Annotated in this window: 184 protein-coding genes, 1 tRNA gene and 2 pseudogenes; 35 read left to right on the plus strand and 152 right to left on the minus strand. The window is 35.1% G+C overall.

From position 1 onward, the window contains the following. The 3 genes from AB6B24_RS08585 to AB6B24_RS08595 all read right to left on the minus strand — a co-directional run. A partial coding sequence (locus AB6B24_RS08585) for a hypothetical protein (protein WP_369164482.1) occupies nt 1-245 on the minus strand: 245 nt, incomplete at its 3' end. Then, nucleotides 242-682: a hypothetical protein gene (locus AB6B24_RS08590; protein WP_369164483.1), complete on the minus strand. Its 441-nt coding sequence runs from the start codon at nt 680-682 to the stop codon at nt 242-244. The genes AB6B24_RS08590 and AB6B24_RS08585, both read right to left, overlap by 4 nt. A 4-nt stretch (nt 683-686) precedes the next feature. Further along, entirely contained in the window at nt 687-881 is a 195-nt protein-coding gene (locus AB6B24_RS08595; RefSeq protein WP_369164485.1) for a DUF1655 domain-containing protein, read from the minus strand. 527 nt (nt 882-1,408) lie between these two features. On the opposite strand from AB6B24_RS08595, the gene AB6B24_RS08600 reads away from it, so the two are divergent. From AB6B24_RS08600 to AB6B24_RS08610, 3 genes are all read left to right on the plus strand, one after another. Then, nucleotides 1,409-1,876 carry a helix-turn-helix domain-containing protein gene (locus tag AB6B24_RS08600; RefSeq protein WP_369164486.1) on the plus strand — a complete coding sequence of 156 codons (468 nt, stop codon included), beginning with the start codon at nt 1,409-1,411 and terminating at the stop codon, nt 1,874-1,876. A 60-nt stretch (nt 1,877-1,936) separates the two neighbouring features. Further along, a complete protein-coding gene (locus AB6B24_RS08605) occupies nt 1,937-3,136 on the plus strand; it encodes a tyrosine-type recombinase/integrase (protein WP_369164487.1) in 1,200 nt (399 codons plus the stop codon). Between the two features lie 202 nt (nt 3,137-3,338). Continuing rightward, nucleotides 3,339-3,881 carry a PadR family transcriptional regulator gene (locus tag AB6B24_RS08610; RefSeq protein WP_047206851.1) on the plus strand — a complete coding sequence of 181 codons (543 nt, stop codon included), beginning with the start codon at nt 3,339-3,341 and terminating at the stop codon, nt 3,879-3,881. Nucleotides 3,882-3,991: 110 nt separating this feature from the next. On the opposite strand, the gene AB6B24_RS08615 is transcribed toward AB6B24_RS08610, so the two are convergent. The 5 genes from AB6B24_RS08615 to AB6B24_RS08635 form a co-directional block, all read right to left on the minus strand. Beyond that, complete coding sequence (locus AB6B24_RS08615) at nt 3,992-5,284, minus strand: adenylosuccinate synthase (protein ID WP_004254838.1); 1,293 nt, start codon at nt 5,282-5,284, stop codon at nt 3,992-3,994. A 271-nt stretch (nt 5,285-5,555) separates the two neighbouring features. Continuing rightward, nucleotides 5,556-6,176 carry a cadmium resistance transporter gene (locus AB6B24_RS08620; RefSeq protein WP_103055121.1) on the minus strand — a complete coding sequence of 207 codons (621 nt, stop codon included), beginning with the start codon at nt 6,174-6,176 and terminating at the stop codon, nt 5,556-5,558. 134 nt (nt 6,177-6,310) lie between these two features. Next, nucleotides 6,311-6,814 carry a pyridoxamine 5'-phosphate oxidase family protein gene (locus AB6B24_RS08625; protein ID WP_311804202.1) on the minus strand — a complete coding sequence of 168 codons (504 nt, stop codon included), beginning with the start codon at nt 6,812-6,814 and terminating at the stop codon, nt 6,311-6,313. 79 nt (nt 6,815-6,893) lie between these two features. Further along, on the minus strand, nt 6,894-7,145 hold the full coding sequence (locus AB6B24_RS08630) for a hypothetical protein (RefSeq protein WP_012898476.1): 252 nt from the start codon (nt 7,143-7,145) through the stop codon (nt 6,894-6,896). Nucleotides 7,146-7,240: 95 nt separating this feature from the next. Then, entirely contained in the window at nt 7,241-7,564 is a 324-nt protein-coding gene (locus AB6B24_RS08635; protein ID WP_311804204.1) for a DUF1801 domain-containing protein, read from the minus strand. 236 nt (nt 7,565-7,800) lie between these two features. Between AB6B24_RS08635 and hslO the strand changes: the two genes are divergently transcribed. The 4 genes from hslO (at nt 7,801) to AB6B24_RS08655 (ending at nt 10,701) form a co-directional block, all read left to right on the plus strand. Beyond that, nucleotides 7,801-8,667 (plus strand): Hsp33 family molecular chaperone HslO, encoded by an 867-nt coding sequence (gene hslO, locus AB6B24_RS08640; protein WP_311804206.1) that lies wholly within the window; start codon nt 7,801-7,803, stop codon nt 8,665-8,667. A 54-nt stretch (nt 8,668-8,721) separates the two neighbouring features. After that, nucleotides 8,722-9,243, plus strand: coding sequence for a dihydrofolate reductase family protein (locus AB6B24_RS08645; RefSeq protein ID WP_311804208.1), 522 nt, complete (start codon nt 8,722-8,724; stop codon nt 9,241-9,243). A 127-nt stretch (nt 9,244-9,370) separates the two neighbouring features. Beyond that, nucleotides 9,371-10,375: a tRNA dihydrouridine synthase DusB gene (gene dusB, locus AB6B24_RS08650; RefSeq protein ID WP_012898479.1), complete on the plus strand. Its 1,005-nt coding sequence runs from the start codon at nt 9,371-9,373 to the stop codon at nt 10,373-10,375. A gap of 95 nt (nt 10,376-10,470) precedes the next feature. Then, entirely contained in the window at nt 10,471-10,701 is a 231-nt protein-coding gene (locus AB6B24_RS08655) for a hypothetical protein (protein WP_004254795.1), read from the plus strand. A 39-nt stretch (nt 10,702-10,740) separates the two neighbouring features. Here AB6B24_RS08655 and AB6B24_RS08660 read toward each other — a convergent pair whose 3' ends face one another. The 11 genes and pseudogenes from AB6B24_RS08660 to AB6B24_RS08710 all read right to left on the minus strand — a co-directional run bounded on the left by AB6B24_RS08660 (nt 10,741) and on the right by AB6B24_RS08710 (nt 22,793). Further along, nucleotides 10,741-11,625, minus strand: coding sequence for a YitT family protein (locus AB6B24_RS08660; RefSeq protein ID WP_153242106.1), 885 nt, complete (start codon nt 11,623-11,625; stop codon nt 10,741-10,743). Between the two features lie 149 nt (nt 11,626-11,774). Beyond that, nucleotides 11,775-12,650 carry a YitT family protein gene (locus AB6B24_RS08665; RefSeq protein ID WP_058218986.1) on the minus strand — a complete coding sequence of 292 codons (876 nt, stop codon included), beginning with the start codon at nt 12,648-12,650 and terminating at the stop codon, nt 11,775-11,777. A gap of 99 nt (nt 12,651-12,749) precedes the next feature. Next, on the minus strand, nt 12,750-13,679 hold the full coding sequence (locus AB6B24_RS08670; protein ID WP_029344429.1) for a YitT family protein: 930 nt from the start codon (nt 13,677-13,679) through the stop codon (nt 12,750-12,752). After that, nucleotides 13,660-15,432 carry an aspartate--tRNA ligase gene (gene aspS, locus AB6B24_RS08675; protein ID WP_015427083.1) on the minus strand — a complete coding sequence of 591 codons (1,773 nt, stop codon included), beginning with the start codon at nt 15,430-15,432 and terminating at the stop codon, nt 13,660-13,662. The genes AB6B24_RS08670 and aspS overlap by 20 nt, the downstream gene beginning before the upstream one ends. A gap of 64 nt (nt 15,433-15,496) precedes the next feature. After that, nucleotides 15,497-15,860 (minus strand): annotated as a pseudogene (locus tag AB6B24_RS08680) (HIT family protein). 24 nt (nt 15,861-15,884) lie between these two features. Beyond that, nucleotides 15,885-17,177: a histidine--tRNA ligase gene (gene hisS / locus AB6B24_RS08685; protein ID WP_012898483.1), complete on the minus strand. Its 1,293-nt coding sequence runs from the start codon at nt 17,175-17,177 to the stop codon at nt 15,885-15,887. A 312-nt stretch (nt 17,178-17,489) separates the two neighbouring features. Further along, nucleotides 17,490-18,113, minus strand: a complete 624-nt coding sequence (locus tag AB6B24_RS08690; protein ID WP_311805832.1) for a hypothetical protein — start codon at nt 18,111-18,113, stop codon at nt 17,490-17,492. Nucleotides 18,114-18,459: 346 nt separating this feature from the next. Further along, complete coding sequence (gene pgsA, locus AB6B24_RS08695) at nt 18,460-19,032, minus strand: CDP-diacylglycerol--glycerol-3-phosphate 3-phosphatidyltransferase (RefSeq protein ID WP_012898490.1); 573 nt, start codon at nt 19,030-19,032, stop codon at nt 18,460-18,462. A 40-nt stretch (nt 19,033-19,072) separates the two neighbouring features. Beyond that, entirely contained in the window at nt 19,073-19,969 is an 897-nt protein-coding gene (locus AB6B24_RS08700) for a helix-turn-helix domain-containing protein (protein WP_311805738.1), read from the minus strand. Nucleotides 19,970-20,233: 264 nt separating this feature from the next. Continuing rightward, nucleotides 20,234-21,517, minus strand: coding sequence for a M16 family metallopeptidase (locus tag AB6B24_RS08705; RefSeq protein ID WP_369164490.1), 1,284 nt, complete (start codon nt 21,515-21,517; stop codon nt 20,234-20,236). Next, complete coding sequence (locus AB6B24_RS08710; protein ID WP_311804213.1) at nt 21,507-22,793, minus strand: pitrilysin family protein; 1,287 nt, start codon at nt 22,791-22,793, stop codon at nt 21,507-21,509. The genes AB6B24_RS08705 and AB6B24_RS08710 overlap by 11 nt, the downstream gene beginning before the upstream one ends. 197 nt (nt 22,794-22,990) lie before the next feature. Between AB6B24_RS08710 and yaaA the strand changes: the two genes are divergently transcribed. Beyond that, nucleotides 22,991-23,353, plus strand: a complete 363-nt coding sequence (yaaA, locus tag AB6B24_RS08715; protein WP_021469185.1) for a S4 domain-containing protein YaaA — start codon at nt 22,991-22,993, stop codon at nt 23,351-23,353. Then, complete coding sequence (recF, locus tag AB6B24_RS08720; RefSeq protein WP_010906242.1) at nt 23,353-24,429, plus strand: DNA replication/repair protein RecF; 1,077 nt, start codon at nt 23,353-23,355, stop codon at nt 24,427-24,429. The genes yaaA and recF overlap by 1 nt, the downstream gene beginning before the upstream one ends. Nucleotides 24,430-24,516: 87 nt before the next feature. Here the strand turns inward: recF and AB6B24_RS08725 are convergent, their stop codons facing one another. After that, nucleotides 24,517-24,885 carry a carboxymuconolactone decarboxylase family protein gene (locus AB6B24_RS08725; RefSeq protein WP_195935848.1) on the minus strand — a complete coding sequence of 123 codons (369 nt, stop codon included), beginning with the start codon at nt 24,883-24,885 and terminating at the stop codon, nt 24,517-24,519. A gap of 77 nt (nt 24,886-24,962) precedes the next feature. On the opposite strand from AB6B24_RS08725, the gene AB6B24_RS08730 reads away from it, so the two are divergent. Continuing rightward, on the plus strand, nt 24,963-25,340 hold the full coding sequence (locus AB6B24_RS08730; RefSeq protein ID WP_311804214.1) for a MerR family transcriptional regulator: 378 nt from the start codon (nt 24,963-24,965) through the stop codon (nt 25,338-25,340). Nucleotides 25,341-25,351: 11 nt separating this feature from the next. Here AB6B24_RS08730 and AB6B24_RS08735 read toward each other — a convergent pair whose 3' ends face one another. From AB6B24_RS08735 to AB6B24_RS08765, 7 genes and pseudogenes are all read right to left on the minus strand, one after another. Continuing rightward, complete coding sequence (locus AB6B24_RS08735) at nt 25,352-26,299, minus strand: alpha/beta hydrolase (protein WP_311805742.1); 948 nt, start codon at nt 26,297-26,299, stop codon at nt 25,352-25,354. A gap of 118 nt (nt 26,300-26,417) precedes the next feature. Next, nucleotides 26,418-27,398: a UDP-glucose 4-epimerase GalE gene (galE, locus tag AB6B24_RS08740; RefSeq protein ID WP_017865083.1), complete on the minus strand. Its 981-nt coding sequence runs from the start codon at nt 27,396-27,398 to the stop codon at nt 26,418-26,420. Between the two features lie 117 nt (nt 27,399-27,515). After that, nucleotides 27,516-28,997, minus strand: a complete 1,482-nt coding sequence (locus AB6B24_RS08745) for a UDP-glucose--hexose-1-phosphate uridylyltransferase (RefSeq protein ID WP_311804216.1) — start codon at nt 28,995-28,997, stop codon at nt 27,516-27,518. Nucleotides 28,998-29,170: 173 nt separating this feature from the next. Then, nucleotides 29,171-30,370, minus strand: coding sequence for a galactokinase (locus AB6B24_RS08750; protein ID WP_010906249.1), 1,200 nt, complete (start codon nt 30,368-30,370; stop codon nt 29,171-29,173). 26 nt (nt 30,371-30,396) lie between these two features. After that, nucleotides 30,397-31,416: a galactose-1-epimerase gene (gene galM, locus AB6B24_RS08755; RefSeq protein WP_311804217.1), complete on the minus strand. Its 1,020-nt coding sequence runs from the start codon at nt 31,414-31,416 to the stop codon at nt 30,397-30,399. Nucleotides 31,417-31,545: 129 nt separating this feature from the next. After that, nucleotides 31,546-32,934 carry a glycoside-pentoside-hexuronide (GPH):cation symporter gene (locus AB6B24_RS08760; RefSeq protein ID WP_004254704.1) on the minus strand — a complete coding sequence of 463 codons (1,389 nt, stop codon included), beginning with the start codon at nt 32,932-32,934 and terminating at the stop codon, nt 31,546-31,548. A gap of 278 nt (nt 32,935-33,212) precedes the next feature. Continuing rightward, nucleotides 33,213-33,950: pseudogene (locus AB6B24_RS08765) on the minus strand (MurR/RpiR family transcriptional regulator); the annotation flags it as partial. Between the two features lie 125 nt (nt 33,951-34,075). On the opposite strand from AB6B24_RS08765, the gene mgrA reads away from it, so the two are divergent. Further along, complete coding sequence (gene mgrA, locus AB6B24_RS08770; RefSeq protein WP_058219001.1) at nt 34,076-35,080, plus strand: L-glyceraldehyde 3-phosphate reductase; 1,005 nt, start codon at nt 34,076-34,078, stop codon at nt 35,078-35,080. Nucleotides 35,081-35,147: 67 nt separating this feature from the next. Here mgrA and AB6B24_RS08775 read toward each other — a convergent pair whose 3' ends face one another. The 5 genes from AB6B24_RS08775 to AB6B24_RS08795 all read right to left on the minus strand — a co-directional run bounded on the left by AB6B24_RS08775 (nt 35,148) and on the right by AB6B24_RS08795 (nt 40,224). Continuing rightward, the gene (locus tag AB6B24_RS08775) at nt 35,148-36,287 is read right to left on the minus strand and encodes a nicotinamide-nucleotide adenylyltransferase (RefSeq protein WP_058205015.1); all 1,140 of its coding nucleotides are present in this window, start codon (nt 36,285-36,287) and stop codon (nt 35,148-35,150) included. After that, nucleotides 36,274-37,251, minus strand: coding sequence for a D-2-hydroxyacid dehydrogenase (locus tag AB6B24_RS08780; protein WP_311804218.1), 978 nt, complete (start codon nt 37,249-37,251; stop codon nt 36,274-36,276). The genes AB6B24_RS08775 and AB6B24_RS08780 overlap by 14 nt, the downstream gene beginning before the upstream one ends. 196 nt (nt 37,252-37,447) lie before the next feature. Further along, a complete protein-coding gene (locus tag AB6B24_RS08785) occupies nt 37,448-38,740 on the minus strand; it encodes a U32 family peptidase (protein WP_021465949.1) in 1,293 nt (430 codons plus the stop codon). Between the two features lie 256 nt (nt 38,741-38,996). Further along, entirely contained in the window at nt 38,997-39,164 is a 168-nt protein-coding gene (locus tag AB6B24_RS08790) for a hypothetical protein (protein WP_021465948.1), read from the minus strand. Between the two features lie 136 nt (nt 39,165-39,300). After that, the gene (locus AB6B24_RS08795) at nt 39,301-40,224 is read right to left on the minus strand and encodes a peptidase U32 family protein (RefSeq protein ID WP_004254664.1); all 924 of its coding nucleotides are present in this window, start codon (nt 40,222-40,224) and stop codon (nt 39,301-39,303) included. Between the two features lie 220 nt (nt 40,225-40,444). On the opposite strand from AB6B24_RS08795, the gene AB6B24_RS08800 reads away from it, so the two are divergent. Further along, entirely contained in the window at nt 40,445-40,726 is a 282-nt protein-coding gene (locus AB6B24_RS08800) for a DUF3270 domain-containing protein (RefSeq protein ID WP_004254660.1), read from the plus strand. 23 nt (nt 40,727-40,749) lie between these two features. Here the strand turns inward: AB6B24_RS08800 and AB6B24_RS08805 are convergent, their stop codons facing one another. Next, nucleotides 40,750-41,571, minus strand: a complete 822-nt coding sequence (locus tag AB6B24_RS08805; RefSeq protein WP_047206869.1) for a putative RNA methyltransferase — start codon at nt 41,569-41,571, stop codon at nt 40,750-40,752. A gap of 117 nt (nt 41,572-41,688) precedes the next feature. On the opposite strand from AB6B24_RS08805, the gene AB6B24_RS08810 reads away from it, so the two are divergent. Further along, complete coding sequence (locus AB6B24_RS08810; protein ID WP_017865091.1) at nt 41,689-42,315, plus strand: copper homeostasis protein CutC; 627 nt, start codon at nt 41,689-41,691, stop codon at nt 42,313-42,315. Nucleotides 42,316-42,353: 38 nt separating this feature from the next. Here the strand turns inward: AB6B24_RS08810 and AB6B24_RS08815 are convergent, their stop codons facing one another. From AB6B24_RS08815 to AB6B24_RS08825, 3 genes are read right to left on the minus strand one after another with little or no spacing between them, the layout of a single operon-like run. Continuing rightward, the gene (locus AB6B24_RS08815; RefSeq protein WP_029344476.1) at nt 42,354-43,373 is read right to left on the minus strand and encodes an ABC transporter permease; all 1,020 of its coding nucleotides are present in this window, start codon (nt 43,371-43,373) and stop codon (nt 42,354-42,356) included. Further along, nucleotides 43,366-44,136 carry an ABC transporter ATP-binding protein gene (locus tag AB6B24_RS08820; RefSeq protein WP_004254655.1) on the minus strand — a complete coding sequence of 257 codons (771 nt, stop codon included), beginning with the start codon at nt 44,134-44,136 and terminating at the stop codon, nt 43,366-43,368. Before AB6B24_RS08820 ends, AB6B24_RS08815 begins: the two co-directional genes overlap by 8 nt. Before the next feature lie 18 nt (nt 44,137-44,154). Beyond that, complete coding sequence (locus AB6B24_RS08825) at nt 44,155-45,960, minus strand: glycerophosphoryl diester phosphodiesterase membrane domain-containing protein (RefSeq protein ID WP_311804220.1); 1,806 nt, start codon at nt 45,958-45,960, stop codon at nt 44,155-44,157. A gap of 278 nt (nt 45,961-46,238) precedes the next feature. Here AB6B24_RS08825 and AB6B24_RS08830 point away from each other — a divergent pair, with 278 nt between their 5' ends. Next, nucleotides 46,239-46,640: an HIT family protein gene (locus AB6B24_RS08830; protein WP_004254651.1), complete on the plus strand. Its 402-nt coding sequence runs from the start codon at nt 46,239-46,241 to the stop codon at nt 46,638-46,640. 12 nt (nt 46,641-46,652) lie between these two features. Further along, on the plus strand, nt 46,653-46,874 hold the full coding sequence (locus tag AB6B24_RS08835; protein ID WP_010906257.1) for a hypothetical protein: 222 nt from the start codon (nt 46,653-46,655) through the stop codon (nt 46,872-46,874). An 11-nt stretch (nt 46,875-46,885) separates the two neighbouring features. Here the strand turns inward: AB6B24_RS08835 and AB6B24_RS08840 are convergent, their stop codons facing one another. From AB6B24_RS08840 to AB6B24_RS08955, 24 genes are all read right to left on the minus strand, one after another. Then, complete coding sequence (locus tag AB6B24_RS08840) at nt 46,886-47,230, minus strand: hypothetical protein (protein ID WP_195935858.1); 345 nt, start codon at nt 47,228-47,230, stop codon at nt 46,886-46,888. 78 nt (nt 47,231-47,308) lie between these two features. Next, complete coding sequence (gene rplA / locus AB6B24_RS08845) at nt 47,309-47,998, minus strand: 50S ribosomal protein L1 (protein WP_004254644.1); 690 nt, start codon at nt 47,996-47,998, stop codon at nt 47,309-47,311. 297 nt (nt 47,999-48,295) lie between these two features. Continuing rightward, nucleotides 48,296-48,721 carry a 50S ribosomal protein L11 gene (gene rplK, locus AB6B24_RS08850; RefSeq protein WP_004254643.1) on the minus strand — a complete coding sequence of 142 codons (426 nt, stop codon included), beginning with the start codon at nt 48,719-48,721 and terminating at the stop codon, nt 48,296-48,298. A 135-nt stretch (nt 48,722-48,856) separates the two neighbouring features. After that, nucleotides 48,857-49,621 carry an ABC transporter permease gene (locus tag AB6B24_RS08855; protein WP_195935859.1) on the minus strand — a complete coding sequence of 255 codons (765 nt, stop codon included), beginning with the start codon at nt 49,619-49,621 and terminating at the stop codon, nt 48,857-48,859. Then, a complete protein-coding gene (locus tag AB6B24_RS08860; RefSeq protein WP_195935860.1) occupies nt 49,621-50,499 on the minus strand; it encodes an ATP-binding cassette domain-containing protein in 879 nt (292 codons plus the stop codon). The genes AB6B24_RS08855 and AB6B24_RS08860 overlap by 1 nt, the downstream gene beginning before the upstream one ends. Before the next feature lie 66 nt (nt 50,500-50,565). Further along, the gene (locus AB6B24_RS08865) at nt 50,566-50,775 is read right to left on the minus strand and encodes a YozE family protein (RefSeq protein ID WP_010906259.1); all 210 of its coding nucleotides are present in this window, start codon (nt 50,773-50,775) and stop codon (nt 50,566-50,568) included. 35 nt (nt 50,776-50,810) lie between these two features. After that, entirely contained in the window at nt 50,811-51,329 is a 519-nt protein-coding gene (gene msrA / locus AB6B24_RS08870; protein WP_012898514.1) for a peptide-methionine (S)-S-oxide reductase MsrA, read from the minus strand. A gap of 174 nt (nt 51,330-51,503) precedes the next feature. Further along, nucleotides 51,504-52,361, minus strand: a complete 858-nt coding sequence (locus AB6B24_RS08875) for a S1 RNA-binding domain-containing protein (RefSeq protein WP_021723456.1) — start codon at nt 52,359-52,361, stop codon at nt 51,504-51,506. A gap of 45 nt (nt 52,362-52,406) precedes the next feature. After that, nucleotides 52,407-52,865, minus strand: coding sequence for a GNAT family N-acetyltransferase (locus AB6B24_RS08880; protein ID WP_047206880.1), 459 nt, complete (start codon nt 52,863-52,865; stop codon nt 52,407-52,409). A 92-nt stretch (nt 52,866-52,957) separates the two neighbouring features. After that, nucleotides 52,958-53,515 (minus strand): ribosome recycling factor, encoded by a 558-nt coding sequence (frr, locus tag AB6B24_RS08885; protein WP_004254618.1) that lies wholly within the window; start codon nt 53,513-53,515, stop codon nt 52,958-52,960. Nucleotides 53,516-53,727: 212 nt separating this feature from the next. Beyond that, nucleotides 53,728-54,444, minus strand: coding sequence for a UMP kinase (pyrH, locus tag AB6B24_RS08890; protein ID WP_021464089.1), 717 nt, complete (start codon nt 54,442-54,444; stop codon nt 53,728-53,730). Nucleotides 54,445-54,528: 84 nt separating this feature from the next. Then, a complete protein-coding gene (locus AB6B24_RS08895) occupies nt 54,529-54,981 on the minus strand; it encodes a hypothetical protein (RefSeq protein WP_038602950.1) in 453 nt (150 codons plus the stop codon). A 133-nt stretch (nt 54,982-55,114) separates the two neighbouring features. After that, nucleotides 55,115-56,302 (minus strand): acetate kinase, encoded by a 1,188-nt coding sequence (locus tag AB6B24_RS08900; RefSeq protein ID WP_015427114.1) that lies wholly within the window; start codon nt 56,300-56,302, stop codon nt 55,115-55,117. A 156-nt stretch (nt 56,303-56,458) separates the two neighbouring features. Continuing rightward, nucleotides 56,459-57,646 (minus strand): acetate kinase, encoded by a 1,188-nt coding sequence (locus AB6B24_RS08905; RefSeq protein ID WP_029344484.1) that lies wholly within the window; start codon nt 57,644-57,646, stop codon nt 56,459-56,461. Between the two features lie 195 nt (nt 57,647-57,841). Further along, nucleotides 57,842-58,780: a class I SAM-dependent methyltransferase gene (locus tag AB6B24_RS08910; RefSeq protein ID WP_311804223.1), complete on the minus strand. Its 939-nt coding sequence runs from the start codon at nt 58,778-58,780 to the stop codon at nt 57,842-57,844. Between the two features lie 87 nt (nt 58,781-58,867). Then, nucleotides 58,868-59,119: a DUF3165 family protein gene (locus AB6B24_RS08915; protein WP_004254583.1), complete on the minus strand. Its 252-nt coding sequence runs from the start codon at nt 59,117-59,119 to the stop codon at nt 58,868-58,870. Between the two features lie 100 nt (nt 59,120-59,219). Further along, nucleotides 59,220-61,052 carry a translational GTPase TypA gene (typA, locus tag AB6B24_RS08920; protein ID WP_047206887.1) on the minus strand — a complete coding sequence of 611 codons (1,833 nt, stop codon included), beginning with the start codon at nt 61,050-61,052 and terminating at the stop codon, nt 59,220-59,222. Nucleotides 61,053-61,239: 187 nt separating this feature from the next. Next, a complete protein-coding gene (locus tag AB6B24_RS08925) occupies nt 61,240-61,698 on the minus strand; it encodes a hypothetical protein (RefSeq protein ID WP_311802904.1) in 459 nt (152 codons plus the stop codon). A 1-nt stretch (nt 61,699) separates the two neighbouring features. Continuing rightward, a complete protein-coding gene (locus tag AB6B24_RS08930) occupies nt 61,700-62,104 on the minus strand; it encodes a hypothetical protein (protein WP_033900784.1) in 405 nt (134 codons plus the stop codon). Nucleotides 62,105-62,122: 18 nt separating this feature from the next. Further along, on the minus strand, nt 62,123-62,914 hold the full coding sequence (locus AB6B24_RS08935; RefSeq protein WP_230317979.1) for a hypothetical protein: 792 nt from the start codon (nt 62,912-62,914) through the stop codon (nt 62,123-62,125). A 337-nt stretch (nt 62,915-63,251) separates the two neighbouring features. Then, the gene (locus AB6B24_RS08940; RefSeq protein WP_058203734.1) at nt 63,252-63,878 is read right to left on the minus strand and encodes an ABC transporter ATP-binding protein; all 627 of its coding nucleotides are present in this window, start codon (nt 63,876-63,878) and stop codon (nt 63,252-63,254) included. Continuing rightward, on the minus strand, nt 63,879-65,858 hold the full coding sequence (locus AB6B24_RS08945; RefSeq protein WP_311804224.1) for a bacteriocin-associated integral membrane family protein: 1,980 nt from the start codon (nt 65,856-65,858) through the stop codon (nt 63,879-63,881). Further along, nucleotides 65,855-66,193, minus strand: coding sequence for a lactococcin 972 family bacteriocin (locus AB6B24_RS08950; RefSeq protein ID WP_311805753.1), 339 nt, complete (start codon nt 66,191-66,193; stop codon nt 65,855-65,857). The genes AB6B24_RS08945 and AB6B24_RS08950 overlap by 4 nt, the downstream gene beginning before the upstream one ends. Nucleotides 66,194-66,492: 299 nt before the next feature. Then, the gene (locus tag AB6B24_RS08955) at nt 66,493-67,221 is read right to left on the minus strand and encodes a LytTR family DNA-binding domain-containing protein (RefSeq protein ID WP_311804227.1); all 729 of its coding nucleotides are present in this window, start codon (nt 67,219-67,221) and stop codon (nt 66,493-66,495) included. Between the two features lie 192 nt (nt 67,222-67,413). On the opposite strand from AB6B24_RS08955, the gene AB6B24_RS08960 reads away from it, so the two are divergent. The 3 genes from AB6B24_RS08960 to AB6B24_RS08970 are packed head-to-tail and all read left to right on the plus strand — an operon-like array spanning nt 67,414 to nt 69,030. Then, nucleotides 67,414-67,635, plus strand: coding sequence for a YqgQ family protein (locus AB6B24_RS08960; RefSeq protein ID WP_010906270.1), 222 nt, complete (start codon nt 67,414-67,416; stop codon nt 67,633-67,635). 34 nt (nt 67,636-67,669) lie between these two features. Next, a complete protein-coding gene (locus AB6B24_RS08965; RefSeq protein WP_237579737.1) occupies nt 67,670-68,641 on the plus strand; it encodes an ROK family glucokinase in 972 nt (323 codons plus the stop codon). A gap of 2 nt (nt 68,642-68,643) precedes the next feature. After that, a complete protein-coding gene (locus tag AB6B24_RS08970) occupies nt 68,644-69,030 on the plus strand; it encodes a rhodanese-like domain-containing protein (RefSeq protein WP_021464951.1) in 387 nt (128 codons plus the stop codon). A gap of 81 nt (nt 69,031-69,111) precedes the next feature. Here the strand turns inward: AB6B24_RS08970 and AB6B24_RS08975 are convergent, their stop codons facing one another. Next, nucleotides 69,112-69,558, minus strand: a complete 447-nt coding sequence (locus AB6B24_RS08975; protein WP_311802891.1) for a Dps family protein — start codon at nt 69,556-69,558, stop codon at nt 69,112-69,114. A gap of 166 nt (nt 69,559-69,724) precedes the next feature. Here AB6B24_RS08975 and AB6B24_RS08980 point away from each other — a divergent pair, with 166 nt between their 5' ends. Continuing rightward, nucleotides 69,725-70,390, plus strand: coding sequence for an A24 family peptidase (locus AB6B24_RS08980; protein WP_012898528.1), 666 nt, complete (start codon nt 69,725-69,727; stop codon nt 70,388-70,390). On the opposite strand, the gene dinB is transcribed toward AB6B24_RS08980, so the two are convergent. From dinB to argS, 10 genes are all read right to left on the minus strand, one after another. Next, nucleotides 70,341-71,435 (minus strand): DNA polymerase IV, encoded by a 1,095-nt coding sequence (gene dinB, locus AB6B24_RS08985; protein ID WP_012898529.1) that lies wholly within the window; start codon nt 71,433-71,435, stop codon nt 70,341-70,343. The two genes, AB6B24_RS08980 and dinB, sit on opposite strands and share 50 nt — an antisense overlap. Before the next feature lie 78 nt (nt 71,436-71,513). Next, on the minus strand, nt 71,514-72,005 hold the full coding sequence (locus AB6B24_RS08990; RefSeq protein WP_311804228.1) for a prolyl-tRNA synthetase associated domain-containing protein: 492 nt from the start codon (nt 72,003-72,005) through the stop codon (nt 71,514-71,516). Nucleotides 72,006-72,083: 78 nt separating this feature from the next. Next, complete coding sequence (locus AB6B24_RS08995; protein ID WP_311804229.1) at nt 72,084-73,577, minus strand: basic amino acid/polyamine antiporter; 1,494 nt, start codon at nt 73,575-73,577, stop codon at nt 72,084-72,086. 191 nt (nt 73,578-73,768) lie between these two features. Beyond that, nucleotides 73,769-74,899 carry an aminotransferase gene (locus tag AB6B24_RS09000; protein ID WP_047206902.1) on the minus strand — a complete coding sequence of 377 codons (1,131 nt, stop codon included), beginning with the start codon at nt 74,897-74,899 and terminating at the stop codon, nt 73,769-73,771. A 263-nt stretch (nt 74,900-75,162) separates the two neighbouring features. After that, nucleotides 75,163-76,107 carry a carbamate kinase gene (gene arcC / locus AB6B24_RS09005; protein WP_153242133.1) on the minus strand — a complete coding sequence of 315 codons (945 nt, stop codon included), beginning with the start codon at nt 76,105-76,107 and terminating at the stop codon, nt 75,163-75,165. A 31-nt stretch (nt 76,108-76,138) separates the two neighbouring features. After that, nucleotides 76,139-77,083 carry a carbamate kinase gene (gene arcC, locus AB6B24_RS09010; RefSeq protein WP_038602274.1) on the minus strand — a complete coding sequence of 315 codons (945 nt, stop codon included), beginning with the start codon at nt 77,081-77,083 and terminating at the stop codon, nt 76,139-76,141. Nucleotides 77,084-77,099: 16 nt separating this feature from the next. Beyond that, nucleotides 77,100-78,680, minus strand: coding sequence for a basic amino acid/polyamine antiporter (locus tag AB6B24_RS09015; protein WP_014570783.1), 1,581 nt, complete (start codon nt 78,678-78,680; stop codon nt 77,100-77,102). Between the two features lie 130 nt (nt 78,681-78,810). Continuing rightward, nucleotides 78,811-79,875: an ornithine carbamoyltransferase gene (gene argF, locus AB6B24_RS09020; protein ID WP_311805757.1), complete on the minus strand. Its 1,065-nt coding sequence runs from the start codon at nt 79,873-79,875 to the stop codon at nt 78,811-78,813. 183 nt (nt 79,876-80,058) lie between these two features. Next, entirely contained in the window at nt 80,059-81,291 is a 1,233-nt protein-coding gene (arcA, locus tag AB6B24_RS09025; RefSeq protein WP_153242134.1) for an arginine deiminase, read from the minus strand. A 301-nt stretch (nt 81,292-81,592) separates the two neighbouring features. Beyond that, nucleotides 81,593-83,287, minus strand: coding sequence for an arginine--tRNA ligase (gene argS, locus AB6B24_RS09030; protein ID WP_010906279.1), 1,695 nt, complete (start codon nt 83,285-83,287; stop codon nt 81,593-81,595). Between the two features lie 67 nt (nt 83,288-83,354). Here argS and argR point away from each other — a divergent pair, with 67 nt between their 5' ends. Then, entirely contained in the window at nt 83,355-83,813 is a 459-nt protein-coding gene (gene argR / locus AB6B24_RS09035; protein ID WP_004254487.1) for an arginine repressor, read from the plus strand. 175 nt (nt 83,814-83,988) lie between these two features. Here argR and murC read toward each other — a convergent pair whose 3' ends face one another. From murC to AB6B24_RS09070, 7 genes are all read right to left on the minus strand, one after another. Then, entirely contained in the window at nt 83,989-85,320 is a 1,332-nt protein-coding gene (murC, locus tag AB6B24_RS09040) for a UDP-N-acetylmuramate--L-alanine ligase (protein ID WP_153242153.1), read from the minus strand. A 204-nt stretch (nt 85,321-85,524) separates the two neighbouring features. Beyond that, nucleotides 85,525-86,118, minus strand: a complete 594-nt coding sequence (locus AB6B24_RS09045) for a hypothetical protein (protein ID WP_029344499.1) — start codon at nt 86,116-86,118, stop codon at nt 85,525-85,527. A gap of 215 nt (nt 86,119-86,333) precedes the next feature. Further along, nucleotides 86,334-89,438, minus strand: coding sequence for an SNF2 helicase associated domain-containing protein (locus tag AB6B24_RS09050; protein ID WP_369164506.1), 3,105 nt, complete (start codon nt 89,436-89,438; stop codon nt 86,334-86,336). A gap of 253 nt (nt 89,439-89,691) precedes the next feature. Further along, nucleotides 89,692-94,044, minus strand: a complete 4,353-nt coding sequence (locus AB6B24_RS09055; protein WP_311805760.1) for a SpaA isopeptide-forming pilin-related protein — start codon at nt 94,042-94,044, stop codon at nt 89,692-89,694. Nucleotides 94,045-94,464: 420 nt separating this feature from the next. Then, entirely contained in the window at nt 94,465-96,168 is a 1,704-nt protein-coding gene (spxB, locus tag AB6B24_RS09060) for a pyruvate oxidase (protein WP_029344500.1), read from the minus strand. A gap of 226 nt (nt 96,169-96,394) precedes the next feature. Next, a complete protein-coding gene (locus AB6B24_RS09065; protein ID WP_311805764.1) occupies nt 96,395-97,351 on the minus strand; it encodes a serine hydrolase domain-containing protein in 957 nt (318 codons plus the stop codon). Between the two features lie 72 nt (nt 97,352-97,423). Further along, entirely contained in the window at nt 97,424-98,203 is a 780-nt protein-coding gene (locus AB6B24_RS09070; RefSeq protein WP_311805766.1) for a CppA N-terminal domain-containing protein, read from the minus strand. Between the two features lie 351 nt (nt 98,204-98,554). On the opposite strand from AB6B24_RS09070, the gene AB6B24_RS09075 reads away from it, so the two are divergent. Continuing rightward, complete coding sequence (locus AB6B24_RS09075; RefSeq protein WP_021464001.1) at nt 98,555-99,340, plus strand: CPBP family intramembrane glutamic endopeptidase; 786 nt, start codon at nt 98,555-98,557, stop codon at nt 99,338-99,340. 45 nt (nt 99,341-99,385) lie between these two features. Here the strand turns inward: AB6B24_RS09075 and gla are convergent, their stop codons facing one another. Next, nucleotides 99,386-100,258, minus strand: coding sequence for an aquaglyceroporin Gla (gene gla / locus AB6B24_RS09080; protein ID WP_015427138.1), 873 nt, complete (start codon nt 100,256-100,258; stop codon nt 99,386-99,388). Nucleotides 100,259-100,429: 171 nt separating this feature from the next. Between gla and AB6B24_RS09085 the strand changes: the two genes are divergently transcribed. The 3 genes from AB6B24_RS09085 to AB6B24_RS09095 all read left to right on the plus strand — a co-directional run bounded on the left by AB6B24_RS09085 (nt 100,430) and on the right by AB6B24_RS09095 (nt 104,425). Beyond that, nucleotides 100,430-102,721, plus strand: a complete 2,292-nt coding sequence (locus tag AB6B24_RS09085) for a Xaa-Pro dipeptidyl-peptidase (protein WP_311805768.1) — start codon at nt 100,430-100,432, stop codon at nt 102,719-102,721. A gap of 1 nt (nt 102,722) precedes the next feature. After that, nucleotides 102,723-103,433, plus strand: coding sequence for a gamma-glutamyl-gamma-aminobutyrate hydrolase family protein (locus AB6B24_RS09090; protein WP_058219029.1), 711 nt, complete (start codon nt 102,723-102,725; stop codon nt 103,431-103,433). 149 nt (nt 103,434-103,582) lie between these two features. Then, entirely contained in the window at nt 103,583-104,425 is an 843-nt protein-coding gene (locus AB6B24_RS09095; protein WP_153242140.1) for an amino acid ABC transporter substrate-binding protein, read from the plus strand. A 119-nt stretch (nt 104,426-104,544) separates the two neighbouring features. Here the strand turns inward: AB6B24_RS09095 and gltX are convergent, their stop codons facing one another. From gltX to AB6B24_RS09110, 3 genes are all read right to left on the minus strand, one after another. After that, nucleotides 104,545-105,996 carry a glutamate--tRNA ligase gene (gene gltX, locus AB6B24_RS09100; RefSeq protein WP_369164510.1) on the minus strand — a complete coding sequence of 484 codons (1,452 nt, stop codon included), beginning with the start codon at nt 105,994-105,996 and terminating at the stop codon, nt 104,545-104,547. 163 nt (nt 105,997-106,159) lie between these two features. After that, the gene (locus tag AB6B24_RS09105; protein WP_311805771.1) at nt 106,160-106,690 is read right to left on the minus strand and encodes a cysteine hydrolase family protein; all 531 of its coding nucleotides are present in this window, start codon (nt 106,688-106,690) and stop codon (nt 106,160-106,162) included. 98 nt (nt 106,691-106,788) lie between these two features. Then, on the minus strand, nt 106,789-107,712 hold the full coding sequence (locus AB6B24_RS09110; RefSeq protein WP_311805774.1) for a phosphatase PAP2 family protein: 924 nt from the start codon (nt 107,710-107,712) through the stop codon (nt 106,789-106,791). Between the two features lie 196 nt (nt 107,713-107,908). Here AB6B24_RS09110 and AB6B24_RS09115 point away from each other — a divergent pair, with 196 nt between their 5' ends. Further along, on the plus strand, nt 107,909-108,403 hold the full coding sequence (locus tag AB6B24_RS09115) for a GNAT family N-acetyltransferase (protein ID WP_012898594.1): 495 nt from the start codon (nt 107,909-107,911) through the stop codon (nt 108,401-108,403). A 90-nt stretch (nt 108,404-108,493) separates the two neighbouring features. Here AB6B24_RS09115 and AB6B24_RS09120 read toward each other — a convergent pair whose 3' ends face one another. The 5 genes from AB6B24_RS09120 to AB6B24_RS09140 form a co-directional block, all read right to left on the minus strand. After that, the gene (locus tag AB6B24_RS09120; protein ID WP_311805778.1) at nt 108,494-108,817 is read right to left on the minus strand and encodes a DUF1048 domain-containing protein; all 324 of its coding nucleotides are present in this window, start codon (nt 108,815-108,817) and stop codon (nt 108,494-108,496) included. Further along, nucleotides 108,804-109,151 carry a DUF1048 domain-containing protein gene (locus AB6B24_RS09125; RefSeq protein WP_311805780.1) on the minus strand — a complete coding sequence of 116 codons (348 nt, stop codon included), beginning with the start codon at nt 109,149-109,151 and terminating at the stop codon, nt 108,804-108,806. The genes AB6B24_RS09120 and AB6B24_RS09125 overlap by 14 nt, the downstream gene beginning before the upstream one ends. Continuing rightward, nucleotides 109,138-109,500 (minus strand): PadR family transcriptional regulator, encoded by a 363-nt coding sequence (locus AB6B24_RS09130; RefSeq protein ID WP_311805782.1) that lies wholly within the window; start codon nt 109,498-109,500, stop codon nt 109,138-109,140. Before AB6B24_RS09130 ends, AB6B24_RS09125 begins: the two co-directional genes overlap by 14 nt. 120 nt (nt 109,501-109,620) lie before the next feature. Beyond that, nucleotides 109,621-110,250 carry a pyridoxamine 5'-phosphate oxidase family protein gene (locus AB6B24_RS09135; protein WP_311805785.1) on the minus strand — a complete coding sequence of 210 codons (630 nt, stop codon included), beginning with the start codon at nt 110,248-110,250 and terminating at the stop codon, nt 109,621-109,623. Between the two features lie 64 nt (nt 110,251-110,314). Further along, nucleotides 110,315-111,400: a PIN/TRAM domain-containing protein gene (locus AB6B24_RS09140; protein ID WP_021723074.1), complete on the minus strand. Its 1,086-nt coding sequence runs from the start codon at nt 111,398-111,400 to the stop codon at nt 110,315-110,317. 230 nt (nt 111,401-111,630) lie between these two features. On the opposite strand from AB6B24_RS09140, the gene AB6B24_RS09145 reads away from it, so the two are divergent. Then, entirely contained in the window at nt 111,631-112,317 is a 687-nt protein-coding gene (locus tag AB6B24_RS09145) for a YoaK family protein (RefSeq protein ID WP_012898598.1), read from the plus strand. A 44-nt stretch (nt 112,318-112,361) separates the two neighbouring features. Here the strand turns inward: AB6B24_RS09145 and radA are convergent, their stop codons facing one another. From radA to rpsJ, 32 genes are all read right to left on the minus strand, one after another. Continuing rightward, entirely contained in the window at nt 112,362-113,723 is a 1,362-nt protein-coding gene (radA, locus tag AB6B24_RS09150) for a DNA repair protein RadA (RefSeq protein WP_311802868.1), read from the minus strand. A 376-nt stretch (nt 113,724-114,099) separates the two neighbouring features. Next, nucleotides 114,100-114,172, minus strand: a tRNA-Thr gene (locus AB6B24_RS09155). A 185-nt stretch (nt 114,173-114,357) separates the two neighbouring features. Further along, a complete protein-coding gene (rplQ, locus tag AB6B24_RS09160; protein ID WP_003130558.1) occupies nt 114,358-114,738 on the minus strand; it encodes a 50S ribosomal protein L17 in 381 nt (126 codons plus the stop codon). Between the two features lie 18 nt (nt 114,739-114,756). After that, nucleotides 114,757-115,695 (minus strand): DNA-directed RNA polymerase subunit alpha, encoded by a 939-nt coding sequence (locus AB6B24_RS09165; RefSeq protein ID WP_003130557.1) that lies wholly within the window; start codon nt 115,693-115,695, stop codon nt 114,757-114,759. A 47-nt stretch (nt 115,696-115,742) separates the two neighbouring features. Then, nucleotides 115,743-116,126, minus strand: coding sequence for a 30S ribosomal protein S11 (gene rpsK, locus AB6B24_RS09170; protein WP_010906297.1), 384 nt, complete (start codon nt 116,124-116,126; stop codon nt 115,743-115,745). Nucleotides 116,127-116,146: 20 nt separating this feature from the next. After that, a complete protein-coding gene (gene rpsM / locus AB6B24_RS09175) occupies nt 116,147-116,512 on the minus strand; it encodes a 30S ribosomal protein S13 (RefSeq protein WP_003130555.1) in 366 nt (121 codons plus the stop codon). Nucleotides 116,513-116,529: 17 nt separating this feature from the next. Continuing rightward, nucleotides 116,530-116,646 carry a 50S ribosomal protein L36 gene (gene rpmJ / locus AB6B24_RS09180; protein ID WP_001808836.1) on the minus strand — a complete coding sequence of 39 codons (117 nt, stop codon included), beginning with the start codon at nt 116,644-116,646 and terminating at the stop codon, nt 116,530-116,532. A gap of 53 nt (nt 116,647-116,699) precedes the next feature. Next, complete coding sequence (gene infA / locus AB6B24_RS09185) at nt 116,700-116,918, minus strand: translation initiation factor IF-1 (protein WP_003130554.1); 219 nt, start codon at nt 116,916-116,918, stop codon at nt 116,700-116,702. 296 nt (nt 116,919-117,214) lie between these two features. Continuing rightward, nucleotides 117,215-117,862 (minus strand): adenylate kinase, encoded by a 648-nt coding sequence (locus tag AB6B24_RS09190; protein WP_311805787.1) that lies wholly within the window; start codon nt 117,860-117,862, stop codon nt 117,215-117,217. A 139-nt stretch (nt 117,863-118,001) separates the two neighbouring features. Continuing rightward, nucleotides 118,002-119,321, minus strand: a complete 1,320-nt coding sequence (gene secY, locus AB6B24_RS09195; protein ID WP_003129919.1) for a preprotein translocase subunit SecY — start codon at nt 119,319-119,321, stop codon at nt 118,002-118,004. Nucleotides 119,322-119,398: 77 nt separating this feature from the next. After that, nucleotides 119,399-119,842 (minus strand): 50S ribosomal protein L15, encoded by a 444-nt coding sequence (gene rplO, locus AB6B24_RS09200; protein WP_003129920.1) that lies wholly within the window; start codon nt 119,840-119,842, stop codon nt 119,399-119,401. Nucleotides 119,843-120,116: 274 nt separating this feature from the next. Continuing rightward, nucleotides 120,117-120,296, minus strand: coding sequence for a 50S ribosomal protein L30 (gene rpmD, locus AB6B24_RS09205; RefSeq protein ID WP_003129921.1), 180 nt, complete (start codon nt 120,294-120,296; stop codon nt 120,117-120,119). A gap of 10 nt (nt 120,297-120,306) precedes the next feature. After that, nucleotides 120,307-120,813 (minus strand): 30S ribosomal protein S5, encoded by a 507-nt coding sequence (rpsE, locus tag AB6B24_RS09210; RefSeq protein WP_003129922.1) that lies wholly within the window; start codon nt 120,811-120,813, stop codon nt 120,307-120,309. Between the two features lie 18 nt (nt 120,814-120,831). Then, on the minus strand, nt 120,832-121,179 hold the full coding sequence (gene rplR / locus AB6B24_RS09215) for a 50S ribosomal protein L18 (protein WP_003129924.1): 348 nt from the start codon (nt 121,177-121,179) through the stop codon (nt 120,832-120,834). Between the two features lie 215 nt (nt 121,180-121,394). Beyond that, nucleotides 121,395-121,931: a 50S ribosomal protein L6 gene (gene rplF / locus AB6B24_RS09220; protein ID WP_003129925.1), complete on the minus strand. Its 537-nt coding sequence runs from the start codon at nt 121,929-121,931 to the stop codon at nt 121,395-121,397. Nucleotides 121,932-122,147: 216 nt separating this feature from the next. Next, complete coding sequence (gene rpsH, locus AB6B24_RS09225; protein WP_003129932.1) at nt 122,148-122,546, minus strand: 30S ribosomal protein S8; 399 nt, start codon at nt 122,544-122,546, stop codon at nt 122,148-122,150. Between the two features lie 208 nt (nt 122,547-122,754). After that, the gene (locus AB6B24_RS09230) at nt 122,755-123,384 is read right to left on the minus strand and encodes a DUF6287 domain-containing protein (RefSeq protein ID WP_311805789.1); all 630 of its coding nucleotides are present in this window, start codon (nt 123,382-123,384) and stop codon (nt 122,755-122,757) included. Nucleotides 123,385-123,536: 152 nt separating this feature from the next. Beyond that, the gene (locus AB6B24_RS09235; protein ID WP_003129946.1) at nt 123,537-123,722 is read right to left on the minus strand and encodes a type Z 30S ribosomal protein S14; all 186 of its coding nucleotides are present in this window, start codon (nt 123,720-123,722) and stop codon (nt 123,537-123,539) included. Between the two features lie 18 nt (nt 123,723-123,740). After that, nucleotides 123,741-124,283 (minus strand): 50S ribosomal protein L5, encoded by a 543-nt coding sequence (gene rplE, locus AB6B24_RS09240; RefSeq protein ID WP_003129948.1) that lies wholly within the window; start codon nt 124,281-124,283, stop codon nt 123,741-123,743. Nucleotides 124,284-124,302: 19 nt separating this feature from the next. Next, nucleotides 124,303-124,608: a 50S ribosomal protein L24 gene (gene rplX, locus AB6B24_RS09245; protein ID WP_003129951.1), complete on the minus strand. Its 306-nt coding sequence runs from the start codon at nt 124,606-124,608 to the stop codon at nt 124,303-124,305. A gap of 133 nt (nt 124,609-124,741) precedes the next feature. Then, a complete protein-coding gene (rplN, locus tag AB6B24_RS09250; protein WP_003129953.1) occupies nt 124,742-125,110 on the minus strand; it encodes a 50S ribosomal protein L14 in 369 nt (122 codons plus the stop codon). A gap of 22 nt (nt 125,111-125,132) precedes the next feature. Continuing rightward, entirely contained in the window at nt 125,133-125,393 is a 261-nt protein-coding gene (gene rpsQ, locus AB6B24_RS09255) for a 30S ribosomal protein S17 (RefSeq protein ID WP_003129955.1), read from the minus strand. A gap of 20 nt (nt 125,394-125,413) precedes the next feature. Continuing rightward, nucleotides 125,414-125,623: a 50S ribosomal protein L29 gene (gene rpmC, locus AB6B24_RS09260; protein ID WP_003129957.1), complete on the minus strand. Its 210-nt coding sequence runs from the start codon at nt 125,621-125,623 to the stop codon at nt 125,414-125,416. Next, on the minus strand, nt 125,623-126,036 hold the full coding sequence (gene rplP, locus AB6B24_RS09265; protein WP_003129958.1) for a 50S ribosomal protein L16: 414 nt from the start codon (nt 126,034-126,036) through the stop codon (nt 125,623-125,625). Before rplP ends, rpmC begins: the two co-directional genes overlap by 1 nt. A gap of 3 nt (nt 126,037-126,039) precedes the next feature. Continuing rightward, nucleotides 126,040-126,693 (minus strand): 30S ribosomal protein S3, encoded by a 654-nt coding sequence (gene rpsC, locus AB6B24_RS09270; protein WP_003129960.1) that lies wholly within the window; start codon nt 126,691-126,693, stop codon nt 126,040-126,042. Between the two features lie 12 nt (nt 126,694-126,705). Continuing rightward, nucleotides 126,706-127,053 (minus strand): 50S ribosomal protein L22, encoded by a 348-nt coding sequence (gene rplV / locus AB6B24_RS09275; protein WP_010906302.1) that lies wholly within the window; start codon nt 127,051-127,053, stop codon nt 126,706-126,708. Nucleotides 127,054-127,068: 15 nt separating this feature from the next. Then, nucleotides 127,069-127,347 carry a 30S ribosomal protein S19 gene (gene rpsS / locus AB6B24_RS09280; protein WP_003129963.1) on the minus strand — a complete coding sequence of 93 codons (279 nt, stop codon included), beginning with the start codon at nt 127,345-127,347 and terminating at the stop codon, nt 127,069-127,071. A 159-nt stretch (nt 127,348-127,506) separates the two neighbouring features. Beyond that, nucleotides 127,507-128,337 (minus strand): 50S ribosomal protein L2, encoded by an 831-nt coding sequence (gene rplB / locus AB6B24_RS09285; protein ID WP_003129965.1) that lies wholly within the window; start codon nt 128,335-128,337, stop codon nt 127,507-127,509. Between the two features lie 15 nt (nt 128,338-128,352). Beyond that, nucleotides 128,353-128,646 carry a 50S ribosomal protein L23 gene (locus AB6B24_RS09290; RefSeq protein WP_003129966.1) on the minus strand — a complete coding sequence of 98 codons (294 nt, stop codon included), beginning with the start codon at nt 128,644-128,646 and terminating at the stop codon, nt 128,353-128,355. Further along, a complete protein-coding gene (gene rplD, locus AB6B24_RS09295) occupies nt 128,646-129,272 on the minus strand; it encodes a 50S ribosomal protein L4 (protein ID WP_003129968.1) in 627 nt (208 codons plus the stop codon). The genes AB6B24_RS09290 and rplD overlap by 1 nt, the downstream gene beginning before the upstream one ends. A gap of 25 nt (nt 129,273-129,297) precedes the next feature. Continuing rightward, on the minus strand, nt 129,298-129,921 hold the full coding sequence (gene rplC, locus AB6B24_RS09300; RefSeq protein ID WP_003129970.1) for a 50S ribosomal protein L3: 624 nt from the start codon (nt 129,919-129,921) through the stop codon (nt 129,298-129,300). Nucleotides 129,922-129,939: 18 nt separating this feature from the next. Further along, nucleotides 129,940-130,248 (minus strand): 30S ribosomal protein S10, encoded by a 309-nt coding sequence (rpsJ, locus tag AB6B24_RS09305; protein ID WP_003129973.1) that lies wholly within the window; start codon nt 130,246-130,248, stop codon nt 129,940-129,942. Between the two features lie 313 nt (nt 130,249-130,561). Between rpsJ and mscL the strand changes: the two genes are divergently transcribed. Then, nucleotides 130,562-130,930, plus strand: coding sequence for a large-conductance mechanosensitive channel protein MscL (gene mscL, locus AB6B24_RS09310; protein WP_010906303.1), 369 nt, complete (start codon nt 130,562-130,564; stop codon nt 130,928-130,930). Nucleotides 130,931-130,969: 39 nt separating this feature from the next. Here mscL and AB6B24_RS09315 read toward each other — a convergent pair whose 3' ends face one another. The 10 genes from AB6B24_RS09315 to AB6B24_RS09360 form a co-directional block, all read right to left on the minus strand. Beyond that, nucleotides 130,970-132,259 carry an MATE family efflux transporter gene (locus AB6B24_RS09315; protein WP_311805791.1) on the minus strand — a complete coding sequence of 430 codons (1,290 nt, stop codon included), beginning with the start codon at nt 132,257-132,259 and terminating at the stop codon, nt 130,970-130,972. Then, the gene (gene thrC / locus AB6B24_RS09320) at nt 132,256-133,746 is read right to left on the minus strand and encodes a threonine synthase (RefSeq protein ID WP_311805793.1); all 1,491 of its coding nucleotides are present in this window, start codon (nt 133,744-133,746) and stop codon (nt 132,256-132,258) included. Before thrC ends, AB6B24_RS09315 begins: the two co-directional genes overlap by 4 nt. Before the next feature lie 101 nt (nt 133,747-133,847). Further along, on the minus strand, nt 133,848-134,405 hold the full coding sequence (nusG, locus tag AB6B24_RS09325) for a transcription termination/antitermination protein NusG (RefSeq protein ID WP_003129977.1): 558 nt from the start codon (nt 134,403-134,405) through the stop codon (nt 133,848-133,850). Between the two features lie 198 nt (nt 134,406-134,603). After that, nucleotides 134,604-134,798 (minus strand): preprotein translocase subunit SecE, encoded by a 195-nt coding sequence (secE, locus tag AB6B24_RS09330; protein ID WP_021468186.1) that lies wholly within the window; start codon nt 134,796-134,798, stop codon nt 134,604-134,606. A gap of 110 nt (nt 134,799-134,908) precedes the next feature. Further along, nucleotides 134,909-135,058 carry a 50S ribosomal protein L33 gene (gene rpmG / locus AB6B24_RS09335; protein ID WP_010906305.1) on the minus strand — a complete coding sequence of 50 codons (150 nt, stop codon included), beginning with the start codon at nt 135,056-135,058 and terminating at the stop codon, nt 134,909-134,911. 40 nt (nt 135,059-135,098) lie between these two features. Continuing rightward, nucleotides 135,099-136,916 (minus strand): acyltransferase family protein, encoded by a 1,818-nt coding sequence (locus AB6B24_RS09340; protein WP_369164524.1) that lies wholly within the window; start codon nt 136,914-136,916, stop codon nt 135,099-135,101. 101 nt (nt 136,917-137,017) lie between these two features. Then, on the minus strand, nt 137,018-139,249 hold the full coding sequence (locus AB6B24_RS09345; protein WP_095586601.1) for a PBP1A family penicillin-binding protein: 2,232 nt from the start codon (nt 139,247-139,249) through the stop codon (nt 137,018-137,020). A 308-nt stretch (nt 139,250-139,557) separates the two neighbouring features. Continuing rightward, nucleotides 139,558-140,193 carry a DUF421 domain-containing protein gene (locus AB6B24_RS09350; RefSeq protein ID WP_012898614.1) on the minus strand — a complete coding sequence of 212 codons (636 nt, stop codon included), beginning with the start codon at nt 140,191-140,193 and terminating at the stop codon, nt 139,558-139,560. 16 nt (nt 140,194-140,209) lie between these two features. Then, complete coding sequence (locus tag AB6B24_RS09355) at nt 140,210-140,641, minus strand: DUF3290 domain-containing protein (RefSeq protein ID WP_010906308.1); 432 nt, start codon at nt 140,639-140,641, stop codon at nt 140,210-140,212. 113 nt (nt 140,642-140,754) lie between these two features. Continuing rightward, nucleotides 140,755-141,132, minus strand: coding sequence for a pyridoxamine 5'-phosphate oxidase family protein (locus tag AB6B24_RS09360; RefSeq protein ID WP_311805797.1), 378 nt, complete (start codon nt 141,130-141,132; stop codon nt 140,755-140,757). Nucleotides 141,133-141,336: 204 nt separating this feature from the next. On the opposite strand from AB6B24_RS09360, the gene AB6B24_RS09365 reads away from it, so the two are divergent. Next, nucleotides 141,337-142,203 (plus strand): RluA family pseudouridine synthase, encoded by an 867-nt coding sequence (locus AB6B24_RS09365; RefSeq protein WP_311805799.1) that lies wholly within the window; start codon nt 141,337-141,339, stop codon nt 142,201-142,203. Nucleotides 142,204-142,240: 37 nt separating this feature from the next. On the opposite strand, the gene AB6B24_RS09370 is transcribed toward AB6B24_RS09365, so the two are convergent. From AB6B24_RS09370 to rlmH, 21 genes are all read right to left on the minus strand, one after another. Further along, nucleotides 142,241-143,050 (minus strand): metal ABC transporter permease, encoded by an 810-nt coding sequence (locus AB6B24_RS09370; protein WP_311805801.1) that lies wholly within the window; start codon nt 143,048-143,050, stop codon nt 142,241-142,243. Next, nucleotides 143,043-143,780: a metal ABC transporter ATP-binding protein gene (locus tag AB6B24_RS09375; protein ID WP_153242310.1), complete on the minus strand. Its 738-nt coding sequence runs from the start codon at nt 143,778-143,780 to the stop codon at nt 143,043-143,045. The genes AB6B24_RS09370 and AB6B24_RS09375 overlap by 8 nt, the downstream gene beginning before the upstream one ends. A 176-nt stretch (nt 143,781-143,956) precedes the next feature. Beyond that, nucleotides 143,957-144,799 (minus strand): metal ABC transporter substrate-binding protein, encoded by an 843-nt coding sequence (locus tag AB6B24_RS09380; protein WP_015427160.1) that lies wholly within the window; start codon nt 144,797-144,799, stop codon nt 143,957-143,959. Continuing rightward, complete coding sequence (locus tag AB6B24_RS09385; protein WP_010906313.1) at nt 144,796-145,233, minus strand: zinc-dependent MarR family transcriptional regulator; 438 nt, start codon at nt 145,231-145,233, stop codon at nt 144,796-144,798. Before AB6B24_RS09385 ends, AB6B24_RS09380 begins: the two co-directional genes overlap by 4 nt. Before the next feature lie 80 nt (nt 145,234-145,313). Then, the gene (locus tag AB6B24_RS09390; protein WP_228248668.1) at nt 145,314-145,589 is read right to left on the minus strand and encodes a competence protein ComGG; all 276 of its coding nucleotides are present in this window, start codon (nt 145,587-145,589) and stop codon (nt 145,314-145,316) included. Nucleotides 145,590-145,636: 47 nt separating this feature from the next. Further along, nucleotides 145,637-146,083: a competence type IV pilus minor pilin ComGF gene (gene comGF / locus AB6B24_RS09395; protein WP_029344525.1), complete on the minus strand. Its 447-nt coding sequence runs from the start codon at nt 146,081-146,083 to the stop codon at nt 145,637-145,639. Further along, nucleotides 146,046-146,342, minus strand: coding sequence for a competence type IV pilus minor pilin ComGE (gene comGE / locus AB6B24_RS09400; protein WP_311805807.1), 297 nt, complete (start codon nt 146,340-146,342; stop codon nt 146,046-146,048). The genes comGF and comGE overlap by 38 nt, the downstream gene beginning before the upstream one ends. Continuing rightward, the gene (comGD, locus tag AB6B24_RS09405; protein WP_311805809.1) at nt 146,314-146,745 is read right to left on the minus strand and encodes a competence type IV pilus minor pilin ComGD; all 432 of its coding nucleotides are present in this window, start codon (nt 146,743-146,745) and stop codon (nt 146,314-146,316) included. The genes comGE and comGD overlap by 29 nt, the downstream gene beginning before the upstream one ends. Continuing rightward, nucleotides 146,705-147,088, minus strand: coding sequence for a competence type IV pilus major pilin ComGC (gene comGC, locus AB6B24_RS09410; protein WP_311854394.1), 384 nt, complete (start codon nt 147,086-147,088; stop codon nt 146,705-146,707). Before comGC ends, comGD begins: the two co-directional genes overlap by 41 nt. Nucleotides 147,089-147,101: 13 nt before the next feature. Further along, on the minus strand, nt 147,102-148,175 hold the full coding sequence (gene comGB, locus AB6B24_RS09415; RefSeq protein WP_311805837.1) for a competence type IV pilus assembly protein ComGB: 1,074 nt from the start codon (nt 148,173-148,175) through the stop codon (nt 147,102-147,104). Then, nucleotides 148,069-149,007, minus strand: coding sequence for a competence type IV pilus ATPase ComGA (gene comGA / locus AB6B24_RS09420; RefSeq protein WP_153242313.1), 939 nt, complete (start codon nt 149,005-149,007; stop codon nt 148,069-148,071). Before comGA ends, comGB begins: the two co-directional genes overlap by 107 nt. A gap of 119 nt (nt 149,008-149,126) precedes the next feature. After that, nucleotides 149,127-154,043 carry a PolC-type DNA polymerase III gene (locus AB6B24_RS09425; protein ID WP_311805811.1) on the minus strand — a complete coding sequence of 1,639 codons (4,917 nt, stop codon included), beginning with the start codon at nt 154,041-154,043 and terminating at the stop codon, nt 149,127-149,129. 169 nt (nt 154,044-154,212) lie between these two features. Next, nucleotides 154,213-154,749 (minus strand): hypothetical protein, encoded by a 537-nt coding sequence (locus AB6B24_RS09430; RefSeq protein WP_311805813.1) that lies wholly within the window; start codon nt 154,747-154,749, stop codon nt 154,213-154,215. A 5-nt stretch (nt 154,750-154,754) separates the two neighbouring features. After that, complete coding sequence (locus tag AB6B24_RS09435; RefSeq protein ID WP_311805815.1) at nt 154,755-156,086, minus strand: FAD/NAD(P)-binding oxidoreductase; 1,332 nt, start codon at nt 156,084-156,086, stop codon at nt 154,755-154,757. A gap of 15 nt (nt 156,087-156,101) precedes the next feature. After that, on the minus strand, nt 156,102-157,952 hold the full coding sequence (locus AB6B24_RS09440; RefSeq protein ID WP_003130592.1) for a proline--tRNA ligase: 1,851 nt from the start codon (nt 157,950-157,952) through the stop codon (nt 156,102-156,104). A gap of 69 nt (nt 157,953-158,021) precedes the next feature. Then, nucleotides 158,022-159,308 carry an RIP metalloprotease RseP gene (rseP, locus tag AB6B24_RS09445; RefSeq protein ID WP_033900700.1) on the minus strand — a complete coding sequence of 429 codons (1,287 nt, stop codon included), beginning with the start codon at nt 159,306-159,308 and terminating at the stop codon, nt 158,022-158,024. A gap of 18 nt (nt 159,309-159,326) precedes the next feature. Further along, on the minus strand, nt 159,327-160,130 hold the full coding sequence (locus AB6B24_RS09450; RefSeq protein WP_003130590.1) for a phosphatidate cytidylyltransferase: 804 nt from the start codon (nt 160,128-160,130) through the stop codon (nt 159,327-159,329). After that, nucleotides 160,130-160,864, minus strand: coding sequence for an isoprenyl transferase (locus AB6B24_RS09455; RefSeq protein WP_003130589.1), 735 nt, complete (start codon nt 160,862-160,864; stop codon nt 160,130-160,132). Before AB6B24_RS09455 ends, AB6B24_RS09450 begins: the two co-directional genes overlap by 1 nt. A gap of 375 nt (nt 160,865-161,239) precedes the next feature. Then, a complete protein-coding gene (gene yajC / locus AB6B24_RS09460; RefSeq protein WP_003130588.1) occupies nt 161,240-161,572 on the minus strand; it encodes a preprotein translocase subunit YajC in 333 nt (110 codons plus the stop codon). A 94-nt stretch (nt 161,573-161,666) separates the two neighbouring features. Next, the gene (locus AB6B24_RS09465) at nt 161,667-162,365 is read right to left on the minus strand and encodes a DNA alkylation repair protein (RefSeq protein WP_311805818.1); all 699 of its coding nucleotides are present in this window, start codon (nt 162,363-162,365) and stop codon (nt 161,667-161,669) included. Between the two features lie 18 nt (nt 162,366-162,383). Further along, nucleotides 162,384-162,863, minus strand: a complete 480-nt coding sequence (gene rlmH / locus AB6B24_RS09470) for a 23S rRNA (pseudouridine(1915)-N(3))-methyltransferase RlmH (protein ID WP_003130585.1) — start codon at nt 162,861-162,863, stop codon at nt 162,384-162,386. A 375-nt stretch (nt 162,864-163,238) separates the two neighbouring features. On the opposite strand from rlmH, the gene AB6B24_RS09475 reads away from it, so the two are divergent. The 5 genes from AB6B24_RS09475 to AB6B24_RS09495 all read left to right on the plus strand — a co-directional run bounded on the left by AB6B24_RS09475 (nt 163,239) and on the right by AB6B24_RS09495 (nt 168,531). Then, nucleotides 163,239-164,465 carry a S1C family serine protease gene (locus AB6B24_RS09475; RefSeq protein WP_012898631.1) on the plus strand — a complete coding sequence of 409 codons (1,227 nt, stop codon included), beginning with the start codon at nt 163,239-163,241 and terminating at the stop codon, nt 164,463-164,465. A 125-nt stretch (nt 164,466-164,590) separates the two neighbouring features. Continuing rightward, a complete protein-coding gene (locus tag AB6B24_RS09480) occupies nt 164,591-165,589 on the plus strand; it encodes a glycosyltransferase family 4 protein (protein WP_311805820.1) in 999 nt (332 codons plus the stop codon). A gap of 125 nt (nt 165,590-165,714) precedes the next feature. Further along, a complete protein-coding gene (locus tag AB6B24_RS09485; RefSeq protein ID WP_311805822.1) occupies nt 165,715-167,055 on the plus strand; it encodes a glycosyltransferase family 4 protein in 1,341 nt (446 codons plus the stop codon). A gap of 107 nt (nt 167,056-167,162) precedes the next feature. Continuing rightward, a complete protein-coding gene (locus AB6B24_RS09490) occupies nt 167,163-167,387 on the plus strand; it encodes a YkuJ family protein (RefSeq protein ID WP_003130579.1) in 225 nt (74 codons plus the stop codon). A 139-nt stretch (nt 167,388-167,526) separates the two neighbouring features. After that, nucleotides 167,527-168,531: a hypothetical protein gene (locus tag AB6B24_RS09495; protein ID WP_311805824.1), complete on the plus strand. Its 1,005-nt coding sequence runs from the start codon at nt 167,527-167,529 to the stop codon at nt 168,529-168,531. A 40-nt stretch (nt 168,532-168,571) separates the two neighbouring features. Here AB6B24_RS09495 and AB6B24_RS09500 read toward each other — a convergent pair whose 3' ends face one another. Together AB6B24_RS09500 and polA are read right to left on the minus strand one after the other, a co-directional pair. Beyond that, a complete protein-coding gene (locus AB6B24_RS09500) occupies nt 168,572-169,324 on the minus strand; it encodes a tRNA1(Val) (adenine(37)-N6)-methyltransferase (RefSeq protein ID WP_311806857.1) in 753 nt (250 codons plus the stop codon). Nucleotides 169,325-169,684: 360 nt separating this feature from the next. After that, complete coding sequence (polA, locus tag AB6B24_RS09505; protein ID WP_311805828.1) at nt 169,685-172,318, minus strand: DNA polymerase I; 2,634 nt, start codon at nt 172,316-172,318, stop codon at nt 169,685-169,687. A gap of 238 nt (nt 172,319-172,556) precedes the next feature. On the opposite strand from polA, the gene AB6B24_RS09510 reads away from it, so the two are divergent. Together AB6B24_RS09510 and AB6B24_RS09515 are read left to right on the plus strand one after the other, a co-directional pair. Beyond that, nucleotides 172,557-173,366, plus strand: coding sequence for a Cof-type HAD-IIB family hydrolase (locus tag AB6B24_RS09510; protein WP_311802829.1), 810 nt, complete (start codon nt 172,557-172,559; stop codon nt 173,364-173,366). Beyond that, nucleotides 173,366-174,288, plus strand: a 923-nt coding sequence (locus AB6B24_RS09515) for a LacI family DNA-binding transcriptional regulator (RefSeq protein ID WP_311805830.1), incomplete at its 3' end; no start/stop codon positions are given. The genes AB6B24_RS09510 and AB6B24_RS09515, both read left to right, overlap by 1 nt.

Below are 174,288 nucleotides of genomic sequence, written 5' to 3' on the forward strand. Positions count from 1 at the left end.
TGCTCAAGTTGTTTCTTTGAGACCCAAACCGTTTTATCTCCTTCTTCAAGGATAACTTCACGAAGTCCAGCAACAACCAGCTTCTTATAATAAGCTTCATTAATTGAGAGTTCACGTTTTAAATCAGCTTTTTTCTTATATGGAAACTCACGACTTTGTTCAACTCTTGCTTCAACTAACTTATCAACATGGCTTAATACTGATTGAGTCAGCTCATGCTCTGCTTCAATTGATAAAATACTCATGCCATGCCTCCTTGTTTATCCCAAGAAGTCCAGTTTTTCTTTTCTTCTGACATTCCTGCTTCGTACATTCTTCGAGTTACGAGTGAATTAAATTCACGGCAGTGTCTTGCCGCGCTTCCGCCTGATATATCTTTTATAGCCTGATTTTTCACAGTGTTATAAAGTTGCCAATAATTTTCAAATTCTTCGGTTTCTTTTTCAAGCCATTTTGTAGGTTTGTGAGCTTTTTTACCACGATTAAATCCCACGCTATAAGCGGTCATTAACGCTTTATAGATGTCGTATTTTTCTAACTTTAAACCGTCTCGTTCTTCAAGCCGGTTAAGAGAGAAAAACAAATCTTCAAATACTGGGTTAAATTCTGTATAATCGCATTGCTTTGCGACTGCTTGTTCGATTTCTGCACGTACATTCAATTTTTCGTCTATTGTTGCCATTTTCTTACCCCTTAACCATTTCTACTTGAATATCGTTTTCTAAAGTTGTGAAAGTCACTACATTTTGACCGTCAAACAAGCGGTAGACATACTCATTAAGTTGGATAAAGAGTCTTGCTTTGGCTTTTAACAAGTCCATAAGTTCAAAAGCGATAGAATCGTCTAGGATATAAGTTTCCTTGTTTACTGGTTTTTTCATCTTGTGTAACCTCTCTTTTTAGTGTAAAATAGAGAGTAGAAAAGCTTTATTTAAGCCGCTCTACTCATATTGTTTAAAATCCCGCCGGTCTCCAAACTTTTGGGATTTTTTTGTGTTCTCAATTTTGCGTACTGGGCGGTGCGCTTTTTTTATTTTTTACATTTTAAAATTATCAGCATACTCTTGAAATGAATTCGAGAACTTTAATATAGATACTTTGCTTAACTTGACAAGGTCCTGTTTCAAGGCTGCGCAAAGTTTTTTCCCCAATTCCAATCAGTTTACATGTTTCGATCTGAGTTAGTTTCATCCCTGCTCGTCTTTCTCTGAGAGATTTAGCTTGTTCATTTGTCCATATCTTCATATTGGATAGGTATCCTTTCTATTTTTAGGATTGTTTTTCAATCCTTTGAGTATATTATATACTGTTTTTCAATCCTTGTCAATAAAAAAGAAATGAAAAGCAGTCCTTTAACTATCTTTTCTTTGTTTTTCTGATATAATTTATATAAAGAGAGGAAACAAATATGTCACTTACAGCAGATAGAATCAAAAAACAGAGAAAAAAAAATAACTTGACAATGCAGGACTTGGCTGAAAAAATGGGGGTCTCTAAAACTACTATTGTAGAATGGGAAAATGGTAAAAGAGAACCAAAGCAAGATGTCATTGATAAATTATCCGAATTTTTAGACGTAGATAAGGCGTATCTCCTAGGTTTACAAAAAGAGGAGAAAATAATTTCATTGGCAAATTTTATAATGGAGCTTGGTAATGAACGCTTTACAAAGTTTTTTAATGAACTAAGAACAAATTTTTCAGAACAAGATTATGATAATTTGACTAATATAGTCTCTGCCTATTCTTTACTTGATAACGAAGATAGAATTTTTTTTACAAAAAGCATGGCCTTAAAATCAGGATTAATTGACAGAACATTTAAAGCAGAAAATGGAAAAATTATTTTTATTGATAATGATAAACCCTCGTCTTAATTTAAATAATTTCATGTTTTGACTTTTGCGTACTGGGCGGTGCTAGAAGGACAAATCAACATGAACAAACTAAATATAAAAGAATACAAAACAAAAGGCGGAGAGGTGCGTTATATTCTCCGTGGCGCTTATATCGGTACTGATGTGCTGACAGGTAAGCAAGTTAAAACAGACATCAGAGGACGTACAAAAACAGGCGTCAAGAATGAACTTGAACGCCTGAAAAATAATTTTAAAAAGAATGGTAACACCAAAGGTAAAGAATCACTCGAAACTTTTGGAGAGGTTGCTGAGAGCTTTTTTGAACTTTATAAGCTGCAACGTAAGATAGGTTCTATTGACCAAATGAGATCAAATCTCGATAATTATACTTTGCCAGCTTTTGGTAGTAAGAGAATCACCAAGATTACCACAGCACAAATACAGCAGCAAGTTATCAATTGGGGAAAAAGTGCCGCTGCTCCTCTTAATGGGAGGCAAAAGCGTACTACTGGACAAGCTAAACGATATAAACTGCAGTTCAATATCATCAATCGCATATTTCAACATGCACTTTCACTTGGAATCATTGAGGCTAATCCGTGTCAGTCAGTGATTGTGCCACAAGTAAAGGTGGAACAAGCAAAAAAAGAGATAAAGTTTTACAAAAAATCAGAATTAGCAAAACTCTTTAATTACCTTGAATCTCTAAAGAGTGGCCAGTGGTCAAATGAATACTTTAAAGCTCTTCTACGCTTGCTTGTGGCATCGGGCTTGCGTATTGGCGAAGCTATGGCCTTATCATGGTCTGATATTAACTTTGAAAACCAGACTGTATCTGTCAGCAAAACCACAGTCAGACGATTTCAAATTCAAGATACACCAAAAAGCAATAAAAGCAATCGAATTATTACCATTGACGATAAGGCAATTTCTGTATTAAAAAGCTGGTACTTCTTTCAAAAGAAACACTTTATGAAGTTAGGAAATCCACAACAAAACCTAGTATTTCCAAAAATAGAAGGTGGAGTGATGGATTATCACAACCTTATCTACAAGCTGAATAATATAATCAAAGATGCTGAACTGCCGTTGTTGAGCTTTCATGGATTCAGGCATTCACATGCTAGCCTTTGTTTAAATGCTGGAATGAGTTATAAAGTGATTCAAGAAAGGCTAGGTCATTCAAAGTTGCAATTGACTATGGACCTATACTCACATCTTGAGCCCGAAAAGAAGAATAAAGAGCTTGAACTATTTACTAAGTATGCCAACTTTTAAAATAGAACTCTGTTAAAAACTCTGTTAATTCTATTCTTAGATAAAAAAAAAAACTCAAACCTTTTAATATCAAAGGCTTGAGACTAATCCGTGTATATAATATAATAAAATAGACAGTTTTTTAAAAATGAAGTTTAAATTCTACATCAAAAATTTACAATTTACTATTTTTTGTGTATCATGGAAATAAAGGAGAAAAAATATGAGCCATAGAGATAAATTATCTTATATTATACTTGGACTTTTAAAGACCGAACCATTAAGTGGTTATGACCTTAAGAAAAAGTTTGAAAGTGAAGTCGGTGAATTTTGGCAAGCCAACACAGGGCAAATTTATCCTTCACTTAGAGTATTATTAAACGATCAAGCCGTTACTTTTGATGTACACATTGTAGGTGAAAAGTTAGAGAAAAAAACCTATCAAATTACTCCAAAAGGAATCGAACTATTTAACGAGTGGTTAAAACACCCTGTTGACCGCTATCCAATTCAAAAAGATGAATTCATGCTCCGCCTTTATTTTCTTGATGACAAAAATGAAGAAAATCTCCAAAAACTAATTGAAGAAGAAAGTATTGTCCACCAGAAAAAACTGGAATATCTGATTAAACGTCAAAAAGACCTCTTTGGTGAGGATGAAAAAAATAAAAAAAGTGGCCACTATCTGGTTCTAGATTTTGCTATTCAAAGAGAAACTTTTAAAAAAGATTGGCTTCAATCATTACTTGAAGAACTTAAGAATTAATAAAAAACACACCTTCTTACTAAAAAGTAATAAGGTGTGTTTTTTATTACGTGGATAGATAATATTTCCGATCAACAAAAAAAGCCAGAATAAACTCTGACTTTTTTATTTTATACGCCCCAAACTGATTCTAAAACATTAGTTTGTTCACGACCAGGACCTACTGAGAAAGTCGAGATACGTACGCCAACTAGTTCACCAACACGACGAACATAGTTACGAGCAGCTTCTGGTAACTCTTCTAAAGTTCGGCATGAAGTAATATCTTCAGACCATCCTGGCAATTCTTCATAGATTGGTTTGCAATCTGCTAATTCTTTAAGTGATGCTGGATAATGAGTAATTTGTTCACCATTACTACGTTCGTAAGCAACACAAATTTTTACTGTTTCAAGTCCTGAGAGAACGTCAATTGAATTCAAGCTAAGATTTGTCAAGCCAGAAACACGTTTTGCATGACGCATTACGACTGAGTCAAACCAACCAACACGACGTGGACGTCCTGTTGTTGTTCCATATTCATGTCCTACTTCACGAATTTGATGTCCAACTTCATCAAAAAGTTCTGTTGGGAATGGACCATCACCCACACGTGAAGTATAGGCTTTACAAACACCGACAACTTTTGAAATTTTTGATGGACCCACACCAGAGCCAATCGTTACCCCACCTGCTACTGGGTTTGATGAAGTTACAAATGGATATGTTCCTTGGTCAATATCAAGCATTACCCCTTGCGCACCTTCAAAAAGGACACGTTTTCCTGCATCAAGGGCATCATTCAAGATAACTGAAGTATCTGTCACATATTTTTTAAGTTGTTGACCGTATTCATAGTATTCTTCAAAAATTTCTTCAAATTCGATTGGTTCTGAATCATACATTTTTACAAATTCACGGTTTTTGGCTTCAAGGTTTGTACGTAAACGTTCCTCAAAGATTTCTTTGTCAAGTAAGTCTGCAACACGAATTCCGACACGAGCTGCTTTATCCATATAGGCTGGGCCAATCCCTTTAATGGTTGTCCCAATCTTCTTATCGCCTTTGGCTTCTTCTTGAAGGAAGTCTAATTTTTTATGGTAAGGCAAGATAACATGTGCACGGTCTGAAATACGTAAGCTCTCTGCAGAAACTCCATTTTCAGCGAGATAAGCGATTTCTTCAATCAGTGATTTTGGGTTAACAACGACACCATTCCCAATAACGGAAATCTTTTCAGGAAAGAAAATTCCTGATGGAATGAGGTGAAGTTTGAACTTCTTGCCGTCGATGACGATGGTATGACCTGCATTGTCTCCCCCTTGATAACGGGCAATAACTTCTGCATTTGAGCTTAGGAAATCTGTAATTTTACCTTTTCCTTCATCTCCCCATTGCGTTCCGACAACTACTACTGATGGCATAATATTCTCCTTTTGGATAGTTTTGACTATCCACTTTTCTTAAAATATTTTGCACGCTCCAAGTTCGCTTGGCTGGCATTTCTAAAAAACTTCTTCAACTTTTGAACTAATTTATCAAAAGTAAAAGATAAATCATTTCTTGAAAGCTCCTATCGCACTATTTTTTATTTTATCAAAAAACATCAAGATTTACTTAAAAAATCCTGATGCTTTTGATTAAATCTAAATTATCGTTCGGAAATACGGAACTTTTTTAATCTTTAAATATGTTTTACAAAAAACTGAGAATTTTGGAGACTGTTCCACTTTCTAGTAAAACCATTATTCCAATTATTATATAAACAAAAGCAAGAATCCAACGGCTATATTTTTCTAAAACGTCATGAAGGTGAGGAATTTTTGCAATTGTTTTTCCAAGAAGCCCTAAAATTAATATGTTTAAGGCAAAAATTATTATAGATAATAGCAAATTATTTGCTGACAGTGTCATAAAAAATGGAGTAAACAAAGCAATATTATCCGCTCCACAACTCGCAAAAGAAATGATAATAACAGTTCCAAGCAAGCTTTTATTTTTCCTTTTTTGTAGCAATTCATCTAATTCTTCATCGTCATCATCATCCCCAAAGAATAAATATTTTATTCCTAGTCCTAAAGGAATCAGGCCCAGTAAGCCCAAAATCCACTCTTCTGGAACAAGTTTTAGGATGACCGCAAAAAATAAACTGACCAATACAAGTGCAAAAGAACCAATTATTTGTCCCAAAGTAATAGATAAATGACTTTTTTTATCAAAACGAACATATAATATTGCTAGTAATATAAGTAAATCTAGGGCTGTTGCCCAGTAGATAACCGTTGAATTTATTATAACTGAAAACATATTAACCATTTTCTAACCTCTCAAAGCTATTGAGGATGAGCTTTTTCATTATTTTACTAAATGGAAAGCTATAATCAAAGGATTTTGGTTTAATAAAAGGAATACTTATCTATATTAGTAGAGCTCTTGCTATCATTAATCTCTTATTTTTTTCCCTCAGGATGGATATTTTGTTTTACAGTATATGAATCCAATTCAATTTTTATTACTCCAACTCGCTCTAACATTTTTTCTGGCATGGGGTCGTATTCTTTTCCTTTTGCTGCATGCTCCATTAAAAGCTCCAATGCCGCCCTCTTTTCGTCCAAATTTTCTAGTATTTCTGCTTTTCCAAAGCCAATCAAACTTTGATAGGCATAAGAATAAGTTGAAGCATTTTTATTTCCTTCAATTAGCTTATGATGACTATCCATTTCGATAGCAACTAAAGGATTTTTTTCTAGCATTGATACTTTCTTTCCTTCTTTTGCTCCGTGAATATACAATGTTAGTTGATCATTATTATCCCAAGAATAGCCAAAATTTACTGGTACTACATAGGGGTAAATTTCTCCATTTATGGCCAGACGAACGACTTGTACTTCTTCAATCAGTTTTTTAATTAGCTCAATATCTGTGACCTGTCTTTTAGCTCTTCTCATATCCATTGTTATTATCCTTTACTTCTGTATTTGTACAATTAATTTATATTAAATTTTTACATATGATTATTTTAAAATACCATTCTCAGGGCTTACTTATCCAACGAATCCATTCGGGCAAAGCTTCTTTTTTAGGCTTGTAACCTTTCTTAAACATCGTATAAAAATATTCTTTATTAAGACGTTCAAATCTATCTAAAAATGATTCATCTCCATTTTCATTTTTACGAACTGCATTGATAAAAGCAGTTAAAATAATCGCTATGACTAGTCCTATATAAATTAATATAAAAAAAGCAATAAATATTAATATTGGCCCAAGTGGTACAGTTCGCATAATTCACATTCTTTCTTTTAATAATTGGTTTCAGGATACATAAATTTACAAATACAAATAATTTTTATAGTTTATTATCAAAACACCAGTTAAATTTAATGATCCAAGTTCCATTTTACAATTTCACTAACCAAGCGTTTGAGTTCATTGGTTTCAACATCATAAGGAACTTTTATGGTCCCTTTACTACATTCATATTGTCCTTTAAGAGACGCACTATTATTTTCAATGAAGTTTGGTTTTGGATATATTCCTAAGTGCTTTTTTTGAGAACTTGCATAAATGAGGACATTCTTATCCTTAAACCATGCAGGCATTCCGTAGGAAATCCGTTCTTGTGCTTCAGGAAAGACCAATTTTACAGTTTCTCTGACAATGTTCATTAACTCATCATTTTTAAAATAATCTTCAAATTCCATAGCAGGCCTCTCTCATCTTCATTATCATTTTTTTGTTGTTTTTAGTAATAATATGTTCAAAAAAAATTATTTACTGCTATTAGTTTATCAAAATCCTTTATTCTTAACAAACTCTTTTAAGATTTCTCAAACATCAATGGAAAATCTGATATTTTTTCTTGCTTTTATATCATTTATTGATTGACAATTTTTTTGTTCTATTGAGGTCAGTTAGGGTCTTGTGGTACAATAGACTCATGGATAAAATTATCAAATCAATCTCAAAAAATGGGCATTTCAGAGCTTTTGCTTTGGATTCAACCCTAACTGTGAAAGAAGCACAGGAACGCCATCAAACATGGCCAACCTCGACGGTTGCCTTAGGTCGTACATTGATTGCTGGACAAATTTTAGGAGCTAATGAAAAAGGTGATACTAAAATTACAGTTAAAGTTCTGGGTGATGGAGCAATGGGCCCAATCATCGCAGTCGCTGACAGCCGCGGCCATGTCAAAGGTTATGTCAAAAATCGTGAACTCGACTATAAAAAAGCTTCAACTGGTGAAGTATTAGTTGCTCCTTTTGTTGGTAATGGCTTTTTAGTTGTGGTCAAAGACATGGGACTTAAACAACCTTATAGTGGTCAAGTTGATTTAATTACTGGTGAAATTGGCGAAGACTTAGCTTGGTATTTTTTAAGTTCAGAACAAACTCCCTCTTCTGTTGGTGTGAATGTTTTACTTAACGAGGACTCAGATACAGTCAAAATTGCTGGTGGATTCATGTTGCAAGCTTTGCCAGATGCTACTGACGAAGAAATTACCGAAATTGAACATAATATCAAAAGTATGCCTTCAATTGCAACAATGCTGACCATTGAAGAACCATTAAAAACGATGTTAGACAATATTTATGGCGATATGGAATACAAAAATCTTGGTGAATTTCCTTTGGAATTCAAATGTGATTGTAGTAAGGAACGTTTCCTTGAAGGTATTAAATCTTTAGGAAGAGAACCAATTGAGGAAATGATAGCCGAGGACCATGGTGCTGAAATTGTTTGTCAATTCTGTGAAAATAAATATGAGTATTCTGAAGATGAATTAAAAGTACTCCTTAAGTAAAATAACTAATTATTTTACTGACAGAAATTCTGTCAGTAAATAGAATTGAGAAAAATGACTGTAAAACTTTTTATTGCTTCTACAATAGACGGCTATATTGCCACCAAAGAAGAAAGTCTCCAATGGCTTTTTGATGTTGAGGGTGAGGGTGATAACGGCTATGGTGCTTTTTATAGTGGTATTGATACAATCATTATGGGGAAAAAGACTTATGATTGGTTAGAAAAAGAGCAAGCCGGTCAGTGGCCTTATTCTGACAAAACTTCTTATATTTTAACTCATCAAGAAATTTCTTCTACTGACAATATCGTTTTTATTGACAAAGAAAAACTGACAGAACTGTCAGTAAATTTTGCGGATACTGACAAAAATATCTGGGTTGTTGGCGGTGGAGAAGTCATCAAACTTTTTCTTAAAAATCACTGGGTTGATGAATTACAAGTTACCATTGCCCCAGTTTTACTAGGAGAAGGAATTCCACTTTTTCCGTCAGGAAATTACAAAGAGAAACTCCAACTGATTGACACAAAAACTTACGGACAATTTGTTGAATTACATTATTTAGTAAAAAAATAGATACTGACAATTTTGTCAGTATTTTTTGTCAGTAAAAATTACTGACAGGATTCACTGACAGAACTGTCAGTAACTTTTTAAGCCTTAAAACCTTGTGAAATCTCAAAAAATTGCTATAATATTCTTTATGACTATGGACAAAATTTACAACGAATCGTGGAAAATTGGCGATATCGAAATAAAAAATAAAATTGTGTTAGCACCAATGGCCGGAATTACGAATAAAGCTTTTCTGACTACTGCTAAAGAATTTGGAGCTGGACTTGTTGTAACTGAAATGATTTCTGATAAAGGAATTGAACATCGCAACAAAAAGACTTTGGAAATGATGGATTTTGAAGGGGTCCCTCATCCACTCTCAATGCAAATTTTTGGGGGTGAAGTAGATACTCTGGTTGAAGCAGCCAAATTTGTTGAAGCAAATACTGTTGCTGATATTATTGATATCAATATGGGTTGCCCAGTACCCAAAGTAACTAAAAACGAAGCCGGTTCTCGTCTTTTGCTTGATCCTGATAAAGTTTATGATGTGGTCTCTGCTGTTTCTAAAGCTATTTCAAGACCACTAACAGTGAAAATCCGAATTGGTTGGGATGATGACCACCTTTTTGCTGTTGAAAATGCTAAAGCAATTGAAGCGGGAGGCGGAGCGGCTGTTTCTATGCATGCACGAACCAAAGCACAAGCTTATACAGGAAATGCTCAAGAAAATTGGCACTGGCTCAAAAAATTGACCGAAAATGTCAATATTCCGGTCATCGGAAATGGCGATGTCAAGACTCCTGAAGACGCGAAACGCATGATTGATGAAACAGGCGTCACTGCGGTCATGATGGGAAGAGCAGCCCTTGGAAACCCTTGGATTCTTCATCGTACCGAGCATTATCTACGAACAGGTGAACTATTGCCTGAACCAACAGTTGCGGAAAAAATGGAAATTGCAAAACTTCACTTGGCACGTCTCGTCGAATTAAAAGGTGATAATCTTGCTAGTCGAGAATTTCGTCAGCACGCAGCATATTACCTCAAAGGAGCTTCTCGTGCAGCAAAGGTAAAAGTTGCTGTCAATCAAGCAGAATCACAAGCAGAAATTATCACTATTCTCGATAATTTTGTGAATGGAATCAAATAAAACAATATGAAATCTGGAAATTTCCAGGTTTTTTAGTTATAATAAATATAGAAATAAATATTCACACAATTCCGAAAATAGAAAGGGTTTTCTATATGCGTACAACAAAAGCCACTGAAGAAATCGAAAAAGCTATTATTCACCTGAAGAAAGCAAAACGAGAAATTAGTAATTATACTTTTGAATACAATGTTCAAAACTTGATTCAGTTAGATAAGACAATTAAGCAGTTGGAAAATATCAAAACTGGAATCAATGCAGATAGCTTTTCTGTTGAAGGAGTCAAATCTACCGGTGAAATTGAAGGCGCACGTCTTTCAAGATAATTAATTTCACTGACAAAAATAAAAAATAGCTCTCTTGAGCTATTTTTTTCCTTTTTTAGCCACTTTATAACGACTGCGTGGATAAGTGAAATCACCAATGACTTCATGAACATTTATAATTGATGTGAAAGCATTCGGGTCAAGAATAGACAAAATTTGTTTTACTTCTTGAATTTCTCCAGGGTTTAAAACAACATATAAAATTTCTTTAGAATTTCCTGAGTAAGCCCCTTCTCCATGTAAATAAGTCGCGCTACGACCGATTTCTTCAATAATTGCTTTAGCAATTTCAGCATGATTATTCGTGATAATAAGCATTCCTCGAACCGTATAACCACCAGATTGAACCACATTAATTACTTGTGCTGCCACAAAACTTGCAATCAAAGTGTACATCATATGGCGTAAATCAATATAGCTTAATGAAAGTAACATCACACAAGCATCAAAGATAAAGAAAGTTCGCCCAACAGCGACCCCAGCCTTAATCTGCAAAAGCTTGGCAATAATATCGGCCCCACCAGTCGTTCCACCAAAACGGAAAACTAAACCAATTCCTGTTCCGGCAAATACACCAGCGAGCAAAGCAGCGATTAAATAATCATGTCCGACATTAATTGCGACTGGAATCCGTTGGAAAATCCACATCCAGATTGAAAGACTCACGATTCCCCAAATTGTATAAACAAAGGTTCGGCGCCCAAGAAAGCGATAGCCAAGAATTAAAAGTGGAATATTTAAGATAAGCTGGGTATAAGAAGGGTCAATATGCAATAGAGCATAACCAATCAATGAAAGCCCAGCAACCCCACCTTCAGCCAAGTGGTTCCCCATGTTAAACTCAACAAAACCAAAGGCATAAATTGCTGTACCAATTGTAACAGCAAGAAGTTGCAAAAAATGCACCTTAGATAATTTTTTCATAATATTCCTCAAAAATTTCGATGAAATATCCTTGCCGAGGGCAAGGACGTTTAAATCTATTGTAGTTTAAATTTAGAATTTAGTCAACTTTTGAAAACTTCTCCCTTTTTAACTTAAGTATCTAAAAAAAAATAGCTCAATGAGCTATTTTATTTTTTTAAATCTTTAAATCTACCCCGTTTAGGAGAGAAATCTCCCACAACTTCATGAACATTGATGACTGAAGCGAAGGCATTCGGGTCAATTACCGATAGAATTTGTTTTACTTCTTGTATTTCACTTGGGTTAAGAACAACGTAAAGCACTTCTTTTTCAGTTCCTGAATAGGCTCCTTCACCGTGTAAATATGTTGCGCTTCGACCAATTTCTTCAATAATTGTTTTAGCAACTTCTACATGATGATTTGTGATGATAAGCATTCCTCGAACTGTATAACCACCATTTTGAATCAAATTAATCATTTGCATTGAAATAAAGCTGGCAATCAAAGTATACATCATATGTTTAAGGTCAACATAACTTAAAGATAGAGCCAAGATACAAGAGTCAAAGATAAAAAGCATTCGCCCAACAGGAATTCCTTTTTTTATTTGAAATAACTTAGCAAGAATATCTGTCCCACCTGTTGTTCCACCAAAGCGAAAGACCAATCCAATCCCTGAACCTGAAAAGACTCCGGCGAGTAAAGCGGCTATTAGAGTATCATTTCCAATATTAATTGTAAAACTGACCCTTTGGAAAATCCAAATCCAAACAGCTAAACTCACAATTCCCCAAATTGTATAAATAAAGGTTCTTCTTCCTAAAAAACGATAACCTATCATCAGAAGAGGAATGTTGATTAAAAGTTGAACATAAGAAGGGTCAATATGCCATAAAGCATAAGAAATCAAAGAAAGTCCGGCGACCCCTCCTTGAGCTAAGTGATTCGCCATATTAAAGGCGACAAAGCCAAAAGCATAAATTCCAGTACCAATTGCGATGGCAAGCAAGTACAAAAAATGTACTCGTGCAAATCTTTTCATTTTATTTCCTCCTTTATTTTTTCAGATAATAAGGGGAGAAAGTCCTCCTTTTGGCTTTCTCCCTTTTATCTTTCTTTTTTCAATGTAAAACCTAAGCAGTTAATCTTCTACTTCTGCAAATTTTCCAAGCACTCGAACATTCTCCGATATTGATACAAAAGCATGTTCGTCATATTTTTGAATAATATCCTTGAATTCCTGATATTCATACATTGTAATGACAGTCATGAGGACGGTCTGACTGGTATGTGTATAGCCACCTTCCGCGTCATGTAAAATGGTTACTCCATGTTTAAAACGATTCACTAATTTCTTTGTCAGTAATTCCGGATTTTTAGTTACAATCATTACTTGAAGACGTTTTTGTCTTGTAAAGATTGCATCTTGTACTCGAGAATTAACGAAAATAGCAATTAAACTATAGAGCATGTATTCCCAGCCAAAAAGAACTCCGGCTGTAAAAATAATCACACCATTGACCAGAAATGCCAAAGTTCCAACACTTCTTCCTGTTTTCTTACGCATATAGAGGCTGACGATATCAGTCCCTCCAGAAGAAATCCCAGATTTCATTGCATTCCCAACACCAAATCCCATAATTGCCCCACCAAAGACAGCATTAATAACTGGCTCATGAGTTAAGGGCGTCACTGGAATAAAATGGATGAAAACTGAACTCATAACAACTGTAATCACTGTATAAACGGTGAACTGTTTGCCTATTCCTCGCCAAGCAAGAATGAAAAGTGGCGCATTTACTAATATCAAAGAAGCAGAAATAGGTAAGATATTATGACCACTTATTCTGGCTACTAATTCAGTAACAACCTGAGCTGCCCCCGTCGCACCAGAAGCATACACATGTCCTGGCTGATAGAAAAAGTTCAATGCGAATGATGAGAAGACAGCATAAACAACTGCTGCCGAAAATTTATTTGCCATTTTTTCGGCGCCAATAGATTTTAAAACTTGATAAAGTCCAATTCTATCTAGAAGGCCGCCGAGAATTTTATTGATCTTTGTTTGCAAGTTTAATACTCAATTCTTCCAGTTGTTTTTCAGCAACTATGGATGGAGCCTGTGTCATTGGGTCAGAGGCTTTGTTATTTTTAGGGAAAGCAATTACTTCACGGATATTGTCTTTTCCAGCAAGCAACATTACGAAACGGTCAAGACCGAGCGCCAAACCGCCATGTGGTGGGAAACCATAATCAAGTGCTTCAAGCAAGAAACCAAATTGTTCGTTTGCATCTTCTAATTTAAAGCCAAGAGCGCTCAACATTTCTTCTTGAAGTTGGCGGGTATTAATTCTTAATGACCCTCCACCAAGTTCATAACCATTTAAAACAATATCATAAGCATGGGCACGAACTTTTTTCAAATCAGAATCTTTGCTATGTCCGTCAGCAGATAGAAAGGCTTGTGTTTCTTTCGTTGGTAAAGTAAATGGATGGTGAGCAGACATATAACGCTCTTCTTCATCTGACCACTCAAACATAGGCCAATCAATGACCCAAAGGAAATTGAACTGACGGAAATCAATCAATCCTTGTTGTTTACCAATCGTTAAACGAAGCGCACCAAGAGCTGAATTTGCTACATCAAGACTGTCAGCAACGAAGAGTACCAAGTCATTGTCAGTCAATTTCAATTCATTAACAAAGCTGTCAGTAGATTCTGCTAAGAATTTAGAAACGCCACCAGCAAATTCACCTTTTTCAAATTTAACCCAAGCAAGGCCTTTGGCCCCATTTTGTTTGGCTTGTTCTGTCAATTTATCAATTGCCTTACGAGAATATTTGTCAGCAGCATCTTTGACAACAATCGCTTTAACAACTTCTGCTTCTTGGAAAACTTTGAAATCAATTGTTTTAGCAAGTGCTGACAAGTCTGTCAGTAACAATTCAAAACGAGTATCAGGTTTGTCAGAACCATAAAAGTTCATGGCATCATCATATTTCATACGTGGGAAAGGTAAAGTGACATCAATTCCTTTCACATCTTTCATGACTTTAGCAATTAACTCTTCTGTCAAATCTTGAATCTCTTCTTCTGACAAAAATGATGTTTCTAAATCGACTTGTGTGAATTCTGGCTGACGGTCACCACGTAAATCTTCATCACGGAAACATTTAACAATTTGATAATAACGATCAAGTCCAGCAGTCATTAAAAGCTGTTTCATTAATTGTGGTGATTGTGGAAGAGCATAAAATTCACCTTTATTAACCCGAGATGGAACAAGATAATCACGCGCCCCTTCTGGTGTTGATTTATTTAAAAACGGTGTTTCAACATCAATGAATCCTGCTCCATCCAAATATTCACGAATTGAACGAGTCGTCGCATGACGCATTGTGATATTTTTAAGCATTTCTGGACGACGTAAATCAAGATAACGATATTTCAAACGAGTATCATCAAGAACTTCAACATCATCTTTAATTTCAAAAGGTGTTGTTTTAGAAGTAGACAAAATTTCGATGGCAGTCGCTTCAATTTCAATACCACCAGTTTTAATTTTGTCATTCTTGCTTGCGCGCTCAACAACTTTACCTGTCACTTCAAGAACAAATTCATTGCGTGCTTTATCAGCTGCTTCAGCCACATCAGCCGCTGCTGTTTCAGGATTGACAACGATTTGAACAATCCCTTCTCGGTCACGTAAATCAATGAAAATTAATCCACCAAGATTACGGCGTTTGGCTACCCAGCCTTTAACCGTAACCGTTTGATTTAAGTATTCTTCTGTAATATTTCCCGCGTAATTTGTACGTTTCATATAAATGTAAATTTTACTCTTCTAGTACACAAAGTAAAATTTTACTCCTCTTTCTTTTTATTATCTATAGTTTTTTTTCAGGTATGACACCACGAACACCACCGGTTGGATTCTTTACATCTCCCTGATGCCGCGGTATTAGATGAACATGACAATGAAAAACAGTTTGTCCAGCTGCTTTACCAACATTAATGCCAATATTGTAGGCCTCGGCATGAAATTTATCAGTTAAATTATCTTTTGATAAGTCTAAAAGTTCTTCAATTGCTTTTCTTTCAGCTTTGGTCATCTCAAAATATGAAGACACATGTCTTGTTTGACCTAATCAACATATGACCTTCACTGACTGGATAGGCGTCATAAAATGCCTGTGCCAATTCATTTTCAAAGATTGTATCTTTCATCTGACAAAATGGACAATCCGTCATCAATTCACCCCTGCTTTAAGTCACTTAAAGTTCTTCATCCGCATAAATCTCTTCAAAAATCGGTGCAAATGATTCATGAACAGCTTTAAGTGTTGTTTCTACTTGTTTACGTGTTTGATTATGTTTCACTTTGATTTGACCTGTGCGAATCTCATCTTCTCCAAGTGTAATAATCAACTCAGCACCCAATTTTTCAGCCGTTTTAAATTGCGCTCCAAGTTTTCGATTTGAGAAATCACGTTCGACTTTAAAGGCCTGTTCACGTAGGCTTTCAGCTAATTTTGTTGCTTCAAGATTTGCTTTTTCGCCCATTACAGCAATATAAACATCCAAAGTTTCTTCAGGAATGAAATTAATTTCTTGTTTTTGAGCAATCATCAAAAGTCTTTCAATTCCTAAACCAAAACCAAAGGCAGGAGTTGCTGGTCCGTCGAAATATTCAACTAACCCATCATAACGTCCACCACCACATACGGTCAAATCTTTGCCATCAAAATCAACAATAAATTCAAAAATTGTATCATTATAATAATCTAAACCACGAACCATATTTGGGTCAATAGTGTACTCAATATGTAAGGATTCAAGCAAGGCTTTCACTTCTTCAAAATAAGCCTTTGAAGCTTCATTGAGATAGTCTAAAATAGCTGGAGCATTTTTAACAATTGCAATATCTTCTGCTTCTTTACTATCCAAAACGCGTAAGGGATTTTCATTGAGACGACGACGGCTATCTTCTGAAAGTTGATTTTCAAAAGGAGTCAAATAATCAATCAATGCTTGACGGTAAGCCATGCGACTTTCCATATCTCCAAGTGTATTTAGAGCTAGTTTAAGACCAGTAATTCCTAACTGGCGGAAAAGTGTGTCAGCCATTGCAATAATTTCTACATCAACTGCTGGATTTTTCACTCCTAAACACTCTACACCAAATTGATGAAATTGACGTAAACGTCCTGATTGTGGACGTTCATAACGAAACATTGGTGCGTCATACCATAGCTTCACTGGTTTTACTACTTCAGGGGCATAGAGTTTATTCTCAATATAAGCCCGAACAGCTGAGGCAGTTCCTTCTGGACGAAGCGCAATATGACGTCCCCCTTTATCCTCAAAATCATACATTTCTTTGGTGACAATATCACTTGTTTCACCTGTTGCACGACTAAAAAGTTCATAGCTTTCAAACATTGGTGTCCGAATTTCTTTGAAATTATAATCATTGAAAACGCCACGAGCAATTTCTTCGATGTACTGCCATTTTGCAGTTTCAGCAGGCAGTAAATCTGCTGTTCCTTTTGGTTTTTGAAGTTTCATTTTTTTCCTTTCGGTTAACTGGGAGTAAAAATCTTTATGATTATTCATTGGGTTTGAACATTTATTTCAAAGATACCGTTTACATAAGAAAGCACCCTAAAGCTTCTCGCTCTAGGGTGCATCATTGCACGGTACCACCTAAATTTGCTCCTAGAAAATCAGAGCCTCAGATTGATTATAACGTTATCACCGATAAACACTGTCACAAACCCTATGAGCTTTCACCAACACTCACTCTCTTTTCTATTATTGTAACGCAAAAAGTGAGCCAAAGCAAGCAACTTTTGTAGGATTTAGAAAATATTTTAACTTCTATGATTCTTCTAAATTAAGAACATGGCGATTATAATATTTTTGAGCAAAATCACGACTATTAGGAACTTCTAAAAAGTCAAATAAGGCAATCACTCTAAGCATTTCTTTTTGACCTTCTATTTTTCCATTCCTATAATCCAAATAAGCCCTAGCAAATCGATAAAGTCCTTGGACATGTGTATCAAGTGCTCCTGCATAGTGATGAACCATTGATAATAAGTCACTTGCTTTTTGGGTTTCCCCTCTACTTATGAGTGTCATAGCACATCGCCCGGCAGTCTGTACAATACGACGACGATAAATTAATTTTCCATTATATTCTTTCTCATGTAAATTAATATCTGATATTATTGCATAAACTAAAGAGTAAGGGAGTTGTTGCCAAGCATTTAAAGCCAAAATTCCTAAACTATATTCAAGCCAAAGCTCGATTCCAAATAAAAAATCTCCAATTTCTGTTACTTCTTCTTCATTTAATATTTGATGACAAGCTTTAGCAGTTAATTCTAAGACACGGTAATCAGTGTATTGTCTGGTCAATCTTTCTTGCGAATGCAATTCAAGCCACTCATTGTTATAGTTCAAAGTTTCAAAATTTTCTTCAAGGATCTTAACTTTTATTTCTTGATTATTCGCATATTTGTGTGCTTCATATTGTAAGAATGAACTTTAGTCCTTTTTTCATAATTTTTTCCTCACTCTTTCTAATTGGATTATCCAATAAATATTAGTTTAGGTTACACAAATAATCATTTTGGTTGTTTATTTAAAATTGAAAACTATCTGTCTCTACTATTGCAGGAGTTTACTTGTTGCTAAATTTACAATCGAGTTTTATCTTTTTTATTTTCAAAATCATTATAACAGCTGATTTTTCGACTTCTTTTATTCGTGCCATATCTGGCACTCCAAATAAAAAAATCCAAGTATTTCTACTTGGATTTTTTTATTTTCTATTTGGAAATGATTAATCAGCATTTCTAAAAACTTGCATATTTTTAGCAAAATAGTCATAGCCACTATAAATGGTAAAGAAGACACAAACATAAAAGAGGATTGTTCCTATATACAAGGGATTTCCAATGAAAAGGAAAATGACGCTCAACATTTGTGTGGCAGTTTTGATTTTACCAGGCATTGCAGCCGCCATAACAACTCCACCTTGTTCAACCAATAAGAGGCGCAATCCTGTAACCGCAAGCTCACGGCAAATGATAATGGCAACAGCCCACATTGGAACAACATGAAGTCCAACTAGAACAACAAAGGCAACCATATTGAGCATTTTATCGGCCAAAGGGTCCGCAAATTTACCAAAATTGCTGACAACGTGCCATTTACGGGCGAGATATCCATCAAGCCAGTCAGTAAATGAGGCTACGGCAAATACAATTGCTGCGATAACCCACATCACTGAACTATGGTCTTGTGAAACAAAACCGTTAAAATGTGCACCTTCTGGTAAATAAAATAAAATCACAAAGATTGGAATCATAAAAATCCTTGCCATTGTCAATTGATTGGGTAATTTCTCTTTCATAGTTCTCCTTTTGCAGCTTAAAATAAGCCTCAGCTTTTATTTATTGAGCAGCTGAATTGCTTGTCGTTCGATTAATTTGTAAAGTAATTTTATTTGGTCCAGTTGTGGTTAGTGATGATAAATCAAGAGCTTTTCCATTAACCGTAATGGTAAGCCCTTCAACACTTCCAAGTGTAATTACTGAATTTTCTGCGCCTGTTGTCACTAAAGCAGACAGACTATTGGCTCCATCAGATAATGTTTGACCAGTTGCTGGAACATTGGAATTCGTCATGCCAACCCAAATTGTTCGTCCTGCTGCAACTGAAAAATCAACTTTTATCGGGTCAGAAATATTAGAAATTGTGGCAATCATTGCCGAACTTGAGCCTGAGATAGCAATTGTTGGTTCAGGTGCACTACTACTTGCTTTTGTACTACTTTCTGATGGTTTTGTAGAGCTTGTAGAAGACTTAGAAGTACTAACTTCACTCTTTGAATAAGAATAATCATTGGTTATTAAATCTGGTGTTTCTGGTTTATTCATAATTACCGCTGCAAAAACACCTACTACAATTAATAATGCCGCTGCTGATAAAGAAATAATTGGTACATAATGACGCCATGTTTTTGGTACTTCTTCCTCAGGTTCTACTCGCTCACTCGGTTTCACAAAATGATAATTTTCTAGGATGTCCTCTTTATCCTCAACTGTGATTCCTTTGCCTTCATCATAGGCTTGAATAATTCTATCTGCATTCAACCCCAATTTTTCTGCATATTGTTTGAGGTAAGCTTTAATGTAAAAGTCACCCGGTAGGGCTTTATAGTCATCTGTCTCCAGTGCTACGATATATAATTTTTGTACTTGAGTTAATTGTTCTGCTTCAGAAAGATCAAGTCCAAGCGATGTCCGCTTTTCTTTTAAGACTTGTCCGATTGTTTTGATTGTCAACATATCCTCCCTTCATTTTTGTACTGCACATCGATTGTTAATTATCACTGTTCTTTGTTTATTTTGGAGATTTTTACTATCTCGCCTTAGAAATTGCGCTGACAAAGTTTCACTGAAACTTTGAGCGACTTTTATTTTACTGACAGAAAGATTTTAATAGGCTTGAATTTCTGTCAAAGGATAGCCGTTGGGACTTTAGCCCCTTACGGATATGCTTAAATTTCTGTCAGTAGATTTTTAGCTTTCCTGTCTTACTGACAGAGGGATTTATTTAGGTAAAATTGTAAATTCTACTTTTTTCATCTCAGAAATAAATTGGTCAGCAAATTTTTCAATTTCTGACAGACTTAATTCTTTCAAAATTTCAGGGAAATCAAAGAAAGTTAAGTCACCATAAATTTCTGATGAAAATTGATTCGCAATATATTCAAGCGAATTTAATGAACTAAAATAATCTCCCAACATTTCTCTTTTAAGCAAGTCGAGATGTTCCTCACTAAAATCTCTATCTATTTTATAACTTTTTATGGCTTCTTGCAAAGTTTGACCTAAAATTTGCGGATTTTCTGTGTCAGCAGTCAACACTGCAAAATGAAATCTCTTGTCCAAATCAAAGGAGAAACCAAAGGAATCGTCGATTAGGCCTGAATTATAAAGCTCTTCATAGCGCTGACTGGTTCTACCAAAAAGCAAATCGAGAAAAAGTTGATTGGCTAATTTATATTTAAATAGGGTCTTTGAGTCACTTGAAAATTGGTCTTCACCGCGCAGACCCAAAGCAAATTTTGGCATGGCGACTTCAAGTTCCAAACTCTCTCCCGAAATTGGTTCGCTCGCTTTAATTTCTTTTCTTTGAATTTCTGATAGATCAGCAAAGTCTTTTTTAGCTTGATTACTTCTTACAAAGTCTGACATCATCTCAATATCAAAAGGACCTGTTAGGAACAAATTCATATTTTTAGGATGATAAAAAACTTCATAATTTTTATACAAATCATCTGCCGTAATGGCATTAATTGTCGCCGGTGTCCCAGCAATATCAGCTGCTAAAGGAGAATCAGGGTACATTTTTTCCAAAAGCCCTGCAAAAAGACGCCAATCGCTGTCATCTTGATACATTTGGATTTCTTGTTGAATAATTCCTTGTTCCTTTTCAACATTTTCTTTTGTAAAATAAGGTTTTTGGACAAAATCAAGTAAAAGTTCTGTACATTCATAATAATTTTCACGAGTAGAAAAAAGGTACGAAGTCCTTGAAAAACTTGTAAAAGCATTAGTTTGAGCTCCCAAAGCTCCAAACTTATACATGACATCACCCTCTTCTTTTTCAAAAAGTTTATGCTCTAAGAAATGGGCGATTCCTTCTGGAAAAGTCTGAAATTCACTTTCTCCCAATGGGACAAAACTTGTATCAAGTGAACCAAAATTTGTGGTGAACAAGCCGTAAGTTCGATTGTAATCTGCTTTTGGAAGATAATAAACGGTCAAGCCATTAGGCAAAATATCTGTAAATAATCTCTCACCTATTTTTTCATAAAACTTACTTTTCAAGGCTGACCTCCATTTTTTCCTGATTCACAATAAATCCTTTCATAAAGTATTCTGCCTGCAGATTTAATGATTTTGCAACGCTAATCAAATCGGCTTTTGAAACAGATTCGAGGGCCTTTAAAAATTCAGACATCGGTAAAAATTTATCTGGAATAAGTGCTTTTACATACTCTAACTCAATTGTATTTGACGGCGAATCCTGCCCCACAAAATAAGCATTTCGTAACATTGTTTTGGTTTGCTCAACTTCTAATTCTGTAAAATCTCCTGATTTTATGGCTTCTAATTGTTCAAAGATTAAACTTTTGGCTTCTTCATAATTTTCAACGTCAATTCCAGCTGCAATTTTTAGAAAACCTGTGAAAGAATCAAAAGTTGAAGAAATTGAATAGGCTAAACTTGCTTTTTCCCGAACATTGGTAAAGAGTTTTGAATGAGCAAAACCTCCCAAAAGTCCATTCATCACTTGCAAAGCAAGGTAGTTTTTGTCTCCATAAGCAATTGGCATTTGATAAGCGAATTGCAAAATAGATTGAGCCACCTCTTTTTCATCTGTCACTACTGAGCTTTCTGTCAGTGATTGTTGATAAAAAATTTCTTTACTGACAGCTCTGTCAGTAAAATTGAAGTCTGAGAATCGTTCAATCATTCGTTTTTCATCTACATCACCTAAGACAAAGATATCAATGGCATTGTCTGTCAGCATTTTTTGATAATATTCAAAAACGGCTTTTGGATTTTCTTTGGCAATCAATTCGCTCGTTCCAACACTTGGTAATGCTTGATTCTCATCTTCAAAGAATAAATTGGCCAACTGACGACTGGCATAATAAGAACGGTCATCATTCATTGAGGCCAAATAATGCAATAAATTTCTTTGCTCTCTTTTGAAAATTTCGGGATTAAATTGACCATTAGCAGCATCGGGTTGAAAAATTGCAATTTTCAAGAAATCGACTGCTGCTCCCAAAGTATCAAAATCAACAAGTTTAGGATTTACGATACTCATATTAAGAGAAAGTAAATGTTGTTTCCCTTTTTTAGCCACTCCTGTCGTAAACGAAGCGCCATACAGTTCAGATAATTTGCGACTAAAATCTTTTCCGGTTTGATAAACCGCATTAGTGCTTTCGAGCATATTAGAAATAAGGACACGTTTTCCAAGGGTGTCAGCTGACATTTCTTCACGAAAACGAACCATTAGTCTTACTGTTTTAAATTTGCTTTCTTTAATGAGATGAAGCATCACTCCATCTGCCATTTTAATTTCTGTCAATTGACTATCACTTTCCTATTTTATCAAGCTTTTTCTAGTTATTAAGGCAACCTTTATTATACCAAAAACTGAAGCAATTTTGTGAGATTTCCTAACGAAAATGACGAATAATTTTTATCTTAAAGCTTCCTTATTTTATTCAATAAATTTCTAAATTTCCAATGAACTAAATTTCAGATTTATGTTAAAATAAGACTATGAAAAAATACATTTTATTTGAAGAATATATCACACTCGGACAAGTTTTGAAAGAACTTGGATTAATTTCAACAGGAGGTCAAGCAAAAATTTTCCTTGCTGAAAACGAAGGAAATATTTTCTATAATGGCGAAGCTGAAAATCGTCGTGGCAAAAAACTCCGTGACGGAGATTTATTAGAATTTCCAACTTTTGATTTAAAAGTTACTTTTGAACAAGCTGACGCCGATGCGATTAAAGAACATGAAGCAGAAAAAGCTGAAGAAGCGCGTGTTAAAGCTATTGTGAAAAAAATGAACGCGGAAAACAAGACGACAAAACCAGCTAAAAAAACTCCGCCACGTTTTCCTGGTAGAAAATAATGAAACTCAAAGCAATTGAACTCAAAAATTTTCGTAATTATGAGGAATTAAAACTTGATTTTCATCCTAATCTCAATATTTTTTTAGGACAAAATGCTCAAGGGAAAACAAATATTCTTGAGGCGATTCATTTTTTAGCACTCACTCGTAGTCACAGAACAAGTCATGATAAAGAGCTCATTTCTTGGTCGCAACAAGAAATGAAAGTCTCAGGAGTTGTTGAAAAAGCTCATGCAACTGTTCCACTTGAAGTTCAATTAAGTCCCAAAGGGAGAATTGCTAAAGCCAATCATCTCAAAGAAAATCGCTTAGCCGACTACATTGGTCAACTAAAAATCTTGATGTTTGCACCTGAAAATTTGGAATTGGTCAAAGGTTCTCCAGCTACTCGCAGAAAATTTATGGATATTGAACTCGGACAAATCCATGCGGTTTACCTTTATGATTCCATGCGATATAATCGTGCGTTAAAAGAACGGAATGCTTATTTAAAATTTGATAAAGACAAAATTGATAAAAATTTTTTAAGTGTTCTTGACGGACAATTAGCTGAACATGGTAATAAAATCATGCTTGAGCGGCAAAATTTTATTGATAAACTTGAAGTTCATGCAAAAAAAATCCATGAGCAACTTACTCATGGTAAAGAAAATTTAAAAATCATTTATAATCAAAATGTGAAAACTGACTTTTCAAAAGAATTATTGAGCAGACAAGACCATGATATTTTTAGGCATCAAACATCGGTAGGCCCTCATCGTGACGATTTACAATTTTTTATCAATGAGATCAATGTTGCTGATTTTGGTAGTCAAGGACAACAACGAACCGTTGCTCTCTCAATTAAATTAGCAGAAATTGATTTAATTTTTGAAGAGACTGGTGAGTATCCGATTTTACTTTTAGATGATGTCATGAGTGAATTAGACAATCATCGTCAACTTGATTTGATTGAAACAAGTTTGGGTAAAACACAAACTTTTATAACTACAACTACTCTTGATCATCTCAAAAATTTGCCTGAGAATCTGAGTATTTTCCATGTTAATGCTGGAACCATTGAACAAGAGCAATAAAAAAATTACTGATGAAACTACTAGCATATCTGTAAATTACTAAAGCAGTAACAGCTATCCTATGACAGAAATTCATCAGTAACTTTTTTACTTTCTGTCAGTAAAAATTTCCTTAGCAACAAAGATAGCATTTAAAACTCTTGGAAAACCGACATAAGGAACACAGTGAATAAAAGTTTCAATAATTTCTTCTTGCGTTAGTCCAACATTTAATGAAGCTTGAATATGCACGCGCAATTGATTTTCACAGCCTCCTTGAGTCAACAAACTGGTGATAGTAATCATTTCACGCTGTTTAAAATTGAGAACTCCTCGCTCATAAATCGTTCCAAAAGCGAATTCTAGCATCAGATCATTCAAGTCTGGTGCAAGATCTTTGAGTGAATCAAAAACAACTTCAGCAGCTGCTCCGTCAATTTTCACTAAATTTTTTAAACCAATTTCTTTTTTATTCATTTTATTTACCAGCTTTCTATGATAAAATCATTATAAGCCCTCAAGTTAACTTGAGGGCAAGCGAAAAAGAGAAAAAAATGACTAAAACTTATAAAATTTCAGAAATAGCTCTACTGACAGAACTTCCAATCGCTACTCTTCGTTATTATGAAGAACTTGAATTATTAAAACCTGCTCGAAACTCTAGTAATTATCGAGAGTTTACAGAAGCTGACCTTGAATGGATTTACTTTATCAAAAGAGCTAAAGCAACAGGAATGCCTCTTGCAAAAATCCAAGATTATTCTCACTTAAGAGAACAAGGCGATTCAACAATTATTCAACGTATTTCACTTTTAGTTGAACAAGAGCGAATTTTACGCCAACAAATTACTGATTTAGAAGGTCACTTAGATTTTATTTTACAAAAAAAACATCATTACTATGAAACTCTTCAAAAAAACTCGGAATCTTAATTCCGAGTTTTTTATGAATCACCATAGATAAAATTTTTAATATATTTAACGGCTATTGGATTTCTGGGATCTTGTCCATGTCTTAGAGTGGTTGGATATAGTGTTGTAGTTATTTCATTGCCATTCTTTTTAAAGAGGTGATAAATCGAAAAACTGTCAGCCCATGGAATAGCGCTGTCCGTTTGTTTATTACTATCAAAATCGCCTTCTAGTAATAACATCTGAATTTTTGCTGGTATCTTATTATAATTTTCTGCTATATACTGATACATTGCTGTTTTAACTAAAGGACCATTTTTTAAAACATCTGTTAAGGTTTCTCCAAATTGAAGAGAAGTTTCTTTATTGTACTCACCATCCAAAGAGAGATATTTATTTACTGGTGGAAAATTAGATTTATTAGCTGTATCGATCATATAATAAATCGCTCCCGTTGCTCCAGAAGAATAGCCTACTAAATTAATCCAAGGGACCTGATAGTTTTCTGTCAAATATCTAATCGCTTTTTGAAGTCCCGCAGAAAAAAGAGCTCCCGAGTCCGTACCTTTAACTGTCCCAAATTCAATCAATGGATACTGATTATCTTGCGAAATTTGTCCCCCAACTTTTAATTCATAATTTTTAGCAATATTCGATGTTATTACCAGTGATTTCTGAGCAGATACATTCTTAATAGGAAGTAGTCCCTCAAACAACCAGTCAATTGGCAACACGTCACCTGAAGAACCTGAGATATAAATTGTTGGATAAATCACTTGTTTTCCCGAATCTGAAATGGAACTATTACTAGTTGATGTCGATATTGATGACGTTTGTTTATCATTATTTTTGGTCACGGAGGTTGTCCCCTTAGGCCAAAAAAGAAAAAGAGCTCCCGCTAAAATAATCACTAAACCAAAAAAAGCTAGTGATACTCTTTTAAATTTATTTTTATTTCTTCTTAACTGTCTTTTTTTCATCCACTTCATTATATCAATTTTTTTATTAATAATTATCACAATTACCTTTACATTTTCATGACGATTTCATACAAAAAAACTCAAAAAATTGAGCTTTTTTCGAATTTTAGATAATTAATTAGTAACCTTTTGGATGACTTTGGTGCCATTTCCAAGCGTTCGTAATAATGTGCTCTAAATCATTTTGTGCTTTCCAACCCAAAATTTCACCAGCTTTTGTTGAATCAGCAACTAGTTCATCTGGGTCTCCTGCACGGCGTTCACCCATTTGGCTTGGAATTTCTTTACCTGTTACTTTTCGTGCGGTTTCAAGTACTTCAAGATTTGAATAACCTTTACTTGAACCGAGATTAAATTGGTCAGACTGACCGCCCGCTTTAAGATACTCCAGTGCTTTGATGTGTGCTTCAATCAAATCTTCCATATCAATATAATCACGAATACAAGTTCCATCAGGCGTATGATAGTCATCACCATAAATAGTAATGAATTCCCTTTGACCAAGTGCAGTTTGCAAAATAATTGGAATCAAATGTGTTTCATTTTTATGAGCTTCACCAATTGAACCATCATCCTTAGCCCCAGCAACATTGAAATAACGCAAAGCGACATAAGTCATATCAGTTGCTTGCGATTGCCATTTCATCATTTTTTCCATGATTAATTTGCTTTCACCATAAGGATTAATTGGTTTTTGAGGTGTTTTTTCTGAAATTGGACTTTTTTCTGGAATTCCAAATGTAGCTGCTGTACTTGAGAAAACAATATGTTTTACTCCGAATTCTTCCATCGTTTCTAGAATTACTTGAGCACCACCAACATTATTATTAAAATACATTAAAGGTTTTTGCATTGACTCACCCACTAAAGAGTAAGCACAAAAATGCATGATTCCTTCAATATTTTCTTTTTCAAAAACACTAGCTAAGAAAGCATGATCACGCACATCTCCCTCGTAAAAGCGTACATTTGCTGGAACAGATTCACGGTGACCTGTCACTAAATTATCCACCACTGCCACATCGTAACCACGTTTAAGAAGCATATCTACCGCGTGACTTCCCACGTATCCTGCTCCACCAAGAACTAAAACCGTCATAAAAACCTCCATTTTCTATACATTATATCAAATTATTGAGAATTTATATCACTTTTGGAAACACTAACAATTATGATCGCTAATATCACTCAATAAATTTTAAACTTAGTTCTAGGATTAAGCATTTATAAAATTAATAAATCTATGGAAACCAGCTTGTCCCTCTTCATTATCTTTGAACACTCCGGCATCTTTTAACACCTGTTCAAATACTTCTCCAACTGCTTCCTGAACTGTTTCATGAACTGTTTCTTTTGAAAAATATTCTGTTTCTTTCAATTCTTCAGCCCATGGTCTGTGAATTTCTGACATCTCATTTTCTTGATTCAAGAGATATTTTTCAACTTCCAAAAGTTCTGTCTTTAACCTGGCTGGTAAAATTGCAAGTCCCATCACTTCAATCAATCCAATATTTTCTTTTTTGATATGGTGTAGGGCTGGATGTGGATGAAAAATTCCATCTGGATAAATTTCACTTGTATTATTATCTCGTAAAACTAAATCTAATTCATATTTCCCCTCTCGAATTCGAGCAATCGGAGTAATTGTATGATGAAGCTTTCCGTCAGCACTTTTAGCTTTGATTTGAAGACTTTCATCACTATAAACTTGCCATTTTTTTAAAAGTTCATCTGCAGCTTTTGAAAGTTCTACTTGGTTTTTACTTGATAATCTTAGAACAGACATTGGCCAATTCACAATTCCACAAGAAACTTCTGGAAATTGTTGAAGTTTAATTTCTTCTCGAAGTTCAGCTTTTGCCATCGGAAATTCATAGCGGCCAGCTTGATAATGGTCATGAGTCAAAATTGATCCTCCAACAATTGGTAAATCTGCATTAGAACCAATCATATAATCAGGAAATTGATCTAGAAATCCCAATAAATTATCAAAAGCTCGTTTATTAATTTCCATTGGTTGATGTTTAGCATTTAATAAAATCGAGTGTTCATTAAAATAGGCATAAGGAGAATATTGGAAGCCCCAGTCTTCGCCGTTAATTGAAACTTGAATGATTCGATGATTAGAACGAGCAGGTTTATTTCCTATGCCATAAAATCCTTCATTTTCCAAACAAAGTTGACAAGCTGGATAAGAAGAAGCCTTTACTAATTTGGCTGCCGCAATGGCTTTGGGGTCTTTTTCTGGTTTTGAGAGATTAATCGTTATTTCAAGTTTTCCATATTTTGTCAAATGACTAAAGGCAATATTACGTGCAATATCTCGAGTTTTTACTTGGTTCACTTGCTGTGCCAGTTCATAAAAATAATGAGTTGCTGCATCTGGAGAAGTCTTATATTTTTCCCAGAAATCATGATTGATTTTACTTGGGCGTGGTGTAATAAAATTCATCAAAGCAGCTTCATAAAATTCATCTTGTCCTTTTTCAATCACATTATTTTCATTTGCAATCGCTAAAAGTTGATCCATTAAAATTAAGGAATCTTTCTCGTGAGCTTCTTTATCGACTTCTGCCCAATCATTTAGACCAAGAAAATGAAGAAGTTGATTTCTGTGATAGAGCTCATCAAGTGGCTCAATCGTTCCATTTTGTAAAGCAAGACTAATAAAATCTTGAATTGATTGATAAATTGACATAAAATACTTTCTAATTTACTTCTGTAAGTAAAGTTCTTGCTTTGTCTTGATTAGTGAGTTTTGGAAATGAATACAAAATTCAAGCACTTAGTTTTGAGTGCTTGAATTTGCTATCACTAATTTAATGTTAACTCACTTAAATCACTCATAAAAATTTTTTAATATTATTTGATTTATTCAACATCCAACTTTGTTGAACCAGAACCAATTTGAGCGACGTAAAAGCTTGCTGGATAACCGACAACTTCTTCGTAAACTTGGCCGACGGCTTTTTCAAAGGCTGAAACATTGTCATGAGCAACAAGAGCGATTGCACAACCGCCAAATCCGGCTCCAGTCATTCTGGCCCCCAAGACACCGGCTTGTTTTTGAGCAGTTTCTGCTAAGGTATCAAGTTCAAGTCCTGTGACTTCATAATCATCTTTCAAAGAAGCATGTGAAGCATTAAGAAGTTCTCCAAATTTTGTCAAATTACCTGCAACAAATGCTTTTTGAGCAATTTTAGTTCGATTATTTTCATAAACGGCATGACGTGCACGTTTAATTAATGTTTCATCCCCAATCAAATCGGTATTGGCATCAAATTCTTCATTTGATAATTCTCCAAGTGATTGAATGTCTAATCTCGTTTGCATTCTTTTTAGTGCTTCACGTGTTTCAGCAAAACGTTCGTTGTATTTTGATTCTGTCAAAGCCCGCGGTTTGTTAGTATTCATGATAACAATATCATAATCACGAAGTTCAACAGGAACCATCTCATATTTTAGAGTGTTACAGTCCAATAGGATTGCTTTTTTGACTTCACCAAAACCAATAGCGAATTGGTCTAAAATTCCAGAATTAACACCAATATAATCATTTTCTGTTTTTTGTCCTAATTGAACCAATTCAAGACGTGGAACATTTAAGTTAAATAAATCATCCAAAACAACGCCGACTAAAAGCTCAAGTGATGCTGATGATGAAAGGCCAGATGCTGTAGGAATTTCTCCTTTTATCAACAATTCAAAACCTTTGTCAATTTCATAGCCTGCTCCTTTAAGCATGACAATCATCCCTTTAACATAATTAGACCAAAGCTCACCATCTTTCTTTTCAACTTCATCTAAATCAAATTCAATGACGCCTAATTTAGGAAAATTTTCTGAGTAAAGTTTGACTTTTTTATCTTCTCTCAGACGAGCTAGTCCTGTTGTTCCAATTGTGATTGATGCCGGGAAAACATATCCCCCATTGTAATCGGTATGTTCACCAATCAAATTAATTCGTCCTGGGCTAAAAAAGTATTCAACTTCTTTTGTATCTCCAAAAACTTCTGCAAATTTTTCTGTTAATGCTGATAATACAGTACTATTTTCTACAACTATAGACATTTCTTCTCTCCTCTAAATTTATTTCTTTATTTTGTATGCAAGCTGTAAATTGTGGTTGCTTGATATTTTTCTCCCGCTTTTAGGCTGATATCTCCAAGCTCTGGAATTTGCTCAGATCCAGGTGATACTTGACATTCAAAAGTAATTCCACCATGGTGCACTTGCTTTTTCTCATGATAAAGAGTTCCTAAATCACCAAAATTTGCTGTAAATATCACAATACTTGGTTGGTCGGTAAAGACTGAAATTGAAGTATCATCAAGCGTTAAACGAGCTTGTTCTTTATCAAGTCCTAACTGGTCTAACAAGAAAGGATGGTCAATTCCTTTAACTAATTGAACTTGTTCCATATTAGAATTGAGGGCAATTGATAATTGTTTTTCCTGACGGAAATCCAAGTCTGTATTTTTTATATCAACGATATCACCACGAACAATTTCTGTTTGGTCTTTTAAAGGAACAAATCTTGAAGCAGCCAGTTGAAGTTCATGATTTTCAACAGATTCACTAGCATCACCATTCAAATTAAAGTAGACATGCCCAGTTGGATTAAACACAGTGTCTTTATCAGAAATGGCCTCATAATGAATTTTCCACTTATTATCCTCATCAAAAGAATGAGTTACTGACATTTCTATTTTACCAGGATAACCGTTTGTTCCGTCATTAGAAACGAAGGAAAATTTGACTTGAACTTCAGCTCCTAAATCGGTAACTTCATATGTCCAAAGTTTAGTATGAATACTTTCTTCCCCACCATGTAAGGTTTGAGGGCCTTCATTTTGATTTAAGATATAATCTTTCCCAGAAATTTTGACCAAACCATCCTTAATTCTTCCTGCTGTAGGTCCAACTGTTGCACCAGGATAGGCATCTTTTTCTAAATATTCTTTAGCTGAATCAAAGCCTAGAATCAGATGCTTTCCATCTTTTTGCCAGTCAACAATCCGAGCGCCCAGATTTGTAAAAGAAATTGTGACACCTGCTTTATTGGTTAGACTAATTAAGTCACTTCCTAAGCCAAAATCTCTTATTTTAATTTCCATGATATTTCCTAACTATAATGACCTTTAATCAAATTTTAAAAATTCTACTGACAGATTTACTGATGACCTTTTAAACGAATTTCATCTTTTTATCTTCTATCTTACAAAAGCTGTCAGTAAATTATTTACCTATTTTAAACGTTCTTCAAGTTCTGCAACAATTTCTTCGTGACGTTTTTCAGTCAATTTAACTTTGAATAAATAAACTGCTAAAGCGATAATCATCAAAATGGCTGGAACTACAAATGAGTAGAGTTTAAATGTTGCCACACCGTAAGTGTGACCAGCGATATATTTTGAACCTGTCATTCCTGCTGAAATTGCCACAAATCCATAGATACCATTTGAGAAAGCACCGGCAATTTTGTCAAGCAATGGACGCATGGCAAGCGTTACGGCTTCATTACGTACTCCATTTTTCCATTGACCATATTCTACCGAGTCAGTAATTGTCATTAATACTGACAAGAAAACAAGTTGATAGGGGGCAGTTAAGAAGATTAATCCAGCAACAGTCATTGCTACTGAACTTCCTAAAACGAACAAGAGATAACCAAGAAGCATTGAAATGATTGCTCCAGTCAAAACTTTGCGTCGTCCAAATTTTTTAGCTAAAATCGGAAACATTGGAACGAGAATGATTGAACCAATGAATCCGACAATTCCTGTAATTGAATAAAGACTAGCATTTCCAATAACAAAAGTAAAGTTCAAAATCAAAGTTGCTGTTGTTGCCACATAAGCAATGGCAAATAAAATATATGAAAGTGACAACCACATTAATTGGTCATTTTTTAGGAGCGCTTTAAATACATCCAATGTATTTGTTTTGGTTCCTTCTTGACGAATAACTGATTTTTGTTCTTTAGTTCCCCAAGCGGTTACCAAAGCCGAAATTCCTTGGACCAAAGCGGCAATAACACCAAAAGCAAAGAATCCTCTTGCTCCTTGAGCATGTCCACCTTTAGTAAAGAAAATTGTAATTGGAATCGCTAAAATAGTTGCCCCTTGCGCACCAATTGCTGAGCCAAAACGGGCGAAAGTTCCAAGTGTTTCACGTTCAGAATTTTTTTCTGATAGCGCTGGAATCATTGACCAGAAGGCAATGTCTTTGAATGAATAAAAGGCATCAAGAATAATAAAGGCAATGATGAAGACAATGGCAAATAATGTACGATTATCACTTTTTGCTAGTCCGAAGAAGTCTGAAAACATGAGCATAATCATCAAAGATGACATAATCCCACCAACAACCAACCAAGGTTTAAATTTTCCCCATCTTGTGTGGGTATTATCAATAATTGAACCAATGATTGGGTCAAAAATAATTTCGATTAAACGAATAATAACGACTAAACTAGTGACTAAAGCAATCATCGCATCCTCATGTGGTGTTCCAGCAAACATTTGTGCCGTTACAAAGGCGATGAAGAATGTACTAATTGAATAATAGTAAACATCATGTCCTAATGCACCAAAAGCGTACGATAAACGTTGTTTCATTTTTCCCTCTTTCATGGGAATCCTCCTTTATACTAAATCTACTTAATTCATAAGTAAATCTACAAAGCTACTGTTTTGCCTTTTGAAACGAGTAATCCTTGGTTGGGAAAACTTTTATTTTGGATAAGTTTTTAAAAGCGAAACAGTCTTCAATTTCATTTTGAAATCGCTCACATTTAGAGTATAACACTTTGATTTAAGAAAGGGTTTCCAATTTTAGCTTATCTTTTGGAAACCCTTTCTATTTTGCTCTTTTTATAAAAAAAAGCTCGATATGACTTGATATCGAAGCATTATTGTTTTAAAGTATAAATGGAGTAAGCATCAATTAGAACTCTTGATAAAATGGATAATGAGAGTCTACTATGAACATCTAAATCAAAATAATTCACCTCAAGACTACTCTTGTAACCAATCAAACTTATATCCGAAAGATTGGTCAGACTGGTATTAGCATTAACAGTTAAGGATAATATTTTGGGATTTTGTCCTTTGGCAATATTTAGAGCATTTAAAATTTCTACTGTTTCTCCTGAAAGTGATAAAACGATGATTAGGCTTTTTTCATTAACGAAACGGGCATAGTAAGCCATGTATTTTGAATCATCATGCAAACTGACGGGCTTACGGAAAAGTTGCAACTTTTTCATCAGTTCGTCAGCAACGTTTGTTGATAAGCCTCGTGAAAAAATTAAGATTTCCTCTGATTCTTGAATCAACTCCACAGCTTTTTCAATTTCTTCAGCAGAGATATTTTCTATTGTTTTCAAAAGTTCTTCTTGATTTTTAGCAATAGCCCCCAAGACTTCTTTGGAAAAACCATTGATTTCAGGAAGTTTTTTCTCACGAATTGAATATCTAAATTCACCATAACCTTCAAAACCTTTTTTTCTTACTGTTCGATTGACAGTTGAGAGAGAAACATGAGCCAATTCTGCCAATTCTGAAATTGATAATTGTGGAATTTTCTCATAGTTTTCTTGAATAATTTGCCAAGTATAGGATTCAGCATTGGTTAAATTGGACATATTTTTACTCCATTGATTCGCTTGTTGTTATCAAAAAATGTTTTCTATCCTAAAATTATAACATTTGACGCTTACATTTGCTATAATTCCCTGAAATCGTTTTTATTTCTATTTTTAAGGAGAAAGTAATGACTTATATTCCCAATCCCACTCGTTATGACCACATGATTTATCGCCCAGCTGGAAATTCTGGTTTATTATTGCCTGCCCTTTCATTAGGACTCTGGCATAATTTTGGTTCGGTAGATGATTTTGAAAATGCGAGGGACATGATTCATACGGCATTTGATTTAGGAATTACTCATTTTGATTTGGCCAATAATTATGGGCCAGAACCCGGTTCGGCAGAACGTAATTTTGGTCGTATTTTGAAAGAAGATTTCCAAAAACTACGTGATGAGTTAATTATCTCAACTAAAGCTGGTTATCCAATGTGGCCTGGACCCTATGGAAACTGGGGCAGCAAAAAAAGTTTGCTGGCTAGTCTTGATCAATCTTTGGAGCGTTTGGGACTTGACTATGTTGATATTTTTTATTCACATCGTCCTGACCCAAATACACCGATTGAAGAAACAATGGGGGCTTTAAAGAGCGCTCTGGATAGCGGAAAAGCACTTTATGTAGGTTTGTCCAATTATTCCGCCAAAGAAACCGAAGCTGCGGTCTTAGCGGCTGAAAAGTTAGGCTTTAAACTCTTGATTCATCAGCCTCGTTATTCAATGCTAGATCGATGGATTGAAGATGATTTGCAAGAAACTTTGACGGAGGCGGGGATAGGAACAATCGCCTTTAAACCTTTGTACCAAGGACTCTTAACCGGAAAATATTTACATGGTATTCCTGAAGATTCGCGAATGCGTGACCCTCATTATGCAACTTTGCATGATGACAGTCTTACGAAAGAAAGATTGGAACAAGTCCAAGCGCTTAATGATTTGGCTCAAAGTCGTGGACAATCTTTAGCTCAAATGGCCTTGGCCTGGGTTTTACGAGAAAGAGATGACAAGGTTCAAGGCATCACTTCTGCTTTAATTGGCGCAAGCCGTCCGCAACAAATCATTGAAAATGTGGCAGCTTTAGAACATTTGAAATTTACTGACGAAGAATTAATTAAGATTGAAAAGCTCTTATAAAGAACAAAAAAGTTACTGACAAATCTGTCAGTAACTTTTTATTTTCTAAATAAAGCTGTCAGTAAAATTAATAGCTCAATCGGTCAATTTTTACACCAGTATATTCGTGAACAGCATCAATTGCATGATGATAACGTGTTAAATATCCTTCCTGATCACGGTGATCTCCTTCGTCATCTAAAATAACAACTTTATCCATTAATCCAAACTCAGCTAATTGACGCATCAATTCTTCATGAAATTCATGACGTGATTCTTCCCATTCCATATGACGAAAGCCGTCATCAATATATTCTGTAATTGGTGGAATGACTAAAATTAAATCCATTCGTTCATCTGCAATTGTTTTCTTGAATAAAGGTTCAAGCTGCTCGAAATCTTCTCTAGGTAAGTATAATTTAGCGTACACTCTGGTCACAATGGCATCAGTATCTAAAAAGACAATTCCTTGGTTGGCAGGCGAATTGACTTCGCGAGAATTCGCATCATATTGACCTGTAATCATTCGAGCATAATCATCCATTTTCAACTCATCATCATCAATATTAAAAGCTTCTTCATATTCTCTAGCGTATTCTTCTGAAAACGGAGCATTAATGGAACGTGCCAAACGGCGAACCAGGGTTGATTTACCTGTTGAAGCTGAACCCATGACAGTTACAACTTTTGAAAAATGTCTTCTAAAGACGCGATTAATGTGAGTCCAGTGTTCTTGCGGATTTTCTCTAATTTGTGTAGCTGATAGTGAAATATCATGTCTGTCAGCAATTTCAACAGCATATTGATTCCCGTCAGCTGGAAATCGTTTATTCAGTTCTGCTGCGTATTCTAATTCGCCGACATAAAAAGTGACTGATAAATCTCTCTCCAATGTATTATGATGAATCAATTCAAATAAACGATTTGCCCATTCGTCCCAACCATTAGGCATTTCTGGTAAATCATTTTCATTAAGCATCGAAACTTTAATATTTTCTTCATCATTAAAAGCTTCTCGTAAATAACGGAATCGTTTCTCAAGAGGTAGGCCAATCTGGGCACCACGGTCATTATCATAACCGGAAACGACAAGCAAGACCCCGTCATTCAAACTTGCACATTTATAGATTTGTTGCTGATGCCCCGTATGCAGAGGAGCAAAAGTTCCAAAATAAATACCGATATTTTTTCCACTTAATTTTGATTTTGAAATATTATTTGTGAGCATTTCGTTTATATCCTGTTTTCATATCAACAATATTCGTCAATTCCTTACCATTTGCATAGGCATCGAGATTTTTTTCCAATATTTTCATAAAGCGACGCCATGTTTCAGGAAGAGTATAACCGCCAGAAGCATGAGGAGTGATTAATAGTCTTTCTGTATGCCAAGCCCGGTGACCTTTAGGCAATGGTTCTGGGTCGGTCACATCAATTCCTGCCCCAGCAATTTTTTTAGACTCAAGAGCATCACACAAGGCTTCTAAATCGACATTTGTTCCCCGACCAACATTTAGGAAAATAGCATTTTCTTTCATTAAATCAAATTTTTCTTGATTAAATAATTTATAAGTTTCATGGGTCCCAGGGACACTTGAAGCAATAATATCAGCTCTTGGTAAAACTTTGTCTAGGTCAGTTTCGGCATAGACTTCATCAGCAAATTCTTCATCACCATAAACAGTTCGTTTGACTGCAATGACATGACCTCCCAAAGCTTGAATCTTTTGTGCAAAGTGACTTCCAATATCACCTAAACCATGAACCAATACTGTTGAGCCATAAATAGATTGAATCTGACCAACATTTTCCCAGATTTCTTTTTCTTGTTGTTTTTGATAAAGGTCAAATTTTCTTAGAAGAACGAAAGCCAGTGTTAGTAAATGCTCAGAAATCGTAAGTCCATAAGTTCCTGTTGCATTTGTCAAAACTACCTCTTGAGGAAAATTTGCTCCTTGAGTATAACCATTGGTTCCAGCTGATAAAAGTTGGAGCCATTTTAAATTTTTATATTTTGCTAATAAATCAGGCTTTGGCAGACCAACTAATACTTCTGTTTCCAGAAAATCTGATTCTGTCAGCTCTTCTTCTTTTTTAAATTGAAACTGGTAAGCTTTATTTTTCTTGAAAGCCGCTTTTGTTTCATCTGAAAAATTTAACCAAACATTTTCTAAGGCAATTGCTTTTATCATTGGGACTCCTTTGTATAAAATGAATTTTAAAGACTACTTAAAGAGAATAAAGTCAAGCCTTGTTTTCTTTATCTTCTTTCTTTGATTATAGCACTTTGCCTTAATTTTATAAAAAATAGAAGTTTGACAATTCTGAAATTATCAGTCCTAAAATGACATAAAAGAGAATTTCAGCAAAAATTCTCTTTTATTTTTATTAAGCTCGTACTGTTTTAGCAAGACCTGTTTTTTTGTCATAAAGATTAATCAAACCTGAGCCGTTTTTACGAATCATATCCCCTGCTTTAACCGCAAAAGGAACATCAATATGTAAAAGGGTCATTGGGTTTGGTGCACGGTCAATATGTTCATCTGTTTCTGCCAAACGAAGATTTTTGACCACTGTTTCTACGTGGCGGAATCCTGGGCCATAAAATTCAATTTGGTCACCTTCTGTAATAACATTTCTTTGACGAATTGTAGCTACCATTGTTTCAGCATCAAAGTCAACAACTTCTCCGACGAATTTGTACTCAGGAATTTTACGACGAGCCCCAAAGAGTTGTTTATTTTCATCAGGCGTTCCATAATAAAAGCCAGTGTCTAATTCACGTTGAGCTACTTTCCATAATTCATCAACTAAGGCTGGTTTTATTTCTTCAAAACGTTCTGGTGATTCCAAATAGGCATCAATAGCTGCTTTATAAACGTTAGAAACTGTTGAAACGTAGTGAATTGATTTCATTCTTCCTTCGATTTTGAGCGAATTAACTCCATTTTCAATCATATCAGGAATATGTTCAATCATTGACATATCAACAGCTGACATTGAAAATTCTTCAGTGACTTCACCGGTAATCGATTTGCGTTCGCCAGCAAATGGCATATCATATAAATCATATTTCCAACGGCAAGATTGTGAACATCCCCCGCGGTTAGCATCACGCATACTCATATAATTTGACAAGACACAACGTCCTGAGTATGAAATACACATGGCTCCGTGAACAAAAGCTTCAATTTCAACATCAGTATGCTGACGAATTTCTCTTAATTCTTCTACAGAAACTTCACGCGCTAAAACAACGCGTTCAAGTCCTAAATTTTTCCAGAATTCTAAAGTTTCATAGTTAGTAGCAGACGCTTGTGTTGACAAGTGAATGGCCAAACCTGGTGCTTCAGCAGCACAGATGGCAATCAAAGCAGGGTCAGAAACGATAACCGCTGAAATTCCTAAATCACGTAATGTACGGAACCATTCGCCCGCCCCTTTTTCATTTCCTTCATGTGTCACCATATTGGCTGCTACATAAACTTTAGCGTTGTGGGCACTTGCATAAGCGACCCCTTCAGCCATTTCTTCAAAGGTAAAATTACCTGCGCGTGAACGTAAGCCATAGGCCTGTCCACCAATATATACTGCGTCTGCGCCATAATCAATAGCGACTTTTAGTTTTTCGAGTGTTCCTGCTGGTGCAAGAACCTCTGGACGTGTTTTTGTAATTGACATGTTTCAATTCTCCAATTTTCAAGATTGTAAGTATTTTGAAAAGGCTCCAAAAAGAAAAAATCTTAGTCAAATTTATTGTCAGTAAATTTGCGAGCCAAAACTTCTTTGTTTCTTTATTTTACAGGATTTCTTGCCAAATTTAAACCTTCAAATGTGACAAAGTTCTTTGACATTATGTTGCTTATCTCTCATTTTTACTGACAGAATTATTGATAAAGCTTTTTACATTTCTGTCAGTAAATCCTCTATTTCAACTTTATTTTCCTGATTTTCTCATATCATTTATAACGAAAAGAATAAGTGCCCCAACAATCAATATGAGCGTCAAAATTATTTTTTCTCTTGTTCCTGGGTTAAAGAACAAAATAATGAGCCAAACAATCAGTATCAGCAACGGAAAAAAATATTTTTGAAATCTAATCATTATTTTCTCTCCTAAAGAGTTAATTTAAATTTTTATGAATTTTCTTTAAAATTAATTATAAATGATTTACGAACCTTTGACAATAGTTTTTCATCAAAAAAAAGCTGTCAGTAAATGAACAACTTCTTTTCTTTTTTTATTTAATGGCATCTTTGTCCAAATCATAGAAACCGTGTGATAATGTACGTCCTGCTGGATGAATTTTTCGGATTTCTTCATCTAGTTGGAAAGCCTTAAGTTCTGTAAATTCGCCTGCTTCAATCAGCTTTTTAGCTTCTACAAAAAGTTTGCTTATCGCTACAAAATCTTCACCACGAGTAAAAATTCCATCCAATTTCCAATGGTCATAACCCATTGCTACTAAATCTGAAAGTTCTGTCATCATATCTAAATCATCATTAGCAAAAATATGCGTCCCGTGATTATCTTCAAAGATTGAATAATGTGTATCAACTTTCTTAGGTTCAGAGACAAAAAGATTTCTTTCTCTGTCTTTGCCTTTTTCCTCAGTCTTGATGAAATTATAATAGTTTTGCACCAATGGACGTTTGCTATGATGAATCACCGTTGCACCATAAACTAAAATTTCGCCTGGTACAGCTAATTCATCGGTCATATCAGCAAGTTCTTCTTTTGGCAATTCACGTGCAAGAACAGCTTCAATTGCCCCTTGCTTGGCCCAAAAATTAACTTGGCGGGCAGAAGCAACCATGGTTGAGGCATCATAAGTAAATGGTAATTCATATTTATCACGTTGCAAAACAAAAATCACACCCGCATCGCCTACTGCAATTCGGTCAGCTTTAATTTCAACTAAGAAATCTAAAAAATCTTTTATTTTTGCCATCATCTCTGTATGCATCAGAGCATTGACCGCGACAGTCACTGTCTTTCCTGCATCATGTGCAAGTTCTGTAATTTTTTGAATCTCTTCGTTGGTTAAGGCAGTTGGTACGCGTAAACCATAATTTTTTTCACCAATGTATAAACGGTCGACTCCAGCTTCGAGCAATGCTTTAGCTTGCTCTAGGCTTTCTGCCGTAGAAGTAATAGTAATCATAGTGATAATTATATCATATTGTTCTCTTACACGTTTTTTCTAATTCATCCTCTTACTAAAATTTACTACTCAAAATGATATTTATTCATAAAAAAGTATAGGTTAATTTTATTTTAACTCAAACGAAACCAAATAGCAATACATTTAAATTCTCGGTAACGTAAACCTTTGCTTTTTATACTATAATTGATTACATAATATAGGAAAGTGCTAGAAAATTATGGAATTAAAGAATTTAAAAGATTTTTATGAGAAGCAAGAATATGTCGATTATAACGAAAGTAAAAATTTTGAGCAAAGACAAGTCAACAAAAGAATTGAAGAATTAAGCTTCTTCACTAATATTGCTGTTTTCTCAATTTTTCTTGTTTTTACTACTTACATTTTGGTGAGTTTATTGGCAAGCTGGATTGCTATTCCAGTTTCTATTGTTCTCTCGCTTGCTCTTTATATTTCCGTGAAAAAAGGAATTGCTAAAGCGATTAAATTTATGATGAAATAAAAACTGTCTAATAGACAGTTTTTTTATTTTATTCCAATTAAAATTTGCACATGAATTCTCGCTGTTTTTGGCGGATTTTCCTTTGCAAATTTTTTTCTTTCCTCAGAAACTGACCATTCTAATGGACTCATCAATAAGAAATCTTGACGCAAATTTTCTGGAATTTCAAAAGTATAATCAATTGTTTGTTGAGTATTCTTAGGAAATTCTTCTTTAAAACGCTCAATAACTGCTTGATTATCATAATCAACTGGAAGTTGATAAACTTCTCGCAACTCACGTAAATAATTTCTGTCAGGAATAATTTTAATGACCCGGCCATTTTCTGTCAGAACTCGATGAAATTCTGCATAATTTGAAGGCGTAAAAATATTCAAAATTACTGACAGACTTTCGTCAGCAAAAGGGAGATTAGTTAAATCAGCTAAGGACAGAAAACTTTTCGTATCTAATTCGGTTGCCATTTCAATTCCATCTTTAGCAATATCAAAAGCAAACTTCGCCCCCGCACCCTCTATGAGTTCTAAAAATGAACCTTCACCTGTTCCAACATCAAGTAAATTTCCACTGACAAATGATTTTTGAATTTCTGTCAGTAAATTTTGATACATCCCTGCTTGAATTAGGCGTCTACGTGGTTCAAACATTTTACGCGTATAATGCTCTGTGTCAGCTTTTGTTTGTAAAAAATTAACATAACCTTTCTTGTTTAAATTATAAGTATGATTATTTTCACATTTTAAGGCATAGGCTGCCAATTGAAATTTACCATGACAAATTGGACATCTCAACATTTCCACATTTTCTTCTAAAAGTAAATAAGCTTTTTCAATTTTTTTTAACATAGTTCTATTCTAGCATAATCACTTTCATTCTTTTTATTCAAAATAATTCTTGTAATTTTTTTAAGTTAAATAAGATAATCATGTTATAATAATTTTAGTAGATGAAAGGAAGAAATTATGATTATCCGAGAACTTTGCCTTGAAAATTTTACCAAAATTCCTCAAGCGCTTCAAGCCGGCGTTGAGAGAATTGAACTTTGCGACAACCTCGCCGTTGGAGGAACCACTCCTTCTTATGGTGTCATTGAAGAAGCTGCCAAATATGTTGCCGAAAGTAAGACAACTCTTGCTGTCATGATTCGTCCTCGCGGTGGTAATTTTGTTTATAATTCTCATGAACTTAAAATTATTGAAACTGACACCCTTAAAGCTGTTGAAGCTGGTGCCCAAAACATTGTATTTGGTGCCCTTACTCCTGACAATGAAATAGATACTGACGCACTTGAAACAGTGAGCATTGCCGCACAAGGGCTCCCAATCACTTTCCACATGGCTTTTGATGAAGTCACTGATCAAGAAAAAGCAATTGACCAACTTGTCGAATTTGGCGTAGATAAAATTTTGACGCACGGTGGGCCACTTGACCAACCCTTAAATACTGACAAACTTAAAAGTCTCATTGACTATGCTAAGGGAAAAATTAACATTATTATTGGTGGGGGTGTCAATGCTGAAAACTTTGAAAACCTCGCTCAATTAACCGGAACAAATTATGTTCATGGCACAAAAATTATCAAATTATAAATAAAAAGTTACTGACAGACATTCTATCAGTAACTTTTTTATTTATTTTTAAGTCGGAATCTAACATAAAATTTTGTCAGTAAAAAGTTCGTAAGTAATATAATCAAACTCAAGAAAAATGGTCGAACAAAAATTAATGACAGAATCAATTCAACAATTGTCACAAACATCATCACTCTAAAAATAAGCACCCGTAAACCAGCTGTTTTAGCCGCTTTTTTCAGTGGATAAATTCTTGTTAAAAGTTGATAATCAAAAGCCGTTTGTAATGATAAAAGTTGAAAAATAAGCAAATAGTTAAATACAACCACCATAATAATGGCAACAATTCCATTATTAATAAAAATCATCGCTAAAATTGACAAAATAAGTAAACGAATCGTTAAACCAAGATAATCTCCTGAGCGTAAAAAACTTCTTGTAAATAGATACTCATAAGTTCTTTTTGTTTTCGTCAGTAGAAAATCAAGATATTTCCGACGATGACTGTGTGATTTAAGTCCCTTAACATTCGTAAACAGTGAAAATAATCTTAAAGTTCCTGTTTTTCGTCCTTCTTCTAAATCAATCAAGAAAGCCCAATCCAAAAGTCCACTTTTTTGAGAAGACCAAATTTTGTAAGCCAACCAAGCCGCTTTGATTGCGACAAGTAAGACGAACCAAAGGACTAAGAAAATAGGATTAAATCTTAATAATGGAGCAGCAATCAAAACCAAAAGTGCTGACACAACTGCTGGAATAATCAAAGAGCGGATTAAACATTTTACTAAATATGCCCGAACTTCCATTTCTTTTGTCAGTAAAAAAACTTTATCTGGACTCTCAATAAATGTTGCCAAACGTCCCACAATTTGACTAGCCAAACTGACCAAAATAACTAAAATAATTTTGCCCCATAAATTCAGCTGATGAATTTGTAGAAAGTTAATGTACTGAACCACCAAAGCTCCTAATAAAATCATCAGGAACAAAACAAAATGGTCATTAAAAACATAACGAAGATATTTTATATTTTGCTTATACCAAAGGTTACGTCGTTTTTTAAAAATTTCATTCATTTGACTTTCCTGCCTCTACAACTTCTTTAGAGTTTGGAATATTTCCTTTTGTTAAGGCAAGATAAATTTCATCTAAACTTGCCTTAGGCTGATTAAATTGAGTCCGTAATTCTTCTACTGTTCCAAAAGCAACAACTTGACCTTCATGCAAAACAATAAATTTATCACAGAATTTTTCAGCTGTGGACAAGATATGTGTACTCATTAAAATCGAACTTCCTGATTTTTTCATGTCAATCATCAAGTCAATCAAATCCTGAATCGCAAGCGGGTCAAGTCCCATAAAAGGTTCATCAACAATATAAAGCGAAGGTTCCACTAAGAATGCGCAGATAATCATCACTTTTTGTTTCATCCCTTTTGAAAAATTCACAGGGAACCAATCTAATTTATCACTCAAGCGGAAAGTTTCTAATAATTTTTCAGCACGTTCAAAAGCCAAGTCAACAGAAATCCCGTAAGCTAAAGCTGTCACTTCAATATGTTCACGCAAAGTCAATTCTTCATATAAACTTGGTGTTTCTGGAATGAAACCAATTTTTCTACGATAGCCTTCTAAATCTTGTTGTAAAGTTAAGCCGTCTAATTCAATTTGTCCAGAATAAGGAGTCAAAAGTCCAATAATTTCTTGAATTGTTGTCGATTTTCCTGCCCCATTTAAACCAATGAGTCCAACTAATTCACCTTCTTTAATTTCAAAATTAAGGTCTTTTAAGACAGGATGCCCCAAATAGCCACCTGTTAGATTTGTTACTTTTAACATACATTCCTCTTTTCAATCTTATTCTATATTTATTATTGAAGTCATTCTTAAAATACGTTGCGCATAACTCGGATTATCATCATCCTCGGCGATAACTTCTTTTAAGTCATCAAGATTATCTGTAATAATTCCATCTACTCCATTAAACATCTGTTCTCTCATATCCGTTTCGTCATTGACCGTCCAAGCAAAAACCATCTGCTTTCTTGCCTGAGCTTTATCCACAAAACTACTATTGAGTGTTGTGGCCTCCATGGTATAGGCCGACATCTTAGTTTGTGGGAAAAGTAAGTTGAAGGGAAGGATGAAACTCACTTTAATCTTAGGATTAATTTTTTGTTCAATTAAAAGAGCATTATAATCTAAAGAATGAATCATAGCCTTATCTTTTAAAAGCCGTGCACCATATTTTTTACTAAAATTTTCAACCATCTTTGGAGAATCAAATGGAGATACTTTAATCTCAACCAGTAATTTTTGATTGACTTTTTCAGCAGCCGATAAATAATCATCAAAACTTGGGATTAAAGCCTTTTTCCCATTTTCCGAAACAACTGTATTCGTCAATTCCACTAAGGTAAGTTTTTGTGGCGGAGTATCAATTCCAGCTAAATCTTTTAAAGTTGGATCATGGAAAACAACAAATTGATGGTCTTTTGTTTCCTGAATATCCATTTCAACATAATCTGGTTTTGATTTAGCCGTAGCTTCCATGGCTGGAATTGTATTTTGCACCCCATTTTCTTCATCAACTCCCCGATGTGAAATGGTTAAAGGGACAGTATCCATAAATCCTTCAACATAAGTCCAGCTCACTACAGCAAAAATTAAAACAGCTAAAGTAGAAAAAATTATTTTATATTTTCTTCTAACTTTCGGAGATTTTTTTACTACTTCTGAAATTTCAAAGGCTTCCAAGTCAGCTTCTCTCATCAAGTAACTAAAAAGCATGACCAAACTCAAGGTAGATATAATAGAGCTTCCCAACCAAATCAAATCCAGTATTGACACTGCTCCCACAAGGGCAAAAGAAGTTTTATCCAAATAATCTTGGGCAAAGTAGCCGCCCATAAAAAGAAGCCCCTGCATTATTATACTAAATAAACCGATAAGTCCAAAATAAACAGATAGTCTGAAAAAATTTCTAACTCCTTTTGTTCGTTTTAAACTTTCTTTTATTGCTACTTTCAATGATTGACCTTTTAAAATCATCAGTGGAAGAGTCAAAATTAAACGGGTACTAATCCAAAATGTTATAGCATAAAATAGGAACAAAATTAGCATATTTTGCCAACTTTTAAAGAAAAATTCAAATGTAAAAACAGGAATTTTAATTTTCGACAAAAGTGGCGTACTAAAAACATAACGTCCAAAAGGAATAATTAATAGAAAATAAAATACGAAAAAGACTAATTGTTGAATTCTGACATTTTTAAGATCCGAAATAACTTGCCTAAATAAACTTTTTAAACTAAAAGTTCTCGCCTGAATCAAACGAATTCCTTGAAACTGAACGATGAATTGCAGATAAACCAAAAATATGAGCACAAATAAGACAACTACGAGCCCCAAAACTCCTAAGAAATGCTGCTGAAGCAAGTTTCCAAGATTATTATAAGAAACATAAGGAATTCCACTAACTCGCATAATAAGCTCAGAAATGGATTCTAAAAGTGGAATAATAACAAGTGTGATGACTATAGTTGCCCCAACAAAAATCGAAAGATATTCAAACCAAAACTTAGAAAACTCTCGCAAATATTTAAAAATCAAGCCAAGTGGCCGATTAGCATTCTTTTTCTTCTTAGCTTTTTTTCTCACCATACTCCTAAACTTCCCCATACTTTCTCTAAACAGAAGAATAATTTTCATTACATTATATCAAATTTATAAAATAAAAAATGCTTAAATTTAAGTTATAATAAATAAAAGTTTTATTTATTATAACATATTTGAATTTCCCTTTTTCGGCAATTCCCTTACGATTTAGTAAGTTTCAGCATTATTACTGGGATTTTTAGCTTATTTATACTATAATCTAAGTATATTATAAGTTTTGACTTTGAGTAAAGAGTCATTATTACTACTGGAGGACCTATCAAATGGAAGATTGTATTTTTTGCAAAATTATCGCTGGTGAAATTCCTAGCACCAAAATTTATGAAGATGATGATGTTCTTGCCTTCCTTGATATCACTCAAACAACTAAAGGGCATACATTAGTGGTTCCCAAAAAACATTATCGCAACATTCTTTCAATGACAGGTGAACAATCAGCTGAACTTTTCAGCAAAGTCCCTTTTATTGCCAACAAAATTGTTAATAATCTTCATGCTAAAGGGATGAACATTTTACAAAATAATGAAGAAATCGCTGGTCAAACTGTTTTTCATACTCATATTCACCTTATTCCTCGTTTTGATGAAAATGATGGTTTCGTTGGAAAATTCACTGCTCATGATTATGATTTAGCTGAAATTGCTAAAGAAATCAATGGCCAATAAAAGGATATTACTATGATTGAATTATTTAAAGACTTAAAAAATATCATTGGCGAGTTGTCAGAAGAAGTCAACACGATGAAAGTAAATGTGGAACGTGTTCAAGAAGAAGGTATCAAAGCCGAAAAAGTTGGAAAAGATATTCAAAAAAAAGTAGATGAATTTCAAATTTCCATCCAACCTAGAGTTGAAAAAATTAATGAACTTGTTAATCAAATAAATAAAAGAGTTGAATAATTTCAACCCTTTTATTTTTTTGATTTTTCTTGATGTTTATAAAACTGTCTCCCCCAGAAAATCCCCAATAATTGGGACAAGACAAAACTAACAACTATGACCAGCATTTTTTCGACATCATGATGTTGAATGTAAGTAAAGGTATGTTGTGAAAAATATAGAATACTTATGAATATAATATTAATAATATTCATTCCAATAATTCGCCAATATCTTCCTTTGGTACTTTCCCAAAAACTGATAAAAAGAATGAGAATGGTAACGACCTCTAATCCAATCAGCGTCAGGTTTAGAACTTGAAAAAGATAGGCAATTGCAAAGATAATTGTTGTATAAGCCCATAGAAATAATAACATACCTCATTCTAGCATGTTTTTTTATATTCTACAATAAATAAAAAAAGAGAAAAATATTTTTCTCTTTTTTTATTGTTATTAGAATGATGCAGAATCAACTTTAACACCAGGACCCATTGTAGTTGTAACAGAAAGGTTTGTGATGTAAGCTCCCTTAGATGCAGCAGGTTTAGCAGCTGCAATTACAGAGTTCAAAGCTTTAAAGTTTTCAACAAGTTTTTCTGTATCGAATGAAACTTTACCGATTGGAACATGAACGTTACCAGCTTTATCAGCACGGTAGTTAACTTTACCAGCTTTTGATTCTTCAACTGCTTTAGTTACATCCATAGTAACTGTACCAGTTTTAGGGTTTGGCATCAAGTTACGTGGTCCGAGGACACGTCCAAGACGTCCAACAACAGCCATCATATCAGGTGTTGCGATAACAACGTCGAAGTCCAACCATCCACCGTTGATTTTAGCAACGAGTTCATCAGAACCAACGAAGTCTGCACCAGCTGCTGTAGCTTCTTCAGCTTTCGCACCTTTAGCGAAAACGAGAACACGAGCAGTTTTACCAGTACCGTTTGGCAATACCATTGCTCCACGGATTTGTTGGTCAGATTTTTTAACGTCGATGTTAAGGTTGTAAGCAACTTCTACAGTTGCATCAAATTTTGCAAATGAAGTTTCTTTTGCAAGTGCTACAGCTTCTTCTACACTGTATAATTTAGTTGCGTCGATTTTTTCAATCGCTGCACGCAATGCTTTACTTTTTTTAGCCATTTCTATTTTCTCCTTGTGGTAATATCGGTTGTCTGTCTTCCTTGTTGCGTTTAAAAGTCCGCTCTACTGCGCTCAAAGGCAGATATTTTCTCGCTCCGCGCCACTTCAGATGAACTAATAGTATTTTTATAACAACAAGAGTAACAGCCTTCCACTAAATGTGTGGATTGCATGTGTGACTTTTTCTGAATTTACAATATGTAAATCTCGAAAATTTACTCGAAGTACGAGGCGACAGGTTCCGAAGCCTACCTAAGTAGGTGAGGGTTCTGTCAACGAAGTAATTCGTCTAAATTTTTAGTCAGTAACAGTGAATCCCATAGATTTTGCAGTACCTTCAATCATTGACATTGCAGTTTCAACTGATGACGCATTAAGGTCAGGCATTTTGAGTTCTGCAATTTCTTTGATTTGTGCTTTTGTAACTGAAGCAACTTTTGTTTTGTTAGGTTCACCAGAACCTTTTTGAACGCCTGCTGCTTTTTTCAAAAGAACTGCTGCTGGAGGAGTTTTTGTGATGAATGTAAATGATTTGTCATCATAAACTGAGATAACAACTGGGATGATCATACCAGCTTGGTCAGCTGTACGAGCGTTGAATTCTTTTGTGAATCCCATGATGTTAACACCTGCTTGACCCAAAGCTGGTCCAACTGGTGGAGCTGGTGTTGCTTTACCGGCAGGGATTTGTAATTTAACGAGTTTTTCTACTTGTTTAGCCACGATAAATTCTCCTTATATTTTGTTTTCGTGATGTGGTATGATGCTGTATCTTACAGCTTCCACGCCGTGCATGTGAAAATTCACATACTTGAGTATTCTATCAAAAAAAGGGTGCTCTGTCAAGCACTCTTTGCTTTATAAATCTTGTTTTCTGATAAGAGAGAGTCCGAGCAATCCAAAAGCAATTATTTCAACTACTGAGAAGATAATCCCAATCAAACTGGTATTTGACATCATATTTTGACTATCAGCCGATACTATGTTTATTGAGCTAGTAAGGATGGTGAGGACAATCCCAATTCCCATTGCAATCCCTAAATAAATAAAAATCCCCCAGAATTTGCCTCGTGTCATAATCACAACGAAAAACAAGACAACAATAGAAGCTAAAGCACCAGCAAATGAATTTAGTAAGACCATCCAAACGCTGCTAAGTGAAAGAGAACGAGAGACCATACTCAAAAATTCACTTAATTGTCGGACATAGACACCTAAAATTAAGAAAAAAGGAACAATCAAAATTGTAAATAAGGCTAGTAAAGTCGAAAGAATTGTTGAAATTAATTTGATAAAATAATAAGTTACTCGATTTACTCCAGAAGCAATCATTAGCCCTAACGCTTTATTACTATAATCAACTGATAATAGATGGAATGGATAAATGATTTGAAAGGCCCAAATTCCAAGTCCTAAAGCCAAAGTAAAGAAAATAGTTAAAGCCGCTAGAACTGCTGTCCCGGCACTATTCTGACTGTATCCAGAGACTGTTTCTCCAATGAGATTGATGATTAAAATTGAATCAATTAATGCTAAAATTGCCATAACCCCAATGACAATCAACCAGCTTTTATCTCGAAAATTTCTGTAAAATTCCATTTTAAAAATGTTTTTTGCGTTCATCAGTTACTCCCTTTTTTGATAAATTCAGCAAATTTTGATTCTTTTTTTATGCTATCAAAGTTTACCCCTTCTTCAACAGCATGACGAAATGCAATTTGAAAATCTTCGGGACTGCTGTCAAATTTTACTGTATTTTCTTTAATTTCCGCCTGAACACCAGCCTTTGTCAAGAAGCTTTCTAAGACTTGAACATTTGTTACAGAAACCGTATAAGTCAAGATCTCTTGTTGATTTTTCAAATCAAAAGTAGCTGTGAAATTTCCATTAGCCAGAAGATAAACTTTATCGCAGATTGTTTCAATATCTTCTTGAACATGGCTAGAAATCAGAATCAAACGTCCTCTTCTTTTGAGTTCAAGCAAATAATCTCTAAACCAATCAACAGATTTTGCATCAATTCCTCGAAAAGGCTCGTCGAAAATTAAAATTTCCGCATCATTCATAACCGAGATGAGTAGAATTAACTTTTTCTTCATTCCAAGTGAATAAGTGGCGACTTTTTTTGATAACATTTCAGGAGTTAAATCTAATTTTTCAGCTAAATCGAGCGCTTTATCCTCATCAAACTCTCCTCGTAAACCACCAAAGTAGTGGAGATTGAATAAACCTGTGTAACTCTTGTAAAGTTCCATATCATCAAGCATGATACCAACTTTTGTGAGCAATCTTGGATTTTCTTTGATTTCTTGACCATCTATTTGAATATGACCCTCATAATTTGTAATAATATTGGTCAATGTCTTGAAAAAAGTTGTTTTACCAACACCATTATTGCCAACAACTCCATAAATCTGCCCGGACTCAAAGACCCCTTCATTAATAGACAAAATTTGTCTGGACTGATATGAGAATTTAAGTTCTTCTACTTTAATTTGCATAAATCTCTCCTTTGTGCCCATTATATCATTTTATTATTTTTTGTTAAGAAGAATTTATGGTAATCATTAAGCTTCTAAATAACTTTCCCAAATATTATCAAACAGGGTAAGATTAAAGTAAAATGGGGCTTGGGTTTCTAAATAAGTCGAAATTTCATCGAAATCTTTAGACTGTTTTGGAAAAAGCGGGTCTTGAAAAACTAAATTTGCAAGACGAGTTGCATCATCTTTTTCTACTGGTGCGCGATGGCGCATAAGGTAATTATAAAAAGTCATTTTCTCTTTCTATTATCATTAAGTCGGAAAATTTATTATTTTTCCCATTGTTTTTCCAAAAAATCATGACGAATTTTACTTGATTGGGCATAATCTTCTGGATTTTTTTTGTAAAATCCTTGATGGTAGTCTTCTGCTGGCCAGAATTTTTGAACGGCTTCAATACTTGTCACAATAGGTGAATCAAAATTTCCGCTGGCTTGCAATTGCGCTTTGCTTTCTTTGGCAATTTTTTCTTGTTCTTCGTTTTCAACAAAAATGACTGGACGATAGTTATCCCCACGGTCTTCAAATTGACCAAAAGCATCTGTTGGGTCCGTGAGTGTCCAATAAAGTTCAACAAGACTTTGATAGGTAATTTTACTATTATCAAAAATAATTTCTACTGCTTCTGTATGACCAGTCAGGTGTTTTTTTACTTGTTCATAAGTTGGATTTTCAACATTTCCACCTGTATAGCCACTTATCACAGATAAAATCCCTTCTCGTTCTTCAAAAGGTTGAACCATACACCAAAAACATCCACCTGCAAATATTGCTCTTTCTGTTGCCATTATTTCTCCTTCACTTTGTTTGTCTTGTGAAATATTATAGCATAGCTCAAAAAAAAGTAGCCAATTAAGCTACTTTTTTACTGACAGAAATTTTTATAAGTCATAAGACTGACAGAATTTACTGACGAATGCTTTTAAATTAAGCTTAGTATTTCTAAAGAAGCTGTCAGTAAATTATTCTCCGATTAATTCTGTTCCCTCTGGACTTTGTTTGATTTTTTTAGCCTTCATCAAACCACCAAGCGCTTTTTTGAATTGTCCTTTTGAGATTCCAAAAGTTGCTTTAATTTCATCTGGATTTGATTTGTCATTAAATGCCATTTTCCCGCCCATTGATTGAAGATAAGCTAAAATCATTTGGCTATCAGCATCAAGCATTTCATAAGCACGTGGTTTTGCTGACAGATTTAGACTACGGTCTTCTTTTCTAAAACCAATAACACGAACTTGAAGTTCTTGACCGACACGTGGAACTGAGAAACGTTCATTTGGATGAATAAATCCTAGCATATTGTTGTCAGGCAAATAAACAAATGTTCCTGATTCTTTATTTCGATAAACAATTGCTCGTAAATCTTGGTTTTGCATGTTGTCATAAGCAGGGCCTGCAAGATTCCAGAAATCTTCATGCCATGCTAAATGACCCCAAATTCGCTCTTTTCTGTCAATAATTAATTTCACATAAAGTTGGTCACCAACTTTTGGCCATTGGTCTTTTTCGAGTGGTAAATCATCAAGAGAGACGACCACATCTTTTCCTGGTAAACCTGTGTCAACAAAGGCACCAAGGTCCTTACGAACAGCTGTTACCGTTCCCCAACCATAATGCTCATTTGTTGCTTTTTGTTCCAAAGTCGTCAAACGACGATGATCATCTTTATCCACATAAACAAAACCAGTCACCACATCGCCAACCGTATGTTCACCTTCTGTTTTATCTAAACGTAATAAATCTTCTCCCTTTTGGAGAAAATAGAAACGTTCACTTTCTTCCACGATTATCGCGGAGATTGTTTGTCCAATAATACTCATTTGTTCCTCTTTATAAAATGTGATTGAGAGACTATTTGTCTCTGTTTAATTGATATTCCCTTCGTAAATCCGTGATTTTTCACCCCAAGGATGATAGCCGTCAGCTAGATAATGAAAATCAAAGTGCTCATAGAAATCAGCAAAATCGGTTGCAAGATAAAGTTTATCAAAATCAAAAGTTCTGCAATCTTCTTTTACTGCTTCAATCAACAGACCAGCAAGACCTTGATTTCGAAATTTTTCTTCAACATAAAGTGCACAAAGCCAAGGATATAAGTCCATTCGACTAATAAAATCATTGCTAATCAGTCCACACCCCGCAATAATTTTTCCTTCATCAACAATCAGATACCACTGAGGAATCTTTTTGTTACTCTCTAAACTATGCTTCAAACAGTCATCATATACAGGGTTACTGTCTGTATTTCCCCATTTTTCCTGAAAAAATCGAATTGCTTCTTTGAGATAAGACGGTTGCTCTCTAAGTTTGATTAGTTCTCTCAAATTTATCCATCCTGACAGATTTTTGATGTAAAAACGGCTCAATGGAGCCGTTAATGCTTTTACAGATTACTTTATTTGTTAGATTGTTCTACTTAGATATCCAACAATTCTTTTTCTTTAATTGATGCAAGACGGTCTGCTTCTTTAACCGCGTCATCAGTCACTTTTTGAATGTTGTTTTCAAGATCTTTAAGATCATCTTCAGTGATTTCTTTTGCTTTTTCTGATTTCTTAGCAGTGTCCATTGCATCACGACGGATATTACGGATTGCTACTTTTGCAGATTCAATATATTTACCCATTTCTTTGACAAGTTCGCGACGGCGTTCTTCTGTCAACATTGGGATAACTAAACGAATCACAGAACCATCATTTGCTGGTGTAATCCCAAGATCTGATTCATACAATGCTTTTTCAATATCTTTCAAGATTGATTTATCAAAAGGAGTAACCATCAATACGCGCGCTTCTGGAATTGTGATTGACGCTAATTGATTGAGTGGTGTTGGTGCGCCGTAGTAAACAACTTGAACACGGTCAAGAAGACTTGCGTTGGCACGACCAGCTCGGATATGTCCTAAATCACGTTGTAAACTTCCTAATGATTGTTTCATCCGGTCTTGAGCTGTTGTAACAATTTCGTTTGCCATTTTATTTCCTTTTTCTACTTTTAATTCTTCTATTTATTTTACTGACAGAAACTTTGTCAGAGATAAGCGTTAGTATTTTAATGATTACAGTTATGCTAGTATTTCCATCATAGGATAGTCGTTGACGCTTCAGCGTTTACGAATATGCTAGTATTTCCATCAGTAATTTTTTAATGAATAAATTTACTGACAGCTTTTTTTGTAAGTAAATCTTATTCAACCGTTGTTCCGATTTCTTCACCACGAACGACACGTGTAATATTTCCAGCTTCATTCATGTTGAAAACAACAAGTGGAATATGATTATCCATTGACATTGTTGAAGCCGTACTGTCCATTACTTGCAAGCCTTTGGTAATAACATCCATATGTGTCAAATGTTCAAATTTAATAGCATCAGCAACTAATTTAGGGTCAGCATTATAAACACCATCAACACCATTTTTAGCCATTAAAATGACATCAGCATTAATTTCCGCAGCACGTAATGCAGAGGTTGTATCCGTTGAAAAGTAAGGCGAACCAGTTCCCCCAGCAAAAATGACAACACGTCCCTTTTCTAAATGGCGTTCAGCACGACGACGAATATAAGGTTCAGCAACAGCTTTCATCTCAATGGCTGTCATCACTCGTGTGTCAACCCCAATATTTTCAAGAGCACTTTGAATGAACAATCCATTTTGAATTGTTGCAAGCATTCCCATGTAATCTGCCTGAGCACGTTCCATTCCGGCTTTCTCACCAGTAATTCCACGCCAAACATTACCACCACCGCAAACAATCGCAAGTTCTGCGCCCAAATCATGGACTTCTTTGAGTTCTTCAGCGACAGCTTTTGCTGTTTCAGGGTCAAATCCGAAACCTTTTTCGCCTGAGAGGGCCTCTCCCGAAAGTTTTAACAGTACGCGTTTATATTTAATTTCAGCCATATTGCACCTATTCTATTATATTTTCTCTATTTTACCATAAAATGCTCACGAAAAAAAGACTAATCAAAGCCTTTTTAGAAACTATCATGATGTCAATAAACCCAGATGTCCCAACAACTGAATAAGTAAATAAATCACAAAAAGAATCCCCGCAATCCAAAAGATTAAATTAAGACTTTTAAAACCTTGCCAAATTGGGTGCTTGATTTCTTCTAACTCTTTCAATTTTTCCGGGTCCAGACTGTCAACATGTTTAAGACTGTGTTTCCAAAGCATTTCAGCAGGAATCACCGATTTATTAAGTAACAAATCTCCATTAGGTTCAATCTTAATCTCATTTCCAATCCATGAAACCATTCCCCCAAGAAACAAGTTTGCGCCATACGTCTTTTTTAACTTACTCACATCAAAAGGGTTCATCAGCAAATCAATTTGCTCATGAACAGGATAATATCGAACTTGTCCATTATCAAATTCCAAACGTAAACGCACTCCTGGCAACATTTCAGCTTTTGTAACTTTTGGTAAATCCTCCATAATCTTCCCTCCATTCACCCTAATTATAGCGCTTTCTTTTATAGAAGACAAACCATTTGTCAAAACTTTACTGACAGCTTTTTCATAAGTAAAAAAATTTACTGACAAATTTCTGTCAGTAAATTTTATCTAATTATTTAGCAGCTTCAACATCACGAGCAATAACCAATTCTTCGTTTGTTGGCACAACAAGTACTTTCACTTTAGACTCTGGTTTAGAAATGATACCAAATGCTCCACGAACATTTTTACTTTCATCAATTTCCATGCCAAACCAAGAAAGTCCATTAACTACATCAGTCCGAACAGCTGTATCATTTTCACCAACACCAGCCGTGAAAATAAGAGCATCAGCCCCATTTAATACTCCAAAATATTGGGCAATAAATTTCTTGAGACGGTCAACATACATTTCATAAGCAAGAATCGCTTTAGGATTTCCTTTAGCCACAGCTTCTGAAAGATCACGCATATCACTTGAGAGTTCTGACACCCCAAGAACTCCAGATTCTTTATTGAGAATGTCAATCACATCTTGAGCATTTCTAAGGCTTGGGTCGCTCTCTAACATATAAGGAATGACTGAGGCGTCCATTTCACCTGCACGTGTTCCCATCATTACACCAGCAAGTGGTGTAAATCCCATTGAAGTATCAACAGATTTTCCAGCTTCAATTGCTGTAATTGAAGCTCCATTTCCGATATGAGCCGTAATTAGCTTCAAATCTTCCAAAGGTTTTCCTAAAACTTTTGCCGCTTCTTGGGCGACATACATGTGTGACGTTCCATGTGCTCCATATTTTCTGATTGAATAATCTTCATAATATTTTGTTGGAATAGGATAGCGATAAGCCTTTTCTGGCAAAGTACTGTGAAAAGCAGTGTCGAAAACAGCAACTGCAAGTGCATCTGGTAATAAACGTTGAAAAGCTTCAATCCCTAAAACATTAGCAGGATTATGCAAAGGAGCTAAAGTTGAAAGATTTTTAATCTCAGCCAAAACCTCAGGACTAATAACCGTAGAAGTTTTGAAAAATTCCCCACCTGCAACAACACGATGGCCAATTCCTGTGATTTCGCGGAATTCATGAATTAATTTAAAGTGAATTAATTCATCCATTAATAACAAAACAGCTTGACGATGGTCAACAATTTCTTGTTTTCTAACGTGTTCTTCATTGTTAAATTTAGTTGTTGAGATTGAGCCAGACAAACCAATACGTTCAAAAATTCCTTTAGCAATCACGGTTTCTTCCGGCATTTCGTAAAGTTGCCATTTTAATGACGAGGAGCCTGCATTGACAGCGAGCGTTTTTTCCATACTTACTCTCCTTAATGTATGCGTTTTATTCTTAAAATTATATCATATTTTATGTCTGATTTCATTTCTCCTCCCTCAAGGATTCCCAGAACTTATCATTTTATGTCATTTTAAAAATAAAAAAGATTTTGTTTTAGAACAAAATCTTTTAATTAATTATTTTTTAAGTGCTTCAACATCACGAGCAATTACAAGCTCTTCGTCAGTTGGAATCACAAAAACTTTTACGCGTGAATGAGGTGTTGAAATTTCTCCCTCGACGCCAAAGACATTTTTCTCAGGGTCAACTTCAATTCCAAACCAAGTCAATCCAGAAAGAATTGCTTCACGAACAGGAACCGAATTTTCACCAATACCAGCGGTGAAGACAAGAGCATCAGCCCCATTCAAAACGGCCAAATATTGACCAATAAATTTTTGAATTCGGTCAACATACATCTCAAATGCAAGTTTTGCATCAGCATCTGTATCTTTAGCAGCAATGATATCACGCATATCTGATGAAATACCAGATACACCATAGAGACCAGATTCTTTGTTCATCATATCAACAACACCTTGAGCATCTTTTAACTCAGAGTCATTTTCAATAAGGTATGGAAAAACAGAAGGGTCCATTTCACCTGTACGTGTTCCCATCATCACTCCAGCAAGTGGTGTGAATCCCATCGAAGTATCAATTGATTTCCCACCTTTTACTGCTGTCAGTGATGCGCCATTCCCGATATGAGCAGTGATAATTTTAGTTTCTTCAATTGGTTTTCCAAGTAATTTTGCAGCTTCTTGTGAAACATACATGTGTGAAGTTCCATGAGCCCCATATTTACGGACAGCATAATCTGTATAATATTTTTTAGGCAATGGATAACGGAATGCTTTTTCAGGCATAGTTGTATGGAAAGCTGTATCAAAAACTACTACTGAAGTTGCATCAGGCAGTAAGTTCAAAAAAGCTTCAATTCCTGCAGCATTTGCTGGATTATGCAAAGGAGCAAGAGCTGACAAATCTTTAACTTGTTGCAAAACTTCTGGTGTAACAACTGTTGATTTTTGGAAAATTTCACCTCCAGCAACCACACGATGTCCCACACCAGTAATTTCAGTAAATTCCTCTACTATTTTCAATCGTTTTAAATCTTCAAGTAAAACTTCTACTGCTTCTGTATGATTTGGAATGTCAAAAACGCGTTCTTCTTTTTGCTCACCAAATTTGACGGTCACAATCGAATCTTTCAAACCAATTCGTTCGATTAATCCCTTGGCAAGAACTTTTTCTTCTGGCATTTCATACATTTGCCATTTCATAGATGATGAACCAGCGTTAACTGCTAATGTTTTGGTCATGTTTAATAAACCTTCCTTGAATTTGAAATACGGTTAAATTATAACACAATTACAATTCCTTTTGTGTTTTTCGGTCATGATTCACGAGCTTAATCCAAGATGTAGTTTTTAAAATAAAAAACGTTTTCAAATTCAATCATTTTCATACACTTTAACCAAAAAAATTACTGCCAGAACCTGTCAGTAATTTCAATCTTATAATTTTACAATTTTTGTAAATTCTTCCATAAAGACTTCTAAACTTTCTCTGTCTGTCAGTGAAGACAAAGGGTGAGCAAAAGTTGCATGTGCAGCCGGTCCCTTTTTCAAAACATAAATCGCCTTAGCATCAGCATTAAAAAGTGATTTTGGTAAAGTGATGACAGCCATCACACTTCCATGTTTACTAATCCACTCCTTTAATAGTGGTCCTTGAGGACTTGTCAGTAAATCTTCTGGAGCTAGTAAAATGGCAAAAGAACCCTCTTTTAAATAATTAAATGATTGCTCAATCAAAAGATGATGAGCAAAAGTATGTCCGTCAGTAGTCGCAACTTCAAAATTCTTTGCAACTTCATCATCTGGATAAAAACCAATTGGTAAATCACTGACAACAACGTCAGCAGGTTCCATCAAACGCTTTTGTACTGCATCAATTTGCATGAACTCAGCCTGACTCCCCATAATTTCAGCCATTGAAGCAGACAAATCTAAAAGTAAATCATCAACTTCAAAGCCTACATAATCAACCTTTTTATTAAGATTAACCAAAAGCGTTTCAGCAAGATTACCCATACCAGACCCAAATTCAATTAAACGAAGTTCAGAATTTTTATTAAGATGTTCAATAATGAAATTAAAAATTAAACCAATTGCATCTGGAGTCATTGCATGATTGGGCTGAAGTGGTGCGACTTGTGACCCTTTCAACAAAACAAATTGAAAAAGTTTTTGCCACTCCTTATTTGATAAATTTAACTGACGAAGTTTGTCATTATTTACTGACAATTCAACAATTCCTTGGTCAGTATCATCTAAAAAAGCAGCATTTTGTTCTACAAAAGCATCATAAAAATCTGTATCCAATTTCTCAGATAGTAACATAATATTTGCAACAACTAGCTCAAAACCTTGAGCCACTTTTTCCATATCCATGTTTTTTCTCCATTTCTACAAAATCAAAATAAAACTGCCAAACTTTGACAGTTTTATTTATTGCTTAATTATTAATCAAGCAATCATTTATTTTTTTCTTTTTCGACTGTCCAACTTTTCCAATTCCATCCAAGCTCTGACCGTTACGACAAGCATCGCCACAATACCGATAATTTCTAAAAGTAATGACCGATGGCTTACCGCCTGTGCCACAGCAAAAGCAAGAACTAGAACTCCAACACCAGCAAAGAAGAAAATGTCCATACTCCGCCGAACGTCTTTGGGCATCATGAAAATATACGCAAAGGCAACTAAAATCAACAAGATAATATAGAACATTTTTCTCCTTTCCAAGTTATGACAAGAACTAACGAAAAATCAATTTATTCATCATCAAACTTTCAATAATTGAAAATCAAGTTTCTCTATTTGATTAAACTTATTTTTTCTTCTTAGTTGATTTTTCACGCATTGCTTTATCCAAAATTTGTTTACGCAAGCGGATTGATTCTGGAGTTACTTCCAAGTAATCATCATCTCCAAGGAATTCCAAAGATTCTTCAAGTGAAAGAATTTTTGGTGTGTTCAAAACAGATGTAGAGTCTTTATTTGAAGAACGAACGTTTGTTTGTTGTTTCATTTTAGTGATATTTACAGTCAAATCATTATCACGACTGTGTTCACCAACAATCATCCCACCATAAACTTCAGTACCTGCATCAACAAAAAGTTGTCCACGTTCTTGAACGTAACCCATTGCGTAAGAAGTAACTTGACCTGAATCCATAGAAATCAAAGAACCACGGTGACGTCCACCGATTTCTCCCTTAACAGCTGGAAGATATTGATCGAAAGTATGGTTCATAATTCCGTATCCACGAGTCATTGACATGAATTCTGTTGTGAATCCAATCAAACCACGTGCAGGAACAAGGAAAATCAAACGCGCTTGACCGTTACCAGTGATTTGCATATCAAGCATATCACCTTTACGTTCAGAGAGCGCTTGGATGATTGAACCTTGGTATTCTTCAGGAGTATCGATTTGAACACGTTCAAATGGTTCGCAAGCAACACCATCAATTTCTTTGATGATAACTTCAGGACGTGAAACTTGAAGTTCATATCCTTCACGGCGCATTGTTTCAATAAGAATTGACAAGTGCAATTCACCACGACCAGAAACAATCCATTTATCAGGAGATTCAGTGTTTTCAACACGGAGTGAAACGTCAGTTTGCAATTCAGAAACCAAACGTTCTTCAACTTTACGTGAAGTTACCCATTTACCTTCGCGACCAGCGAAAGGTGAATTGTTAGCAAGGAAAGTCATTTGCAAAGTAGGTTCGTCAATGTGCAAGATTGGCAATGGTTCAACGTGATCTGAAGGTGTAACAGTTTCCCCAACGAAGATATCTTCCATACCAGACAAAGCAATCAAATCACCAGCTTTTGCTTCTTGGATTTCTTGACGGTCAAGACCGAAGAAACCAAAAAGTTTAGTAACGCGGAAGTTTTTAGTTGAACCATCAAGTTTAGACAAAGTAACGCTGTCCCCAACTTTGATTGTTCCACGGAAAACACGTCCAATACCAATACGTCCAACATAGTCATTGTAGTCCAAAAGTGAAACTTGGAATTGCAAAGGTTCATCAGAGTTATCAACTGGGCCAGGGATATGGTCGATGATTGTATCAAAAATATTTGCCATTGTGTGTTCTTGATCAGCTGGATTATCAGACATTGATGAAGAACCATTGATTGCTGAAGCATAAACAACTGGGAAATCCAATTGTTCGTCATCAGCACCAAGTTCGATGAAAAGTTCAAGAACTTCATCAACAACTTCAGCTGGACGAGCAGATGGTTTGTCAATCTTATTAACAACAACGATTGGAGTCAAGTTTTGTTCCAAAGCTTTTTTCAAAACAAAACGTGTTTGAGGCATTGTTCCTTCATAAGCATCGACAACGAGGACAACCCCATCAACCATTTTCATAATACGTTCAACTTCTCCACCGAAGTCCGCGTGACCTGGTGTGTCCAAGATGTTGATACGAGTTCCGTTATATTCAACTGCTGTATTTTTGGCAAGGATAGTAATCCCACGTTCTTGCTCAAGTGCATTTGAGTCCATCGCACGTTCAGCTAATTCTTTACGAGCATCCAACGTTTGAGATTGTTTTAAGAGTTCGTCAACCAATGTAGTTTTACCATGGTCAACGTGGGCAATAATAGCGACGTTTCTAATATCTTCGCGTAATTTAGTCAATTTTATCATACCTTACTTTCGTATATATCTAACCCATTATAGCACACTTTTCTAAAAGCTGTAAATGCACACGTTTACAAGCCTAACAAAGATTTTTTTACTTCCAAAATGAAAACCCCAAAGAAAAATTTCTAAGGAGTTCTTTATTTTTTTATAATTAATAAAATCAGTAAAAATGATTATGTTGTTAACATTCTTTTATTCTTAAACTGTAGAGAAAGAGTAAAAGAAAAGCAACTAAACCAAATAGAACAGCAATAATATATCCAGCTCCATAAAAGGTTAGAAAGATAGAAAGTTCAGCCCCAAAAGTATTCCCAGATAAACTATGATTAAAAATAATCATAGACGGAAAAGCTATAACTAAGAAACTAATGTAAAAAATAAGACTAGCAAAAGAAAAATCGACACTAAAATTTATTTTCCTATAAATGAGAAAAAGTGATATAAGCAATACCAAACCCAAAATGAAACTATAAAAAGGGACTTGATGAAAAAGAAAATAAAAGAAATTTTCTCGACTTTTTTTATAGTCAAAATTCGTATTCAATTTAGCCTGATTTACCGTTGCAGGAAGAAACATGGTTCCTATCCAAATGATGAACGCAAGAAATACTTGCCAAATTTTTATTTTTCTTACCCACATTTTAATCTCCCTTTTTATAGGCATCAATACAAACCAAAACATTAAAAATTAAAAACAAAGCGAAACTGATAAAATAGCCAAAACTATAATCTCCTAGCACCATCAGTCCTCTTTGTATTCCACCAATCAAAAATTGACTAAATGCGAGACCACCATAAGCTCCAAATATAGCAATTGTGATTAAAAGCGGAATGACTTTTTTATATCTTACATACCGCTCATTTATTGTAAAATAATTAACCAATAGTACAATCAAAACAACGAAATAGAGCCGCAAACCATATTTAACAACATATTGAAAGCCCAAAAGTTGAGTATTCTCAAAGTGATTATTAGTCGCTGGAAAAAAAGGAAGAAAGAAGCTGAGCAACCCTAAAATAAATGTAAATACTATATATTTTTTCATATCTATCTCCTAACTAAATTAATAAGAAAATACTAAATTATTAAGGGTTACTGACCATTTAGAATGAGTTCCTCTTTTTAGATTAACTGTATAACCTACTTCCCCTCTTGAACCAGGAGTATTCGAAACAGCTGTATAACCTGTTGATACACTCCAAGACGCTGAGGTGCCTTTTCCCCATGTATGGTCTTGCGACGGATGATATTTTTGTTGTACTCTTATACTAGATGAGGTTACCTGAATTGACGAATCAGCAATCGTGTAGCCGCCCGTAACTTTATAAATATTCAACTTATTATCATTATGTGAACCCGTTACTGTCCAGTAAATTTCTTCTTTAATCTTTACGCCATATGTTGAATCCCATTTAGATGTTGTTGAAGTATCATAAGTTGTAGCAGATACCTTAGTGCCAAAAAAATTCCCCAATATGTTTATAGCCAAATTATTATCTGAACTTGCTTTATCATTACTAATAACTTGAGCTTGAGATAAATCAGCAGTATAAGTTGTCACTCCTTTTGTATTGTCTCCACTATCAGTAGTTACTTGACTATCCACCGTTACAGGCGCTGTCAAATTACCACCACTTGTACTCTCTAGCTTCACGGCTCCCTTCACAACATATTTAACTTGCTTTTTCGTATTCATAATAATTTTATCTGCCTTTTTAGGTATATTCAAATTAACTTTTCCATTTTTAGACACATCAACATTAGGTGCTAATGCACCATCTGCTTTTACAGCAAATCCAGTTGCAAATAATACACTGACAACAAGTATGCCAATAATAATTTTTTTCGCATTCATAACTAAATCCTCTTTTCTTAGCCTGTAAGTTACTAATCTAAGAGCTAGTCTTTAAATTATAACTTACTTGATGTTATATTTTTCATTAAAAAATTACCCACTTTCTTTTTGCACAATATATCTTTGAGTTGATATTGAACTTTATTAATTTTCCATTGGTCCTCCCTCTCTTTCAAGATTTATTTCTATCATTATTCATACTTTAATCGTAAGCCTTTTCATTTTCGTTTACAATATTTTTTTGCGCAATTTCATCATTTTTGTGACGAAATCAATTTTTTTGTGATGAAATTGATATTTTCATTGTAAAAAGTAAAAATCCCCCCAATATATTACCTCATCTGGACAATTCAACAACCTCATCTGCCATTTCCCAAATAACAGGATTATGCGTAGCGATAATAATAATCCGATTTTCATTTTTCATACTCAAAAGCAGTTTCATCACTTCTTCACTATTCTCAGAATCTAGTGCTGCTGTTGGTTCATCCGCCAAAATAACCGGTGAATCTTTCAAAATCGCTTTAGCAAGTGCTACACGCTGTGCCTCACCACCTGACAATTCATAAATTTTTTGATTGAGTTTTAAATAGGCTACATTAACTTGTGCCAGAGTTTCAAGCTTTTTTTCTTGTTTAGTTTTCTTGGATAACTTTTGATTAATCAATCCCAAATCCAAATTTTTATCAATCGTTTCATTTTCAATCAATCCAAAATTTTGAAAAAGATAAGACAAATCATTTAGAAAATAGGAATGTTTCTTGATTTTTGATAATTCTTCTCCCTCATAAAGAATACTTCCCTCGTAGGATTCAAGTTTAGCAATCATATTCAGTAAGGTTGTTTTACCAGAACCTGATTGACCGATAATGGCATAAACTTTCCCAGCTTCAAAGGTTAATTTAAAGTTATCAAAAACCTTTCTATGTAAAAATTCTTTAGTAATATTAGTTAATTCAAACATCTATTCTCCTTTCAAACTATTTATTTGTCCATTTTCAAAATTCTTCATTTGAACAAGTAGGATAATGAACGAAATAAACCACAAAGCACTTACAACAAAAAGAGAATATAAAAACTCATTGCTGATTATTGTCAATGTTGGTAATAAAATCACAAGTAATCCTAACTCTACAAAAATGAACCGACGATGAATTCTCAAGTTGGGCATTCCAGAAATAAATTTTATTATGATTGTTCTTCTGAAATGAGTAAAGTAAAGGACATGGAGTAAAATATAGAAAAAGCTAATGACAATAATCGTTATAATGGCTGATATGATTGCCATACTTAAACTCTCTTTTACAAGATTTGTCTGTGCTTCATACTGTCCATAGGCGTTAACTAAAAAATGAACCTTATCGTATAGTCCCAACTCTTTCAGCCTATTAAGCGTTTGTTCTTTACCTTTCACAAAAAAGTAATCATTATCCCCTGCCCATGATATGCCCGTTTCTTCTCCTGATGATTGCGGTATTATCACAACAATAATTGGGTCAGAAATTTCTTGTTGTGTTGTCATTTTCTCATAAGCGACATTATAAATAAAACGTTTCTCGCCATTTGGTACTTCTTCAACGTATTTTGCCTTCATCTTAGTCTCTTTTTTACCGTTTTGTGTGGTTTCCGTCAATGATTTATTATATTTAGTGATAAGTTTTTGACGGTTTTTCATTTGATTTTTTGGTATCAGGAGTCCATATTCTCCAAGTTTAAGATTAGAAAAGTCTTCTTTAACATTTATATGTTGTGCTTTCAGATAACTTGGTGTGACGATGAGTTGTTTGTCGCTACTTTCTTCTGGTCCAGCAAATAAATCATGTCTGACGAATATCGCATCATCTTTTGTTACCTCAATATTATAAAAGTTCCACCAAGCTTTTGCTTCTTGATTACTTACTTGCAGATTAATAGAGGCATAGGGAAACGTATAATAATCTTTTTGCTGTTTCCATTTATCTAAGTCGGCTTCCTGATTTTTTAATTCGATTTGATTATAGTGAATTCCTGATAGGCTTGTGACAAGGACAATACTCACAGCAAATTGCATCAAAACAACAAGAACCATCAAAGCTGTTGTCGGCAATTTTCCTTTGATAAGTGAATTGAGTTGACTCCGAGAGAGGATAATCATGATTATTGCACTTACTAAGCATGACAGTAGCACAAATATCAAAGAAGAAAAGAAGATAGAAAATAAAGCAAAAATGTGAAGCGACAAGTTGCTTAGACCAGTTATGAGCAAGTAACTAGAAGTCCCTATCATAGCAATAATCGTCAAAATTGCGATAAACTTCATATCCCGAATACTATCTGAAAACACAGTATTCAACAACGTCTTCCCAGACAAAAGTTCTATTCCTGATTTTCGTAACTCTGAGATTCTTACAAAAATAGCTAAGCCGACAAAAGCCAGAAAAATACTTATCAATAAGGTTACAGCTTGTGGATTACCGTAGATGTTGTAATATTCCTCAAGTAGAGACATGTTTGGAATATAAGATGCTGTTACATGAAATTTTTGACTTAAATATTGACTAAACTCCTCAGCTTCTTTCTTTCCAGAAAAAACGTTGTAAGTCCCAAACATACCAAGCGGGTCGTACTCCTCTCTTTTCTCTTTTGGAAGTAAAGACATATTATTTGCAAGTTTTCCTTTCCCAAAAGTCATATAAGTTGGTTTAAACTCTCCTGAACCGCTAGGTGTGACAACATCCATAATGATAAAGACATCATGTTTTCTTGCATAATCATCCACATCTTTGATAACTTCACGAGAACTAGGTATATTTTCTGGATCTTGCTTCTCATTATTTGCAATAAGAACAGCCTCTGGCAATCTTTCTGCGATAATTTGCTGACCATTTTCTTTTATATTAATAATATAAAAAACTGTGACTAGAACAATCGTCACAGCCAAAAAAATATATTTTATTTTTTTCATTGCGGCCCCCAATGTTTGCTTTTAACTAGACCATTGTTGTGGAAGAAAACCACACTTTCTCCCCAACGAGTATTCAACCAGGCATAGGCTTGCTGATTGGCATGAGCTTCTCCTGCTATTGTCCCTCCATATCTAGTCCGAAAAGCTACTTCTGCCCAATGATTTCCATAGTTATTCCAATAAGCAGCGTAGGCTCCCATACCATACTTTTTGTCATTTGTTGAGCCTTGAGAATAAGTTGAACGATTAACAGCGAATACAGGGCTTACTTGAAGGAGCGTTCCGCCGAGAGTCGCAAGGATAAGTGTTGAAACAAGTAATTTTTTAGTTTGCATTTTTCTACTTCCTTTCTAAAAATTTCTAATCTTTTGTAGAACTTTTTAAAAATTCTACTACAACAAAATTTTTTGTCCCTCCTTTCCTCACTTTGATTATGTATGAGCTTTTAGTTGATTGCATTTGTTTAATAGTTTTAAATCAATATTAAATCTTATATTTTGATTGTAAACCTTTTCATTTTTGCATACAATCTTTTTTTGCATAATTTCATTATTTTTGTGACGAAATTGAGTTTTCTGTGATGAAATTGCGTTTTTATCAGGAAAAAACAAAAATCACCCTAAAAAAAGAGTGATTATTTTATTCGTTTTGAATGTTTTTGGAGTTCCTTTAACTCTTTTTTGCAAACCATTGGTGCTTTGACTTTTTTCAAACTTTGTACAAAGCATAGCGTCAATCCATCTTCTTCTATTCGACGAATTTTATTTGTATCAACGAGTAAACCGCGTCCAAGTGCAAGTAAATTGGGAATTTTCTTTTTTACATCAGAAATCGTACCACGAACTAAACATTCATTATCTTTTGTGATGGCTCTAAGATAATTTCGATGTGTTTTGTCCGCTTCAATATATAAAAGAGAATCTATCGAAATTGGATAACCACTGATTTCGACAATATTTAGCTCATTTGTAAAACAGTAGAGCAACACTTTTTTAATCATTTCTCTAACTTCAGTATCAGCGTCACTAGCCACAGTCATTTGAGTCCATAACGGAGAGGTAGTAAAGTTCAATAATTCATCTTTTAAGTCACGATTATCAGTATAGATAAGAAAAAATGCCTTACTTTCTAACTTTTGCATTTTTTTCAGTATTTCTAACTCTTCTTTTTGTGCAATTTTTATAAAACAAGTCTTAACTTCTTCAAGATAAATTTGAAGATATTTATAGATATCTTGATGATTATAGAATACCATTGTTGCGTCAACCTTGTCTTTTATCCCGAGTTCTTCTTCATTTTCAAGAACAAATCGCTCCAAGCGATTTCCTGCATAAAAGTCCGCACCAATCAAAATTCTATTCATTTTTTTACCTTCAACAAGTAAATTTTAACTATAATCTTATTCCAAAAACATCATTACCATTAAATATCTTTTTAGTTACGTTTTCAAATTATATTGTATTATACCATTTTCTAAGCAAATTCTGCACTATTCTCTTTCTTTTACATATAGCTTGGACTTGAAAGCCTTTATCAAATACGGTAAAATGTAGTAATGAAAACTCTCTATGACGTGCAAGAAATGCTGAAAAAATATGGATATATCAATCTTTTTCCAGATCGTTTGGATGCGATTGCTTTTATGCAAATTGAATTAGGAAAAATGCTTGAATCAGGAATATTTCAAAAAAGCGACCATGACTATTTGACTGCTCGCTTGATTTTGGCACGTGAAGAGAGAATTGAAAAGAAAAAATCTACGACCAATAAAAAATGATTCTTTTTTTATTGTCAGATTGGAGAAAAAAAACATGACTGCAAGTAAAATTATCGGTATCGACCTTGGTGGAACTTCAATTAAATTTGGAATTTTGACACTCGATGGTGAGGTTCAAGATAAATGGTCTATCCCGACAAATATTTTAGAAGATGGAAAACATATCGTTCCTGATATTATTGAATCAATCAACCACCGTTTAAGCCTTTATAACTTGGACAAATCTGAATTTCTTGGAATTGGAATGGGAACACCGGGTTCAGTAAATATTTCTGAAAGTACTGTCAAAGCTGCTTTTAACTTGAACTGGGCAGATACTCAAGAAGTAGGTAAACCAATCTCTGAAGGTGTTGGTCTTCCTTTCATTTTGGATAACGATGCTAATGTTGCTGCTCTTGGTGAACGTTGGGTAGGGGCAGGTGAAAACAATCCTGATGTTGTTTTCATTACTCTTGGAACTGGTGTTGGTGGCGGAATTATCGCTTCAGGTGAGCTCGTTCATGGTGTTGCCGGAGCTGGTGGCGAAATTGGCCACATTTGTGTTGACCCTGATGGTTTTGAATGTACTTGTGGAAATCGCGGCTGCTTGGAAACAGTAACTTCTGCAACAGGTATCGTTCGTTTAGCTCGTAAATTCGCTGAAGAATACGAAGGTGATTCTACTATCAAAGCAGCAATTGATAATGGTGATGAAGTGACTTCTAAAGACATCTTCTTTGCAGCTCAAGAAGGAGATCACTTCAGCTTATCCGTTGTTGATAAATTTGCTTATTATCTCGGTTTTGCTTGTGCAAACCTTGGTTCCACTTTGAACCCTGCTTCAATCGTTATCGGTGGTGGTGTTTCTGCCGCTGGAGAATTCTTACGTGAAAAAGTTGAAAAATATTTCACTAAATATGCCTTTTCAACGGTTCGTAACTCAACTAAAATTAAACTTGCTGTCCTTGGAAATGACGCTGGAATTATCGGTGCTGCAAGTCTTGCTCTTAAATTTAAAGGAGAATAATTTTGATCATTATTATCATTGATATCATTCTTGTTTTAGTAATTATCGGAATGTTTGTCTATCCTCGTTGGAATCTTCGTCGTAATGCTAAACTTGTTGAAGAAGCTGAGTTTGCTCGTTTAATGCCTACCTCTCAATTAATTGATATTCGTGAAGCAAAAGATTTTCGTATTAAACATATTCTTGGTGCACGTAATCTTCCTGCTGGACAAATTGACCAAAGTTTAAATGCCTTAAGTAAACATAAACCTGTACTCATTTATGAAAATGGTCGTCCTGTTGGCGGAGCAAAAGTTGCTAAAAAACTAAAAAAAGCTGGCATTCCTGAAGTTTATATCCTTAAAAGTGGTTTGAATTCTTGGAATGGTAAAACTAAATCTGGTATCTAATTACTAATCGTCTTATTAGTAAATTTCAAATAAAAAACTCTCTATCATTAACTGACAGAGAGTTTTTTATTTATAAAGTAATTAACCTACTTCGGCTTCAATCATCCAAAGTGTTTTTTCAATATCTCCAAGAGCAGTCGTATATAAGTCAACTGTCACATCATCACCATCATTACCAGCAATTTTAATGCCATCTTTGAAGAGTTGAGTCAAATATTTGTAAGCAACAATTAATTCTTTCACACGTTCTGAATTAGATTTTCCCCAAACGGCGGGAGTCATTTCAATTTTAGAATTTTTATCAAATTCTGCTAAAGTTGAAACTGGAGAACCACCAATAGTGATTAGACGTTCTGCAAATTCGTCCAAATGTTCATCCAATTGATCTTTCAATTCATCCATTTTTGGGTGTAGGTAAAGAAAACCCGGACCACGCAAATACCAGTGGATTTGATGAACAAGTGCTGATGCTTTTGATAAATCAGCAACTGTTTGATTTAAAACTTCTTGTGTGTGTTCATTTGACATAACTAACCTCCATTTTTTAAATATTAAATGTCATAAAGAAACTTAATATTAACTTTTCTATAAATATATTATAAACCAATGAGATTTTTTTCTCAAATGATTTACTTATTTTCTTTTTTCGCTATATTTAAAGTTACAATTCTTCATTTATTTCGTATAGATTAGTATGGACATTTTATTTATATTTGTAATTGGAAGTATTTTTGGCTCCTTTTTTGGCTTAATAGTTGACCGTATTCCACTAAGAAAATCAATTATTTTTGGACGCTCACATTGTGATTCTTGTCAGCAACTTTTAGCCTATCGTGATCTAATTCCTATTTTTTCTCAAATAAGCTCTGGCTCACATTGCCGTTATTGTAAAAGTAAAATTCCATATTTATATGTTTTTTTGGAGTTCTCATCAGCTTTAATTTTTGTTTTAGCTTGGGTAAATTATCTTAAACCTAGTCAATTTTTACTGATTATCCTTTCACTAATTTTATCTGCTTTTGATTATCGTCAGCACAGTTTTCCTTTTGTTATCTGGTTTATTTTTGCACTCAGTTTTATTTTAATATTTCCTCTTTCTCCCCTTTTCTATTTTTGGCTTATTTTAGCCGTCTTAGCTGAAAAATTCAATTTAAGAGTTGGCAGCGGTGATTTTTTATGGTTTTTTACCGCTTCATTTTCTCTAACTTTCTTAAACGAAATGCTGCTCCTTCAAATCGCTTGTTCACTTGGTATCATTTATTATCTAATCACAAAAAAACGAGCTGAAATTGCCTTCATCCCGTTTCTAACTATTGCATATCTAATGTTGCTTTTTGGACACCAAATTCTGTCACCGTAACCCCTAAGAGCCTTACTCCTAAACTTTCATCATATTCAAGCTCTTCAAATATCTCTTGTGCTACTTCTGCAATTTCTTCTGGACTTTCTAACTTTTCTGCTAAAGATTTTCTTTTTGTCAATGTTGTAAAATCAGAATATCTCAATTTTAAAATGACAATACTTCCTTTTAATTGATGACTCTTTAATGAGTCGGAAACTTTGCCAGAAATTTTACTCAACTCTGCTTTAATATCATCCGGAAGATATAATAGTTTACCATAAGTTCGTTCTTTTCCAACTGACTTTCGCTCACGATAATTTTTGACTTTCGAGTTATGTATTCCATTGGCCTTTTGATAAAGCTCCCAACCATAAACTCCGAATCTTTCAGCTAAATCAACTGGGTCTGCTTTTTGTAAATCTCCCCCATTAAAGAAACCTAGTGCGTGCAATTTAGGAACTGTTGCTTTTCCAACACCATGAAATTTTTCCACCGGTAATTTTGCTAAAAATTCTAATGCTTCTTCTGGCATAATTAAGGTTAAGCCATGGGGCTTTTCATAATCAGATGCAATTTTCGCTAAAAATTTATTATAAGAAACTCCTGCAGAACAGGTTAAACCTAACTCAACAAATATATCATGCTGAATCAACTTAGCAATTTTAATTGCTGATTGAGCACCGATTTTATTTTCTGTTACATCTAAATAAGCCTCATCAATTGAAGCTGCTTCAATATCATCGGTATAACGTTTAAAGATTTCACGAACTTGTTTACTTACTTTTGTGTATTTTTCATAGTTTCCTGAAATAAAAATAGCTTGTGGGCAAAGATCATAAGCTTCTTTAGCACTCATTGCCGAATGTATTCCAAAAGCACGCGCTTCATAAGAACAAGTTGAAACCACGCCACGTCCACCTGTCTGTAATGGATTTCTGGCGATAACAACCGGCTTACCTTTTAAACTCGGATTATCACGCACTTCAACAGAAGCAAAAAAGGCATCCATATCAATATGAATGATTTTTCGCGAAGTGTCATTGATGAGTGGGAAAGTTAACATATTGCTATTATACAAGAATTAGTTTTCAGACTCAATAGATTGATTACAAAAAAACTCTTAACAAGTAAGAGTTTTAATTTATAAATCAATAATTTGATATTCATAACCCTGCGACTTCAAAATTGTAAAACAAGCATCCATCGCAAAGAAAATAGTTTTGGTATTATCATTAGGATGAAAAGTTTGAATTTGATAGTCATCTAGCATTTGTTGGTCAAAATAAATATGCATATTATCATAATGTTTACCAACAAGTCCAAAAAGAGAAACAATTCCGGAGTTTAATCCAAGCATATCTTCTAGTCGTTCTTCCGAGACAAAGTGAAGTCTTTTCACTCCAATAATTTCTCCCAAGCGATTCATATCAACCTGTTTAGCATCATCCATAATTATCATATAGAACTGGGTAGACTTTTTATTGGCTAAGATTAAAGTTTTGGAACGACAACCTTCATAATCTTTAATGTAGTTATCCGACTCCTCAGTTGAATGACTTGCTGGATGTTCTACTATATTATAAGGAATTTCAAGCTCAGCTAATAATTCCTTAACTTCTGAAAAAGTTCTCATCAATTCTCTCCTTTATTCACTTTTAGAAAAATACCGATAAAATTAATTTATATAAGACAACTTATTTTTATATTTTGTTTAGTAGCCTAGTAATCCCCGAAGATCTAAAGCTGTTCCTGATTTTGCGCCACAAATCAAGACCAGAATTGCTAAAACTCCTAGTAAGGCCACAATGAACATTCCTGCCCATTCCTTGACTGATATTGCTTGTCGACTTTCTTTTTTCGCTTTAATAAATAAAATGAAACCAATCGTATAAAGAATCATCGCCAACCAAACATATTGCCAACCTGAAAGATAAAGGGCCAGAGCTTGAAAAGCAAAGGTGAAAAATCCTATTGATATATTTTTAATTGAACCTTCTTTAATCCCAATTTTAAGAAGATAAGCTCCAACCAAAGCATAACAAATCATAATTACAGCTGTTGCCATATAAATAAAGACATTATAAGCATTGGCTACAAAATATGTAATGATAATAAAGATTTGAATCATCAGCTGAGTAATAAGCAAAGAATTACTTGGCGCATGATATTTATTCAGCTTACCAAACCAACTTGGCAATAGTTTTTGCTCTGCCAATTGTTGTGTCGCCTCAACTGGTAACATTGTCCACGAAAGCCAAGCTCCTAATAAGGAAATCATTAGTCCAATTGCCATCAGACTTCCGCCCCAGCCACCGACCATCTCGTTAAGAATATAAACTAAGCCTGGTGCTTTAACATTTGCCAAACTTGCCTGGTCCATATAACCATAAGGAAGTAATGATAAAAGGACATAAATGACAAGCAAAACTGCTAGACCAATAATTGTCGCTTTAGCTGTATCCGATTTTTTCTTTGCCCGATTTCCCATCATCGCTGCGCCTTCAATCCCGACAAATACCCAGACCATGACCATCAGCGAGCCTTTAATTTGATCAAGGAGTCCACCAGCAGTCATCGCATGCCAAACTAGGCTTTTGACTGACCCATCCGCAGCTAGGTTGCTTGTGAAAGTTTGCCAAAAATGTTGAGTGAATACATCAGCTTTAAATAGGATAATCCCTGTGATTGAAAATACAACTAAAGGAATGAGCTTTGCAATCATAACAACCGCATTTACAAGGGCGGCAGTTTCTACTCCTCGGTCAACTAGAAACATTAAAATCCATGAGATTATTGAAACAATAATTACTGATAAAACAGTCAACGAACCATTGGAATTAGCAAACTTGCCAGGGAAGAAATAGTCAGCAGATGTCATCATTAAAACTGCAAAACCAATTGTTCCAGTCCAAGCTGAAATCCAGTAACCCCATCCTGATAGAAAACCGATAAAGTCTCCAAACCCTTCTCGAGCATAATCAGAGACTCCCGAAAGTTTGGGTCTAATTGTAATCAGTCGATTAAAACTCAAGACAAGCATGAAAATCCCAAAACCAATAAAGAGCCATGAAATCATGACTCCACCGGGTGTTGAACCATTGGCGAGGTCATTAGCAAGATTGAAGACTCCACCTCCAATTGCTCCAGAAATAATAATTGCTAATAGTGCAAAAAGGCTAATCCCTTTTGTTTTCTTGTTTTCCATTTACTCACTTTCTACTATTTAATCATAAATTTCCTATAATTAAATTTGTATAATATCATTTATAAATATAAAAGAGTCTCTTGAATATAGAGACTATTTTATATTCTTCAATTATAATTATACTATCAGTTCTTTATTATACACTTTTTATACACTTTAGTAAAACAGAAATGTATTTTATAAAGAATATATCAAACCTGATATTCTCTCAAAAATTCAGATAAGAGTTTAAGGCCTTGACGTAAAGTTGTTTCATCTGTACAATACCCAATCCTAGCATAGCCTTGTAAATCAAAACGATTTCCAGGAATAATTAGGACACCTTTTTCACGAAGAAGTTGGATTGCAAAATCTTCAGTTTTTGTCGGATCAAGTTCTTCAAATTTAACAAAACTTACAGAGACTGCATTGGGATAAACCATTGAGACTAAAGGTTCATTTTCCACCCATTCTTTCAAAATTGATAAATTACCTTTGACAATTTTACGAGCGCGTTCAAGTACTTTATCTTTATGTTTCAATACTAAAGCCGCTACGGCGTCATCAAATACTCCGGTACAAATCAAGGTATAATCCCGGATTTTTCTAAATTCATTACAAAGGTCACGGTCTTGAGTGGCTACCCAACCCACACGAATTCCTGGTACAGAATAAGTTTTAGAAATAGAGTTAGTTGATATTCCTTTTTCGTATAAATCAGCAATAGGTGAATAAGGCGTTTCTTCATCTAGTGGAAGATAAACTTCATCACAAAGAATATAAGCATCAACACTGCGTGCAATTTCAACCACTTCTGACAAAAATTTAGGACTCATGATTGCTCCAGTAGGTTGGGCCGCATTGTTTAAACAAATAAGTTTTGTATTACTTTTAACTAAACGACGTAATTCTTCAATTTGTGGCAACCAATTATTTTCTTCTTTAATATGCCAATAATCAACTTGGGCACCTAATGTTTTAGGCCAATCATACAGTTGTTGATAAGAAGGATATTGAGCAATCACATGATCGCCTTGACCAATTAATCCTAAAATTGTAAGGAAATTTGCTCCGGTAGCTCCATTTGTAGATAAAATATTATCCTCTGGCACTCTTTTATAAAGTTTTGCCACTTCTGATTTAAAGGCTGGTGAACCCTCAATCCAACCATAACTGAATTTTTCTTTCATCATCTGTGACATAAAAGCTTCGCCATTATCTTCTTCAAAGGCCAAAACTTCTTCCAAAGATAACGAATCAATGGTTGACTGAGCAATATCAATCGTTGCAGATTTTTCCCAAACATTGAGCCAGTCTTCACAACCAAATTGTACAAGTTCCATAAGTTTTATTTGCAAATTTAAATATTTTTTTAAGAAAAATCATTTAAATTTGTCTTCCTCTCTTTATTTTTTTACTGACAGATTTAGTAATCATTTTACCTTAATATTTATCGCTGATACTTACATCTTGTCAGTAACTTTATCAATATAAATCGTTTACATGTTAATTGTACAATAATTATTGATAAAATATCGGAAAGTTTATCGATTTTTAGACTACATTTATAAAAAAATGCTACATCAAAAATGTAGCATTTTTATCTTTAAGGAATAATCTTTGTTCCTGAATCATTATTGAGGAAGTCTTCAAGATTTTCCAAAGAAGTAATTGTTGCAGGACGTCCTGTACGAGCAACAAATTCCATTGCTGCTTCGACTTTCGGAAGCATTGAACCAGCAGCAAATTGACCTTCTTCAATATAAGCTTTCATTTCTGCCATTGTTACTGTTTCTAATTTTTTCTGATTAGGTTTATTGAAATTAACAAAAACATTATCTACCGCAGTCAAAATCAAAAGATTATCTGCTTCAACAAGTTCAGCTACTTTCGCTGCTGAAAAGTCTTTATCAATAACAGCTTCAACCCCTTCATAACCATCCTTAGTTTCAATGACAGGAATTCCACCACCACCAGATACAGTCACCAAAACACTTGATGAGATTAGTGGCTTAATCGCTTCGGCTTCAACGATACGTGTTGGTTTAGGACTTGGAACTACTCTTCGATAGCCGCGACCAGAATCTTCAACAAATACCCAGTCGGGGTATTGAGCTTTCATTTCTGCCAATCCTTTTTCATCGTAGAATGGACCAATTGGTTTAGTAGGTTTTTCAAAAGCTTGGTCATCCTTATCAACAACTGTACGAGTCACTACAGAGATGACTGGAACACGTTCCATATGATTTTTTATCAAAGCTCTTGTAAAAGCTTGCCCCATCCAGAAACCAATTTGTCCTTGAGTCATTGCAACAGCTGTATCAATTGGCATAGCTGGATTTTTAGGACTATCCGCTGCTAATTGTTGCAATAAAAGATTTCCGACTTGTGGTCCGTTACCATGAGTGACAACCATTTCCACATCATTATTTCTAATAAGAGGAATTAATTGTTCTGCTGTTGTTTCAAGTGCTTTTTCTTGCGCTTTTGCTGTTGGGTCATCTGTTAAAATAGCGTTACCACCTAGGGCTACGACCATACGTCTTACCATGAAATTATTTCTCCTCTATCTTTTTTCTTATTTAAGGAACAATTCTTGTTCCACTACCAGATTTGACAAAATTTTCAACATTGTCAAGGCTAGTAATTGTAGCAGTCTTACCTGTTCGTTCAACAAAGCTGACAGCTGCTTCGACTTTTGGTCCCATTGAACCTTTTGCAAAGCGTTCTTCGTCAACATATTTGCGCATTTCAGAAACTTTGACTGTTTCCAAATGAACTTGGTTTTCTTTCCCATAGTTCAAATATACGTCACCACCGCTTGTTAAAATCAAAAGCTCGTCTGCTCCAACCATTTCAGCCAGTTTAGCTGCAGAGAAATCTTTATCAATTACGGCTTCAACACCTTTATAACCATTACCATCTTTAATGACGGGAATTCCACCACCGCCAGAAGCAATCAATAGACTACCAGATTCTAAGATTGGTCCAAAAGCTTTAGCTTCAATAATTTCAAGTGGTTTAGGACTCGGAACAACTCGGCGATATCCGCGACCAGCGTCTTCCATTAATTCCCAATCAGGAAATTGCTTCTTAATTTCTGGCAATTGTTCTTCTGTGTAAAAAGGACCAATTGGTTTACTAGCATTTTTAAAAGCTGGATCATTTTCATCAACCAATGTTTGAGTCACTGCTGAAATAACTGGATAACGCTCCAAGCCATTATTTGCCATTGCTCTTGTAAATGCTTGAACGGTCCAAAAACCAATCTCACCTTGGGTCATTGCTCCAACTGTATCCAATGGCATAGCTGGATTTTTTTCACTATCTGAACCTAGTTGTTGTAAAAGTAAGTTCCCAACCTGTGGTCCATTTCCATGAGTCACAACCATTTGCCGGTCATTATCTTTAATTAATGGCATCAATTGCTCAGCTGTAACTTCAAGTGCTTCTTTTTGAGCCTTCGCTGATGGGTCTTTCGACAGAATAGCATTCCCACCAAGGGCTACAACAATACGTTTTACCATTTCTGTACCCCTTCGCTTAATTTTTTATTTCTTTTTTGTTAATATCGCTACGAACGACGAAGTAAACAATAAATGTCACTACAATCAGTGGAACAACAGCAACAAGTAATGTATTACCATCAATTCCAAGTGCATCTTGCAAGCCAAGCCAGTTTCCATATACTCCAAAAACAGCAAGGATTCCTAAAACTGTTAAAACAAAAGTTGCAATTAATTCTGCTGTGGACATTTTAGTGCCATATTCTTTTTTGCCCAAAGCATAAAGAATGAAACCAACAGCATAGAGAATTAATGAAAGCCAAACAAATTGCCAACCTGAATAGTACAATGCTAAAATTTGGAAAGCAGCTGCGATGAAACCAATAATAATGTTACTTGTTTTCTTTTCTTGAATCCCTAATTTAAAGAGGTATAAACCAACTAAGGCGTAACAAATCATGATAACAGCAGTACAAAGGTAAACAAAGACATTGTAAGCATCAGCTACAAAATAAGTAACAATCAAGAAGATTTGAACAATTAATTGTGTCAACAAAAGTGAGTTTTTAGGTGCACCTTTGTCATTAAGTTTACCAAACCAACTAGGAAGTAACTTTTGTTCTGACAATTGTTGTGTTGCCTCAACTGGAAGCATTGTCCATGATAGCCAAGCACCTAGAAGTGAAATCACTAGACCAATAGCCATTAGTGAGCCACCCCAACCACCAACCATGGCGTTCAAAATATGAACTAAACCAGGTTGTCCTGTGTTTGCTAACTCTTGTTGACTCATAAAACCAAATGGTAATAATGAGAGCAAGATATAAATTACTAACAAGGCAATCAAACCAAGAATTGAAGCTTTACCGGCATCTGATTTACGTTTTGCACGGTCACCCATCATAGCAGCACCTTCAATACCGACAAAGACCCAAATCATAACCATAAGTGAACCTTTGACTTGACTGAATAAATCTCCGCCAGTCATATTTGACCAAGTTAAACTTTTGATGACACCGTCAGCATTTGTATTCGCAACGAAATTTTGCCAGAAGTGAGCGCTGAATACGCCAGCTTTAAATGTTACTATTCCAGCAATTACAAAAACGAACAAGGGAATCAATTTTGCAACGAGGACAATTGCATTAATTGCAGCCGCCCCTTCAACACCTCGCATAACGAGTAAGGTCAATCCCCACGAAACAATTGAAACAACAATTACTGACAGAATGGTCAAAGAACCATTCTTAGCTTGAAATACGCCGGGGAAGAAATAGTCAACGGAAGTCATCATCAAAACAGCAAAGGCAATGTTACCTGCCCAGGCAGATAACCAATAACCCCAACCTGAGATGAAACCAACCATATTACCAAAACCAGCACGTGCATAATCTGATACACCTGAAAGTTCAGGTTTATTTACCACCAAATGATTTAGTGATAAAACCAACATTAAAATACCAAAACCAATAACGATCCATGAAATGACAACACCACCAGGTGATGCATTTGTTGCTAAATCGTTAGAGAGATTGAATACCCCACCACCAATTGCTCCAGAAACAATAATCGCAACTAAAGCAGCAAGGCCAATTCCTTTTTTATTTTCTGCGTCCATATCAATCCTTTCAGTGATTTCAACCGTCAAAACAGTCTAATTTTATCTTAGACTGCTTTCAACGACTTAAATCAAAATCTATCAGTTTACTGACAGCTCTGTCAGTAAACTGACAAATTATCTATTTTAATTATTTAAAATCTTCAGGAACTGCTGGGATAAATAAATTACCCAAAGTTGCAGCCATGATTGCTTTGATAGAGTGCATACGATTTTCTGCTTCTTCAAATTGGCGAGCATATTTAGAACGGAATACTTCGTCAGTCACTTCCATTTCTGTCAAACCATATTTTTCTTTGATTTCTTTACCATATTCAGTTTCAGTATCATGGAATGCTGGTAAGCAGTGCATAAAGATCAATTGACCATTGTCAGCATTTCCAGTCATTTTAAGCATATCCATTGTGATACGGTATGGAGTCAAAAGTTTAACACGTTCTTCCCAGTTAGATTCTCCCATTGATACCCAAACGTCTGAGTAAATAATGTTTGCGTCTTTAACACCTTCTTCAATATTTGAAGTTGCAAGAGGTTTAGCACCTGATTTTTCAGCAAATTTATTTGCAATATCCATAACTTCTTTAGAAGGATGAAGTGAATCTGGAGCAACAATATGAACATTTACACCAAGCATAGATCCAGTTACGATAAGTGAGTTTGCCATGTTGTTACGACCATCACCTACGTAGACTAATGTCAAACCTTTAAGATGTCCAAAGTTTTCTTTAACAGTCATAAAGTCTGCAATCATTTGTGTTGGATGCCAATCATCTGTCAAACCATTCCAAACTGGAACACCAGAGTATTTTGCCAAATCTTCAACTTCTTTTTGAGAAAATCCACGACGTTCGATAGCATCAAACATTGAACCAAGCACGCGAGCTGTATCTTCTGTTGATTCTTTAATTCCCAATTGAATATCGTTAGCTCCAAGGTATTCTGGATGAGCCCCAAGGTCAATTGCAGCAGTTGTAAAGGCAGCACGTGTACGAGTTGAAGTTTTTGCAAAGAGCAAGGCAATATTTTTACCTTCAAGGTAGTGGTGAGGAATATTTTGTTGTTTCAATGCTTTCAAATGAAGACCAAAATCAACAAGGTAGTTAATTTCAGCTGGTGTGAAATCTTTTTCAGCAAGTAAGCTGCGACCTTGGAATACTGAGTTTACTTCTGCTTTTGTAATAAGTGGTGATGTCATTATTTTTTCTTCCTTTTTCTATTTTTATTATATTTAATGAATTTTTTAAATTACATTAATCAGCTAGTGATTCACTCTTTCCTAAATAATTTAATTATCAAGCGAATCTACGAAATTATAAGTTTAAAGTTTCTCTTCCTAAGCTATCAATGAACTTACGAAGATATTTTTAAATCTTTAAGATTACAAATCTTCACGCCAAAGTGGTTGTGACATACAACGTGCACCACCACGGCCACGACCAAGTTCGCTTGAAAGAATTTCATGAACTTTGATTCCATGTTCTTTCAATAACTCAATAGTTACATAGTTACGGTCGTAAGTAACGATTTCGCCGGGTGCGATAGCAAGTGTATTTGAACCATCATTCCATTGTTCGCGAGGAGCTGCAATTGGATCACCTGCACCACATTCAATTAAGTCAAGTTCTGAAAGATTCAAGACTTTCTTGAGTGCTGCTTTAAGGTCAGTTAAATGTTCAATTTCAACTTCGTCATCTTTACCAGGACGAAGAATGAAGACATTGATATTACCAGCACCATCCATAATTCCTGGGAAGACAGTAAATTGATCATGGTTAATCATTGTAAATACTGTATCCAAATGCATCATTGCATGGTTATGAGGAATTTCAACCGCAAGTACAGTGTCAAATGTTGAAAGTGGGTTTGCAAACAACTCTTTAGCAAGATTTTGAATTGTTTTAGATGAAGTACGTTCTGAAACTCCGATAGCTACTGTTGTCTTGTTAAGAATTAATTCATCACCACCTTCGATACGAGTGGTATGGTTACGATCACGCCAGATTGGAGTATCTTTGAAACGTGGGTGATTAGCCATAACATACTCTGTAATCAAGCTTTCAGGTTGACGAGCTGGGAAGGTCATTTTATTAATGGTCATTCCGACACCCATTGAAGCTTGTGGGTCACGTGTGAAGTAAGCATTTGGTAATGGATTGAGGTAGAAATAATTTTCTGCATCAGATCCTGCCATATCGCTAAGTGCTGTACGTTTGATATCCAATTCATTTTTACGAACGCCAGCATAGATTTTTTCGACCATATCTTTTGTTGACATTGAAGTCAAATATTCAGTCAAACCATCATATGTGCGTCCTGGACGGTAACCCGCTTCGTGTAATAAGTGACTTAAGAATTCTTCTTTTGTTTCAGATGATTTTTCAAAAACTTCTGTTGCAAGATTTTCGATATAAACAGTTTCTGCACCATTATCACGCAAAGTTTGAGCAAAGAAATCATGCTCTTTTTGAGCAATTTTGAGATATGGAATATCATCAAATAAAAGTTGTTTCATTGTGTCTGGGGTAATATTTTCAACTTCTGCACCTGGGCGGTGGAGGAGGACTGATTTTAATTTCCCAATTTCTGAGTTAACATTAATTCCGTTGTTCATTTTGGAGTATCCTTTCTGATTTCGATTCGGTATTATTGGAATCGTTTACAAGGAAATTATACATCTATGCATATTTTTTGTCAAGCACTTATGCTACACTTTACAAAGGTTTATTCATTTATACATGTTTTTCTATATTCTGACAATTTCACGTTTATTCATTTCTTTTGTTATCATGCGATTCTTAGGCTTTTATTAAAAAAGCTTATTTTACAAAAGTATTTTAAAAAGGCAACAAAAAAATCTCTTATCCTAAAGAATTAAATCTTTTTGATAAGAGATTAAGTGAAAAATTTATTTTTTACATATTTTCAGGTGCAGCAACTCCAAGAAGACGCAATGCTTCTTTCAAGACGATTGAAGTAGCGCTAATCAAAGCTAAACGGCCATCTAATTGAGCATCATCTTCTAAAATGCGAACATGAGCATAATATTTGTTAAAAGCTTGTGCAAGCGAAATTGCATATTTAGCAATAACAGATGGTTCATAATTATCTGCAGCACGTTTAACAACATTTGGGAATTCTTTTAACGCTTTAACAATTTCCCAAGCTTCAGCGTCAGAAACTGCGAGAGAAATATTATTAATATCTACCTTACGGTTTGCTTTACGTAAAATTGATTGAATACGAGCATGTGCATATTGAACATAAGGGCCTGTTTCCCCTTCAAATGAAACCATTTCGTCCAAGTCAAAGTCATAACCGTTATTTCTATCAGTTTTTAAGTCATAAAATTTAACAGCACCAACCCCAACTTGTTTGGCAACTTCTTCTTTATTTTCCAAATTAGGGTTTTTGGCTTCAATTTGTTTTTCAGCACGATCAACTGCTTCGTCAAGTGCCATTTCCAATTTCACGACATGCCCTTTACGAGTTGAGAATTTTTTCCCACCTTGAGTTACCATACCAAATGGAACGTGCACCATATCGTCAGACCAATCATAACCAGCTTCTTTCAAAACTGCTTTTAATTGTTTAAAGTGATTGGTTTGCTCGCCACCAACAACATAAAGAGATTTCACGAAATTGAAAGTTTTTTTACGGTAAGCTGCTGTGGCAAGGTCACGTGTAATATAGAGTGTTGCACCATCTGTTTTCTTAATCAAAGCTGGATTGAGGTTATATTTTTCAAGGTCAACAATCAAAGCACCTTTTGATTCGTGTAAAAGATTTTTACTTTCTAAATCTTCAACAATGGCATCCATTTTATCACTATAGAAACTTTCACCCATGAAGTGGTCAAAACTTACACCAAGTTTTCCGTAAATGCGGTTAAATTCAATCAAAGAAACATCTGAGAACCATTTCCAAATGCGAAGTGCTTCCTCGTCGCCTTGTTCCATTTTAAGGAACCATTGACGTCCTTCTTCATCGACTTCTGGATCTTCTTTAGCTTCAGCATTGATTTTGACATAAAGTTTCAAGAGTTCATCAATCGGATTAGCGGTAATTGTAGCTTCATCACCATATTTCTTGTAAGCTGTAATCAAAAGACCAAATTGTTTACCCCAGTCGCCCAAGTGATTGATTTTGATTGGCTGATAACCCAATTTTTCATAAATTTTGGCGATTGAATCCCCGATAACAGTTGAACGTAAATGCCCAATTGAAAAAGGTTTCGCAATATTTGGCGCAGACATGTCAATCGGAACATTTCCTCCTTGACCAATATTTGCATCACCGTAATGTTCACCTTCAGTCAAAACTTCTCGAATTACTTCTGAGGCAGTTGCATTTTTATCAAGGAAAAAGTTAACATATGGTCCTACTGCGATAACTTTCTCAAAGCCTTTTGTATCTATCTTCTCAGCAATTTCTCCAGCAATGATTTGTGGAGATTTTCGGAGAGTTTTGGCCAATTGAAAAGCTGGGAATGCTAAATCTCCTAAATCTGACGATTTAGGTTTTTCGATAATAGCCGCGATTTGTTCTACTCCAAGAACACCATCGATTGCAGCAGACAGTGCTTGGCTTACTAATTGTTTTTCATCCATTCATTAATTATACAGAAAAAACACTAATTTTGTCAATATATAGTCCATTATATGGTATAATTATGCTATGAAAAGAGATAAAAGATTAGAAATTATTAAAGAAATTGTGACAAATAATAAAATATCGACTCAAGAAGAGCTTCAATCTCTATTATTAGAACGCGGTGTAGAGGTAACACAAGCTACTTTATCAAGAGATATCAGAAAATTAAATATTATAAAAAAACGGGATAAAGGAGAGAGTTTTTACTCATTTTTGACTTCTGGCAATTCCAAAATTAATTCTGATTTACAGTTGTATTTTTATAATTTTGTTATTTCAGCAAAATCTGTCGGAGCTTTAGTGGTTATTCGGACAAAATTGGGTGAGGCTGATGTGTTGGCGAATGCTTTAGATGACGAACGTGATAGTCGGACAGATATTTTAGGTACAATTGCCGGAGCAGATACTCTGCTCGTTATTTGTGCGTCCGAAAAAGCGGCAAATATTCTTACTGCGGAAATAAAGTATATTTTATTAGGATAATTTTTAAACAAATTAAGGTTCGTTTAAGCGTTTACATTTATACTCATATTACTCCCTAAATAATTTCTTCATAAACCCCTTTGATTCAAGTCGCTCTCCCGTGACTTGAATTTTTTTACTGACAAAAATTGAATAAAAAAAGTACTGACCAAAAAGCTGTCAGTACTTTTTTATTTTATTGTAAGTTAGTTGAGACTTGGCTAAGTAACTTTTCAAAAGCAAGTTCATATTTTTGAATATTTCCTGCTCCCATAAAGACGTAAACCCCACGGTCATGGTCCAACAATGGCGAAACATTGTCAAGATCAATTACTTTGGCTGGTTTACGAACTTTGTCAGCTAAATCTTGTGCCGTAATTTCATGATGGTCTACTTCACGTGCTGAACCGTAAATTTGAGCAAGGTAAACGGTATCCGCATGGTCAAGCACCTCTGCAAATTCGTCAGCAAATGCAATTGTTCTAGTAAAAGTATGAGGTTGGAAAACAGCAACGATTTCACGATCAGGATATTTTTGACGAGCAGCATCCAATGTTGCTTCGATTTCAGTTGGATGATGAGCAAAATCATCAATAATGACTGTCTCACCAACTTTTTTCTCAGTGAAACGACGTTTCACTCCACGGAAAGTCAACAAGTGGTCTGCAACTTCCGTCATATCCAACCCAAGATTATGACAAACGGCCACAACTGACAAGGCATTCAATACATTGTGTTTACCATAAGCTGGAACGACAAAATGACCAATTTTTTCACCGCGGAAATAAGCATCAAAAGATGAGCCACGTGTGCTTCTGACCAAATTTTCGGCACGATAATCGTCATTAGCCTCAAAACCATAATAGTAAATAGGCGCTTTGGCAGTCAATTTACGTAAGTTTACATCTTCCCCGTAAGCAAAAATACCTTTTTTGATATTATTTGCATAATCTTGGAAAGCTGAGGTGACATCTTCAATTCCTTCAAAGTAGTCAGGGTGGTCAAAGTCAATATTTGTCATAATTGTATATTCAGGATGATAAGGCATGAAATGACGTTCATATTCATCAGATTCAAAGACAAAATATTCACTTCCCTCAATCCCACGACCAGTTCCGTCACCAATCAAGTAAGAAGTGTCCACAATATTAGACATCACGTGAGCTAACATTCCTGTTGTTGAAGTTTTACCATGTGCACCTGCAACCCCGATGCTAGTAAAATCTTCCATGAAATGTCCCAAAAATTCATGGTAACGTTTGAATGGAAATCCATTTTTATGGGCAAATGCAATTTCAACATTGTTATCATCGCGAAAAGCATTTCCAGCAATCAATTCAAATTCGGGCTTAATATTTTTTTCGTCAAAAGGCAACAGCGGTACGCTAGCTTGTTCAAGACCACGTTGTGTGAAAAAGTAATCTGTTGAGTCCGAGCCTTGAACTTTCTTTCCCATTTGATGTAACATTAGCGCAAGTGCACTCATGCCTGAACCTTTAATACCGGTAAAATGATATGTTTTTTCCATGATAAAATTTTCTGTCAGTAATTCTACTTCTTTATCAATCACTGACAGAAATTTCCCTTCTTTTCTTACAATTATTTTTTTTATTTACTTAAATTTTTATGAGCTCAAAGACACACAAAATAACTGACAAGTGATATCTCCAAAGTAAATTTTACCATAATAAAATTTAACTTCTCTGTCAGTTTTTTCATTTAAATTTGAAAATTAAACGATTCCACGGTCAAAGATATTTTTCCGCTTATTTTCAAAATAACTTCCTTTTTGTGTGTCATTAGCAGCGGATCCATGTGGAACTGCCTTCTTCATTCCACCTTTAGCGACTGCATCAGAAACGTTCATTCCTTGATTTTTCATATCCCGAATTGGGTTATCATTAGCTGAAGGTCGCTTATTCAAAATTGCGGATGTTGAACGACGAACCGTGATATCTTCCTTGTCCCGCTCCAATGGTGAAACATACTGTTTAGGAGGCTTTGGAAGTGTTGCTGCTGCACGTTTTGCCCGTTCTTTTGATTCGTCAACGCTAGTTTTCTTAGGCATTTTATCATAGGAACTTACGCCGTCATGATTAGAGTTTAGCGGACGATGCTGTGTGCTAAAGCTTGTTTTAGCTTTATAAGGTTTGAAACTCTCAGGTCTCTTGGCATCAGTTTTTGGCTTATTATTTTCAATTGAAGCTTCATCCTGAAGGCTGGGATTTCTTGTCAGCAACTGCTGGTTAGTAAAAATTACCCGAGTATCTTTTTGAAGTGCTTCGTCATCACCAATAACTGGAAATACCACTCTTCTTTCTACCATGTTTTGCCCTACTTTTTTATAGTTTGTTTAATTTATTAATTACATTTTAACTCTTTATGAAGATGATGAAAGTTTATCAAAGAATATTGAAAACTCTTGTCTTTCCTAGCTTTTATAGAATTTTTCTTCCACTAGATAAAATATCAAACCAAGATTTAGATTCTAAGATAACCGTTTCAATATCCATTATAGCTTAATTTCTAAGTTTTTTAAAGCTATACTCCAAGAATTTCACGAATTTCTGCTTCACTAAGGACTTTATCCACTGTATCGCCTTCTAAAACATTAGCAATTAAATCCTTTTTACGCTCTTGGATTTCCATAATTTTTTCTTCAATTGTGCCTTTGGTAATCAAACGAATGACTTCTACCGTATTTTTTTGTCCCATCCGATGGGCACGCGCAATAGCCTGTTCTTCAACAGCTGGGTTCCACCACAAGTCAACCAAAATGACGACATCAGCACTGGTTAAATTAAGCCCAACCCCGCCGGCTTTTAGTGAAACTAAGAAAGCATCACGACTACCAGCATTGAAGGCTTGAACCATCGAAAGTCGATCTTTAATTGGAGTAGAACCAGTCAGTTTATAAGCGGTCATTTCTTGTTCTTCCATCAATTTTTCAATATGTGGAAAAACTTTTGTAAATTGAGAGAAAATCAAAGGACGATGGCCTGAATCTTTAATTTGCGCCAATAATTCTCGTAAACGTTCAAGTTTCCCAGAACTTCCTTTATAGTCATCCATAAATAATGCTGGTGTATTACAAATTTGTCTAAGTCGTGTAATTCCTGCCAGAATTTCAATTCTTGAACGTGATAAAGCCACACTATCCATTTCTAAAACTTGTTTTTGCATCAGTTCGAGTTGTGCTAAATAGATTACTTTTTGATCATCAGCTAATTGGTTATAGACCGTAATTTCCATTTTTTCTGGAAGTTCTTCAAGCACATCTTCTTTTTTACGACGCATAATGAAAGGCTGAATCAATCTTGAGATAACAGATGGTTCCATCTTATTGAATTTTTCACGTTTTGGTAAAAAGCCTGGCATCACCACTTGGAAAATGGCCCAAATTTCTTCAATTCGATTTTCTAGTGGTGTTCCTGAAAGGGCAAAGGTATGTTCAACATTCAGAGCAGATAGTGATTTATTGGTTTTACTACTATAATTTTTGACAACTTGAGCTTCATCCAAAAGTAAGTAATTCAATTTTTTATCCTGATAGTCTTCAAAATCTTTCAAGAAGCTACCATAACTTGTGATATATATTTGATGTTTTTCTTGAATTTCTTTACTTCGCTCGGCTTTTGTCCCGTCAATAACAGCAAAATCAATCTCATCAGTAAATTTTTCAAATTCACTTGCCCAGTTATAAGTAAGACTAGCTGGTGCGGTAATTAGAACACTCTCATCTTTTTTCAGATTAGAAAGAATAAAAGTAATCGCTTGTACTGTTTTACCTAATCCCATGTCATCAGCAAGAATTCCTCCCAAATTATAATGAGAGAGCATACTCATCCAGCGAACACCCGTTTCCTGATAAGAACGCAAGGATGCCTTAATATGTTCTGGTTTCTCGTAAGGAAACTCTTCAGGATGCGTCAAGTGTTGATAGAGTGATTTAAATTTTTCAGAGAAGGAAGCTCCACCAATATTTTCAAATATTTTAGAAATTTGGAAACTTCGATTAATATTAACATGCAAACTGCTTCCTTGAATAACAAATTGGTCGTCAAGTTCATTTAATGCAGCTTTCAAGCGGTCAAATTTTTCATTAAAATGATAAAATTTCCCACTTTCACTGATATAAAATTCAGCGTTTTCTTGTAATTTTGCAATAACATTTGCAAATTCACCATCTTCAACCTGAGGAATATCAAAGGAAATATCTAAGAGTCCTCCCTGACTATCAATATGAATTTCAGGAACTTCATCCATTCTCATATTTCTTAAAGTTGGCGACAGTTCAATCTGACCAAGTTTTTGAAAAGCAGGTAAGATTTTCAAAAAGAAATTCTCTGATAAATTTTCTGGAATATTTAATGACGAATTAAAAGCCTTAGCAAACTGCAAACGTTCCATCAGTGCAAAAATCTTTTGCTCTTTACGCAAATCTCTTGAAAATTCTAGGGTTTCTAAATCGTGGAAACTATCTATTGAGAAACTTCCATAATCAAAAGTCATTGCCAAACTAATGGTCTGATCTTCCAACAAATCAAAAGTAAATTTAGCATCAAAAGGTCTGACAACAAAATGGTCTGGCGCTTCAATCTCTCCCAAAGTTGATAATTGTTGAAGAGCCTGAGCTAATTTGTCCTTATCAGCATATGAAAATTTAATTTGTGATTTTTTGGCAAATTGCTTATCTAAAACAAGGAGCAGACGCCGTTGTTCTTGATTGAGTTTATAAAATACATTATTGGCATAAAGAAGTGAATAATCATAAAAATTATGATAATCCTCACTGTAGAGTTTCAACTCGATATAATCTTGCTGACTTTCAACCTTAAATTTAAAAATCTCCGAATCATTATCAAGGGCTATAAATGTAAAATAATTGACCGTTCTACCTGTAATCTGAAGTTGATAATTCTCTAAAGCTGAAACTAAGTCCATTGCTTCTTCAAGGAATAAAAATGGAATATTAAGATAACGCCCATTTTTTATATATAAGGATTTGGTAAGTGCCTCATCGGATTTACTATCAATTTTTAAAAGAAAAGTTAAAAATTCTTGACTTGCTTCATCAAAATTATCAAAAAAGAGGTCAATATAGTGTAGAGAACCCAAAGAATACTGACTATAATTTTTTAAAGCACGTAGAAAATAAGGAATATCTTTAATAACGTATGAGCGGCCCAAATTTTTACTTCTTAATTTTAAATCAAAATACAAAAAATAATCCATTGAAAAATAATCATAAAGCTGACTATTATCCTCAATTTGAACTTCGATAGAATATTGGTCTGTATTGAAATTTAATTGTGTCTCACCATTTACAGCATCTAAAAAAGCAACATTTTCACCAAAAAGCGCTCGTTCAGCTCCTTTGATTTCTTTGTCTTTTGTTTCCTGACTTCCTTTATCTTGATTTTTTAGATACTCTTCTATCGCTGCAATATGTTTGCAATAGCGGTGGTTTTGTTGAAAGACTGCACAAGTACAACTATCTTGCGCGCCATCTAGGTCATAACTTACCTCTTCACCATCAATTTCTGCTGTTAGTTTAAAATCAGTTTCGATTGGGTCATTTAAGAAGCCTTTCGCATAGAGGGCGATTCCCTCACTTCGCACTCGTGCCGGCATCATTCTACTCATATTTTTATATTTTTCCTCGAATCAATTATTTCAAAATTTTGCGTATATTATACCATAATTACCATTTTTTTGCTAGAGTTTTCCTCTTTCTTATCAATTTTTTCAATAAGAGCTGTTTTAGTAAAGAATATCCTCCTGTTTTTATTACTTATTCGGTGTCATGGTTTTGACTGATAATCTTATTATAACAAATATTAAAAATACCGACTAGCTGTCAGTATTTTTTAATCATCATTATTTACAAATATATTTTCTACTTTCCACGATACTTTTTCAATAAGTAAGCTGAGATAATAAGTAGTAACCCAACTCCTCCTACACCGATTGCTCCAAGAGCAGGGAGTTCTATGTTCGGCTTATTTGTTTCTTGCTTATTCTGCATCTCATTATTTTCTTCTTTTTCCTTCTCTTTTTCTTCACTTCCTCCTTCCGTTATTTTGTAATTTGCAAATACTATCCCTAATTCATCTTCCAAATCCCCTTTATATTCTTTAAAGTCTTCTAAACTTCCAAACTCTAGGATTTCTGGATGAGTTTCCGAACGTTTGGCTAATCTAATATGAATGGTAGCTTTATCTGCATATCCTTGTGCCTTATCCATGTATGCCACAATAACAGTGTTGGTCTTTTGATAACCTGTAGGCACCTCCTCTTCACTTATGATATAAAGATTACCTCTAGCCATATGGTCTAAGGTTCTAGAACCCTTTTCAGTAGAAAGAGTGGCTCCTGCTTTGGCATCAATAGAAGTCTTACTACTCGTTGAAATATCATTCCCTGACAAGTCCAAAGTGTCAAGATTTAAACGCTCAAGGCTGTCAAAATCTTGAGTCGGTTCAAACTTCTCAACCCACCTTAAAGCAAATTGAGTGTCCATTGGTCTATTACTTTCTCCATCAACTTTTTTTATTGTAAAACTATGAGTAATATTAGAATGAATCTCAAAAGAAATCAAATATGCTGAGAGTTTTTCTTGGAAAGATGAGTCACTTTTTACTTTTTCGACCTGAGAATCAGTACTCTCTAATGCTTTGAATTCTGGGTTCTTTGTTTTAATAAGCGAAACGACACCGAGTGTGCTGGGTGTTTGATTAATACTTTCTAGTATTGATTCATCTGGGGTTTCAAGTAAATCTCCACCATCAATTTCAATGTTATTATCTTCTTCATGTTCTTTAAGTTCATCCATATTTGGTGTTGTGATTATCCATTGGGAGGTTTCTCCAAAATTTGGAAATAATCCAATCGAACTTTTTTTAACCAATTTATATTGAGTATCATACTCTAAACTAATTGGAGATGTACTTTCTTGAGTATTATTTTCATTGTCAATAACAGTCAACTTGCCATCAGAATTAGATTTTAAGGCTATTGTTTCTCCTGTAAAGTCATTATTAAATGTTTTTAGTATTCTATCAAAACTATTGATACTTTTTACGGTTTCCGAATCAGTAGACTTCCTGCCTAAGCGAGTCAATTCAAAACTTACTCCAGATAAAGGGGAGGCAAAGTCATCATCTATCTTGTCAACTTCTAATTGTAAGGGCGGAACGGCCTGATTATAGAAAATTAGTGTGAGATGGAAATCACCATTTTCTTCTTCATTCAATACTAATCCATTTTTTCCACTTTCATTTTCATCTAAAAACGGAATATCTATACCCTCACTACCAATAGCAACAATGCTTCCATTAAATTTGACTCGGAAAAAGTGAACTTCATCGTCTCTGTAATATCCATTTGGGCTAACACTTTCTTGCAAGGCGTAAAGACCGGGTAATAGATTATTTGTGATTTCAAGGGGGTTAAGTTGGGTCAATTCATCATCTACTGATTCTATCTGATATAAATTAAAAACTGATCCATCAAGTTTTTCTTCTGAATCAACCGCTCTTTTATCAATTGTAACAGAGTTTCTAAATTCCTCTACATTTATATCATTAGTGATATTGAGACTAATCATGAATTTATTATAGTGTTCATCTAAAGCGATTTGCTCTCCATCAACTTTTATTATAGGCTGCCCATTTTCAAGCTCAGTTTTTATTTTCCATGGTCCTTCCAGTGAGTGACCGGGCGATTTTATTTCGTGGAGTTGATATTCTTCTCCGTAATTTAAACGGGTCTTATCAAATAAAATTTCACCTTTTTCGTTCGTTACTGCCTTGTCAATTTCTTCTCCTTGACTATTTTTAAGTACAAATTCCACCTCTGACAATGGTTCATTATCATGGTTAGATATTTTGATTAGCTGTAATCTAAACTTCTCTATGTTAGCAATTGTAGTTTTGTCTTCCCCAATTGTTATCCAATCATATATTTCGCTATTAGGAACAATCTCATCTTTTATTTCATAAATGAATTCTTCGCCCAAAATAGAATACTTAGGTAAATTTTCTAACTGACTCCGCCATTCATCACCCTCCTGAAGCGTAACAGTCTTGGTCCAATCAGATGATATTTGAGCACTTCTTCGGCCTATAAGCAGCTCAACATTCTCAGGTATATTTTCTGAATTAGCTAACCATTGTTTTTCAAGGGTAAGATTTATTCCTGATGATTTTGCTGATGGTACTCCAAAATTTACTTTATTATCTGGGTTACTACCGTTTGGAGTCAACGTCGTTTCTCCATTCATTTGATACCAATAATTAGTTTTAAAATCATCGGTTTCAGTATTTAATCGAACCTGATAATGAATTTGAACTTCTTGATTTTTCCCAATATTAAGATTTGAAATTTCTAATCCTTTTTCGTTTATCTTACCTGTTGGTAAATTATCAATTGAGTCTTCTCCGACACTAGTAATTTCAAACTTTGTATCCTTATATTCAAACTGAGCACCTAGTGGGTCGAGAATCAATCCATTTGTAATTGTGTTAAATCGACTTAAAACGACATTTGCTTGACTTTTTAAATAATCAGTAATATCATTTGCACTATTTGCATCTTGGTATAATCCTGTCGTAGCTATTAGACTGGTCCGACTTTTGACTTCTTCTTGACTCAGATAGCTTCCATCATTCCCAAGTTGAATTCCAAGTGTATGAATTTCTGAAATCTTTTGTTTAGAAATTTCTGCCTCTCCTAATGTTGCGGCCCAGGTGTCCCGAATTTCGATATTACTTCCACCATTTATATCTTTAACAGAATATGGGCTTTGAATCTTAGAAGTGTTTCCTGGTTCATCTCGGCTTTCAGCAAAGCTTTGACCATAAATGACATTATCAACTTTTGAGGCAGAATTTACTTTGTAACTAAACGTCGGAACACCATCAGTCATCAAAATCATCATTTTTTGATTATCACTGGAGTCCTGTTCAAGCATCTCAGTTCCCTTGCGAAGTCCCAATTGAGTAAAAGTTCCACCTGAAAATTGTGGTGCTAATGCTTGATTAATTGATTTAACATGGCTTTCTGATGATACTTTATCTATCGGTACCGTGATATATCCACTAGCTCCCGTTACATAATTCCCGGGACTAGAATATCCAACAATTCCAACATTGACATAATCTGCATAAGCAGTGTTTTGAATCGTTGATAAAAAATCACTCACTCCTTGCCGAACAGCAGTTTCTTTTGCCCCTTGCATCGAGCCTGACATATCAATTACCAAAACAATATCAACTGGTTTTATTGGGTTTTGAACATTTCCTCGAACATTTAAATAAACATCGTATAAGCCTGGTGTTTCTGTTTCTTTTGCATATTTTCTTAAGGCAAAATCGACCGGATTATTAACTCCAGCGTATTCAATATACGAATTTTCTAAATTTGTTGCTTCTCCGTTCCAACTATTGACTCCATCCCACTGTGAAGAAAAAGAATTCCAGCCTTGATGATTGACCACTGTTGTATTTCCCGTAGGTATCCAAGAATGATTTGGAGAAATTCCTGTCTCATCTTGTCTATATTCAGGAGAAATATTTTCATAATTTTGCGCTAAATCATTAAAACTAGCCTTTATCCCAAAGTTTGAAGGGTAAGAAAATGCTAATTGTGAATCTTTTTTTAATTGACTAACAGTTTCTTCTTGACTTGACTCGTTATTTAATACTTCTTCTGTATTTTTATTATCCTTCTCTTTTGAATCTGCTTTATTATTTTCTGGAATATATAAGCTAAAAATTGTTGATTCATTCTTCGCTAAAATATCTTCACTGATGACTTCTTGCTCGTTTTCAATGAGTTTAGCATCTGCCTGAATTTCTAAGTTTAACAATGAAATAGAATTGTTAGCTCTAAGTACAATCTTTCCTTCATTTTCTTTTTCAAAATCTGAAATTATTGTGTTTTTTTCTTTAAGTGTCCAGCTTTCATTTTCCTCTATTTCAATAGGCTGATTCCCTTCAAAAGAAAACTTTAACTTTAATTCTTTATCATTTTCTGTTTTATTTATTCTATAATCAATTTCCCATTCGTATTGATTTTCTAAAGCTCGCATACTATATGAGATATTGAATGATTCATCATTAATAAGCTCAACTTTATCTTTATAAATTTTTTGATTTTCTGCAAATACTTGATGACCTTGCAGTAAGTTTGGAACAAAGTTTAGAACTAAGATTATTATACTTAAACAAACCGTCCATTTTTTTATCATCTATCATTCCTTTCTGGCGAATTTCATATTTATCGAAGTTATTTTGGTGGAATTCTACTCCTTTCTATTTTTATCCATACTTTATATTTGAGTTTTAGATTAAATCTTTTTGATTTATAATTTTATTATTTTCACAACCATAAACTCATTTTACATAATTATTATCTCATATTGTTCTTATTTTCCAAATTGAAATACATTGTTTTATTTTAGTATTTATAAAAGTACATTCGCTAATATAATGAACAGAGCCTATAAATTCATATTTAACGACTAATAATACACTGATTTGACTTTATTTTTTTATAATCCCTATCTAACAAAAACTAATTTTATTCTAATTTATTCTTTTATTTTAATCTATATAAAAAAGACATTAGAGCTCTCTTCTAATGTCTTTTTATTCTAATATTATTTATTTTATTCTTGAATCAATTTGCTAAATGGAATCAAACCTTGAGTTTGATATTCTTTTTCAAATTCAGCAGAATCAAGTTGCAATTGTTCAACAGGTAATGGACGATGGTCAAAGATGTTGACATTGATGACCGTTGGACGATTCGCTTCTTTAGCTTTTGCAAAAGCTTCTTTTAATTCTGACAAATTATTAACATCAAAACCTAAAGCTCCCAAAGCCGCTGCAGAAGCGCCAAAATTAGCACCTATCAAATCAATTCCTGAGTGTGGTTGTTTGGCATCATCTTGTTCCGCTTCTATAAATCCAAGGCTCTTATTGGTCAAAACAACATTGATAATTGGTAAGTTATATTTGACCTGAGTAAGAATATCAGGCATTACCATTGCCCAAGCTCCGTCACCAGAAATTGACCAAACTTGACGGTCTGGATATTGCGCTTTCGCACCAATTGCTGCAGGTAGAGCATAACCCATTGTCGCATACCAGCCACTTGTTGTGAATTTTTGATCCTTACTTGTATCGAGAAGTCTCATTCCATCAATTGTGACATTTCCTACATCAACTTGGAAAATGGCGTCATCAGTGGCCATGTCATTAATGGCTTTAAAGACAGGTTCTACTTCCAAAGGTGAGCTGTCAATGACTGAACGTTTTTCAAGCCACTCTACCCAATTTTCTTTGTCTGCTAGTGCTGCGCGATACCAATTTGTTTCTGGAAGTTGTTCTCCCACTTCCATTAATTTCTTAATTGTCAGCTTGGCATCTGCCAAAATAGCTAAATCTACTTGATGACGACGGCCAAATTTAGTTCCGTCAATATCAACTTGTATGTATTTAGCATCTTTAGGAATAAAGAAACTTTGGAATGGCATGTCTGAACCTAAGAACAAAACAGCATCTGTGTTAGAAGCAATTTCTACCCCAGGTTTAGAGGCCACTCGACCAGCTGACCCCATGTAAGCAGGGGCATTGTCAGGAACAATTCCTTTTCCTAAAGCAGAACTCAAAATTGGAGCATGAAGCATTTTAGAAAGTTCTAAGATTTCCTTGCGGGCTCCTCTTGTTCCTTGACCAATATAAATCAAAGGGCGTTTTGCTTCTTTTAGTATTTTCCAAGCTTCTTGGATTTTTTCAGCCGCAGGTTCTAGTGGCAAAGGTTTTTGATATAGATTAGCGCTAGAAACATAATTATCTTCAATTTCTTGCCAACCTAAATCTTTGGGAATGGTAATGACAGCAACACCACGTTTGGCATAGGCTTGACGAATCGCTTCATCAACTACTGCTGGCATTTGTTCAGCGGTCATTACTGTTCTGTTATAGACACTAACGTCAGCAAACATTGGATTTTCATTTAATTCTTGGAAATAATTAGTGTTCATTGCACTCGTTGGAACTTGACCAACCAAGGCAAGTACTGGAACATGGTCATATTGAGCATCATATAATCCATTTAACAAGTGAACAGCTCCTGGTCCTGCTGAACCAAAGGTTACTCCGATTTCTCCGGTTACTTTTGCTTCCCCAACGGCTGCTAAAGCACCCACTTCTTCGTGACGAACTTGAATGTAATTTAATGTGTCTCTTCGGTTATATAATGCGTTCATTGTCGAATCAATTGACCCACCGGGTAAACCGTAAATATTTTTGACACCCCAATCTTCAATAACTTTTAACATTGCATCTGATGCATTTATTTTTGTCATGATATTCTCCTTGATGTTAAATCTATCAACTACTAACTACTTTGAAACTACTTTATATACTAATTTCTCCTTTCGCCGTAAGTAAATAAATTACTTTTCAAGTAAATTGTAGGTCAAAAAAATCTAAATGTAAACTATTTGAGTCCAGCCATTTATTTTTTTAGTCTGTCAGCAATAACTAAAAAAGAACTGTAAACTAAACAGTACAGTTCTTTTTATTTAAGTCTTAATCTAAGGTCAAATGGCTGATTAAAAATTTTATCAAAAAGTCACGTTCTTCAATCCATTTTTCTCGATTATCTTTTAAATGGACACGATTTGATAAGAAAACAACTGCTTTTTTGATGCGAGGATTAATTAATAGAAAAGTTCCGGTATAGCCAGTATGAAGCAACCAATCATCATTTGGCCCGAGTAAGTCCCAAGCCAAACTTCTTTTTTTATCTCCATCAGCATAATTTTTTGCCAGCTTTAAATATTTTTCTTCTTGAAAATAAGCCTGACTGAATAAAATTAGATCAGACATCGTTGAAAATAAGCCGGCTGAGCCACAATGATTTTTTAAAACTTGAGCTTTAGGGTCATGAACTGTTCCTACTGGGATATTTTGACTTGTTGGGACTGCATTTTCTACTGGTCCAAAACTTGTGTCAGTCATTTTCCAGTCTTCAAATACTTGTTTGTAAAAGATTTTATCCAGACTTTCTCCATAATATTCTTCTAATAAAAAACCTAGTAAAATAAAATTAATATCTGTATATTTGAAGGTCTTATTGTCAGTAATTTTAATCTGATTAATTGCTTCTGTCAGTTCTTTTGCGTTTAGCTTATCTCTATTTTTTATGAAAGGATCAATACCAGAAGTGTGTGACAGTAATTGCCGCAAGCTGACGCTTCTGTCAGTAAATTTAGAATAATATTTTTGAAGAGGGGCATCAATTTCTAACTTTCCTGCTAGGACAAGATTAATGACGGCTGTTCCGGTGCCCACTACTTTTGTCAAAGAAGCTAAATCCCATTTTTTTCCCTGAGTGAGCTTGATTGTTTTAGGATAAATTGCTGAATTTCCTAAAAGATACTCATCAACTTTTTCTCCTTCAATAATTGCGAAATTGACACCTGGGAAAACGTCACGCTCAATATAATCTTCGATTATTTTTAAAAATTCTTGTTGATTGTTCATGTTTCAACCTTCGTTTCTGATTTACTTTGAGTAAAAAAACTTGTCAAAAATTAACAAGTTTTTTTAAAATTATTATTTTACAAACCAAAGTTCTGCATGGTCAGGAACTTCTAATGAAAAAGTTTTAGCTGAGCCATCCAAATATGTTCCGTCCACATCAGAAAATTGATGAGCAAAATCTTTCAAATCAAAATCTTTATCAATCATGAACACTAAAAACTCAAGGTCAAGTACTTCATCGGTTCCTGCAGCTAAATCTTCGCTTTCTTCAACACTAAAAGTCAAAGTTATAAAAGGAAATTCAATTTGGTTATTGATTGCTTTAAGACCAAAAACTGATTCATAAAATTCAATAATTGATTGGTCAGCAACATTCAAATCCATTGCTATAATTTCAAAATCTGACAAACCTTTAAAAGTTTTATCTTTCTCAAGCTCAATTTCTGATTTATCAATTTCTGTCAGTGATGATAAATCTGTCAGTAAATCTGATGCTACCCAAAAAAGTTCTGCTTCAGGCGAAAGCGCTGAAAAAGCAAAGCCATTTTTTCCTTTATAGACCTTAGAAATCTTGTCCAAGTTACGAACAATTAATTGCTCAATCTCAGATGAATTAGCTTTGATCACCGTTTGCCCGTGTTTTTTCAATCCTTCAACAGGACGAAAACCTGGTGATTCTTCTAATTGAAACCGATCTTTTTTCGCTTCATGCCCACCAAGCCATACCATTGCGCCTTCTTCTACCAAGACCTTAAAGCCAAGCACTTCCCGGTAGAAATCTAAATTTTCTTCACGGTTAAGCACACGATAGACTGGTTGAAAAGCGGTAATATGATTTATAATCTCGCTCATTTTAGCCTCCATTGATTACATTTACAAATAACTATCTCTTATTTTCGCAAATTTCAAGGAAATTATCAACGATTTATATCTTTTACTTTTTCTTTCTACATTTTGTGTAATTTTAAAATCTCAATAAAAAAACTCATAGTCGTTAACCATGGGCATTTTTAAGGATAGTTTTAAGTACATATCTAGGTACGAACAAAGTTAGACTGACCTTTTAGTGTGGTTGCCAGATATGCACATTTTTGAGGTAGCTCTATTTTACTACAATTTATTCAAGTTCAGATTAACAAAAGTTATCAACAAAAATGAAATATTTTCTTCTGCTGACAGCTATTACTATGCTATAATATTGACATGTTTAATATAGAAAAACTTCAATCATTAGCCAAATATCGTTGGGTAATTGTAATTATTTTGGCGCTACTTTTTTCAGCCCTATCTGTCAGTATTTTTCATTTGCCATTTTTAATGACAGCTCTCGTATTATCGATTGTTGGATTAATTTTTGCTTATCACAAATCAGTTTGGTTGGTGCTCTTTATTTTATCTAACTTACCAATGCTTGCGACAACCATTTTTGCTTATCAGCACCATTTCACAACCTTAGATACCGTCATCTTTTTCATTATCTTTTTACTTACGATTATTTCTTCTTATCTAATTGCTCGTAAAGCTGAACTCATCCCTAAAATAAGTTGGAAATATTTTCCTCCTTTAAAAATAATAATTGGTTTTGCTTTGCTTTTTCTGGTCTCTATTCTGACAGGAATTTTTGCTCAAATTATCAATCAAAGTCCAACAACCAGTAATCAAGATTCACTAAATGAGCTACAAAAAGTGATTCCAATTGCTGTCTTTGCGACCCAAACGCTTGCTGCTGGTTTTTTAGAAGAACTTGTTTATCGGGTAGGAATTTTTGAAGTCATTTTCAAAAATCAAAAATATTTTGCTTTTTTAACGGCATTGCTCCTTTTTGCTTACATGCATGGTCCTACTGACCTCTATAGCTGGTTAACTTACGGTTTAATGAGTCTTGTGCTTACCAGTCTTTATGCTAAATATCGCAATTTTTATCTTAACATGAGCGTCCATCTCCTTTGGAATCTCTTTGGACTGGTCATTGCTCTTATGATTAAATAAAAAAATTACTGACAGAAATTCTGTCAGTAATTTTTATTTTAATAATTAAAATTTGTAAATCATTTTAGCCAATGCAACTGCTGCAAGTGCTGCAAGAATTGGTGCTACAACTGGAACCCATGCATACCACCATTTAGATGAACCTTTAGCTTCACCCAAAACTGATTTTGGCAAGAGGCTGTGAACCAAACGTGGACCAAAGTCACGCGCTGGATTCAAACCAGGACCTGTTGGACCACCAAGAGCGACTACAAGTCCCATAACAAGGAATCCTAAGAACAAATGAGCAATCATTTTAGAAGCAGAAGCTCCTGATGCTTGAACCCAAATTTGGTTCATAATATCTGATGATGTAATATCTGCTCCTTGTTTTTTCAAGTAGTCTGTCATCCAAGAAATTGATTGGCTACCAAAGAAGATGTTAGTTGCCGAAACTGCACCAAAGAACAAGACGAATGAACCAAGAAACTCATTTAAGAAACCATTAACTGTAGCTCCGAAACGCGTTTTTTCATCGTTATCATCAACATTATCAATTGTTGAGAAAGTTCCAAGAATAGCATTTGGATTTTGTGTTTTAAGATAGTATGGACGGTAAACCATAACAATCAATAATTGCCCAAACATCGCACCTAAAACTTGCGCAATAATATATTGAGCAACATGTGCCCAAGGAAAAAGTCCTGAGGCTGCAAGTCCAAGTGTGAAAGCTGGATTAATTTGTGAAGTAACATTACCTAATGCAACTGCTGGTAGCATTACACCAAGTCCATAACCCCAACCAATAATCATCCAAGATTGTGCGTGAGCTTTTGTACCTTTAAGTTCGACGTTGGCAACCGCACCATTACCCATGATGATGAGTAGTGCAGTTCCGATAAATTCAGTGATATATTTCACTGTCCATGTAACATCCATTTTTTATGGAACCCTCCAAAATTTGATTTTAATATAATAACCTCAGCTATTATATCAGAAAAGCGCGCTTGCTTCAAATATTCATTGGAAATTAGACCCTTTTAGTCTGATTATTTACTGAAAATTTGCTATAATTAAAAGAATTATCATGCTTTTTATGGAGGACTTAAGATGCGCTTTAATCATTTTTCAATTGTTGATAAAAACTTTGATGAACAACTAGCAGAACTTGATCAGCTTGGGTTTCGTTGGTCTGTTTTTTGGGATGAAAAGAAAATTTTAAAAGATTTTCTCATTCAAAGTCCTACTGATATGACTGTTTTACAAGCAAATACTGAGCTAGATGTCATTGAATTCTTAAAATCCTCTATTGAATTAGATTGGGAAATTTTCTGGAATATTGCTTTGCAACTTCTTGACTTTGTTCCAAATTTTGATTTTGAAATAGGAACAGCAACTGAATTTGCTAAAAAACTTAATCTTCCACAAAGGGATGTTGAAATGACAACTGAAACTATCATCTCTGCTTTTTACTATTTACTTTGTAGCCGTCGTAAAAGCGGGATGATTCTTGTTGAACATTGGGTTTCAGAAGGTCTTCTTCCTTTGGATAATCACTATCACTTTTTCAATGACAAATCATTGGCAACTTTTGATTCTTCGCTCCTTGAACGTGAGGTCGTTTGGGTTGAAAGTCCAGTTGATACTGAGCAAAAAGGAAAAAATGACTTAATTAAAATTCAAATTATCCGTCCAAAAAGTACCGAAAAGCTTCCGGTTGTGATGACCGCAAGTCCTTATCATTTGGGAATCAATGAGAAAGCTAATGATTTAGCGCTTCATGAAATGAATGTTGATTTGGAAAAAAAGGACAGTCACAAAATTCATGTTCAAGGAAAGCTTCCACAAAAACGTCCGTCTGAAACCAAAGAACTTCCTATTGTAGATAAAGCACCTTATCGTTTTACTCATGGTTGGACTTATTCTTTAAATGACTACTTTTTGACGCGTGGTTTTGCTTCTATTTATGTGGCTGGTGTTGGAACGCGTGGCTCAAATGGCTTCCAAACTTCAGGCGATTATCAGCAAATTTATAGTATGACTGCTGTCATTGATTGGTTAAATGGCCGAACTCGTGCCTATACTTCTCGTAAAAAGACGCATGAAATTAAGGCCACTTGGGCAAACGGAAAAGTAGCCATGACAGGAAAGTCATATTTAGGAACGATGGCTTATGGTGCTGCTACTACTGGAGTCGATGGACTTGAAGTCATCTTAGCTGAAGCTGGAATTTCTTCTTGGTATAATTACTATCGTGAAAATGGTCTTGTCCGTTCTCCTGGTGGCTTTCCTGGTGAAGATTTAGATGTGCTTGCCGCACTGACTTACTCACGAAATCTTGATGGTGCTGATTATTTAAAAGGAAATGCTGAATACGAAAAACGTTTAGCAGAAATGACCACTGCTTTAGACCGTAAGTCTGGTGATTATAATCAATTTTGGCATGACCGAAATTATTTAATCAATTCTGACCAAGTTAAAGCTGACGTCCTAATTGTTCACGGCTTACAAGACTGGAATGTTACACCCGAACAAGCTTATAATTTTTGGCAGGCTCTGCCAGAAGGTCATGCCAAGCATGCCTTTTTACATCGTGGGGCTCATATTTATATGAATTCTTGGCAATCCATTGATTTTTCTGAGACAATCAATGCTTATTTCTCTGCCAAATTATTAGATAGAGATTTAAATTTAAATCTTCCACCCGTTATTTTACAGGAAAATTCTAAAGATCAAGTCTGGTCAGCTGTCAGTAAATTTGGGGGCAATGACCAGCTCAAACTCCCTCTTGGGAAAACGGCGGTTTCTTTTGCTCAATTTGATAACCACTATGATGATGAAAGCTTCAAAAAGTATTCTAAAGATTTCAATGTCTTTAAAAAAGATTTATTTGAAAATAAAGCTAATGAAGCTGTCATTGATTTAGAACTTCCTTCTGAGTTAACAATTAATGGTCCAATTGAACTAGAAATCAGACTAAAATTAAATGATAGTAAAGGACTCTTATCTGCTCAAATTCTTGATTTTGGTCCCAAAAAACGGCTGGAAGATAAAGCAAGAGTAAAAGATTTTAAAGTTCTTGACCGTGGCCGAAACTTCATGTTAGATGATTTGGTTGAACTTCCTCTTGTCGAAAGTCCTTATCAGTTGGTCACTAAAGGATTTACCAATCTCCAAAACAAAGATTTACTGACGGTCAGTGATTTAAAAGCTGACGAATGGTTTACGCTCAAATTTGAACTACAACCAACGATTTATCATTTAGAAAAAGCGGATAAACTTCGGGTCATACTCTATAGTACTGACTTTGAACATACAGTTCGTGATAATCGTAAAGTGACTTACGAGATTGATTTATCTCAATCCAAACTCATTATTCCTATTGAAAGTGTGAAAAAATAAGATGGCAATTATTGGAATTCTTGGAACTCCTTACAATACAGTTGAACAATCCCCTTTTTGGTGGAACAAAGTAAGCTATACTCGTCAATCATTTATTGATGTTTTTCAGGATTTAGGTCATACTGTGATTATTCTTCCTGTTGACAAAACCGAAAATATAAAAAATTACCTGACACTGGTAGATAAAATTGTACTGACTGGTGGGGCAGATGTCAGTCCTTATCTCTATGGTGAAGAGCCTAATGCTAAATTAGGAACAACTGATCCGATTCGTGACCGTTTTGAGCTTGCCACAATCAAAGCTGCTCTAGAAGCAAATAAACCTATTTTGGGCGTTTGTCGTGGCCTACAGTTACTCAATGTTTATTTTGGCGGAAGTCTTTATCAAGACTTGAGTCAAACTTCAAGTCAGATAAAACATCTCCAAAGTCCAACACCACAAGAAATTCCAACTCATCATATTAGTGTTGAAAAAGAAAGTGCCTTGGGCTTCTTGCCTGAAAATTATATGGTTAATTCTTTCCATCATCAAGTCATTAAAGATTTGGGCCAAGGCTTGACGGCCATTGCTCATGGAAACGATGGCTTAGTTGAAGCGATTGAAAATAAAGAAAAACATGTGCTTGCTGTCCAATGGCACCCAGAATGTACTTGGGAAACTGAGCATTTTGATAAGAAAATTTTTGAAATTTTCGCTAACGGAACCATATAAAAGTTAAAAAACCGTCATAAATTTTTTTTATGGTGGTTTTTTTAAGATTATGTTAATATTATGTCTATATTAAAAGTCAGCTCACTCGTAACCAACTTCCAAATTTAAAATAAAAACTGAGCTGACAAAATTTCTGAGGAGAAATTGATATGAAAAAAATAAAATTGTTGACTCTTGCAACAGTTGGAATTGCCTCAATTGGCTTACTTACTGCTTGCTCGTCAAAAGATAACTCATCTTCTAAATCAACAGATAAAGTAACAACCGTAACTGTTGCAACTTCTGCCGCTTCTGTCCCTTATGAATACAGCGAAAATGGCAAAATGACGGGGTTTGAATATGATATTTTAAAAGCTGCTGACAAAGACATGAAGGATTATAAATTCGACTTTAAAGTCTATGAAGATAGTGCGATTTTAGCTGCTTTAGACGGTGGTCGTGCACAAATTGCGGCAAATAATTTTGGTAAGACAAAAGCACGTTCTGAAAAATATCTCTTTAGCTATCCTGTTCGCCAAGGAATTGATGCAATTTTCTCAACATCTAAAGAAAATATCACAAAAATCTCTCAACTTGCTGGTAAAACGACAGAAATTCCTGCTGGAACCAACTATGGTGATATGTTTGAAAGCTGGAACAAAAATCATCCAGACAAAAAAATTAATGTTAAATACAGCCAACGTCCTTTAGCTGACCGACTATCTGCCATTTCTAGTGGACAAATTGATTTCTTATTTGCTTCTAAAGCACCCGCAGAAAATTTGATTAAAGAACATGCAATCACAGGTTTAGTGGATACTGTTCCAACAGACTTGGATAAACAACCAGAATTTAAAACTTATGATTACTTTATCCTTGATAACAGCCAAAGCAAATTGCAAAAAGATTTGAATGTTGAACTCAAAAAACTTTATGACAACGGCACACTTAAAAAACTGTCAGAACAATATTTCCATGACAGCCATATTCCAGCTGCTGACCAATTCAAATAATTAAAAAACTCGTCAATGACGAGTTTTTATTTTACTGACAGCAATCTTTTTATAAATAAAAATTACTGACAGAATACTCAAAAGCTAAGCTTTTTTCTGTCAGTAATTTTTTGATTAATTTATTTATTTAAAGCAGCGTCCAAATGAGCCAATACTTTTTCTTTTCCAAGAAGTGCAATTGTTTCTGGTAATTCTGGACCATGCATTGAACCTGAAGCTGCAATACGAATTGGCATCCAAAGCATTTTACCTTTTACGCCAGTTTCTTTTTGAGTCGCTTTAAAGAGTGGGAAAATATTTTCCACTGTAAAATCATTTTCAGGAAGCTCAGCCAATTTTGCACGGAAAGTACTCAAAGCTAATGGTGTTGTTTCAGCAGCCAACATTTCACGAGCTTCATCAGTCAATTCTGGGAAATCTCCATAGAAAAGGTCTGTTAATTCAACAATTTCATCTGCTGATTTCATTTGTGGTTGATAAAGTTTAACCAGTTCATCAGCACGTTCATCAAAGCGATTAGCAGCAACAAGGAATGGTTTTGTCAATTCAAATACTTTAGCAAAATCAGCATTTTTGATGTATTCATTATCCAACCAGTCCAATTTCTTTTGGTCAAAGGCTGCTGGTGATTTAGACAAACGATGTTCATCAAAAAGTTCAATTAATTCTTCACGAGAGAAAATTTCTTTTTCTCCGCCAGGATTCCAGCCCAAAAGTGCAATAAAGTTGAAAATGGCATCAGACATGTAACCTTTTTTACGGTAGTCTTCAATAAACTGAAGTGTATTTGTGTCACGTTTTGATAATTTTTTCCCAGTTTCAGAATTAATAATCAAAGTCATGTGACCAAATTGTGGTGCTTCCCACCCCAAAGCATCGTAAACAACTAATTGTTTTGGTGTATTGGCAATATGGTCATCTCCACGGATAACATGTGAGATTTGCATATCATGGTCATCAACAACAACAGCAAAATTGTAAGTTGGGTAACCATCACGTTTTTGGATTACCCAATCTCCACCGATGTTTTTACCTTCAAATTCAATGTCGCCTTTAACAATATCATTCCATTTATAAATTGCTTTTTCATCAACAGAAATACGAACAACTGGTTCAATATTTTGCGCTTTGCGCTCCGCGATATAAGCTGCTTTTTCGTCATCGCTCATGCCAGCATATTCGTTAATATAGTGTGGAGCAATTCCTGCCGCTTCTTGTTTCGCATGGTCAGCTTCAAGTTCTTCTGGCGTTTTATAAGAATAATAAGCTTTTCCTTCAGTCAACAATTGGTCAATATATTTTTGATATAAAGGCAAACGTTCTGATTGACGGTAGTTTTCATGTGTTTCAGGACTTTCATCCCAATCCATTCCCAACCAACGAAGGTTTTCAAGTTGTGAACGCTCACCATCTTCTACGTGACGTTCACGGTCTGTATCTTCAATACGGATGATAAAATCTCCCCCGTGATGACGGGCAAAAAGATAGTTAAAAAGGGCTGTACGAGCATTCCCGATATGCAAAAGTCCTGTTGGTGATGGTGCGTAACGGACGCGGATTTTTTTATTCATATTAATCCAATTCTCCTCATTAATTCGTTCACTTCTTTTCTGTAAGAAATGAATCGTTCTTGGTTTTAAATAGCCTAAACTACTCTAACAATCACCTCTATTTTACCACAAATTAAGAAAGCATGCCGACCTAAAATTCATTTGTAATCTATCATTGACAAATTTAATCTAAGAATTGAAGAAATCGTTCATCCCAAAGATGGTTTTCATAAAAATCAACGATTTCTTTTGCTGACAGCCATTTACTATCAAAAGTTGAACTTGCCCCTCTTTGCATCCAATTTTGATAGCCCAGACCATGAGCAAAAACAAGCGTTGTGTTAACACAAAATTCAGTTTGAGCACCGCAAAATTCAATCGATTTTACTGACAAGTCTGTCAGTAATTTTTGCAGTTCCGTTTGATAGAAACCATTGGCATGCGTTTTTTCAACATACTTGTCAGTAGATGCTGTCAGCAATTCTGGAATCATTTGCCAACCAAAACTTTCTTTTATCAGTTCATCATCATTATGCTGGATAAAAATAATCGGTTTTTTAGCCTTTCGATAAGTAAGAATTCGTTGATTAATTTGCTCAATTAATTCTTCTCGCCGATAAATCCCCGCACATACCTCATTTTGCATATCAATTACAATCAAAGCATCACTTGTTTTCATCTTTTTATTCCTTTCAAAAATTGATTTTCTTAGCATTAGTATAAGACAATCTCTCCAGAAAACAAAGAATTTACAACCAAAATCAAAATAACACCCCAAAGAATGTTATTTTTGTAGTAATCTTTTATAATTTTCTAGTTGAGAGACTCTTCCTCAATAAATGAATAACCAATTGCCTTTGTGGCAACAAAAGTAACTAAAGACGCGATAATTAATGACATCGTGGTATCCGATAAGAAATGTGCACCAATTCGGACCCGAGCAGCCATCATTAAAAGTGTGAAAACAAATCCGCTGTAAGCCAAAATCTTTTGGCCTTTAAGATTTTTTCTGTCAGCAAAAAATGGTAAAAAGAGTGCTGCAGCCGCTGCGATTGTATGACCTGACGGGAATGATTGATGACCTGTTTGACCGTTCAAATGCCACCAATTAGTGAACGTTCCTTTGGTAGAGGAAACAATTTCCTTAACCTCATAAGGGCGAAAACGCCCCCAGTTAACTTTCATCGTATTGACAATTGAGTTGCTGACATAACCGACGGCAATCCCAGCAATCGCCACAATAATCAATTGACTTAATTCTTCGTAAGTTTTCTTGCTCAGCCATCTATAAATCAAAAATGTCCCGATGACCAGGATAATAAATGTAAAAAGTGCTTCAAGTCCGAAAGAATAAGTCGCTGTGGCTCCAATGCTGTTATTTGCCGCACCCAGTGGTTGATGATTTTTGATGTTATGAAGTGTGGTCACACCGTAAAACATCCAGCCATCAACCCAGCCCCATGCTGACCAATAAGCAAAGCCAAGTCCAGAAATCGCTAAAATCCATTTTGTCAGTTGATTATCTTGCCTTAGACCATAAATGAAGATAATTTCCGCTGAAATAAAAGGGATAAGCGCTGACGGAAACATTCCAAATATCTGAAAAAGATTACCCAAAATTGAATTTTGATCCATAACCATTTTAGAAATTTGCAAATCCCCCAAAGACGCAATAATTAATAAAAGAGCTGAAATTCCAAATAAAATTCCTAGGAATTTTTTTCCGCTTGTGTTCATAAAACCTCCATTGGTTTGATTACTACCCTTTCATTTTATCCCATTATAAAAACTCTAATGTAAACCCTTGGTAAATTTCTAGTAAACCCTTTGTTAACCTCATCTTTTTATATAAAACCATGGATTATATAATCTTTTAATGACAAATAATGGTTTTGGATTTTCTTTCTTCTTAGTCTATGTTAGAATTAATTGTATGAATGAAATTACTTATACTCAAATTATGCCAAATGATATAGATGATGTCATCCGTATTGAAAGAGCTACTTTCTCAGAAAATGAAGCCCTCTCTGTAGAGTCAATGATCGAAAGAATTAACTTAATTCCTGATAGCTTTATCGCAGCAAGAAATAGTGAAGGAACTGTCGTAGGTTACGTTTCTGGTCCTGTTACAGAAGGTCGTTACTTAGATGATGAATCTTTTGAACGTACCGAAGCCAATCCCAAAACAGGGGGTTTCCAAAAAATCATCAGTTTAACCGTTGACCCTGATTATCAAGGCTTAGGAATTGCGACAAACTTACTCCTTTTACTTGAAAAAGAAGCCAAATCGAAAAAACGTTTGGGAATCAGTCTTACTTGCCATGATTATTTAGTTCCCTATTATGAAAAACACGGCTTTACTGACGAAGGACTTTCCGAGTCAAAATTCGGTGGAGAAACTTGGTACAATATGGTCATGGAATTTTAAAAAACAAAAGTTACTAACAAACCTGTCAGTAACTTTTTTTATTGATAAATTCTCAATTTTACTGACAGACTTATCAATAAAATCTATTTATTACTTTTGAGCAAAATAATCATTCAAATCTTGACGATATTTATTTCGCCAATCCTCTTTATTATCACTTAATAATTCATCAGCAAAAGTTGTAACATCATCGCCCAGAACCTCTGCTGGGCTTCTTCCATCAACTACTGCCAGTTCAAATAATTCAATAATATCATTAAAAATATGCCAATCTGTTGCCCCCATTTTGAACATATATTTTTGAATTGAACGATAAGCCTGATAAAAATCTTTAGGTAATTTTTTAGCTCGATTTTGCATGGCTTGCCAGTCTTTTTTTTCAGCAAGAAGGTCACTAATTTTATCTAAAACCATTTTTCAGCTCCTTATTAAGTTTATTTTTTTGCTTTTTTTCCCAACTATTATCATCCACCATCTCATCAATAAACGTCGCAACATCTGGACCAATTAAATCAGTCAATTCTTTGTCTTGGATTTTAGCTTCTTCAAGTAAATCAAGAACTTGTCCAAAAATAAATTTGAAATCTGCCCATTTCGTTATCCCAGAGTGCCATATATATTTTTTTAATTCCTTATAATCTTCATAATAATTCTCTCCAAGTTTCTGAGCACGATTTTCAAATTCGCGAAATTCTCTTTTTTCTTCAAGACCAATCATTCTATCAACAATATTTCTATGCTCCGCCATGATTTTCTCCCTTCTGCTCACTCAATAAATTTTGATGACGTAAAAACTCCAATTTTTCTGAAATAAAAGCCCATTTTTTCCAAAAATTTCCTCGCTCAATTTGCCCTGCCTCATTTAAACAATACCATTTTCGAGCGGGTCCAAGTTTTGAAGGCTTTTTTCTAATCTCAACATACCCTTTCTTTTCAAGACGCATCGTAATCGTATATACCGTTCCTTCTACAACATCTTCAAAACCAAGTTCTCGCAGTTTTTGAGTAATTTCATAACCATAAGTTTCCCCTTGACCAATGATTTCTAAAACACAACCCTCAAGAACTCCTTTCAACATTTCTGTAATTTGATTCATTTTTTCCTCCGCTATTTAGTAATACTAACTACATCTATATAGTAATACAATATAGCTAAAATGTCAATATTTCCCACTTTTATTAAAATAAAAAAACTGCTAGAAAGCAGTTTTAATAAATTATTTTTCAAAATTAATAACTTTAGTTTGACCTTTAAAATTTTCATAAAGGACCGATTCAATCCTTAAAGCAATAATTGACATATTCTCCGCATTTTCATGAAGAGATAGGATTAATTCTTCTTTTTTCACAATTTCTTGAGCTTTAGCCTCTTCTAAGATTTCTGCGTGAACCCGATTTGAAGACAAGCGCCCTCCTTTTTCCAACTTATCAAACCAAGTCGTAAAACTCACTTGTGAATTTCTTTTTAGATCACTAATCTTTGAAGCGTTTTTATCCGCAACCATGTAGAAAATATTTTCCGCTTTTTGAGCTTGAATAAAACTCATAATCGTTGTTGAACTCTTTGAATTTTCATCAGTCACACTTAAAGCAAGGTAGCCTGGAAAGTCTTTTAAAAGATAAGCAAGTTCATTTTCTACAGCATTCGTACCAACAACATTAGCCTTTTTATTAGTTTTAAAAATTGTTAAGAGAACAAGTGGTAAAGTAAGAAAAACATAAGCAATGATAAGTCCTAAAACAAATCTTAACCAATAATTTCCAAAATTCATTTCTAATATCAAGGCAAAAACAGCTAGAGAAATTAAAAAAACTACAAACAATTGAATAAAACGTTTTAAATACATATTAAACTCCTAAATACTCAAAATTCATTTAAGATAAAAACCGATAAATTATCGGTTTTCTTCTTTATTTTTTTACTAAATCAGCAAAAATCATTCGACCAGCACTTGTTTGTAGCACCTTAGCAACTTCAACAGTAACTGTTTTATCAATCAATTTTGCAGTATCTTCAATGACAATCATTGTTCCATCTGGTAAATAAGCCACACCTTGTTGACGTTCAGAACCAGCACGAATAATTTGTACGTTAATATGTTCACCCACAACAAGTTGTGTTTTCACAGCATTAGCAAGGTCATTAATGTTAAGAACTTGAACACCCTGAATTTCAGCAACTTTATTAAGATTAAAATCATTCGTCACTAATTTTGAGCCAGTAGAACTTGCATATTTAAGAAGTTTAGTATCAACTTCTCGAACATCTGGAAAATCAACTTGAGAAATTTCAACTTGATCAAATTTAGTCAATTCATTAACCAAATCCAAGCCCCGACGTCCTTTAGCCCTTTTCAGTGGGTCTGAACTATCAGAAATTAATTGTAATTCTAAAATCACAAAATTAGGAACAATAATTTTATCTGAAATGAACCCTGTTTTAATTACATCTAAAATCCGGCCATCAATGATTGAACTTGTATCCAATAAAATACTATTATCACTCTTAGATTCACTGACAACTTCCTCAGCAACTTCTGCTGGTTCAGTTGCCATTGCTTCACGGCGCTTACGAAAAAGCACTCGAGCAATTTCGTCTCCTCGTCGATCAAACAAAACATATCCCAAATAAATCATCACCAAAACAAGTATGAATGAAATGATATTACTTAAAATAGGAACATTTAAAAATCTTAATGGAATACTTCCAATAACCCCAACGAGAAGACCAAGAACAATCCCAATAATATTGAAGACCATTTTTGACATATTCATTTTGGAAATTCTAGAATCTATTTTTTTCAACCCATTAAGCATTGAACCGGCAAATATAAATGAAAGAATAATAAAAATAATTGCACCAATCACACCGTCAACAGCTTCGTTCTGCAAAATCCCTGTGTCCCAACCAAATACCTTTAAAATTGATGGTACAACAGCAACACCTAGCGATGCTCCGATGACAGTCATAACAAGATGAATAATCCAACGACGCATATCTTTTCCTCCTTTTAGAAAATGGATAGGCTTACAAGAAAGCCCTGTGTCAATTATACCACACGCTCCTTTAATATTGCTTATCCAAACACAAGAAATCTATTTAATTTCTCATGCTATATTTATTATTTTATAACTTATATCCCTCATTAGCGATCATTTAATTTTTTATTTTAAATAGAGTACATTAGATGATCATTGTGCTATAATGACCTTATCTTTTACAGATTATGAAGGAAAAAATTATGCTTAAATCCGCAGTCCATTCTAAAGAAAGTTTACTTGTTGCTCTATTACTTGCCATGAATACAGGCTTTGTTGATGCCTTTACCTTTTTTCATTTTGACGGCCGTTTCGCTAGTCTCCAAACTGGGAATTTGATTCAAACTGGAATTAATTTAGCCCATGGAAATCTAGAGAAAGCTTTTCAATTTATTATTCCAATTTTATTTTTTGCACTAGGTGCACTTTTCAAGACCTTATTCACCAAATATAAAACCCAAAATAATCAAAGTGAAATTGAATCCCTTCTCTTCATACAAATGATTGGTATTTTACTTATTTCTCTCGCCTTCGCTACTTTTTTACATTTATCAGCCTCACTTTTTGTTGGAATTCTCTCCTTTTTTATGGTTATTCAAGGTGATACCTTTACTCGAGTCAGAGGACTTCCTTATGCTAATATCATGTCCACAGGTAATATCAAAGCTTTTGGAACAAATCTAGGACAATATTTAGTTTCTAAAAACACTAAGGACTTAAAAAATTCACTCATCTTCTTATCTCTTGCTTTATCATTTGTTGTGGGAGCCTTTATTTCCTCTCTTTTAAGTTTATGGTTAGGTGATTTTACATTAATCGGCTCTAGTCTATTAATTCTATTAGCTTATTATTCTTATAAGATAAGTCATTCATAAAAAGCAAAGGCTATTTTCATTAACGAAATAGCCTTATTTTTATATTAGTCAAAGACTAGTTTTAAACATTCAGTTAAAGTTGTCACTCCAATCACTTGAATCTGTTCAGGAATATCAATCCCTACAATTGAATTTTTAGGAGCATATACTTTTTTAAATCCTAGTTTTGCAGCTTCATTCAATCTTTGTTCAATTCGGGTCACCCGGCGAATTTCACCTGTTAAACCAATTTCACCAATAAAACATTCACGCGCGTCTGTTGGAAGTTCTTTATAACTTGAAGCCACAGCAACCGCAACCGCGAGGTCAATGGCCGGCTCATCCAATTTTACCCCCCCTGCAGATTTGAGGTAGGCATCTTGATTTTGCATCAAAAGCCCCGTTCTCTTCTCGAGCACCGCCATAATTAAACTTACACGGTTAAAATCTAGGCCTGAGGTCGTCCTTTTAGCATTTCCAAACATTGTCGGTGTCGTCAGTGCTTGTATTTCAACTAATATGGGCCGTGTTCCCTCAAGGGCACAAACAATTGCAGATCCAGTTGAGCCCTCTAAGCGTTCTTCTAAAAAGACCTCTGAGGGATTAGTCACTTCGACCAAGCCATGGCCCTGCATCTCAAAAATTCCAATTTCATTAGTTGAACCAAAACGGTTTTTTACAGCACGAAGAATTCTAAATGTATTATTTCGCTCCCCTTCAAAATACAGCACCGTATCAACCATGTGCTCCAACATCCTTGGCCCGGCCAGCTGTCCTTCTTTAGTCACATGGCCAACAATAAAGGTCGCAATATCATTCGTTTTAGCAATTTGCATCAATTCTCCAGTCACTTCACGAACTTGACTTACAGAGCCTTGAGTTGATTGAATTTCTGGTGTCATAATTGTTTGAATGGAATCAATAATTAAAAAGTTAGGTTTTAAACGCTCAACTTCTGCACGAATCGACTGCATATTTGTTTCAGCATAGAGATAGAAATCTCGGTCAATATCTCCTAAACGTTCGGCTCTTAGTTTAATTTGTTGGGCTGATTCTTCACCACTCACATAAAGCACACGACCTCTAGAAGCCAATTGGGTAGAAACTTGTAAAAGTAAGGTTGATTTACCTATCCCAGGGTCTCCCCCAATCAGAACTAATGAACCAGGAACAACACCTCCTCCTAATACACGATTAAATTCATCTAAGTCAGTTTCAATCCGAGGAGTATCAAATAATTCAACTTCATCTAGCTTCAATGGTTTTGAACGTTCGCCAGTCATTGACACACGTTGATTTTTAACTTCTTGGACTTCAACTTCTTCAACAAAAGAAGACCATTCGCCACAGTTTGGACAACGTCCTAAGTATTTTGCAGACTTATAGCCACAATTTTGACAAACAAATGATGATTTTTTCTTCGCCATTTTCCCTCCACTTATTCATACGTAAAATTTATTAAAATGTAACAAAACAGCGGATAATCCGCTGTTTTATTTGATCAAGGATTTTATTCTTTTACTATTTTATCATATTCCAGAGTGTCTGACACGAATCTTAGATAAAAATAATTGTAACTTTTTTTCTTGATTCTCAATGACCATACCTGATGAGCAAAGCAAAGCATTTCATCTATCTTTATTACTATTGTAGAAATTTATACTTTAATATTCGCCTATATCAAAAATAAAACTCTTTATTTTCAATATTAATCTTTAATTCTTATACCATTATGTTAGTAACTAAAAAATCTTATTTTATAAATAAGACCTCTCATTTTAAATATATCTACTGTAAAAAATATGCCATTGAACAGAATCGAACTGTCGACCTTCACCTTACCATGGTGCTGCTCTACCGACTGAGCTACAACGGCTAAAATAAATAAATTGAGTGGTCTGACTAGATTAGAAATTTAATCTAATCAGACAGAGCTAGACTATAAGCAAGGCTGATGCGAAAGAGAGTCAATCACAACTCAACACATGCACCCACAGAAACCCCCGCCAACATCATAACACTCAATTTAGTATTTTATTATTACTTCAAGATTTAATACAATTAAACCAATTCAATGATTGCCATAGGCGCAGCATCACCACGACGTGGTTCTACTTTAAGGATACGAGTGTAACCACCGTTACGTCCTTCGTAGCGTTTAGCAAGGTCGTTGAATAATTTTTGAAGGGCAGTTGGGAAAGTTTCAGTTTCTTCGTTGAAATCTTTAATTGCGATTTCATTACGTACGTAAGCAGCTGCTGCACGACGAGCTGAAAGGTCACCTTTTTTACCAAGCGTAATCATTTTTTCTACTGTACGACGAACTTCTTTAGCGCGAGCTTCAGTTGTAACGATAGTTTCGTTGATGATCAAATCTGTAGTCAAATCACGAAGCATAGCTTTACGTTGTGAAGATGTACGTCCGAGTTTACGATTGCTCATTTGTTTCCTCCTATATTATTATTTTCTTTTTTTAAGGGAAAGTCCCAATTCAGTCAATTTAACTTTGACTTCTTCTACTGATTTGTGACCGAGGTTTTTGACTTTAATCATGTCAGCTTCGCTCATTTCAACAATATCAGCAACAGTGTTGATACCTGCGCGTTTCAAACCATTGTAAGCACGAACTGAGAAGTCCATTTCTTCAATAATTTTATCGAGCACACGTTCTGTTTTAACTTCATCTTTAACAACAAGTGTTTCGGCTTCAGCTGCAACTTCTGAAAGATCAACGAACAAGTTCAAGTGGTCTGTCAAGATTTTAGCTGAGAGTGACAAAGCTTCGTCAGAAACGATAGTACCGTTTGTAGTAATTTCAAGTGTTAATTTATCGTAGCTAGAATCTCCACCAACACGGGCAGGTTCTACTTGATAATTTACTTTACTTACTGGTGTGTAAATTGAGTCTACAGCAATTGTGCCAATTGGCGCTCCATCGACTTTATTTTCGTCAGCCGGAACATAGCCGTATCCTTTTTTAACAGTCATTACAGCACGCATTGAGTGACCTTCAGCAATAGAGAACAAGTAATGGTCTTTGTTGACAATTTCAATGTCGCTATCAGTTAAGATATCACCAGCAGTAACATCCATAGGACCAGTTACGTCAAGTTCGATTTGTTTTTCAGACTCTACGTATGATTTGATGGCAATTCCTTTAACCGCAAGAACGATTTGGATGACATCTTCACGTACGCCAGGGATTGTTGCGAATTCGTGTTGAACACCTTCAATTTGAATTGAAGTCACAGCAGCACCAGGAAGTGATGACAAAAGGACGCGACGCAGAGAGTTACCTAAAGTTGTACCATAACCACGTTCAAGTGGTTCAACAACGAATTTACCGTAATTTTCTGATTCGTCAAATTTAGTAATTTTTGGTTTTTCAAACTCAATCATGTATGTTCTCCTCTAAGCGAAAAGTGATTAGTGACAAGAGCAACTAATTATACACGACGACGTTTTGGAGGACGTGCACCATTGTGAGGTACAGGAGTCACATCACTGATAGATGTTACATTAAGACCAGCTGCAGCGAGTGCGCGGATAGCTGATTCGCGACCTGAACCAGGACCTTTAACTGTAACAGATACAGTTTTCAAACCTTGCTCTTGAGCAGCTTTAGCAGCAGCTTCTGAAGCCATTTGAGCGGCGAAAGGTGTAGATTTTTTAGAACCTTTAAATCCAAGTGCACCAGCTGATGACCAAGCAAGGGCGTTACCATGAACGTCTGTGATCATAACGATTGTGTTGTTGAATGTTGATTGGATATGAACAATTCCAGATTCAATATTCTTTTTAACACGACGTTTACGTGTAATTTTTGCCATTTTAACTCCTTTCTATTTAATTATTTTTTCTTACCTGCGATTGATTTAGCAGGACCTTTACGTGTACGAGCGTTGTTCTTAGTGTTTTGTCCACGTGTAGGAAGTCCACGACGGTGACGCATACCACGGTAAGAACCAATTTCCATCAAACGTTTGATGTTAAGTGACACTTCACGACGAAGGTCTCCTTCGAGTTTCAAGCCATCGAGTTCACGACGGATTGCATCTTCTTGATCTGATGTCAAATCTTTTGTACGGATATCTTCTGAGACACCTGCAGCTGCAAGTACTTTTTTAGATGTTTGAAGTCCAACACCGAATACGTATGTTAATGAAATAACAATGCGTTTTTCGTTTGGAATATCAACTCCAGCAAAACGAGCCATATTTTTCTATTTCCTTTCTATCCCTGACGTTGTTTGTGTTTTGGATTGGCAGGGCAAATTACCATTACACGACCGTTACGACGAATAACTTTACAGTATTCGCAGATTGGTTTAACTGATGGTCTTACTTTCATTGTGTCTTCCTTTCTATGGTTACTGTGCATCATGCACTCAATGAATGTCCGGATTACTTAAATCGGTAAGTAATTCGTCCGCGTGTCAAATCGTATGGTGAGAGTTCAACTTGAACCTTGTCTCCAGGCAAGATACGGATATAATTCTTTCGAATTTTTCCTGAAATCGTCGCCAAGACTTGGTGACCATTTTCGAGTTCAACCGTGAACATCGCATTCGGCATGGTGTCAACGACTTTGCCGTCTACTTCAATTACATCATCTTTTGCCAAGCAAAAGTACCTCCTTAGAAATTTCCCGAAAGATATATACTATATATATCTAAAAAGTCGGACTTATGTATTTTAGCATTTTTCAGCAACAAATGCAAGTCTTTCTTTCAGAAAAGCCTTTATTTTTCTAGCTTGAGTACAGGTTTAATTTATTACTCGCTTTCAAAGCTGTTCATGGCAATGTTTTCGGGTGTTTCATTTTTATTATTTTACTGACAGAGAACCTGTCAGTAAAATTTTGTATTCTGATCTTGTTATTTTATTAAAAAAACCTCTGTCAGAGGTTTTTATTTTTATTATCCTAAAACTTTTTTAATATCTTCTGTTACTTGGCTAATTTCTTGTTCACCTTCAATGTTTTTAACAAGTCCAAGTTCAGTATAGTGTTCAATAATTGGAGCTGATTCTTTAATATTGACATCCAAACGATTTTTAACTGTTTCTGGAACATCATCCGCACGTTGATAAAGGTCATGACTACCACAAACGTCACAAACACCTTCAACTTTAGTTGGATTAAAGATTTTATGATAAGTTGCTCCACAGTTACGGCAGATGTATCGCCCACTTAAACGGTCAACCAAAATATCTGGGTTAACACCGATATTTACAACGGCATCAAGTTTAATTCCGAGTTCTTCAAGCATTGTATCAAGTGCATGAGCTTGGTCAATCGTACGTGGATATCCATCAAGCAAGAAGCCTGAAGCTTTGATATCATCTTGTGCTAAACGTTCTTTAACAATTCCGTTCGTTACTTCATCAGGTACGAGTTCACCTTTATCGATGAAAGATTTAGCAAGTTTACCCATTTCAGTTTCGTTTTTCATTGCGGCACGGAACATGTCACCTGTTGAAATGTGATTTACTCCATAATTTTTAACGATGAACTCAGCTTGAGTTCCTTTACCAGCTCCTGGAAGTCCCATGATTAATAAATTCATTTTGTTTTCTCCTGATTTTAATTTATAAATTACTGACAGAACTGTCAGTAAATTGCAGATGTTCTCTGTGATTTTACCTACACTATTTTAGCGTATTTTTGCTAAAAAATAAAGAAAAACCTTGTCTAATGACAAGATTTTATTTTGTTTCAAGTGGATTATCCATAAATCCTGCATATTTACGTTTGAGTAAATATCCTTCAAGTTGTTTTACTGCTTGTATAGCAACTTGAATCAAGATTAAGAGTGATGTTCCTCCAAGAGCGACAATTTTTGGAAGTCCCCAAACGTTTTGGGCGGCAATTGGAATGATTGAAATCAAACCAAGGAAGAGCGCACCTACCGTTGCAAGACGCATCAAGAGACGTGATACATACTTTTCGGTTCCTTTACCCGGACGAACAGATGGAATGTAAGAACCTTGTTTTTGAAGGTTTTCAGCCATCTTTTCAGGATTGACCTGAACGAATGAGTAGAAGAATGTAAAGAGCACAATCAATAATGCGTAGAAGAGCATTCCTGTCCAAGTCGTATATGACAAGGCGTCTTGTAAAGTTGACAACCAACCTACATTACTTCCTTGCGAACGTTGCAAGAATTGCAAAATCGTAGCTGGAGCAGTTGTAATTGAACCAGCAAAGATAACTGGGATAACCCCAGCTGGATTGACACGAAGTGGCAAATAAGAACTTGTTGGTGCACCTTGAGTCAATTTAGTATATTGAATAGGTACTTTACGTTCTGCTTGTTGAACAAAAGTTGTTACATAAATAATGATAATTGCTGACAATACTAGACCAATGACAAATAACCAAGACATTGGAATTTCTGAAGGTCGAACGTTTAAGAATTTTTCATCATAAACAGATTTGACCGCCGATGGGATACTAGATACAATCCCAGCAAAGATAATTACTGAAACACCTGAACCAAATCCTTTTTCATTAATTTGTTCACCCATCCAAGTGACAACCATTGAACCAGTAGTCAAAATTGCACCAATCATCAAATAGCTTTGCCAATTTGGATTTTGCACAATATTTAACGAGCTCATGGCTTGGAAACCAGCAGTAATCCCGATAGATTGTGCCATAGCAAGCACTAAGGTAATGTAACGTGTCGCTTGATTCAGTTTACGACGTCCAATTTCCCCTTGTTTTGACCACTCAACAAATTTTGGTAAAATGTCCATTTGCAACAATTGAACAATGATTGAAGCAGTAATATAAGGCGAAACCCCCATTGCAAAGAGTGAATAGTTTTGCATTGCATTACCAGAAACCAAGTTCATCATGTTCAAGAAAGGAAGATTACTTACTTCTGTCAAGTTTTGAACGTTGACGCCAGGTACCGTAATATGAGCACCTAAGCGGAAAACAAAAAGGATGAAAATCGTAAAGAGAATTCTTGCTCGGACGTCCTTGACCTTAAAGGCTTCCTTAAGCGTCTTAAAAAACATAAAATCTCCTTAAAGCGTTTTAGTTGTAAATAGACAATAAGCGGTTGAAAATTCAACCGCCAATTGTAGTGTAAAAATTAAGCTTCTTCTACAGAACCACCAGCAGCTTCGATTGCAGCTTTAGCAGCAGCAGATACTTTAGCAACTTTAACTGTAAGTTTTTTAGCTGTCAATTCACCGTTAGCAAGAACTTTAACACCTGATTTAACGTCCTTGATGATTTTAGCAGCTACAAGAGTTTCAGCTGAAACAGTTGCTCCATCTTCAAGACGGTTCAAAGTTTCAAGGTTGACAATAGCGTATTCTTTACGGTTAACATTCAAGAAACCACGTTTTGGCATGCGACGGAACAATTCTGTTTGTCCACCTTCAAAACCAGGACGTACTCCACCACCTGAACGAGATTTTTGACCTTTTTGTCCACGTCCAGATGTTTTACCGTTACCTGATGATGTACCACGACCTACGCGATTACGTACTTTACGACTGCCTTCAGCAGCTTTCAATGAATGAAGTTCCATTTTTTTCTCCTTATTTTGTACCTTGCTGTCGCCTATTTTCCATGTAAGGAACGTGAAAAACAAACTCGCCGATACGTTAATATATTTATTGGCCTGATATCAGACTTCTATTATTTTACTATTTTTCGATTGGAATTACAAGCCATTTCGTCGTTTGCAAATATATTTTATTATTCTAAAAAATAGCAAATAATCTTTTTTAAATTACTCTAGATTTCTGTCAGTAAAAAAACAATCCTGTCAGTAAAGACAGAATTGTTTTTTTTAATATTAATTATGCTTCTTCAACTTTTACCAAGTGAGAAATAGAGTTTACCATACCAAGAATAGCAGGTGAACCTTCTTTTACTACTGAGCTGTTGAGTTTACCAAGACCGAGTGCTTTAACAGTTTTGCGTTGAGCAGGGATACGGCCGATTGGTGAGTTTACCAATGTAATTTTAATTTGAGCCATTTTTTCCTCCTTAGGCGAAATCTGATACAGATTTACCGCGTAATGCAGCAACTTCTTCAGCACGTTTCAATTGATTCAATCCATCAACAGTTGCACGAACAACGTTGATTGGTGTGTTTGAACCAAGTGATTTTGATGTTACGTCAGCAACACCAGCGAGTTCGAGGACGGCACGAACGGCACCACCTGCGGCAACTCCAGCACCTTCTACAGCTGGTTTAAGGAGGATTTTACCACCACCGAAGACACCAAGTGCTTCGTGAGGAAGTGTAGTACCTACCATAGGAACTGTAATAAGGTTTTTCTTAGCTGCTTCGATTGCTTTACGGATAGCTTCAGGAACTTCTTGAGCTTTACCAGTACCGAAACCTACGCGACCGTTACGGTCACCAACAACAACAAGTGCTGCAAAGCGAAGACGACGTCCACCTTTAACAACTTTAGTAACGCGGTTAATTGAAACTACGCGTTCTTCAAATTCGCTTTGTTCGCGATCATTTCTTCTGTTTTCTGCCATGTTTAATTACCCCTTTCCTTAGAATTTCAATCCAGCTTCACGAGCTGCTGTAGCGAGTGCTGCAACACGTCCGTGATAGAGGTAACCACCGCGGTCGAAGACAACTTCTTCAACGCCTTTAGCTTTTGCAGCTTCAGCAACGAGTTTACCAACTTCTGCGGCTTGTTCAGTTTTAGTACCAGTCAATTTAAGTGATGAAGCTGATGCAAGTGTTGTACCAGTTACGTCATCAATGACTTGTGCATAAATGTTTGTGTTTGAACGGAAAACGTTCAAACGTGGAGTTTCAGATGTTCCTGAAATTTTACCGCGTACACGTGTGTGACGTTTTTGGCGGAGTTTGTTTTTATCTGGTTTAGAAATCACAATTCTACCTCTATATTATTTTAAATTTCGATAGTTTTTGCCATCGATTTTCTTACTGACAGAATTACTAGAATGCTGTCAGCAAGCGGGGAGTTTTTGTCTGTCTAACAAAGTTAGCATTGACAAAATACTGGCAATTTGACAAGTCAAACCACCAATTACGGATAACATTTTTTGCTAAATGAATGTCCAAGTGAACATTATTTTGACAAAAATTATTTACCAGTTTTACCTTCTTTACGACGAACGTATTCACCAACGTAACGGATCCCTTTACCTTTATAAGGTTCTGGAGAACGACGGCTACGGATATAAGCTGCTGTTTGACCAACGGCTTCTTTGCTGATACCTTCAACAACGATAGAAGTTGGAGTTGCAACAACAAATTTGATGTTTTCTGGTGCTTCAACTTCGTCTTGGTGAGATTTACCAACTGACAATACAAGTTTAGTTCCTTGTAACTGTGCACGGTACCCAACCCCGATCATTTCAAGTGCTTTAGAGAAACCAGTTGAAACACCTTCTACCATGTTAGCAAGAAGGGCACGAGTAGTTCCGTGGAGCATTTTCATTTCTTTAGTGTCGTTTGGACGTTTTACAGTGATTTCGTTTTCAGCGATATCAAGTGTGATGTTTTCGTTGAATGAACGAACGAGTTCACCTTTAGGTCCTTTGACAGTGACAGTTGCACCGTTTACTTCTACAGATACGCCTGCAGGGATAACGATGACTTTGTTACCAATACGTGACATTTTTTTCTCCTGTTAAATTATCAGATTTAATTCAATCTGTTTTCACGGGTTTTAAATCAAAATTTGATTTAAAAGAACTTTTATTTTACTGACAGGCATAAAAATATTTCTGTCAGTAATTTTGACTTACGAAAAATTCGCTTGTCGGTTTAATATCATCAAAAGTCGACATTAAACATTTAGATCAACTCCATCAATGAAGTCTCTCCGAACTAATTACCAGATATAGGCAATTACTTCACCACCAACATTTGTTTCACGAGCAACTTTATCAGTTACTACACCAGTAGATGTTGAGATGATTGCTGTACCGAGTCCGTTAAGAACTTTAGGAACATCATCAGATTTCACGTAAACACGAAGACCTGGTTTTGAAATACGTTTCAAGTTAGTGATAACTTTTTCACCGTTTTTACCGTATTTAAGGAAAACGCGGATTACGCCTTGTTTGTTATCTTCAACGTATTCAACATCTTTCACGTAACCTTCAGCTTTGAGGATTTCAGCGATTTGACGTTTGATTTTTGATGCAGGTGCTTCAACAACATCGAATTTACGCATGTTACCATTACGAATACGAGTCAAGAAATCTGCGATTGGGTCAGTCATTACCATAGTGTAATTTCTCCTTATTTGTAGTTTGGGCTTGTTCAAATCCCACTTTCAAATTAATGAGGTCTTTTTCATAAAAAGACCGAACTTAATTAGTATAGCAGAAGTTCCGCACCATGTCAACACTTTTCTTTACAATGTTTTCGGGTGTGTCATGGTTTTTCTATAAAAAAATACTGACAGAATTTCTGTCAGCAACTTTCATCCTGGCTTACGAATTCGGACTTGTTGTATCATTACTTATCTTGTAAAAAAATGACGTTGGGTTAGTATCAAATATTTCCATACCCTCATCATTTGAAGTTATTGCAAATCTATCTTTTGTCCTATCTGTTTTATCCGTTTGTGAAGAGTTTGCAAAAGTTGGTGAGCTGTTAGCCGCAGCAAACATGAACCCCATGTATTTCCCAAGATTCACAGCACCAGCCATAATAATCCCATTCTTTGATTGTGGTCCAGATATAACTCTTTGATATCCTGAACTAAAAATGATGGTACCATTTTTCAGAACAGCTTTACCACCTCCGTCAGTAGTTTGCCATGTTCCGTTTAAAGAAGAATAGTCACCTGCAAGAATTTGTGAACTATTAGCAGCCTCATACTGACTAGTTGAACTTGGACTTATGTCCGAACTTGAACTTGAACTCGTACTTATACTTGAAGATTGTGAACTACTGCTTGGGAGACTTTCCTTATTTTTTATACTTTGTGACGAACTAGTATGCTCAGCTTTTTCACTTTCTTTACTCCCACTACTACAAGCTGCTAAAGTCACTAAAGCTCCTAAAATAATGGCAGAAACTGTTACATATTTTTTGATTTTACCAAATTTCTTTTCCATAAATTTCTCCTATTCTTTAGCTATTATAGCAAATTATTACATTTATTTCACTTTTTGAAAACGTTCCCATATCATAGAATTCTAAGATACAAAAAAAATTACTGACAGAAATTCTGTCAGTAATTTTTATTCGTTACACGATAATTAACAAATTACCATGAAGCTTTTTTAACGCCTGGCAATTGACCTTTATAAGCCAATTCGCGAAGACAGATACGGCAAAGTTTAAATTTGCGGTAAACTGAATGTGGACGTCCGCAACGTTCGCAACGAGTATAAGCTTGTGTTGAGAATTTTGCAGGGCGTTGGTTTTTAACAACCATAGATTTCTTAGCCATTTATGTATTCTCCCTATCTTATTTAGCGAACGGCATGCCGAGTTTAGCAAGCAATTCACGTGATTCTTCGTCAGTGTTAGCAGTTGTTACGATAACAATATCCATACCACGAACTTTATCAACATCATCATAGTTGATTTCTGGGAAAATCAATTGTTCTTTCACACCAAGTGTGTAGTTACCGCGACCGTCAAACGCTTTGTTTGAAACACCGTGGAAGTCACGTACACGTGGGAGTGAAACAGTAACCAATTTGTCCAAGAATTCGAACATACGTTCGCCACGAAGAGTTACTTTCGCACCGATTGGCATACCTTCACGAAGACGGAAAGCAGCAACTGATTTTTTAGCTTTAGTAATCAATGGTTTTTGACCAGAGATCAAAGCCAATTCAGCAACAGCTTTATCAAGGTTTTTAGAGTTGTTTACAGCATCTCCAACACCCATGTTGATAACGATTTTATCAACTTTTGGTACAGCCATGATTGAAGTGTAGTTGAATTGTTCAGTCAACGCTGGTACTACTTCGTTAGTATATTTTTCTTTCAAACGATTAGTCATATTATTTCTCCTTTCCGCCTTAGTCTAAAATTTCGCCAGATTTTTTGTTGAAACGAACTTTTTTATCGTCAACAACTTTGTAACCTACACGACCAGCAACACCATTTTTGTCGAGCACTTGTACGTTAGAAACGTGGATAGGAGCTTCGATTTCAAGAATAGCACCACTTGGGTTTTCTGAGTTTGGTTTTTGGTGTTTCTTCATGATAGCAACACCTTCAACGACAACTTTATTTACTTTTGGCAAAGCTTTGATTACTTTACCAGTAGTACCGCGGTCTTTACCTGCGATAACTTTAACTGTATCACCAGTTTTTACAAACATGTTTAATTCCTTTCTTACGCCCGATGGGCACCCTAATATTTTGTTACTAGGGGACTATTCTGTTAATAATAACAGTAAAATATGATTCTGTCAAAAAATTTTTCCAACAAAACCATATCTCTATAATGCTTGATTAGAGTACTTCTGGAGCAAGTGAAACGATCTTCATGTAGCCACCTTCGCGGAGTTCGCGGGCAACTGGGCCAAAGATACGTGTTCCGCGAGGAGTTTTATCGTCACGGATGAGCACTGCTGCATTTTCATCAAATTTGATGTATGAACCGTCAGGACGTTTCGCACCAGATTTAGTACGAACGATGACTGCTTTCACAACTTCACCTTTTTTAACTGCTCCACCAGGGGCAGCTGATTTAACTGTAGCTACAACGATATCACCGATACCAGCGAACTTACGTGATGAACCACCGAGAACACGGATAGTCAAAAGTTCTTTAGCACCTGAGTTATCTGCAACTTTCAAACGAGATTCTGTTTGAATCATGCTATATTCCTCCTAGTTTTGCTTAGATAATAACTGCTTCTTCAACGATTTCTACAAGACGGAAATGTTTGTCTTTAGACAAAGGACGAGTTTCCATGATACGAACGATGTCGCCAGTTTTTGCAGAGTTGTTTTCGTCGTGAGCTTTATATTTTTTAGAATAGTTAATGCGTTTACCATAGACAGGGTGGTTACGCTTAGTTTCTACGACAACTGTGATAGTTTTATCCATTTTGTCTGAAACCACGCGGCCTTGATAAACTTTACGTTGTTTGCGTTCCATTTATAGTTTCTCCTGACCTATTATTTGTTCAATTCAGCTTGCACAGTTTTTACACGTGCAATCGTTTTCTTGACTTCATCAAGCTTAGCTGTGTTTTCGAGACGACCAGCAGCTGCTTGGAAACGAAGATCAAACAATTCTTTCTTCAATTCAGCTTCACGAGTTGTCAATTCTTCAACTGACAAAGCGCGCAAATCTTTAAGAAGTGATTTAGTTTCGCTCAATTTCATTACGCTTCACCTCGTTTCACAAATTTAGTTTTAACAGGAAGTTTGTGTGAAGCAAGACGCAACGCTTCGCGTGCAGTCGCTTCATCAACGCCGCCCAATTCAAACATGACAACGCCACGTTTAACTGGAGCAACCCAACCTTCAGGAGCACCTTTCCCTGAACCCATACGCACACCAATAGCTTTGGCTGTGTATGATTTGTGAGGGAAAATTTTAATCCAAACTTGACCGTTACGTTTCATGTAACGAGTCATAGCAATACGAGCTGCTTCGATTTGGCGGTTAGTAATCCAGTGAGATGTAGTCGCTTGAAGACCGTATTCACCGAAAGAAATAGTATCGCCACCTTTAGCATAACCACGCATTTTACCGCGGAATTCACGACGGTGTTTTACACGTTTTGGTACTAACATGGATTATTTTTCTCCTTTCACAGATTTTTTAGTAGGGAGAACTTCACCACGGTAGATCCAAACTTTAACGCCGAGTTTACCATAAGTTGTGTCTGCTTCTTCCCAAGCGTAGTCGATATCCGCACGGAGTGTGTGGAGTGGAACTGTACCTTCTGAATATCCTTCAGCACGGGCAATATCAGCACCATTCAAACGACCAGAAACTTGAGTTTTGATCCCTTTTGCACCAGCGCGCATCGCACGTTGGATTGCTTGTTTTTGAGCACGACGGAAAGCAATACGTGCTTCAAGTTGTTTAGCAATTCCTTCACCAACAAGATGAGCGTCCAAATCAGGTTTTTTGATTTCAACGATGTTGATGTGAACTTGTTTACCAGTAAGTTTGTTGAGTTCTGCACGGAGTGCATCAACGTTAGCTCCTGATTTACCGATAACCATACCTGGTTTAGCAGTGTGCAAAGTTACGATAACTTTGTTAATTGCACGTTCAGTTTCAATCAATGATACTGAAGCATCAGCAAGTTTAGTTTGGATAAGTTGACGAATTGCCAAGTCTTCGTGAAGGTAATCCGCATATTCTTTTTCAGCATACCATTTGGCATCCCAATCGCGAATAACGCCAACACGCATTCCTATTGGATGTACTTTTTGACCCACGTTTTTACCTCCTTATTCTTTCTCAGCTACAACTACAGTGATGTGAGCTGTGCGTTTGTTAATTGGTGAAGCTGAACCTTTGGCACGTGGACGGAAACGTTTCATTGTTGGACCTTCATTAATAAATGTTTCGCTTACTACCAAGTTAGCTTTTTCAAGACCAAAGTTATTTTCTGCATTAGCGATAGCACTATTAAGTACGTTTTCAACTTCTACAGCAGCTTTAGTCGGTGTAAATTTCAAGATTGCAATTGCATCTGCAACACGTTTCCCGCGGATAAGATCGATAACAAGACGAGTCTTACGAGGTGAAACGCGAACTGTTTTTGCAGTTGCTTTAGCTGAAGTAATTTCTGCCATTTTTTTCTCCTCCTATTAGCGACGTGTTTTCTTGTCGTCAGCAGCGTGACCACGATAAGTACGAGTTGGTGCGAATTCACCAAGTTTGTGTCCAACCATATCTTCTTGAACGTAAACTGGTACGTGTTTGCGACCATCGTAAACAGCAATTGTAAGTCCTACAAAGTTCGGAAAGATTGTAGAACGGCGTGACCAAGTTTTGATCACAGATTTTCTTTCGGCGTTGACTTGAGCTTCAACTTTTTTCATCAAATGCTCATCGACGAAAGGTCCTTTTTTAAGACTACGACCCATTTTGCGAGTTTCTCCTTTAAATATTTGTACCACTACCGCTACTAAGGCGGAGTTGGCGGAATTTATAGATGCACTTTCGACATCTCATTAAATTTGACAATAAGTTTTATCAAATTTAACAAGACGCCGAGAAGGCTCTTGTGAAAATAAAGCGACTTATTAGTCGTTGATACGACGAACGATAAGTTTGCTTGATTTTGCTTTCTTGTTGCGAGTCTTGAGACCAAGAGCTGGTTTACCCCATGGAGTCATTGGAGACTTGCGACCAACTGGTTGACGACCTTCACCACCACCGTGTGGGTGATCGTTAGGGTTCATTACAGAACCACGTACTGTTGGGCGGATACCCATGTGACGTGTACGTCCTGCTTTACCAAGGTTGATTAAGCTTTGTTGTTCATTACCTACAACACCGATTGTAGCACGGCAAGTTGAAAGGATCATACGAACTTCGCCTGATTGAAGACGAACGAGTGTATATTTACCTTCTGAACCGAGTACTTGAGCTGAAGCACCAGCTGAACGAACCAATTGTCCGCCTTTACCAGGTTTCAATTCAATGTTGTGGATCAATGTACCAACTGGAATGTTAGCAAGTGGCAATGCGTTACCAACTTTGATGTCGGCTTCAGGGCCAGATACAACTGTCATTCCAACTTCAAGGCCTTTAGGAGCCAAGATGTATGATTTAACACCGTTAGAGTAAACGATCAATGCGATGTTTGCAGTACGGTTTGGATCGTATTCAATTGTAGCAACTTTAGCAACAACGTTGTCAGTTGTACGTTTGAAGTCGATTACACGATATTTACGTTTGTGACCACCACCGTGGTGACGAACTGTGATACGACCAGTGTTATTACGACCAGCTGTTTTGCTCATGCTTACAAGCAAGCTCTTTTCAGGAGTACTTGTAGTGATTTCAGCGAAGTCGCTACCAGTCATGTTACGGCGACCGTTTGTGGTAGGTTTGTAAACTTTAATTCCCACGATTTTCCTCCTCTATTATTCTGCGTCTTCGCCGAAGATTTCGATTGTTTTAGAATCTTCAGTCAAAGTAACGATAGCTTTTTTGTAGCCTGATTTAGTACCAGTGTATTTACCAACTCGTTTAGATTTTGGTTTAACGCTGATAGTATTTACTGAGGCAACTTTTACACCAAAGACAGCTTCAACAGCTTGTTTGATGAGAAGTTTATGCGCACGTGAATCTACTTCGAAAGTATATTTCTTTTGATCCATTGCAGCCATAGAAGCTTCAGTAATGATAGGTTTACGGATGATATCATAAAGTGACATTATGCAAGAACCTCCTCAATTTGTGTCAATGCTGATTGAACCACAAGGAGTTTGTCAGCAGAAACGATGTCAAGTACAGATGCTGAATTAGCAGTTGTAACTTTCACGTTTGCAAGATTACGTGCAGAGAGTTCTGCAAATTCGTTACCTTCGTTTGGAAGAACCACAAGAACTTTACGTTCAATTGAAAGTGCTGAGATTACTTTTGCAAATTCAGCAGTTTTTGGAGCTGTAAAGTCAAGTGTGTCAACAGCGATTAATTTACCATCAGCAACTTTTGTTGAGTAAACTGATTTAAGCGCCAATTGACGAACTTTTTGTGGAAGTTTGTAGGCGTAGCTACGTGGGTTTGGACCGAAGACAGTACCACCACCACGCCATTGTGGAGAGCGGGTAGAACCTTGACGAGCACGACCTGTACCTTTTTGACGCCATGGTTTTTTACCACCACCAGACACAGCAGAACGATTTTTGTGTGCGTGTGTTCCTTGGCGAAGGCTAGCGCGTTGTGAGATTACAACGTCGAATACGACTGATTCGTTTGGTTCGATACCAAATACTGAGTCGTTAAGTGTAACTTCACCAGCTTGTGAACCATCTTGTTTAAATAATGATACTTTTGCCATTATAGATTTCTATCTCCTTTCCTTCTTATTTAGCTTTGATTGCTGATTTAACAACAATCAATGATTTCTTAGCACCTGGGACATTACCCTTTACAAGGATAACGTTCTTTTCAGGAAGCACTTGTGCGATAACAAGGTTTTGTACAGTAACGCGTTTGTTACCCATACGTCCAGCAAGTTTTTTACCTTTTGGAACTTTGTTAGCTGCAACAGGACCCATTGAACCAGGACGACGGTGGTAACGTGAACCGTGGGCCATAGGACCACGTGATTGACCATGACGTTTGATTGGGCCTTGGAAACCTTTACCTTTAGAAGTTCCGGTAACATCAACAACATCTCCGGCTGCAAATGTATCAACAGTGATTTCTGCTCCTACTTCAGCGCCTTCGAGTCCTTTGAATTCACGAACGAAGCGCTTAGGAGTCGTATTAGCTTTAGCAGCATGACCTTTGGCAGGTTTGTTGGTCAAAACTTCACGAAGTGTATCGAAACCAACTTGAGTTGCTTCGTAACCATCTGTTTCAACAGATTTAACTTGAAGAACTGTGTTAGGAGTCGCTTCGATCACAGTAACAGGAATTAATTCACCGTTTTCTGTGAAGATTTGAGTCATTCCCACTTTTTTCCCTAAGATTCCTTTTGACATGAGAATTACCTTTCTTAATTAGAGTTTAATTTCGATGTTTACACCACTTGGCAAATCGAGTTTCATAAGTGAATCAACAGTTTTTTGTGTTGGTTCGATGATGTCGATCAAGCGTTTGTGTGTACGCATTTCGAATTGTTCGCGTGAGTCTTTGTATTTGTGAGTCGCGCGGATAACAGTGTAGACGCTACGGTCAGTTGGAAGTGGAATTGGACCACTTACTTCTGCGTTTGTACGTTTAGCAGTTTCTACGATTTTTTCTGCAGCTGCATCAAGGATACGATGTTCGTATGCTTTTAAGCGAATGCGAATTTTTTTAGTTGCCATTTTTTCTCCTCTCGTCTATTGTATTCAATAGGCTAGCTCCACGGGAAAACCGACACGTTAGGTATGGCAATACCTTCGGGTGTGTCGCAACCTCTCGTTTCGTCGCTACATACTGTTTTTAACAGCACTTGTCTATTCTATCAAAGGAGATGTGGCTTGTCAAGGACTTTTTAGACTTTTTTTCATTCTTTCTAAATCTTTTTTGGGGAATGAAGGAATTTACTTAAAATGACAAGAAAGCTTACTTTGTCATCTTTAAACTTTTTGATATAATTTGTTTAAAGGATTTATAATCTATTATATAGGAGGATTTATGTTAAAGGAATTTAAAAACTTTATTTTACGTGGGAACGTATTGGACTTAGCCGTTGGGGTTATCATCGGGGCAGCTTTTACTGCTTTAGTTAAATCTTTAGTTGATAACTTGATTAATCCGTTAATCGGAATGTTTGTTCAAAGTACTGCTCTTGCTCATTTGTCAGTAACTGTTGGAAAAACAAAATTCACTTACGGTGCTTTCTTAAATGATGTCATTAATTTCATCATTACAGCCTTTGTTATTTTCATTCTTATCAAATTCATCAACAAACTCTTCCCTAAAAAAGAGGAAACTGTCGAAGAACAAAAAAACGAAGAATTGGAAACTCTCCAAGAAATTCGCGATTTATTGAAAAAACAATAAAAAAATTACTGACAGAAAAGCTGTCAGTATTTTTTTATTTTAAATTTTGCTTGTGAGGCTTCGATTAAACTTGATTTTGAGAAAAATAAATCTAAAGAGATTATCAAGTAAAACTGCTAACCAAACTCCCTCTAGCCCTAATTTTAATCCTAAGGCTAAAAATGCTCCTAAAAGCAAGCGAATGCCAAACATCCCTAGCGTTGTGGCATAAAAAGGAAGTTTTGTGTTTCCTATTCCCTGAAAAGCTGCTGTATAAGTTGTTGCTCCCGTGACGAAAAAAGTCGCTAAAAACGAAAACAAAATAACAGTGGTACTTGCATTCATGGCAATTCTGTCAGTAGTGAAAAATTGATTTAGAATATTGGCTGTCAGTAAAAGGGCCAAACCAATCACAAACATCATAATCGTCGCTAACCAGTAGGTCTTTTTGATATAAGCTTTAACATTTTCAATACTATTTTCAGCTGCTGCTTGTGCTACCAAAATTACTGTTACGGTTGCCATTCCGAAAACGGGCATATAATTAAATTGTGTAATGCTTTCACCAATTGCATTTCCTGCAAATACACGTTCACCTAATCTGACAATAATCATCATGATGAGCAAATCGCCCAAACGCATGGACAAACGCTCTCCAGTTGCTGGTAAACTTAATTTAATCAATTGATGGTCCAATTTTTCTTTATAAAATTGAAGATCGGGTCGCTTATCTTCTAACTTATAATAGAGGAAAAGCGTCCCAATAAATCTAGCAATAACCGCTCCAAGTGCTGTTCCCAACACTCCTAAATGGAAAACAAAAATAAAGACAATTGACAGTATCAAATTTAGAAGACTGGCAAAAAAACTTGCCCACATCGGTGTCTTTGTATTTCCATCAGCCCGTAGAAAGGCTCCAAAAGTCGTCATTAAAGCCAAAAGGACAATCAAGCCACCTACTAAACTAAGATAAATAATGGACAGCTCTAAAACCTGCTGACGAGCACCAAGTAAATAAAGAATAGGTCGTGCTCCCACAACTGAAACAATCCCCAAGGCAAGACCAATTAAAAAAGTCAGTTTGGTAGCAGAATTAATTAATCTTTTTGGATTTTCCTCTACCTTTTTTGCAATAAGCACTTTGGCACATAAACTTGAAACAATTGTTCCCAAAGCAATAAAAATCGCCTGATAGACCGTGATGAGATTATTAGCCAAAGAAACAGCTGCTACGGCAGAAAGACTAAGGTGAGCAACAATCATTGTGTCACTCACCCCTACAAGCATTTGTAAGAAATTTTCAATAATCGCTGGAAATGCGAATTTTAATATTTCTCTATTTGTTTTCATTTTAAGCCAAGATATTTTTCTACTTCTTTTTGCATTTCAGCGGCCGGAATAACGGTATGATGTAGAACTTCTGCTTCTTCAAGTCCGATGACTGCTTTTGGTAATGGAATCCCACTCAATTTTTCAAGTGATTTAACGGCAGCAAAATCGTCTCTATTTACTGACAACTCTGTTTTATCATCTTCAAGCCCTTCTAAAACAACTTTCGGAAACTTATAAGGACTTGCCGTGCTGACCACAACTGTTTTTTCTTTGGGTTGAATTTGATGATAGACATAATTTGCTACTGCTGTATGAGGGTCCAGAACATATTTTTCATTTTCAAAAGTTTCTTGAATTTCTTTTGAAATTTCATCTTCTGATGCCCAGTCAGCCACAAATCCCTGAAGTTTAGTAATCATTTCTTTAGAAATTTGATAATGCCCTTCTACTGATAAGGCTGTCAGTAAATCTGAGGTTACTTTATCATTTTCGTCAGTTAATTCAAAAATTAAACGTTCAAGATTTGAAGAGACCAAAATATCCATCGAAGGTGAACTTGTCACATAGAACTCACGATTTTTATCATAAAGTCCTGTTTTGAAAAAGTCTGTCAGCACATTATTTTTATTTGAAGCGCAGATGAGCTGATGAACGGGCAAGCCCAATTTTTTAGCATAATAAGCCGCTAAGATATTTCCAAAATTCCCTGTTGGAACTGAAAAATCAATTTCTTCTCCGTCAGTAATTTGACCAGTTTTGACAAGTTGTGCGTAAGCATAAATATAATAAGCAACTTGTGGAATCAAACGTCCAATATTCATTGAATTTGCTGACGAAAATTGTTTATTATTTTTCAAAAGTTGATCATGTAAAACTTTGTTATTAAACATTTCTTTTACTGCTGTTTGAGCTTGGTCAAAGTTTCCATCAATTCCAACAACATGAACATTTTCCCCTTTTTGAGTCAGCATTTGTTGCTCTTGAATATGGCTGACACCACCTTTGGGATAAAAAACAATAATTTTTGTTTGGGGCACATCAGCAAAACCGGCCATGGCAGCTTTCCCTGTATCTCCAGAAGTTGCAGTCAAGATAACAATTTCATTAGTCACACCATTTTTCTTAGCCGCTTGGGTCATTAAATGAGGTAAGATAGAGAGTGCCATGTCTTTAAAAGCAATCGTTTCACCATGAAAAAGTTCAAGAATATAGTGATTCCCAAGTCTTTTAAGCGGTGCAATTTCCGGACTATCGAATTTTTCTCCGTATGCTTTTGTCACCATTGATTTAATTTCGTCAGCAGAAAAATCATCAAAAAATGCTTTCAAAACAAGTTCAGCAATTTCTTGATAAGAAGCGTTTTTTAATTTTTCAAAGTCTAAATCAACTTTTGGAAAGTCAACGGGAACAAAAAGTCCACCATCTTCTGCCAAACCTTGTAAAATAGCTTGCGACGCTGTTTTTTTATTTGATTTATCACGTGTTGACTGATAAAAAGTTACCATGATATTTATTCCCCAATCACATTTTTTATAATTATAACAAATATTCTGTAAACTCGCAAAAAGCCACGAATTCTCGTGGCTTTTTTTATTATAATACTTAATTAAGCTTGAATATCTTCAATTTGGTGCATGTCCAATTCAACTGGAGTTGCACGACCAAACATATCAACAGTCAGAGTCAATTTGTCACCATTGATTTCTGTGATTGGAGCTTCAAATCCTGAAAAGGCACCGTCAACAATACGAACACGTTTTCCAACAAAAACATCAAAGTCAATTTCACGAACAACTTTGCCCATGCCAACCAAAATATCTTGAATTTCTTGTTCAAAAAGTGGTGTAGGTTTTGATCTATTCCCGTGTGAACCAACGAATCCAGTAACATTTGGTGTATTACGGACAATAAACCATGCTTCATCAGTCATATTCATTTCAACCAAAACATAACCTGGGAATAAGTTTTCTTCGACTTCTTTCATTTTGCCGTTAACTTCTGTACGAATTGTCTCAGTTGGAATTTCGACACGCAAAATTTTGTCAGCCATGTTATAAAGTTCAGCACGTTCAAGCAAATCTTCTTTAACTTTACGTTCATACCCTGCATAGGTTTGAATAACGAACCAACCTTGGTCAAAACTTACTAAATTATTATCTTCCATTTGAAATACCTCTGTATTTATTTTTTTTACTTAATCAGTTAAAATCCCAGCTGACAGAAATTCTGTCAGTAATTTGGGTACAAGAAAAAGGGCCAAGCCCTTATCAGATAATATTATTATATCATATTTATCTTGAATTAAAAGGACTTTTAATAAAATTAGAAAAGAAAAATCTGTCAAAACTGACAGATTTATAGATTATTTAAGAAATGGGATTAAATGGTTAACACTAAATGTAATTCCATGTTGAGTTACCCAATCGAAAATTATGATGAACACCAAGAAGAAAGCTGTATATTCAATGACCATAAAAAAATCACGAACAGATTGTTTTCTGCTTGGCCAAGTGGTTAATTTCATTTCTTCAACAATGCTACCAATAAATTTAAACATAATCTTTTCCTATCACTGCCACAAATTTACTGACAGAGTCCATTTCTTATAAAAGTTTACTGACAGAATGCCAGTTCGACGTGTTTAAACCCTATTAAAGTAAATACGATTTAACGCGTTTCTTTGTGTAATGTGTGTTTGCCACAAGTACGACAAAACTTTTTAACTTCAACTCGTTTTTCTTTCGCAACTGACGAAAGATTGAGGGTGTAATTTCGTGAACCACATATGGTGCACGCTAATCCAGCTTTTCTTAACATATTATCTCTTATTCTATCAAAAATTATTTAGAAGCGCAAACTATTTTTCCACATTGGTCAGACTATTAGCTACTAAAGCGGCGTATTTTTCGGCCCCTGTTCCTTTAGGATGAATATTATCACTGTAGAACCATAAACTTTGACCAGATGCTTTTTTATTCCAATCAATAATTTTCAAATTTTTATATTTCTTTGCCATTTTCGTCAGCAAATTATTATTAGGTTTTGCCCAAACACGGTCTGCGTGGACATTCATCCAATAAACAGGTTTATTACCTGCCACTTTCATCGCTGCATCAATTTCATCTTCTTTAATTGTTCCATTTGTTCCCAGACCAATTAAATAAGCGTCAGGATTAGGCATTTTCGCTTTAGCATTAGCCAAATCTGTCGCCAGTGAACTTGCTTGGCGACCCACTGCTGCATCAATATACATGTGTGGAAAAACTTCTTGAAGATTTGTAGAAGCGGCAACCATAACTGAATCTCCAAGGGCTAGAACATTCATTTGAGAAGCTTTTTCAGCAACCACCGGTTGAATTTGATACTTTTCTGCTACTGCCTTTAAGGACATTGGTACTTTGTTGTTAGCCTCAGCCAATTGTTTCTTTTGTAGAGCAACTTGTTGAGCCATTATTTTTTCTTCAATCACTCGTTGATCATGAGGTGAAGGTGGTGAAAAAATAATGAAACCTAAGCTTATCAGAGCAAGCCCTGAAAGGAGCATCGGTAAAATATTCTTTTTAAGTTTCCAACCTTTTTCTCGAACAAAATTTTGAAGGATTCCTAAAATATTACTATAATCAAAGCGCTGCGTTGGTAGCTCAATCAAACGATATGAAAGTTCCGTCAGAATAAGAATGAGCGCCAATTGCCAAATCAAATTATACCAAGCGGTAGGAGCAAGTACTTTAGCTTCAGCGAAAGCAAAAACAGGAAGTTGCCACAAGTAAATTCCGTAAGAACGTGAGCCAATATATTCAAAAACAGGGTTTGAAAATAGCTTGTTAGTCGGAAGACTTGGATGTGCCACCAAAGCAACCATTATCACACTGGCCAAACTTGCTAGCCACATTCCGCCATAATAAGTAAATGTCCCTTGAGCAGGCATAAAGATATAAGCAAGCACCAGGAGCAAAGATAATCCAATCGTCAACTGCCATGCAATTTTAATTGCTCGTTTATTAACCTTATGCGAAAGTTTATTCAAAGGCCAAATGAAAGCAAGACTAGCCCCCATCATCAAGCTAAAGAAACGCGTATCCGTTCCATAATAAACCCGCGTTGGGTCTGCTCCGGGAACGAAAAGAATTGCCATCCAAATTGCCGAAATCAAGGCCAAAACATTAGCAATGACAAAAATCCGACCTCTTTTTTTAACAAATTTTAGCAAAACAATCAATAGCAAAGGCCAAAGGATGAAGAATTGCCCCTCGATTGATAAATAATAAATATGTTTGAAAGGTGAAGCACCTGCAATATCAGCAAAATAAGAACTTCCTTGCGAAATCTGCCACCAGTTTTGAACCGAAAATACAGCAGAAAGGAAATTAGAACGTAATCCCGCCCACAAATTAGGTTGGAAAAGAATGATGTAAGGTGTCACAAGCAGAAAAATCGCAATTAACAGTGGGTAGAGACGTTTTAATCTTCTCCCCCAAAACTTCCAAACATTAATTTTTTTATTTTTTTCATACTCGCGAAGGAGCGAATCCGTCACCAAATAGCCTGAGAGTACAAAAAATAAAACGACACCAAGAAAACCACCCTGAACATGGTTTGGCCAGAGGTGATATAGAATAACTGTTAAAACACCAATCGTCCGTAATCCATTAAAACCTGTGACGTAACGCTTCATTTTTCTTCTCGATTTCTATCTTTATTCTTTAAAATTTTCTTGTCTTAAAACTACTACTCTTTACCTCTAATTCTACCATATTTCTACCTCTTTTTTCAGTTTTAGTTGCCAAAAATCCCTTTAACTTTATCCCAAGCATTTTTAGCTGCATCTCCAATATCTTTACCAACTTTTCCGAGGTCCAAACCACCAGAATCTGAAGACGATGAAGAGCTAGAACTAGAGCTTTCTGGTGTATTTCCAGTCGTGTGAGCTTCCGCTTGTTCTTGGTCCACAATATCATCTTGATATTGTCTTTGTTGAGTCCAATAAGGTTCTTGTGCGGCAACACCCGCTTCGGCATAAGGATTTTCAACTGTAAATGCCGTTCCTTTAGTATAAGGCAACATATAACTAGCTTCCTGACGGAAAATGACTGAGGTTTGTCCTTCTGATGAACCTGTCAGTTTATATTTTCCATCCGCATAACCGACCCATAGTGCCATCACAACATCTGGTGTATAACCTACTACCCACTGGTCTTGGTCTTCATTGGTTCCCGTCTTACCAGCAAGCGTATAAGACTTAGGTGAAGCTTTCCAAGCAGAACCATTAGTATAAGTTCCCAGCATCATTTGAGTCATTTTGTCAGCTGTATCTTTACTAATAACCCGTTTTTTGGTTACCTTTGCTGTTTTTACAACTTGTCCTGCAGCATTTTCAATTTTAGTAATCAAATGCGCATCATTCATCACTCCACCATTTGCGAAAACTTGATAAGCCTGAGCAATTTGCCATGGATTCGTTTCAACTCCAGCTCCGAGTGCCGTCGGTAAAACATCATTTTTACTACTTAAATCTAAACCAAACTCACGCCCTAAAGCATTTCCGACTTTTGGTCCAATCGCCTGATATGTATTAATAGCTGGAATATTATATGAATTTGCTAAAGCAGTATACATTGGAATTTGTCCACGCCATTGATTATCAAAATCGGTTGGTTTCCAGCCATTATAATCTGCTGGTGAATCATCAACCGTTTTATCAATTGACCACCCCGCTTCAATTGCTGGAGCGTAAACAATAAGAGGTTTAATAACTGAACCAGGAGAACGTTTAGACATTGTAGCATAGTTATAATCAGTAAAGCTATTTGAACCTTCTGTATTAACATTTCCGACAAGAGCATTTACAGCTCCCGTTTTAGGGTCAATAGCAACCGAAGCAGATTGGGCATAAGTTCCATCAGATGCTTGTGGGAAGAAACTTGGGTCAGAATAAGTCTTTTGCAAACCGGATTGCATATTTTGGTCCATACCCGTATATATCTTGTAACCATTATTCATGATTTCTTGTAATGTCAGACCATACTTGCGTTCTGCTTCAGAAATTACAGCATTATAATAGCTTGGATATTTATATTGACTACTTTTAGATTGATAATTGTCTTGCAATTGAGCTTGTAAGTCAACTTTCATAAAAGTATCTGCCTGTGACTGCTCCAAATAACCAGCATTAACCATATTTTGCAAAACTGTATTACGTCGGTCAGTCGCATATTTTCCTTTTTCGTAAAGAGGATTATAAATTTCTGGCCCTTTTAACATTCCCGCAAGACTGGCTGCTTCATCAACAGTTACCTCGCTTGCTGGAACACCAAAGTATTTCAAAGCTGCATCCTGAATTCCCCAAACACCATTACCAAAGTAAGAATTATTCAGATACATATCAAGAATCTCATCTTTACTATAATGTTTATTGATTTCAAGTGCCAAGAAAAACTCACGTGCTTTACGGTCAATCGTTTGTTCTTGAGTCAAATAAGCATTTTTGGCCAATTGTTGAGTGATTGTTGAACCACCACCAAAACGCCCAAGAGTAACGGCTGCTAGAGCAAAACGTTTCAAATTGACACCATGATTTTTATAGAAAGTTCTATCTTCTGTTGCTACAACAGCATTTGTAATATTTTTGGAAATTTGGTCAATTTTGACCGGTGTTCCTTTTTGACCATAAAGATTTCCAGCTTCGTTATTATCTTTGTCATAAATGACTGTTTGTGCCGAAATAGAACTTTGCAGTACTTTAACATTAGCTGTTTTAGCTAAGTAAAAAAGATATGATCCTGTCGAAACAATGGCTACTAAGACAAAAATAATTGTGATTTTTGTCAGATTATAACGTTTCCAGAACCGTTTAATTGGTTTCATGAATTTACCGAACTTCGTTTTAGCCGGTTTTTCTATTTCTTCTTCAAGCTTTTTTTGTTTTTTAGGGCGTAAATTAGGAATTTTTAAACTATTTTTTTTAGGTTCCTTTTTATTACGCCGACTGAAATTATTATTTTCAGACATATATCGTTCCTCAGATGCTTTTTATTTCTTTACTTACTCAAATGAATACAGTAATACCTTATTTTAATACTTTTCTGCTTTTTTTGCCTTACATCTTTGTAAGGTCTTTAGATTTCATTTTTTCAGTTCTGATTATTTTACCAAAAATCCCTTTGGCTTACAATGTAAGTTTGTAAAACGAAAGGGATTTATGTTTTATTATAAAGGTTTCTCTAGATTTTTCAATTGTTTCACTTCTAGCTCCAAAATTCTATTTATAATTTAGCTAACTAACTCTAAATTAAAACAAGAGTATTCGCTTTCTAATATTATTTTGTATATCCGTAAAGTTTAAGTTCACCTGATAAGTATTCTCCTAAATATATTTCCTTAATTTGGTTATATCCTTGCAGATTAATTTGTTGTTCAAGCCAATTTTCATCTTTATCAATTAATTCGAGAACATCAAAATTAGCTTGTCCATCAACAATAATTGGATATTTAATATTTTCACCACCAAATTCAATCAATGTCAATTGACCATTTTGTTCTAAAATAGCTCTTTTAACATTATGTATCTCATAGATACCATTGGAACGTAATTTAAACATTAATTCATTAGCAGAGATTCCATTTCTGAGACATTCATTTACTCTCACTTTTCCATCTTGAATCAGAGTCAATGGTTTACCATCAACGATTAATTTTACATAGCGATTGTGCTCCTTTGCAAATTTTAAAATTAATACTAACAGTGTCCATATGATTAGAACCAAGACAAATTGTAAAACCGTAATAGAATCATTATAGATGACTCCACCAATAATTCCTCCTAAAACATAATTTTGAACTTGATCCATTGCTGATGAGGGGGCAAGATTACCTTTCCCCATTAAATTTATTTGAATAATTAAACAAATAATACCTAAAGCAAATTTTAGTATTATTGGGCTGTATAATTGCATTTTATCTCCTAATTTTTTATTTTTCGGGATTAATCAAGTAACTTTTAGTAAGGGTGTATGACTGTTGATCAGCACTAAGGTTAACTTTATAATAATCACCTTTTATCTTTACAATCACACCATCAGCTAATTGCGTGGAATTAACAAAAATATTATTTTTATTCGTTCTTTCGTTTTTAGCGACTCTTTCAATAAATCCAACCATCTGTGAAGATTGAGTATGCTTAGATTGATTAATTTGATAATTTGAATATTGTATACCAATCTCTAAAATAATAAATAATAATAAAATAATACTAAGATCTCTATATTTCGTTTTAATTCTATGCTTAATATATATAGCAAATACAATAACAAGAACTACAAGACTCCCAAAAATAAAGATATATCGAAGATAATCACTAAGTCCAGCTTGCGATTTTAAAAATTCAATATCATAAAATTTCATATTTTTCACCCCTTAATAACTATTATATTAAAAAAATGATTAATAAATCATTTTATAATTATTCAAACCTCATTTAATTTTATAAATAAACCTTCTAAGATGAAATATTATCTTTATAATAGTTGTTCTACTTCCACCGGAGTAAGTTCAAGAACTGCTCGCAAAAATGGATACTTTTCTTTCATCATTTCAAATTCTGGACCATTTGAAATAAGTTTTGCTTTAGCACTCACCCTAAAGCCAATCCCTTGATAGCCATTTTTACCTTCGACTTCTCTAACCCCAAGCATCAGATAAATTGTATCATTCACTTTAATATCTTCTTCTAAATAATGCATCCCTGCTGCTGGTGCCAATATTCGTTCATCACTGGTAAGCTGTAAATAAGAAATCCATGTTCCTGTAACATGAGGACTTTTCTCTGTTCCCCATGAAGTGAGGGAAACTGAACCTTCATATTTTAATGTTTCTTTAAATTTTTTTGTTAACATTTCTTTCTCTTTCTATAATTCACTCATAATATTTATTATTTTTTACATTTTGAGTTATCTTTATTACGTATTTTTAAGAAGATACTTTGATTATAACAAACCTAGAGTTAATTGAAAAGTAATTCTCTTGATAATCCCGATGCTGTCACCTTTTCAGTTTCTTATATTTTTGGGCCAAATAAAAACTTATAGTATAATGTGAATATGGAATATAACTTCATTTTACCCGAAAATTTTATAGAACAGTCTGTCTCTGATTTACTCGAAAAAACTTGGTTCATTCCTCGTAAACAAAGACACTTTCTAAGAATGAAAAAACATTGCTTAGTCAATAACAAGCTTATTAACGAAAATCAGCTCGTCCATGCTGGAGATAAAATCACTCTTATTTTTGATAATGAGGATTTCTCTAATTTATCTCTAAAATTCGGTTCAGCAAATTTAGCTGATATCCTTTATGAAGACGAACATTTGACTGTTGTTAATAAACCTGAAGGAATGAAGACCCACGGAAATACGGCTGATGAATTAGCCTTACAAAATCATGTTGCAGCGGCAATCAATCAAGAAGTTTTTGTTGTCCATCGCCTGGACCAAGCAACATCTGGTACTGTTTTATTTGCAAAAAATCAATTTGTTCTCCCTATTCTTGGTAAAATGTTTGAAGAAAATAAAATTCATCGTGAATACTTGGCACTAGTCAAAGGTCATTTCCCAGAAAATCAATTTACCATTGATCGGGCCATTGGTCAAAATCGCCATGATAAAAATAAACGAATCCTTACCGCAAAGGGTCAAAAAGCAGTGACTCATGTTGAGATTATCAAAAAATTTACTGACAAAACTCTTGTTAAATGTACCTTAGATACTGGAAGAACTCACCAAATACGTGTCCATTTATCTTCATTAAATCATCCTATCTTTGGTGATGCTTTGTATGGTAAAAAATCACAGGAGAGAATGATGCTTCATGCTGATAAAATTATTATTCCCCATCCGTTTGAAAATAAAATTTTAGAAATTTCAGCAATTAGTACTAGCTTCCTTGACATTTTAAATAAAACAAAATAAAAAGAAGTGATTTTTACCACTTCTTTTTATTTATTTCTTAGGCTCGAATCAATCGTTTCAAACTTGAAGTTACCAAGAAAAGGACGATGAAAATTAAAGTAATTGCGGCAGATGCTGGAGCATCCATATAGTAAGAGGCAATCAAGCCAGCATTTAAACCAATAAAACTTACAATAACCGAGATAAACAACACAGCTTTAAAAGATTTGCCTAGACGCATCGCAATTGAAGCAGGTAAAACCATAATTGCCGAAACAAGTAAAGCCCCCGCTGCAGGAATCATCAGGGCAATAGCAACCCCCGTGACAATATTAAATGCAATCGAAATCCATCGAACAGGAAGTCCATCAACAAAAGCTGTATCTTCATCAAAAGTCATCACGTAAAGCGGACGTAAAAAGAGAATAAATCCAAGCAAAACAACTGTTGCTAAAACAAAAAGCATAATCACTTGCGATAAGGAAATTGTGATAATTGAGCCAAATAAATATTGCTCCAAACTAACACTTGTTGCTCCTTTTGAGGAATTCAAAATCAAAAGGGCAATAGCAAGCCCTGCTGACATCAAAATGGCCGTCGCAATTTCCATATAGTTATGATAAATTGTTCTTAAATACTCTAGAAAAACAGCCGCAATTACAACTGTAATTAAAGTTGTAATCGTTGGATTCCAACTTAAGAGAACCCCAAAAGCGACACCGGCTAATGATACATGTGATAATGTATCTGACATTAAACTCTGTCTACGTAGTACAAGAAATACACCAAGCAAGGGAGAAAATATTGAAATAGCGGTTGCTGCTAAAAGAGCGTTTCGCATAAAATCATACTGAAATAATTCAAACATCAGCTTCCTCCTTTAATTCTTGTTGGTTTTCTTGAGCTACTCTATCTCGGTCTGTATGCAAATCAAAGCAAGCAAATTTCCCATTTTTATCTTTCAATAAATGAATATTTCGGTCAGCATAATCTTTCACTTCTTCTGGATCATGAGTGACCATTAAAACAGATTTCCCATGTTTATGAGCCGCATGGTGCATCAATTCATAAAAATCGCTACTTGATACATCATCCATTCCTGTTGTTGGCTCATCAAGAATAAATAAATCAGGATCACTAGCAAACATTCTTGCAATAGCAATTCTTTGCTTTTGCCCTCCAGAAAGTTCACCAATCCGCTTATTTCTGTAGTCCCACATTCCTACTGAGTCAAGGGCTGCCTTAACGTGTTCTGAATCGTGAGCTGTCATTTTTTTAAACCAGCCTTGCCTTGGATAGCGTCCGCTCATAACAAATTCATGAACCGAACTTGGAAAACCAGCATTAAAACTTGCAACTTGCTGAGGAAGATAAGCAATTCTTAATTTTTCTCCTCGGTTATTTTTGAGAGAGATTTTTATTTTACCTTTTTTAGGTTTTAAAATTCCCAAAGTTGTTTTTATAAGAGTTGATTTGGCAGCGCCATTCTCACCTGTTAATGTGACAAATTCACCAGAATCAACATGATAGCTGATATTTTCTAAAACTGGCTCTCTATCATAATAGAAAGTCAAGTTTTCAACATTGATATATCTCATTTTTTCTCTTTATATCTCTAATAGTAATTCTTATTTCGGTGTTTTTCTTACTAATCTATTTTTATTTCAAAAACACGAAACTCCCGTTCATGAGAACGAGAGTTTCAAGGAGTTTTATGAAAAGATTTTTTGGAAGAAATTCATTATAAATCCTTCATCTTAATTTTTCCTTAAACTCACTTGATAGTTTTCTTTAAAGCAGTCAAATTATCTTGCATCAGTGTGAGATAATTGTCACCATTTTTTTTCTGCTCGTCAGATAATCCTTCAACAGTATTGATACCAATAAGGTTCGCCCCTACTGATTTGGCTAAGGTCTCAGCAATTTTACTGTTAGCATTTCCTTCAAAATAAACATTTTTTAGTCCTGCTTTTTCCATTTCAACTTTTAAATTAGCTAGCGTTGATGCTGAAGGTTCTACTTCTGGATCCAATCCAGCAATCGCAATTTCTTTCAAACCATAATCACGACTTAGATAAGCAAAAGCTTCATGTTGTGTAATAAATGTTTTTTGTTTAGCATCTTTCAAAGTATCAAATTCACTGTCTAGCTTTTTCAATTTAGCAACATAACTCGCTGCATTTTTTTCAAAAGTTGCTTTATCATCTGGGAATTTTTTCCCAAGCTCAGAGGCAATGGTATTAACTTCAATAATTGCTTGCTTTGGACTAATCCAAGTATGAGGGTCACCAGATATCTTATCAACATCCTTGCTGGCTTCGATTTTAATCCCTTTATTATTTACTTTTTTGGCCCATTTTTCAAGGTCATTAGAATTGTAAACAATAGCTTCAGCATTTGTCATTGTCGCAACTTGCTTTGCACTTGGTTCAAATTCATGAACTTCCTGATTAGCAGGGACAATATTTTCGACATCGACTTTGTCACCAACAATTGCCTTCGTAAACTCATACATTGGCTCAAAAGTCGTGACAACTTCTGGCTTACTGGCTGATTTTTGACAACCTGCCAAGAGTAAAACTGCTGGAATAGCAAGTAACATCAATATCTTTTTCATTGAAATTCCTCCGTAAGTGCTGATAAGAATTTACTTATCACTTCTTGTTCTTCGTCAGTAAATTTGTTCCCTAATTCCTGGTAAGTACTCAGAGTTTTCTCGTGATGAGTAGCATGCTCCTTAGCAACCGGAACCGCTTTTTCAGTCAAGCTCCAAAGGACCACGCGTTCGTCATTTGTGGCTCGACTTGATTTAATTAGTTCTTGCTCTTGTAATTTCTTTAGAGCTTTAGTTACTGCTGCTGGAGAAATCTTTAGTTTTTCGGCAATTTTAGCATTTGTCGATATTTGTTCTGCCAAAAGCATTAAAATATGTTCTTGTGTGCTCGTTAGTTTCACATCACTTTCGCACTTACCAAGTAATATTTCATGCTTATTTTCTGCAAATTGCATGATTGTCCCAAGAAACTGGTCGATTTGATTTGCTAAACTCATCGTATTTCGTCCTCCATAATTAGTTTACTGGTTAATTATATAGCAAAGAAAAAATAATGTCAACCAGTTAACGTTATTTTTTAATTTTTTATTTGAAAGTTTGCGCCATCTTTTAGATGGATACTAAATTGATAAGTTTTTTCATCACTTGAATGGTCAGTAATTTTTGAACTGGCTGACGAATCTGTCAGTAAATTGTAGGACAAATCTCCTGAATCAAAATGAATTTGACCTTGAGATTTTAAATCAGTCTTTAAAGCTACTGACACCATTAATTCAGCTGTTAACTGCTCCTTTTCACTTCTTAATTGTCGAGCATCATCTATTTGCCTTTGCAAATAGAACTGAAGAAACATTGAAAACATCAATAATAAGACTAGCGTATATAGAAGTATTCCTCCTCTTACGTATCTTCTGGAAATTGATAGATAAATGTTCTTTCACCTCCTTGATTAAAATCAATTCTTATGGTTATTAAATTTTTAGTAGCTTGAATCTTAGCCGCTTTTATATCATAAAGCATTGGCTGATAACCCTGACCTTTGTCATCAGTCTTCCGGAAATCATCACTCATAAAACCAAACCTTAGTTTTTTATCTTTAGTTACATACAGAAAATTCTGTTCTACCCTATCTAATTTTGTTCCTGAGAGTTCAAAACGCATTTGCTGACAGAAAATTTGCCAATCTTTTATGCTATCACTTTGACTAATCGCCACTTGTTCTTTCAACATCTTTGTTAAACCTGAGATAACAAGGACTGAACCAGAAATTGCAAGAAGTGCCACCAGACACTCCAACAAGGTAAATGCTTTAACTTTGAAGTTCAAGTCGCATAATTTCCTTTCCATGATTACTAATAATCAGTAAATTTTGGTTTTCTTTTATCTTTATATCGGAACCGTTGATTGATAATTCTGTTAAGTGACTTTCAATCGCCATCTGTGCCACGTTTAAAGCTTCAATCTTTTGATTTTCTTCCGTATCTTTTTGTCTTACATGCACAAGAGAACTTACGATAAAGCTGACTAGAAAAGCGAGTAGAGCTATACTAATTAAACTTTCCAAAAGCAAATATGCCTTAACTGATTTTCTTTTTATATTTTCCACTGCCTATCTCCAATTGATAAGTGATGAACTTTTTTTCGTAAGGTAAAGAAATTGTGAGTTTTTGTAAGCTAGAATTCTCTCCCTTATCATCAAATTTAACCGTAAAATCTTTAACTGCTACCTCCTTTGGAATTGTGATACTTCTATCTTCACAGATTAATTCTTTATTTTTAGCAACTAAACTTTCAGATTTTTGAAGCAGTGCAGCATCTTCTTGACTCCTTTTATAGAAATTTTCAAACTGGAGAACAAACAATTCTCCCTTAAAAAGATGGACTGTTTGTATTATTTCTAAAGAAAAAAGAGTTGTGATAAAAGAAATAATCAACAAAACTAGAAGAGACTCTAGTAAAGTAAATGCTCTAGTCATTAAAATTTCGTTCTTCATTTTTATTCTGATCATAGTAATTATCGTAAGCAGAAATTTGTTTTTGAGTAATCATCCCAGCGCTGAGCAATTCTGACAGAGTCGGCTTCTCATCATCATGATCTAATTCATAAAGTTGGGCTTGACTTTCTACTACTTTTACAACTGCCGCTTCTCCAGTTTTTTGAACTTGTGATTTTTCTTTAATTAAATTTGGAACAAATAGTAATATCAAAATACTAATAATAGCTAGTACAATTAACATCTCTATCAAAGTAAAAGCTCTTAGCTCTTTCTGACGGCATTTTTTTTCACAAATTTTAACGAATAAAAATATTCTTTGTATTTTCTTTAAAATTAACTTCCTTGTTCTTTCCATTTTTTCATCCTTTCTATATTCCCGAACCCATATTTGAATAGATGGGGAGTAACATGGCTGCATATAGCAAAATAATCATCAATGCTACGAAAATAAAAACAAGAGGTTGGATTAATTGCATTAAACGATCTATCTTTGTAAAAAATTGTTCCCAACATTCATCCGCATAAAGCGAAAGCTCTAAGCCTAATTTGTCTTTCATCGCTCCATATTCAATCATTAACGAAAGTTCGGGTAAAAAAAGCGCAAGTTCACTGACAGCTTGTTCAAAAGACCGACCAGCATTCAATTCTAAATCAAGATTCTTGCCAACTTCTGAAAAAATTCGACTTTTTTGTTTTTTCATCAAGTTAATAATTTGACGTAGTTCAACACCTTGAGCAATTAGATTTCCCCATTCTCTTGCAAAATAAGCTGTTAAATATAAACGGATAAAGGAATGAACCAGAGGTAATTTAACAAGAAATGTAAAATTCATTATTGCTGATTTTCGTTTAAAAAGAGTTACTGACAAAGCTGTCAGTAAAAATATAAAAGCTCCAAACGAAAAAAATACTAAGGGTAAATGATTAATCAATAGAGTAGCAAAGTTACTGCCACTATTGAGTTGTGGTAGTAAATAATTTTTTAAGCCCCACATAATTCCAACCAGAAAAATTAATAACAATATTGGATAAGTAGCAACTTCCACTAATTTATTTTTAACTTTAAGCTGTTTTTTTAGATGAAGTTCAACTAATTGCATCGTCCCTGACAAGTTACCATGCACTTCTACCAAAGCAAGTTGTGTCACCACATTTTTAGAAAATGAAAGACTTTCTAAAAGCTCTGATAAAGCTTGACCAGAAGCGAGACCTTCTTTCATTTTCAATGTAAATTCTTTTTCCACAAGTTTTGATAAAGATAAGAAATTTATCACTTCTCCTAAATTAAATCCACTATTCAAAAGATTTCCCATCAGTTGGATAAGTTTGGCTTGTTTAATCAGTCTTAATTTTTTCCCTTTTGGCTTCAGTAGGTGTGAGATATCCATTTGTAAGTAGCTGATCAATTTTTTTATTCCAATTTTCTGATGACCAAGACTCAAATTCGTTTTTGGCAATGTCTAATACTCCTTTCCCAGCTATTAAACGCTGATAAACAACACTTGATAAAGCATTTTTTATTTCCCAATGACTTAAACCCAGCTCTGATAATCTCTGAATGACACCTCTAACAGAAGCGGCATGAACGGTTGAAAACACTGTATAACCTGTCAAACTAGCCCGTAAAACTGCTTGAGCGGTCAATTTATCACGAATTTCACCAACGATTAACAAATCTGGGCGATGCCTCAGTGATAATTTAATTAATTCATCATAACTATTACCAATGACTTCGTTGACTTGTAACTGAATAAAATCGGAATCAATCAACTCAACGGGTTCTTCAATAGTGATAACTTGTAAATCTGTAAAATGACGACGAGCTAAATCAAACATTAAAGATGTTTTGCCCGAGCCTACTGGACCGGCAAAGAGATGCAATCCTCTTTTACAATCATAATTCTCTAGCTCTTCATCAAACCAAAAATCAAGTTTTTTGTTTTGATCATGCAAGAGACGTATTACTAAGGATTCATTACCCTCAAAATCCCCCACTGTCGAAAGACGCAAACGTTTTGCATTACTTTCCTCTAATTCATACCAACAAGCTCCCAATTGAACTCGTCTGCGTTCTCCTGTATTCATCCCAGCCAGAAACTTAAAGTGAGTAAGTAGTGCTAAGCCAACTTCTAACCCAATTTCTTCTACCAGAACACGTGCTGTCATTTGTCGAAAATAAAGTTTATACTTTTCTTTTGAAGCAATCAGATAAATATCTGATGCACCTCTATCAATTGCTTTTTGAATTAATTCTTTTGCCATTTTTGGTATCATACTAGACTATACGCAAATAATCAGTTAATGTAACAAAAAAGCCGAAAATTTTTCGACATTTTGTTATTTCTAAAAATAAAAATACTCTCATCATTTAAGATAAGAGTATTTTATAAAAATCAAAAGAAATCATCAAATAGACTTAATTGATTATCATCAGGCATTCCTTCAAGAACACCCATATTGGTCATGTTTTCAATAATTGTTTGTGAAACACCACCACGCTTACGAAGTTCCATTTTACTTAAAAATTCACCTTCAGCACGCGCTGCAACGATTTGTTTTGCTACGTTTTCACCTAATCCGTCCATTGTTACAAATGGCGGAATTAAAGTATCACCATCAATAACAAACTCAGTAGCCTCTGAGCGATAAAGGTCAATTTTACCAAAAGTGAAACCACGCTCTAACATTTCATTACAAAGCTCTAAAGTCGTATAAAGGTTAGTTTCAACATTTGTTGCATCAAAACCTTTATCTTTAATTTCTTTCATTTTGGCTTTGACTGCTTCAAGACCTGCTCCCATTACCCCAATATCAAAGGCAGTTGCTCTAATAGAGAACCATGCACAATAATACAATATTGGATGATGAACTTTGAAATAAGCTACCCGTAAAGCCATCATAATATAGGCTGCCGCATGGGCTTTAGGGAACATATATTTAATCTTTGAACAAGACTCAATATACCATTCAGGAACATCATGTTCTCGCATAGCTTCTACATATTTTTCACGTTCTTCGGCGGGAATTTTATTCCACATTCCCTTACGTACCCGTTCCATAATTGTAAAAGCAAGACCGTTTTCTAGCCCCTTATGAATAAGATAAACCATGATATCATCCCGACAGCCAATAACGCTTGATAAGTCGGCAATCCCTGAACGAATTAAATCTTGAGCATTTCCTGACCAAACGTCCGTCCCGTGTGAAAGCCCAGAAATTTGGAGTAAATCTGCGAAGTTTTTAGGTTTGGCTTCGGCAATCATGTTCATTGAGGTGAAAGTTCCCATTTCAGGGATTCCCAAAGTTCCTAATTTTACCCCTAACTGTTCTTCGGTCAAGCCCAAAGATTCTGTCCCAGTGAAAAGCTTCATCACTCCTGGGTCATCCATTGGAATATCTTGAGGAACAATACCAGAGAGACTTTGTAATTTTCGAATCATCGTGGGGTCATCATGTCCAAGGATGTCAAGTTTTAAGATATTGTCATGAATCGCATGGAAGTCAAAGTGAGTCGTTTGCCATTCGGCATTAACATCATCGGCCGGAAATTGAACAGGAGAAAAATCATAAACATCCATATAATTTGGAATAACGATAATCCCACCTGGGTGCTGTCCTGTTGTTCGTTTAACACCAGTTGAGCCAGCAGCTAAGCGGTCAATTTCTGCATTTCCATAAAATTGATCATAATCACGTTCATATCCCTTGACAAAACCAAAGGCTGTTTTTTCAGCAACCGTACCAATTGTTCCTGCTCGAAAGGCATAATCTTCACCAAAGATATCTCGAACGTCCAAGTGAGCAAGGGGTTGATCATCCCCAGAGAAGTTCAAATCGATATCGGGAACTTTGTCTCCCTTGAAACCTAAGAAAGTTTCAAAAGGAATATCATGCCCATCTTTGATGAGTTTATGATCACATTTAGGGCAATTTTTATCTGGCATGTCATAACCAGAACCGAAAGATCCATCATCATAGCATTCAAAATATTGACATTCTGGGCAACGATAATGTGGAGCCAAGGGATTTACTTCGGTAATCCCAATCATTGTCGCAACAAGTGATGAACCAACAGAACCCCGTGAACCAACGATATAGCCTCGGTCATTAGAACGTTTTACAAGTTCTTGTGAAATAATATAAACAACTGAGAAACCATTTCCTAAAATCGATCGAAGTTCTTTTTCAAGTCGTGCGTCAATAATATCTGGTAATGGATTTCCATACCACTCATGTGCTTTTTCATAAGTTAAGCGAACAATCCGTTCTTCGGAGGTTTCTCCTCCATCAAAAACCATCTTAGGTGTATATAAATCATCCCGAACTGGAGTCAAAACATCAAATTCATCCGCCATCTTTTGCGTATTGTCAATGACAATTTCACGCGCGGTCTTCTCATCAAGAAAACTAAAGGCTTCAAGCATTTCATCAGTTGTTCTAAAATGAGCTTCGGGTAATGGAAGAGGTTTGGCATGTTCCCCATGTCCTTGAGTCCAGTTAATTTCAGCTCCAAGACCAAGTGAGCGAACAATAATTTCTCGATAAATAGCATCTTCTGGGTTCAAATAATGTAAATTACCTGTGGCCAGAACTGGCTTGCCTAAAGTCTTACCAATTTTTATCAAATCTTTAAGCGTTTGTTCCAATTCTTTTTCTGATTTGAAAGAACCACCAACAACAAGTGAACGATAAAGAGCTGGTGGAAATACTTCGATAAAATCATAAAACTTGGCGATTTCAAGCGTTTCTTCAAATGTTTTATTGATTGCTGCATCAAAAACTTCACCAATTTCGCAGGCCGAACCGACCAACAATCCTTCGCGGTTGGCTTCTAAAACCGAACGTGGAACCCGAGGAAGACCAGCATAATATTTAACATTCCCAAAACTAACAATTTTAAAGAGATTTTTTAAACCTTCTTGTGTCTTGGCATATAAAGTCACGTGTTTTGGACGAACTTTTTTATAAGAATCTTCACTGACCAATTTGTCATTAAGTTCTAAAAGACTTGTCCATCCTGTATTTCTAGTACGTAATTCTTCCAAAAATACAAAGAGCAAACGTCCGGTTGCTTCCGCATCAAAGTTGGCCATATGGTGATGTTCAAGTCCGATTTGGAACTTCTTAGTCAATTGACCCAAACCAAAACGTTTCATTTCTGGGTAGAGATTACGGGCAAATTCAAGAGTATCAACCACTGGTTGCGTGATAATCGGCAGACCATTTCGTGAATAATTCATATTCATGAAGCCCACGTCAAATGTTGCATTGTGGGCAACAAGAATTGTTCCTTCACAAAACTTTTGGAATTTTGTTAGAACTTCATATAATGGTTTGGCATTTTTGACATGGTCATCTGTAATTCCAGTTAATTCTGTTGTAAATTCGCTCAAACGATATCCTGGATTGATAAATTCATCAAATTCATCAATTGGATTTCCTTTGTGCATTTTTGTTGCCGCAATCTGAATCAAATCATTATGAACTGCCGAAAGTCCTGTTGTTTCTACGTCGAATACAACATAAGTTGATTCATACATATCAACGTCAGTTTCATTGTAAACAATCGGAATTTTATCTTCAACAAGATTGGCTTCGACGCCATAGATAATCTTGATGCCATTCTTCTTTCCAGCCGAGTGAGCCTCAGGGAAAGATTGCAAACCACCATGGTCAGTAATTGCAATAGCTTTATGTCCCCATTTAGCAGCCTGAGCAACCAAACTAGAAGCAGAAGGAATGGCATCCATTTGACTCATATTAGTATGCGCGTGAAATTCAACACGTTTTTCATCTGATTTGTCTTCACGAACATTTTGTGTCGGAATTTCAATCAAATCGGTCAATTGTAGGACTAAATCATTTTTGAAATTATCTCGTTGAACATTCCCGCGGACTCGACACCATAGTCCCGCTTTAATTTGTTTGGCTAGCTGAATTTCTTCTTCGCCACGTAGCCATTTCTGAACATAAAAACTTGAAGTATAATCAGTCATCTCAAATTCAAGAAGGTAACTAATATTCCCTGTTTTACGTGATTTAATTTCACGGAGTTCGCCTTTAAAGACATATCCTTCAAAAACAACCGGTCCGTTAGTCGAAAATTCACTGACAGAACGCATCGGAGTGACGGGTTCATTATTTTTGATTTCGCGACCTAATTGAATTTTATCTGATTTTACAGCTTTGATTTGAAGAGCAACACGGTCAATGGTTGGTTTAGGTTTAATTTCCACAACCGCATTAGCGGTCATCACCAAATCATCTTTGTATTTGTCGTGTTCAATATTTCCTTGTACACGCAACCAAAGAGCATCAGATAAGCTGTCAGTAAAATTATCTTCTCCATCAGTACGGTCAGCTATAATTTTTTCATTCATAGCTTTGACAGTACTGACAATTTGGTCAAATTGGGCAATTTCTTCATCCTTACGACCCCATTTTGAAATCATAAAAGTTGAAGTTTCATCAGCCATTTTTAATTCTAAAATATGGTTGACTTTGCCTGATTCTTTTCCCGTAAACTCACGGTGTGCGGCTTCAAAAACAAGTCCCTCAAAAATAACGCCAAAACCTTCTCCAGCAATAAAAGACATGCTGGTAATTGGACTTTGTCCGCTGATTTTTCGGCCAAAGAAAATGCCGTCAGAAAGAGCTGTTTCCACAAATTCTGGTTTTGATTCTCTGGTATTTTTGCTTTCCCGTTCTTCTGAACGTTGTTTTTTGATTTCAGAAATTTGGGCTTGTTCTGCAGTTTGAGCCGCCAAGCGAGCCGCAACTTTTTCAGCGTGTGCAGCTGCTTGCGTTTCTGTCAGCTCCTGATCAACTAGAGGGGTTATTCTTAATTCTCCAAAACCGAAATACTTAAATTTTTCCTCTAGAATTGGAAAATATTTTTCCACAAAAAAGTCCATTTGCGGATTATCTTCCACCATTAAGTGAATTTTTTCTTCTTCCTTTTCAAGATGATATTTCTTAAAAATACTTGAAAAAGCAGAATCGCATAATTCTGGAAGTGTAAGTGCATATTGATAATAATCATTCAGATTTTGCTCATCAATATTTTGATTTCGACTGCTGACAGAAATTTCTGTACGAGCAATTGTCGAAAAAGCAGTTTCTGTCAGTTCTGTCAGTAATTTATATGTATCAATTGGTAAAATCTCATCAAAAATTAACTGAAAGTGCCAGAGCTTACTTGCCGTGTGCACTTCAACATTTTCAATATCAGCATGCTCAAATTGGCTAGAACGACGCAAATTTGGTGGCATTTTGATTTGTTCCATCAATTTTTCAAACAGATTTTCCATGTTTTTTGACCCTTTATCTTATTTTTTCTATCCTTAGCAAATAGAATTTCATTTCTCATTATAGCATAAAAAAATGTTGCTTTTCATACTTTTTTAAGAATAAAATAACTGACAAAACTGTCAGTTATTTTATTTTAAAATTAATAGTTACTGACAGAGCTGTCAGTAACTATTTCCCAGTTGAGCGATTTTCTTCATCCATTTCCCAAAAATAGAGTGCTTCTTCTACTGTCTGTGCTTCGCCACGTTTCATATAGCGAATCATATGACTGACAGCTTCTATTGTTTTAAATTGTGTGGGAATTCGTCGAAAATGATTTAATTCTGTCTGAATTTTTTCTTCATCTTCTTTAAGTTTGTTCAAATCAGCATTTAAAGATTTCATTTTTAGAGAACTTTTACCCTCTAAAGCTAATTTTTCTTTAAATTTTTTGGAATCATATCTGAACAAAAGACAAAAAATGAATAAATAGACAACTGAAATCACCAACAAAAGAACTAATGACAACTTTAAAAATATTCCTACTCCTAAAATAATAAGAAGAACTACTAATTTTAAAATCAATGATAGAGTTTGATGAGTATGAATTTTTTGCTTATCAGAGTGTTCAGCAAAAAATTCAATGCTTTGTTGAACTTTCTGCAAATCCTCAAGCAAGTGAAGCACTTTCTGACAATAAACTATCTCTTTATTAGTCGTTTCCACACAATCTACCTTTCATTCTCCCTTACTAGTCGAGCTAATATGCGATTGAGACCACGAGGGTCTTTGTAGCCATGTTCAAAATAAAAGTCTGTGAACTCAATATCCTCAATTTTTAATTCTTGTTGAATCGCAAGTGAGAAAATATTGACGTACTCTGCCATATCGCTCGTTTTTCCAATACATTGTAAACCAAGAATTTGATGAGTGCGTCTTTCATAAATCATCCAAATATTACTTGGTGAATGTCCGTCTAAGTGTTCATTTAGTAAATGAACCGCATCTGCATCATAACCAGCATCAACTGCTTGTCTCATTGTAATTCCAGTCATAGCCATTACTAAATTATTCATTGGAACATGATAAGTTCCCTGACTACTATTAATTTTTTGACGAGGAGCAAGTAAATTAATTGCCGCAATTTCACCATCGCGAACAGCATCCGAAGCATGTGGCAGATAATAGCTTTTTTCCAACAAATTAACATAAGTCGTTGAAACATCTCCGACAGCAAAAACATCTGGACAAGAGGTTTGCATGTATTCATCAACAATAACCGCTCCGCTATCTCCTAACTCAACTTGTTGATTCAGAAGATAAGAATTCGGCCGAAAACCAATCGTAAAGATTACTCCATCAACAGGAATTTTTTGACCATTTGCTGTTTGAATGATTGTATTTTCTTCGCCAAACCCAATTTCTGTCACTTCTGTATTTAATAGAAGACGCATTCCCTCTGCATTCATCCAACTTTCTAATAAATGACTTGCTGGTTCATCAAGATAATCGTTTAAAAGATTTTTATTGCGATGAATGAGTGTTGTCTGAATTCCTCTTTCTTGGGCAATCCGAGCAACTTCAACTCCGGTCATTCCACCACCAATTACTGCAATATTTTTGGCTGTTTTCAGAAATTCATCTGTTTTTATTGCATCATCCATACTTTTTAAAAAGTAAAGTTTGCTTTTTTTATCAAAAGGAACAGAGGTCATTGCCGGATAAGAACCCGTAGCAAAAATCAATTTATCATAGAGAGCGAGTTCCGTCTTTTTGGAATTGACTCTCCGATAAAATAGCCGTTTATTGTTGGTATCAATCTCTTCAACCACCGTTTCCAGTTGCATGTTTAAACCAGCAGCTTTTAGTTCTTCTACCGAAGAATAACTAGATTGATTAAGGACAGATTTTTGACCCGCCAGATAAGAAATAATTCCTTGAGAAACAAAAGAAACCTGATTACGCTTATCATAAAGCGTAATTTCGGCTTCTGGGTATTCTTCAAGCGCCCGTAATCCGGCACAAATTCCGGCGTGGGAGCTTCCAACAATAACAATTTTCATAGTAAATCTCTTTTATTATTTACTTAAAATTTCAATGGTATTGACAAGTTCATCTTTATTAATTTCAACAACTTCACCTGTCGCACGAATTTTAACTTCAACAACACCCTCAGCAGCTTTTTTACCGATTGTCACACGAACTGGCAAACCAATCAAATCGCTGTCAGCAAATTTAACACCTGCACGTTCATTACGGTCATCTACTAAGACCTGATAACCTTTGCCACGCAATTTTTCTTCAAGTTCAGAAGTCAATTCCATTGCTGCTTCATCTTTAACATTAACTGGAACAAGATGAATATCAAATGGTGCTAATTCTTTAGGGAAATTAATTGACCAACTAAATTTAAATTCTTCTCTTGGCGTTTTTTCAACATAGATACGAGCAAATTGTTCCAAAATAGCTGAAAGCAAACGACTTACACCGATTCCGTAACAACCCATGAGCATTGGAATTGAACGACCATTCGCATCAAGAATATTGGCATTCATCGCTTCTGTATAGCGAGTTCCTAATTTAAAGATATGTCCAATTTCGATACCACGCGCAAATTTCAAAGTTCCACGGCCATCTGGTGAAATTTCACCTTCATTAACTGTACGTAAATCAACAAACTCTTCAACTTCATAATCACGGCCAAAGTTAGCATTTTTATAATGGAAACCATCAACGTTAGCTCCAACCACAGCATTTTTAATTTGTTCAACTTTGCGGTCAGCAATAATCTTGACATTTTCAAGCCCGATTGGTCCAAGTGAACCAAAATGAGCTCCAAATTTTTCTTCAACTTCTGCTTCACTGGCAGCTTCAATAAATGATGCTCCAAGATAATTGGTCAATTTGACTTCGTTGAGTTGGTCATTACCATTTAACAAAATAACCACTAATTCATCATCTGCGTGATAAACCAATGTTTTAACTGTTTGTTCTTCATCAATTTCAAGGAATTTTGAAACTTCATCAATTGTTTTAGCACCTGGTGTCGCTACTTTTTCAAGTTCAAGTTCTTCAGTATAAGCTACATTTGGTTCAAATTGACTGCTGGCCATTTCAATATTTGCCGCATAATCACCACCTTCAGCGTAGACAATTGTATCTTCACCGGCAATCAACCATTTGCCAAGTTCTTCTTTGATTTCTGAAAGGACAGATTCTGGAATTTCTTCGATTGATGTAATATTCTTACTCAAAACGAGCCATTTTTCAAGATTGATTCTATCATCTGTAATAGCAATAAATTCTTGGCTATCTTTACCACCCATTGCACCAGCATCGGCAATAATTGGTTTAAAGTTTAAGCCAGCACGTTCAAAGATTTTTTCGTAGGCTTTTTTGTAATCATTATATGTCTCGTCCAATGAATCTTGGTCAGCATGGTAGCTATAACCATCTTTCATCAAGAACTCACGACCGCGCAATAGTCCATAACGTGGACGTTTTTCATCACGGAATTTTGGAGCAATTTGGTAAACATTAAGTGGTAATTTTTTATAAGAAGTAATTTCATCACGGACAAGAGAAGTCATTGTTTCTTCATGTGTTGGTCCTAAAATGAAATCAGAATTATCACGGTTTTTTAATTTATATAAATCCTCACCGTATGTGTCATAACGGCCAGATTCACGCCAAAGGTCAGCTGTCAAAAGACTTGGGGCAAGAAGTTCTACTGCACCAATTTCGTCAAACTCTTCACGCATGATATTTTTCAACTTTTCAAGTACGCGGTTTGCTAATGGCAAGTAAGCATAAATTCCAGCTGAAACTTGACGAACATATCCTGCGCGCATAAGTAAAGCATGGCTGATAACCTGGGCATCAGAAGGCATTTCCCGAAGGGTTGGTATAAGCATTTTTGATTGTTTCATAATTTTAAAATTTCCTTTATGAGTTTGGTTCAGCTTCTTTCCTTTTGAAATAGAAGACGAATAGATATATTAATTTACAAAGGCTCGGAGAATATCATTCCATGTTACTGCTACAAAGAGCACAAGCATGAAGACAACTCCTACCATTGTGATGATTGATTCCTTTTCTTGTGAGAGTGCTTTGCCACGAATTGCTTCAATAATATTTAGGACAATTTTTCCACCATCAAGTACTGGAATAGGGAAAAGATTGACAATCCCTAAATTAATTGAAAGCATAGCTAAAAGATTAATAATCGTCGGCAAACCTGCTCTCGCGGCTTGGCCACTGAGTTGATATATAGCAACTGGACCACCAAGTTTATCAAGACTCGGTCGTGCAATCAAACTTCCTAAAGCTTTAAAGATTGCTGTAGCTGATTGGCCTGCTTGAACAAAGCCACCTGTAATCTTATCAAAGAAACCTGTTTTCATTGATTGCATAATGCCAACACGGTAACTTCCGTCCATTTTTTTAGGTGTAACTGATAAGGTTTCCGATTTGCCTGAACGGCTAACTTCAAGTTTTAATTCTTTTCCTTTAGAACCTGAAATTTCAGTAACAACATTGTTCCAATCTGCCGTTTTAGTTCCATTGACTGCTTCAATTTTATCACCAGCTTTTAAGCCTGCATTGTAAGCGGGTGTTCCTTTTTCAACTTGGCCAATAGCATTAGTAGTTGAAGGAACGCCTCCTTGCACAAAGGTTAGAACGATAAAAGCGATGATTCCTAAAATAAAGTTATTCAAAGGACCACCGAAGTTTGTCAACATTTTATGAAAGACACCGGCTGATTGATATTGAACATCGAGTGGTGCAATCCGAACTTCTGTTCCATCTTCTTCAATGATTGTTGCATCATGATCAACAGAATAACGTTTGATTTCCCCAAAAACTTCTCCTTCAATGAAAAGTTCTTTTTCAAAATCATATTCAGTAATCAACATTGGAATTGCTTCTTCTAATTCAACATGTTCTGACAGATTAATTCTTCTGACGATATTACTGACAGAATTTTCAGCTTCTGGATTTACTACTTCAGATTTACTGACAACAAGACTTGCAGCTTGTCCTTTTTTGATTTCAGTCTTGTCATCACCCCAACCAGCCAAACGAACATAGCCACCGAGTGGAAGAATTCTTATCGTGTAAAGTGTCCCATCTTTTGCTTGGTGAGCAAAAATTTTCGGGCCCATTCCAACGGCATATTCACGCACTAAGATTCCTGAACGTTTTGCCCACCAAAGATGGCCATATTCATGGATAGCGACAATAATACCAAAGATAATAATAAAAGTAATCAGTGTTTCTATCAATCGACTTCCTCCTTAAAATTAGAATAGTCCAAGTAGATGCATAATCGGGAAAACAAAAATTAAATTGTCAAAGCGGTCAAGAATTCCACCATGACCTGGTAAAATTTTACCTGAATCTTTTACGCCAAAGTGACGTTTAATACTTGATTCCACAAGGTCACCAATCTGACCAACCACTGAAAAGATAATTGTAAAGATAACAAGTTTCACAAAGCCAATTTGCGGCAATTCCTTAGTAAATAAGAAATACATGACTAAGGCAACAACAACGGCTGAAACAATTCCTCCAACTGAACCGACCACTGTTTTATTTGGTGAAACAGATGGCAAAAGTTTTTGTGGAAAGCGGTCTTTAAGCGAGCGACCAAAAGCATAGGCCCCGATATCTGTCGCCCAAACGATAAATAGAGCTAAAAAGACAATATAAACACTTGTTTGACGTGCTGTCAGTAAATTTTGAAAACCAATCCCTACATAGAAAGCCGAAAGAAAAGGAAAACCAACATCAACAAAAGAATATTTCCCGTTTGAAAGGACCATTCCTGTTAACATCATGAATAAAAAGAGTGTAAAGAGCATCACTCCCCCGTCAGCATTTAGACCTAACCAATGTTTACCGACTGGCAAAGCAAGTGACAAAGCAGCTAAAGTCGCTAAAATTCCTTCAAATGAAAAAACTTGTAATTTATACATTCTAAATAGCTCTTGCATTGCAATAATAACAAGCAGAGCGACTAAAATTTGAAAGTAAGCTCCTCCAAGAAGCAAGAGGGCTAAAAATATTCCTCCCGCAACCACTCCTGTGATAATTCGTTGCATCATTATTTGACTCCTCCATATCTGCGGTCACGCTTTTGAAAAGCAGAAATAGCCTTGTCCAATTCTTTATCATCGAAATCTGGCCAAGCAGTTTGCGCAAAATATAATTCACTATAAGCTGACTGCCAAGTCAAGAAATTAGACATTCTTTGTTCACCAGATGTTCTGATAATCAAGTCTGGATCCCGAAGATTTTCAGGCAAAACAGCGGTTTGTAGATGTTTTGACAACTCTTCTTCTGTCAGTAAACTTAAATCCTGACCACTTTTAGCAAGCTCTTGAATGGCTAAAATAATATCACGACGGCCACCATAATTCATTGCAAAATTCAAAATCATTCCGTCATTTTCAGAAGTTTCTTGAGCCGCACGGTCAATTGAATCTAACGTTGCTTTTGGCAAACCTTCGCGTTCACCAATCATCCGAATCTGTATATTTTCTTCTTTTAAAACTGGAACATATTTACTATAAAAATCGATAGGTAAACTCATGATGAATTTCACTTCATCAACTGGTCTTGTCCAATTTTCTGTGGAAAAAGCATAAACGGTCATCACTTTTATGCCACGTCTCGCACCATGAACAGCAACATCTTTTAGCGAATCCATTCCTGCTTTGTGTCCAAAGATTCGTGGTTTCCCTTTCTGCTTAGCCCATCGTCCATTACCATCCATGATAATTCCGATATGCTCTGGAAGTAATTCTTCTTGCTCTTTATTTTTTAAGTTATTAAACATAGTACCTCACATGAGAATTTTATGCAAAAATATTTATCATAAATTCACCATTATGCTCTTTGGTTATTAAAGTTTTTTTACACCAAAGACTCTAAGAAAGAAATTCTCTTCTTCTTCTTATTTTTTTCTTTATCAATTTATTCAAAAACTTTCTCTACTGTTTTTTTCAAAAAAGACAGTATTACTTTTCCATTTTACCATATTTTAATATAGATTTGTATCTCAAATTTTATTGGTCAGTAATCATAAGTTATTCTATTTGCTAAAATCAACTGACAGATAAATCTGTCAGTAAAATATTTTATAAAAAAATCCTGTCAGTAACTGACAGGAAAATAAATTAAATCTATTTTCTCATTAAATGTAGAAAAGAGATTAGTTTTCTTCAATTGGGCTTTCCACTTTTGTTTCGGCCGGTGTTTCTTCAACAACAGTTGTTTCTGGTGTTACACCACTTTTAACAGTTTTTACGGCTGCACGGTCGAAAGTCAAAATCACACCTTCACAATCAAGTTCAATTGTTCCTTTTGCTGAATCAATGCTTGAAAGAATTCCGTGCAATCCACCAATTGTTACGATTTCTGAACCTGGTTGCATTGCATCCAATTGTTCTTGGCGTTTAGATTGTTGTTTCTTTTGTTGACGGTTCATGAAGAACATCATCCCACCCATAACGACAACGATAAAAATAAGAGATAAGCCTGACATTTCTGTCTCCTTTATAAGTTTTATTCAAATTTAAGTTCATTTTCGAACATTCTTCTTATTCTATCATAGTTTGAAAACTCTGTCAAATCAGGCTTTAGAGATGTTTACTTGCTTCTCGAATTGAAAGTTTCGCCATTTTATTTTCATGTTCTTCAATAAATTTTATGACCCAAGCAGAATTTGTTTTTGCCAAATCTCGCAAAGCCCAACCTATTGCTTTCGTAATAAAAAATTCATCAGCAAAAGAACTTCCTAAAAGATTTTTTTCAATATTATATGAAAGTAATTCTAAATCTGTTTGATTTTTAAAGCTTAATTGACAGTCAATTGCAATTCGTCGAACCCAAAAATTTTCGGCTTGAGCCCATTCTTTTACGAGAGTCTTGACCTGTTCATAAGCAGTTGAGTCATTTTCGGTCGCTTGTTTACGACCTGTCAGTAAAAGATGACCAATTAATTCATCTAAAGCATCAACCGTATCCCACCATGATTTACTGACAGTCAATTTTTTTATCTTTTCCATGTCATCAAAAATAAGCCATTTCTTCATTTGATGAAGATAATCTAAAGCCAGATATTGAAATTCACGCTCAGGCAAATTCCAAAATTCAAAAACAAGCTCCCAATCAATTTGCTTATCTCCCTTTTTTTCCTTTAGAAAATCTTTTGCCAAAAGACGTCTTTCTGGCGTTTTTAAACCAATAAATTCAAACTGGTGACGCAAATATGCTGCTTGTTTTTCAGCATTTTCTTCATTCTTATATTGGCGGAACTCTTCTATAATATTAATCATTTCATTCCTTTCAAATTTTTACTTATGATAAGCCGAACCTCGATTAATCATTTGTGCCCGATAAATTTGTTCTACTAAAACCAGACGCATCAGTTGATGAGGAAGTGTCATTCGCCCAAAAGAAATTTGCAAATCACTTCGTTGATAGACTTCCTTTGAAAGTCCTAAAGAGCCTCCAATTACAAAAACAAGATTTCCTGTTCCGTAAACTTCAGCTTTCTTCACAAAATCAGCCACTTCCTCTGATGACATTAATTTTCCTTGAATGGCTAAAATCGCTAACTGATCTCCTGCTTGAATCCGTGATAAAATTTTCTCACCTTCACGTTTTTTCAATGCCTCTGCTTCTTTTTCGGAAGCATTATCTGGAATTTTTTCATCTGCTAGCTCAATAATTTCAAGTGGCAGCATCGTTCCCATTCGTTTAACATATTCAGCAATTCCATCTTTTAAATACTTTTCTTTAAGTTTTCCAACAACTACTAATTTAATCTTCATTTTTATTTTTCCCTCTAAATTAAAACTTTATTACTTAAAAATTAACAACTTTTCCCCAGTTTTTTGATTACTTTTACACTTTCAAGAATAAAAACATTTATAAATTCTTAAATTTATTTTATAATTTTACCCTTTTCCCCCATTGAAAACAAGATGAAAACATGATTTATCAACATTTTTTTACTTTTTTCCACTTTTCTGTGGAAAACTTTATTAAAATATCCACTTATCCTCATTAATTTTTAGATTATCCACAAAAATGTGGAGAAACTATATTAGTTTGATTTTTGTTACTATTAAGGTATTATTAAGTGAGAGTAGATATAATTACATCATAGAAATGCTACAAAGAGTAATAATTGAAAGGAATTATTTATGGCAAAAGCTAATATAGGAAAATTGCTATTAACAGGTGTCGTGGGCGGAGCCATCGCACTTGGAGGAAGTGCAATCTATCAAAGCACTACAAATCAATCGGCAAATAATAGTCGTTCAAATACAACTAGTACAAAGGTTAGTAACGTTTCGGTAAATGTCAATACTGATGTTACCTCTGCAATTAAAAAAGTTTCAAATTCTGTCGTTTCTGTTATGAATTATCAAAAAGATAACTCACAAAGTAGTGACTTCAGTTCAATTTTTGGTGGAAATAGCGGTTCAAGTTCATCGACTGATGGCTTACAGCTTTCTAGTGAAGGCTCTGGTGTCATCTACAAAAAATCTGGTGGAGATGCCTACGTTGTAACTAACTACCACGTTATTGCTGGTAATAGCTCACTTGATGTTCTGCTTTCTGGTGGACAAAAAGTCAAAGCTTCTGTGGTTGGTTATGATGAATACACAGACCTTGCTGTTCTTAAAATCAGTTCTGAACATGTCAAAGATGTGGCGACATTCGCTGATTCTAGTAAATTAACAATTGGTGAACCTGCCATTGCCGTTGGCTCACCTTTAGGTAGTCAATTTGCTAATACCGCAACTGAAGGAATTTTATCTGCAACAAGCCGTCAAGTGACTTTGACCCAAGAAAATGGTCAAACAACTAATATCAATGCAATTCAAACAGATGCTGCCATTAACCCTGGTAACTCTGGAGGGGCTTTGATTAATATTGAAGGACAAGTTATTGGAATTACTCAAAGTAAAATTACAACAACTGAAGACGGTTCTACTTCTGTCGAAGGTTTAGGATTTGCGATTCCTTCTAATGATGTCGTAAATATCATTAATAAACTTGAAGCTGATGGTAAGATTTCACGCCCTGCTTTAGGTATCCGAATGGTTGACCTTTCACAATTATCAACAAATGACAGTTCTCAATTGAAATTACCAAGCAGTGTAACAGGTGGGGTTGTTGTTTACTCCGTCCAATCTGGACTTCCTGCTGCCTCAGCTGGTTTGAAAGCTGGAGATGTAATTACAAAGGTTGGCGATACAGCAGTAACTTCTTCAACAGACTTGCAAAGTGCTCTTTACTCACACAATATCAATGATACAGTAAAAGTTACTTATTATCGTGATGGTAAATCAAATACAGCAGATGTTAAACTTTCTAAATCAACCAGTGACTTAGAAACAAGCAGTTCATCTTCTTCTAATTAATAACTTAATAATTTAATAAAAGTCTTCTGTAAATAGAAGGCTTTTTTCATACTAAAGTCTGAAATTTTTAAAAATAATAAATTTCCATTTTTCTTTTATTGATTTATGGTAAAATAAAGTTAAGCATGAAAATTTTACTTTACTTAGAAGCCGAACAATTTTTGAGTCATTCAGGAATTGGTCGTGCAATGAAACATCAACAACGCGCCCTTGATTTAATGGGCATTGACTGGACAAAAAATCCTGAGGATGATTATGATATCCTCCATTTAAATACTTATGGCTTTAGCAGTTGGAAAATGTTAAAGAAAGCAAAAAAAGCTGGAAAAAAAGTAATCTTTCATGGTCATTCGACCAAAGAAGATTTTCAAAATTCCTTTATTGGCTCAAATATTGCTGCTCCTTTCTTTAAACAATATTTAATGCACTTTTATCGTGCTGCTGATTTAGTCATTACACCAACTGATTATTCTGCTAGTTTGCTCCGTTCTTACGGGATTAAATGTCCAATCTTACCTATTTCAAACGGAATTGATTTGACTAAATATTCTCGAAGTGAAGCCAAAGAGCAAGCCTTCCGTGAATATTTTTCACTAAAAGCTGACCAAAAAGTTGTCGTGACAGCTGCCCTTTATTTTAAACGTAAAGGGATAGATGATTTTATTAAAGTTGCTGAAAGAATGCCTGACGTGACTTTCATTTGGTTTGGTTATCAAAATCTTTGGACTATTCCTGGTTGGCTTCGTCGAATTGTTAAGAAAAATCATCCGAAAAATGTTCTTTTCCCAGGTTATATCAAGGGAGATATTTTTGAAGGAGCCATGTCTTCTGCAGATGCCTTCTTTTTCCCTTCTCGAGAAGAAACTGAAGGAATCGTTGTTCTTGAAGCACTTGCTAGTCACCAAAAAACTGTCGTTCGAGACATCCCAGTTTATCATGGCTGGCTTGATTCAACTTGTGTAAGTATGGCAACAGATGTTGAAGGTTTTGTCAATCAACTTCAGGATGTTTTAGATGGAAAGGTTGACAAGACAAAAGAGGCTTATCAAGTAGCTGAAAGTCGGACAATTGAAAAAGTTGCCCAACAATTAGCTGATGCTTATCAGCAAACTTTAGAACTTTAATTTTTAAAAATTACTGACAGAAAGAAAAAGTAGTTGCTGACCAAGCTGTCAGTAAAATTTTCTTACTAAAATTTTTGTCAGTAAAAAAATAAAAAATTTACAGAAATATAAACGGGAATTTATTTATGAGAGTTGGACTTTTTACAGATAGTTACTTTCCACAAATCAGTGGAGTAGCAACAAGTATTCGCACTTTGGCCCTAGAGCTTGAAAAATTAGGGCATGAGGTTTTCATTTTTACAACAACAGATCCAAATGCTGATGTGGACCACGAACGAAATATTATTCGGCTGCAATCCATTCCTTTTGTGAGCTTAGCAGAACGTAAAATTGTCCTCAAAGGTGTTTTTGCTGCTTATTTAATTGCTAAAGAATATGATTTAGATATCATCCATACGCAAACTGAATTTGGAATGGGAATTTTAGGTAAAATGGTTGCTGCTCAATTACGCATCCCTGTCATTCATACCTTACATACTAAGTATGAAGATTATGTTTACTACATCGCCAAAGGACGCTTAATCCGTCCAAGTATGGTTAAATACATTATTCGTAATTTCCTGCGTGGTACTGAAGCGATTATTTGTCCAAGTGAAATGGTTTTGGAAACTGTCAATAGTTACGGCGTCACTCTTCCTAAACGTGTCATTCCAACAGGAATTGAAATTGACCGTTTTAAACGTGATGACATTAAACCTGAAGAAACAGCAAAATTAAGAGTCGAGCTTGGTCTTGCAGAAAATGAAATCATGTTGCTCAGTCTCTCACGGATTGCGGCTGAAAAAAATATCCAAGCAGTGATTCATGCATTACCAGATATTTTAGAAGAGTTTCCCGTGAAACTTGTAATCGTTGGTCATGGCCCGTATGCGGAAAATCTTAAAGAATTAGTTAAAGAACTTGAACTTACTGATAAAGTTGTCTTCACAGGCCCTGTTGAAAATGAGAAAACAGCCTATTACTATAAAGCTGCTGACTTCTTCATTTCTGCTTCTACTTCAGAAACCCAAGGCTTGACTTATCTTGAAGCAATGGCAGCAGGGACAAGAGTCTTAGCTGCTAAAAATCCTTATTTGTCTGAATTAATTAACGATGATGAATTTGGACAACTCTTCGTTGGTGATGATGATTTAGCTGAAGTTACCAAAAAGGCAATTCGTGATTTACATCCCATTGATAAAGATAAATTTGAAAAGAAACTTTATGAAATTTCAGCGGAAAATTTTGCTAAAAAAGTTTATCTCTTCTATATTGACACCATTATTGAATACAATAATCTTAAATCTATTGAGGCGGAGCATTTTCCAATGAAAATGGAAGATACCATTCGTCAAATGCCAGTTACTGTTAAACGTTCACTTAAAAGAGAACAAATTCGAGCAAAATATTTTGCCAGAAAAGCCAGTAAACTTGCCAAAAATCTACAAAGTTATGTTAAAATAGATAAGGACAAAGAACAGGACTAATGGGGTCAATCCTAAGAACTGTCCCTTTGAAAAACAATTGGAAGTAAAAAACAATTTTATAAAAACAGAGTTTTGCTTTGCAGAACACCGAAAGGAATTTTTAAGAAATGAAATCACATTTGTTAGCAATTATGAATCGCTTAAACCGTTTGGTTGAAGGTGGTGACCCAAAAGAAACTTATAATTTTGAACGTGAAGGCGAAGTAATGCTTACTGTAAGTTACAGTCCAGAAGATGAAGCTTTTGCTTTGCGTTATCCTAAACAAAAAGATGCTTCATTGTTCGATGATATCGACCTTGTTGCCATTGAAATTTATGATATGATTTATTAAAAAGTTACTGATGAAAAGATTAGGATAAACCTAAGAGCTTTCATCAGTATTTTTTATCCTAATTCTAACATTTCTTAAATGTTGTTGAACTTTTACTTTTTTTATAGTAGAATATCAATAAAATATATTGGAGATATTTATGAAAAAGAAAATTTGGATGTCCCTGGGGCTTGCTGCACTTGCAGTTTTTTCCCTTTCTGCTTGCTCAACTAAAAACTCTGATGAGGCCAAAAAGGCCTTTATTTCAGATACAGTTGCCTTGAATAATTCTAAAGACTATAATGCTCAAAAAGTAAAAGTTGATGTTAATGAATTCAAAATTCATGGTGGTGGAGATAATTCTGAATTCAATAAGATTTTTAACAAGGGTGCTGGACTCGATTTTAATATTGGACTTGATAAGACTAACCAACTTGCGGTTCTTGATGGAAAATTGACAGTCGCTAAAAAAGATTATGATTTAGGATTTATGATGTCACAAAAAGGGCTTTATATTAGTAGTTCAGACATTAAATCACTTTATGATAATAATAAGGCAATGATCCCAAGCTCTGCTGGTGGTGTAGCCACCATCTATGGCGCAATGATTGACAGTCTTGATAAATCTTACTTACTCATTGATTCGCAAACGCTTGATTCAAATGTTCAATCTTCTAAAGATAATTGGGAATCAACGCTTAAACAACTTTTTGAATCAAACTCAAAAATGAGTGAAGCTGATTTAGAGAAGCAATATAAAGAGATTCCCAATTCTGATTTTACTAAATCTGGTGATAAAGTAAACGTGAATTTTTCTGGTAAAGATATTGACCTCAATGATTTAATCAATAATTTGAGTGCTACTTATTCTATTCCTAAAGAACAAACAGAGCGATTAATCAAAGAAAGTAAAAATATTGATATCAGCAAACTTTCTGTTAAATTAACTGTAGATAAAAAATCTCATGAAATGACTGGAAAACTGACTGGTAGTATTTCTAATACAAAAGAAAAAACAAATGCTGATCTTGACATTTCTTTAGCCTCAACGCGTGGTAAACTAAAAGAAACACTTAAAGAGCCCGCTGCTACAGACACTAATACACTCGAAGAAGTGCAAAATGCAGCCATTGAAAAGTTAATGACCCAAGCAAGCGCAGCTTAATTAAAAAAGTTACTGACAGAAATTTCTGTCAGTAACTTTTTTAATGTTTTCCATAATAAATTTCATCAATTTCATCAGTGTAAGTTCCGTCATCATTATGAACAATCAAAGGCGGTAAGAAAATTTCGCCTCCTTCTTTGCCGTCTTTAATCGCATCAATCAATAAAATATTTGCTGGTTGATTTGCCTTAGGATAAACAAATTGAATCCATTTAGGTTGCAAATTATTAGCACGCATTTTGTCTACAATTTCTAAAAAACGCTCTGGTCTATGAACGATGGCAATATGTCCGTTTGTTTTGAGTAATTTTTTACTGACAGAAAAAATTTCATCCAGATTTGTCGTCAATTCATGACGGGCCAAAGTATAATGCTTACTTTCATTTAAATGACTTTCATCTGAATCCACTTTAAAATAAGGTGGATTACAAAAAATCAAATCTGCACTTGAAGTATGAAGATGGTCAAGCGCCCGATTAAGATTATCATTAATGACAGACATTCTGTCAGTAAGTCCATTGAGTTCAATTGAACGAGTTGCCATATCAGCCAAACGTTCTTGAATCTCTAATTCAATAATTTGAGCATTTGTTTTAGAACTCGCAAAAAGTCCGACAGCTCCATTTCCCGCACATAAATCTACAATGTTACCCCGTTTTGGTAAGCGCGGAAATCGAGCCAACAAAATCGCATCAATGCTAAAAGAAAAAACCTCTCGGCTTTGAATAATTTTTACCCCACTGCTGGCGATTTCATCAATTCTCTCATCCATGTTCAATTCGATATTTTCCATAATTTTATTATAACACAGCCAGTAAGGCGAAACAAAATTTCGTGCTGTTGACTCTCCGTCTAATTACTATTTCGCTACCTTCGTCAGCTGAATTGACTATACTCTCTACGGCAGTAAACTGCCAAGTTCTAGTGGCAATCAAGTCCCATCGGGCTTAACGGGTTGCCTTTCGACTAATCCGAAAAAGGGCACATCCAGCGAAGATATGGGCAATGAGTGTTATAACATAGCCCCTAACCCATCTTCTAACAGTACCCATTAAAAAACGATAATCAGCCCCAGCTAATTATCGTTTTTATTTATTGTTTTTTGTCAATAAACGTGAAGGAGTGAACGGTTTAATTCTATCAATAATCTTTATTATTTAGCTTCATACCATGTCTTACCAGTATTTTCATCCACTTTTAATGGGACAGCAAGTTCGATTGCTTCTTCCATCGTTTGTTTTACCAAGGCTTTAATTTCATCTAATTCCTCTAAAGGAACATCAAGGATAATTTCATCGTGTACTTGCAATAATAATTTTGATTTAAAATCACGAGCACTCAAAGCTTTATCCAAATTAATCATCGCAATTTTTAAGATATCAGCTGCCGAACCTTGAATTGGTGAATTAATAGCTGTCCGTTCTGCAAAACCACGAACATTAAAATTACGAGCATTAATATCTGGGATCTTACGACGACGGTGACTCATTGTTTCAACAAAGCCTTTGTCTCGTGCCTCGCGAACAATATTTTCCATATAGGTTTTAATCCCAGGATAACGTTCAAAATAAGTTTCAATGTAATTTTTAGCATCTTTTCTTGTAATTCCAAGATTTCTTGCTAAACCAAAATCGGAAATTCCATAGACTACTCCAAAATTGACTGCTTTAGCATTTCTACGATCATTAGCAGTCACATCTTCTGCTTTTTCAATGCCGAAAACACGCATAGCCGTTGAAGTATGGATATCAGCTCCATGTTTAAAGGCATCAATTAAATGTTCATCCCCAGAAATATGTGCCAAAACCCGCAATTCAATTTGTGAATAGTCAGAACTCAATAAAAGCGAATCCTTGCTTGGGACAAAAGCTTTACGAATTTTTCGCCCCTCCTCAAGTCGAACAGGAATATTTTGTAAATTCGGGTCAACTGAGCTTAGACGTCCAGTTTGAGTCAAATCTTGAACATAACGTGTATGAATTTTTCCATCATCAGCAATTTGAGGAATCAGACCTTTCACGTAAGTTGATTGTACTTTATTGATTTGACGATATTCCAAAATTTTTGCTACAACGGGAGATAAAGCAGCTAAGTCTTCTAAAACATCCACTGCCGTTGAATAGCCTGTTTTTGTTTTCTTTCCAACCGGTAGCTGTAATTTTTCAAATAAAATCACACCCAACTGTTTTGGTGAATTAATATTAAATTCTTCACCAGCCAAGTCGTAAATTTCGCGCGTCAAAGAAGCCAATTTTTCTTCATTTTCCGCACCAATTTCTTCTAGTGTATTTTGTCTGACAGCAATCCCTGTAATTTCCATTTTTGCTAAAACTTCTGCCAATGGTAATTCCATATCATACAAAAGATGCTCTTGTTCATTTTCAAGCAATTCAGCCATCATTTTTTCTTTGGCCAAGGCAAGCACTTTAATTTTACGAGCTAAATGTTCAAATAAAACCGCATCATCAGGTAAAGCAATTTTTGTACCTTTGCCAAAAATTTCTTCATCCGTTGCCAAATGTCCGCTATTGAAAAGTCTTGCAATCGTCGAAATTTTATTATCTTCTGTTGTTGAAATTAGATATTTTGCAAGCATTGCATCAAATTTGACCAAAGGTAATTCGATATCCAAGTGACTCAAAAGTACCCGATTTTTCTTGAAATCATAAGTATTTTCAGGGAACTTCATTTTTGTCAGTAAATCTATATTTTTAGAAACATAAATTTTCTCAGCATTTCCCCAGGCAAAAGCCACAATTTGCTCACGATGATAATTTTCCCCTAAAGTTTCCAAATAGAAGAAATCATCAGCATTTACCTTTTCACTGATAGAGCCATCAGTAACTATTTCAAAATCAATTTCGTCAACAACTTTTTCGTCAGTAACTTCTCCACCAGCCTCAGCCAATAATTTACTTTTGAATTGAGCAAATCCCATTTCATCATAAAATTGACTAAGTTCATCAACCTTTTTACCTTTTAAAAGCGTATCATCTAAGCCAATTTCAATTGGAGCTTTCGTATTTATCGTTGCCAATTGTTGTGACAAAAAGGCCATTTCTTTGTCAGCAATTAGATTTTCTTTCATTTTGCTGGCTTTCAAAGAATCAACATTTTCATAAAGATTTTCAAGCGACCCAAACTCTTGCAAAAGTTTAAGACCAGTTTTTTCGCCAACTTTTGTCACGCCAGGGTAATTATCAGAAGAATCGCCCATTAATGCTTTTAAATCAATAAATTGGGCTGGAGTCAATCCCATTTTTTCTAAAAGATAATCAGGTGTAAACTCCTCAAACTCAGCAACACCCTTCTTAGAAATTTCAACTCGCGTATTTCCATCCACAAGCTGAATCATATCCTTATCACCCGTCACAATAGTAACATCAAAATTAACATCTGGGGCTTCCGCCATTTTGTCCAAAGTCCCAATAATATCATCAGCCTCATAGTTAGCTAACTCATAATGACGAATTCCCAATTTCTCAATCATTTCCTTGATAAAAGGTAATTGCTCACGAAATTCATCTGGTGTTTTTGAACGTCCGCCTTTATAGTCAGCAAACATTTCCGTACGAAAAGTTGTTTTTCCTACATCAAATGCAATCAAAACATGTGTGGGCTCAATCCGTTCCATCAAAGAAGAAAGCATTGTATGAAATGCAAAAATAGCATTAGTATGTAACCCATTTGGCGCTTTAAAGCGATCTATCTGATTATATAGCGCAAAAAAGGCTCGAAAGGCAACCGATGACCCATCAATTAGTAAAAGTCTGTTCTTGTTCTCCATTTTATTTCCTATCTCTTCCATATTTCTATACTTTTATCCATTCATCTAGGTAAATATTATCTTAAAACACATAAAAACGAGCTTTACTAAATTATAACATTTTCACCACTTCTTTTGGAACTGCTCAACTTTAAGCATGGTCATTCAATTATTTTAAAAATAAATAATCAATAATCCTTGACATGGAACGCGTTCCATAATTTAAAATAGACTTAATCAAACAAAGGAGATTAATCACATGAAAATTAAACACATTTTTACAGATATGGATGGAACATTACTTGACTCACACGGAAGTGTATCAGACACGAACCACTGGTCTATTTATTACAGTGACCTTCCAATCACATTAGTTTCAGCCCGCAGTCCCTTAGAAATGAGCAATATTGTAGAAAAATTACAACTCACAACCCCTCAAATCGCCTTTAACGGGAACCTAACCTTCACCCAAAATCAATTTGGACTACAAATTATTGATAAAAATCCCCTAGCTTCAGAAACCGTCTCACAACTATTAAATTACATCTCAACAGAATTTCCCAATGTCAGCTTAAATTGGTACAGTCTTGCTCACTGGTACATTAACAAACAAGACAAAGGAACCTTTATCCAAAAAGCAATAACAGGTATAGAACCTAAAATCAAAGCCTTTGATGGTCAATCAGAAATATATAAAATAATGATGATTGTCTTTGATTCTCAAGAACTCTTACAACTTCAAGCTCAACTAAATAATCTAAACATCCCCAATATTTCACTTCAACAAAGCGGACAATGGTATTTAGAAATTACATCTAATAATAAAACAAAAGCCGACGCTGTACAATCAATACTTGATAATAAAAATTTAGACTTTCAGGAAATTGCCGCTATTGGTGATGGTCATAATGATATTCCACTTCTCCAATCAGCTGGACTCGCTATCGCCGTAGATAATGCTAACTCCGAGGTCAAAAAACATGTTAAAATGGTTGTAGCAAAAAATACTGAACATGGTGTTGCTGAAGCAATATCAGCTATTAATACCATTAACGAACAGGTGATATAATGACCTCTTTATCCGATTTATCGAAACTTAGCGGCTATTCAAAAGCTACCATCTCTCGTGCCCTTTCTGGGAACGGCTATGTTTCAAAAGAAACACGCAAAATTATTTTGGACTTAGCTAAAGAACTTGACTATACTCCCAATGCGATCGCACAGGATTTATCGGCTGGTACAACAAAAAATATTGGAGTAGTCCTCCCCTACGTCAAGCATCCGTTTTTTGGGCAAATATTAGAAGGAATTCTGGATAAAAGTTTTGAAACTGGTTATAAAATCGTCATCCTCCCTTCAAATTATGACCAAAATCTAGAAATTCAATACTTAGAACAACTCCGTAAAAAAGCATTTGAAGCATTGATTTTTACCTCAAGGGAAGTTTCTGAACAAACCGTTCATAAATACCAAAAATATGGCCCAATTATTTTATGCCATAAACCTAAAAGTAAAAAAATAGCCGCCAGTTATGCAGAAAGAAAAATTGGATATCGCAAAGCCCTAGAATGGCTTCAAGAACAAAATTGTAATAATATTGGGTTTCTCTTTGCACGTTATAAAAGTCCAACTACATCTGTTACTCTCCAAACCTATAAAGAAATATATGAAGAAAAAGTAAGAGATGAACAAATAAAAACAGGTGCAGTATCTTCAGCAGACGGTTACAAATTGGGGCCCCAACTTACACAATTTGATGCAATATTTGCAAATTCTGATGATATTGCTGCAAATGTTTGGCGTTGGTTTGAACAAAAAAAATTACCTAAACCTGTTATTATTGGTCAAGAAGCCTTAATATCAGGTCAGGTTCTCAATATTCCAACCGTAAATAATCACTTTCAACAAGTAGGACATTGCGCATTTGAATTGGCTATTTCCAAAGAAATTCAGCAACTAGCAATTAAATCAGAGTTTATTCTAAATCGTTA

Source organism: Lactococcus sp. AK05 (assembly GCF_041026685.1).
GTDB lineage: Bacteria > Bacillota > Bacilli > Lactobacillales > Streptococcaceae > Lactococcus > Lactococcus lactis.

Excerpts from the sequence above, each read along its gene's own strand:
- AB6B24_RS09140 (WP_021723074.1), bottom strand. The coding sequence starts at position 111,400 with ATGCGTCGTTGGATTATTCATCTTGTTATGACTGTCATCGGAGCATCG.
- AB6B24_RS09085 (WP_311805768.1), top strand. The coding sequence starts at position 100,430 with ATGCGCTTTAATCATTTTTCAATTGTTGATAAAAACTTTGATGAACAA.
- AB6B24_RS09235 (WP_003129946.1), bottom strand. The coding sequence starts at position 123,722 with ATGGCTAAGAAATCTATGGTTGTTAAAAACCAACGCCCTGCAAAATTC.
- rplQ (WP_003130558.1), bottom strand. The coding sequence starts at position 114,738 with ATGAGCAATCGTAAACTCGGACGTACATCTTCACAACGTAAAGCTATG.
- radA (WP_311802868.1), bottom strand. The coding sequence starts at position 113,723 with ATGGCGAAGAAAAAATCATCATTTGTTTGTCAAAATTGTGGCTATAAG.
- rpsK (WP_010906297.1), bottom strand. The coding sequence starts at position 116,126 with ATGGCAAAAATTACACGTAAACGTCGTGTTAAAAAGAATATTGAATCT.
- rpmJ (WP_001808836.1), bottom strand. The coding sequence starts at position 116,646 with ATGAAAGTAAGACCATCAGTTAAACCAATCTGCGAATACTGTAAAGTT.
- AB6B24_RS09455 (WP_003130589.1), bottom strand. The coding sequence starts at position 160,864 with ATGTTTAATAACTTAAAAAATAAAGAGCAAGAAGAATTACTTCCAGAG.
- yaaA (WP_021469185.1), top strand. The coding sequence starts at position 22,991 with ATGAAAAAATACATTTTATTTGAAGAATATATCACACTCGGACAAGTT.
- AB6B24_RS09115 (WP_012898594.1), top strand. The coding sequence starts at position 107,909 with ATGAATGAAATTACTTATACTCAAATTATGCCAAATGATATAGATGAT.
- AB6B24_RS08810 (WP_017865091.1), top strand. The coding sequence starts at position 41,689 with ATGATTATCCGAGAACTTTGCCTTGAAAATTTTACCAAAATTCCTCAA.
- gla (WP_015427138.1), bottom strand. The coding sequence starts at position 100,258 with ATGGATGTTACATGGACAGTGAAATATATCACTGAATTTATCGGAACT.
- AB6B24_RS09000 (WP_047206902.1), bottom strand. The coding sequence starts at position 74,899 with ATGGAACTTGTACAATTTGGTTGTGAAGACTGGCTCAATGTTTGGGAA.
- rpsH (WP_003129932.1), bottom strand. The coding sequence starts at position 122,546 with ATGGTAATGACTGACCCAATCGCAGATTTCTTGACTCGTATTCGTAAT.
- pgsA (WP_012898490.1), bottom strand. The coding sequence starts at position 19,032 with ATGAAAGAGAAATTACCCAATCAATTGACAATGGCAAGGATTTTTATG.
- AB6B24_RS09045 (WP_029344499.1), bottom strand. The coding sequence starts at position 86,118 with ATGGTAGAAAGAAGAGTGGTATTTCCAGTTATTGGTGATGACGAAGCA.
- AB6B24_RS08855 (WP_195935859.1), bottom strand. The coding sequence starts at position 49,621 with ATGAACGCAAAAAACATTTTTAAAATGGAATTTTACAGAAATTTTCGA.
- hisS (WP_012898483.1), bottom strand. The coding sequence starts at position 17,177 with ATGAAACTTCAAAAACCAAAAGGAACAGCAGATTTACTGCCTGCTGAA.
- AB6B24_RS09360 (WP_311805797.1), bottom strand. The coding sequence starts at position 141,132 with ATGTTAACAAAAAAATTTAAAGAAACATTAAAATATGAAGGTTCAGTT.
- secE (WP_021468186.1), bottom strand. The coding sequence starts at position 134,798 with ATGTTTAAATTTATTGGTAGCATTGTTGAAGAAATGAAATTAACCACT.
- frr (WP_004254618.1), bottom strand. The coding sequence starts at position 53,515 with ATGGCAAACGAAATTGTTACAACAGCTCAAGACCGGATGAAACAATCA.
- nusG (WP_003129977.1), bottom strand. The coding sequence starts at position 134,405 with ATGGAAGATAATAATTTAGTAAGTTTTGACCAAGGTTGGTTCGTTATT.
- AB6B24_RS09055 (WP_311805760.1), bottom strand. The coding sequence starts at position 94,044 with ATGATAAAAAAATGGACGGTTTGTTTAAGTATAATAATCTTAGTTCTA.
- AB6B24_RS08940 (WP_058203734.1), bottom strand. The coding sequence starts at position 63,878 with ATGTTTGAATTAACTAATATTACTAAAGAATTTTTACATAGAAAGGTT.
- AB6B24_RS09230 (WP_311805789.1), bottom strand. The coding sequence starts at position 123,384 with ATGGAAAAGAAATTTGGTAAAATCAAAAAATATGTAACAGTTTCTGCC.
- AB6B24_RS08785 (WP_021465949.1), bottom strand. The coding sequence starts at position 38,740 with ATGTCAATTACAAAAACACGTCCAGAGGTTCTTGCACCAGCAGGAACA.
- AB6B24_RS08945 (WP_311804224.1), bottom strand. The coding sequence starts at position 65,858 with ATGAAAAAAATAAAATATATTTTTTTGGCTGTGACGATTGTTCTAGTC.
- AB6B24_RS08610 (WP_047206851.1), top strand. The coding sequence starts at position 3,339 with ATGAGCCATAGAGATAAATTATCTTATATTATACTTGGACTTTTAAAG.
- rpsJ (WP_003129973.1), bottom strand. The coding sequence starts at position 130,248 with ATGGCAACTAAAAAAATTCGCATTCGCTTAAAAGCATACGAACATCGT.
- AB6B24_RS09075 (WP_021464001.1), top strand. The coding sequence starts at position 98,555 with ATGTTTAATATAGAAAAACTTCAATCATTAGCCAAATATCGTTGGGTA.
- AB6B24_RS08660 (WP_153242106.1), bottom strand. The coding sequence starts at position 11,625 with ATGAAAAAATTATCTAAGGTGCATTTTTTGCAACTTCTTGCTGTTACA.
- AB6B24_RS08620 (WP_103055121.1), bottom strand. The coding sequence starts at position 6,176 with ATGGTTAATATGTTTTCAGTTATAATAAATTCAACGGTTATCTACTGG.
- AB6B24_RS09345 (WP_095586601.1), bottom strand. The coding sequence starts at position 139,249 with ATGTCTGAAAATAATAATTTCAGTCGGCGTAATAAAAAGGAACCTAAA.
- AB6B24_RS08990 (WP_311804228.1), bottom strand. The coding sequence starts at position 72,005 with ATGAGAACTTTTTCAGAAGTTAAGGAATTATTAGCTGAGCTTGAAATT.
- AB6B24_RS08605 (WP_369164487.1), top strand. The coding sequence starts at position 1,937 with ATGAACAAACTAAATATAAAAGAATACAAAACAAAAGGCGGAGAGGTG.
- AB6B24_RS08975 (WP_311802891.1), bottom strand. The coding sequence starts at position 69,558 with ATGTCAAATGAACACACACAAGAAGTTTTAAATCAAACAGTTGCTGAT.
- argF (WP_311805757.1), bottom strand. The coding sequence starts at position 79,875 with ATGACATCACCACTTATTACAAAAGCAGAAGTAAACTCAGTATTCCAA.
- AB6B24_RS08935 (WP_230317979.1), bottom strand. The coding sequence starts at position 62,914 with ATGAATGCGAAAAAAATTATTATTGGCATACTTGTTGTCAGTGTATTA.
- AB6B24_RS08725 (WP_195935848.1), bottom strand. The coding sequence starts at position 24,885 with ATGAATAAAAAAGAAATTGGTTTAAAAAATTTAGTGAAAATTGACGGA.
- AB6B24_RS09125 (WP_311805780.1), bottom strand. The coding sequence starts at position 109,151 with ATGGCGGAGCATAGAAATATTGTTGATAGAATGATTGGTCTTGAAGAA.
- AB6B24_RS08760 (WP_004254704.1), bottom strand. The coding sequence starts at position 32,934 with ATGAAAGAGGGAAAAATGAAACAACGTTTATCGTACGCTTTTGGTGCA.
- AB6B24_RS08900 (WP_015427114.1), bottom strand. The coding sequence starts at position 56,302 with ATGGAAAAAACGCTCGCTGTCAATGCAGGCTCCTCGTCATTAAAATGG.
- AB6B24_RS09485 (WP_311805822.1), top strand. The coding sequence starts at position 165,715 with ATGAGAGTTGGACTTTTTACAGATAGTTACTTTCCACAAATCAGTGGA.
- galE (WP_017865083.1), bottom strand. The coding sequence starts at position 27,398 with ATGACGGTTTTAGTTCTTGGTGGAGCAGGATACGTGGGAAGTCACGCG.
- AB6B24_RS08835 (WP_010906257.1), top strand. The coding sequence starts at position 46,653 with ATGATTGAATTATTTAAAGACTTAAAAAATATCATTGGCGAGTTGTCA.
- AB6B24_RS09375 (WP_153242310.1), bottom strand. The coding sequence starts at position 143,780 with ATGAGATATATCAATGTTGAAAACTTGACTTTCTATTATGATAGAGAG.
- AB6B24_RS08790 (WP_021465948.1), bottom strand. The coding sequence starts at position 39,164 with ATGATTAGATTTCAAAAATATTTTTTTCCGTTGCTGATACTGATTGTT.
- AB6B24_RS08700 (WP_311805738.1), bottom strand. The coding sequence starts at position 19,969 with ATGTTGACAATCAAAACAATCGGACAAGTCTTAAAAGAAAAGCGGACA.
- AB6B24_RS08780 (WP_311804218.1), bottom strand. The coding sequence starts at position 37,251 with ATGATAAAAGCAATTGCCTTAGAAAATGTTTGGTTAAATTTTTCAGAT.
- AB6B24_RS09190 (WP_311805787.1), bottom strand. The coding sequence starts at position 117,862 with ATGAATTTATTAATCATGGGACTTCCAGGAGCTGGTAAAGGAACTCAA.
- AB6B24_RS08630 (WP_012898476.1), bottom strand. The coding sequence starts at position 7,145 with ATGCGAACTGTACCACTTGGGCCAATATTAATATTTATTGCTTTTTTT.
- comGD (WP_311805809.1), bottom strand. The coding sequence starts at position 146,745 with ATGATCAGAATAAAAATGAAGAACGAAATTTTAATGACTAGAGCATTT.
- rpsE (WP_003129922.1), bottom strand. The coding sequence starts at position 120,813 with ATGGCAGAAAACAGAAGAAATGATCGCGAACAAAGCGAATTTGAAGAA.
- rpmC (WP_003129957.1), bottom strand. The coding sequence starts at position 125,623 with ATGAAATTGAGCGAAACTAAATCACTTCTTAAAGATTTGCGCGCTTTG.
- AB6B24_RS08840 (WP_195935858.1), bottom strand. The coding sequence starts at position 47,230 with ATGTTATTATTTCTATGGGCTTATACAACAATTATCTTTGCAATTGCC.
- AB6B24_RS08965 (WP_237579737.1), top strand. The coding sequence starts at position 67,670 with ATGACTGCAAGTAAAATTATCGGTATCGACCTTGGTGGAACTTCAATT.
- AB6B24_RS08960 (WP_010906270.1), top strand. The coding sequence starts at position 67,414 with ATGAAAACTCTCTATGACGTGCAAGAAATGCTGAAAAAATATGGATAT.
- AB6B24_RS09390 (WP_228248668.1), bottom strand. The coding sequence starts at position 145,589 with ATGTTTCTTCAGTTCTATTTGCAAAGGCAAATAGATGATGCTCGACAA.
- AB6B24_RS09380 (WP_015427160.1), bottom strand. The coding sequence starts at position 144,799 with ATGAAAAAGATATTGATGTTACTTGCTATTCCAGCAGTTTTACTCTTG.
- rplX (WP_003129951.1), bottom strand. The coding sequence starts at position 124,608 with ATGTTTGTAAAAACTGGTGATACAGTTAAAGTTATCGCAGGTAAAGAC.
- hslO (WP_311804206.1), top strand. The coding sequence starts at position 7,801 with ATGGATAAAATTATCAAATCAATCTCAAAAAATGGGCATTTCAGAGCT.
- argS (WP_010906279.1), bottom strand. The coding sequence starts at position 83,287 with ATGGATGAAAAACAATTAGTAAGCCAAGCACTGTCTGCTGCAATCGAT.
- AB6B24_RS09145 (WP_012898598.1), top strand. The coding sequence starts at position 111,631 with ATGAAGGAAAAAATTATGCTTAAATCCGCAGTCCATTCTAAAGAAAGT.
- AB6B24_RS09500 (WP_311806857.1), bottom strand. The coding sequence starts at position 169,324 with ATGGAAAATATCGAATTGAACATGGATGAGAGAATTGATGAAATCGCC.
- AB6B24_RS08925 (WP_311802904.1), bottom strand. The coding sequence starts at position 61,698 with ATGTGGGTAAGAAAAATAAAAATTTGGCAAGTATTTCTTGCGTTCATC.
- AB6B24_RS09090 (WP_058219029.1), top strand. The coding sequence starts at position 102,723 with ATGGCAATTATTGGAATTCTTGGAACTCCTTACAATACAGTTGAACAA.
- AB6B24_RS09495 (WP_311805824.1), top strand. The coding sequence starts at position 167,527 with ATGAAAAAGAAAATTTGGATGTCCCTGGGGCTTGCTGCACTTGCAGTT.
- pyrH (WP_021464089.1), bottom strand. The coding sequence starts at position 54,444 with ATGGCTGAAATTAAATATAAACGCGTACTGTTAAAACTTTCGGGAGAG.
- AB6B24_RS08820 (WP_004254655.1), bottom strand. The coding sequence starts at position 44,136 with ATGTTAAAAGTAACAAATCTAACAGGTGGCTATTTGGGGCATCCTGTC.
- AB6B24_RS08590 (WP_369164483.1), bottom strand. The coding sequence starts at position 682 with ATGGCAACAATAGACGAAAAATTGAATGTACGTGCAGAAATCGAACAA.
- AB6B24_RS08800 (WP_004254660.1), top strand. The coding sequence starts at position 40,445 with ATGGAATTAAAGAATTTAAAAGATTTTTATGAGAAGCAAGAATATGTC.
- thrC (WP_311805793.1), bottom strand. The coding sequence starts at position 133,746 with ATGGTAACTTTTTATCAGTCAACACGTGATAAATCAAATAAAAAAACA.
- AB6B24_RS09340 (WP_369164524.1), bottom strand. The coding sequence starts at position 136,916 with ATGAAGCGTTACGTCACAGGTTTTAATGGATTACGGACGATTGGTGTT.
- AB6B24_RS08865 (WP_010906259.1), bottom strand. The coding sequence starts at position 50,775 with ATGACTTTTTATAATTACCTTATGCGCCATCGCGCACCAGTAGAAAAA.
- AB6B24_RS09350 (WP_012898614.1), bottom strand. The coding sequence starts at position 140,193 with ATGCAATTATACAGCCCAATAATACTAAAATTTGCTTTAGGTATTATT.
- recF (WP_010906242.1), top strand. The coding sequence starts at position 23,353 with ATGAAACTCAAAGCAATTGAACTCAAAAATTTTCGTAATTATGAGGAA.
- AB6B24_RS09065 (WP_311805764.1), bottom strand. The coding sequence starts at position 97,351 with ATGAACAATCAACAAGAATTTTTAAAAATAATCGAAGATTATATTGAG.
- AB6B24_RS09490 (WP_003130579.1), top strand. The coding sequence starts at position 167,163 with ATGAAATCACATTTGTTAGCAATTATGAATCGCTTAAACCGTTTGGTT.
- dusB (WP_012898479.1), top strand. The coding sequence starts at position 9,371 with ATGACTATGGACAAAATTTACAACGAATCGTGGAAAATTGGCGATATC.
- AB6B24_RS09440 (WP_003130592.1), bottom strand. The coding sequence starts at position 157,952 with ATGAAACAATCAAAAATGCTTATACCAACCCTTCGGGAAATGCCTTCT.
- AB6B24_RS09165 (WP_003130557.1), bottom strand. The coding sequence starts at position 115,695 with ATGATTGAGTTTGAAAAACCAAAAATTACTAAATTTGACGAATCAGAA.
- comGA (WP_153242313.1), bottom strand. The coding sequence starts at position 149,007 with ATGATACCAAAAATGGCAAAAGAATTAATTCAAAAAGCAATTGATAGA.
- AB6B24_RS09120 (WP_311805778.1), bottom strand. The coding sequence starts at position 108,817 with ATGGTTTTAGATAAAATTAGTGACCTTCTTGCTGAAAAAAAAGACTGG.
- AB6B24_RS08905 (WP_029344484.1), bottom strand. The coding sequence starts at position 57,646 with ATGACCAAAACATTAGCAGTTAACGCTGGTTCATCATCTATGAAATGG.
- rlmH (WP_003130585.1), bottom strand. The coding sequence starts at position 162,863 with ATGAAGATTAAATTAGTAGTTGTTGGAAAACTTAAAGAAAAGTATTTA.
- rplN (WP_003129953.1), bottom strand. The coding sequence starts at position 125,110 with ATGATTCAAACAGAATCTCGTTTGAAAGTTGCAGATAACTCAGGTGCT.
- AB6B24_RS08775 (WP_058205015.1), bottom strand. The coding sequence starts at position 36,287 with ATGCTCACAAATAATATTTCAAAATCAAAATTAAGTGGAAAAAATATC.
- AB6B24_RS08895 (WP_038602950.1), bottom strand. The coding sequence starts at position 54,981 with ATGGAGGATTTACCAAAAGTTACAAAAGCTGAAATGTTGCCAGGAGTG.
- AB6B24_RS08595 (WP_369164485.1), bottom strand. The coding sequence starts at position 881 with ATGAAAAAACCAGTAAACAAGGAAACTTATATCCTAGACGATTCTATC.
- comGF (WP_029344525.1), bottom strand. The coding sequence starts at position 146,083 with ATGGAAAGGAAATTATGCGACTTGAACTTCAAAGTTAAAGCATTTACC.
- AB6B24_RS08995 (WP_311804229.1), bottom strand. The coding sequence starts at position 73,577 with ATGGAAAACAAGAAAACAAAAGGGATTAGCCTTTTTGCACTATTAGCA.
- AB6B24_RS08875 (WP_021723456.1), bottom strand. The coding sequence starts at position 52,361 with ATGAGTATTATTGGACAAACAATCTCCGCGATAATCGTGGAAGAAAGT.
- AB6B24_RS09050 (WP_369164506.1), bottom strand. The coding sequence starts at position 89,438 with ATGAGTAGAATGATGCCGGCACGAGTGCGAAGTGAGGGAATCGCCCTC.
- aspS (WP_015427083.1), bottom strand. The coding sequence starts at position 15,432 with ATGAAACGTACAAATTACGCGGGAAATATTACAGAAGAATACTTAAAT.
- AB6B24_RS08980 (WP_012898528.1), top strand. The coding sequence starts at position 69,725 with ATGGACATTTTATTTATATTTGTAATTGGAAGTATTTTTGGCTCCTTT.
- rpsS (WP_003129963.1), bottom strand. The coding sequence starts at position 127,347 with ATGGGTCGTAGTCTTAAAAAAGGACCTTTCGTCGATGAGCATTTGATG.
- rplA (WP_004254644.1), bottom strand. The coding sequence starts at position 47,998 with ATGGCTAAAAAAAGTAAAGCATTGCGTGCAGCGATTGAAAAAATCGAC.
- polA (WP_311805828.1), bottom strand. The coding sequence starts at position 172,318 with ATGGAGAACAAGAACAGACTTTTACTAATTGATGGGTCATCGGTTGCC.
- AB6B24_RS09385 (WP_010906313.1), bottom strand. The coding sequence starts at position 145,233 with ATGAGTTTAGCAAATCAAATCGACCAGTTTCTTGGGACAATCATGCAA.
- dinB (WP_012898529.1), bottom strand. The coding sequence starts at position 71,435 with ATGTTAACTTTCCCACTCATCAATGACACTTCGCGAAAAATCATTCAT.
- AB6B24_RS09095 (WP_153242140.1), top strand. The coding sequence starts at position 103,583 with ATGAAAAAAATAAAATTGTTGACTCTTGCAACAGTTGGAATTGCCTCA.
- AB6B24_RS08745 (WP_311804216.1), bottom strand. The coding sequence starts at position 28,997 with ATGTCAATTTATCAATCAATTCAAGATTTTATTAGTCTTGCTTTACAA.
- AB6B24_RS09130 (WP_311805782.1), bottom strand. The coding sequence starts at position 109,500 with ATGAATCAAATTACAGAAATGTTGAAAGGAGTTCTTGAGGGTTGTGTT.
- AB6B24_RS08655 (WP_004254795.1), top strand. The coding sequence starts at position 10,471 with ATGCGTACAACAAAAGCCACTGAAGAAATCGAAAAAGCTATTATTCAC.
- AB6B24_RS08915 (WP_004254583.1), bottom strand. The coding sequence starts at position 59,119 with ATGTTCTATATTATCTTGTTGATTTTAGTTGCCTTTGCGTATATTTTC.
- AB6B24_RS08635 (WP_311804204.1), bottom strand. The coding sequence starts at position 7,564 with ATGGAATTTGAAGATTATTTTAAAAATGATGAGTTAATGAACATTGTC.
- AB6B24_RS08910 (WP_311804223.1), bottom strand. The coding sequence starts at position 58,780 with ATGGATATGGAAAAAGTGGCTCAAGGTTTTGAGCTAGTTGTTGCAAAT.
- galM (WP_311804217.1), bottom strand. The coding sequence starts at position 31,416 with ATGGAAATTAAAATAAGAGATTTTGGCTTAGGAAGTGACTTAATTAGT.
- AB6B24_RS08615 (WP_004254838.1), bottom strand. The coding sequence starts at position 5,284 with ATGCCATCAGTAGTAGTTGTCGGAACGCAATGGGGAGATGAAGGAAAA.
- arcC (WP_038602274.1), bottom strand. The coding sequence starts at position 77,083 with ATGGTAAAACGTATTGTTGTAGCCCTTGGTGGGAATGCTATTCTGTCG.
- rpsM (WP_003130555.1), bottom strand. The coding sequence starts at position 116,512 with ATGGCTCGTTTTGCTGGAGTTGATATTCCAAACGAAAAACGCATTGTT.
- rplV (WP_010906302.1), bottom strand. The coding sequence starts at position 127,053 with ATGGCAGAAATTACTTCAGCTAAAGCAACTGCAAAAACAGTTCGCGTT.
- AB6B24_RS08795 (WP_004254664.1), bottom strand. The coding sequence starts at position 40,224 with ATGATTACTATTACTTCTACGGCAGAAAGCCTAGAGCAAGCTAAAGCA.
- rpsQ (WP_003129955.1), bottom strand. The coding sequence starts at position 125,393 with ATGGAACGCAAACAACGTAAAGTTTATCAAGGCCGCGTGGTTTCAGAC.
- rplE (WP_003129948.1), bottom strand. The coding sequence starts at position 124,283 with ATGACTAATCGTTTGAAAGAAAAATATACTAACGAAGTAGTACCAGCG.
- rplO (WP_003129920.1), bottom strand. The coding sequence starts at position 119,842 with ATGGAACTTCATTCATTGAAAGCTGCTGAAGGCAGTCGTAAAGTACGT.
- AB6B24_RS08625 (WP_311804202.1), bottom strand. The coding sequence starts at position 6,814 with ATGGATATGAGAAGAGCTAAAAGACAGGTCACAGATATTGAGCTAATT.
- AB6B24_RS09480 (WP_311805820.1), top strand. The coding sequence starts at position 164,591 with ATGAAAATTTTACTTTACTTAGAAGCCGAACAATTTTTGAGTCATTCA.
- arcC (WP_153242133.1), bottom strand. The coding sequence starts at position 76,107 with ATGGTAAGACGTATGGTCGTAGCCCTAGGTGGTAACGCTATTTTAACA.
- AB6B24_RS08955 (WP_311804227.1), bottom strand. The coding sequence starts at position 67,221 with ATGAATAGAATTTTGATTGGTGCGGACTTTTATGCAGGAAATCGCTTG.
- rpmG (WP_010906305.1), bottom strand. The coding sequence starts at position 135,058 with ATGTTAAGAAAAGCTGGATTAGCGTGCACCATATGTGGTTCACGAAAT.
- secY (WP_003129919.1), bottom strand. The coding sequence starts at position 119,321 with ATGTTTTTTAAGACGCTTAAGGAAGCCTTTAAGGTCAAGGACGTCCGA.
- rplF (WP_003129925.1), bottom strand. The coding sequence starts at position 121,931 with ATGTCACGTATTGGTAACAAAGTCATCGTTATCCCTGCAGGCGTATCT.
- AB6B24_RS08815 (WP_029344476.1), bottom strand. The coding sequence starts at position 43,373 with ATGAATGAAATTTTTAAAAAACGACGTAACCTTTGGTATAAGCAAAAT.
- AB6B24_RS09110 (WP_311805774.1), bottom strand. The coding sequence starts at position 107,712 with ATGAACACAAGCGGAAAAAAATTCCTAGGAATTTTATTTGGAATTTCA.
- AB6B24_RS08830 (WP_004254651.1), top strand. The coding sequence starts at position 46,239 with ATGGAAGATTGTATTTTTTGCAAAATTATCGCTGGTGAAATTCCTAGC.
- AB6B24_RS09355 (WP_010906308.1), bottom strand. The coding sequence starts at position 140,641 with ATGAAATTTTATGATATTGAATTTTTAAAATCGCAAGCTGGACTTAGT.
- AB6B24_RS08950 (WP_311805753.1), bottom strand. The coding sequence starts at position 66,193 with ATGCAAACTAAAAAATTACTTGTTTCAACACTTATCCTTGCGACTCTC.
- AB6B24_RS08730 (WP_311804214.1), top strand. The coding sequence starts at position 24,963 with ATGACTAAAACTTATAAAATTTCAGAAATAGCTCTACTGACAGAACTT.
- AB6B24_RS09135 (WP_311805785.1), bottom strand. The coding sequence starts at position 110,250 with ATGTATTTAAAACGTTTTATTCAATTGTTTGTAGTTTTTTTAATTTCT.
- AB6B24_RS08645 (WP_311804208.1), top strand. The coding sequence starts at position 8,722 with ATGACTGTAAAACTTTTTATTGCTTCTACAATAGACGGCTATATTGCC.
- AB6B24_RS09070 (WP_311805766.1), bottom strand. The coding sequence starts at position 98,203 with ATGAGCGAGATTATAAATCATATTACCGCTTTTCAACCAGTCTATCGT.
- AB6B24_RS08805 (WP_047206869.1), bottom strand. The coding sequence starts at position 41,571 with ATGTTAAAAAAAATTGAAAAAGCTTATTTACTTTTAGAAGAAAATGTG.
- AB6B24_RS09370 (WP_311805801.1), bottom strand. The coding sequence starts at position 143,050 with ATGTTTGAATTATTTCAGTATGATTTTATGCGAAACGCTCTTTTAGCA.
- spxB (WP_029344500.1), bottom strand. The coding sequence starts at position 96,168 with ATGACAAAAATAAATGCATCAGATGCAATGTTAAAAGTTATTGAAGAT.
- AB6B24_RS09510 (WP_311802829.1), top strand. The coding sequence starts at position 172,557 with ATGAAAATTAAACACATTTTTACAGATATGGATGGAACATTACTTGAC.
- AB6B24_RS08860 (WP_195935860.1), bottom strand. The coding sequence starts at position 50,499 with ATGCAAATTAAAGTAGAAGAACTTAAATTCTCATATCAGTCCAGACAA.
- mgrA (WP_058219001.1), top strand. The coding sequence starts at position 34,076 with ATGACTTATATTCCCAATCCCACTCGTTATGACCACATGATTTATCGC.
- argR (WP_004254487.1), top strand. The coding sequence starts at position 83,355 with ATGAAAAGAGATAAAAGATTAGAAATTATTAAAGAAATTGTGACAAAT.
- comGC (WP_311854394.1), bottom strand. The coding sequence starts at position 147,088 with ATGGAAAGAACAAGGAAGTTAATTTTAAAGAAAATACAAAGAATATTT.
- gltX (WP_369164510.1), bottom strand. The coding sequence starts at position 105,996 with ATGAATAAAAAAATCCGCGTCCGTTACGCACCATCACCAACAGGACTT.
- AB6B24_RS08665 (WP_058218986.1), bottom strand. The coding sequence starts at position 12,650 with ATGAAAAGATTTGCACGAGTACATTTTTTGTACTTGCTTGCCATCGCA.
- AB6B24_RS08825 (WP_311804220.1), bottom strand. The coding sequence starts at position 45,960 with ATGGTGAGAAAAAAAGCTAAGAAGAAAAAGAATGCTAATCGGCCACTT.
- AB6B24_RS08930 (WP_033900784.1), bottom strand. The coding sequence starts at position 62,104 with ATGAAAAAATATATAGTATTTACATTTATTTTAGGGTTGCTCAGCTTC.
- mscL (WP_010906303.1), top strand. The coding sequence starts at position 130,562 with ATGTTAAAGGAATTTAAAAACTTTATTTTACGTGGGAACGTATTGGAC.
- AB6B24_RS09315 (WP_311805791.1), bottom strand. The coding sequence starts at position 132,259 with ATGAAAACAAATAGAGAAATATTAAAATTCGCATTTCCAGCGATTATT.
- AB6B24_RS09450 (WP_003130590.1), bottom strand. The coding sequence starts at position 160,130 with ATGATGCAACGAATTATCACAGGAGTGGTTGCGGGAGGAATATTTTTA.
- rpmD (WP_003129921.1), bottom strand. The coding sequence starts at position 120,296 with ATGGCTCAAATTAAAATTACATTGGTAAACTCACCAATCGGCCGTATC.
- AB6B24_RS09465 (WP_311805818.1), bottom strand. The coding sequence starts at position 162,365 with ATGATTAATATTATAGAAGAGTTCCGCCAATATAAGAATGAAGAAAAT.
- AB6B24_RS09015 (WP_014570783.1), bottom strand. The coding sequence starts at position 78,680 with ATGGACGCAGAAAATAAAAAAGGAATTGGCCTTGCTGCTTTAGTTGCG.
- AB6B24_RS08600 (WP_369164486.1), top strand. The coding sequence starts at position 1,409 with ATGTCACTTACAGCAGATAGAATCAAAAAACAGAGAAAAAAAAATAAC.
- murC (WP_153242153.1), bottom strand. The coding sequence starts at position 85,320 with ATGGAAAAAACATATCATTTTACCGGTATTAAAGGTTCAGGCATGAGT.
- AB6B24_RS09425 (WP_311805811.1), bottom strand. The coding sequence starts at position 154,043 with ATGGAAAATCTGTTTGAAAAATTGATGGAACAAATCAAAATGCCACCA.
- AB6B24_RS09365 (WP_311805799.1), top strand. The coding sequence starts at position 141,337 with ATGGAATATAACTTCATTTTACCCGAAAATTTTATAGAACAGTCTGTC.
- rplC (WP_003129970.1), bottom strand. The coding sequence starts at position 129,921 with ATGTCAAAAGGAATCTTAGGGAAAAAAGTGGGAATGACTCAAATCTTC.
- arcA (WP_153242134.1), bottom strand. The coding sequence starts at position 81,291 with ATGAACAACGGAATTAATGTTAACTCAGAAATTGGGAAATTAAAATCA.
- rplP (WP_003129958.1), bottom strand. The coding sequence starts at position 126,036 with ATGTTAGTACCAAAACGTGTAAAACACCGTCGTGAATTCCGCGGTAAA.
- AB6B24_RS09435 (WP_311805815.1), bottom strand. The coding sequence starts at position 156,086 with ATGAAAATTGTTATTGTTGGAAGCTCCCACGCCGGAATTTGTGCCGGA.
- AB6B24_RS08750 (WP_010906249.1), bottom strand. The coding sequence starts at position 30,370 with ATGTCTATAGTTGTAGAAAATAGTACTGTATTATCAGCATTAACAGAA.
- AB6B24_RS08735 (WP_311805742.1), bottom strand. The coding sequence starts at position 26,299 with ATGAAAAAAAGACAGTTAAGAAGAAATAAAAATAAATTTAAAAGAGTA.
- rplD (WP_003129968.1), bottom strand. The coding sequence starts at position 129,272 with ATGGCAAAAGTATCATTATTTAAACAAGATGGTTCACAAGCTGGTGAA.
- AB6B24_RS09475 (WP_012898631.1), top strand. The coding sequence starts at position 163,239 with ATGGCAAAAGCTAATATAGGAAAATTGCTATTAACAGGTGTCGTGGGC.
- yajC (WP_003130588.1), bottom strand. The coding sequence starts at position 161,572 with ATGTCAGGCTTATCTCTTATTTTTATCGTTGTCGTTATGGGTGGGATG.
- AB6B24_RS09290 (WP_003129966.1), bottom strand. The coding sequence starts at position 128,646 with ATGTCACTTTATGATATCATCCGTAAACCTATCATTACTGAAGCTTCT.
- msrA (WP_012898514.1), bottom strand. The coding sequence starts at position 51,329 with ATGGCAACAGAAAGAGCAATATTTGCAGGTGGATGTTTTTGGTGTATG.
- AB6B24_RS09105 (WP_311805771.1), bottom strand. The coding sequence starts at position 106,690 with ATGCTAAGAAAATCAATTTTTGAAAGGAATAAAAAGATGAAAACAAGT.